We start from the raw sequence: 228629 nt of genomic DNA, 5'->3' as shown, positions 1-228629 counted from the left end.
GATCTTGTTCATGGTCGACTTATCGTTCATCTGGTTCGGGCGGTCGGGATTGACACAGACCTCGGCGGTCGACAGCACGGTGAAGAGGGTCTTGTCGTCGACCCTTCCGGGAAACTCCATCCATTCGTTGAGCCCCATATCCGCCGCCTGCTGGATTGTAGCGCTTAGTGAGGGCCCGGATCCCATGATGACGAACTGCACGTCCTTGCGGCCGCGCGTGTTTACAATGTAGTCGACCGAAGCCAGAAGAAGATCCATGCCCTCCTGCTCACCGATCACGCCGATATAGGCCACGAGATAAGGCTTCCCCTTCTTCCAACGGGAATCGGGCGGGAGCTCCTTGATCCGACTGAGATTAGGGCCGGACCGAACCGTGAAAACCCGTTCCGGTCTCATCATCCCTCTTTGTATCGCAACACGCCGGAATGAATCGTTGGTCGCAATCGATATATCGGCGATCCCGAATGTCAGCCGCTCGAGCCAGACCAGTACGCGCCAGAGAATCCCCCGGCGTCCGAACTTTGCTTCGAAAAGCTCGGGATTGAGATCGTGGTGGTCGAAAACGAACTTCACACCGAACAGGAACTTCCAGAATGCCCCGACGAGAAAAATCAGGTCCGGAGGATTGCAAGCGTGAATGATGTCGAAGCCGCGCTCCCGATATATTTTGGCTGAAATCGTAAACTGCCAGAACAGGGCATTGGCATACTCCCAAAGGTACCCGATCTTTCGTGAGGCCTCTGGAAGCGGATGCCGGTAGATGTGGATGCCCTCCAGTACTTCATATTTTGCAGAGTAGTTGTCGCGCTGCGGGCAGATGACGGATACCTCGTAGCCTGCCGACCGGAGCGTCGTCGCTTCGGACCACACTCTTCGATCAAAGGGAACCGGCAGGTTCTCCACGATGAACAGCACGCGGTTAGCTGTTTTTGACTGGCTCCTTTGAGCGAGAACTCCACTTGTCGACGTCATTGCAGCGTCTCCTGCTGCTTCTTGCCAGGAGTTGCGGGGCTGGTTTGGTGGAAGCTTTTCAGCATCGAGCACGATGTTCTCGCATGGCGTTTGTCGAAACTTCGCGAAGCTAAAGCTAAACTCTTTGACGGGACAGACCTATTCTGCCGCTCTCGGGCGCTTTACGCGGCAAGTTGGAGTTACCACCGACGCAACGATTGGGGACCTGCTCACATTCCGGTGTAGACCTTTGGTCGGTTCAATTCTTGCCATCACATGGGTTTGATCGGTTTGATCGGGCCAGATCATGTATGTCGCCCATGGGAGATGAATGATTTTCGCATATCTGCATCATCATATTGATCGGTTCTGCCAACTCACACGCGTTGCCGTGCACTCGGACTCCCGACCCGAACAAGCAATTGTCTATGGAGATGCCGTATATTATTATGATGTCTCGCAGGGAGACAAAATCAAGAAAGAGTCGTATGCGTCTACTTTAGCAATACGACCCTCCTATCCGAAATAGGTACTCACAAAGTAGATCGAAGACGCCTAGCACAATCCCCCACGGAAAGCGAAGCAAGTCATGTGCGGAATATTTGGTTGGTGCACCCGTCCCGCCCTGGGCCCCCACCACGATTTCATAAACGACGTTCATGCTGCTCTCGAGCATCGAGGGCCTGACTCGCAGGGGCATTATTTCCATGAGAGCGGCGACTGGCATATCGGCATTGCCCATACCCGGCTTGCGATTATCGAGTGCTCTGAAGCGGGAAGTCAGCCGATGGCTCTTCAGCCGGGGCGGGTTCTCTCATTCAACGGCGAGATCTATAATTATATCGAGCTTAGAAATGAGCTTCCAGACATCAATTTTCGCGGAGGCTCCGATACGGAGGTCTTGTGGCACCTGCTGAATCGCTTCGGGACAGACGCGTTATCCCGCTTGCGCGGAATGTTTGCGTTCGCCTTCTGGGACGAGGAAAAGTCGGAGCTCTTGCTGGCGAGAGATCATTTCGGGAAGAAGCCTCTGTTCTATAGCGAGCTTCCGGACGGCGGAATTGTCTTTGGGTCTGAGATCGCGGCATTGCTCCGATACCCGGGCATCCGGCGCGAGATGGATGCAGACTCCACCTCGGAGTATTTTCGCTACCGGTATGTCCCGGGCCCGAACACCTTTTTCAAAGGAATCAAGAAGCTTCCGCCAGGTTCCTTTGCCCGATGGCGTAAAGGGAAGCTCAGCGTAACGCGGTTCTACACTCCCCCGTTTCAAACGGCCGAAGACCGGGACGTTGGCATAGAGGAGGCGGATGAGAGATTTCGGAGTACCTTTGAGACAGCGGTGAAAGTACGCCTCAGGTCGGATGCCCCCTACGGGGTATTTCTCTCAGGCGGCATCGACTCTGCCGCCGTCCTTTCTGAGGTCTCCCGGGCCGTCACGCGCCCCGTGAGGACATTCACCGCGGTGTTTTCAGGCTCTAATCTCTCGGAACTGTCCGCCGCCCGAGAAACGGCCCGGTTCTATGGATCCGAGCATAACGAGCACGTCATCGAGTCGGGCGATATTTCGGAGCATCTCGTTTCTGCGACGAGGTTCCGAGGGGCTCCGGTATCCGAGCCCTCCGATATCCCGATTTACCTTCTGTCGCGGATGGCCTCGCGCACAGTCAAGATGGTTCTGACGGGAGAAGGAAGCGACGAGCTTTTGGGCGGCTATCCCAAACATAGAGCCGAGCCTTATGTGAAGGCGTTGCAAGGGCTGCTGCCGTCGGCTCTGGATCCTTTTCTCGCTTCGCTCGTACAGATGGCACCCTACAAGAACCGCGGGCGTATCTCCGTTCTCGCGCGAGCGCTTTCACACCGGGACCCCACGCAGCAGCTCCCGAGCTGGTTCGGCGCTCTCAGTAGCGATGAGTGTCGGATCATGATCAACGCGCCGGACCATCGAAGGAGTTCTGACTTTCCGTTTTCGGCTCGAACATCTGGTCTCAAACGCCACTTGTTCTTCGATCAGACGTCATGGCTGCCGGACAATCTCCTTGAAAGGGGCGACAGGATGATGATGGCCCATTCCATCGAGGGGCGCATGCCCTTCATGGATGTCGAACTTGCCCGGTGCGTGGCCGATCTCCCGACCCATCATTTCATCAGCTCAGGTCAGGGAAAGCGCATCCTGAGGCGGGCGTTGGGACCTAGACTGCCCCCGGCCGTGCTCAATCGGCGGAAGATAGGATTCAAGGTCCCCGTGGATGAATGGTTCCGAGGCCCCCTCAAGAGCCTCGTTCATGACACGCTCTGTTCGCCTGCAGCCGTTACGCGCTCCTTCTATAAACGAGGTCACGTGGCAAAGATCGTTGATGAGCACGAGAAGCGGCAGCGAAATCACGAGAAGCTTCTGTGGACGATGTTGACGCTCGAGATCTTCTGCCGGGAATATAAAATGGCTATCTAGCCGTCCGGTATTGAAAGATTCTTTTCGATGCGATGGACGTCTCGAGCTGTCCTTGATGTGTCACTGGGATATGAAGACCGACCCGGCCGAAAGGGGAAGAAGATGGCGAGCCTATTGTTTTCGACCGGGTTTGAAGGCCCTGTATTCCTGGCCCCGATGCAGGTGAACAGCAAAACCGAGGCGCTGCAGAGCCTGCAGAACGCCGGCACCGTCTGGGGCCGCGCCCCGACCATCCAGATGCTCTCGGGCAACGGCAACTACAACATCGTCTTCTCCAACGCCATCACGACCACCACCGGCCATGACGGCAACCAGACCCGCGCCCTGCATCTCGACGTGAACTCCAGGCCCGCCGACTACACCCAGTCGCCGCTGCTGTTCCAGCCGACCTCCGAGCCCGGCGACTTCTACATGAGCGCCTGGATGAAGCTGCCCGACAATCTGTGGTCCAAGCTCGGCGCCGGCGGCTGGACGGCGTCCCTGCCCGAGTGGAAGACCGCCGGCGACTTCCGCGTGGTGAACTCGATCATCGCGCTCGACAGCGGTCAGCTCGCCTGGAACATGCAGTGGGACACCAACGCCAACGGCAACGTGCCGCTCGAGACGATCTGGCGCGGCGTCAATACCAGCGTGCCGGTACCCCAGGGCGAGTGGTTCAAGGTCGAGTTCTTCTCGCACCGCAGCAAGACCGACGGCAAGACCTGGCTGAAGATCAACGGCGAGACCGTGTTCGACCATACCGGCGACAACATCGGCGCCAACAACGCTCCCATCAACCGCATCTTCCTGGGCAACCCCTACGCCAACAACCCCATCGACGTCTGGCTCGACGATGTCCAGATCTGGGACGCGGTCCCCTCCGGAAGCGCACAAAACGCGACGCCTTCGCCACACTCGACCAATACAGCCGACAGGCAGGTACCAAAACTTGAGCGCTGATCTTTATACGGAGGACGCGCAGTCGAACCTGCGGCTTCATGCTCCACTGGACCCGCGGAAGATTTTGGAGCGGATCGACGCGCGATAGTGGTCGAACTTGTCGAATGCGTCAGCGAGAGCATCGGACGTGCAATCGAAGCCGTCCGATGCTTTCACCCTTTGGTTTGGAGCATCTTTTCACGCAAAGCCGGTTCCCGCTTCCCGCGTTCGATGCTTCAACACATATCACTTCATGCGCTCCCGATGGGCGATGAGTGTTGTGAGCGCCACTCCGAGAAAAGCCCCCAACGCCTTCACCAGGCCATCTGAAAGACGGCCATGGCGGCCCGGGACATAATTTTGAGCGATCTCAAGGAAAGCGGTCACCCCGATAAGGGAAATCAGGATCGCATATCGGTGCTTCGGGTAGGCATAGCAGAATGCCGCCCCAATGAGCGCGAATGCCCCAAGACGCTCCAGACTGACGGGCGCCTGTGTCACGGGCCGCATCCCGATCGGTGAGAGGGTAACGACCCCGATAGCACCAAGAAGCAGCCAGGCCGCTACACGAGAGACATTCTGAGGCGGCATCTTGATCCGCTTAGCCAGTTTCCAGGAGTTCATACGTGTTTTGCACCACAATGGTAATGAATGACGACGCTGCAGGATGCTTTGAGGTTCGATTTGGCGAAGTCTCTCCATTCTTGCTGTCTCTATCGGATCGGCCCGGGCGGTTCGCCCATTGCCCCCATATGGGGTTGCTTTCTACAGAAAGCCGCCCCCTCTCCCCGAATTCGATACTTCGATACCACTATGGGCTAGGCCCGCTTACGAAGCCGATATCGTATAATTTGGTCCAAACTATAAGCATCGAGGTGGACAATCGAACTGCGATCTTCACATTGTGAGCCGGAGCGATCCCACCGCATCGACGCCCATCCTCGTATCGCCGAGACGGGAAGCGCATCCCATCGCCCGCGATCAGTTCCTGAGCCCCCAAGCTAAGCCTCATTCCTTCGCCATCTTATCGAACAGCCAAGAGCAATAGCGTATCCGCATCGGCCTTTGCTCATATCTTTCGATGTAGAGTGTACATACATCAAAATATCCGGGTGCCCTTACTTGCTTCCGTTGTATCTTGAATGTTCCATTGGAGAGCCTCGCATGAATGACGATGCCGTTCACTAGGATTGACTGCATTTGCGCATACCAGCATCCCCTAATAGACGGGATCCATCTATGACTTTGGCTGCAGACCCTAGGTCCGGGACCGCGATGCCGGTCTTCGAGAATGACGGCTTAGAGGTAATAGCCTGCATGCTCGATGCAAGACCCGACTTCGTCCGCGAGATTGGCGCTTGCCTGACCGAGGACGAACACCGGCGCGCAAGGGACCTGACATGGGAGCGAGATCGGCGCCGGTTCATGGTTACCCGGGGTCGGCTGCGGCATGTCCTCGGTTCCAGATTGGGGATCCCGCCATCCGATATCGAATTGGAGTATGGTCCCTATGGCAAGCCCCGCCTCTCGCGCCGCATGCCCGTGCAGGGATTGCACTTTGGAGTCTCCCGATCCGGCGACCTCGCCGTCATTGCCCTCTCGGATGCACGAGAGGTGGGAGTGGACATCGAAGAGGTGCGCCCTGTCGCCGAAGCAGACGACATCGCAGCTCTCTGCTTTTCCGTCGCTGAGCAGGAATCCTATCGAGCTCTTCCTCCCGAGGACCGTCCGGATGGCTTCATGCGGCGTTGGACTCGACTCGAAGCCATATCCAAAGCCCTTGGGTGCGGTCTGGGGGATCCGACCGCCCCCGACGACCGGGATTGGTCTCTCCACACTTTCATTCCGAAAGTGGGCTACATCGGGACCGTGGTCGTCGAGAGTTGAAGTGCATGCAATGACATCCTTCGCCTATAGATCGACGCCGATGTACGGAAACTCAGATTCTTCCATCCGGAAGCATGTGCGTTCATCCGGACTACAGGTGTTCTCTATTTCCACCATAAATCGAGCGCGCCGGACGGCTCCAGCGCGGCCATGGGACGCCCGCACAAATCGGTCGTACCTGGATCATCGGCGCGCGGGAATTTGCTGCGTCTCCGCTGTCAATCATGAAGAAGTGATGGGAGGGCTCTCATGAACACGCACGTGCTGAAGATCCCGGACCTTCTCGCAGACTTCGCGAGCAAAGACATCACAGTCTGGGTGGATGGCGACCGCCTGCGCTGCAATGCGCCCGCGGGCGCGCTCACGCCGGAGTTTCGCGACCAGCTGCGAGACCGCAAAGGCGAGATCATCGGGTTCCTGAACATGGCCGCAGCGACGGTCCGGCAACAGCCCGCCATCGTGCCGCTCCAGCCCCACGGGACGCAAGCACCCATCTATGCCGTGCCCGGGCACATCGGGGCCGTCATTTCGTTCTCCGATTTCTCGAAGCATCTGGGCGAGGATCAGCCGTTCTTCGCGCTGGAACCGCCGGGCCTCGACGGTCGAACCGAGCCGATGGATCGCGTCGAGGACATCGCCGAGTACTTCGCCGACCAGATCCTTGAGTTCCAGCCGAGGGGGCCGTATGTCATTGCCGGCTATTGCTCCGGCGCCGCGACGGCATACGAACTGGCGCGGCTTCTTGATCAGCGCGGGGCGGACGTCCGATGCGCGGCCCTCTTCGGCCCTCTTCATCCGAGCACCTACCAGACTTTGCCCCGGCTGCTGTTCTTCTATGCCCGGCGCCAGGCAGGCGCTGTTGTCATGCACCTGCGACAGCTGGCGAAGCTACCGTCGCTTGAAGCGCGCGTCCGGTATGTCACCGATCGCCTCCGAAAGCGCCGCGAGGAAGCCGGATCGCTTCTGGCCAAGGGTCACAACCGCGGGGAACCGGTAAAAGACGATCCGGTGCTGGAGCGCAGAGCCCGGCTCAAGGATACAGCCATTACAGCCCTGCGGCGGTACATTCCCGCTCCATACCGTGGCCGTGTCTGCATCTTTCTTCCAAACAAGGCTTGGGTTCGATCCGGTGCGGCGCCGCACCGGTGGTTGCGGGCAGCGCCTCATGCTGAGTTCTATTACGGGCCGAAGGATTGCTACGGCCCTCATATGCTCCAGGAGCCGGACGCGCCGGCCATTGCCGAGCTATATCGTTCTTCCACCCGAAGAGCCGCAGGAGGCATTTGAGTTGATCCCCACATTCCGCGACGGAGAGCGAGTCCTATGAATGAACTCCTGCCTTTAACCACAGAGAGCGTGCCTCTCGCTCACCTGCATGATCGCGATCATCAAGCATTGGTCGTCGAGTACAACGCAACATCCGCGCCCTATCCGTCGCACCAGACGGTCGTGGATCTCTTCCGAGCGCAAGTCGCGCAGAGCCCGGATGCCGAAGCAATTCGCTTCGGGGCCGAAAGTCTGACATACCGGCAACTGAATGAGCGTTCCAATCAGATGGCCGCTCGGTTGGCCTCGAGCGGTGTCGAGCCCGGGCGGATCGTCGTCGTGTTCATGGAACACTCCATCGAGGTTCTCGTCGCGATCCTGGGCATCCTCAAATCCGGCGCGGCCTATGTGCCGGTGGATGCAGCGACGCCGAAGGGACGCCTCGCCACGATCCTGAAGGACATCGCCGATGGCATGGGAGGGCAGATCCCGGTTGCGGTCACACAGGCGAGCCTGCAGCCTGTCATTCCCTTGGGCCTTGCCAAGACGCTCGTGCTCGATGCGGATTTCCGGTCGATCTCGGGTGAGCCTGCGTCCGACCTGCCGTCTGCAGCCTCTCCGGACGGCCTCGCCTACATCATCTTCACCTCCGGATCGACAGGCACGCCCAAAGGCGTCATGATCGAGCATCGGAGCCTGGTGAACTACATCTGGTGGGCGGCCCGGATGTATAGCCCCGGCGAACGCCTCGCGTGGCCCTTGTTCTCATCCTTGGCCTTCGACCTGACCGTCACCTCACTCTTTACCCCCCTCATCACCGGCGGTCGCATCGTGGTGTACCGCGGGGATCCCGGCGTGCAAAGTCTGGTCGTGTTCAAGGTCGTCGACGACAATGCCGTCGATATCGTGAAGCTGACGCCTGCGCATCTTGCGATGATCCGCGACCGCGATCTCAGCACCACCCGTCTGCGCAAGTTCATCGTCGGCGGCGAGGACTTCAAGACCGAATTGGCTCGCGATATTACGAAAGCCATTCCCCATCCGGTCGAGATCTACAATGAATATGGCCCCACCGAAGCGACAGTGGGCTGCATGATCCACAGGTTCGATTTCGAACGGGATCAGTCGCCATCCGTTCCGATCGGCACTCCGGCGGCCAACGCCGGAATCTACGTCCTCGACGAGCGACATCGGCCCGTTCCCACGGGGATCGTCGGCGAGATGTATATTTCCGGTGATGGACTTGCGAAGGGCTATTTCAATCAACCCGCAATGACCGCTCAGCGGTTCCTGACGACCGCCGATCCCCGGGATCAGGTTTCGACGCTGCGCCTGTACAAGACAGGCGATCTTGCCCGCTGGAACTCGGAAAAGCGCTTGGACTTCCTCGGCCGCGCGGACCATCAAGTTCAGATCGGCGGAGCTCGCGTGGAACTGGGCGAGATCGAGGCCCAGCTCCTGAAGCATCCTCACATCCAGGAATGTGCCGTCACCCTCGTCACTGCCGCGGCGAAGAAGCCGCATACGCAACTGCGCTATTGCGAGCGATGCGGCCTCGCGTCCGACATGCCCGGCGCGACCTACGACTCGGCCGGTGTTTGCAATCTGTGTCGAGCCTTCGACACTTATGTCGACAAGGCGCAAGGCTACTTCAAGACACCGGATGACCTCGAGGCTCTTATCAGGGAGATGCAGGAGAAGCGGAAAGGTCCCTATGATTGCATCGTTCTTCTGAGCGGCGGAAAAGACAGCAGCTTCATGCTGAGTAAACTGTGCGCGATGGGAGTGAATCCTCTCGTCTTCACTCTGGATAACGGCTTCATCTCGGAAGAGGCCAAGACGAACATCAGAAGGCTGGTGAACACACTCGGCGTTGATCTCCATTGGGGGAGCACGCCGCATATGAATGAGATCTTCGTCGACAGCCTGAAGCGGTTTGCAAACGTCTGCAACGGGTGCTTCAAGACGATCTATACCCTTGCTACCAACCTCGCCCGCGAGAAGGGCATCAGCTATATCGTCACCGGCTTATCGCGCGGTCAGTTCTTCGAGACGCGGCTGACCGAAGAAGTCTTCAAGCGCGATGACTATGCTCCAGAGCGCCTGGACGCGCTCGTCGTTGAGGCGCGCAAGGAATATCATCGCCGCGATGACGCGGTGTCGCGCTATCTCGATGTGGACATCTTCCGGAGCGACTCCGTCTTCGAAGAGGTAAAGTTCATCGATTTCTATCGCTACTGGAGCGTTCCACTAGAGGATATGCTGGAATTCCTGAAGACGCAGGTGGGATGGAGCCGGCCCTCGGACACCGGACGCTCGACGAATTGCCTCATCAACGATCTGGGCATCTACGTTCATAAGAAGCAACGCGGATACCACAACTACTCCCTGCCCTATAGTTGGGATGTGCGGCTGGGCCAGAAGACGCGCGACGAGGCCATTGACGAACTGAACGATGAGATAGACGTGCATCGTATCAAGGAGATCATGGCCGAAATCGGCTACGTCGAACCCGCCGCGACCGAAGACGGCATCGCGCGTCTTGTCGCCTATTATGTCCCTTCGAAGAACGTGAGCGTAGCGGACCTGCGTGCTCATCTTACCGAACACTTACCGGAAGCCATGATGCCGACACATTTCGTCAGCCTGGAGCGAATGCCGCTCACGACCAACGGCAAAATCGATCGCACGGCGCTTCCCGACCCGACTGCGGATAACATTCAGGTCGAGCAAGACTTCATCGCCCCGGAAACGGCGACAGAGAAGACGCTCGCGGCTCTGTGGTGCGACCTCCTCAAGGTCGATTCGATCGGTCGCAACGACAACTTCTTCAATCTGGGAGGGCACTCGCTGCTGGTGATGCGCGCGGTATCTCGCCTACGGGAAACATTCGGCGTGGATGTTCAGCTCCGCAATCTCTTCGAGCGTCCGACGGTGGCCGGACTGGCGGAGGTCATCGACGGAATGCTCTGGATGGCTGGGGCGCGGGCCTCCTCACCGTCTCATGGACCGAGAGAGGAAATCGAACTCTAGAGCATCGGGCGCAAAAGCGGGAACCGGGTTTGCGCGAAATGGTGCTCAAGACCAGAGACTGACAGCATCGGATGGGGGGCGATCTCACGTTCGATGCTGTCATATCGTACGGAACTGACGGGCCGCATGAGTGAGAAGTAGCCCCGGTTTTCAGCAAGAACGATGCGCTCTTCACGAGTGGAGAAAACGATGAGCGGAGCCGGGGGAGAAGCACGGGGTCTGAGGCTGCCCTGGGCGTCGGGGGAGTACGAGATCCTGCGACACCAGGTGCGGCGCTTCGTCGAGCAGGAGATCAAACCGCATGCGGATCGCTGGGAAGAGGAAGGGTTCATTCCCCGCCCGGTCCTGCGACGCATGGGTGAACTCGGCTTCTTAGGCATCCGATATCCGGAGGAATACGGTGGCTCCGGGATGGATGCGATCGCATCCGCAATCTTTGCCGAGGAGCTCGGGCGTTCGACCTATGGCGGCGTCGGCATCGCGACGTTGGTGCACACCGACATGGCCTCCGTGCACCTCTTCCATGACGGAACAAGGACGCAGCGGGAGCGCTGGATGCCCGGCATCATCTCCGGTGAGGTGATCACGGCCGTTGCCATTACGGAACCGGATGCCGGCTCGGACGTGAAGAGTATCCGCACGCGCGCCCGCCGGGACGGCGGATCCTATGTTATCGACGGCGAGAAAGTCTATATAACGAACGGCGCCCATGCGGATCTCATCTTCGTCGCCGCCAAGACCGATCCATCGGCCGGGAGCAACGGAATCACGATGTTCATTGTCGAGAAGGGCATGCCGGGATTCCGGGTCGCCCGCGTGCTCGACAAGCACGGCTGGCGCTCGTCCGATACGGCGGAGCTCGTTTTCGACGGCTGTCGCGTTCCCGCCGAGAATGTTCTCGGCGCGGAGGGACAAGGCTTCTACTCGATTATGGGCAACTTCCAGAACGAGCGCCTCGTTCTCAGTGCCATGGCGATGGGGGCAGCTCAAGCCGCGATCGAACTGACGCTCGCCTGGCTGAAAACCCGCCGCATATACGGAGCAACTCTGTGGGATATGCAGGCCATCCGACAACGTCTTGCGATGCTTTCCGCGAAGGTGGAAGCGAGCCGCCAGTTCGTCTACGCCACGGCCTATCGCATGGCAGCGGACGAGGACTGCATGCGCGAGGTCTCGATGGTGAAAGCCGTTTGCGGGGAACTCGTCAATGAGGTCATGTATGCCTGCGTGCAGTTCCACGGCGGCATGGGCTTCATGCGGGAGAGCCCGATTGAACGCATGGCGCGCGATGCCCGCGTTCTGTCGATCGGCGGTGGCGCGACGGAGGTGATGCTGGACGTGGTCGCGTCGATGTCCTGATCCGCGTCGGATGGCGGCGGCAATGTCGCCGCGGTTCTTCGCGGCAACCGATGCGCCGTTCTCTAGGGCGTTCTCTAGGGCGTTCTCTAGGGGAAGCATCGGATAGAATCCCAAAAGCGGATTCCACGTTCCACGTCCGCTGCTTTCGTCGCTCTCACGAAAAAATGGCTCCCAGAGAGGGCCTCGAACCCCCACGCCTTTCGGCCGCGCGTCAACAGCACGCTGCGTCTTCCAATTCCGCCACCTGGGATTATGCGTTGTCCGTAGCTGATGAGGTGACAGAGCGATCTGGAGAAAGCTCTGCATCTTCTTACGTCGCCATCGGCATAATTGTAGCCGAATCCCGCATAGACAGACCATATCTAGAAAGACGAAGTTGTTGCGAGCGAGAATTACTCCAAATGATAGTTGCCGTACGCGGTGCCTGCCGGACGATCAACTGCCGCACGACATCCACTCTCCGCTGGCCGGCTTTGTCGTGGGAGGTCGGGTCCGAGGCGTGAGAAATGGGATCGTGAAAGGCTTCGATGATCGCGGTCGCCGTATGCCATCGAATGGCTGCGTCCGACCTGAACGAGCGTGAATCCTGCGGCGGCACGGGCGCATAGAAAGCGCTAGCGCATCGTGCGAAACAGCGGTCCCGGTTTTTCGCCAGAACGATGCGCTCATCGCAGAAGGGAGCATCGGATTCGATCCCAAAAGTGGTTTCCACTTTTCACGTCCGGTGCTCTAAACGGATCCAAAAGAGCCTGCGGCTTGTCCGTACGGGCGGACGGCAGCATTGCGCCCGCCGAATGGCCTCTCGTCCAACGGGCTGTTGTGAAAATCTGAGGGTTCGAAGGGGTGGCAAATGAAGCCTTGCCACCCCCGCGAGCCGTCCCTCGATTGCTGTGACGTCCTGCTGCCGCTTTGGGCAGTTCTCCCTAAACCGCAGGCCCGGGTCACTGCGTATCATTGATCGCGGTTAGTTTGGGCGCTTCAGGACGCTAGTCGGACAATACCTACGGATTGTTCCGCAAGGGTCCGGTTCGAACGAGCGTCGGCCTTCACCCAGGAAGCCTCCAAAGGGTTACGTAAAAATCCGTCGTAATCCTACCCGCCCTGCTACGCTTGTTAATCTATGTTAACTCCGCCATCTCTTCAGCCCAAGCAGCAATAACAACAAGAGGAAATAATGCCCCACAGGCCTCATCAGATCTATCACAGGCACTCGCTAAGCCTTACTGCCACCATGCGGGAGGTTACTCATACTCTCGGGAACATCGACTTCGCTGCCGAGCTCGAACTGGAAAATGCCGAGTCGAGAGCTATCGACCCGGAGCTGAAAGCGTACATCAAGGATAAGATCAGGGCCGCTCATGGGGAGAGACGTCAGCCTTATCTGGACCTCCTTGAGACTTTGCGATGGCAACAGCACCGCCGACCCTTCGCATCCTGAAGGCGTCGAGGTTGAGATGACCAATCCTCAACCCGGATAACTGAGCAGCCCAGCTGCACGAAGCGTGGGGACCGTCATGGATCGCGTCCGGAATTGTACAGGAACCGGCAGGGCTATCGTGGGAGGCACATAGTGGCGAGCATGAAAGCAGAACCTCAATCCGATCTTCTGAGGCGCATTGCCTGGCTTGAGCGCGAGCTTGCGGCCCTAGAAGGGGAGATCGTACGACGTCAACGGATCAAGATCTTGAACCAGGCGCGACACGATGATGCTCTTCAAAGGCGCGCTTACTTCTCACGAGGCTTGTACCCTGAGAAGGGACATTAGGCGCTTCACTGTGCGCAGCTTCAACATTCAAGTTCGGGAGGAACGACAATGATCGACAATCGTGACGAACTGGGCTCTCTTATCCGAGCTTACGAGTCCGAGGCTCAGACGCACATTGCCGATGCGCGGCGGGCAGATACCGAGTTTCAACGGTTATTTCACGAGAGGCGAGCTGCTGAGGCGCTTCAGAAAGCCCAGAAGTATCGTCAGGAATTGCAACATCCCTTTCATGATGGGTGAGTATAGCACCCGAACGGCGGGCATCGCCGACGGGTGTGTTCAAGCTCGGCCGATCGAAAGATTAACATAGGTGGAAAAGTGAGGAACGCCTCGGGGTGGTCGACGCGTTGTATTGCCGACGACCAGGACGGCAAGGGGACTTCACGGGGACTTCACGCAAGCGCTGCCATTGTTTCGGTTCTTGCGAGGACCCGCCGCTGCGGCCCATGTCAGATTGCGTAATTCCGTTTCAGACACCAGACCAGTCCCCTCATATTGTCAGGGAGAGACAATGTCCGCCACCCAACGCTTCAGCCAGGCACCGCCCGATAGGGCGAATGAGCTCTTTGAAAAGCTACTTGCGACCTCCGATAGTGCGATCAAGACCCGTGAGCGTCTATTCGCCAACCTGAAGGAAGAACTGGAACTTTTGGCCTCCTTGCAGGAGGAATATCTGTTTCCTGTCCTCCGGGAGCACGGAATGCAGGAACTCGCGCGCGAGGCCAACAACGATAATGAGCAAACCAGTGCCCTCTTAGGCGATCTCGACACAATGCCTAAGAACAGCACGGAGTTTCTCGCCAAGGTCGTCGAGCTGAGACGCATTTTTCAACAACACATTCGAGACGACAGAAACGAACTGCTTCCGGCCGTGCTCAAGGTTCTGAGCCACGAAGAGGTCGAGGCCGTTGTCGAGAAAGTGGAGGATGATATGGCAAGTATCGATGAGGCAAAACGCGCTGAGGCCCGCCGCGCCCGCGAGCAGGTTGCGACTGTTCAACGGGTGACGGAAGATGTGGCCGACACGCTGCGGGCCAGCGTCGAAAGTGCCCAAACCTTGGCTCAAGCCATGCAGGAAGCCATAGAGACCGGCTTCGGGGCGCTTTCCGAACTGACCCGTCACTCGACAGGCCATGGCCTGGCGCTCGGAGGCCACCACGACAACGGGGCGCTGGGCCTGAGTGAAGAGGCAGCGCACAATTTGCGTGCGGTCGCTCAGTCAAGCACGGCACTCGCCCGGGGCCTACAGGAGGTCTCTCGCGAGGTGGTCGACCGCAGTCAGAAGCGCCTGCAACGAAACCTTGATGGCCTGCAGGTATTGGCTCGCTCCCGAACGATGACAGACTTCGTCGAGGCGCACACAACGCTCCTTCGAGATAACCTGGAGCAGACGATGGAGAACAGCCGGCGCATCGCCGAGATCACGATCCAGATGGCTGAGGAAGCCACACGGGTCGTGACCATGCAGGCTGAAAGAGCTGCTGAGCGGGTCGGCCGCGCAGCGTAAGCCTCTCGGTTCAAGAGAAACGCTCCCGGATCACTGGCCGGGAGCGTTGATGCGGGGCCAGATATCGAGGATGGGATTCTGGGAACCTTATCGGCCGACTGAGCAGGTCGTCGGCTTTGGCGATCCTATGATTTCGCCTGTAAGCCTGCCATAACGGCGAGCTGTACCAATTCAGGAAGGCTATGCGCGCCAAGCCGCTCCATGATGCGGGCCCGATGCGCTTCGACTGTCCGCGGGCTCAGCCCAAGATCTCGTGCGATCGTCTTGTTGGTGCCTCCGGCCAGCAATCCGTCCAACACCTCCCGTTCCCGCACCGGTAGCGCCGCGATGAGCCCCTTCACCCGTTCGGTGGCCTGATCGCGCTCGGCCCGCTCGCGAATGGTCGTCTGAGCGGAGGCGAGCGCTTCCAAAAGCTGCCCGGGCCGATACGGCACGTCGAGAAAATCCGCTGCGCCCGCCTTCATGGCCTGGACCCCAACCGTAACATCCCCACGCGCCTCACCGATCACGATCACGGGCAGGCCGCCACGTCGAGCCTTCAACTCTTTCGGAATCAGCAATTCCCCGGCCCCGGGATTGCGGATATCGATCACCACGCAGCCGGGCACCAGCACTGGCGCGATCTCCAGAAAAGATTGAGCCGAGGCAAACGCCTTCACCACATAGCCGGCTTCCTGGAGCAGCAGACACAGATCCCGGCGGGACGCGGGGTCGCCGTCGACCACGTAGACCGCGGTACCATCATGAAGGGTAATGTCCTTGGCAATGCCGCCGATCCGCCGAATCCGCCTTTGCTCATCGAGGATCGGGAAGCTGGTGGAGTGAATGTGACGCATGCTTCCGTCCGGCCGAACGATGCGGTACTCGTAAACGACGGTTTCGCCCTTCAGGACACGTTCGGTGGTTTGGAGCGCACGCGCTCGATCCTCCGGATGGGCAGTTTCAGCCCACTGGTCGCGGTACTGGAAATTTTCCGGAGGCTGGCCCCAGATCCGGCCCACGGCCGGGCTGATGTACTCGATCCGTAAGGTTTGGGCATTCAGGATCCAGAGCATGTCGGTCGAGTGCTCGGCAAACTGCCGGAAGCGCTCCTCGCTCTCCCGAAGGGCCGTTTCGGCCCGCGCTCTGAGGACCGAAGTCCAGGTGCGCTCGGCCACCTCCTGCACCAACGTCACCTCATCGTCGCGCCAATGACGAGGCTGAACCTGATGAACGTAGAGGGCCGCGACGAGGCGATTGTCCCGAAGGAGCGGCGCGATAATGCTGGCACACTTGCCGGCGCGGAGGAACGCACCGGCAAAGCGCTCCTCCGCCGTGCGAGGGTCCGTCAAGGCATCGTCGATCCGCACCGTATGCCCGGCCTTCAATTCATCCTCGAGGAGCGCCTCGAAGTCACGGACCCGGTGTTGGCCCGCAAAGGCCGGGGCTTCTCCCTCGCTCCATTCGCGCTCGACGGTGAAGAACTCACCGGACTCGCTGAACTCGGCATAGCCGACGCGACTTGCCTTCAGATGCCGCCCGAGCATTGCGGCGGCCGTGGCCATGGCATCGCGAGCCTCGGCTATGCCGCGCAAGCGGGTGCTCAGGTCGATCAGAAACCGGAGCCGCCGCTCTCCAAGGACCCGCTCCGTGGTCTCATGGATGATGATGAGAACACCCCCCACATCGCCAGTCTCGATCATGACCGGGCTGAACGAGGCATTCCACCAGGTGGCCTCAGGATAGCCCTTGCGCTGCACAATCCAGACAGGCACATCGGGGATGTATATCGCTTCGCCGCGACGCGCGCGCGCGACAAGCGGCGAGGCGACATCCCAGATTTCGGCCCAGGCTTTCGGCAGGGGCTGCCCGAGTGCCTCTGGTCTGATGCCACGCAACGGGAGACAGGCATCATTGTAGAAGGTGATCAGTTCCGCCCCCCAGAGCAGGTAGGTAGGCATCTTGGTTCGGAGCAGGTTGCCGAGTGTGATCTGGAGTGAGGGCGGCCAAGTCTCGATCGGGCCGAGCGGGGAGGATGACCAGTCATGGGCCTGAATTCGGGCGCCCATGGTGCCGTCACTCGTCAGGAGCTGCATGGTGTTCAAGCCGTGAACCTCCTTCCTCAGTTGACTACGCCAGATCAATCTCGGTCAATCTTGACCATCTCGCACTGCCATTGATGCATCCGAAATATACGCCTTCATCGCCGGGCGCGGGAGATCGTCGTCAGGATGCGTCGCCAATCGTCCCAGCCACGGTAGAACCCGTATTCCTACGTCGTAGTGTCCCGACATGACGGAGTGAATATTCCTGAATATCCAGGGCTCCCGACCCTGTGAGCTTTGCCCCTTCGAGCGGGACCTTGAAGCGCCCCTTACGACAGCGGGCGCTTTCTTTTTGCAATCCCAGGAACGCCGCGAGCGGGCCGACCCTGTCGATTATTCACGACCGGATGAGGCTTTGTCGGAATCGCGGGGGTCTTCCGCTCCTCATTCGCCTCAAATCGAGTTTGCCTGTATTGGAAGGCTCGACCTTCCATCATTCAACGCTTTTCTCACCAAGATGACATCCGATCTCTTCTCGAAAGCCCAGGAACGGCGTCCCAAGCCCCTTGCCGCCGAGATTCGCCCGCACACACTCGATGAGCTTATCGGACAGCGGCACATTCTTGGGCCGAACGGGCCGTTACGCCGACGCGTCCAGGCAGGACGTCTCGGAACGGTCATCCTCTTCGGCCCGCCAGGGGTCGGAAAAACGACGATCGCCCGAGCAATCGGCCAGGAGATGCGGAAGGAATTCCGCTCCCTTCACCCGGCCAGCAGCAACGTGTCCGATATCAAGGCGGTGGCTCAGGAAGCTCGTGCCAAGGACGTCCTGGTCTTCATCGACGAGATCCATCGATTCAGCAGTGCGCAACAGGACTATCTGCTCGACCTCACCGAAACCGGCACGTTCGACCTGATTGCGGCAACGACCGGCAATCCCTATCACGTGCTCACGCCTGCGCTCGTGTCCCGGGCCTCGATCTTCCAGCTCGAACCACACTCTCTGGACGACCTGAAGCAGGTCGTCGCGCGGGCCGTGGACTTTCTCGCGCAGCAAAAGGGGCTGGATGTCCGTCTCGACGGCGAGGCGCTCAAGCAACTTACCGGACGAGCGGGAGGGGACGCCCGCCGGGTCCTGAATGCCCTCGAGACCCTGGTGCTCGGATCGCCCCCCGGTACGACCGTCCCGATCACCGGGCCGATGGTGGACGAGGTCTATCAGGCCTCCCCCCTCCCCTTCGACAGAAAGGGCGACTTTCACTACGATACGATCTCGGCTTTCATCAAATCGATGCGCGGATCGGATCCTGATGCGACGCTCTATTGGCTGGCCCGCCTCATTCATTCGGGCGAGGACCCCCGTTTCATCGCCCGCCGCATCCTCATCCATGCCTCGGAAGATGTCGGACTTGCTGACAACACAGCGCTTCAAACGGCTGCTGCCGCTCTCACGGCCGTCCAGCACGTGGGCTACCCGGAGGCCCAGATCGTCCTCGCACATGCCGCCTTGCACATAGCGCGGGCTCCGAAATCGAATTCGGCGTGCCGCGGCATCGGGGCGGCGATGTCTTATGTCAAATCCCAGCCGATGATCTCCGTGCCACCGCACCTGCGGGACGGACATTACGCCGGAGCAGCCAAACTGGGCCATATCGGCTACCAGTTCCCGCATGACGATCCCCGAGGATGGGTTGATCAGACCTACGCTCCTGGAATCCGATCCGGCCAGTTCTATCAGAGCGACGGCCGCGGCGGTCAGACGTTCGAGGCACGGGCCGATGCCTGGTGGGAGCGCGTGACGGGCCAGCCGCAGCCACAATACGGGCAGGATGACCCTGACCCGGACGACAGCGGCAATCCCGGTAAACCAGGCTCGAAGGTTTCCCGTTGACGCGAGACTCGATGGTTTGATGAGACGAGACGATGGCGCAAGTCCTGAGACGGAGGAGCACCCCTCCATCGGGGACTCAGGTTGGCCGAATCCGTGCAGCCTCAAAATGCTCCATGGGACTTGGAACCCGCATGAGATCGCGCACTATTCGGAAAGGGAGCGGCTGCTGGCCACCCCGAAATAGCACAGTCCGTCTCCCGGCTTTGCCGTGCTGTTCGGAAAGATGATGAAGCCATCCTTCGAAGCGGTTATCGTCTCCCCATCGGTGCGGCGGACGATCACCTGTCCGGCAGCAATCGCATCACCTGTCCTCCATTCTCCCTCCAGCCGATCGCCTTCGGCCTCGCAGACGAAGATATCCGTCACTTGAATCACGGTCTCGGCCGCAACCTTCGGCGGCGGAGCATCGATCAACCCGAGATGCGCGAGAGCATTGACGATCGCCGTATACCCGACCTCGGAGGCGTGGGGATCGTCATGCGAGCCGCATTCCAGAGTGACGCCGTAGCCGCCTGAAAAACGCATATATTCCGTGGTGCCGACGCCTTCCGAAATCGTCCTGCTCGCATGACCGAGCCGCTCGCGCTCCTTGAGAAAGCGGCCATAGACGTCAAGCCAGCCGTGGATGACGACGGCGGTACCGAGCCTTGCGGCAAAGGCGCCCTCGGCCGTGGCATGCCGGAACGGCTCGATGGGTCCGGTATTGTCGAGAGGGCCGGCGAAAATGAACGGCTCGCCCTCGCCGCGGAATGAATGAAGGTCGAGAAGGACCTCGTGCTCCCGCAACAGCGAACAGATATGATTGCCGACCCGGTCCTCGTAATCTTCCGGGATCGTCTTCTCGCGCAGATCCCTGTTCAGGTTGCGGTCTCCCTCCCGCGTGCCTTGGCGATAGGCCTTCATATTGGCGACCGGCAGGAAGGTGACCTCGCCCCGCCGAATCGCAAGACGGCCCGCGCGGCAATCGTCGATCGCGCGCAGAATGGCCTGCGGCCCGCAAGTCTCGTTGCCGTGGACGGCCCCGATGACAATCAGCTTCGGCCCTCGGTCGAGTCCGGTGAAGCGCACCGTCTCGACGGGGGTCTCCGGATCAAGCCGTTCGCGATCATCGGCCTGCGCATAGCCGATATCGATCAGCATTCCGGGCCTCAGGCGTCGGACCAGATCGGGCATCCGCTCCTTTGGAATCCCGATGCACCCGGCTGTGCCGCTCATATCGGCCCGGGCGGCATGGATGAAGATGGCGCTGCCGCGACCGATCTCGGGAACGGAATCGTTGAACCCGATCGGAATGATCACATCGAAGAGGCGCTCGGGGCGGGGTCTCGACAGCCTCTCGCCGGATCGCTCGTCGTTCTCGGAAAAGACCAGTCGATTGTACTCGCTCCCCTCCTCCTCCCAGATCATGTCGTCCGAGAGCGGAACGAACGGAAAAGCAAGATCGCGCGGGAAGTCCGGAAGGGCAGAGCCATCGAAGAAGCCATAGCGCAATGGGAAAACCCCTATCGGGGTTCGCGTGTCCCCCTCGCGCTTGAAGGACGCATGGATAAGCCCGCCTGCCCCGACGGTGCACGGGATCGTCCAGTCGCCGATCGTCAACTGACCAAGATGGGAGCCTCCCTCCTGACGGGGGACGCGAACGATGATCTTGGGAACGGTGGTCATGGCGGTATGCTGCTCTCGGGCTGTCACTCACAATGAATCGGCGGAAGATCTCATGAAGGTCCCGTCAGCCCGGCGAGATCAGCATTTCGTCCGGAACGGTGATCTCGTGAGCCCGGCGGCATCGGACGAGATGGGCTTCGCCGATTTCCTCCAGCATTGGTACCGGCGGAACGCGACAGATCTCACGCGCTTCGGGGCAACGCGGGTGAAAGCCGCATCCAGCCGGGACATGGAGCGGATTGGGAATCTCGCCACTGATCTTTTCGCCTCGGCTACGGCTGAACGGATCCGGAATCGCCGAGATGAGCGCCCGCGTATATGGATGCCGCGGCTTCGTGAAGATCGATTCCCAGCCGCCGGTTTCGACAATGCGGCCGAGATACATGACGGCGACCCGATCGCTCATATGTTCGACGACGCCGAGATCGTGGCTGATCATGATATAGGAGAGGCCGAGCGTCTCCTTGATCTCCAGGAGCAGGTTGATGATCTGCGCCCGGATGGAGACGTCGAGGGCCGAGACCGGCTCGTCGAGGATGATGATCTTCGGTTCCAGAATGAGCGCGCGCGCGATCCCGATGCGCTGGCGCTGGCCACCGGAGAATTCGTGCGGATAACGCGCTGCATGATCCGGCCTCAGGCCGACACGCCCGAGGATCTCGGCGATACGCCCATCGATCTCGCTCGGTGTCGTGATTCCATGGAGGCGAAGCGGTGCTTCGAGGGTCCTGCGGACCGTCTGGCGCGGATTGAGCGACGAATACGGATCCTGAAACACCATCTGGGCGATGCGCGCACGGGTCTTCCGGTCCATCCCCTCGCCGGAGACCTCATGCCCGTCGAGAACGATCCGTCCGCGGGTCGGCTCCTGAAGGCCGAGGATCGTGAGTGCCAGGGTCGACTTTCCGCAGCCCGACTCACCCACGAGGCCGAGACATTCGCCACGCTTCAGTTCGAGATCGACGCCATCCACCGCGTGGAGGAAGCGGCGCGGGCCGCTGAAAAGCCCACCTCCCATCGGGAAATGCACGGCGAGGTCCTCGACCTTGAGGATCGGGTCGATTGGGGAACTATTCATGGTAGTGGCACCGTACGAAGCCGCCGCCGGCAAGCGCCGTTATGCCGGGATCTTCCGCTTGGCAGCGCTCGGTGGCGGCATAGCAGCGAGGATTGAAGCGACACCCGGCCGGAAACGCCGACACAGGCGGGACGACGCCGGCAATCTCCTTAAGGCGCTGGCGGCCATGGCGCGCACGGGCTCCGAGCAATGGCAGCGAGGCCACGAGGCCGCTCGTATAAGGATGGCTCGGCGAACGAAAGACATCCTCCGCAGGGCGCTCCTCGACGAGCTTCCCTGCATACATCACGCCGACCCGGCGACACATATTGGCGATGAGGCCGAGATCGTGGCTGATCATCAGGACGGCGGTACCCTTGGCGGCCGAGAGCTCCCGGATCAGATCGAGGATCTCGGCCTGTACAGTCACGTCGAGCGCGGTCGTCGGCTCGTCGGCCAGGAGCAGGTCCGGGCCGCACGCCAGGGCGATCGCGATCATGACACGCTGGCGCATGCCTCCGGACAGCTGGTGCGGATAATCCTTGACCCGGCGCTCCGGCGCCGGAACTCGCACGCTGGCGAGCGCCTCCACGGCCAGGTCCTCGGCCTCCTTCCAGCTCGCCCCCTTATGCAGGACGAACATCTCGGCGATCTGACGACCGACGGGAGACAGAGGATTGAGCGCCGTCATCGGCTCTTGGAAGATCATGGAGATGCGGTTGCCGCGCAGCTTGCGCATCTCCGAGGCCGGCAGCCCCTGGATCTCGCGACCGTCGAAACGGATTCTTCCACCCCCGACCAGAAGAGGCTCCCGCAGGAGGCCAATCAGCGAGAGGGCCGTGATGCTCTTGCCACAGCCGGATTCGCCCACAAGGCCGAGCGTCTCGCCCCGATTGATGGTGAAGGAAACATCCTGCACGGCAGCAAAGCGCTTGCTGCCGAGTGCCAGATCGATCCTGAGATTGTCGACCTCGAGAAGCGGCTGTCCCGTCATGCGCGCCTTGTCCGTGCCTGGGGATCGAGGATGTCGCGCAGGCCGTCTCCGAGCAGGTTCAGCCCCAGAACCGTCATGAAGATCGCGAGCCCGGGAAAGATCGAAATCCATGGCGCCGTGGTGATCTGATCGCGGGCATCCGACAGCATGCTGCCCCAGCTCGGATAAGGCGGCCGAATGCCGAGACCGAGGAACGAGAGCGCGGCCTCGGCCAGGACCGCGCCGCCCATGCCGAGGGTGCCGATGACGATGATCGGCCCCAGCATGTTCGGCAGGAGCTGTGTCAGCATGATCCGGATATCGCCGTATCCGAGCACTTTGGCTGCCTGGACATAGCCCTGGCTCTTGAGCGACAGCGCCGAGGCCCGCGCCAGCCGGCACGTGAACGACCAGTTGGTGAGGCCGAGCGCGATCAGCAGGCTGGTCAGGCCCGGATTGAGGATCGCCATGATGGCCAGCGCAAAGACGAGAGACGGGATCGCCAGCATCATGTTGGTCAGGCCGCTGACGAAATCGTCCCACCAGCCGCCCCAGTAGCCTGCCGATAGCCCCAAGCACACCCCGATGACCGTGTTGATGAGCTGCGAGACGATACCGACGGTGAGCGAGATCCGGGCACCATAGAGAACGCGGCTGTAGATGTCGCGCCCTTGCGCGTCGGTGCCGAACCAGAATTCACCGCCGGGAGGCTCCTCCGCATACATCAGATTGGCACCCATGACCGGATCGGTATGCGCCAAGAGCGGAGCGCAGAGGCCAGCGATGATCACGCCGGCGAAAAGCACGCCTCCAATCACGAGATTGGCTCTGAACTTCATGTCATGGCCTCACGTGTACTTGATGCGCGGGTCAATGATCGCGCAGAGAACATCGACAAGCATGTTGATGAAAAGAAACAGGAGAACGATCACCAGGATCGAGCCCTGAACCACGGGAATGTCGCGCAAGGTCACGCTGTCGACCAGGAGCGACCCGAGCCCCGGCCACGAAAACAGCTTCTCGACCACCACAGCCTGGCCGATCACCGTGCCGAACTGAAGACCGATGGTCGTGAGGATGATGACGAGCGCATTGCGGGTGAGATGCCAGCGCACGACCCTGCCCTCGCTCATGCCCTTCGAGCGGGCCGTGCGAACGAAATCGGCGTTCATGATTTCGAGCACGGCGGCTCTGGTGGTTCGAGCCATCAGAGCCAACGGCGCGACGCCGAGCGCGATGGCCGGCAGGATGAGATAGCGCGGGTTCCCGCCGCCATAGCCGAAGCTCGGAAGCCAGCCGAGCAGCAACGCGAACACGTACATCAGCATCAGGCCGAGCCAGAACTTCGGCAATGACAATCCCGATACCGCGCCGATCATGGAGATGGTGTCGATCCAGCTTCCCGGTCTCAAGGCCGCGATGAAGCCCAACGGCACTCCGACGAGGATTGCGAACAGCATCGCGGCCAGCGCGAGCTGCGCGGTCGGCCACAAGCGATCGGCAATGACATGCGTGACGGGCTGCCTTGTTCGGAAGGAGTTACCGAGATCGAAGGTTGCGAGCTGAGCGACATATTTCCCGAACCGGACATGGACCGGATCATTCAGGCCGAACTCTTCGTTCATGCGCTGCATGACGTCAGCGTCCAGCACGCTGCGCCCGTCGTCGCTCATGCTCGACGCAAAGGAACCCGGAATGACGCTGAACAGGACGAAGATCAGAGCCGCGACGGCCAGGATGATGGGCAATGTCTGCAGCAAGCGCCGCACGATGAATGAAAGCATTCAAGGCTCCTGACCACCATCCCGGGCCATGGATCCGGGATGGTGGGATCTGCATTCGAAAAAATGTGCGCTTGTTCGAACGCAGTCTATTTCGCGGCAGGTGAAGAGCTATCGACCCACATATCCTCATAGTTCTGAATCGCCAGCTCGGTGGCATTCGGCTGCAGCCCCTTGAGCCAAGGTTGGTAGGCCATGATGGCCTTATTGTAGTTGAACCACCACATCGGCACCTCTTCGCGGAGGATGGCGTTCGCCTTTTTCAGACCCTCGAGTTTCTTGGCCGGATCGTCGGTCGCAGTCGCCTCGTCCAGGATCTTGTCGAAGTCGGCGTTCTTGAACTGAGTATAATTACAGGCCGATTGCGGCGTTGCCGAATGGAAACATTTGAGCGATGTCAACGGGTCAGGCCCGGAAGTCAGAGACCAGTTGAATGCCTGATAATCACCGTTGCGGGCGACCTCGGATAGCACCGTGCCTTCGACAGGCTTGATCTTGACCTTGATTCCGACCTTCTCAAGCATCGGAATGGCAGCCTCGGCGATGGGAATGCCCCAGCTTTCGTTGGAGGTCGCCGTCCACTCGAACTCGAACCCATTGGGATAGCCGGCCTCGGCCAGGAGCTTCTTCGCCTTCTCCGGGTCGTAGGGATAAGGCTTCATGTCCTTGTCGTAAGCGGGCGACGAGATCGGAAGCCAGCTCGTCGCGCGATAGGCCTTGTCCTTCAAAAGCCTCTTGATGATGAGATCGGAGTCGATCGCATAGTTGATGGCCTGCCGTACGCGCTTGTCGGCAAAGGGCTTGAAATTCGGATTGAAACCCGTGACGCGAGTATAGACCTCGGCGACTTCGAGCAGCCCTTTCGACAGGTCCGGATCGGCCTTGTAAGCGACGTACTGCGTCGGACCGAGGATGGAGGCGTCGATCTCCTTGTTGCGGAAAGCGACATCCCGGGCCGCGGCCTCGCCCATGATCGAGACCGTGACGCGGTCGGCATAGGGCTTGCCGGGCTGATAGAACTTCTCCCAGCGCTCCGCGACGAGGCGCGAACCGGGCACATACTCGACGAACTTGAACGGTCCAAGACCGATGGGTTTCGTCGCGAAGGAATCCTTCGACGCCTCGTCGGCCGGGTAGATCGACGTCAGGGCGGCATAGAAATTGAAGCCGGGATCGACCTTCTCGGAGAGAGTCATCTCAAGGGTGAAGTCGTCGATCTTCTTCAGACCGGAGATTTCCTTTGCCTGTCCCTTCTCGACGTCGATGGCACCCTTGATGATGCGCACGTAGCGCGCGCCCGGAAAGGCCTTCGTGCCGTCCATCAGGCGGGTATAGGTCCAGATCACGTCGTCGGCCGTCATCTTGCGACCGTTGTGGAAATAGGCGTCGTCCCGCAGCTTGTAGGTATACACCAGGCCGTCGCCCGAGACTTCAACCGCCTTCGCCAGATCAAGGACCGGCTTGTTGGCATTCGAATCCCAGTTATAGAGCGCGCGGTGAATGGCTTTGGCCCAGATCTCGTCTTGGGCCCGGTTCGAGGTGTGGATGTCGAGATTCGCAAAGCTCGATCCGTAAGGCGCGGTGAAGCGGATCGTACCGCCCGTCCTCGGGGTTTCCGCATAGGCGCCTGCGCTCATGGCGAGAGCGAGCGCAGTGGTGATGACAAACTTCTTGAGCACGGCTGATCCTCCAAGCTGTGGCAGTTGCGGACGCGCCGGCTGGATGCCGGCCCGCAAGATACGAACCCTCGTCGATGCAGTTCTATGTCAAGGCGCGTTCCCTTTATGGTTTTAGCTGACGCCAAGACGATCGTGAACGATCGAACCTCCCAGGATCGTAAGATCACATTGTGTCTTGTCAAGAATATCCTCTGGCGTAGCGCTCAGAAGATCACGGGAAAAAACAGCGATATCCGCGAGTTGTCCGGGAACGATGCGCCCCTTCACATTCTCCATCTTCTGCGAGAAGGCTCCAAATTCCGTGTAGGCTTGAAGGGCCTCCTCGATGGATACCCGCTCGCTCGCATCCATCACGGTGCCTTTCCACGTCTTGCGGGTCAGCATGGCATAGAAGTTCGGAAACGGGTTCGGCTCGCAGACCGGCGCATCACTGCCCGTGGCGGGCCTGAGGCCGAGATCCATCCAAGTCTTGAACGGATAGCTTTTAAGGCCTCGCTCCTCTCCCAGAACCGACACATAGGCATCGCCGAAGTCGTAGATAAAGACCTGCTGCGGGCAGGGATAGATGCCGGACTTGATCATGCGCTCGTGCTGGGCGGGCGTCGAGAAGCCGCAATGCTCGATGCGATGCCGCCGGTCCGGATCGGGCAGGGCCGAGAGCGCACGCTCATAGGCCGAGATCAGCTGCTCGATGGCCGCATCGCCGATGGCATGGCAGATCAGCTGATATCCCTTTGCGTGAGCATCCATGACGAGTTCGTTCAACGCGTCGTCCGGCATCATTTGAACGCCGGTCGTTTTGTCGTCGCCGAGATAGGGCTCGGACATCCAGGCGGTGCGTCCGCCCGCCGATCCATCGAGGAAATACTTGATTCCTCCGATCATGAGCATGTCGTCGCCTGTGCCTGACACGAGACCGGCTTCGTAGCATTGGGGGACGATGGACGTGTCGGGATCGCCCAGGAGGGCCAGCCAGGTTCGTACCGGCAGCCGGCCTTCGCGCTTCGCCCGGTGATAGGCCGCAATCTCGCCGAAGCCGCCGCGCTGTCCGACGGCGGCATCCATGCAGCTGGTGATGCCGTACGAGAGCAGATGACGCCCGCCGCGCTCGATGGCGTTGACGAGGTCGTCCTCCGTAGGCGGCGGGATGACGGCCCAGACCGGTGCGCGGGCGTTTTCGGCCAGAAGCCCCGTCAGGCGGCCCTCCCTCTGCTCGATGAGCCCGCCGGGCGGTGTCGGCGAGGCCTCGTCAATTCCAGCCAGGTCCAGAGCACGCGAATTGCAGACGGAGACATGCCCGCAGGTTCGCACCAGCATCACGGGATTGTCGGGGCTGACCCGGTCGAGCTCATCGCGGTGCGGATGCCGCTTCACGTCGAGCTTCGTTTGGTCGTAGCCGCGCGCCAGGATCCACTCGCCGGGTTTCGCCTTTGCCGCTCGCTCGCCGATCGCCGCAAGGAGAGCGTCGAGCGTCGCAGCCGAGGATGGCTTGGCATTGACCCAGTCCATCATGAGCCCGAGGGAGATCAGGTGCAGGTGCGAGTCGTTGAGACCCGGCGTCGCGAGGCGCCCTCCGAGGTCGATGGTGCGTGTCGACGGACCGGCGAGTGTTGCGATATCGGCTTCGCGGCCCGTGGCGAGAATACGATCCCGCCAGATCGCAACTGCCTCGACGACACCCTCTTCCCGGCCGCACCAGATCGGACCGTTCCTCAGGATGATATCGGCCTTGGGCCACGTCGTGTCCGGCTTCGTCGAACCGGCGGCACGCGACCGATCACCAGAAATGCTCATTCCCTGTCCCCATTTGTGGCCCGATGTCCCAGGCGATCTTCCTCGATTGAAAGGCCAAGCTCCCGGATCAAACCACAGGGTTCAGATCTCATCCAGAGGCCAAATCGGGCGCCTGACCTTCTTATAGGGCCGTTCCCTGAAGTTGCGTGTCGATAAGGCGCCCGTGTCCACCTCGAGAACCTCGCGCGCGATCGGCTCGAAGGCCGCGCGGAAATGCTGCATGGACTTGACGATGAGGGTCGATTTCCGCGTCGGATCCACGCCCAATGAGGTGAATTGCCCGGGATCGGTCGCTTGCCCGTTGTGGCTGATCACGATGATCTCTACGCCGCCGACCCGCAACAGCAGGCTCAGGCCATAGTTGCGCCGGGCACCGCCCCCCATTGGACCGTAGGCAATGAACGAGCCGTCCGTGATCGCAACTACATGGCCGGTGACCTCGAGGGGCCCGCCGCCCATGGTCGGATCGACCTTCCCGCCGAGCTGAAGCGTCACGCGATTGCCGACCCCGGCCGCCTGTGCCCGCAGAACGGCTTCAGGGTCGCAGATCGCATGGAATCCGACATTCTGAAGATCGGCATCCAAGACGGCCTTGAGAAGGTTGGTGGCGTCCCCATAGGCACCGGAGCCGGGATTGTCGGAGTAGTCTGCAATAATGAGGGGCTTGGTCGCGTCGGCCTCGCCTGACTTCGCCCGAGCGATGGCCTCGTCCAAGGGGGTGAAATGGATAGACGAGAACTTCCGCTGATCCCACACGTAATCCATGAGCTCATCGGCGATGGCTTGGGCGGAGGAGCGATCGTTGCCCGTCACGGCGATCGAAGGGCCGATGTCCTGGACGTCGGCGGACGAGAACCCCGCCTGAATGCTGACCACGAGGGCTCGGCCCTCGGCCTCGATCTGATCGCCCCGGCGCAGGAGCTCCATCATGGGCGGTGACGTGGTGCGCCCGCCATCCAGAGCATACAGGATCGGGCGGCGGGCAACTGCGACTTGCGGGGTAGCCCGTTTCGACAGCGCTTTTTCGAGAAGCTCCGCGGCCTGCCAGGTCCGCTCGTACTGATCGATATGCGGGTAGGTCCGGTATGAGATGAGCGAGTTGGCGTTATCCGCCATCTTTTGTGTCACCGTCGCATGCAGATCCAGCACCGCGATGATCGGGATATCAACGCCGACCCGCGAGCGGATGCGGGCGAGAAGCTCCCCCTCCCCGTCGTCATGGGACTGTGTCGACATGGATCCGTGCAGGTGCAACAAAATGCCGTCGACCCCATTGCAGGCGTTCAGGATCCGCTCGGACACGGCGTCGAAGAAAGCATCGGTCACACGACCGGACGGATTGGCGGAGGCGACGATGGGGTGGACCGCTCTCCAGCCGAATTTCTGCACCGCCTCGAATGCGGCGCCCATCGAAGTCCGCGTACCGGCGAACGCGCCGGGAACCTCGTCATCGAGATAGCAGCAACTGTTCCTGAAGGCGTCTTCGTCCGTGACCTGCACACTGAACGTATTCGTCTCGTGCATGAATTCGGCCACAAGAACGCACTTCGTCATTTTTTCACTCCCCACGGGCCCGGAGCTTTTACCTGTCGGTTCCGGCCCGCCCAGCTTTCCCAGGCGGCCTGATGCAGCCTGTTGGGAGGAATGGTGACAAAGGCGAAATAATTCTTCAAATATCAACTTCTGCTCAATACATTCATTTTTGATATAGGAGCCGAAGAAGTGTGACAATATCCCCTCGCCACATCGAGATTTTCCACGCCGTCATGTCATCGGGCAGTGTCACGCAAGCTGCCGCGGTCCTGCGCACCTCGCAGCCGACCGTGAGCCGAGAGCTCAAGGAGTTCGAGCGCCATCTCGGGTTTTTTCTGTTCGCCAGGAAAGGCAGGTCTCTTGTTCCGACGGAGGCCGCTCTTTCGTTGCACGGGGAAGTGCGCCGGTCGTTTATCGGGCTGGAGGAGATCGAGAGAACCGCCGAAGCCATCCGCGCGAACGCGTCCGCCCAGATCAAGATCGTGTGCATGCCCGCTTACAGCACCACTCTTCTGCCCCCTCTATGCCGAGACTTTCTCCAGGCGAACGATTCCATACGCCTGAGCATCTTCGCCCTTGGCAACGCAGTGACGACCACCGGCGTATCGGCTCAGCACTATGATCTTTGCATCGTGGAGGCCGATCTCGGCTTTACAGGCTGGACGTCCGTCAGCATCGACGCCGGAGAGCAGGTCTGCATTCTGCCGAAGGGGCATCCGCTCACCCGGAAGTCCGTCCTTTCTCCCGCCGATTTTGAAGGCGTCAGTTTCATCTACTTCTCAGCCGACGATACATATCGGCGCAACCTCGACAATGTCTTCAGGGAGCATGGGGTCACCCGTCACCTGACAATGGAAGTATCGACGGCGGCCGCCGTCTGCTCCCTCGTATCGCAAGGCATTGGAGTGTCGATCATCAACCCGATCAGCGCCATGCATTGCCTCAACCAAGGTGTGGAGATGCGCCGCCTTTCGTTTTCTGTTCCCTATATGGTGCGCTTGCACCGGAACCAGAGTGCGGTCAGCCCACAGCCTCTGAACGCCTTTGCGGAGAACTGCATAGAGGCCATCAAGGATGGGAAACGTCAACTGGAGGACAATCTCGAGAGAGTCGCTGCCCGGTTCGCATCGCGTCAAAACAAGGGGAAGGTCCCCGACATCTGATCAGGTGACAGCGACGAAGGCCCCGAGCGCGATCGAGTGCGAGAGGATCGGCAAGGGATCCTAGAGCATCGAACGCAAAAGTGGAAACCGGTTTCTCGCAGCAAACGATGCGCTCTTTCCAAGAAGGGAGCATCGGGCCAGTCATAATCGGGAGGCGCGATTCGCAAGGCGGGTTCATGCTCGGACAGATCACATCCTTCGAACACCAAACGCGGTCCATCGACGCTTCAGCAGGTCCTGCTTGGCGGGGATGACGATAAAAAATGTGTTTCCTTCCGGATCGTCTTCAGCTAGTGGCAAGGGACAGCACGCGCCCGTAGCTCAGCTGGATAGAGCACCAGACTACGAATCTGGGGGTCAGAGGTTCGAATCCTTTCGGGCGCGCCATTGACTGCATGAAATTCGATCTTCTTCCGTCTGCCGACACCAGAGCATCGAACCCGAAAGTGGACTTGCACTTTTGGGATTGACTCCGATGCTCCCACGATAGAACTGCGCATCGTTCGAGCGGACCCTTCGGGCCGCGTCAGCGACCCGAAGCGCCACGCTCGTGAAAACCGGGTCCACTTTTCGCTCGCGCGGCCCGCCGGGTCCGCACGATGCGCTAGTCGCTCGCGTGGCTGGCATTGGCCTTCTTGACCTCCGCCAGAATGCCGCTGAGGTTGTAGCTCTCGGGAGCCTGCAAGGGCGGGAACTTCTCATAAGTCGAGAGATGTTGCAGCCAGAGCTGCTGTCCGATCGGCAGCATGTTCCAGTCGTACTGGAATGCGGTCGACGGGCTGCCCAGGGCACCGCCGAGGCTCATTGCCGTCTTCTGATCGATGCCGACCGCCTGCTCGAACGGATCACGCTTGATGTTCTGCACCAGCGTGAAGTGGAACGGCACGAGCGGCATGATCCAGCCGGCCGGCCCGGGCTGCGACATGGTGTAGTACATCTTCCAGTTCTTGTAGCGCACCGCCGATGGTGTCGCGCCCGAGTAGTAGAAGAAGTGGTCGCGAGCCGACTTGTCGGTCTTGCCCTCGAGGAGGTCACGCTGATCGAAGCCGTCGAGCGTCGTCTTGACGATGCCGGGATACTGCCCGCCCTCGATCTGCTGCTTCAGACCGTCGCCTTTCGGTCCGCCTGCGATATCGACCAGGGTCGGCAACCAGTCGAGCGCAGCGAAAAGCTGGTTCTTGACGGTCCCAGGCTTGATGACCCCTGGCCAGCGGATCACCATCGGTGCGCGATAGCCGCCCTCCCAGGCCTCCCCTTTCTGCCCCTTGAACGGGGTGACGCCGCCATCCGGGAAGCTGATCGCCTCAGCGCCGTTGTCGGTCGTGAACACGACGATGGTGTTGTCGAGCTGGCCCATGTCCTCCAGCTTCTTGAGCACCACGCCGACATTATCGTCGAGCTGCTTCATGCCGGCTTCGTTGACGCCCCAATCCTTGCCGCCACGCTCGCCCACCATGGCCTCGTATTTCGGCGGCAGAACGGTCACGACGTGCATGCGGGCGGGGTTGTACCAGACGAAGAACGGCTTGTTGGTCTTCTTGGGATCGTTGCGGTCGAGGAAGTCGACGACCTTGTCCGAGATTTCCTCATCCACGGTCTTCGAACGCTCCAGCGTCAGCGGCCCTTCGTCGGAGCACATCTGGTTCCGTTCCGTGCCGTCGGAGGATTTGCAGGCAAGGACATTGCGCGGCGGCGTGAGACAGACTGTCGTCTTGGGATCCACCGCGCCGGGAACCTCCGCGATGCCGGGGATCGGCGTATTGCGGCAGGGCGGGGCGACGGTTTGGGTGTTGGCGTTCTTGTTGATGTCGGGGAAGCTCACCTGCTGCATGGCATCGAGGTGGTAGAGATAGCCCCAATATTCCTGGAAGCCGTGCGCGGTCGGGAGCGCCGCCGTGTGGTCGCCGAGATGATTCTTTCCGAACTCTCCGGTCGTGTAGCCGAGATCGAGCAGGAACTTGGCGAGTGCCGGCGTGCCGGGCTGGAGGTATGATGGGCTGCCGGGCAGTTGCGGCGGGATCATGCCGGTGCGCAAGGGGTACATGCCTGTGAAGAACGCGTTGCGGCCGGACGTGCAGCTCTGCATGGCCACATAATCCGTGAACATGGCGCCTTCCCGGCCGATCCGGTCGATATTGGGCGTTTCCCCGACCATCACGCCGCGATGGTAGATGCTCGGCTGCATCCAGCCGATGTCGTCGCCCATGATGAAGAGGATGTTGGGCTTTTGCTGCTGCGGCGGTTGCGGCTGTTGCGGCGCCTGAGCGAGAGCCGGGATGGCCATCGTCGCCGAAATCAGCGCCGTGGCCCCGATCAGAACTGCCCTCGTCCGGATGCGCGACAGGTGGTGTCTGCCGCCTGTCGTCGCTGAGAACGCACGATCATGACTCATGGGGTGCTCCTCTCTCTGATAGTGCAGCGGAAGCCGACATGGCTCATCGAGCTGTCGACCGGCTGCGGGTGGCGCGCCGCCGGCCGGTAGCGACGGCAATAGCTCGGGGCGCACAGGTGCGAGCCCCCCTTGACGACCTTGCGGGGAATCCGGGTCTCCGGCTGGCACGGGTCGTAGCTCTGGCCCTCCTGCCCACCACGCGGGTTGGCAGGAATGCAACAGGACTTGGCGGCATCGGCGGGATGCTTGGGGACGTACCAGTCCAGCGTCCACTCCCAGACATTGCCGATCATGTCGGAGAGGTCATAACCATTGGGCGGGTAGGTCGCGACCGGTGAGGTCCGCTCAAACCCGTCTTCGCGCGTGTTTTGGAACGGGAATGCGCCCTGCCACGTATTGGCCATGTGGCGCCCACCTGGCGTGAACTCGTCGCCCCAGGCGAACTCGGCGCAATCCAGCCCGCCACGGGCTGCGAATTCCCATTCGGCCTCCGTCGGCACGTCCTTGCCGGCCCACGCTGCATAAGTCTCGACATCCCGATAGGCGACATGCACCACCGGATGATCCTCCAGCCCCTTGATCGAGGAGCCTGGCCCATGGGGCCGGCGCCAACTGGCGCCGAAGATGTACGCCCACCACTGTCCCCAATCGCGCAGATTCACCGGATAGTTCGGCGGGCTGAACACCAGCGAACCGGGCTTGAGCATATGCGGCAAGGCCCGCGGATAATCCTTCGGATCCGGCTGCCCCTCGGCAACCGTGACGTAGCCGGTTGCGCGAACGAATTCGCGGAACTGCCGGTTGGTGACTGGTGTGCGGTCGATCCAGAATCCATCGACGGTCACCCAATGGGCGGGCGCCTCCTCCGGGTAATGCCGATCGGAGCCCATGCGAAACCTGCCGCCGGGAATCCACACCATGCCGGGATGCAAGGGCTCGGTCCGATGGGGGATCGAGGCGGATCCGAATTTGGTCGGCGTCATGTCAGCGATGCTTTCGGCAACGGGACAGGGAAACGGATTTGCCAGCGTCCCAACATACCCAAAGCCGGGGCTCGTGCTTGACCTAACAGGACAGCGAATTGAGAATTCGGGTTACTCAGCAAGTCTGTGTGGAAACGCGCGGACCGGCACGCTCCGATGATCGCCACGATAGTGGGCAGGCGGGCCGCGGTGTGACCTTCACCCTCCGAGCCTTAGCCAAAGATGAGGTGCCGATCCCGATCGTCTTGCGGCAATCCTGGCCCCTCTACGATCGTGCCGCCTGCCACGGGCGCTATCGCATCGAGAACCTCCGGGCGCGGCTCACGGACTGGCCGCCGGTGGCCACCGACAAGACAGCGACAAGCTGTCTCGGCTCTCCACGTCGCCGATAGCCTCGACTGGTTGCGTAACAGGCCTTAGCCCTTCGGCGTCACGTCAACCTTGAACCACTTCATCGACAGCGTTCTGGCAGTTCCATCTGCGATGGCAGCATGGATGGCCTCGTCGAATTTCACCTTCAACTCGGTGTCGTCTTTCCGCAAGCCGATACCGATCCCACCCCCGAGCACCCCGCCGGTGAGAGAGGGTCCGACAAGCGCGTATCCGGTCTTGAAGTCGGGCTTTTCAAGCGTACCCATGATCTGCGTCGCGCCCGCAAAGACGGCATCCAACCGGCCGGCGGCAAGGTCGAGATCGTGCTGCTCAACGGTCTTGTACTCGCGAATATCCGCGCTGTCCTTGAGATACTTGTCAACGAAGGCCGACTGAATAGTCGAGACCTGCACACCGATGGTCTTGCCTTTCAGCAGAGGCTTTATGGCTTCGATGGCCTTTTCAGCCTCGGCAGGTTGGCTGGAGAGATTGTACGATTGTCCCGTCCCAGGCATCTTGGCGAGCGGAGAGTCGCTGGCGACAAGGAAGCCGTTGGGAGAGTCCGCATAGCGGTCGCTGAAGGCGATGCTCTTCCGGCGCTCATCCGTGATCGTCATTGCATCCATGATCGCGTCGAATTTCTTGGCATTCAGTGCCGGGATCATACCGTCCCAATCCTGAGCAACGATTTCGCACGTCATTTTCATGCGGGTGCAGAGATCGTTGGCAAGATCAATCTCGAAGCCTTCGAGTTTTCCGCCGGCCCCCGTGAAATTCCATGGGGCATAGGCCCCTTCGACGGCAATCTTCACCGTTCGGTCCTGAGCCGTCGCGGGGCCGCCGACGAGTGCTGCGGAGAGAAGGGCAACGCTTAGTATCTTCATGCATTTCATTGAAATCTTCCCGGATCGGAAACTCATCTTAGAGTAGAAGCTGCCTCGGACTATCGATCTCCAGACGCGTCGCCGTCGGATTCCATATGCCTCGCTCTATCCTTCAATTCAGGCGAGTGGAGTGCTCACGCGGCGATGTCGAGGCCTTTTGCTTGATGCCGAGGCTGGCCGTTATTCTAGCGCTTGCAATATCCAAGTCCAATGACAGCGCCATTGAGCCCCAGCGCGACGTATGGTGGATTAATGCCATGAGAGGATCAGGAAGGGAACGGATGCTTTTGCTGAACCTATGACGAAATCTCGTCAAAGGGCTTACTGGCGTAATGATATCTCAGAACATGGCGCGGGCCGATTTGTCAGGCAGCAACGGACCTCAGCTACCGGCCGACCCCATACCTCTCCACCGACATCACATTATATCCCATTCAGCTGAATGGGATCTCAGCGGCGTGATCCACGCCAGACCGGAAACTCAGATTAGCGGCATGCCCGACCTCTTTTCAGAGGCGAGAATCCTACGGCCCGGGCTCTCGCGTCCGTGGAGCAGGATCGACGTGGATATTCGCCACCCTGCTCCTCGAGAGGTCTATGCCTGAGACGGCGGAAGATCGGTCAGGTGGCCTCGATTGCCCCGACCTCGCGCCCCTTGCGGCCTTCCACAATGGCGACTCGGACCGGCTGCCCCTGCGCCAGCCCCCCAAGCCCTGCCCGCTCCACGACGGAGATGTGCAGGAATAGATCCTTGCTCTCGCCCTCAACGGTGACGAACCCATACCCCTTCGCCGGGTCGAACCATTTTACCGCACCCGGCACTGTCGCGGCATGAGGCTCGGGACGGCTCGCACCCTGCCGTGCGATCCCACCCGATTGACCTGCTCTGCTCGGCGTTGCACGTCGAGGCGGTTCAACTGTGGCCGTGCTGGCGTCGACACTGAGGACGTTCGTCACCTGCGGACCCTTTTGACCTGTACCAACCGTCACCAGCAGCGTCGTTCCGGGCTCCAGAGCCGAATGGCCGGCGGCCTCGACCTGCCTGATGTGCAGGAATGCCTCACCGGAGCCATCCGTCAGTTCGACAAAGCCGAATCCCTTATCGGAATTGAACCACTTGACGCGGGCTTCGGCTTCGCTGCCGGTGCCGGTGCCGTAGGAACTTCCCTGCTGTCGTGCCGGTCGCTCGTACGATGTCGGAGGGGCGTACTCGCCCCAGGAATCTGCGGGTTGAGCGCCGAACTGACGTCGACGATCACGATGTTCGTTGCCCCGACCCATCAGGAGCATCCTCTGTCTTTAGTAAGCGGGAACACGTTAACGTGCGGAACACAGACGTATCGCTCATATCCCTTCAACGCAAGGAGACGATAGCTTCCGATGGGGGATTTGGCGCGCTCATCATGGTTACTCCAAGCGAAATAATGTTGCCATCCCTGCGGGGATGCCTGGTCCCCGGCCCTTAGCCGGGACAGAACAGCCCAACAGTGGGAGCCAATCTGGCCGGACCACGCCCCCTCGGTGAGGTATCCACAGGCTGGTTGCTGATGTCTTCAGCAGGCGTGCGATGGCAGGTCGAAGCGGGAATGAGGGAGCGTCTTCATTCCTCCCCTATGTCTCACTCTGGCCGCCTCAGCGTTCACTCGGCCGAGACCTGGGCGGCGCCCGAAGGGAAGGCTTTCCTCTACAGGATCACGGATCCGGCGCTTCACGAAAGTATCGGACGCGGGACGTGGATTTGCCGTTTCGAGGTTCCATCCGATGCTCCCTTCTTGCTTGGACAGGGTGCATCGTTCCTGCGAAAAGCCGGGGCCACTGTTGCGCACGATGCGCTATGATCCGTCATGAAGAGTTCCTCATGGGGTGAGAGTTGCTCTCCAGTCCGCCGCCGCTCAGGAAGCCGCGATAGGCAGGATTACCCGTCTCGTCCCAATATGGATAGCCGAGCTGATCCAGGCTGCGTTTCAACAATGGCCGTTCGGCGAGCGGGACCTGAATACCGGCCAGAACCCGTCCATAATCGGCTCCATGGTTGCGGTAATGGAACAGCGAGATATTCCAGGCGCCGGAGAGTCCGTTGAGGAATTTGAGCAGTGCGCCGGGCCGCTCGGGGAATTGGAACCGGAGGATCACTTCGTCTTCCAGTCCAGGGGCCCGCCCGCCAACCATGTAGCGCACATGCAATTTGGCCATCTCGTTATCGCTCATGTCGAGCACAGGATAACCCTGCTCCCGCAGGATCCCGATGATCTGGTGCTTTTCCAGATCTCCTTCCGCAAGCTGTACGCCAACGAAGATCTGTGCCGCACCAGGGTCGGCGTAGCGATAGTTGAACTCGGTGATGGAGCGCTTGCCCAACAGCTGGATAAACCGACGATAGCTGCCCGGCTGCTCGGGAATACTGACAGCCAGCAAAGCCTCCCGATGCTCGCCGATCTCCGCTCGCTCCGCAATGTGGCGGAGCCGGTCGAAGTTCATGTTGGCGCCACTGTTAATGGCGACCAGTCCGTGTGTCCGCGTGCCCTCGCGCTCCACATACTTCTTCAACCCAGCGAGACTGACGGCACCGGAGGGCTCGGCGATTGCTCGGGTGTCCTCGAAGATGTCCTTTACGGCCGCGCAGATCTCGTCTGTACTGACGGTGATCACCTCATCCAGGAGCTCACGGCAGAGCCGGAAGGTTTCCTCGCCGACTTGCCGCACGGCTACTCCATCGGCAAAAAGGCCGACCTGGTTCAGGATGACCCTGTCCCCCGCTGCCAGCGCGGCCGCCATGCTGGCAGCGTCCTCGGGTTCGACCCCGATCACCTTCACGTCGGGGCGCAAGAACTTGGTATAGACGGCAATGCCAGCGGCAAGCCCGCCTCCTCCAATCGGCACGAACACAGCCTCAAGCGGACCGGGATGCTGGCGCAATATCTCCATCCCGATCGTGCCCTGTCCGGCGATGACATCCGGATCGTCGTAGGGGTGAATGAAGGTCAGGCCCTTCTCGCTCTCGAGTTGCCGGGCATGGGCATAGGCCTCATCGAAGCTCTCGCCATGGAGCACCGTGCGGCCGCCCAGTCCTTTGACCGCCTGAACCTTGATCGCCGGCGTAGTCCGCGGCATGACGATCGTCGCCTTGGCATTCAGCCTCTGGGCCGCCAACGCAACCCCTTGGGCATGATTGCCGGCTGAGGCACAGATGACTCCGCGCTCGAGAGCTTCCCGCGCCAAAGTCACCATCCGGTTGTAGGCCCCGCGGAGCTTGAACGAAAAGACCGGCTGGAGATCCTCGCGCTTGAGGCAGACCGGGCTGCCGAGCCGCTGCGACAGGCGCCTCATCGGATCAAGGGGACTCTCGATCGCCACATCATAAACCCGGGCAGCCAAAATTTTTCGTATGTAGTCCTGCACGTCCGATACGCTCCCGTGACTTGCACCTGCCGCTGCCTTTCCTATTCGGTGAGGCAGACGGGAACAAGAGCTTCCAACGCTTCGCGGCAAAGCGGATCATGAAGCGAATGCAAAGCATTATAGGAATCGAGCGACGATGAACATGCTGAAAGGGCCGAACGAAATCTCGTCAGCGCCCGTAGCGACCCTCGTCACCGCAGAATAGGCTCGTGCATCGTGCGAAACAGTGGCCCCGGTTTTCCCGAACGTGGCCCTTCGGGTCCGTTCAAACGATGCGCTCCTCCAGGGGGGAGCACCCGGCCCGAGAGCGCCGCCGATGTCGCAACAAGTGCCCCTATGGATGGCAAGGCACGTCTGGCGACACGCCCAGCCCTATCGTTAATGACAGAAATCCGCGCTTTCCTCTCGCCTGCGTTTGGGCATCGGGATGCTCTCCTGGATGCGATCCTACCGCCATAGGGATTACACCGACCGCTATGCTTGACTGGCAAACCGTGGTATGTATTGTGGTCTGACCACGGTAAGATAAAGATATGTCCGCTGATCTCGAAATCACGCGGCTCAGGGAGAGCGGCGGCAAAGGGTTTGAGAAGGTTTTTGCCTTCTTGCGCGAGCGTTTGCTCGCAGGCTCATTGCGACCGGGCGATCGGCTTATCCCTGAACGCGATCTGGCTGCGCAGCTCGGCGTGAGCCGGCCTATCCTGCGCGAGGCTTTGCGTGCCTTGACGGTTCTCGGGGTTGTGGAAATCCGCGACCGCGTCGGGACGATCGTTCGCCGTCCGGACCTTTCCGTTCTCAACGATTTCTTCACATTCGCGTTCGCACAGCAGTCCGAGGTCATCGACGATGTCATGCAGGCGCGCATCGCGATTGAATGCCAAGCCGTCCGACTTGCCGCGGAGCGGGCCACCGTCGCAGATTTTGAGAAGCTCCAGCAAGCGCTCGCGCGCATCACCGAAACCATTGATGACGCCGATGCCGGCGGCGTAGCCGACTTCGAATTCCATCGCACCGTCGTGATGGCGGGCAAATCCGAGACGCTCACCGTCCTGCATGATTCCATGTCCGGGATCCTGATGCGCTCCCACCAGGGGCGACGAGAACTCCTCCAGGTTTTCGATACGATGAAGACCTACCTGATCGAGGATCATCGCCGCATCTTCGACGCCATCGTCGGGCGCGATCCAGAGCATGCAGAGAAGGTCATGCGCGAGCATTTCGCAATCGGCGACGACTTCCGGCGCCGAGCGGCCATCGGTGAACCGGGTTCCCGGAATCCTCTATGATAACAGGACGAGAGCGAGACGCCATGATGGAACGAAGAGGCCATAGGGGAACAGTCGGGTTTGTCGGACTGGGGACGATGGGGCGCGAGATGGCCCTCAATCTGCTCAAGGCGGACTATGCCGTGTGCGCCTACGACGTCCGCCAGGATGCCGTCGATGACCTGCGCTCCCACGGCGCAACGGCAGCCGAGAACTTGATGGACGCCACGCGGCACGCGGATATCGTCATTTCCATGCTCCCGGACACGCCGCAGGTCGAAGAAATCGTCTACGGCGAAGGCGGGCTCCTGACATCGCCGCCACGCGGCCGCCTCTTCGCCGACATGAGCACGATCTCGCCCGTTGCAGTCCGGCGCATGCACGCCGACCTGGGAGCTGCGGGCGTCGCGTTCCTCGACGCGCCTGTGTCAGGCGGCCCCGTCGGCGCGAAGAATGCCTCGCTCTCGATCATGGTCGGAGGCGACAAGAACGCCTTCCTGCGCGCCGAGCCGTATTTTCGAGCCATGGGGACGACAATTACCCATGTGGGCGAGGCCGGAGCCGGGCAGACGGTCAAGCTCTGCAATCAGCTCGTGTGCGCGATCAATCTCCAGGCAATCTGCGAAGCGCTGTCGCTTGGCCGCGCCTCTGGCGTCGACCTCGACCAGCTCCGGAATGTGCTTCTCGGCGGTTCGGCCGCATCGTGGATGCTCGATAAACTAGGTCCCGCGATGATCGCCGGCGATGCTTCCGCGGGCTTTCGGATCGACCTGATGCTCAAGGATCTGCGTCTCGTTCAGGAGCAGGCCCTTTCGCTTTCTGTCCCGCTGCCGGGAACGGCGCTTGTGACCTCCCAATACGTCGAGGCGCGCGCCCACGGCGAGGGCGCGAACGGAAACCAGGCTCTTTTCCGCGTTTACGACCGGATGACCGGTCAAACGGCAACCTGACGAGGAATCGGCAGGCATGAACCTCAATCTGGACTTTGCAACGATCATCGAGCGATGGCCGACCTTCCTCGATGGGGCGCTGCTCACCCTTCAACTCGCCTTGATCGCAACCGTGCTGGGCACCGCCATCGGCGTTCTGGGCGCCATCGGGCGACGCAGTCGCAATCCGGTCGCGTCAAGGATCTGCGATATTTATGTCGAGGCGATCCGTAACACGCCGCTTCTGGTTCAGATCTTCCTTGTCTATTTCGGTTTGGCGAGCCTCGGGCTGAAATTCTCAGCGTTCGCAGTTGCGGCAGCCGCACTCACCATCAATGTCGGCGCATACACGACCGAAATCATCCGCGCAGGATTCGACTCCATTCCCCGCGGGCAGATCGAGGCGGCGGAAGGCCTTGCCCTGTCCCGCACTCAGATCTACTGGCACGTGGTCATGTGGCCGGCGATCGAGAAGGTCTATCCGTCCCTGACGAGCCAGTTCGTGCTGCTGATGCTTGCCTCGTCGGTCACTTCCCAGATATCGGCGGAGGAACTGACCGCGGTTGCAAATTACGTCCAGTCCGACACTTACCGTGCTTTCGAGACCTACATCCTGGTCGCACTGGTTTACATCGTTCTGTCGCTGATCATGCGTGCCGGGTTCTGGCTGCTTGGACTTGTCATCTTCCCGCGTCGCCGGCGCCTTGGCACCCCTTTGTAAGGAGGAATCATGAGCGGCTCGCTGAATGCCAATCACCTCATGTTCCTGGGCTACGGAGCATTGTGGACGGTCGGCTTATCTCTCATCGGTTTGCTGGGCGGCGGAATCGCCGGGTTCATCATCGCCCTCTGCCGTATCTCACCGAACAGGGCCATCCGGCTTCTCAGCGCGGGTTACGTCCAGCTCATCCAGGGGACGCCCCTTCTCGTCATCATGTTCCTGACTTACTTCGGGCTGCCGACGCTGGGCTTGACCGTTTCCCCTCTGACGGCCGCGGGCGCGTCGCTCACCATCTATGTCGGAGCCTATCTGGGCGAGATCTGGCGCGGCAGCATCCAATCCGTGCCGAGACCACAGTGGGAAGCGGCCGAAGGACTTGCCCTTAGCCGCGCCCAGCGGATGATGAAGGTCATCCTGCCACAGGCAATCCGGATCGCAACGCCTCCGACCGTCGGATTCATGGTGCAGATCATCAAGAACACATCCCTGGCGTCGGTGGTCGGCTTCGTCGAACTCGCGCGATCCGGGCAGATCATCAACAACTCGCTGTTCGAGCCGTTCCTGATCTACACCATCATCGCCGTGATCTATTTCGCCCTCTGCTATCCGATCTCGCGTATCAGCCGTCGCCTGGAAAAGCGCGGCGGCCCTACCCGCCTCTCACTCGGGACTGTCTGACATGCACAGGATTTCGAACGAAACGACACAATTGCCCGTCGTCTCCCTCAAGAGCGTGCACAAGTGCTTCGGTACGCTCAAAGTGCTCGACGGTGTCAGTTTCGAGGTCGGACGCGGCGAGGTCCTCGCCCTGATCGGACGCAGCGGTTCCGGCAAGAGCACCGCATTGCGGTGCATTGATCGCTTCGAAACGATCGACAGCGGCGAGATCCACGTATGCGGTCATCGCGTCAGCGACCCGAAGCTCGACCTGAGAGCTCTGCGTCAGGATGTCGGCATCGTCTTCCAGAGCTACAACCTGTTTCCTCACCTCACGATCGAGGAGAACATCACGCTCGCCCCCTGCTCCGTAAAAGGCATCCCGAAGGCCAAGGCGAAGGAACAGGCGCGGCGCGTCCTGACTCAGGTCGGTCTGGAAGACAAGCTCCACCAGTATCCCGAACAGCTTTCCGGCGGCCAGCAGCAACGCGCGGCGATCGCCCGCTCGCTTGCCATGCAGCCCAAGGTGATGCTGTTCGACGAAGTGACCTCGGCCCTCGACCCGGAGCTGACCGGCGAGGTTCTGAAAGTCATCGAGGCGCTCGCTGCGGATGGCATGACCATGGTAATGGTCACGCACGAGATGGGATTTGCCAGAGGTATCGCCAATCGGGTCGTGTTCATGCACCGCGGCAAGGTCCACGAGACGGGACCTGCTGCGATCCTGACCACGCCCGCAACTCCGGAACTCGCCCAGTTCGTTGGCACAGGGCTCTGAACGACAACCAGGACTTAGGGAGACAACGATAATGATGAAGCGCCCACTTTCCGCTGCGGCGGTCGCAGTGACCTGCATGGTGGCTCTCGGCACGACGGCTGCACGTGCCGACCTTCTTGACGACATCATGAATGCGAAGAAGATTCGCGTCGCAACCGACATGGCGATCCCGCCCTCCGGCATGATGGACGCCAATCTCAAGCCGACGGGATCGGATGTGGAAACGGCTCAGCTTCTCGCGAAGGATCTGGGGCTTGAGCTCGAGTTCGTGCAGACCACGGGTGCGACCCGTATTCCGAACGTCCAGACCAACAAGGCGGACATCATCATCTCGACTCTGTCCGTTACGCCGGAGCGCGCAAAGGTGATCGACTTCACCAAGGCCTACGCAGCGCTGCAATCCGTCGTTGCATGCCTGAAGAGTGTCGAGGCAAAGGACTGGCCGGACCTGAAGGGCAAGACGATTGCCGTTTCCCGTGGCACGACCCAGGATACCGAGCTTTCGAACATGAAGGATCGGAATCTCACCCTCGCCCGCTTCGACGACGATGCCACGATGGTAACGGCCGCCGTCTCCGGACAGGCGGATTGCGTTGCGACTTCGGCGACGATTGCCAACCAGATCGGCGTCAAGAACCCGACCCGCACGTTCGAGCCGAAGGTCCTCATTCGCACCTTCGATCTTGCCATCGGCGTGCGCAAGGGCGAGCCGCGCCTGATCGAGAAGCTGAATGAATGGATTTCGGTCAACCTGAAGAATGGCAAGCTGAACGAGATCTACAAGAAGTTCCACGGCAGCGAGCTTCCGCCGGAAATGCGGACGTAATTCCTGAGAATTCGAGTGGTGCTTCGGCACCACTCACCCTTCAAAGATAAGAGAAAGGCTCTTCAATGCGCGTCGTAATCGGGTCGGATCACGCCGGATGGTCCCTCAAGAATTCGGTGATCGATCACGTCCGGACACTCGGGCATGAGGTCATCGACGTCGGGTCATTCGATGACAAACCTGTCGACTTCCCGGACATCGCCCGCGCACTGACTCAAAAAGTGAAGTCCGGCGAAGCCGAGCGCGGCATCATGGTCTGCGGAACGGGTGTGGGCGCGTCGATCGCGGCCAACAAGGTCAAAGGGATACGCGCGGCTGTTTGCCACGATATCCACTCGGCACACCAGTCGGTCGAGCACGACGACGTCAACGTGATGTGCATCGGCGCCAAGATCGTCGGATCGTGGCTCGCGCAGGATCTCGTCTCATCCTATCTTTCTGCGACTTTCTCCACCGATGAGGACTGCCGCCGCCGCGTGGAGAAGCTCCACGCGATGGATGCCGAAGGCTGACAGCAACCAACCTCTAAATTTTCAAAGGGAGCGCGTGCCACATGATCCTTGTTTTCGGTTCCGTCAATATCGATCTTGTTGCGCGCGTTGCTGCGATTCCACGCCCGGGCGAAACTGTCCTTTCCCCTAGTTATCAAATCGTGTTCGGTGGAAAGGGCGCGAACCAGGCAATTGCGGCCGCACGCGCTTCCTTACCGCATCGTGTGGCGATGGCGGCTCGCGTCGGCGACGACTCTTTTGGGCGATCTGCACGCGACAACCTTGTTCGCAACGGTGTCGCCGCTGATCTTGTTGCCACCGGCTCTGAACCGACCGGATGTGCATTCATCACCGTCGATGAGCACGGTGAGAATGCAATCACCGTCGCCAGTGGAGCGAATACTTCTTTGACCGAGGACCAGATTCGCGGGTTCCGGATCGATGCATCGACGATCGCGGTTCTTCAAATGGAAGTCCCCTTCTCGGCATCCCTCAATGTCGCCAGGCAGGTGCGGGAATCGGGCGGGCGGGTGATCTGGAACTTCGCACCGGCCCCGCCGACATTCCCGGCGCAAGATCTCTCCGATTTGATTGACGAAACCGATATTTTCGTCGTCAACGAGCATGAAGCCATCACAGCGTCGGAACGTCTCGGCGGCACGGCCGGCAACTTCGAGGAGGCAGGCGCCTTCCTGTCAGAACGCGGCTGCATTTGCGTTGTCACGGCAGGTGCGCGCGGAGCCTTCGCGTTTCATCCCGACGGGCAACGCGAGAGGGTCGAAGCGAAACCGATCCAGCCCGTCGATACGACGGGAGCCGGTGACACCTTCGTCGGCATCTTGGCCAGCGCCCTCGACGAGGCTCTTCCCCTCGCGACGGCTCTCGAGCGAGCGTGCCACGGTGCATCGCTCACCTGCCTTGCCCATGGCGCTCAGGCCGGCATGCCGACGCGTGATCAAATCGGAACCGCTTGAGCGAAAGATGGGCGCTGAGAATGCTGGCTCGACTTAGGTCCTGGCAGTGGCCGTGACCCTGATTCCGCGCCATGCGTTGCGCTTCTTCAGGTGAGAGGCGGCGGCATTTCACGCAAACCCGATACCCACTTTTGCGTTCGATGCTCCAGCGCATCGCGCGGACCCTGCGAGCCGCGCGTTCGAAAGGCGGACGCGGATTTCCGCAAGAACGATGCGCTGTTCTATCCTGGGAGCATCGGATTCAACTCCCGCTGCGGTCATCGACCACAAGGTCGGCGTTGGGCCAGGTCCAGGAGATTTCCGATGCCGTCAAACAGCCTGATGCGCCGGAACAGGCGGTAGAAATGCTGACTGAATGCGTTGACGGTGAATGACCGAATGACATGGAAGGACGTTATCAGCGCCGTACTCAGATGCAGTGCCTGAGCGGTAAGCGCCATCTCGGCTAGGCCGCCGGGTGAGGACGACAAGGCCATGGTAGACAGATCGATGCCTGTAGCGATGTGCACCAGATAGGCGTAACCGAGCAGCACTGCCGTATTCATGAGGATGAATGCAAAGGATGCAATGGCAACCCGCGGCAGCTTGGCGAGATTCTCCCGTCTGAACCGAGCGCCGATCGAGATCCCAATCAGGAACTGGCCAAGCGCGAAGGGAACGTAAGGGACCCGCCCCTCGACGAGTCCCGATGCAGAGAGGATTCCTGAGCCGATCAGACCACCAATCATCCACGGGTTGTTAACCCCGGTTTGGCGGATGATACAGGCGCTGGCGGCCGTGAATGCGAGCAGGAGACCAAGCTCCCAGTAGGGAAGCTGGGCGCGGTCCACGATCTGCGCAAGACCTCCATCAGCCCCGAATGTGAGGAGGAGCCATGGCATAAGACAGACGAGCACTGCGACACGGATCGTCTGGCAGAGAGCGACGGGCTCGCTCTGGGCGCCCTCCTTCTCCCCGGTCCTTGCCATCTCGGACAGTCCTCCCGGAGTGAGCGAGAAGTAGGCGGTAGCAATATCGATCCGAGCGACGCGGCTGAATGGCACGCACATGAGCGCCGTGACAATGACGGAGGCGACAGACGTCAGCAGGATCACCGGGAACCAGGATGCGATGAGATCAACCGAGGCCACTGTCAGGGAAAGGCCGATGGAAGTTCCAACCACCAGTTGGCCCAACTGGCGCCCCTGTTTCGGCGCGAAGACGCGCACTCCGAGAACGGCGCCAGCGGCCGTCGGAATCAAAGGCCCGAGGACCCATGCCAGCGGGATGCCGGCCCGGGACGCAAGATAACCTGTCAGAACAGAGATCAGCAGAGTTACCGCTGCCCCCATATTGTTATTCTTGAACGACGTGAGGTCCGATCGTGCCCGATTTCGCATCCTTCCTCCTGCCCGCGAACGGCCGCGCGATGCCCCGTTTATGGCAAGTAAATCCCGCCGTTGACATGGATGGTCTGTCCCGTGACGTAGCGTCCACCCGGCCCGCAAAGATAACGGACCATGCCCGCAACGTCCGCCGCGGACCCCTCGAAGCCCAGTGGCGAGTGATGGTAGGCATGGTGCGACGGCTCGACGAGGCCACTTTCTTGGCGGTTGGTCGCGATCCGGCCAGGGACCACAAGGTTCGACGTGATCCTCCGCGCGGCAAGTTCGACGGCAAGCGCTTTGGTCAGCCCGACGAGACCGGCCTTGGCCGCTACGACATGCGTTCGCCCGGCGGCGCCGGAATGAGCAGTCATGCCACCGATATTGACGATACGTCCTTCGGACTCCATGCGTCTCGCTGCAGCCTGAGCGCACAGGAAGCTCGCATCGAGAATGCTGGCAACGACCTCGCGCCATTCGGCGTAACTGATATCGCCGAGAGGGGTCTCCTTCCGGATTGCGGCATTGTTGACAAGCAGATCGACACGCCCGAATTCGGCTACCGTGTCATCGAACAGACGTTCGACCTGGCTCTGATCGCCCAGTTCCGCCAAGGCGAGGCAGGCTCGACCACCTCGATCCCGTATTTCGTCTACAACATTCTGGGCGTCCTGCCGCGACGACCGGGCATGGACGACGACACATGCGCCGTCTTCGACCAACGCCAGAGCGATCGCCCGGCCGATATTCCTCGCCGCGCCCGTGACGACAGCGACCTTTCCTTCGAGGGGTCCGTTCATATCCGTTTCTCTTGATGGGTGAGCGGTGCCGGGATGGAAGCCGCCCCGCCGGGTCCGCACGAGCGAAAAGTGGACCCGGTTTTCCGCAAGGACGATGCGCTCCTCTAGGAGGGAGCATCGGAGAGAATCCCAAAAGCGCAAATCCACTTTTCACGTTCGATGCTCTAGAATTCCTCTCTTGGATACACCGGAGGAATAGGCTCCGCCGCATTGATCAGCGGCCTGAGTTCGGCCTCGATATCCTCCATCGCGGTGAGCCACGTAGAGAGACGGATCGCGATGCTCTCGAAATCCTCCTCGGGCACATTCAGGCCCTGAAGCTGCGTTAGAACGCGAAGCTGGTCTATGCTCAAGTCCATCATCGTCTCCTTGTCTATCATCCGTTCATGCTGCGGCCGCCAATGTGGCAGAGAGATCGGGGTGGCGCCGGTGCCAGGCGGTGGCCTGCTGATAGGCGTAGCCAATCTTGAGGACTCGGTCCTCGCCGAATGGTCGTCCCGCGATCTGCAGTGATAGCGGCAGCCCCTTGGACGAGAATCCTCCGGGAACCGACATCGCCGGCACGTTGGAGAGACTGAATGGATAATGGGCGATTCTGCGCATGATCAGCTTCGGAAGCACGTCTGCACGGTTTGTGATTCTCTCGCGAGCCTCCTCGATCTGCCTAGGCGGGAATACATCCGTGGGTGAAAGCAGAGCATCGTATCTGCGCATCGCGTCGAGCACCTGCGCGCGAACGATCGTGCGGGCCCGCATGGCCCGATGATACACCGTCGCCGGTATCAGGCTGGAGGCGACCAGGCGCGTCCGGGTGCCTTTATCGAAGCGTTCATAACGGTCCCGCAGGAAGTTCGCGAGAAACCAGGAGGCCACATCTGCGTCGGTCGTCAGCATCTGCAACGCTACCGCGTGCTTGGCCAATGGAAGAGAGATCTCTTCGATCGTCGCGCCCTGCCCTCGAAGAACATCGAGTGAGACCTCGAATGCGGCACGAACCTCGGGATCGACCCCCTGTCCATAAGCCAGCTCCCGCACGACGGCGAGTTTCATACCCCGCAAATCGCCGTCCAGCTGCTTCGTGTAGGGAGGCACCGGGCGTGGACTCGAGAGAACATCGCTGGGGTCGTGGCCGCTGACGACCTCCATAATCGCAGCGATGTCCTCGACCGAGCGCGCCAGAGGCCCGAAGGTGTCGCTCGTATAGCCCGCCATCACGCCACCATGGCGGCTAATTCGGCCGAACGTGGGGCGCAAGCCTACGACACCGTTGCAGGACGCTGGCCCACGGATGGATCCTCCGGTATCCTCACCGATCGAAAAGCTGCACTGACCGGCGGCCGGAGCAATCCCCGACCCTGTCGACGAACTGGATGCATCGTAATCCGGGTTCCACGGATTGCGGGGGGTACCATAGGGAAACACGATCGTGCTGCCCTTGCCCCATTCATGTTGGTTCTGCTTGCCGATCAGGATAGCTCCGGCTTGGGCGAGCCGTTTGATCACGGTCGAGTCATATGGTGGGACCATCTCGCTTTCGTCCATGACCTTGGTGCCCAGCGTCGTCGGGAAGCCAAGGGCGTGCATCTGATCCTTCACACCGAACGGCAACCCATGCAGCATGCCGCGATACGTCCCCGCCATGATTTCGCTTTCGGCCTCGCGGGCCTGCTTCAAGGCCCGGTCGGGATCCACGGTGATCCACGCTCGAAGAACCGGGTCGTAGCGATCGATGCGATTGAGGGTTTCCTTCATCAACTCAACAGGCGACAATTGCCGCGCCTTGATCAGCCGCGCCTGCTCGCTGCCCGTCAGGTAGGTTACATCGGTCGAGACCATACTTTCTGCTTCCCTCGTTTCACGGTTGTGCGAGCCGCCGGGGCATCGAGGCCATCCGGCGGCTCTGCGACTTATTTCGCCAAGCCGAGCTCGATCATCAGTCCTTTGGCTCGCCTGTAATCCTCCGCCAGGAATGCCGATGCGTCCTGCGCGCCCTTGTATTCGTTGATCGCCGCGACCGATTTCATCATTTCCTTCCACGTCCCGTGCTCATGCACGCGCTTGAGGATCTGCTCCCAGCCCGAGATCTGCTCCGGTGTCATGCCCTTGGGGCCGATGACGATTGTCCAGTTGTACGCAACGACGTCGTATCCCTCCTCCTTGCAGGTCGGAACGTCCGGCACAGCCTCGATCCGCTGGTCCGACGTCAGGCAAAGGATCCGCAACGTTCCGGCCTGGTGGTGGGGGATGGCGTTGTTCTGAAGCTGCGACATCGCGTCAATGTGACCGCCGAGGAGATTCGTCACGGACTCGGCGCCGCCCCCGAAGATCACGATTTTAAGCTGCTTGGGATCGATGCTCTTCGCCTTGGCCAGCAGCGCGATGCCGCTATGGTTGGTCCCGCCCCTGTCGCTTCCGACCGAGATGCTGAGAGAAGCCGGATTCTTCTGGAGCTGGTCCAGGAACTCCGAGATGTTCTTATAGGGAGAATCCGCCCGGACCGCGATGGCAACAGCTTCATGCCCCAGGTAGCTTAAGGGTGTCACGTCGGAGAGAGGGTCAAGATTGCCACGACCGCTAATGTGGTTGCTCATGATCCCGCCCTGGGCGATGCCAATGAAATGCGGGTCCTTCTTCTGGCTGACATAGCCATAAGCGATGCCGCCGCCACCACCGACCTTGTTGAGAACAACGCTCTCGGCAATGTTGTCCTGGCTGAGCACCTTCTGGATCGTGCGTCCGGACCTGTCGTTTCCTCCGCCTGCGGCCGAACCGACCACGATCTCGACTGCCTTCGTGGGCTTCCACTCTCCTTCGGCATTTGCGTTCACGGCCGAACCAAGCAGCAGCGCCAAGGCCGTGGCCGCGACCATACGCCCGTTCCTTCTGATCACGTCTTTCTGCATCGTCTTGCTCCCTCTCTGGATTTATTTCGACGCTATGACCGCCTCTCGGGGAGGCCGACTTCCGCGCCGTTTCCGAGAGGAGGAGTTGTAGAACGTGTATCCGAGGATGCCGGCGCCGATTGCGGCGAGCCCCATGGTCAGCCAGCTTCCGAGGAAAATCCCGAGGCTCCCGCCAGAAATCGTCATCGCCTGCCTGAACGATTGCTCCATGAGGTCGCCGAGAACTACGGCAAGAACGAGCGGAGCCAGAGGTACGTCGATCTTTCTGAAAACGTATCCGAGCACACCAAAGAACAGGCAAAGGTAGAGCTCGAGAACGTTGTTGTTGATGGCGAAGATGCCGATCGTAGAAAGCACCAGAACGATCGGTAGCAGAATGCCTTTCGGGATGTAGAGCAGCCGCACGAAGATGAAGATCAACGGCAGATTCAGGAGGAGCAGCATCACGTTGCCAATATACATGCTGTTGACCAGGCCCCAGACGAGGTCGGGCTTCGTCTGGAAGAGCATCGGGCCCGGCTGGATGCCGAACATGATGAACGCCCCGAGCAGCACGGCTGTCGAACCGGATCCAGGTACGCCGAGCGTCAGGAGGGGCACCATGGCGCCGGAGCTGGCCGCATTGTTGGCGGTCTCAGGGCCTGCAACGCCTTCGATGGCTCCCTTTCCGAACTCCTCTGGATGCCGGGAGCTGTTCTTTTCCACCGAGTAAGACATGATGGACGCGATGGTAGCTCCGGCCCCCGGAAGCACCCCAACCAGGAATCCGATGAGGCTGCCGCGCGCCAAAGGCTTCACCGAGCGGCGCCACTCCTCCCGGTTCAGCATCAGCTTACCCTTGAGGCGAATGATCTCGGATCTGTCGCTGATGCCCTCCTCAAGGGCATGGAACACCTCGCCGACGGCGAAAAGCCCAATGACGACGATGATAAAGTCGATTCCCTCCTGAAGCTCGGGAATCCCTGGAACGTATCGGATCTGCCCGCTTTGCAGATCGGTCCCGACCGTTGCAATGGCGAGGCCCAACATGGTCGACAGCATGCCCTTAGCGGGAGACTGGCCAGTGAGGCTAAGAACGGCCGTCATCGCAACGAGCATCAGCATAAAGTATTCGGCGGGCCCGAAACCAAGTGCCATTGTCGTCAGTGGAACGGCCAGCAAGGTCAACGCGACAACGCCCAAGGTCCCTCCGATGAAGGAGCCCCATGCCGAGATTGCGAGTGCGGCACCCGCACGGCCCTTGCGGGCCATCTGGTATCCGTCGATCGCGGTCATGACGGACGAAGACTCGCCTGGCGTGTTGATGAGAATGGACGTTATGGCACCGCCATACTGTGCACCGTAGTAGATCCCCGCCATCATGATGAGGGCCGAGGTCGGGCTGAGATCGTAACAGAAGGGGATGAGGAGAGCCATCGCGGCCGATGGGCCGATGCCTGGGAGCACGCCGATGACAGTGCCCATCAACACGCCGATGAACGTGTACCAGAGATTATGGGGCTGGAGACTGACGCTGAAACCGTTCAGGACCTGGATAAGAGCTTCCATGGGATGTCACTCGGGCGCTAGAGGGCAACCAGGCCACTCGGAAGCGGGACTCCGAGGACCTTCGTGAACATGAGGTAGATCCCGACCGGGAAGGCGATGCAGGTCGTCACGTTCGCTAGATGACGGCCGCGATTGAAATACGTGGTCAGACCCAAGAGGAACATGAGCGTGCTGACAATGAAGCCGGCATGCTCGAGAACGGCAAAATACCCGATGCACCATGCTACCAAGGCTCCAATGAGTGCGGTGTGTCTATGACCCACCACAAGGTCTTCCTTCGCTTCGCTAACCTCGATGGAGTCTTCAGACCTGTGGCCTTCGATGAAAATCCACGCTGCCGAAACCATCATGCCGGCGAAGACTAGGAGTGGGTATGCGCGCGGACCGAGCGGATCGACGTCGTCACGCGACGGTATCTGAAGCGTCGCGTACAGATAAATGACGGCCAGACCGACCGCGCACACAATAATCGTGCGATTGTATCTCACTCGAATTCCCTCTTTATGGTCTTGCGGAGAACCGCCTTGGGCGATTACACGCCTCTTATCCAACATGCTTAGGCCAAGGCATCTATAATGTTAATTGCAATTAACCGATGGATTTATGTGCGAGACGCATAAATACACGACGGCCTGAGAGAAACTCTGCGAACACATTCGCGCCGGGGGCACGGCGGGCGTCGAGGGAGTCGGACGGCCCGAAAGCGCAGCGGATCGGGGCGTACTGACACTTTGCAAATACTGAACCGATGCTATACTCGCGCGCGCTCTACAGAATACGCATCACCGACCACCGAGGACTGCCGATATTCCGAACAAGGTCAGCATCATTTCCCTGGGCAAACCATGAAGTTTGACCTCGCGGACATCAAAGCATTCGTCACTGTCGCGAAACTCGGGAGTTTCACTGCAGCGGCTGCGGAGATGCACATATCGCAGCCTGCCCTTTCTCGGCGAATTGACAAGCTCGAAGCTGCCCTCAACACTCGCCTTTTAAAGCGCACGACGAGGAGGGTAAGCCTCACGCTGATCGGGATGGAGTTCAATCGTCGTGCAACCGAACTTCTCCATAACCTTGACGAGGCCCTGTTTGGCATCGGCGACCTGACCAAGCATACGAATGGAGAGGTCACGATCTCCTGCATGCCGTCGGCCATCCGTTTCTTCCTACCGCCCATCCTGCGCTCTTACCACCTGAGGTATCCCGGCATTGTCGTCCGCGTGATCGACCAGGGCGCGACGGATGCAATATCCGCCGTCAAACGGCAGGAAGTCGATTTTGCATTCAACCTTCTCGAGGCGCCGGACCGACAGTTATCGTTCGCCCGGGTCCTGCACGAGCGCGTCGTCCTGGCGTGCCAGCCTACCCATCCGCTCGCGAGAAAATCAAAGGTCGCCTGGTCAGATCTCACGAAGTACGACTACATGAGCGTGACGAGGGCGAGCAGCAACCGCTTCCTGATGGACCTCGCCTTGTCCTCCATAGAGAACAAGCCCCAACCCTTCTTCGAGACGCAGCATGTCTCGACTCTCGTCGCCCTCGTCGAAGCAGGAGTCGGCATTGCAGCCGTTCCCAGCATTTGCATGCCGAGCGCCGCCCACCCCAACCTGGTGAGCATTCCCCTGGTCGAGCCTGTCGTATCGCGCAAGATCGGTTTGATCCGGAGAGCGGGATCAAAGCTCTCGCCGGCAGCGCAGAAGCTCTATGACGAGATATTGGCCGCGAGCGATACCAAAGGCCGGTCCGACATCAAGGCCCTTACCGCACCGCTGGAAAAAGGTCGCTTGTCGAAAAGGGCAATCGCTTGTTCGTACGGTAGCCCAGATCGAATCGATGGATGCGGCGAACCTCCTACAGCTCCCGGGACATGCGTCGACTCAAGATATCTGGAGGAAGCGTCGGATGAGACGTAGAAAGTCTCGACAGGCGGCGGCCGGCATCGCGCAAATGACGGACGTTTCCCCCTTCGTCGATCCGTTGCTCCCGCCGCTCTAGCCATCACGGGGCTTTTTCCCCGACGACCACACGCTACTCTGCGATCAGATTGACTTTGGCGGGGTCGGGCAGATGCCACCGCAGCATTCGACGCCGGGCAGCAGATAGCGCAGGCAGCACACCTTGCGACGCCTGATCGTCTGCCCATCCTGCGGCAGGTATTTGATCAGACCGAACATGGGATTGGGCTTGCAGCCCCCATCCGACCTGCTCTGCAGCAACGCCTGTCCTTCGGCGAGCGCGCTTGGATTGGCCCTGTCGTCCACGACAGCCTGTTGAAGCGTCCACTCGAAGATGTCGGCGGCATTGCTCCACAGCAGCCGGGGGGAGACGCCGAACTGGCCTGCCAGATGGCGGACGAGCGGTCCAACATGCCCCGCGAAAAGGCGCGCAAATCTGTCGGTTCCGCGGGGCGGCAGCGGTGCCCCATCGCCCGGCACGATGATCGCAGCCGTCTGCCCGCCCTCGTGCAGGGCAACGCTGACCTGATCGAGCGCGACCGGCAGATCCCGGTCAAGGAAAACGATCGCCGCGGTGGTCGGAATAATGAGTGCCCCGAAATGCCATTGAGCCCACATGGACACGAGTGCCCGCCGATCGCCGCCGGGATACACCTCCGCGAACCGGACCATGAGACGCTCAATGACGTCTGCTTCGAGCAGATCGCGGCATGGAACGGCTGAAAGGTGCTCGCCGGGGAGTGCAAGACCATCCTTGAACCGGACGAAGGCGCCGCTGAAGCACGGTGCGAGCGAGGGGATCATGACGGTGAGGCCCCCTGGTGTCGGAACGGGGAACCATCCTGCGACCGACGGGGCTCGCTCGAGCGAGCGCTCAGGAAGATTCCCGCGGGCACCGCCATAACGGCGAGGGTCCCGGCAATTCCGAAGAATGCCACATAGCCGGAGTTCTGAGCGATCCAACCCGCCCCAATCCCCCCGACCATGCTCACGCCTGCATCCATGCATTGCAGCAGCGTGAAGTCGATGCCGGCCTGGCGCGGATCGGACAGCGCCATGAAGTGGGCGTAGAGGGCAACATATCCGAGCGCCATCACGGCGGAGGAGCTTGCAAGCGACAAAGCGACCAGAAGCACCTTCGGGACTTCGTCCGACCAAGCGGCTATGGCAAGCCCCGCCAATGCGCCTGCCTGCAGCACGAGTGCGATCACCAGAATGGGACGCGCGCTCCATGTTCGAACCAGTACACCTCCGAGGAGCGCGCAGGTGAAGCCGACGGCCAAGCCTCCAATGCCGTTGACAACCCCAAGGGAGCCCAGGTCCAGACCCTTGTCGACCAGGAAGGGACCGATCATGCTCAATCCCCACTTCTGGGTCAGGGTGTAGACGGCCGCAAGCGCAAGGCCCTTATGCATCTCGATACGCCTGAGTGCATCACGGAGTGAAGGCCGATGGATGCGTGGCGCGTCGGGGGTGGCTACAGGTGACAGGACGAACGGCAGCCCAAGCAACACGACGAGAGCGGCCATGATCAGCGTCGCCTGGGTCCAATCGAGCCGATCGACGAGGACGAGAAACAAGCCCGAGCCGATCGCTGCGCCGATATAGGCGCCGCCGACCTGAGCGGCATTGCCCCAACCGTGGTGGCGCTCCGACAGGCTCTCGACAGCATGCCCGTCGCAGGCGATGTCCACAGTGGAGGCTGCAAAGGCGAGGATCATGAGAACCGCCATGAGCGGCAAGAGAATCTTAGGACCGATCAGCCCTGCAGAAACCAGACACACGGCCGAGATCATGCCTCCGACGAGCACAATGCACCGCGACCGGCTCGAACCGATGGCCGGCAGCCGATACCGTTCGATCGCCGGAGCCCAGAGGAACTTCAGGACCCACGGCAGAACCGCCAGATAAGTCAGGCCGATCCTGTCGAGCGACATGCCCTGATTGCGCAGCACGCTCGGGAGGGCACTGAAAGTGATGCCCGAGACGATGCTCTGCCCGACATAGAGCCCGCCGACGCTCAGGACGATGGCGGCGGGCGAGCCAACGCGGCTCATGGCCAACGCCGTTCTCACCAGCGGTACCGCAAGCTCGCGATGACCTTGCGGCCCTCGTCGAAATAGCAATAGTTGGATGAACAGACCTGCCCCCTCTCGTCGAGCAGGTTGATTGCATTCACCTGGAAGCGCATGCCCTTCAGGCTCGGATCGAAATTCTCCAGATCGTAGCGGATTGCTGCATCCAAGTAGGTGCGCGGCTCGTTCTCAAGGATCGGCCGGTTGAGGTTGTCGCCAAGGCTGGAGCCGACATAGCGGACGCCTCCTGCAACGCCGAGGCCCGTGGCGGGCCCTTCCTGCACCGTGTAATCGAGCCAGAGCGACGCCATATGGTAAGGGACGCTCGTGAGCCGGTTGCCCTCGGTGTCCGGGGTCAGGCGCAGGATGCGCGCGTCGGTGTAGGAATAGGACGCCTGGATGTTGAGACCGTCCGCCAGCGACGCGACGCCTTCGAGCTCGAAGCCCCGAGAACGGATATCGAGTTGGATCTGCTGGTTCGTGGCGTCGACCACTTGATAGACGACAGCGTTGTCCTGGCGGAGATCGAAGATCGCCGCGCGCAGCGACGCATTCGCACCTGGCACATCGTACTTCACGCCGATTTCCACCTGTCCGCCGGTCGTGGGCTCCGCCACGCTGCCGCTGAGAAGCGTGCCCGGATTGGGTGTGAACGACGTGCCGTAGCTGACATAGGGCGCGAGGCCGAAATCGGTCACGTACCCGAGAGCGGCGCGGCCCGTGAATTTGGCGTCGTCACGATCGAACTCGAAACCGGCGGTGTTGTACTCGCTCGACAGCCAGTCTTGGCGACCGCCCAGGGTCAAGCGCCAGTTCTGCCACGTGAGCTGGTCCTGAACATAAAGGCCCGTCAGGGTCTGGGTCTGCTCCTCCCGATAGCTGAGAGCCGGATCGGTTCCGATCGGCACCACGCCGAAGCCCTGCTTGGACACATAGCTGAAGCGGCTGACATCCAGTCCGGTCAGGATCGTATGCTCCACAGGGCCGGTGTTCACGCGGCTTTCGAGATAGGTATCGCTGACGATGCCCCAGTTGTTCTCGCGTGTCAGACCGGATCCGCCGTAATAGTATTCCTGGCTGGTCCCGAGCGCCGAGAACCGCGTGCGCTGATGCAGGGTGAACATGTCGTTGAAGCGGTGCGCGAACTCATAGCCGACACGTCCCTGCTTCTGGCGAAAATCGTTGTAGCGGGCATCGCCGGCGAAGGTTTTCGTCGCTCCGATGGACAGGCTCGTGGGATTACCGGCAGCATCGATCGCATAGTCGTTGATGTAGGCGGCCGTGCCACCGGTGGTGGCATCCATGTACTCGCCGAGGATCGTCAGGGTCGTCGCATCCGTCGGCTTCCAAGTGATGGCCGGCGCGATGAAGATCCGATCGTCCTTGACGGCGCCGATCTCGGTTCCGGCCTCGCGCAACAGGCCCGTCATCCGATAGAACAGGGTGTTGTCGGCGGTGACGGGCCCGGAGAGATCGAAGCTGCCCTGCAGACGCCCGTAGGAGCCGGTCTGCACCTCGACCTCGTGGAAGGGCAGAAAGGTCGGCCGCTTCGAAATCAGGTCCACGATGCCGCCGGTGCTGCTCGCGCCATAGATCGAAGCCGCGGGACCGCGCAAAACGGCAATGCCTTCGAGGCCATAAGGCTCAAGCCTGAACAGACCATTCGGGCTGTTGACCTGGCGCAGGCCGTCTCGGAAAACGCCCGTGTAGGTGACATCGATACCGCGGATCGTAAAAGCGTCATAACGCGGGTCGAAGCCATATCCCCCCACTCGCGTGCCCGGCGTGTAGGATACCGCATCGAGCAAGGTTTGCGGCTTGCGATCCTCAAGCTGCTGCTGCGTCACCGTGGAGATCGATTGCGGTATTTCGAGAAGCGGCGTGTCGGTCTTGGTCGCGCTTCGGGACGAGATGGCCACATAGCCATCGGCCGTGATCGGACCCGTCTGATCATTGGCGCGGCCTTGAACCGCAATCTCCTCGAGCTCGATGGCCCGCATCTCGTTCGCCTGAGCGAGCGCAGGGGGCGAGGCAAGAAAAAGAGCGGATGACGCCAACAGAGCAAGCGGGATCTTCACAGCACTAACCTTCGGTTCGTAGCGATGTAATCCGCCTATCGATCAGTTGACGAGGAGTCAAATACTATAGTTTGGAACTATTTCAATTAAAAAACATCAGATTAAAACAATTCTATTTTACCTACCGGCAATGAAACACCTTCCAATGCATCAGATATGCTGGATCCTATTGGGTGGATGGCGACAGACCCTCACTCATCACCGCTGCCTGAGTGAAGGCTGCCATGGGTGCAGGGGGCGCTCTTTCAAATGCCAAAGCCGGGGGCTCGGTATCTCGACCTCGCCGTGCACTGGCCCTGCGCCTCTATCGCGGCGGCAAACGTGCCGTGGTCTTCGGCCTGTCGCTGTGCCAGAGGTCCGATGATGGGACAACAAGGCCTTTGAGCTCCCGGCAGATGGGGACGCGTTGGTAGGACTTTTGCCACGCGGACGGTAATTGCCTCGGCATCGACGGCCACTCGATAGCGCGCACGCGAGGCGGATGGCGCCTCTTAGATGTCGATCTCGATGCCACGTTCGTCTTTATCGCTCTTGTTCTGGCTTACTATAGTCTTGGCGTTCGGCATTGGGGGCCTGCTGGCCTATATCTATTCCGGCGTGTACGACGTATCCGCTCTCAAGCAGCATACGCGCTCACCTACTGGGTCTTGAGTACGGCACGACGCCAGTCGATCAAGGCTCATACCGCCGGAGAATCGCCACCGGACCTGGCCGATGCGGATGTCCGGGCCAGAGGGCTGCTCCTGTTCGACCGGCATTGCCGACAATGTCATGGAGCACCGGGGGTTGCACCGGATGCGATCGGTCTCGGGATGAATCCTTCCCCGCCGAATTTCGCCCAAATGGGTCGAGATCTGCCGGCGCCGGAGATCTACCGGGCCGTCTCGAATGGGATCAAGCTGACCGGAATGCCTGCGTGGGAATTTCGCCTCAACGAGAGTGAACGCTGGGCCATCGTAGCGCTCCTGAATAGCTCTCCGGCACTGGCCCCCGCTGAATACCAGGAGCGACGGGCCCGACTGCTATCCGCGACCTTGGAAGAGACGACGCCTCGCAGCCCCGAGGTCTTCTGGAAGCCAGAAGACGCGGTACGACGAGGGCAAGTTGCGATTCAGCAATACGCATGTCCTGCCTGTCACGTGATTCTGGGAATAAGGGGACCCGATGCACAGGTTGGCCCTCCCTTGGAGGGCCTTGCGGCGCGGATCTATCCTGCCGGCGTTCTGTTGAACACGCCTGCCAATATGATCACGTGGCTCCGCAACCCACAGGAGGTCAAACCGCTCTCCGCCATACCGAATCTGGGCGTGAGCGAGCGCGATGCCCGCGACATCGCAGCCTACCTTTATACATTGCGCTAGAGGGCCTCTGCAGCGGCATCCCAGGATGGACGGCGCATATTCATTCTGGCGCGCCAAGCCAACACCGTTTGAGGCGAACGGCGGCGTTGCCAGCGTTCGCGGAGTCGCGGAAATGGTCTTCCCCCCCATTATGAACGAGAAGAATCGCCGCTCTCCGTGACGAACCGTCTGCTTCGGAGCTTCAAGATCCAGCCCAAAGTCCCAGGTCCAAAGATCCTATGTTCAAGGACGGAGAGCCCGGTCGCTCGGCCGCCGTTGGCAGACGGTATCGCGTGACCGGAATCTGAGTTCGAGACGTTTCGACCAGACGGTTGAGGAATGAGGTGCAGTGGGACCTTACCTCATCCATCCCCGGACAGTCCGCCATGTCACAGATGACGGATCGTCACGGCTGGTTCCGAAATGCACGGAGCTTCGAGCTTCATACCCTTGCCGAGGCACCCCTCATGGAAAGGCAAGCACCGGTGGCCATCTCCTTGCCTTGAGATTGCCCGAGTTGCCATGTCAGCTTCAAGCAACAATACCTTAACAGCACAAGGACGGGGGTAATGCGACCACCACTCTGCGGGCCTCTGAAAGCTCGCCCTTTTCTCAAAAACATCCTTCGGCCGATACCGCTGATCCTCGTTGTGATGCTGGTCGGCCGCGGGTCCGAAGCCCAGACTCTTTCTTCCCTCCCGTCCCGATCCGGTACGATCGTCACGAAGCGCAACGCGGTCGCTCAAGTCCCGGGCTGGGCCCGCTTCTGCAGGCAATGGCCCAAGGAATGCGCGATAGACCCCTCAGAACCAGCAACAATCGCTCTCACGCCACAGGTCTGGGAGACCCTCGTCAGGATCAACCACCAGGTCAACGCCGCGATCAAACCCCTGACCGATTTGGAGCATTGGGGTGTCGACGATCGCTGGGACTTTGCCGAGGACAGCTACGGCGACTGCGAGGACTATCAGCTCCTCAAGCGCAAGCGCCTCGTTGCGGCTGGCTTGCCCCGGCGAGCATTGCGCATGACGGCGGTGATTGACGAGGACGGCGCGCCGCATGCGGTCATGATGGTGCGAACCGACCGCGGTGACTTCATTCTCGACAACAAGCGCAGCGCAGTCCTGCCGTGGCGAGAGACCGGATACGTATATTTGCAGCGGGAAGGCGACACAGGATCGGCCTGGGTCTCGCTGGGCAGAGCCATTGCGTCACCTGTTGCCACGGCGGGTCGCTGACCTCCAGAATCGGACGTGGCATCGAACCCACATCCGATGCAGTCAGTCCATATTCCTGAGCATCTTTTCACGCAAAGCCGGCCCCCACTTTTAGGATCGATACTCGAGCCGGCGCGGCCCGATAGCGGGTGGCAATACTCAGCCTCCTTGTGACCGTTCACCTGAACGTCCAGGGCCGCCGACGCTCACACAAAAAAGGAGGCCGATATCGGCCTCCTTTGAGCGGCGCGCATGGCGCGCCGCACTGTCTACGCTTTCTGCTCAACCCTCAACGGATCGGAGGGGCAAACTGAATGCCGCCTTTGGTCCAGAGATTGTTCACACCTCTCGGAAGACCGATCTTGCTCTTCGAGCCGAGATTGCGCTCGAAGGACTCGCCATAGTTTCCGACATGGCGGACGATACGAGCCACCCAATCCGTCGTCAGTCCCAATCCTTCGCCGAATTTACCTTCGGTTCCGAGAAGGCGGCGGACTTCGGGATTCTCCGATTTCAGCATCTGATCGACATTCGCCTGTTCCACTCCGAGCTCTTCCGCGTTGACCAACGCAAAGACCGTCCAGCGGACAATGTCGAACCACTGATCGTCACCCTGACGCACATATGGACCAATCGGCTCTTTCGAGATCACCTCCGACAGAAGCATATGCTCGTCCGGGTTCGCCATTTTCAGGCGATACGAGACAAGCTGCGACATATCGGTGGAGAGCGCATCGCAGCGCCCCGTCTCATAGGCCTTCACGGTATCGTCGATCCCCTGGAAGGTGACGACATCATACTTCAGCTTGTTCGTGCGAAAATAATCCGCAAGATTGAGTTCGTTCGTCGTCCCCTGCACGGTGCAGATGGTCGCACCGTCGAGTTCCTTGACCGTCCTGATATTGGCGCTCTTGCGGACCTGGAAGCCCTGCCCGTCGTAGTAGTTCACCGCCGTGAAGTTCAGGCCTTGGCCCGCATCGCGGCTCAACGTCCATGTGGTGGTCCTCGGGAGCACATCGATCTCGCCGCTCTGAAGGGCCGTCAGGCGATCCTTGCTCGCCAAGGGAATGAAACTGACCTTAGCCGGATCATTGAAAATGGCTGCCGCCAATGCACGACATATGTCGACGTCGAGTCCGGCCCAGTTGCCCTGGCTGTCCGCCAGGCTGAAGCCCGCAATGCCCGTGCTCGTGCCACATATGAGATGGTCACGCTCCTTGACTTTCTGCAGCGTACCCTGCGCCCACGCAGCGGAGCTCAATAAGATCGATCCTGCCAGTGCGAACAAGGCGGTCTTCATGGTTGGTGGCATGTTGTTTCCTCCTGCAAGAATGATTGCGGCTGTGATCCGCCAGATAATCTTCGACGCGACGCATCCATGATGCTCGGAAGCGGCCGCTAAAGATCCATCTGCTCGTAGCGCCGATGAGCCGTGGGCTTGGGGGCCGGATCTTCGCTGATCGCGATGATCTCGGCCGGGCGACTGACCGGCATCTCCAGCCCCTCGTGCCAGATCCAGTAGTGGTTCTCCGGCAGGCCGTTCACAGCGACGACCTTATGGCCGCCCGCCGCATCGATTGCGTGAATGGTCACACGTCCGATCAAGCCCCCCTTGAGCGCGCGCATGTCCGTTACGGCTTCGTAAACCGCCTCATCGACGCTCATGCCCATCTTCATGTAGAGGACGACGGCTCGTGCCGTTCCGGCGCGAATGCTCATCTCTCCGACGCCCGTGCACGCACACGCGCCATACCGCGTGTCCGCGTAGGATCCCGCCCCGATGATGGGGCTATCGCCGAGGCGGCCAGGATACTTCCATCCCCACCCCGAGGTGCTCGTTCCGGCGGCGATGTTTCCTTGCCTGTCCTGACCGATGAAAACCGTCGTGTCGCGACCGATCTCGGGATCGATGGCGTGCCGGCATAAGTCGGTCATCGGCACGTTAGGCCATTGCTCGCGCTCTCTCTCGCTGACCTCATCGTTGAACCACCGCTGCCAGGCAGTCCGGGCATGCGGCATGAGGAGTTCGCCCGCCTCGGCAGCGATCTCGGTCGCAAAGCGCTTCGCGCCCTCGCCGACCAGGAGTTCATGCGGAAGCCGCTCAAGAACCTGACGCGCCACGCTCACCGGATGCAGGAAGCCGGTGAGTGCGCCGACAGCCCCCGTCCGAAGGGTCGTGCCGTCCATCATCGAGGCATCGAGTTCGACGTCGCCGAGGAGATTGGGCCAGCCGCCGCGACCGACCGTGCGAACGGTCTCATCGGCCTCGACCAAGCGGACACCGGCCTCGATCGCATCGAGGCCGGCAAGACCCTGCGCAAGGAGCTTGGCCGTAGCCGGAATTCCGGATCGGCCTTCGTTATTCGTTACAATGATCATCAGAGTCGCGTCAGCAATGTCCCGGTCAGGTCCGATACTATGCTATTGAGAATTTACAATGCAAGACATATCCAAATATGAATATGTGTGACATTATCCGGACGAGCGTCACCTTGCGCAGTGCAGGCCGGGACTGACATAGAGGCTCTTCCAATCCATGAATTTCAAGAACGTCAGTTTGCCATGATCGACTTCCGCCACATCGACGCGTTCAGAGCGGTCATGAAATCCGAGACCATGGTTCAAGCCGCCAAATTGACCGGGATCTCCCAACCCGGCATCAGCAGGCTCATCGCAGAACTCGAGAGACTGAGCGACCTCAAGCTCTTCGACCGGAGTCGCGGAAGGCTACATCCGACAACGGAAGCTCACGTCTTGTTGGAGGAAGTTGAACGCCGCTACGCGGGATTGCAGGCCATCCGGGAGTTCGCGCGCAGCCTGAAGGACAGCGCCTCGTCACCTGTCCGGTTCGGGACCGTCATGTCGTTCGGCATCGGGTTCGCGGCTCGGGCCATTGCCGCCTTCAAGGCGGAACATCCGCAGATTCCAATCTCACACACCACGGGATCATCGGCCCTCATCGCCGATCAGGTCACGATGAGGACCTGCGATCTTGGTCTTGTCACGGACAATGCCGATGTCTCATCGGTCTCCAGTTCGGTATTTGCCTCGATGGATCTGATTTGTGCACTCCCGAGCGACAGCCCTCTCGCAAAGAACCGGACCATTACGGCAGCCATGCTGCGGGATCAGACCATCATCGCCTATCCCCGCGAGGACATGGTCCGATGGGGGTTGACGAACGTGCTGGAGGAGGTCGGGATCAGCTATTCACGCGCTTCGGTGGAGACACCGTATTCCGTCAACATCTGCGCCCTCGTCCGTGAAGGCGCCGGCGTCGGCTTTGTCCATCCCATCGCGGCATACGACTTCCTCGGCCATGGTGTATCGCTGCGAAGGTTCGAGCGGTCGCTGCCGGTTCGAACCTTGTTCGTCAAAGGCATCGGATCACCGCTTTCAGCCGGGGCCGAGCGGCTCGGCGATATTTTGGCCGAGACGCTCGCGTCGACGGAGAAAATTGTCGCCAACTCTCTGATGGCCTGATCGGCCCCCGCATCACGACCGACATGAAGGCAGCAATCCCGACAAGGTGCGGCCTTACGATGACGCACGCGGACGCGTGAAGACGCTCCAGTAGGCCAGCGCAAAGCCGACGAACGCGGCGGACCACGACAGGCCGGCGACGTGCAGCAGCACGTCGCTGGAGCCCGGATGAAGCGCCGCGCAGACCCGCGCCAGCACGCCGACGAACAGCAGAAGGTACAGGCCCTGCGTGCTTGCCGATGCGACCAGCGCCCTGCCCGTATGCCCGAGGCTTGCCCGCGACATCACCGCCAGGGTCATGAGCCCCATGGCGCCTCCGGTCCAGGCATGAATGCCCGCCGCTGCGGGCAGAAATTTCAGGGCGGCCAGTCCCGTCAGGATGAAACCGAGCGGCACGAAGACATAAGCGACATGGAGGATCAGGACGAGACGATCGCGCCAAGTGCGATCTCCCGCCCAGCGGGCCACCCGCGCCGTCTGGAGGACCCCGGCCCCGAGGAGGGCCGCCCCGGTGAGCCATCCCTCTGGAGCGGCGATCCACGCCAGCAGCGCCACACCAGAGGCAATCATCAACGTCGTGTCGAAGCGGCCGAACGGCGCAGGCAGGCGGCCGGGATTCTCTCGGGCGAGCCAGTTGCGGGTAAAGCTGGGGATGATACGGCCACCGACCAGCATGATCAGCATCATGGTGGCGGCAATCCCGAGGCGCACTCCGTATTCTGCAGCTCCCAGGATGTGCGCCTCGACGTGAAACGCACCATTGCCGAGGACGAGAACTCCGATGGCGACAAGGACCTTGAGGTTGCGCCAATTCCTCCCCTTGACGATTTCCCTCCCCATGGCGGCCGCGACCAGCACCAGGAATGCACTGTCCACGACCGCAGCAGCCTGCCAGCCAATCCAGGCCGAGAAGGCGACGGCCACGCGTCCTGCGGCCCAGACGAGCACGAGCACGAGCAGCGGTCGACCTTGCAGCGGCATGCGCCCGGTCCAGTTCGGCACCGCCGTCAGGAGAAATCCGGTGATCACCGCTGGAAGAAAGCCGTACAGCAACTCATGGATATGCCAGTCGCGCGGAGCGAACGAGGTGGGCAGCTCCAGCTCGCCATAGAACATCGGCAGCCATGCCAGGATCGCGAGGCCGGCATAGAGCGAGCCGAATAGGAAGAAGGGACGAAATCCGTATGACAAGAGCGCGGGTCCCGTGTAGTCCCGCAACCGGGGAATCGGAGCCATCGATGTTCTCCTACCGGAATGTAAGGTATCCTGCGTCGTCACGGCTCCCCCTTTGCCCTGCGTTCAGCGGCCTTCTTGACGGATCCGCGCGCTCTGCCCGGTCATCGCGGTCGTTGACCGTGAGCGCCTCCGGATCCCAGATCGCACCTGCAGCCGCCGATTCCGAAATCGACGTTGAAGCGCTTGCAGGATGCGCCTGGATGCGTCGACCAAAAGGTTCCGCTGAGGGCCCTGCGCTGCCCGTCTCATCCTTTCGGTCGTCCTGCGACTCTGAGGCTATCCGAGAAACCATTGACTCCGCTTCCAACGGAAAAGTCCAGCCGCCACAGCCGACACCCCCTACGACCGGTGGCTCCGACGAGGGCTGTGGCAGCGCATGATCGGCCACGAGGCTGATGACGTCGACAGCCTGCCGTGCCGGTGCAGGCCGCGCCGTATCAAGGCGATCGATGATCTTCAGCATCATGAATCCAACGCGGGGATATGTCCCGATCAGCGTTCAACCCAACGCCACTGATCTACCGAGGGCGGCCGAAATTCTCCCGCCCCCGTGAGGCAAGGCCCGCGCCCCGCGAATCATCCGACGCCAACGATCCGGGATATTCTGAATGGAGCACCGTCCGTCTCCCCGAACGTTCGGTCTACTCCTCTATTCATGCCGGCCTTACGGGAAGTCGACGATTGCGCAGATCGCGGCCATGGCAACATTCCCCCGTCGAGGCTCGGACAAGACGGCCCTGCCGTCACGGCCGAGCGGGTCAAGGTCCTTCGCTCGAAGCTTAAAGCCAAGGCAAAGTTGCCCTCCATGGACTGTAATGGAAGACGGGTTCAGAGTTTTTGATCGGGCCCAGAATGCTGCCATGATGAAGCCTTAGGGTCGCGCAGAGGGTCGGCGCTGGAAAAGGTGGCGAACCGGACTGAGGCCTGCCGTCATGGCCTTTGGGTTCAGCGGCCGTTGTACGATATAGCGTTTGCACGACAAGATCGGCGCCACTGTTTCGGAACGCCCGAGACAGTCCTCAGAGCCGCGGAACCTTAGGCCAAGAGTTCGGCCACCAGATGTCGCAAGTTGCAGCCGGTCCGAATGCGAGCCGACTTGAAGACTAGGGGAACAGGATGCAGGTCTTTCATCCACGAGCGGACACGATAGCGCGCTTCGTGTTTATCTTGCTCGTGACGGCGCCGTTCCTGTTCATCTTCGTGGGCTTCATGATCGCGCGTTCGCCTTACGTCACAGGGCAGGACGTCGTGCGGGAACAACCGGTCCCGTTTAGCCATCAGCACCATGTCGGCGGGCTGGGTATCGACTGCCGCTATTGCCATAGCTCAGTGGAACAAGCTCGCTTCGCAGGGATTCCACCTACGGAAACCTGCATGACCTGCCACTCGCAGATATGGACCAATGCCGGCATGCTTGCACCAGTCCGCACGAGCCTTGCCGACGATCGGCCCCTCCGCTGGCGGCGCGTCCATAATCTTCCGGATTATGTCTATTTTGACCACGCAGCTCATGTGGCCAACGGTGTCGGCTGTTCTACATGTCATGGCCCCGTCGATCAGATGCCTCTGATGCGTCAGGCAGCTCCGCTCACGATGAGCTGGTGTCTCGATTGCCATCGTAACCCCGCCCCGCACTTGCGTCCGCGCGAGAACGTGTTCGACATGACCTGGACGCCGCCTCGGAACCAAGCCGAGCAGGGTCGGAATCTGATGACGGCCTATCATATCGACACGCAGCATCTCACCGATTGCTCGACATGCCACCGCTGACCGCCCCCCCTGACGGCCCCCCTTCTGTTGCGGCATCCGGCGACACCGAAATGGGTGCCTTCTCCCGCCGTGATGCATTGAAGATGCTCGCTGCCCAGATCACGCTCGCGCTTGGAGCCTGCAGCAAGCCCGACGAGGAAATCCTCCCATACGTCCGCATGCCCGAGAGACTGATCCCTGGGGAACCTCTTCGGTTCGCGACGACGCTGCCGCTAGGCGGCTATGGACGCGGCGTCGTTGGCATCTCGATCGATGGACGGCCGATCAAGGTCGAAGGAAATCCACTTCATCCGGCGAGTCTCGGGTCGACGGATGTCTTCGCGGAGGCCGCGATCTTCGGACTTTATGACCCAGGCCGCTCGCGAACCGTGCTGCAGCAGGGCTCCATTGCATCCTGGGAGATGTTTCTTCAGGCGCTTCTGCCGCAAATCGAACATCACCGGGCCCACGGGGGCGATGGGTTGCGGCTTCTGACAGGCCGCGTCAGCTCTCCGACTCTCCTGCGCCAGATCGATCTCGTTCTCAAGCAATATCCTGGGGCGCGCTGGCATAGCTACGAGCCGATTGGCGATGAAATCGAGCGCGCCGGGACGGTTCTGGCCTTCGGCCGCCCTCTGCTGCCTCTGCCGCGGCTCGAACAAGCGCGGGCGATCCTCTGCCTCGATGCCGACCCGCTGGGGCCCGGACCGGGGCAGGTCCAATATGCACGAGCATGGATCGGCGGCCGGAAGCCGTTCCATGGCCCCACCCCCTCGCGCCTTTATGTCGTCGAGGCGGCGCCGACACCAACGGGCGCGAAAGCCGATCAGCGCCTTATGCTGCATCCAGGATCGATCCACAATGCTGCGATTGCCGTCGCGAATGCCCTCGGCGCCGGATTGCCGGTGCCTGACCTGTCCGCAGTGGCGAGCCGCTTCATCGATGCCGCCGTGCAGGACCTCCTCACCCATCGCGAGCGCGCGCTGGTCCTTGCCGGACGGACGCTTCCGCCGGAAACGCATGCGCTGGTCCATTGGATCAATGCGGAACTCGGAGCAAAGGTCGACTTCATCGAGCCCATCGATACGCTCCCCGGCACGCCTGAACCGCTTCAGGTCCTGACGCAGGATCTCGATCAGGGGCGTGTCCGGACGCTCGTCGTGATCGGCGCCAATCCGGCCTACGATGCGCCTGCCGACCTCGGCTTGCAGGAGATGCTGACAAAGGTCCCGTTCAGCGTTCATTGCGGGCCTTACGCCGATGAGACCGCCGGCGTCTGCCGGTGGCATATTCCGGAATCCCACCCTCTCGAAAGCTGGTCGGATCTGCGCGCGATCGATGGAACCGCGAGCTTCGTTCAACCGCTGATCCGTCCGCTTTACGCCACGCGCACGGCACATGAACTGCTGGCAAGTCTGCTCGGGCGGAGCGAGGCGCGATCCTATGAACTCGTGCGAGAAACCTGGGCTGCCACGGGGGTTGCCGATTTCGAAGCCTGGTGGCGTCAGGCTCTTCACGACGGGGTACTGGCAGGCAGCGCCGCGAAGGCCGTCGCGCCCGCGAAGCCCCCTCTTCCAGCCATTGTGCCTGCGACGGTGCCGGACCGCCTGACAATCGTGCTGCGTCCCGACGATTGCCTTTGGGACGGGCGCTTTGCCAGCAATGCCTGGTTGCAGGAATGCCCGAAGCCGCTGACCAAGCAGGTCTGGGGCAACGCTCTGGCGCTTGGACCGGCCGATGCCGAAAAGCTCGGGCTCGTGACGGGCGATGTCGTCCGGATCGAGGCAGGCGCCCGACGCGTAACGGGTCCGGTGCTCGTCGAGCCGGGTCACGCGCCCGGAGTAGCGAGCCTGACACTCGGCTATGGCCGCAGGCAGGCGGGCCGGATCGGCACGTCGGTCGGCACCAACGCGTACGCGTTGCGGACCTCTCGCACCCCCTGGCTCGTCGAAGGCGTACAGCTGACGAAAAATGGCGACCGGCAGGAAATCCTGAATACGCAGAATTACGTGAGGCTTCAGGGTGAGGCACAGGATCTCTATCCGGTCATTCTGCAAGCCGATCTCGCACAAGGCGGGGGCATCGGACAGGGTGCCGGTGCGCAGTCGAGCCTCTATCCGCCCTGGCCATATGCCGGCTACGCCTGGGGCATGGTGATCGATGCCGCCGCCTGCATCGGCTGCAATGCCTGCGTCGTTGCCTGTCAGGCCGAGAACAATGTCCCCGTGGTCGGCCCGGAGGAGATTGCTCAGGGACGCGACATGCACTGGCTGCGCGTCGACGTCTACGATCATGGAACGCCCGAGAGGCCCAAGCCGGGATTTCAGCCGGTGCCGTGCATGCATTGCGAGCTGGCGCCCTGCGAACCGGTCTGTCCCGTGGCGGCTTCGGTCCATGACAGCGAGGGTCTCAACGCGCAGGTCTATAACCGCTGTGTCGGGACTCGCTTCTGCGAGGCGAACTGCCCCTACAAGGTGCGTCGCTTCAACTTCTTCGCCTATGCCGACGGTCAGGAATATGGTAATCTTGGCGCTGAATCCATCAAGGCGCAACGCAATCCCGACGTGACGGTGCGAACGCGCGGCGTGATGGAGAAATGTACCTATTGCGTCCAGCGCATCAGCCGCGCCCGGCAGGCTGCCGAGACACATAACCGCTCCATCGCGGAAGGCGAAGTTGTGACCGCCTGCCAGGCCGCCTGCCCGACTCGGGCCATTACCTTCGGCAATCTCAACGACAGGGAATCGGGAGCCCGCGCCGCGAAGAGCGATCCGCGCCATTATACGCTTCTCGGCAACCTCGGGACCCGCCCGCGCACGACCTATCTCGCCGACGTCAAGAATCCGAATCCGGCCATCGATGGAGATGCGACGTGAGAGAGAGCGGGCAAAGCGCGTCGACGACGAAGCATCCCTGGCTCGCGATGCAACACGCGACCTACGAGACCCTCACGGCCGAGGTGGCCGATCCCATTCTCAAGCACAGGTTCGGACGGGTGTGGTGGCTCGCCCTCGGCGGCAGCTTCCTGTTCCTTCTGGCAACGATCGCCGCCATCGGCTGGCTGTTCATCAACGGCATCGGTTCCTGGGGCGTGAATTCCACCGTGGTCTGGGGTTATGCCATCGCAAGCTATGTCTGGTGGATCGCCATCGGCAGCGGCGGCACTCTCATCTCCTCGATCCTGGTTCTGACACGGCAGGATTGGCGCCACTCCGTCAACCGATTTGCCGAGTCGATGACATTGTTCGCCATCTCGATCGCTGGGGTCTTCCCGATCCTTCATCTTGGCCGCCCCACGTATTTCTACTGGCTTGCGCCGTATCCCAACACCATGTCGCTCTGGCCGCAATGGCGCAGCGCCCTGGTCTGGGATTTCTGGGCGATCCTCAGCTATCTGCTGTTCTCGATCGTCTTTCTCTATGTCGGTCTCCTCCCCGACCTCGCCACCATGCGGGACCGAGCCAAGACACAGGCCGGAAGGGTCTTCTATGGTAGCCTCGCACTCGGCTGGCGAGGCTCTGTCCGGCACTGGACATCTCTGAAAACCCTCCATACGACGCTCGCGGCACTCGCTCTGCCGCTCGTGACCTCGGTGCACTCCATCGTGGGCCTGGATTTCGCCGCGAGCCTCATGCCCGGCTGGCAGGAGACCATCTTTCCGCCCTACTTCGTCGTCGGCGCTCTCTATTCCGGCTTCGCCATGGTCCTGCTGCTGACGATGCTTGTCCGCTGGGGCCAGCAGCTTCAATCGATCATCACGGTCAATCACTTCGACGCCATGGCGAAGATCATTCTGACCGGATCGATCGTCATGACCTACGCCTATGCGACCGAATGGTTCCTGGCCTGGTACGGCGGAAGCCAGGCCGACCGCAGCCTGGTCGCCTACATGTTCACCGGCGACTATGCTCCGATCTATTGGAGCCTCCTCTTCTGCAATTGTCTCCTGCCGCAGATCCTGTGGCTCAGGCCGGCCCGCCGCAACCTTCCGGCACTGGCGGTCGTTGCCATTCTGATCCTTGTCGGCATGTGGCTCGAACGTCTCCTGATCATCTGGAACACCCTCTCCCATGATTACATGCCAAGTCTCTGGAGATTGTTTCATCCGACCCTTTCCGACTGGGTGCTGCTGATCGGTCCGCTCGGGGTCTTTACCTTCATGTTCCTCTGGTTCCTGAGGCTCTTCCCTGCCGTCTCGATGTACGAAATGCGCGGGCTCTGCCGGAATGAGGGGGTCGCATGACGAGGCCCCTTGTCGCCGAGTTCAGAGATGCGGACGCGCTCTCCCGGGCCGCGCTGCGGATCAGGAATTCCAGTCATGAGTTGGTCGATGCCTTCACGCCCCTCCCGGTCGAGGGGCTCGCCGAGATCTTCGATGCGAAACCCTCGCGCATCCGTTGGACCATGCTGATCGCCGGCATGGCCTTCGCGGCCTTCGCTTACGGACTTCAATGGTGGAGCGCCGTTCAGGATTACCCGCTCAATGTCGGCGGACGCCCCTTGAACAGCTGGCCCGTCTTCCTGCTGGTGCCGTTCGAGGTCGGCATGCTCGCCGCCGCGTTTACCGGCCTCATAGCCTTCCTTCGCCAATGCGGCCTGCCCCGTCTTCATCATCCGATATTCGACGTTGCCGGATTCGAGCGTACGAGCCAGGACCGGTTCTTCCTGCTGATCCAGGAAGCGCCCGACAGGCAGGAGGAAAACCTGCGCGAACTCCTTTTCGATGCCGGTGCGGTCATGGTCTCGGAGGTCGGGCCATGAGAGGGGCTGCCTTCGTCCTGGCCGCGCTGGCCGTCGCGGGCTGCAAAGATCAATCCATGCGCCAGCAGAACCGCTATGACGTCTACGCGCCCGCAGCCCTCTGGCCCGACGGCTCCTCGGCTCGTCCACTCCCGGAGGGCGTCGTCGCCCGCGGCGATATCGCCCGCGCACAGGAGGCGATCCAGCCTCCCGTTGCCGACGCGGAACTCCTGCACCGGGGACAGGAGCGCTACCGGATCTTCTGCAGCCCGTGCCATGGCGCCGCGGGCTTCGGCGACGGGATGATCGTGGCCCGTGGCTTTCCGGCACCGCCCTCCTATCAAACGGACCGCCTCAGGTCCGCGCCGGCCCAGCACTTCTTCGACGTTATCACGAATGGCTATGGCGTCATGTACTCCTACGCGACCCGTGTGGCGCCTCGGGACCGCTGGGCCATCATCGCCTATATCCGCGCCCTGCAGCTCTCGCAGCGCGCTCAGCTCGCGAGCATCCCCGAAGCCCGGGAGAAGCTGCCATGACGGACATGGCCCTGCCCTCTCCGCGCGGCCGCTCTGCGATGACAGCCCTGGCGATCGGCCTTTCCGGCCTCGCGATCGTCGCGATCGGATGGGCCTTCGCCCCCGCGGCCATGGCGCAGGGCTGGCTCCTGGCCTTCCTGTTCTGGAGCAGCATCCCGGTCGGGAGCCTTGTCCTTTTGCTGATCCATCGGCTCGTCGGCGGCCGATGGGGAGACGCTTTTGCACCGGCGCTTCTTGCTGGAGCGGGCCTGGTGCCGCTCGCCGCACTCGCGTTTCTCCCGATCGTCCTTGGCCTGACGTCGATCTACCCATGGGCTGCGCAGCCGGCCTCAGTGCCGCCGGACGTCGGCCACATCTATCTCAATGCCTGGAGCTTCCTCGTGCGCGCCCTCGTCGGGCTCGGAGGCTGGACGGTTCTGTCCATTCTGGTGATCCGGGGCCGCTGCACGATGCTCGCAGCAGGCCTCGGGCTTGCCTTCCATGGTCTCGCCGTCAGCCTCCTCGCCGTCGACTGGATCCTTTCCGTCGATCCGACCTTCACGTCGACCGCATTCGCAGCCTGTATCGCCATCCAGCAGATCCTGGCGGCGCTCGCCTGGGCGGCGCTGTCCTCTCCCGCGGTTCCGGACAAGTCTGCCGCCGATATCGGCGGCCTGCTGATCGCGGCTCTGCTGGGCGTCGTCTATCTCGGCCTTATGTCCTATATCGTCATTTGGTACGGCAACCTGCCGGAAAAGGCTGCCTGGTACCTGATGCGCAACAGCAGCGGGTGGAGCTGGGTGATTGCGATGGCGGTCCTGATCGGAGCCGTCGTTCCGCTCGGGATGCTGCTGAGGCGCAGCATCCGGCAGAATCACCAGGCGCTGCGCCTTGTCGGCGGGCTCATCCTCATCGGAATTTGGCTCCATCTGGCATGGCTCCTCGCGCCGTCCTTCGATCCCGGCTGGCTGCCGGCGACAGCACTCGGCCTCGTCACCATGGGCGGGATCTCGCTGGGCGTGATGACGAGGATCACGATACGGTCCGGCAGGAGTGCCGATCATGCCGAGTAGATCACCATCGGCCAAGGACGCGCCCCGTAGATCCGATGGGCGACAAAGGTCCGCGCTCTGGTCCGTGCTCGGACACGCGGCTCTGGCATTGCTCCTCATGCTTCGAAGCGGCCGTGCCGGGCAGGGCCGCACAGCGCGCCGACCAGCGGCCGCTCGGACCTCGGCCCCTTCCGAGCCGTCCCGTGATGCCGCACCCAATGTTGCGGCGAGACCGGTCTTGTTCACGGTGATCGGATTCTTTGTCTTCGTCGGCCTGTCACTGGCTGCTCTGCGTGCCTATTACGCGTGGAGCATGCGCGAGGCGACCTTCACCCCGCCTCGTTCCTTTGCCGAACCGCGGCTCCAGTCCGATCCGTCGGCCGATCTGACCCATTTCCAGGCAGATCAGCAGCGCAAGCTCAACGGCTACGCTTTTGTGGACCGCGACCAAGGCCTCATCCGCATCCCGATCGACCGAGCCATGAACCTGATCGCCGCACGGGGAGCCGCTGCCTATGCGCCGCTCGACCCGCCGACGGAGCCATCGCCCGTTCGGGCGCCGGAGACGCAGCCATGAAACGGCTTTCGGGTCTGCTCCTCGCCCTTGCACTCTGCCGCCCGGCTCTGGCAGGCCTGACCGAACGCGATCTCTCCCAAGTGGCCCTCGTTCCCCAGCCGGAAGCACGGGTGCCGGTTTCGCTGAGCTTCCGAGACCTCTCGAACAGGAACATGACACTCGGCGAGGCGCTTGCGGGCCGCCCGGCCCTCCTGATCCCGGTCGACTATACATGCCGGTCCATGTGCGGCCCGGCACTCTCGATCATCGAAGGCGCTCTCATTCAGACAGGTCTCCAAGCCGGACGCGACTATTGCCTGATCGTGGTCGGCATCGATCCGAAGGACAGCCCGGACGACGCGCGCGCCTTCGTTCAGGCCAGGATCGACGACGACGCACTCCTAGCATCGATATCGGTCCTGACGGGGGATCCTTCCGCGGTTCGGACCCTCACGGCATCTCTCGGCTACCGGGCGCTCTATGATGCCGGAAACGATCAGTTCGCGCATCCGAGCGGCGCGGTGGCGCTTTTGCCAGACGGTCGGGTTTCGCGTGTTCTTTCGGCTCTCGCTCTCGACCCGCAGGACCTTCGCCTCGCCCTTGTCGAAAGCGGAGAGGGACGTATCGGCGGAATCACGGACCGCCTCATGCTGCTGTGCTACGGCTTCGATGCCGTGCACGGCGTCTATACGCCCGCAATCCACCGGATCCTCCAGGCGGCAGGTGCCGGCACCCTCGCCGTGCTCATGCTGGCCCTTGCAGCCCTCCATGTTCGCTCGCGCCGTGTCGGATCCTCTTCGCAGGGGAGATCCTGATGCTGTCCGCCCTAATGCCCGGCAGCGCTTCGACCCAAGGCGCCACGACCGACGCGATCTTCTTTACCCTGCTGGGCCTTTCGGCCGTGATCATCCTCCTGGTCCTCACGCTCGTCATCACCTTCGCGATCCGCTATCGCAGGGGCTCGAAAGCCGATCGTGGCCCCCTGCCTGCGATCATCAGCCGGCAATTCGAGCTCGGCTGGACCGCCACGACCCTGTTCGCCTTTCTCTTCCTGTTCTGGTGGGCCGGCTCATCGGAGCTCTCGGCCCTCATCCCTCCCAAGGACGCACTCGAAGTCCATGTGGTCGCCAAGCAATGGATGTGGAAGACGCAGCATGCGAACGGCGCTCGCGAAATCAACGAGCTGCACGCACCAGTCGGCGTTCCCGTGCGCCTCGTCATGACCTCTCAGGACGTGATTCACTCCTTCTTCATCCCTGCATTCCGGATCAAGAAGGATGTTCTGCCAGGGCGCTATACCGATACATGGTTCGAGGCCGACAAGGTCGGAGTCTATCACCTCTTCTGTGCGGAGTTCTGCGGCACGGATCACTCGCGCATGCTCGGCCGGATCGTCATCATGACTCCGGAAGACTATGCGCAATGGCTCACATCCCAGCCCGAAGGCGACGATCTCGCCCGCGAGGGCGCCGCACTCTTCACTGCGCGCGGATGCTCCGGGTGCCATGCCCCATCCTCCCCTGTCCACGCTCCGAAACTCGTCGGGCTTTATGGCCGTGCCGTGGCGCTTTCCGACGGGCGCACCGTCACGGCGGACGAAGCCTATATCCGGGACTCGATCCTGCTGCCGCGCCGCGATATCGTCGCCGGATACGATCCCATCATGCCGAGCTTCGCCGGCATCCTCTCGGACGGGGAGATCCAGAGCCTCATCGCCTATATCCGCTCGCTGGCAAGCCCCCCCGAACGAAGCGTGCAACCGGGCGGCGCATGGAGCGGCTCGCTTGTTCCCGGGACGCCCTCGGAGCGCAGCCCGGCCATGACACCGGGCAACGCCGTCAACAGGCAGCCCCCTGGCGAGTTCGATGGAGGCAAGCCATGACAACCACCGCCGCTCGGTCCGGCGACCTGCCCGCCTCCTCTGAGCCCAGCTATCTCGGCGCGGGATATACGCTCGGCTCCTGGCTTGGGACGACTGACCATAAGCGGATCGCAATCCTTTACGGGATCTCGGTCACCTTGTTCTTCTTTCTCGGAGGGATCGCCGTCACGATTGTACGGATCGAACTCTTTACGCCGGAAGCGGACGTTGTCACGGCCGACACGTACAACAGGCTGTTCACGCTTCATGGCGTGATCATGGTCTGGTTCTTCATGATCCCGTCCATTCCGAACATTTTCGGAAACTTCCTCCTGCCGCTGATGATCGGGGCGCCCGACGTCGCATTTCCCCGGCTCAACCTGATGAGCTGGTACCTGAATATCGGCGGCGCATTCTTGACCGTCTACGCTCTGATCGCCGGAGGGGTCGATACCGGGTGGACGTTCTACACGCCCTTCTCGACCATGTTCTCGAACACTCACGTCCTAGCGACGGCTGCCGGCGTGTTCCTGGCCGGGTTTTCGTCGATCGCCACGGGAGTGAATTTCATCGCGACGACGCATATGCTGCGCGCGCCGGGCATGACCTGGTTCCGGCTGCCGCTGTTCGTCTGGGCGATCTACGCCACCAGTATCGTCATGGTGCTCGCAACGCCCGTTCTGGCCATCACGCTCATTCTCATCGCGGCGGAGCGCTGGCTCGGCCTGCCGATCTTCGATCCTTCACGCGGCGGGGATCCGGTTCTCTTCCAGCACCTCTTCTGGTTCTACAGCCATCCGGCGGTCTACATCATGGTGCTGCCTGCCATGGGTGTGGTCTCGGAGGTCATCACCTGTTTCGCGCGGCGCCGCGTGTTCGGCTATACCTTCATGGTCTACGCCATGATCGGAATCGCCGGCATCGGCTTCTTCGTGTGGGGACACCACATGTTCGTCGCCGGCATGTCGCCCTATGCGGGCCTCATCTTCTCGTTCCTGTCCTTCGTGGTCGCCGTGCCGTCGGCCATAAAGGTCTTCAACTGGACCGCCACCCTCTATCGCGGACAGATCGGCTTCGATGCGCCCATGCTCTATGCTCTGGGCTTTCTTGGCCTCTTCACGATCGGAGGACTGACAGGCCTGTTTCTTGCCTCGATCCCGGTCGACGTGCACGTGACCGATACCTATTTCGTCGTGGCCCACTTCCACTACATCGTGGTCGGCGGCACGGTATCGGCGTTCTTTGCCGCTTTGCATTTCTGGTGGCCCAAGATCACGGGCCGCATTTATCCCGAAACTTGGGCACGCTTTGCGGCGATTCTGATGTTCTTCGGGTTCAACTTCACATTCTTCCCGCAGTTCATCGTGGGCTATCTCGGGATGCCGCGGCGCTATCACGTCTATCCTCCGGAGTTCCAAGTCTACAACGTCCTGTCGTCGGCAGGCGCGGTCATTCTTGCCGCCGCCTATCTCATGCCGCTTGGATATCTGGCCTGGTCCCTGGTCTGGGGCGCCAGGGCCGGCCGCGATCCTTGGGATGCGACGGGCCTCGAATGGCAGACGGATTCTCCGCCGCCGCGCGAGAATTTCCCGCGGACACCCAATGTCGAAGTCGGCCCTTATGGTTATCACCCGGAAGGCATGTCGCCTGCGCCGAATCGACCTCGGCATCGTGGGCAAGGAGACCGAGCGTGACCCAATCGCCTGCTGTCCTGAAGGAGCCCTGGCAGGATCTTGGCCGGCAGCGCGAGGGGGCTGCCTTCGGCATATGGGTCTTTCTCGCGAGCGAACTGCTCTTCTTCGGCGGCATGATTCTCCTCTACACGGTCTACCGGGTCGAAAACCCGCAAGCATTCGCTGAGGCAGCCCGCGAGACGGACATCTGGTACGGCACGATCAATACCGCGGTTCTCCTGACGAGCAGTCTCACCATGGCGGTCGCCGCACAGGGCGCCGAGCAGGACTGGCGGCGTCTCGCCGTCTGGTGCCTTGCCGCAACGGCCCTGCTCGGGCTCACGTTCGGCATCCTGAAAGGCTTTGAATATGCGGAGGACATCCGAAAGAGCCTTGTTCCCGGACCGGGCTTCCCCTTGCAGGAACCGGCCGCCCAGCTGTTCTTCGCTCTCTACTGGGCCATGACGGGCCTGCACGCGATTCACCTGACCATCGGTATCTGCCTCGTCGGACGCCTGTGCCTTCTCGGCGCCCTCGGGCGCATCGTCCTGCGTGGGAATCCCCAGGTCGAAGTCACGGCTCTCTATTGGCACCTCATCGACGTGATCTGGATCATCCTCTATCCGCTGATCTACCTTCCAGGGAGGGCCTCATGAGCGATCAGACCGGCAATGTGAGCGTCTGGTCCCTCTGGCGGCGCAATCTTCTCGTCTGGCTGGCCCTTCTCGTCCTGCTCGGACTGACTTTCGCGCTCGCCTACATACCGCTGGGCCCGTTCAATATCGTGTCCGCCTTAGGCATTGCGGCGATCAAGGTCGGGCTGGTCTCGTTTCTGTTCATGGGCCTTGCTCGCTCGAGCGCCCTCATCCGCCTTGCGGCGGCCGCCGGCATTTTCTGGCTGATCGTTCTTTTCTCGCTGACGCTCAGCGACATCCTGACGCGCCTCTCGGGTCGCTAACGTCAAGCCCCGATGCTCCCTTCATAGAACAGCGCATCGTTCTCGCGAAAAACCGGGTCCACTTTTTCGCGCAATACGCGAGGGCTCGTCCCGCCGGCTATTTCTGCTGGGTCGCTCCCCCGCTCGCATTCGGATTGGTCGACGAGCTTCCCGAACTTCCCGTAGATCCTGTGCTTGCCGGTCCGCTCGTGATCGCCTCGAACGCGGACATGCCATTGGGGCCGATCGTCATCACGATCGGGTTGCCCTCCCGCGTCTTGGCTTGAACGACGAAGGCCTCTTCGACGACCTTGACGTCGGAGAATCCTGCACTCTGAAGATCCTGCGTCAGCTTCTGCCTCGTGATCGGCCCGTTCTGCCCGCTCGCCGGAGCGGCTTGACTGTGAGGAGAGGCCGACTTTCCCTGGGCAGTTGCGGGAGGTTGCGAAGCGGAAGGAGTCGATGACTGAGCCCCTGCCATGCTCGAGCTGGCAAGCCCGAGCGCGAGCGCGGCGACAACGCCTCTCATGGGGAACTCCTCTGTTGGGGCCAAGTTGAGTGATGACTAAAGGAGGGGTGCAGCCCCATAGTTCCGGAGCGGGAGAACCTTTGTCCGCTGCCGTCCTGGGGTCATAGGACGGGCAAAGGCGACGTAAGCCGATCATGTCCAAGCTGGAGTGCCGCCGTGCCGGAGTTCGCTGCTGCAGCAACATCTTGCCAGACTTTGGTGAAGAACCGCCTGCTGCAGGCCCTTTCGCCCGGCGATCTCCAGATGCTCTGGCCGCGTCTGACCCGGGTCGAGCTCAAGCCGCGGCAGATCCTCCATCACTCCGGTACCCCGATGGAGACCATCTACTTCATCGAGAATGGGCTCGTGGCCGTTTCAGCCAAGGCGTCGCCCGGCAAATGGGTCGAAGTCTGGCTGATCGGCTCCGAGGGCATGACCGGCCTGCCCGTCCTGCTGGCCGACACGGAGTGCCCGCCGTTCCGCCGCGTCGTTCAGGTCGGCGGCAGCGCCTACCGGATCTCCCGGGTCGACTTTCAGAGCGTGATCGAGACCATCCCGTCCTGGCGGACGAGCCTGCTCCGATATACCCAGTTCGTGCTGCTGCAGACGTCGCAATCGGCCATTTGCGAGGCGCACCACTCCCTGAAGCAGCGGCTGTGCCGGTGGCTTCTCGTGGCCCAGGATGCCCTGGATGGCGAAGACATCCCGCTCACCCACCAGATGCTCGCGCGGCTGCTCGGGGTCAGGCGCGCGAGCATCACCGAATGCCTGCGGGCTCTCGGCGACGAGGGCGCCCTCGACAACACCCGCGCCCTGATCCGCGTGGACGATCAAGAGCGCCTGGAGAGCTTGGCCTGTGACTGCCATGCCCTCATCAGGAGCGAGTATCGGCGTCTCGTCAAATGACATGGAAACCATTTCCGACACGGTGCGTAAGACTGAAGTTGAGGTCGAGGACGAGCGCAACAATCGCTCTTCCCGCACTGGCACACGGATGATCGCCGTTAAGTCCGCAGCCTTGCCTTAGCACCGCCCCGAGCGCCTCGCTCCGGGCGCTTTTGAGTTCCTCCTCAACCGCATCGCAGAGCGGCCCTGCTGGTCGTACGTTGTCTCCCCGATTCCAACGGGCCCGGGCGAAAGGAAGTGATGACATCGCATCATCTCTCGTCCTTGTGCTTCAGCTCCCGGATGGCCGCAGCAAGTTCCCGCGACACGAGATTTCGCGTTACTTGGTAATCTGGCCCCAGAAGCCTGCTGTATCGGTTTCGGCTCGCCAGACGCAACGTGTCGCACAGCTTTGCAGCTCTCTCCAAGGCATCGTTCTCGGCATCCCGAATGACTGCGGCGATCCTAGCGATCCCCTTATCAGTCAGCATCCAAGAGTGCCCAGTTCCCTCGCCCTCGGAAAAAGCGATATGCATCTGAAGGGCCCCTCGCAGGCTTTCGGCCCGTTCTTCCGGGGTCATAGGCGTCATAGGCGTCATATTCGAGCTCCACCGATATTCCGTCCAGGTATACGCCTCTTGAGCGGCTTCATTGATCAGGCTGTCTGCCACCGGCGCATCCGCTCCAAGATGTCAGGGGCATGGGGGCCGAGCGGGCCTCTGAAACGAGCCCTTGGTTGACGCCGTTGTACCAGCCGCGCCGCTGCCACAAGCCGGAACTCCGGAAGTACCTCTCCGGTGGCGCTGAAGTGTGGGGCATCTATGAAACTCCTCCCGGGCCGGACACCTTGTGATCAATATCCTCAACGACATCCAGCCGCTGCATCCTGGCTGTCGGTTTGCGCAGAACGGCACAGCCTGCATCGTCGGGTTTCGCCGATAGGGCAAACCCGGTAACGTCCAGTTTCCGGAAGAGCATAAATGCGGCCGGACCGATGAGTGAGGTGGTCCGATGGCGCACCCAGCCACTGGGACCATGGAAGGTCATGAGCTGGACTTTCGCGAACTCCCGCATGTCTTCAATGATGGAGGGTCGGAGAAGACTCTGCGATGACCGGACGGCGGCATCGGGTCACGAGCGATCCCACAACTCGGCGTAATTCTCAAATTTCCGCAGGAGCGGATCCTGACGCGTGGGTTCGAGCCAGGGCAATAGACGGCGAAGGATAGGATTGATGACGGCCGACGTGTGCCGCACGTAGAGATCAATCGGATCGAGCCGGTGGCGTAGATGAAATTTCGGCTCGTAGCTCAATCCGCTGCTGCGATAGGATCGGTAACCGTTGGCGATGGCCCATGTAATCACATCGCGAACAGCAACAAAATAGAGATGCAGATCGAGTGCGACGGCATAGTCGAGACCGATATACTCGCTGTAGATGGCGTCGCCCTGGACCATGCAGAGATTGAAGGCAATGATCCTGCCCAACTGACGCCAAACGAAGAACCGGGACTTGTCCGGCATGACATGCCCGAGTGCGCAGAAAAATTCCGGCGTCAGTTTCTCGAAGTGCTGCTTGGATCGCGCATAGACCTGCAGGTACAGCGGATAGATCTCGTCGATGATCGGCGTGACGTCGGTCTCCAGGCTCACCTCGACCGGCGGTGCACGGTTCAGAGCCTGGAATGTCCGATGCAGCTTTGCGCGCCGCGACGAGTGAAGGGCACGACACATATAGTCTTCGAAACTACCGTACTTGATCTCGAGGCGAGTCATCGGAAGGCTCGGCACACGAACGAAACCGGCCTCCATGAAGCACGCGAGGGTTGGCCGGTCTTTCGCCGGAAACTCCTTCATCACCACGAGACGGATCTTCATCGCGCGCGCATGATGCATAATAGCGGACGCCAGTCGGCGCGCCCCCTCCTGACGGGACGCTTCATCGGCGCCGTCAAAATGACCTTCGCCAGCCACACATCCGACCATGAGCGTTCGCAGCTTCAGGAAGCCGGGCCACAGGCGGCGGATTGTCGCCGCGACAGCTTGCGCGCGCGAACCCGCTCCGGCCAGCAGATCCTGATCGAGAACGAAGAATGGCTGAACCGTACAGGGCTTGCCCCGGTCGTCATGAATGATGAAGTACCGGTATTCGAACTCCGGATGAATCGTATCCTCCACGATCTCGTAGAAGCGATGGTCCTTGCGTTCATTCGCGAAGGCGGAAGCCCAGCAACGGCACTGCGCCAGCGCGGCACGCGTGACGACCGTCACGCGGTCGCCCGGCTCGGCGCCAGCCTCTGCGCGCGCCGGGGAGGCGTACAAGGTTTGTTCGATAAACCTCAGCAATTCGGACGAACCATAAACACCGGTCGAACAATCGGCAGCTTGATGCTATATTGTGGCCGAAATTCAGGCAGACTGGCGCATCGTGCGAAAAGTCGACCTGGTTTTTCGCAAGAACGATGCGCTCTTCTAGGAGTGAGCATTGGATCATTGGAGGCGTCGCCGTGCCATTTGCAAAGCGACCTGCGATCAGACGACATCATCAGAACGCTCGCGACGACGGCTGACTTAGGTTATTCTTCAACCATGCGAAGTCCGGTGCAGGCTCGAAACGAGCGGCGCGTACTCTGTGTATTCCCTGCCTACAGCCCGTCATTCGGGACGTTCTCGCATGCCTATCGCCTGCTCGGGCGGGTTCGTGCCTTCATGCCGCCGCAGGGTCTGCTCGTCATCGCATCCTATTTGCCAGAGCGCTGGCAGGTGCGCTTCATCGACGAGAACATGGTGTCCGCAGGCCCGAGCGACTTTGCTTGGGCCGACGTGGTGTTCGTCAGTGGTATGCATATCCAGGCGCCGCAAATTCGCGATATTCAGACCCGAGCGAAAATGGCCGGTACGATCACCGTGCTTGGAGGCCCGTCCGTCTCGAGCACTCCTGAGAGTTACCCCGAATTCGATTATCTCCATATCGGGGAAATCGGCGACGCGACCGACCGCCTCATCGCACGCCTGGACGAGAGCACCACCGCTCCCCTGGCGCAGGTGCGTTTTGAGACCATCGAACGCCTGCCGCTCTATGACTTCCCTCTTCCCGCCTACCACTTGACGGCTGCCGACCGGTACTTCATCGGAAGCCTGCAGTTCTCAAGCGGGTGCCCCTATCGCTGCGAGTTTTGCGATATTCCGGCGCTCTACGGTCGGCAGCCGCGCCTGAAAGCACCCGAACAGGTCATTGCCGAGCTGGATGCCATTGTAGGCCAGCCCCACCCGATGGCCATCTACTTTGTCGACGACAACTTCATCGGCAATCGGAAAGCAGCGCGCACATTGCTGCCACATCTTGTTGCCTGGCAGCAGCGGCGTGGCTACCCGATTCTCTTCGCATGCGAGGCGACGCTCAATCTGGCCAAGCAGCCCGACATCCTGGAACTGATGCGAGAGGCGAACTTCCATACCGTCTTTGTTGGAATTGAGACACCGGATCCAGTCGCGCTCAAGGCGATCGACAAGGGGCACAACGCGGCGGTGCCGATGCTGGATGCCATCCGGACCTTGAACAGCTACGGTCTGGAGGTGGTGTCGGGCATTATCCTGGGCCTGGACACCGACACCGCGGAGACGGGGGCAAGCCTCATCGCGTTCGTCGAGCAATCACACATTCCCATGCTGACGATCAATCTCCTGCAGGCTCTCCCCCGGACACCCCTGTGGGACCGTCTGAGGGCCGCTGACCGCATCGTCGATGACCCCTGTCGGGAATCGAACGTCCGCTTTGTTCGACCCTATGAAGAGGTGGTCGAGATGTGGCGTCGATGCGTCCAGGAGGTTTACGAACCCGATTGGTTGTTCTCCCGCTTCATGCACCAGGTGGACGCAACCTACCCTAATCGCATCCGACGTCCTGCGCGGGGCCAGCTCACGGCGAGCAATCTCCGCCATGCCTTCAGGCTTGCACTCAACCTTGCGGTCCGTTCCGGACTCCTCTCCACCTACCGCCGGCCCTTCTGGCGGGCTGTGAGATACGCAATCTCACGCGGACAGATCGATGCCGCCTTCGGTATGGGGCTGGTCGCGTACCATCTGATCGCGTTCTCGCGGGAGGCGGTCCGTGGAGAACAGAATGCCTCGTTCTACGCTGCGAAGGTTCGGGATCAGGCATATCCATAGAGGCGTCACACGCGCCACGCCCGGTCATGAACGCGAAGCCCGATCGGTCCCGCTCACAGGCAGGCCGAGGTCGTGACGACCGGGAGCAGAGTCCACAGCGTGGCGACCAGTGCGGCGACGGCCAGCGTTCGGCTCACTCCGTGCACGAAGGCCGAGCGCGAGGTGAAGCGGGGTGAGCGCAGGGCGAGGAGGAAGACGAGCTGGAGCGCGACGGCGGCGGCCCAGGCCGTGCTCAAGGCAATACGGCCCGCGGCAAGGTCAAGCCCCGCCTCGGCCCAGCGGTCCGAGCAGACCAGGCCCTGGAGCCCATAGACGGCGCTGAAGGCCGCGAGCCAAGCCGTGAGCGGGACCGAGAGGCGGAGGATGTCGGTCACGTCAGCACCCCCGGCAGCCAGGCGGCGCCCAAGCCCAGCACCGCGGCCGCGACGGCATAGTCGATCCAAAGGCGTACGATCCGCGCCTCGCCGATGCGCCGGGCCGAGAGATAGCCGGCGGCCGCGCGCAGCATGAGAAACACGCTCATGAGCCCCCCGACGGCGGCATGAAAGACGGCGTAGCCCGCCACGACCCAGAGCGTCGCGTCGTAGGCATGGGCATCGTGGGTCGTCCGCGCGAGCACCGTGATGGCGGCGGACCCGAGGGCGGCAAGGCCCGCGAGGCTCAGAAGCAGACCCCACCAAGGTCCCGCATGGCGGCGGATCGCGCGGTCGGCAAGGCGGATGCCGCCGAAGGCCAGGACCGCGCCGCCGAGCGCCAGCAGCGGCCCGGGAAGGCCGGGCTCGAGCCAGGCAGACGGCGGCCAGTTCGGCGCAACCGTCCAGAGGAAGGCGTAGCCGAAGAGGAGCGCGCCGAAGAACACCCCGTCGGCAAGGAGCAGGAACAGCGAGCCCCACCAGCCCGGCGGTCGCGCCACCTCCGAAGCCGGCAGCAGAACAAGCCCATGCCCGACCGGCTGCAGCCCCAGGTCCTCGCGGCTTCCCAGGCTCCAGGCCCACCAGGCCGCGAGCGCCGCCACGCCCAGGATGGAAAGCGGCACGAGCCAGTAGACCTTGATCAGCATTCCGACAAAAAGTCCGCCGGTCACGAAGGCCATGACGATGGGCAGCGCCGAATTGGTCGGAAAGATGACGAGGCAACGCGGCCACCCGCTCGCGATCTCCACCGTGAGGATCTCGCGCAAGCCGCTGCCCGGGTCTCCCAGGTATCCCTCGCCACGCGCGATGCGGACCGGCAGGTCGGGATCATCCTGGAGAGGGTTGCGGCTGTGGACCTTGGGGAGCGAGGCGAGATTGTAGGAGGGCGACGGCGACGGCATGGCCCATTCCAGGGTTCCCGCATCCCAGGGATTGCGGCGGCCGCGGACCGTCACCACCACGTTGACTCCCACGTCGATGAGCACGAGTGCGAAGCCGATCGCCATGACAAAGCCGCCGATCGAGGCCAGGAGGTTGATGAGCTCCCAGCCCGCCCCGGGCTCGATGCTGTCGATCCGCCGCCTCATCCCCAGGAGGCCCGCCCAGTGCAGGAGCAGAAAGGTCCCGTGAAAGCCCAGGACGATGAGCCAGAACGCCGTTTTGCCCAGTTTGAAGTAGCGCTGCCGCCCCGTGAAGTGCGGCAGCCAGTAATAGAGCGCGGCGAGCATCGGGAATACGAAGCCGCCGACCAGGACATAGTGGAGATGCGCCACGACGAAGTAGGTGTCGTGCGATTGCCAGTCGAAGGGAACCATTGCCACCATGACGCCGGTGAGCCCTCCCATCACGAAGGTCGCGAAGAAGGCGAGAATCCAGAGCATCGGCAGATGCATCTCCGGCCGGCCCTTCCAGAGGGTCCCGATCCAGGCGAAGATCTGCACCCCTGTGGGCACGGCCACCAGCGTCGAGGCCGCCGAGAAGAACGCCAGGCCCATATGCGGGATGCCGGTCGCGTACATGTGGTGGACCCAGATCCCGAAGCTCATGACCCCGAGGGTGATGGCCGCCGCCACGATCCAGCCGTAGCCCAGGAGCGTCGTTCGCGCCATCACCGGCAGGACCGTGGAGACGACGCCCGCGGCTGGCAGGAAGATGATGTAGACCTCCGGGTGTCCGAAGAGCCAGAACAGATGCTGCCAGAGAATGGAATCGCCTCCGGCGGCGGCCTGGAAGAAGGGCATTCCGAAAGCGCGCTCAAGCTCGAGGAGAAGCGAGCCCAGGATCAGCGGCGGGAAGCCCGTCAGGATCATCACCGCCACGACCAGCATGTACCAGGCGAAGATCGGCAGCTTGTCGAGCGACATGCCGGGGGCGCGGTAGAGCAGCACGGTCACGACGATCTCGACCGAAGCCGAGATCGCGGAAATCTCGACGAAGGTGATCCCGAGGAGCCAGAAATCCGCGTTGATCCCTGGTGAGCCAAGCGTCGAGGAGAGCGGCGGGTACATGAACCAGCCGCTCGCGGGCGCAATCCCGGCGAGAAGCGAGAAGATCAGCAGCGAGCCTCCGAAGGCGTAGCACCAGAAGCCGAAGGCGCTGAGCCGGGGAAAGGCCAGGTCGCGCGTTCCGAGCATCTTGGGCAGCAGATAGACCGTCAGACCTTCGAAGAGCGGGATCGCGAACAGGAACATCATGATGGTCCCGTGCATCGTGAAGACCTGGTTGTAGACGTCAGGTCCCATGAAGGCCGAGCGCGGCGTGGCGAGTTGCGCGCGGATCAGCATCGCGAGGATGCCGCCAACCGCAAAGAACGTCACCGCCAGGGACAGAAACATCAGCCCGATGTCGTTGTTGTTCACGGTCGTGAGCTTGCCGCGCCAGCCCGGCCGGGAGGCCCAGATGCGTTCGAGCGTACGGTGGCGGCGCAGCGCATTCATCGGATCTCTCCGCGGAGAAAGGCGCTCCAGGCGGCGCCGTCATGCGCCCGCACGGTGAAGCGGTGCCCGGTGTAGCCCCGGCCGTTGAACTCGGCGCTGACGCCCGCGTAGTCGCCCGGGGCGTCCGCCTCGATGCGCAGAACGTTCACATGGCCCGGGATCGCGTCGAGCTTTCCTGCGAGCCGCGGCACCCAGAAGCTGTGGATGACGTCGGCGCTGGTGATCTCCACGTTCACCGGCCGCCCGGCCGGGATGTGGAGGAGACCCTCGGTCTCGTGTCCCGGTGCATCGGCGTAGCCGAAGGACCATGTCCACTGCCGTCCTTCTGCGCGGACGGTCACGACCTCCGGTCCTGGCCGAGGCAGGAGCCGCTCGCCGATCAAGAGCCCGTAGGCGGTCAGGGCAGCCAGGATCGCGAGCGAGAAGCCAAGACCGAGCCCGTGGATCCAGACCCGCTCGCGCCGGATATCCGCCTCGGAGCCGGACGGCCCTTCGCCGCGGCGGAGCGCCAGCACGAGCAGGGTCATGACGAGCAGGAAGATCGCCGCCGCCCCGGTCAGCATGATCCACCACAAGGTGGCGATGGTGTCGGCGGCGGGTCCTGCCGGATCGACCGTGGAGAGGGGTTCCTGGCAACCAGCCAGTGCAACGGGCGTTAGGCCCCCGACCAGACTCTGCAGGAGCCGCCGCCGGTGTCCGAGACCGAGCTCCAGACCAAGGACGATACGCTCGTCGACCCTGTCGCTCAGCGACCTGGCTTCGATGAGACCAGGTCGATGATCGCGATCGCCGGCCACCCGATCCATGCCATGACCGTGGCCTTTCCCATCGCCCTGACCTTCTGCAATTTCGGCGCCGACGCGTTCTACTGGTGGACGGGCGACGTGTTCTGGGCACGGGCCGGCGTGTGGGCGGCCGGGATGGCCTTCCTCATTGGCCTTGCCGCCGCGGCCTCGGGGACGATGGAACTGCTGATGGTCGCCGGTATCCGCGCACGGGCTTCCGCCTGGACTCACGCGGCGATTGCGGTTGCGCTCCTGTCGATTCTGGGTGCGAACTGGGGCTATCGGCTCCACGGCTACGAGACGGCGGTGCTGCCTTACGGCATCCTGCTGTCGGGCTTCTGCGTCGTTATGGTGGGCGCAACAGGATGGCATGGCGGCAAACTCGTCTTCGACTATCGCCTGGGCACATCGAACGGGAGCTGACCGCCCCTCGGCTGCATGAGCCAGTTCGGCAGCGGAACCTCCTTCAGCGCAGGCTTGGCCAGGACCAGGATCAGGATTGCGAGGATAAGGAGGAGCAGGAGGAGCAGGGGCACCAGCGGCTCGGGCGTCTGGTGTTCTCCCTCGGTTTCGGCCACCGCGACGATCGTGTGGCCGACCCAGGCATGGAAGCCGATGAGCAGCGCCACGAAGACGAGCTTCGCGAACATCCAGACGACGAAGACGTCCCGCAGGAAAATCAGGAGCGTGCCCGCTGCGATAGCGACCAGGGCCGCGGGAGTGACCAGTCCGATATAGCCATAATGGGATGCAAGCCTGATCCGGCTGTAGTCCGCCTGCCCGATCGCCGGGTCGTGACGGGCGAGCACCAGGGGCAGCGCGAACAGTCCCGCGCACCAGAGCAGCAGGGCTGCAACATGGAGCGCCTTCAGATAGGGGATCGCGCTCTCGAGCCACGGGATCATGCGAGTCCTTGCGCCATCGTCTGCCATCCCCGGCGCGCGACGAAAGCGCCCCAGGCCGCGAAGGGGAGGCCGGCCGGGACCCACATGATGAGCCCGCCCAATTGCTGATCGCCGAGCGGCGTGAAGCCCCAGTCCGGGGGCGCGACCGCGTGGATTGCGTAGAGCGCCCGGGGCGCAAAGGTGAGGAGCGCCCCGAGGAGCGCCATCTGCATATAGCCTCCCAGCACCCCGAGGAGGCCCACCCCCAGGGCCTGGTCCGGATGGATGACCGCCCGCCAAAAGACGAAGGCCGAGCCGAGGATCGTCGCCTGCATCGCCCAATAGGCCGCCACGTTCGACAGCGCCAGATCGTAGGCCCGAGGCCAGTGCCAGGCCCAGAGCACCACCGTCGCGGCGAGGAGCGGCACCACCGGGGATCTCGGCCTGCGCCCCGGCCAGCCGAGCGCAAGGAGCGGCGCGGCCACCGCCATGAGCAGGACATGGTGCACCACCCGCGCCGAGAACAGCGCCGCCGATAGCGCGCAGAGCGGCGACACGAAGGCGACTGACAGCACGAGCACGGCGAGCGCCCCTGCCCTGTTCCGCCCTGGTGCGAGGGCCAGGAGCCCAAGCGCCACGAGCCCAAGCACCAGGAGCAGCGCCGGGTCGAGATTCCAGCGCGACCAGATGTCCGCCCGGAGAGGCGCCGGGCCGCAATAAGTCCCCTCCAGTGCCGTCATCATGCGTCTCCTCCATCGGGGCGGGTGCGAACGGGCACGCCCCTGCAGGCAGGTGTTTTCGACAACGTGTCTCGATAGCCCGCAAGGATCAGGGGATCGGGCTCGGCGACTGGCGCGGCCTGGCCGGCGATGCCGGCGTTGCGGATCGGACCGCAGACGAACATCTTCGCTCCCTTTCCCACGAGGGCCGGCGCCATGTCCCGTCCAATGCCGGAAGCTCCCGCGGCAATCGAAACGCGCGGCTTCACGGCCATCTCTCTTCCTTGTCCTAACGCGCGAGGTTCTGGCTTGGTTGTCGCGCTCAGGCACCCATTCATGACTGCCGCAAAAGGAATATCGATGAGGCCAGGCCGGCATTGCCATCACGGCCGGGCATCCGGGATCGGCGCTCACGCTGGCGGAATAAAACCGCAGTTTTGAGAAAGGCTCGTGGGCATCAGGATGAACTGTCACGCCGGGATGACGAGCGGGCGATGGAGCTGAAGAACACCCATCACGAACCCATCCGCCCCCCCACACGGCGGGCCGCCCCCTCCTGCACCCGTGAGACGTGCGCGACGCTGGCGATGAACCATCATTAGGAGATCACGATGCCGGAACACACCACCCCAAACGGCGCATCCTCGGTTCTGGCCGGTATGGGCAAGCTGCTGCCCGACCTGGAGGCACTCTACAAGGACATCCATTCCCATCCCGAACTGTCGATGCGGGAGACCCGGACGGCAGGCATCGCCGCCGACCGGCTCAAGCAAGCCGGCTATGACGTGACGACCGGGGTCGGCAGGACCGGCGTCGTGGGGCTGCTCCGCAACGGCGATGGACCGACGGTGATGCTGCGCGCGGATATGGATGCGCTGCCGATCGCCGAGAACACGGGCCTTCCCTACGCCAGCAAGGTCACGGCGGTCGATGCCGACGGGAAAACCGTACCGGTCGGGCACATGTGCGGCCACGACATGCATGTCACCTGGCTGGTGGGTGCGGCGACCTTGCTGTCGCAGGCGCGCAATGCCTGGAAGGGAACGCTGATGGCCGTCTTCCAGCCGGGCGAGGAAACCGCCCAAGGGGCGCAGGCGATGATCGACGACGGCCTGCTCACACGCTTCCCCATGCCGGTGGTCGTGCTCGGCCAGCACGTCATGGTTGGTCCCGCCGGTTTTGTCGCCGGAAGCGCCGGCCCGATCACCTCGGCGGCCGACAGCCTGCAGATCCGCCTGTTCGGGCGCGGTGCGCATGGGTCGATGCCGCAAGCCAGCATCGATCCCGTCGTGATGGCGGCGTCCGTGGTCCTGCGGCTTCAGACCATCGTGTCCCGCGAGGTCGCCGCCACCGAGGCCGCCGTGGTGACCATCGGCGTTCTGCAGGCCGGCACGAAGGAGAACGTCATCCCTGACGACGCGACCATCAAGCTCAACGTGCGAACCTTCGACGCCGGAGTGCGCAAGCGTGTGCTCAAGGCGATCGAGCGGATCGTGAATGCCGAGGCCGAAGCCTCGGGCGCCCCGCGCAAGCCGGAGATCACGCCGCTCGACCGCTATCCGCTGAATGTCAACGACGAGACGGCAAGCAACCGCATCGCCGAGGCGTTTCGCGGCTATTTTTCGCCCGAGCGGGTGAAACACACCGGGCCTGCGCCGGCCAGCGAGGATTTCGGCTGCTTCGGCACCGCATGGCAGGTGCCGTCGGTGTTCTGGTTCGTCGGCGGCACCGATCCGGCAACCTATACCAAGGCGAAGGCCGAGGGGAGACTGAACGACCTGCCGGTCAATCACAGCCCGCAATTCGCACCGGTCCTGCACCCGACCCTGGAGACGGGCATCGAGGCGCTGGTCGTCGGTGTGCTGGCCTGGCTTGGAACGAAAGCGAGCTGAAGGATAGGTGACGGGATGGCGCGACTTCGGGGCTCTCGCTGACGGGTCGGTATGATCACCATTGATGCCTTCGTGCATATTCTCGACCTCGCCGGCACCTTCGTGTTTGCGATCAGCGGAGCCGTTGCGGCCATTGATCGCCGCCTCGACGTTTTCGGTGTCCTGGTCCTGTCCTTCGTGGCCGGAAACTTCGGTGGAATCACCCGCGACGTGATGATCGGCGCGGTGCCCCCAGCGGCCCTCACGGACGGGCTGTATCTCCTGGTTTCGGTCCTGGCCGGGCTGATGACGTTTTTCTGGTACACGGACGTCGGACGGCTGCGCAGCCCTGTCCTGCTGTTCGATGCGGCCGGTTTGTCGCTCTTTGCGGTCACGGGCGCTCAAAAGGCGATCGGGTTCGGGCTAAACCCGATCATGGCCGCCCTTCTCGGCATGCTGACCGGGATCGGTGGCGGCATGATGCGCGATGTTCTCCTCGCCGAGATTCCACAGGTATTGCGTTCCGACCTCTATGCGGTTGCAGCGCTCGCCGGCGCATCCGCTGTCGTCATCGGGGATATGTTCGGCCTCCCTTATGGCGTCTCGGCTATGGCTGGAGCGGCATTGTGTTTCGGCCTTCGCTTCATGGCGATCAGATATGGCTGGCATCTGCCGACCGCCCATCGGTCCGCCCGGAAGCGCACTGACGCGGACACGTCAGATGACGAGGACGCATCCTGAGCCGCTGTGCCGGAGGTAAGGGCTGCAGCATCGGGAGTGACATCGAACCCACATCCGATGCTGTAGACGGCGGGCTCCGATACAGGAGCCCGCCTCGGGCATTTGCCACATCGACACCGGTGCCCGATGCCTCGGCATGCTCCACTTTAGGCGACCGGTTGAGGCTGGCCCTAGTGCCGTTTGATGATCATCTGTTCCGGCCCATAGGGAAAGTTCGTGATGTTGTCCGCCCCGGTCTCGGTCACGATGAAGATGTCGTGCTCGCGATAGCCTCCCGCGCCTGGAAGCCCCTCGGGAATCATGATCATGGGCTCCATCGAGACGACCATTCCCGGTTGCAGGACGGTATCGATGTCCTCGCGGAGCTCGACCCCCGCTTCCCTTCCATAATAGTGGCTCAAGACACCGAACGAGTGGCCATACCCGAAGGAACGGTACTTCAGGAGGTTCCATTGGCGGTACATGTCGTTCAGCTCAAGCGCGATCTCGGAACACTTCTTCCCGGGCTTGATCAGGTCGGACCCGACGCGCATGACCTCGCAGTTTTTCTGCCAGTAGTCGAGGTGCGCGTCGGACGCGTACTCGCAGAACAGCGTCCGCTCGAGGGCCGTGTAGTAGCCGAAGATCATCGGGAAGCAGTTCAGCGACAGGATGTCGCCCGCCCGCACCGTCCGGTTCGTGACCGGATTATGCGCCCCGTCCGTATTGAGGCCGGACTGGAACCAGGTCCAGCTGTCCATGAGCTCGACGAACGGAAACGATTTCCCGATCTCCCTGACCATGGCGTTGGTTGACGCAATCGCGACCTCGAACTCCGGCACGCCGGCCTCGACGGCATTCATGACGGCGCGTCCGCCGACGTTGCAGATGCGGGCCCCCTCACGAATGAGGCTGTGCTCCTCGGAGGACTTCACGGTCCTCATCCACATCGCGGGCTGAGCGATATCCACCAGCTCGACGCCTGGAAGCGCATCCTCGATCTGCCTGCGGTAATCGATCGAGACATGGTCGAACTCGATGCCGAGGCGCTTGACGCCTCCGGTGAGCGTCTGAACCGCCCGGAAGAAATTGTCCCGGCGCCAATCCGTATACGTGATGTTGTCCCCGAAGGTCCGACGCCACGGCTGGCCTCCATCGATGGCGGCGCTGATCGTCGTCGCGTTATGCGAGTCGATGACCATCCCGTACTTCCGGCCGAAGTAGCAATACAGGAAGCCGGAGTAGTAGCATATCCCGTGATAGGAGGTCATGAGCGCGGCGTCGATATCGTTCTGGGCCATATATTGGCGCAGGTCGTTGTGACGCCGGGTCATTTCGGCATCGGAAAAGGGCGACCAGTCCTTTTCCCCGTTGTGCCACTTCATGACGTGAAGCATGTCGCCCATGGATCCCGGCTCACCGTCGCCGCGGCGAAGCAGGTTTTGAGGCTCTTGGTACATGGTCTCTCTCCCTATCTGATGAATTTAAAGTTCTCTGACGGCCCGGGTGCAGGCGCCCGGGGGCCATGGCTTCGCTCCTCAGGCGAATTCCGCTTTGAGAGCGCCGACGATGCCCGCTGTGCAGACCTCAAGGAGGATCTCGCCCTTCCCGGCGCTGGCCTCCTTCGGAGAGGACAGCGTTCCGCTCGCCGGCGTCCATTCCGCCTTGACGGGATAGACGTCGTAGGGCGGGAAGGTCGCGGGCGGATGATCGAGCGCACGCTCGAGCTGAACAAGTTCGGGATGAAGAGCGAGCATCAACGATGTCTCGAGCACGCCTCCATGTTCGACGGCCCACCCCGGGAATCCGCCAGGATAAAGGCGTGCGATCGTTTCGTCGTTCACGAAGTCCCAATAGGACAGGACGACGACTTTGACCCCTTCGACGCGGTCCCAGCGCAGCTCCTTGAGGGCAAGATCGACGCCCTCCGTGATGAACCACGAGTTCTCATAGTGTCCGTTCACGAGGGCGAACCTGCGGACGCCGTGGCGCGCGAACTCGGTGATGAGGTTCTTCAGGGCGTTGACCAGCGTCGCTCCATCGAGGCTGGTCGTTCCGGGCAGGTGATTGCCGCCGCCGCATTTCTGCTGAGACTTGTATCCATACGTGAATGGAGGGGCGACGAGGCCCCCGATCTGGCCTGCCGCGCGGCGTGCGAACTCCGTCGGAAGCAGTACGTCCACGTGCAGAGGCATATGGTGGCCATGCTGCTCCATGGATCCGAACGGGATAAGGATGGGTGTGTCTCCGTCGCGGACCGCGGCATCGTAGTCGGGCCAGGGCATCTCAGCGGCGAAGACTGTTTTGCTCGGCACCGATACCTCCAATGGAAATTGATCCTGGAAGCATCTTGATCTTGAGCCGATAATAAGAAAAATAAATTCGGATTATAGTTCCATAAGCAAGGCGGTGATCGGATGCGTTTCACGAATCTTCCGGTCGACATACTTCGAACCTTCGTGACAGTTGTCGAACTGGGCAGCTTCACTCGGGCCGGCCAAGTATTGGGGCGCACCCAACCCGCGATCACCCTCCAGATGCAGAAGCTTCAGGATTTGGTAGGGTGCGTTCTCGTTCAGGTGACAGGGCGCGACATCGCTCCAACGGAGTCGGGCGATGTGCTCCTGCGATTTGCCCGTCAGATTCTTCGCCTGAACGACGAAGCCGCTGCTCTTCTTCAGCGCCGGCAGTCCAGCGGAATCCTGAGGGTCGGGCTTCCAACCGACTACGCCATGGCGTTCCTGCAGCGAGCGCTCACGAACTTCGTCAAGAAACACCGCGATGTTCAGTTGGAGGTCATCTGTGATCTAAGCCAGGAACTCCTGGCGCGGTTGGACGCCGACGAGGCCGACATCGTCGTGGCGATGCACGGGTCGCAGCCCGGTCCGGGCCTGGCATTCTCATGGGCTGAACGTCCGATCTGGGTAGCGGCGTCCGGCAGCGACGTGCACACCCTGACCCCTGTCCCGATAGCGGCCCACCACAAGGGTTGCGAGTATCGCAGCAGGATGATCCAGGCCTTGGATACGGTCGATCGTGCCTGGCGGATCGTCTATTCCAGTCCGAGCATCTCGGGGTTGCAGGAAGCCGTCCAGACCGGCCTGGGGATCAGCGCGATGACGTCGAGGACGCTGTCGCGCGGCATGCGTGTTCTGTCGGAGGCCGACGGCTTCCCGCCGATGGCGGATATCCGCGTCGGGCTGCACTACAAGCACTCGCAACTCTCGACGGCTGGGCTCCTGCTGGCGAGCCACATGATCCAATGTCTTCATGACTCCGGCCAGAATGATGTCATCCGGATCGACCGCAATGTCGGCACGAGCCCCCAGAATAAGCGGAACTAATCGATATATTTGGCAGATCAATTTCAAAAATTGCTTCGACCCATCTACCATCAGAAACTGGCGCACCTGTCCTTGACGACTGTGCAGCACATATAAGAGGGAACTAAGATGGAAAGCAAAACTGCCTCCGGTCTTATCTCAAGGCGAACGGTCCTCAAAGCGACCGGGGTTGCGGCGCTCAGCATGCCGTATCTCGCCCGCCCCGCATCGGCCCAGCCCGTCCAGCTCACCATGCTGGCCTGGTATGGGCATGCGGAGCCCGACGTCGTTCAGGAGTTCGAAAAGCAGCACAACGTCAAGTTCGTGCCGAAATACTACACCGGCGGCGACAACATGCTGGCCCTCATATCGCAATCGCCACCTGGCACCTACGACATCATTCTGTCAGATGCGGAATACGTCCAGCAGCTCCGCGAAGCGGGCTACATTGAACAGCTCGACCCCAAGGACTACGCTTTCGACGAGTTCTTCCCCGAGTTTCACCGCTTCCCAGGGCACTGGGACGGCAACAAGCTGTACTCTGTCATCACGCGCTTTGGCTTTCTGGGCGTCTCGTACAACACGAACGCCGTCATGGAGGCTCAGGCCCGATCCTATCGGATCTTCTGGGACGAGAAGCTCAAAGGCAAGGTGGGGCATTTCGACTGGCACCTTCCCAATCTGGGCCAGTTGAGCCTCCATGCAGGAAACAGGAAGCCGTACGACATCGACGCGGCGGCCTGGAAGAAAGTTCAGGAGACGACCATCTCCCTCCGGCCCCAGATCGGTGGGTTCTTCGACTATGGCGGCACATTCGCCTCCCTCAAAAACGGGCAGATGCTTGCGTTCTGCGGCATCGGCGATTGGATCACCGGCGTCCTCGAGAAGAATGGCGCCCCCGTGCGCACCGTCATCCCCGATGAGGGCGGACTGCAATGGACGGAATCGTTCTGCATCGGCAAAGGCACCAAGAAGCAGGACCTTGCCAAAAAGTGGATCCAGTACATCACGTCGGCCCACGGCCAAGTCAGATCGGCCAACATGGCCGCTTACCCGGCCCTGATCCCGAACAAGAAGGGTTGGGATCTCCTCGCCAGGGAAACGCCCGAAGAGGCCAAGCGCCAGCGGATGGAATTGAACAAGCCGAACGTCATGGACGACATTCGCTCCGGCAAGATTCAATTCCGCGAGCTGCCCATCCAGCAGGACCTGGAGGTCTGGAACGACTTCTGGACGCGCTACAAGGGCATGAGCGGCTAGCGCCGTTCGTTTCACCGTGGCTGGGAGCCGGGCCCCCCGGTCCCCAGCTCCGTAACCGCCTCCGTTCGCCTCTCCGGCGGCGCGATGCGGCTGGAGAAGGCTCTTGGATCCCGGAGACCGTCGTCACATGCGTCGAATTCGCGTCTTTGGCCTGACCCTGGCTCTTCCGATGCTGGTGTGGCAGCTCTCGTTCTTCGTCGCGCCATTGCTCTTTCTGGTGGCTTTGAGCTTCTGGCGGGTCAGGAACTTCCGGCTTGAGCCAGCCTTCACGTCGGTCAATTGGGAATACATCCTGGCAAGCGACATCTTCTGGTCCACCTACTCGCGCACATGGATGAACTCCATCGTCGCGACCATCGTGACAAGCCTGATCGCCTTTCCCTGCGCCTACGCCATATCCTTCAAGCTGCAGCCACGCACGCGGCAGCTTGCGATCTTCCTTCTCGTCATTCCTTTCTTCACCAGCTACCTCGTGCGAATCTATTCGTGGCAGATCTTTCTGACCGACAATGGCATCGTGAATAGTCTTCTGGCATATGCCGGTTTCGGTCCCCTCCCGCTGATCAACAACTTCTTCGGAACTCTCATCGGGTATGTGACCCTGACACTTCCGCTCGTCATTCTGCTTCAGGCGTTTAGCCTGATGTTCATCGACCGCAGTCTGATCGAGGCTGCCCACAACCTCAGTTGCGGCAGGATGCGCACCGTGTTCACCGTGGTCATTCCGTCCGCGAGGATAGGATTGGTCGTGGCGGCCCTGTTCTGCTTCATTCTCACGTTCGGCGATTTCGTCAGTCCGCTGTACCTCGGCGGCGGCCAATCCCCGACGCTTCCTATTCTCATAACCGATACGACCAAATCGGGACAGCAATGGCCCAGGGCTGCGGTCATCGCGCTCATGATGATCGGCACCTTGCTGGCCGTTGCATTCGCCTCGATCGCATATGCTTACAGAAAGCGCGGACGATGACCATTGAGCACACAATGGCCGTAAACAGCGCACCCGCCGAGCGACGCTCGCTCGGACTGGGGCGGGTGTCTCCGGCAAAGCCCAAAATCGTCCATGTGGACCGCGCCATATCGGTGGCGCTCAGGCTTTATGTCTGTTTCGTGTTCCTCTTCATCTTCGCGCCGATTGCGGCAAGCTTCGTCTTCTCGTTCAACTCCGATCGGTTCCCGTCTCTCCCTCTCGGACATTTCACTCGCGCCTGGTACGAGGCCGTGTTCACCGATCCGCTCGTCATCGCGGGGTTCGAGAACACGCTGGTCGTAGGGATCTGCGCATCCGTGATCTCCACGCTCATCGGCTTCGGAGCGGCCTACACGGACTATCGATTCAATTTCCTCGGCAAGAGCCTTTATCTGGCGCTTGCTCTCCTTCCTCCGACGATCCCGGTCGTGATTCTGGGCCTCGGACTGCTCGCCTATTTCGCCCGGATGGGAATAGCCGGCGAGCTCTGGTCCGTCATTCTGGCCCATGTGGTCATGTGCGCGCCTTTCGCCATGGCCATCATCCGGCTTCGGCTGTCGCAAATGGATCCGAGCCTCGAGGCCGCGGCCTGGAACCTGGGAGCGGATGAATGGACGGCGGTTCGGTGTGTCATCGTGCCGTTTGCAATGCCCTCGATTCTGGCTGCGCTGTTCATCACGATGGCCGTGTCATTCGACGAATTCGCGGTGGCTTGGTTCGTGTCCGGCCTCAACGAGACGCTCCCCGTACGGGTTCTCGGCTTTCTCCAGGGGCAGGTCAGCCCGCGCATCAACGCCATCGGAACGGTCGTCTTCCTGTCCAGCATCACCCTCGTCGTCCTCGCACAGGTCCTGCTGCGAAGCCGCGCGACGGCGTCCGATCCCGCCGACACACCGCACTAAGAGGAAATCATGTCGAACATCCCTCTCGTTGCCGTCGATAACGTCGTGAAGCGCTTCGGGGCCGTCGCGGCCGTCGAGCGCACGAGCTTTGAGATTTCCAGCGGCGAATTCCTCGCAATCATGGGATCCTCCGGATGCGGAAAGACGACGACATTGCGGATGCTGGCGGGGCTGGAAAGGCCAACGGAGGGAGAGATCCGGATCGACGGCCAGCGCATGAACGATCTCCCGTCCTGGCAGCGAGAGACGCCGCTGGTCTGGCAAAGCCTTGCGCTGTTCCCTTTTCTGACTGTCATCGAGAACGTCGAGTTCGGCCTCAGGATGAGGAGAGTGCCGTCGGCCGAGAGGCGTAAACGTGCCCTGGGATGGCTGGATCGCATGGGTCTTTCGGAATTCGCGAACCGGAATATCGCGAAGCTTTCCGGTGGTCAGCGGCAGCGCGTTGCACTGGCGCGATCCTTGGTCACCGAGCCGAAGATCCTGCTGTTGGACGAGCCGCTGAGTGCCCTCGACGCTCACCTGAAGGTGCGCATGCAAGCTGTCCTGACGGAGTTGCAGAAGGAACTCGGCATCACCTTCGTCTATGTCACCCATAGCCAATCGGAAGCGTTCTCGATGGCCGACCGCGTGATCATCATGAGCCGCGGGAGGATCGAGCAGATCGGGCGGCCTGTCGATATCTATCGGACGCCCCGGAACAGGTTCGTGGCCGAGTTTCTGGGCTCCTCCAACATCTTCGAGGGAACGGTCCAGAGGATCGGCGACGTGACGGTTTCAGTGCATACGCCGGGCGCCCATTTCGAGGCTCCGGTGAATCCCCAGAAGCCGATATCGGCCGGGCAGCGGATCTCGTTCGTCGTTCCCGAGGATCGCATCCAGATCAGCCCTGCCTCTCCGCAATCCGGCCCTAATGCAATGGCCGGGAGAGTGATCGGCGAAGAGTTCGTCGGCGCCGCCATAAGAGTCTACGTCGAGACGGACGAACGTCAGGAGATCAAGGTTTTGGTGCCAGATCTGACCTTCCGCGAGAATCAAGTCCGGAGCGGCGGGCGGGTCGGCCTCTCCTGGAAGACGGAAAGTGCTTACGTTCTCCCGGAAGGCTGATCCGGTCCGACAGGATTGGCGCATACTCCTTACGGACCTCGCATGCCAAGTTCAATCAGGAGCACGATCATGAGATTTTCCCGCTGGTTCGACCGGGTGATCAGCGACGCCGAGGCCAATGGCTGGGTGGTCACATTCTCGGGCCGGTGCTTCGTCATTCCCAAGAAAGCCGCGCCTGAGAAGAGTGACCGGATGGCGGACCGCACAGGGCGCAAGGCACCCGCCAAGGGAGGTGACGAACCATGAGATGCCGGACCATCGGTCGGACGCATCCGTCGCCGATGTGTGCATCAAATGGAGACGTGCCGGCTTCTTGCAGCAGCGGCTGCCGCTCTGAGGTCGCGCAGCGATCGGACCCGGGTCGGCGACGCCGTATGCGCCTCGCCCGTGCGACCGGAAGACGACGGTCCTGTTCCCGTTCGGCAGCAGCCGATCTTGATCGGCTCACTCCGCCCGGGACCGGTTACCGTGGCAGCGCCGGTTTGGCCATACGAAACCAACACGCTCGCGCCGGCTTCGTTAGGCGCTCTCAGTGCAGGATCTTGCCCAGAAAATCTCGCGCTCGCTCGGATTTCGGTGCCGAGAAGAATTCCTGAGTTGGCGAAATCTCCACAATCGAGCCGGCATCCATGAAAACCACCCGGTCAGCCACCTGGCGGGCAAACCCCATCTCGTGCGTGACGCACAGCATGGTCATGCCGTCGCGGGCGAGTTCCGCCATCACGGCTAGGACTTCGTTGATCATCTCGGGATCGAGCGCCGAGGTCGGTTCGTCGAACAGCATGACTTCGGGATCCATAGACAGCGAACGGGCAATAGCGACCCGCTGCTGCTGGCCGCCCGAGAGCTGGCTGGGATACTTCCGTGCATGCGCCGTCAGGCCGACGCGGTCCAGCAGAGAGAGAGCCTTGGCTTCAGCGTCTCCACGCGAACGCTTTAGCACCTTGATCTGGGCGATCGTCAGGTTTTCCAGCACCGTGAGGTGAGGAAACAGTTCGAAGTGCTGAAACACCATGCCGATCCTCCGGCGCAGCTCCGGCAATTTCACCCCGGCCGCCTTGATGGACCGGCCCTGAAAGAGGATGTCCCCCTTCTCGAAGCTCTCAAGCCCGTTGATCAGCTTGATCAGAGTCGATTTGCCCGACCCCGACGGACCGCAGAAAATGACGACCTCGCCCTTTCCCACCTGCACGCTACAATCGTGCAAGGCCTGAAAGTCCTGATACCACTTTGAGACATTCTTCAGTTCGATCATCATCTTGTCGATCCCTGCTGCAATTTCCGGACCAGGCCGCTGAGGCTCGAGCAGATGGCCCAATAAACAAGTCCGGCGAAAACCAGCATCTGCATGAGGTTGCCGTCGCGCTCGCCGATGCTGACCGCGTTGCGGAAGAAATCGCCGAGCGAGATCACATAAACCAGCGAAGTATCCTGGAAGATCACGATGCACTGCGTCATGATGATCGGCAGGACCGCGCGGAAGGCCTGCGGCAGAATGATATGGCGCATCGACTGCATGTAGGTCATGCCGAGCGACGCGGACGCGTTGAACTGGCCCCGGGACAGACCGATGATGCCTGAACGGACGATCTCGGCGAAGAACGCCGATTCAAGCAGCACGAACGCCACCATCGCCGACACCAGGCGAATATCGACGCTGGGCGAAATGTTGAAGACGGCCTTCAGGGCCTGCGGCACGATGAGATAGAACCACAGTAGCAGCATCACCAGGGGAATCGATCGGAAAAGGGTGACGTAGATCCGCGTGAATGCCTGCAGGAACCTGCTTTTCGACGCTGCGAACAGAGCAAGCAGCGTCCCCCCTAGAAGCCCTCCGATGATGGCAACGAATGTCACTTGAAGGGTGATCGTGATGCCGGTGCCTATGATACCCCATGCGGACGCAATGTTCTGGAAGAACTCCATTTCCGTTATCCTCTCACCATGCCAGGGAGGGCTGCACGCCGCCTGACCAGACCCATCACCTGCAGGATGACGAAATTGAGCAGCATGTAAGCGACGGTCACGACGATAAAGGACTCGTAGGGTTGAGCGGTATAATCGACCAATTGCCGCGCCTGTCCGCTAAGCTCCAGCAATCCGATCGTGGACGCGACGGCCGAGTTTTTCGAAATAATCAGGAACTCCGACGTCAATGGGGGAAGGATCTTCCGGAAGGCCTGCGGCAAGAGGATATGGCGAAAGCTCTGCATCGTCGTGAAGCCGAGGGAGAGGGACGCCTGGAGCTGACCGCGCGACAGCGCTCCGATGCCGGCCCGCATCTGCTCGCAGATGCGGGCGCTGGTGAAGAAGCCGAGCGCGAGCACCGACATCATGAAGACTTGGGTCATGGGCGTGATGCTCTTGATCCAGTCGCCGACAGCGGTCGGCAGGATCTCGGGCACGACGAAGTACCAGATAAAGAACTGCACGATCAGTGGGGTATTTCGAAAGACCGAGACGTAGACCGCACCGATCACGTCGCCCACCCGGCCGGGCCACGCCCGGACAATTCCGAGCGCGGTGCCAAGCAGCAGCGCAAGGAGCCATGCCGCGATCGTCAGTGCCGACGTCACGATGAGCCCGTCGATGACCCAGCCGAGATATGTCGAGTTTTCGCCTGTGGCGACCGGCTGCAGCAGAGCGTCCCAACTCCAGTTATAGGCCATAATTTTGGTTTCCCTGCTTCAGCCGACCGCCGCGCTCCGTCAGTTCAGGATGTTGCTGTTGGGCTGAGCGAACAGGCCCTTGAGATCATCCGACATCGGAAAATCGAGGTTGAGGTCGCGGGGCGGGATCGGCGACATGAACCACTTCTGGTAGATCTGAGCAGCCTTACCCGAGGTCTGCAGGTCGGCTATCGTCGTGTCCAGAAGCTGCTTCATCTGCGCATCGCCCTTGCGCACCATGCAGGCATAGCTTTCACGGGACTGCGGCGTGCCGGTGATGGCGTATTTGGAAGGGTCCTTCGCCTTTGCCCGCTCGCCAGCCAGCAGCGCATCATCCATCATCATGGCTTTGGCACGCCCGGTCGACAGCATCAGGAAGGATTCAGCGTGGTCCTTGGCGCTGACGATGTTCATGCCCATCTGTCGCTCGGTGTTCATCTTTCGCAGCAGGATTTCCGAGGTCGTCCCCGCGCCGACAACGACATTCTGCCCCTTGAGGTCGGGCAAATCGCTGATGCCCGAGTCCTTCGGCGTCAACAGCCGCGTTCCTACGACGAAGATGCTGTTGGTGAAGTCGACCTGCTTCTCGCGGGACTCATTATGCGTCGTAGTCGTGCATTCAAAGTCGATAGTCCCGTTCTGCAGAAGCGAGATGCGGTTCTGCGACGTGATCGGCAGTTTCCTGACCTCCAGATCCGGGCGCCCGATCTTTGCTTTGATCTTCTCGATGACGGCGTCGGTGACGTCCATGGAGTAGCCGATTGGGTTCTTGGCGTCGTCGTAATAGGAAAAGGGTATCGATGCCTCGCGATATCCGACCACGACGACGCCGTCCTCCGCGATTTTTGCCAAGGTGCCGTCCAGCCCCGTCGTCTGTGCGTGAGCGGTCGTTGCGCCCACGCCGATCAGCGCGGCCGTCGCGACACCCGCGAGATATTTTGCAATCGCCATCTTCATTCGGTTTCTCCCTTGTTGTTCAATATTGCGGACACATCGATCACGTACATTTGCCGCTCGTGTTCGTGCATCGAGTCGATGCAGACGCGTTGGCCATCCTGGCTCCATCGCGGATGCAAATCGCAGCGATTTTCCTTGGTCAGGTTCGGATCGGCATAGAAGCTGCCGACATCGTGACGGATGTTCCCTTCGACATCGAAAAGGATGAGAACCCTCTCGTTCGTCGCTGAATCCGGGTAAGTGTCTGTCAGAAGCCATCTTTTGTTGACCGGGGAATAGGTCATATGACCGTTTTCGGTCAGGATGCCGTCACCGACGATCGTAACCTGCGCTGGATGAACATCTTCGTAAAGATGATAGTGGATTGCCCCGCCATGCGGCCCCCACACGATGATATGGCGATCATCGCGCCACAGGGGGTGGGAAATCTGGTACTCCGACTTTTCGTAATCGAAGGTGCCGACCTGACTCGGATCGAAATCCTCGGCCAGTTGCGGCAGCGGGTGGTCCGAACATTCCAGGATCCGCACGTCGTTGCCGCCGGGACCCATCGTGATCAGGCGATGCAGGAAGCAAGTTTCATCCTCGACCCGTTCGGTCCAGCGATGCAGGAAAAGAACCCGGTCCGAGGACGGGTTGATCTCGATATGGCTGACCCAGTGCATTGCCCTGTCCATCGACGGCCGGTGATCCAGCGCCTTCAGCTCCGCATAGCTGATCAGCAGCCGGATCTCGCCCGTTTCCAGATCGACCCGGTGGATGCCGTCGTCGTCGGGACACAGTGGCAGGTCGCTTTTCGCGCCATCCTGCCCGACATAGCCGATCGTCTTGTGCGTGATGTACAGCCGCTCGTAATCGACCGCCAGGGCATAGCGGCCATTCGGCGCCGCGACATAGATGGGTGCGTCGAGTGCGCGCGACTCTCCGGTATCCAGGTCGTGGATGACCGAGCCGAAGCCCGGATACAGGCCGCCCTTTGCACGCACGTTGTAGATCAGGCGACGGCTGGTCGCAGCGTCCAGCCACTGCAGCTGACTTCCCATCTGCCAGTTCCAGGCGGTCGTTGCGCCTATGACGTGAAAGGCGCCGTCGCGTGCCATATCGAAAAAGCCGACTTCGGCAACTGAATCCGCTTTGATCTCGAAGTCGCGTGCCGGGACGCGGTGACCAAGCAGCAATCGATCCTGCGCGCCCCAGTTGGTCTTGTCGTAGTAGCCAAAAAAGTGATGTCCCGCATCGTTGCCAACCCGTTGCACAAGCGGAGTTTGCTTCAGGGCTTTGTTCGACGATTCAAGGGTAAAATTCACAGATGCCTCACTGGTCAGCGCGTCATATTGGACCTGCCAGAGGCCAACCTAGTGGCGACCATGAATGCTGAAAAATACTTTATTGACACATCTCTATGCATGTTTGGTATAGTCTTTGCCGCAAGTCCGAGGGTGAGAGCGGGTGTCTAAGCCTTATAGTTTTCAACAAATTCAAGCCTTTAAGGCTGTCATGGAGACCGGCACGACCACCACCGCCGCGATAGCGCTGAACACGACGCAGCCGTCGATCAGCCGGAAGCTGGCAGATTTCCAACGTGCGACTGGGCTCAAGCTGTTTGAGCACCATCACGGCCGGCTCCGGCCGACTCGGGAGGGGCGCCAGCTCTATGAATCCGTTCGGCGGAATTTCGAAGGGCTCGAGAAGATTGAGACGGCCGTCGGCATCCTGCGCAAGTCAGGCGCCGGCGTTCTGCGTCTAGGAAGCACCTCCACCTTGGCCACAGGCCTGCTGCCGCAGGTGATCAAGCGTTTCCTGGCTCAGTTTCCTGGTACCTTCGTCGGGCTTCAGACCCTGCCGACGCCTCAGCTTGCGGATCTGCTGAACCAAAACCTGATCGACCTCGCCGTGACCACGGGTGATGTGGACCCATCGATCTTTGAAACCCGTATCATGACGACGACCTCAGCCGTCTGCATAGTTCCGCAGAACCACCCGCTGGCGCGCGCAGAATGGGTCGATCTGGAAGAACTGCGCAGGCATCAGATGATCCTGCTCAACGATTCGGACAACATAGTGATCCGCATGCGTGAGCTGCTGGCTAGGCTCGGCGCTCCGGAGAACATCGTGGTCGAGACGAACTCCTCGATTACCATCTGCGCGCTCGTCGTGGCGGGGGTGGGCGTCGGAATCGTGAATCCCTACATCGCGAACACCATGTCTCAAGGGCTGGTCATCAAGGAACTGCGTCCCTCCATTCGCGTCGATGTATCGCTGGCCCGCTCCATGACGCTTGCTCCGTCACTTCTAGGCGAAGCTTTCTCCCGTCTGCTTGCCGACTCGACTGCCTAGCGCATCGTGCGAAGAAGTGGACCCGGTTTTTCGCCAGAACGATGCGCTCATCTAAGGAGGGAGCATCGGACGTGGGTTCGACGTCACGTCCGATGCTCCAGCATGTCGGCGCCATAAACTGAGACGCCGCTCCCTCCCAGAGGCGGCGTCCCGAATGATTATCGCTGGACCAGCAAGGCCTCAGAACCTCCAGGTGAAGTTGCCCTTCAGGCCATGGTCCTGAGCCCGCTCGCCGATCTGGCCCTGGTAGCTCACGCCCAGGCTGATATCCTGTGTCGCCTGCCAGTCGAGGCCGGCCTCGGCCACCAGCGCATCCCGATCCACCGGCACACCGGCCGCCGCGAACGCCGCCGTGCCGTTGCCGAAGGCCAGAAGGGCAACCGGCTCGACATCGCCATAGGCATGCCGCCACCCCACCAGGCCCCGCACCATCAGCGGCACGTCGGCGCCCAGCCGGGCTTCGGCCCGCAGCCCCACCGTCGTGGTGCCGAGATCGTAGCCGCGCGCAAAGCCGGTGAGAGCCGCCGCGCCGCCCGTCTCGCCGAAACCGTCGGTGTGCAGGCGCAGGATCGATGCGCCCACGAAGGGCTCCAGGATCGCAATACCGGCCTCGAAGCGGTAGCCGAGCTCACCGAACGCCTGCGCCGTCCAGCCGTTGTAAGAGGCACTCAGATTATCGCTGAAGCCCGGGAAGACGACCCGGCGGCTCGTGTCGATGTCATGGATCGCATAGGAGGTGCCCAGGCGCAGGTTCAGCCCGCCCCAGGTGCCGGAGCCGTAGAGCGCCCCGAACACGCTCTCGTTCGAGCCGGAGGACAGGCGCCCGTCGATGTCGAAGGTGGTGCGCGTGAATCCGCCCGCAATGCCGATCCGATAGGCTTGGTCGAAGGTTGCGTCCGCGCCGATCGCAAAGCCGCCCGTGGCCGTGTCCATGCCGGCCGCATTGCCATGGCCGTCGAGCTTGCCCCATGAACCGAAGGCCGTGCCCCACAGGGCGAAACGGCGCGGATCCAGGGTCGGCACCGGAACCGGCGTCGGGAGCGGCGCCACGCCGGGCAGATCGGCCGCGAACGCCGCCGCCACCGTGGCGGGCGAGCCGGCCGGCTGCCGCAACCGGCCGAGCACGGCGTTCCGGATCTCGCGCGCATCGCCGTAGGCGCTCGTGGCCGCCGAGGCATGCACCTCGCCTGAGAGCGCGTCGAAAGCGGACCGTGCATTCGCAGCATCGAGCTGGACCAGGGCATTGTAGACCATGTGGCCTGCCCCAAGAGCTTCTGCGCCCGCCGCTGCCGCAGACTGATTTCTTGTTTCGGCAACCTCCGCAAAGGAGACCGCATTTCGCGACAAGGCCAGTTGAATGGTATCGGCGGTGTAGAGCAGCGAGGGTTTGAGAAAGGCGAAATTCGATGTCACGCCGGCGAAGGTCCCGCTGACACCACCTTGGGCCGTTAGAATCGTGTAGTTGGTCAGAGGTGCGTAAGCGCCTGAAGCCGCCAGAACCTGCACCGTGCCGCCAGTCAGGTTGGCTTTGCCGGCAGCATCGATCCGGTCGTTCTCACCGGCGGCATTCACCTCCACCTGGTAAATCGACCCTGCCCCGAAGCTCACATCCCCGGCGACTTTCAAGGCGCCAATGGAGTTGCCGGGAGCGACGGTCCCGTTGGAGCCAGCGGCGATACCGCCAACCGTGCCATTCCCGCCGAGGATGCCACCGGATCGGACGTTGACCTGAGACCTGGCCAGGGAACCGTTCACCGCCAACGTGCCGCCATTCACGAGCGTGCTGCCGCTGAAGGTGCTGGTGCCCGTCAGGTTAAGTCGGCCATCGCCCGATTTCGTGAACGTCCCGTTGCCCGTGAGGGAACCACCAAAGGTCGAAGCGCCATTCTGGTTCACGACAAGATTGCCGTTGCCGAGGTTGAGCCGTCCGGCGCCCCCCGAGAGACCTGCGACCGTCTGGCTTCGGCCACTGAGATCGAAGGTGCCGCCGTCGATGACAAGGTCGGTCTCAGGATTGAGGCCGGAAGCGAGTTGGATCGAGCCACCCTGGACAACCGTTGACCCAGTGTAGCGATACTCGCCACTCAGGAGGAGCAGTCCGGTTCCCTTCTTGACCAGCGCGCCGCTGCCGTCGAGGTCGCCTGTGTAGTCATAGTCACCTGTCTGGTTGAAAACGAGCGTACCATTGTTTTTGGTGTCCGCCTTCAGGTCGCCACTCACGGTGCCGTTGCCGACCAGCAGGGAACCATCCTTCATGATATCGACCTTGCCGCCGAGGCTCCCGGTCAGGAGGATTGCGCCCTGCGAGATGGACAGGGTCCCACCATAGCCGCCGCCGTTGCCGGTCAGCGCAAGGGTTCCGATGCCCCTCTTCCTCAGGCCGCCCGTGCCGGTGATCGTCCCCGATAGGGTGGCATCGGCGCCGTTGGTGTCGATGACGCCGCCGCCGCTGCCGAGCATGAGGCTCTTGAACCCCGTGCTCCCCGCGATGACCCAGGTGCCGTTATCAAGCAGGACGTTGCGGACGCCTTGGAAACCGCCCGTCAGCCGCGCACCTGTCTTCAAGGTTACATCCGTCCCACCTGCCGGAACGGCCAAGTTGTCGTCGACGATCATGCCGCTCGCGGCAGTGCCGCCGCCAAGGACCAGGTTCACGGTTGCCGGCGAGGCGATAGCGGGGCGAATGACTTCGAGAAGACGTCCGTTATTCTCCGTCAGGGACGAACGCTCGGACGCATCGATTGTAACCGATCCGACATCCCTCAGATTGACCGAGATCGATGGCCCGCCCGAGCGGATGACCGCGCCCTCCATCGATACGGTGCCACCCTCATTCACGCGGATCGCGGCAGCCTTCTCCGCCGTGATGGTGCTGTCGACGATACTGAGCGTGCCGCCAGGGCCCGCAACGGCACCGAACGAATTGACTCCCTTGGTGCGGACGGAGGTGCCGCCGCTAAGGGTTATCTCGCTGCCGGTGAAAGCGGCGACGCCATAGCTCAGATCGCCATTGGTCGTGATCGTTGTGCCGTCGAACAGGAGGCTCGCATGCAAGACCGGAGGCGGATTGGCGTATTCGTCCGCCCATGTCTGCGCATAAGCCCCGTATGAGCCGGCTCCATGGGTCGTGATGGAGCCGCCCTCCATCGTGACAGCGGAGTTGGTGTTCCCGATCCCGTGAGCCTGCTGGCCTTCAGTCGTGACCCCCGTGTCGATCAGTGAGACCGACGACCCTTCGCCCACCACCAGTCCGAGCGCATCATCACCGCTGGTCGAGAGCGTCGACGACGTAATCCCGGCACTGGCCCTCTGCACCCAGAGACTTTGTGAGCCCTCCCCTGTCGTCGAGACCGTGCTGCCCGAGAGATCGAGATCGGAGCCATCCTGGGCGAGAATCCCGGATGCGTAGTCTCCGGACGTCGTGATGCTGCTGTTAACAACAGTCCCTTGGATGCCGGAACCATAACCGAGGAAAATTCCGTCGGCATTCAGCGAACCAACGATCTCAGCGTTCGAGACGATGGCCGACGATCCGTCGCCCCGGACATTCACGACAGATGAGAAATACGCACTGTTGCTGATCCTGCCACCGATGAGATTGAGCGTGCCGCCGCTCTCAATCGAAATCACGTAATCGCCATCCCTGCTGGCAGAGATGTCGGCCGAACTGGTGAAGCGGCCGCCATCCTTCACAATGACGGCCCCGGCGTTCAGCATGTTCGAGAGAATGCTTCCGCCGTTGAAGGTGGCGTCGCCGCCCTTGACGAACACCGCCGAGGACGAGGTCCCGCCCACGGTATCGGATCCCTGGGAAACGACGGCAACCCCGTTCATCGTCGCGGTGCCCTCAACGTACAGGCCGACCGCGTTGTTGCCTGTCGTCGTGATGCTGCCCCCGTACATCACCCCAGTCGCGCCCTGGTCGACGGCAACCGTCCTCGCGTTGTTGGTCGTGGTCGAGAAATCCTTGCCGGTTTCGGTCTGCGTTCCGGTGGTCACATGCCAAGGATCAGCCTGCAAGGCAGTCCCGGAACCGAAGAGGCCAAGGGCGGAGCAAAGAATCGGGAGCGCAGTGCCGCTCGACAACCTTGCCTTGTGCTTGAACGAATTATTGATTGGTTTCTTGTTGTCGCGTGCCATCGTGTGCCCCGGCCATGAATCTCTGCATCGTCCGGCGGCGACAAAGCATATCTTCCTAGCGCATACAACTGTAACAGGACCACTTACCCACGAGCCAAAGTGCCCCGCCGGAACGCAGTAACGATACCGTCCGGATGCGTGCACTCCCCGTCGTTGGCGGTGGAAGGCTCTGTCCTGGGAACTGGAACGGTGCCTCAAAGGGCCCGATGACCTGCTTCGGTCAAGCGGCGGAACCTGCATGTTCTCCGGACCGGCATGGGGCCGGCCCGGCGTCAACGCCTTTCGCAATCGACGGGCGTGAGCCACCGCATCCCGCATGTCAGCTGCAAAGCCAAGGGGCACGCTCAACCATTCCAGAGGGAAAATGGGCGTTGACACGGGGGGGGCTTGGGCGAAGCGAGGTGGACGTGATCGCTCAGAATCCGCAGCGATCTGGGTTTCACGACCCATGCACAGATCGCTCGCTACCCCCTAAGGACGAGCGCCGCTTTCACCGGGTTAGTGAAAAATAGTATTGGCTTCGTATCTTTCATATCCATAATTGAATTTGTGGCAGCAACTGCTATTATTTCGATTGGATACTATTATGAAATAACGACAAGTTCTTGTATTTATCAGGATCGTTCAGCACAATACTTTGATAAGGCATAATGAACACGGCGCGATGGAGGTGGCGCCGGCCCGGTGGGAGTCTGCGGGTGTACAAACAAAACTGTCGGACACAGCGAGCGGCAATTTTGCGCGCACAAACGCGCGCTCCAGTATTCATGCTTATGGCCACTCTCGTGGGATGCGCAGTCGGGCCTGACTACATGCCGGAGCCTGCACCAGTTCCCGCAGCCTACAAGGAGCTCAAAGGCTGGAAGGTGGCGGTGCCCGCCGACGCACTTCCGCGAGGCGACCGGTGGGGCTTCTACAAGGATCCCAGTCTGCATCTTGCCTGTTGCAGCCTGAGTCCTGGTGCAGCTTGAGCGCAGCGGAACGGGAACTCTTGCGATCACGCTCCTTCCACATTGGATGCGCCAACCCGATCCGAGGGCCAGCCGCGTTGATCGAGCCGATGGCGCTATCGTTGCGGAGTGGCTTTTTTATCTTGGACAGCCTTGCTCGGATCAGTGTTCGTGAGCAAGCGATCCGCCGATGCGGCAGCCGGAGGGTCGCTGTCCTCAAGAGCTTCTGACCCGCAGCGCCTGGGACCATGGCCGACCTTGAACCCCGATAGCGCTTGCAGCCGGTGAGTTCTCGGTAAGGCTCAGCCACGCCGGCGCGGCCTCAGGCCGATGGCCTTGGATGTGAGCTGCAGCAGCTTGGCCGCAAGCGACGCCATCAGATGGCTTGAGTGGAACCATACAACCAGCGACTGCTGGTGGCGCGGATCTCACGCAATGCCCGGCACCTCTCTACGGCATGTCGGGGCCATGAGTGGCGGCTCCCCGTCGGAGCTCAACAGAGAGCGCCGGGGCCATTGTTGTCGGTCTCGTGAGCCCCCTTGCCGGCTCGGCGACGGCTCTCGTGCTCCGCGTGGAGACAAGTCCCGAACCAGGGACCATTTTACGGCGTTGGTACGAGACATCGCGACGGCTCAGCCGTCAGCGGTTTCACGGAGGACGCTGCCATGGCCGGTGCCGTTCGATCTCACCTCATTTGGGTTTTCATTGGAATTCTCGGTGCTTTTGCCTTGGCGCTGATCGCCGTCGAGCGCGGCGAGCACGTCAATGCGCTCTGGATCGTCGTGGCGGCCATCGCAACCTATCTCATCGCCTATCGCTACTACTCGCTCTTCATCGCCCGGCGCGTGATACAGCTCGATCCGGATCGCGCCACCCCGGCCGTTCGGCACAATGACGGGCTCGACTACGTGCCGACCAACCGCTACGTGCTGTTCGGCCACCACTTCGCCGCCATCGCCGGGGCGGGACCTCTTGTCGGACCCGTGCTCGCCGCCCAGATGGGCTATCTGCCCAGCGTCATGTGGATCCTGGCCGGCGTGGTGATCGCCGGCGCGGTGCAGGACTTCATGGTGCTGTTCGTCTCCATGCGCCGCGATGGCCGCTCCCTGGGTGAGCTGATCCGAGCGGAGCTTGGGCCGGTGCCGGGCATCATTGCCCTCTTCGGCACCTTCATGATCATGGTCATCATCCTGGCCGTGCTCGCGCTGATCGTCGTCAAGGCCCTGGCCGAGAGCCCCTGGGGCACCTTCACGGTCGCGGCCACAATCCCGATTGCCATCTTCATGGGATTCTACCTGCGTTACATCCGGCCGGGCGCCATCGGCGAGGTCTCGGTCATCGGCTTCGTGCTGCTGATGCTGGCCATCGTGTACGGCCAACCTGTTGCCGCGAGCTCGACCTGGGGCCCCGCTTTTACGTTCACCGGCACGCAGTTGTGCTGGCTCCTCATTGCTTATGGGTTCATCGCCTCGATCCTTCCGGTCTGGCTGCTCCTGGCACCGCGCGACTATCTCTCGACCTTTCTCAAAATCGGCGCCATCGCGGCACTGGCGCTCGGCATCGTGGTGGTGGCGCCGGACCTCAAGATGCCAGCTCTCACCCGCTTCGTGGACGGTACCGGGCCGGTCTGGTCCGGGACCCTGTTCCCGTTCCTGTTCATCACCATCGCGTGCGGGGCCGTATCGGGCTTCCATGCCCTGATCGCGTCCGGCACCACGCCGAAGCTCATCGACAACGAGGTGAATGCCCGCTTCATCGGCTATGGTGGCATGCTGATGGAGTCGTTTGTGGCCATCATGGCCTTGGTCGCAGCCAGCATCATCGAGCCCGGAATCTACTTCACCATGAACAGCCCCTCCGCACAGATTGGGACAACCGCCGAGAGCGCTGCTGCCCAAGCCACCGCATGGGGCTTTCCCGTGACGCCGCAGCGAATCGAGGAAACGGCGCGAGACGTGGGCGAACACAGCATTATCTCCCGCACCGGCGGCGCACCGACGCTGGCGGTGGGCATGGCGCAGATCTTCTCCAATCTCGCCGGCGGCAAGACGATGATGGCCTTCTGGTACCACTTCGCGATCCTGTTCGAGGCGCTGTTCATCCTCACCGCAGTGGATGCGGGAACGCGGGCCGGCCGCTTCATGCTGCAGGATCTGCTCGGGGTCTTTATGCCCAGGTTCCGTGACACGGCCTCATGGGGATCGAGCATCGCTGCCACGGCCCTGTGCGTCGGCGCCTGGGGATACTTCCTGTACCAGGGTGTCACGGATCCGCTGGGCGGAGTGAACACATTGTGGCCCCTGTTCGGAATCTCGAATCAAATGCTGGCGGCGGTCGCCCTCGTGCTGTGCACGGTGGTGATCTTCCGGATGAAGCGGGAGCGCTATGCCTGGGTGACGATCCTGCCGGCGGCGTGGCTGGTCGTGTGCACGTTGACTGCCGGTCTGCAGAAGATCTTCCATCCCGATCCGGCCATCGGCTTCCTGTCGCACGCCAGCCGGTTCTCGGACGCGCTTGCCCGGGGCGAGGTGCTGGCGCCGGCCCGGGATCCGGGCCAGATGAGCCAGATCGTCTGGAACGATCGCATCGACGCGGCGCTGTCGGTTCTGTTCGTGCTCGTGGTGGTGAGTATCCTCTATTACGGTATCCGGTCGTGCTTGGAGGCCTATCGGGCTGACCGCTGGACCGCCCGGGAGGCGTCGGCTGCGGGAGATCTCTTGGAAGAGGATGCCGCCGCCGCGGTCTCCGCCATGCGCTGAGGAGAGCCGTCATGCCTGACACCAATCTCAGCAATCGCTGGAGCGGGTTCGCCAAATGCCTGTGCCAGGGCGCCCGCCTGATGGTGGGCGTTCCCGACTACGACACCTATGTCGAGCACATGCTGCGGACACATCCTGACCGGCCGGTCATGAGCTACGCGGAGTTCTTCCGTGAGCGCCAGAACGCCCGCTATGGCGCCGCGGGTGGGAGCGGTCTTCGCTGCTGTTGACGCGAAACGCCTGCCCCGTAGAGGGGACATGCCATGATGGCAGCCACGCCCCCCAATATCTCCGTCGTGGGCCGGCTGACCGGACAGGATCTTGCCGAAGCCAAGCCTGAGGATAACTTTGGAGTGCTACGAATAATCTTGCATTGGTAAGTTATTGCCAGGTCCGTGGCCCCGTAAAATCAGGCACAATTCTTGCGATACCTCTGTTTTTCTCTCATGAATGCTGCGTATGAGGCTACGTCGCGGAGGTCGCTAGGTCCTCAACTGCGCGTCAACAAGGTTGGAACCACGATGGGCGAGAGGTTGTTGTCGCCTGAAGGCCAAGCCCGGCTGCGACTCTGGCGAGCGAGGTTAGGTCGGAGCTGCCGCGGAGCGGAACCTGCCCGCGCAGACAACAGGGGAGGAAGACCACATGTCGGATCCTGGCGAGCTGAATGTGAACCGGCGCGAGGTCATGGTCGGAGCTGGGGCCTGTGCGGCGATCGTGGCGGCGTCGCCTTCGGCGAGGGCGCACCCCGCCCCGGTGGGAACGCCTGTGATGACACAGGTCTCGTTCAACGTGAACGGGCAGGCTCGCACGCTCGAACTCGACACCCGCACAACGCTCCTCGACGCTTTACGGGAGCACTTGCATCTCACGGGCACCAAGAAGGGCTGCGATCACGGCCAATGCGGAGCTTGCACGGTCGTGGTCGATGGGCGGCGGATCAATTCCTGCCTGACCCTCGCCGTGATGCACCAGGGCAGCGCGGTAACCTCGATCGAGGGGCTCGGCACGCCAGATAATCTGCATCCGATGCAGGAGGCCTTCGTCAAGCACGACGGCTATCAGTGCGGCTACTGCACGCCCGGACAGATATGCTCGGGTGTGGCGGTGCTGGATGAAATCAAGGCCGGGATCCCGAGCCACGTCACGGCCGACCTCACCGCTCCGGTGCAGTTCAGCGAGGCCGAGCTCCGCGAACGGATGAGCGGTAACATCTGCCGGTGCGGCGCTTATTCCAACATCGTCGAAGCAATCGTCGAGGTCGCCGGGAGGCAGGGATGAGAGCTTTCACCTATGAGCGCGCGACCGCGCCCGTCGAGGCCGCTGCCGCCGTCGCCCGCATGCCCGGCGCGAAGTTCATCGCGGGCGGCACGAATCTGCTTGACCTGATGAAGCTGCAGATCGAGACACCTGCCCATCTCGTCGACGTGAACGGGCTCAATCTCGACACCATCGAGCCAACCCCGGAAGGCGGGCTTCGCATCGGCGCGCTCGTCCGTAACACCGACCTCGCCGCCGATGAGCGTGTCCGGCGTGACTACGGTGTCCTGTCCCGGGCGCTGCTCGCCGGTGCGTCCGGACAGTTGCGCAACCGGGCAACGACGGCTGGGAACCTTCTCCAGCGCACCCGCTGCCCCTACTTCTATGACACCGCTCAGCCGTGCAACAAACGACAGCCCGGCAGCGGCTGCTCGGCCATCGACGGGTTCAGCCGACAGCTCGGCATCATTGGGGTGAGCGATGCCTGCATCGCCACCAACCCGAGCGACATGGCGGTCGCCATGCGCGCGCTCGACGCGACAGTCGAGACCGTGCGTCCCGACGGCGCTATCCGGACGATCCCGATTGCTGAGTTTCACCGCTTGCCCGGCGACACGCCCCACGTGGAGACTGCGCTGGAGCCGGGTGAACTCATCACCGCCGTGACCTTGCCCCCGCCCGTCGGCGGCCGGCAGATCTACCGCAAGGTGCGCGACCGCGCATCTTACGCCTTTGCTCTCGTTGCGGTGGCGGCCATCATTCAGCGCGACGGTACGGGACGCGTGGCTGTGGGCGGCATAGCCCATAAGCCTTGGCGGATCGAAGCGGCCGAATCTGCTCTGCCGCGCGGGCCCAAGGCTGTCGCCGAACAGCTGCTCGCCGGTGCCAAGCCGACCCATGACAATGCGTTCAAGGTACCGCTGGTCGAGCGCACGCTCGGCGCGGTCCTCTCCGAAGCGAGGAGTTGAGACATGCGGTTCGACACTCCCGCCGCCACCAATCCGATTGACCAGCTCAAGATCGTTGGCCGGCCCAACGACCGGATCGATGGACGATACAAGACAACCGGCACGGCGCCCTACGCCTACGAGCGGCACGACGTTGCACCAGGCCAGGCTTACGGCTTCGTGCTGGGCTCGTCGATCGCCAAAGGCCGGATCTCTGCCATGCACCTGGAGGAGGCCAAGGCAGCGCCAGGCGTTCTGGCGATCGTCACGACGCTCGACATGCCCCGATTGGAGCGCGGCATGATGAATGCCGCCTACCTGTTCGGCGGGCCGGTCGTTCAGCATTACCACCAAGCGATCGCCGTGGTGGTCGCGGAGACCTTCGAGCAGGCCCGCGCCGCGGCCTATCTGATCCGCGTCGACTACCATCCGGAGGCGGGCAAGTTCGACCTCGCCGCTGAGGCGCCGAACGCCCCGCTTGTCGGGGACGACAGCGGTGAGGGCAGCAGCGGACCTCCTGAGGTCCGGGTCGGCAACTTCGAGGATGCGTTCGAGGCGGCGGCGGTGAAGCTCGATGAGACTTACACGACGCCCGACGAGAGCCACGCCATGATGGAGCCGCACGCCACGATCGCGGCATGGGACGGCGATCGACTGACTCTCTGGACGTCCAACCAGATGATCGCCTGGGGCAAACGCAGCATTGCCAAAATCCTCGGCATTCCGGCAAAGAACGTTCGGCTCGACTCGCCCTATATCGGCGGTGGCTTCGGAGGGAAACTGTTCATCCGGGCCGATGCCGTGCTGGCGGCGCTCGGGGCCAAAGCGGCGCGTCGGCCCGTCAAGCTGGCACTCGCCCGCCCGCTCGTCGCCAACAATACCACCCACCGGCCTGCCACGATCCAGCGCATCCGTATCGGCGCGAACCGTGACGGCACGATCACGGCAATCGCGCATGAGAGCACCTCCGGCAATCTGATTGATGGCAAGCCCGAGACGGCCGTATCCCAAACGAGACTCCTCTACGCGGGCGCAAACCGCCTGACGGCGATGCGGCTCGCTGCGCTCGATCTTCCGGAAGGCAACGCGATGCGCGCACCGGGCGAGGCGCCAGGCATGATGGCGCTTGAGGTTGCCATGGACGAGATGGCGGAACGACTCGGCCTGGATCCGATCGACTTTCGGATCCTGAACGATACTCAGGTCGATCCGGAGAAGCTCGACCGCCGCTTCTCCCATCGCGATCTCGTCGGCTGCCTCCGGCTTGGCGCCGAGCGCTTCGGCTGGGACAAGCGCAATCCCCGCCCCGCCCAGATGCGGGACGGACGCTGGCTCGTCGGAATAGGCGTGGCGGCAGGCTTTCGCAACAACCTCCTGACGAAGTCCGCGGCGCGGGTCCGGCTCGACCGCCAGGGAGGGATCACGGTCGAGACCGACATGACCGACATTGGAACCGGCTCCTATACCATCATCGCCCAGACCGCGGCCGAAATGATGGGCGTCGCCTTGGACAAGGTGGCCGTGCGGCTCGGCGACTCGGCCTTTCCGGTTTCCGCCGGCTCTGGCGGCCAATGGGGCGCGAACAACTCGACCGCCGGTGTCTACGCTGCCTGTGTCAAACTGCGCGAAACCATTGCGCAGCAGCTCGGCTTCAACGCCGCTGACGTCATGTTCTCGGACGGCGAGGTGCGATCGGGTAACCGCACTGTGCCGCTGGCCGAGGCCGCGAGCGCGGGCGAGCTTGTCGCGGAAGACTTCATCGAGTACGGCGATCTCGCCAAAACGCACCAGCAGTCGACTTTTGCGGCCCATTTCGTCGAGGTCGGGGTCGACGCGGCGACCGGCGAGATTCGGGTCCGGCGGATGCTTGCGGTATGCGCGGCTGGGCGCATTCTCAATCCGAAATCCGCGAGGAGCCAGGTGATCGGCGCGATGACCATGGGCGTCGGAGCGGCTTTGATGGAGGAATTGGCCGTGGACAAACGGCGCGGTTTCTTCGTCAACCACGACCTTGCGGGTTATGAGGTGCCGGTCCATGCCGACATCCCGCACCAGGAAGTCGTCTTTCTCGACGAGGTCGATCCAATGTCCTCGCCCATGAAAGCCAAGGGCGTCGCCGAGCTCGGCATCTGCGGCGTCGGAGCGGCGGTCGCGAATGCGGTCCACAATGCCACCGGTCTCCGCGTCCGTGCCTATCCGCTTACGCTCGACAAGCTCATCGACCGCCTGCCCGAGGCTGTCTAGAGACGCGCTTCACGCCCTGGCTGCCAGTTCGCCTTGACGATGCCTTATAGGAGCAGTGACTTTCCATCTCGTTCGAGTTCACCACGCACATTCAATTCAAACCCGGACTTCGAGCGCTGTCACCGACGCTCTCGGGAAACGCCGAACAATCGTTCCATTCTCGACAGGCACCGACCATGTCTCGACGTCAAAAACATTCAGAGCAGTGCTATCGATTGCAGTCGACAGATCATCAGGCGCGATTTGATGAGCTGCGGCTGAGCTGGGCTGGATCCCAGTCACAGTAAGCTCGGCATCTGTTGCATTATGCAGGTCGGTGTTGACGACATGCAAATAAAGAGTCCGGCCGCGTCGGCTCGCTGTCACATCCAGTGCCGATCTCTCGCATGTCACATTGAGGGCGGTGTCGCCTCCGTACTTTCTGAAAAGCCGCATCACGTGTCCGACCGGGAGAAGATAGGGGGACTCGCCGGGGGAACCAAGCATCACCGCATTGACCAACCAGGATACCCCCTCGAAATCAGCCAAGGTCGCGATGTCGACGAAGTCCGCGTTGCGTTCATAAAGGTTCAGGACTCTAGCGTGGTAGAGAGCTGAAATCCATTCGCGAAGGATCTCACATTTGTTATGTGGCTGGAGGGAGAGATGCCCCTCCGTGATCGCCACTCGTTTTGAAGCGTCTATCGACTGGATCACGCTCCGGGCTTCGGCGAGCTTGCGATCGACCTTGTCATGGATCGAACAAAGCTCGGTCCAGCTTGCCTGGTAATCTTTCCGATACTCACGTCCTCTCAAAACCGTGTTGGGATTGTCCGGCTTTTGATGCATCATGTGCATTGCCACCAAGTCGACAAGGTCTCCAGCTTCGCGCAGGAGATCCTCGGCCCACCACTTGCCGGTGCCGCGCTCCCGATCTCCCCATCCGATGAGCTGGATTGAGCTGTCAGCAGACCGCATGGCCTCAGCAAACGTTCTGTATTCACGAACGCTTTCCGCACTGCTGAACCGGTGGCCCTCTTGCGGATAGGATGTCTCGTTGCCGATCTGCCAGAACTTGACACGCCACGGTTCACTTCGGCCATTCATCCGGCGTTTGCTATGATCCGGATCGTTACAATAGCGGACAAGATCCGCTGCATCTCGAGCAGTTCCCGCTCTCCTTTCCCCACGCACCGTGTTGACGTATTCGGGCCGGCCATCGCCTGCAAAATTGACAGCCAGAATGGGCTCGGCTGCTACCTCGTGGCACAGACCGAGAAATTCATGGACACCGACTTGGTTCGGCTCTACGCCTCCCCAAACATAGTTGATCATTGGCTTACGGCGCTCGCGGGGACCGACACCCTCTTGCCACCTCCAATAGCTGGTCAGGATCCCACCCCACCGTATGGCGCCAGGAGCTAAGTCGCGGACTGTTGCAACGAAGTCGTTGCGCCATTCGTCAATGTCGTAATCCCATGCGGCCTGGACCGAAGCGTCGGTTGCGCCGAGGGGCTCCATGAACTGCATGTAGAGGCGCGGCGAGATGGAAAATGTCGGGGTAGGATCAACCGTAATGCGAGGCATGGACCGCTCCAGGACTTACTTGGCTCCGGATGTCCGACGCATGCCGCTTATGATCCGGCGGTGCGCCCCGGGAAGGAGAATGGTCATTGGAGACATCCGGAAGGCCGGGTCCTGCCGGAAGAAAATGAGGGATGAATGGCCATCCGTCCCCGTGCCGACAGATCCACGCCATCGGGCCAAGCGGCCTTTGGACATCACAATCCTCCGGAGTTGGCTGGAGGCATAGACCGAACTCAATGACCGACAGGTTTGCGACCGTTCCGTCCAGGTTCACATCATCGGCGCGTCGAGCGGGGTTTTGTCACCGGCTGCCGCGATAGATATAGGCCGGCGGCGCAGAGGCCATCGACTCGGCCGTGGCGATGGCTTCGATCCTGGTGTGGAGCGGCGACTTCGAACAGGCCGGATCGACGGCGGATGCGTCGCCTGCCAGAGCCAGGGCCTGGCAGCGGCATCCACCCCAATCCTGTTCCTTGCGGTCGCAGCTGCGGCAGGGCTCCGGCATCCAGCTCGTACCACGATAGGCAAGGAACGCGGGAGAATGTGTCCAGATGTCTTTCAGAGGATGGTCGGTCACGGACCAGAATTCGAGACCCGGAATCGTTTCGGCCGCATGGCACGGCAGGACCTTCCCCGACGGCGTCACATTCATCAGACGCCGTCCCCATCCCCCGGCACATGCCTTCGGATAGCGGGCGTAATAGTCCGGAACGACGAGATCGATGACGAGAGAGCCCGAGAGGCGAAGTTGGGCAGCCTTGACGGCTTCGATGGAGCGATCCACATCGGAGCGCGTCGGCATCAAAGCGGCCCGGTTCAGATAGGCCCAGCCATAGTACTGAGTATGGGCGACCTCGAGGCGCCTTGCGCCCAGATCGAGGGCCAACTGAATGATCTGCTCGACTTCGTCGATATTGCCGCGGTGAATGACGGCATTCAGCGTGAGCGGCAATCCAAGAGCAGCCACTCTCTCGGCGAATGCGAGCTTCTGGTGATGTCCACCCTTGAGACCGCCGATCCTGTCCGCATTGGTCGCCTCGGCGGCCTGAACGGAGAGTTGGACATGATCCAGTCCGACCGCGGCCAGTTCCTCGATTTTGGAGACGGCCGGTCCGATGCCGGATGTAATCAGATTGGTGTAGAGGCCCTCTCGCGCCGCATGTGCCGTGATTTCAGCGATATCGGAGCGGGCCGTCGGCTCGCCGCCGGACAGGTGCACGTGGAGAACGCCGAGCTCGGCCCCCTCGCTCAGAACTCTGCACCATGCCTCGGTCCGGAGTTCTGCCGACCGGCGGTCCAATTCCAGCGGGTTCGAGCAATAGGAGCAGCGTAAGGGGCAGCGATGCGTCAACTCTGCGAGGAGACCGATGGGTGCAGGGAGGGAAGGCCTCAGCTGGTTCATCGTGCGAGGCTTTCATGAATGGCCGCTTCGGCCGGTGGTCTCACGGTGACAAGGACCCTCTTTCCTGCGAGATCCGACAACATCGACAGGACATCGGCTTCAATCAACGATCGGTTCGCCGCATAAGTGGCGCTCAGGGCGTCGACGATGTCACTGACCCGGCGCTGCCCGTCCACGAGCCCGAGAACGGCGACGGCATGCTGGTCCAGGTTGAACGCTCTTTCAGGCGCAAGAAGGACATGAGTCTGTCGGACACGATCGAAGTGCATCCTCACACCGCGGGGAAGAGATGGAACGTCATCCGGCATGATCAGCATCATGGCCTGCTCTCCGCACCCGGGACCCAAGCGCCCGGCGGAACGAACCCAGGGTTGACGTAAGCGAGATAAAGAGCGTCCAGCTGCGACCAGAGCACGTCACACTTAAAGCTCAGTGCCCGGAGAGCGGCTTGCTGCATGGCAGGCGTCGTTGCGTTCTGCTTGACGTATTCCAGAGCGAAATCGGCGTCGCGCGGCGCCTGGGAGAGGCGATTATTGAAGTAGACGAGCGTGTCCTTCGAGATGAAATCGTAGTTGGCGAGCATGCCCGAGACCCGCTCCGAAATGATCGAAGGGCTGAACATTTCTGTGAGCGAAGAGGCGATCGCCTCCAGCAATGTCCGGTCTCGCACGAAATGCACATACGCCTCGACGGCGAATCGAGTTCCCGGCAGAATGCCAGATGTCGAGGTGACATAGTCGCGCGGGAGCCCAAGCCCCTCCGTCAGCCGCAGCCAACGTTCGATGCCGCCGTCTCCCTCGTGCTCACCATCGTGATCGATGATCCGCTGGCGCCAGATGCGGCGCAGATGCGGATCCGACATGCGGGCCAGGATGGTCGCGTCCTTCACCGGGATCAAGGATTGATAATAGTAGCGGTTCAAAGACCAGGCACGGACCTGATCCCGGCTGAGTTCGCCGCCGTGCAGAAGCCGGTGAAACGGGTGCAGGTTGTGATAGCGGCGCGCGCCGATATCGCGCAGGGCCGCCTCGAGTTCCTCCGGCGAGAGGAGCCGGCCGGCCGGCATGTCGGATGGGATGTCAAAGGAGCGATTCATAGAGAAATCACCATTCCATCATGCGCGATCATCCAGCCAGCCTGTTCGACCCGGCGGCGTTCGATCGAGTTTTCGATTAAAACAGGGTTGGTATTGTTGATGTGCACGAAGACACGTTGCCTGACAGGGACGCCGGACAGCGCCGCGATCGAGCCTTCGTCGCCGTTCATCGGGACGTGACCCATGCGCCACCCGGTTTTGCTGCCGACTCCGGTGCGCATGAGATCGTCATTTTCAAGAACGGTGCCGTCGAAAAGCAGCGCATCGATTCCTCGAAGGCGCGATCGCAACGCATCGGACACCGCGGCACAGCCGGGTATATAGGCAAGGCGTCGCCCGCCCGCTTCGATCATCGCCCCGACGGTCGTTTCCGTCGCAGCTCCAATGTCGGTTTCTGCGCCCTCCTGCCAGAGCGGCACCTTTCCGGGAACGGGGAAGAGAGTTACGGAGAGCCCATCCACGGGCTCGAACGATTGGTCCAGTTCCGTTGCCTGACGGAGCACGGATTGCCGCGACAGCACATCGAAAATTCGATTGCCCGCGAGAGCGTCCAGAATTTCCTTTGTCCCATAGAGGCCGAACCTGTGCCCTTCGCGCATCGTGAGCAGTCCGCCGATGTGATCGACGTCGCCATTCGTCAATACGACCGCCGCTATGGGCGAGTGGCGCAACCCGTCTCCTGGGTGCAGAGCCGGCGTAGCGACAATCTGCTGACGAAGATCCGGCGAAGCATTGATCAGCACCCAGCGCGCTCCATCCGGCGATACCGCGAGACTGGATTGTGTACGGTGTTTGACCTGTGGGTCACCCTCCCAAGCCATTCGGCAAACCGGGCAGCGGCAGTTCCATTGTGGAACTCCACCGCCCGCCGCCGACCCGATAATGATTGCGTGCATGCAGTCGTACCGAGTTCGACGGAGTAATCGTCAGATCGAGTCGATCGGATCGATCGGGAAATCTGCAGACTCGTAGCTCGTGACTTCCATGCCGACGCATACTTCAGTGACGTTGGGCTTAGACCATGCCATGACAATCTCCATTGGCGGATCCACTCGGTAGGCTGCCTTTAGGGTCAGCCAATGCCACGCTAACAGAAGACACGCAAAGGAACGCACTATGGCTGCTATTCGGTTTTGCAATAGTTCCCTGCCAACGCGGTTGGCAGCCATCATGCGCAGGTTCAGGTTCAGAGATGAGGAGTGCCCCGATCAAGAACTCGGCTGTGGATTCATCCGATGTCGCCTTTACGGCGCCTCGTTCCCGGCGCCCATCCATCGCATCGTGCGTTAGACTTCCTGGGAAAGCCGGAAACTGCCGATGCCAACGGTCCGGCAGACGGAATTGAGACCAATGGAATACTTCCCACGTAGAAGAGGTCCTGTATAGTCTTGTCAACGGACACGGCATCTCGGGTCAGACCACCGATGAACGATATAACTGTTCACACGAACCTCCGCTTTCGGTCGGCGGCGGCGGCTGGGAGTCCGAGGATTACTCTGCATCAACTCGAGATATTCTGCGCAGTGGCGCAGTCCCTGACGCTTACCCGGGCAAGCAAGCAACTCGGACTCGCGCAACCCTCCCTGTCGCAGCAACTCTCAAGACTGGAAGCAATCGTTGGAACGAGGTTGTTCGACCGCACAAACAATCAAATGATCCTGACCGATGCCGGGCAGTTTCTTCTTCGTCATGCGCTTCTCGTGCTCAATGCCGTCGATGAAGCCGAAGTGGGTTTGCGCGAGTTTTCGTCTGGCGCCCGCGGTGTCATCCGGGTCGCAGGGTTGAACTCCATCCTGCGAGTACTGATGCCCGCAACTGTCTCCAAGATGAGGGACACTCTGCCCGGGATGGAGGTGGACCTGCATGAGGTCGCCCCGGCCGAAGCGCTTGAATTGCTCTATGCCCGGCGTGTTGCGATCGGCCTCATTGCCTCGAACTCGGTATCGCAGAGCAGCACCTCGTTCCTGCAGATCCCCATCATGCGGGACCCCTACGTGTTGGCTGTCCCAAGCGGCTTGGATATCTCTCGTATCGAAAATCCGGAATCGGATCTCTCTGCAGACGAGCGAGACGTGCTGAACAACTGCATCGAGTTCAATTTCGGAACGCAGCATGCCTTGCGTGTCGAGCGTTGGTACCAGAGGATTCTGCCGCAACATCAGGTCATCGCCCGGTGCCGCAATTATGAGGTGGCGCTTGGAATGGTGCAGGCAGGGCTCGGAGTCTGCATGGCCCCTGCCCTCACGGCCCACTCCGGAACCGGTCCCATGGCCGGTGTCGATCTTTACCGAACCGATCAACCGGATCGGGAGATCGTTGCCATGGCGCCGGCCCAGTACACCCGCCTCGAACCCTTCCGTAGTTTCATCCTTGCCCTTCAGGATGTTGCTCGCACCGTCGAGTTCCCGCCCATGTACGCCACGCCACCCTTCATCAAGTGCGCCGCCCAAAGCTGATATCCCGACTGTGCGAGGAACCTGGTGCGCCAACGGTTTGCCTCCTCACAGCCGAGCGTTCACGGAACGCTTGAACCGGATGCCCGTTGAACGCCTGTCCTGGAGGATCACAGCGATGTCGGCTTCGTTCACGAAAGCAGTCATGGCGATTTGCGCCGGATCCGGCTTCCTTCTGAGCTCAACCGTGATCGGGTCCGCCCAGGGTCCCTCGCCGGACTCCTCCGGCCCTGCGCCCTTGTCGGGCACAGGATCCGGGACCTTTCGTGAATCAGGCATGGACAAGAGCAGAGCCGACAGGAGCCGAACGGGCAGCACTGGACATCCCCCGCCCGTTGCCCGTCCCAACAACGATCCTGGCTCACCTGAGAGTGCACCGGAGTCCAGTCTCGACAAGAACAAGAATGCCGTGACGACCTCTCCTCGGTAAGAAGGCGATAAACACTCGTTGAGACCGCATGCCTGCGGCTCTCCCGCGCCGTGTGCCGCTGGCGCATCATGCGAGAAGGTGTCGCCGGTTTTTCGCAAGCGATGCGCTCCTCTAGAGCCTTTTCCATGAACTTCGGTTCATGGAAAAGGCTCCTGTTGGAAAAGGCTCCTGTTGTTTGAGAAAGACGCCTTTTCTTCGCAAAACCGGCATCCACTTTTGCGGAAAAGGCTCTAGGAGGGAGCATCGGCGAAGGGCCCTGGCTTGGCGCACCGGTCACGTCATGAGTCCGAACAGCCTTTTACCCGCGTCGGACGGAGCATGAGAGGCCGTCGGACCCCGACGGCTCGGACCACAGACAAATTGTTCAAGGCCTGTCCACGAGAATACCGGCGGCAGCACGAAAATCCCACGGCTTGAGAAATGTGCCCTGCCAGAGCCCGATCTTCTCGTTCCGAGCCGCCTTCTCTGCCTCGACGAAGTCTGTCGTTTCGTCCGTTCGTGCGACCGCAAATCCGCTCCGCACCATCGCTTCGTTCAGATTGCGCCCATTCACGGTGCAGATTCCAAGGATGCGACCGTAGCGATCCGGCGGTCTGACCTGAGTGCATGTGGTGTCGCCCTGCGAGACCAGCGTCTCGAGCTGGCGGACTGCGGCCGGCCAGCACTCCCAGATTTTGCCGCCGATCGTGCAGGTCTCTTTGCGTTCGACGGATTCCATCCCGAACAACATGATCCGCGTGCCCGCAATCTCTATCACGTCGGCGTCAACAGCACTGGCTTTGCCGCTCAGTTCGGTTGCCAGCACGGGAGTGATGGATGTAGTAAGAGTAGTAAGCAGAATAGCAAATACTCGCATCAACCTGTCCTTTTCCTGGATGCCGTCATGACCGACATGTTCGCTCGCTTTACGCAAATCGCCGCTATCGCTGCGCTTGCTTCTGGCGGTACCTCGTTTTGGTCCAGCGGGGCCCTCGCGCAGGAGAGGGAGGCGTTCCTGGCCGGCACGGTCAAAGATTGCCGGTCGTGCGATCTCACAGGGGCCAAACTGAAGAGGCGCGATCTCTCGGGAGCGGATTTGACCGGTGCCGATCTGACCGATGCGGTGCTGCACCGGACCAATCTGTCCGGCGCGAAGCTCGATGGTGCCAAGCTCGTGCGCGCGAATTTGAATCGCTCCGATCTGAGGCGGGCCACACTCACGAAAGCGAACCTCACGGAAGCACTTCTGTACGAGGCGGACCTGAGCGCAGCCGATATTTCGGGCGCAGTTCTGACCCATGCGCGCATCGGAGAGGCCCGCCTCGCCGGGCTCAATGCCGAACGCGCGGATCTGAGCGGCGCCAATGCGATGGGCGCAAGAGCACCCCGCGCCAACTTTGCCAACGCCAACCTCTTGGGTGCGAACTTCCTGAAAACCAATTTACAGAGAGTGGACTTCACGGGAGCGCAACTCGACGGCGCCGGTTTCGTGGAGGCCAAACTCGTCGGAGCCAATCTGGCCGGCGCCTCGGCCGTCCAGACGGACTTTCTTGCCGCCGATCTGACCGGCGCGAAATTGGACTCGGCCGACCTGAGAGGATGTCGGCTTGAACGCGCGAACATGACGAATGTGGATCTCAGCAGGACGAACTTCGCAGGTGCCATCATGCCCGATGGAACCACAAGAGAGTGAGGCCGGAGAACTCACTCGGGGGTGCGTGGGAGATCTGCAGCATAATACTCGAAGCGGGTTGAGCTTTCGAAATTGTTGCTCTGAGCCTGGCCCGTGCTGTCGTCGACAGCCCTCTGGCCCGGCCTCCGATAGAAGTGGTTCTCAAGAATGAGGCGTTTGCCCTCGAACGCTTTCTCGCAGTGGCTTTTCACATAATGCATACCGACCGGGCTCTCTCCCTCCATCTTGGGAAGATCGGCACACTCCCATCCAGGGGCGCCGAAGTTGTGACGAAGGAAGTTTGCAAGTGTCCAGAGCTTGATCCTCGGCATGGAATCATCCCGCGGGTCAGTGACGATTCGGACGCCTTGGAGGACTCCGTGATCATCGATCAGAGCCGAGACGATCACCGGAAAGTCGAAAACCGTAGTTCCGCTGAAACGCCGGATTTCCGCTTCGCGGCCGAGTGCACGCGCCCAATATTCGAGCTCGTCATCGTACCGAAAATAGACCTCGTGGAGACCTGATCTTTCCGCCCTGCACCGCCCGTAATCCGTAAAACCCTTGAGCGGAATCGAAGGCGGCCCGCCATTCGTGCCGCATGCGAAGTCGACATATTCGTTGGGAAGATCGGCCGCATTGGTGCCGATCCTGAGATCCCAAACGTCGCGGCGTGCAGGCCGTTCCTGGGCAGCGGCAGGAGGGAGAGACGAAAGAGCCAATGCGATCAGCAAGCCTGCGGAACACCGCTTCAGTCTATTCCTCACTCCTCACCTCTCTCAACTGATTGACGGATGTGCGGGCCTCAGTGCACGACGCCAGCGGCAATCAGGCGGCATTCGTTCACTTCGCTGCCAAAGAACTCGATGCATTCTTCCTTGGACACCTGCTGCGGCTTCCCGACGACTTTCGTCATCAGGTAATCGGCGATCGCCTCGATTTCGGCCTTCTGAAGAGTCTGAGCCCCGCGCTTCGGAAGCATGTCTCCCGCGTCGGCGGCGGTCATTTCGTAGCAGCGTTTGTCGGTATATGCGAAACGATCATGGTAGGGCATGCCCGTTCCAGGGCGACCGCATTGGATCACCTCCGCGATCTGGTCGCGTGTCAGAGCAGACGTCCGCAGGCTCGGCGCGCCTCCCTCCGAGCGGGGATCCCCTCTGCCGTCTCCGGCCCAGCCATGACAGAAGCCGCAGCCCGCTTTGGTCTCCCAAAGCGATTTTCCGCGCGAAACGTCCTGTGCCGACGCCGCCGTCATCATGCAAACAAAGGCCGAGGCTGTCAGAAGCATGAGGGCCGGGAGAGGCCGTCTTGCACGAATGGAAAGTCCGAAACTCAATGCAGGCTCCGTCGGTTCGATGAATTCATTCACTTGATCAAGGTTGAGGCCGCGACATGCCGCGGCCTCTTGTCGGTTGCCCGATGCCGATGCTCGAACGGGTTCCAGCCCAGAGCTTAAAGGGAGAATACGTAGACCATCGAGGTCGTCTGGAGATCCTCGAGTTCCGGATGGGTCGACAGACGTGCCTTGGGAATGCGGCCGTGGCCGACCATGATCGCGAGGTATTGCTTTCCGTCCACCGCATAGGTCATCGGAGGCGCCGCAATGCCGGAGCCGACATTGAAGCTCCAGAGCGTCTCCAGGGTCTTGTCGTCATGAGCCGTCACCGTGCCGTCGAGGGTCGCGGTGAAGACGAGACCACCGGCCGTGCTCACCACACCCGAATAGACCGGGTATTCGAACATATGCTGGCCTGTCTTCTCGCCAGACGCAGGATCTATTGCCGTCAGGCTGCCGCCGAGTTTGCCTTCGTCGACGTAGCTGCCGCCGTTGAATGCGATCTTGCCGTCGGAGCGCTTCTGGTCGGTCGAGACCTTGACGCAGCCTTCAAGGCCGGCGCCGTAGCTCAAACCGGTCTTCGGGCTGTAGGACGTCGGGAACATATTCACGCCGCCCTGAATGTGAGGACAGGTGACGATTGCGCCCTGTTCACGTCGCGATGGAGCGCCGACCTTGTAGGTCTGGAGCTTCTTGTTTGCGTCGTACTCAAGCGGTTTGCCGGTCTTCGGATCGATTCCGTCCGTCCAGGTCAGGTTCTGGACGTACTGGCTCGCCTTGATGAACTGGCCGTTCGTGCGGTCCTGAACGTAGTGGAACCCGTTTCGCCCGAAATAACTCATGAGCTTCCGGTCTTCGCCGTCGACCTTCTTGTTGATCAACAGCTTGGAGCCGACCTCGTCGAAATCCATGAAGTCGCCGGGCGTGTACTGGAAGTACCACTTCATTTTCCCGGTATCGGTATCCAGGGCGAGAGTGCTGTTGGTGAAGAGGTTATCGCCTGGGCGGTATTCCGGATCGAACATCGGCACCGGCTGGCCCGATCCCCAGATCGTCAGCTTCGTTTCCGGGTCATAGGAGCCGGTCACCCAGAAAGCGCCGCCGCCATGCATCCAGGCATTGTTTTCGCCGCCCCAGGTCTCCGAACCGGGCTCCCCGGGCGCCGGAACGGAATAGGTGCGCCAAAGCTGCTTGCCGGTGTCGGCATCCAGCGCCGTGATGTGATCGCGCGCTCCCTGATCGCCGCCCGAACCGCCGACGATGAGCTTGTTGCCGATCACGAGTGGAGGCGCGGTCAGCGCATAGCCGTTCTTCGGATCGTCGACCTGAACCGACTGGATCTGCTCGCCCGTGTCGGCGTTGGTCCAGATCACCTGGCCGGGGCCGGTGACCGAGATGACGAAGTTCTTGTAGAGAGCAACCCCGCGGTTCGAGTTGATCCATACGTCGGCTTTGTTCACGCCGGGATCCATGACCCAGACGATCCGGCCCTTCTTGCCGTCACGGACGTCGATCTTGTAGACCGTGCCCCATCCATCGACGACATACATGAAGCCGTTGTTGACGAGGGGAGTTCCCTGAAGGTTGCCGGTCGAATTGTTGCCGGCACCGGGGACACCGCCGAGAGCGGTCGTAAACGCCACCTTGAGATTCTTGACGTTGTCCTTGTTGATTTCGGTCAGCTGGGAGTACCGGTTGCTGTTGTACTCCTTGTGAACCATGAGCCAGTTTTGAGGCTCCTTGTCCGCGTTCAGAAGCCGCTCCGGAGTGACGTCCGACGACCCTGCGGCCGGAGTTGCCGCTGGCGCCGCCTTTGGCGCGGCAGCTTGCGTATCAATAGCGAATGCAGGGCCTGCGAACACGCTCGCGAGCAAACCTGCGGTCAGTAGCTTCAAGGCATTTGGCGTTACTGTGGACATTTTGTTCCTCCCCGATAGGGCATTGATCGAAGCGAGCCTATTCATCGCCATTACACGACGAAAAGGCTTCCACTGCTTCGCTTCCACAATTTGGGCGCCTGAATTCCTTGAAGTCAACAACAAGAAATTCCCCGCAATCCGAGCTATGCATTTCTTGCAACTCTAAGCCCCACGAATATTACACAATTACTGTTCACATCGATGCGTCAGCGCAGCAAAATCAGTTGCACAGATTCGGAAGGGGCTGGACAAGTAGCCCGTGATGGAGACATTTTCTCAAAGTAGAAATCGAATCCATCCCGGGTTTATTCTGCTCAACGAGACAATAAAAACAGTCAGGCGATGCAGTGCCGATTGTGCGCCGCAACATCTGCACGGATCGTTTTCGCGATCTGTCGAGGGAGGAACTGCACTTGAGGGAAGCACAATCCTTTCGGCTTCTGACAGGCTTTGACGAGGCTATGGATTACGCTCCGCTTCTACGGCTGCTGATCCTTCTCGGGCTCATCGCCTTCGGCGTCATCGTCCTCGCGTTCTTCGGGCTGGCGCAGGCGCTTCTGGAAACTGACCGCAGTCACGTTTCGAGCCTCATCGCCGCAATCTTTCTGGCGACGACGCTTCACTGTGTGTGGCAGACGCTGCTCATCTCCCGGGAGCTCACCGCGACCCGGCGGATTGCTCGGGCCGTCCACGGCAGCGCGGGCAAGTTCCGCATTGTCGATGGCCAGGTCGTCACCGCCGAAGGCGTCATGCTCGAGCCGAGCATTCTCACACGGCACATCGCCAACCTCATCGAGAAATCAAGGGCTCAGGGAGGGCGTCGCCTCGATCAGACGCTTCTTCTTCGGTCGCTCGCGGACCAACTCCGAAACCGGGAAAAGCTTGGTTGGTTCGTGGCCGAGGCGTTGCTGCGGCTCGCATTGCTCGGCACGGCGGTCGGCTTCATCTTCATGCTAGTGCCGATCGCGTCGCTCAAGTCCTTCGACGTGGAGACGCTGCGAAGCGCTCTGGCGGGGATGAGCGGGGGTATGGCCGTCGCCCTCAATGTGACCGTCAGCGGGATCGGCTGTGCGCTGCTGCTGAAACTCGAGTACTACCTGCTGAACGCCTCCGTCAGCGAACTCTTCCACAACATCACCGAGACCACCGAGGTGCATGTCGTCTCGGCTCTCGAGAGAGCCTGAGATGGAGGAATTCGGCCTATCCGTGAACAGCAGCGACGACGGCACTTTCGTTCCGTTTACGGACATTCTGTTCAACGCGCTGCTTGGACTTGCCGTTATGGTGTTCGTGGCGTTTGCCATGATCAATCCCGAGGCAAAGACCGGGATCGTCGATATCAAGGCCGAGTTCATCGTGACGGTCCAGTGGCCGGACAACCATCCCGACGACATCGATACCTATGTCGAGGATCCGCTCGGCAACCTCGTCTGGTATCATTCTCGGGAATCGGGATTTCTTGTTCTCGATCGGGACGATCGAGGCAATTATCGCGACACGTTGACCGTCAATGGCAAGGTCATTCAGAACCCGTTGAACCAGGAGACGGTCACGATCCGAAAAGTCGTTCCGGGCGAGTATATCGTCAACGTTTTCCATTATATCGCCAATTCGGCCGACAAGGTTCCGGTTCGGGTCAAAGTCGAAAAAGTGAACCCGCGTCTGCAGGTTGTTTACTACTCGACGCTCGAACTCGACCATAAAGGCCAGGAGCTGACGGCCGTTCGCTTCACCGTTGCCGATGACGGGGCCGTCACCGACGTCAATACACGCCCGAAATCACTCGTTCAGCAGGTTCGCAAGCCGGGAGCCGGCAACGCACTCCGGTAGCGGTCAGTAGGGGAGAAGGGGGTCATGACAGCCGCCATAGCGCCCATGGTAGGCGCCTATATCGTTCTGGCCGTCCTGCTCGTGAGCTTGAACATCGCGTCCAGATGGTGGTGGCCCATCAAGGCGGGCGCGATCGCCGTAACGACCGCCTTCTTCGCGGTCTCGTATTTCGGCGTCGTCTCGCTTCTCGGATGGCCCAGCAGATCGCCTCTGCCGCCTCGGTTTCAATTGCTTTGGACAAAGATCGTCGAGCCGGACAGGCACTCGGGCACCCCCGGAGGGATCTTCCTGTGGGTGGACCCGCTGGACGAGAACAATGTGCCGCTGGGAAAGCCACGATCTTATGAAATGCGTTGGGATCCCGAGCTCGCCAAGAAGGTGGCAGGCGCGCAGGAGAAACGGCAAGCGGGTGAAGACGTCGCGGGAAAAGTCGAAAATGGCGAAGAGCAGGCGGGAGAGAAAACACAGGCCAAGATGCTTCAGCCGCCCGTAGACGACGCTCAGGCCGTGAACGGCGTCGACACGGTTCCCTTCAGAAACGACAGCGAGCAGGTGCAGTTCGAGGACATGCCGGCGCCCACCCTGCCCGAAAAGCCGCGTCTGTGATCCGGGCCGGTTCGAAAATGCCGTCCGGGAATGCAACCTTACGAGGGGACGACGCCGACGCGGTCGTCGCAGATAGGTAGACAATGATGATCAAGATCAACCGTCGCGACTGCATCGGAGCAGGCCTGGGCGCTTTGGCGTTTGCGGCAAGCCGGAAACCGGCACGGGCTTCCGAAGCGTTCAAGATCGTGGTCACGACGACGGAAACGCCGTTGATCCCGAATTCTGTCCTCGAACTGGCCGCGGACCTGGGCTATTACAAGCAGGAAGGCGTCGATGTGGAGATCGTGCGGGTGCAGCAAACGCCGTCCGCCGTAGCCGCGCTGGTCTCGAAGCAAGGTCATATGGCCAACATATCGGTCGATTCCGCATTGCAGTTGACCGCCCGCAAGCAGGTTCCCCTGAAGGCCGTCTTCTCACCGAACAAGTCCCTGCCCTATCTGATCGCCGGCAGATCCTCGATCAAGACGATACAGGATCTTGCCGGCGGTACGTTCGGCGTCGGACGGGTGGGAAGTCTCGACCATGCTTTGAGCGCCTTGGTCCTGCGGAAGAACGGCATCGACGACGCGGCCATCAGATTCGTATCGCTGGGTCAGCCCAATGTGCGTGCTCAAGCCCTCGCGGCAGGACGCATCGATGCCACGACGATGTCCATCGGCGTGTGGCTGACGATCGCCGATCAGCGTCACCTCAGGGTCCTGGTCCCTGAGTCCGAGTTCTATGCCGCCGCCCCGGTTCTGAACAAGGTCAATGTGGTCACCGACGAGACCCTGCGCAGCCGGGCGGATGAGATCAAGGCCGTCACCAGGGCGATCATCCGCCTGTCCCGCGATTTCGCCCGCGAGCCGCAACGATGGGCCGAGGCCATGAAAAAGGCCCGCCCCGACGTATCCGCCAAGGATCTGGAGCAGCTTGCCACAGCCTATCGCCGGACTTGGAGCGTCAATGGAGGGCTCAATCGGGAGGAGATTGCCGCAACGATCGACTGGAATTACGAAAGTGATGATTTCAAGGGATTGCCGAAGGTCGCGGTCCATGACTGGATCGACTTTCGCATCCTTGCCGACGTCCTCAAGGAGGTCGGCGTGCAGCCGGATCAGGACCCGCCCCTTCACTCATGACGACCGCCAGCCGTATCGAAGAAGCCCGCATCGAAGCCGTCCAGGATCCGTTGATCACGCTTGACGCCGTCTCCAAGTCTTTCGCCCGGCGCGGCGAGCGCAGCCGTGTCGAGGTGCTCAGGCAAGTCTCGCTCACTATTGACGAGCGGAGCTTCACGACGATTCTCGGGCCGTCCGGCTGCGGAAAGACCACTCTGCTGCGTCTGATGAACGGGCTTATCGCGCCCGACAGAGGCGAGGTTCGGGTGGCCGGAGCGAGACCAGCCCCGGGTCCGGATATCGGATTCGTTTTCCAATCCTTTCGCCTGCTCCCATGGCGGACCGTCCGCAACAATGTCGGTTTCGTGTTGGAAGTCAGCGGCGTCCCCGCGCATGAACGACTGGAGCGAACGGATCAGGTCCTGGCCTCGGTGGGGCTGAGTCGTTTTGCCGATTCCTATCCCGGCGAGTTGTCCGGCGGAATGAAGCAGCGGGCGGCACTCGCAAGAGCTCTCGTCGGCGAGCCGCGCATTCTGCTCATGGATGAACCATTCGCCAGCCTGGATGCGCAAACCCGCGAGCTGATGCAGGCAGAACTGACTCGTGTCTGGATCGGTCGTCCCTGTGCGGTCGTCTTCGTCACCCACAGCGTGGACGAAGCCATCCTGCTGGGTGACCAGGTCATTCTCATGGCTGCCCGTCCCGGCCGGGTTGCGGAAGTCGTCAAGGTGGATCTGCCCTATCCCCGGACCAGCGACAGCATCCGCTCCAATCCCATCTACAACGAGCTGCGCGACTATCTTTGGTCCCGCATCAGGACGATGGTGCTCTCGGATCCCGAGTCCGATTTCTATGGACGGGGCATCTGAAGCATCGGGCACGAATTCGAAGCCACGTCCGATGCTGTAGCGAAAAGCGGGTTCGGCTTTACACGGCCACAGCGCTCTCTGCCGGACGGTTGGCCGGCTCGATAAGGGACAGAAAGGCAGCGTCCAGATCGGACGCCTTGGTACGCCGGATGAGTTCGCCAGGGGGGCCATTGAAAAGGAGATGGCCCCGGTGGAGGACCAGCACACGGTCCGCATTCTGAGCCTCGTCGACCAGATGAGTCGCCCAGAGAACACCGACTTGGCGCTCCATGCAGAGGGCGTGAACATGCTTCAGGAGATCATGCCGGCTCTGGGGATCGAGCCCCACCGTCGCTTCGTCCATCAGGAGGAGGTCGGGATCCTGGATCAGCGCACGGGCGAGCTCGACCCTCCGTCGATTGCCGCCGCTCAGCGAGCGCACCCGAGCGTCGGCGCGGTCGGCCAAATGGAACCTGGCGAGCTCCGTGGCGATTCGCTCCGATGCCAACCGCCTTTTCAGACCATGAAGCCTTGCGTGAAATCGCAAGTTTGCGGCGACTGAAAGCTCCAGATCGAGCGTTGGCTGCTGAAACACGATTCCGAGCCTCGCGAGCGCTGCGGCCGGACGTCGTCTGAGATCGTGCCCGGCAAGTGTGACCGTGCCGGTGTCGGGCACGAAAAGGCCGGTCAGGACCTGGAACAGCGTGGTCTTGCCCGCGCCATTGGGACCCAAGAGCGCAACGAACTCACCTCTTCCGACGGTCAGGCTCACGGCATCCAGAGCGCGGAAGGCGCCGTAGGATTTGCTGACGTCTCGAACCTCAAGGACATTCACGGTCGTACACCATGTTCTTTGGTGGAGGCTCAATGAAGGAAGATGGACACTTCTATTCGAGCCTTGTCTCCAGAGCGTATCTGCCTAGACATCAGAAGACTAGACTGCTGGTCTATCGTTGTGCAAGATTTCTCACCGACAAGCCGCTCGCAGAAGCGGTACACGCAAGGGAGAAGCGAATGAGAACAGTACTCGTAGCCTTGTCCGCAGGTCTGATATCGTGCGGCGCAGCATTAGCCGAGGGCAATCTCGCGTCCAAGCCGACACGTCTCGACCCGCTCGTGCTGAACAAGGACCTTTCCATGTCGGTGAAGGAATACCAACTCAGCACCGGCAAGTATTACAAGTGGACAGTCGAAAGCAAAGGCGGTGACGAGTTCCGGATCTCTGCTCCCGAGCTATTCCGCAACTCCTGGATCGACCAGATCGTGATCAACGATATCGAGGTCAAGCCGATGGGCGGCATCTACGGCGTCGAATTCGACGAGCCCGGCAAGGCCGATATCTGGTTCGTCCCCGTGCGCCCAGGCAATTACGAGTTCTATGTACCGGGTCAGCAGGAACGTGGGATGATCGGCAAGTTCATCGTGCGGTGACGGCGCCGTACCGGTTGAGGACGCTCCTTCATGCGCATATCCTTATCGTTTTTCGCGCGCCCGACGCCTTGCGCGCTGGCGCTCATGCTAGCCCTGGCCGCGGGTTCTGTCCAAGCCAAGGATACCGGGCTCGTCTTCGTCAGCAATGAGAAGACGAGCGACATTACGGTGATCGACCCGACGTCCATGAAGGTCGTCAACTCGATCAAGACCTCCCGCCGGCCGCGCGATATGCATCTCAACAAGGACAGGACCCTGCTCTACGTCGCCTGCGGTGACGACGACGTGATCGATGTGATCGATGTCGGCAAGCAGGCGGTGGTCGATCACATTCCGACAGGGCCGAGCCCCGAGGTGTTCCGTCTGAGTGCCGACGAGTCGACGATCTACGTCTCCAACGAGGAAAACTCCTCGCTGCAGATCATCAGCGTCAAGGACAAGATCATCACCCACGAGGTCGCGACCGGCGCGGAGCCCGAAGGCGTGGTGGTGAGCGAGGACGGAGGAACCATCTACGTGACCTCGGAGGTCGCCGACATGGTCCACGTGGTCGATGCCAAGAGCGGTGCGGTCACGGACAACATCATCGTGGGAACCCGTCCCCGGCGCTTTGCGCTGACTCCGGACGGGAAGGAGCTCTGGGTCTCGGCCGAACTTTCCGGGGAGGTCTACATCATCGACCGCGCCACGAACCAGATCAAGCAGGTGCTCAAATTCCTGCCCCCCAGGTTCCGCCAGGTCGACGTCACTCCGGTGGACCTGACCATGACCCAAGATGGCAAGACCGCTGTCGTTACCCTCGGCCGCGCCAATCACATCGCGTTTGTCGACGTCCTGACCCGGAACATCGAAAGCTACGTCCTGGTCGGAAGCCGGGCGTGGGGCCTGCACCTCACCAAGGACGAGAAGACGCTCTATGTCACCAACGGCTTGAGCGACGACGTATCCATCGTTGACGTGGCTAGCCGAAAGGTCCTTAAGTCCGTTCCCGTCGGCCGCGTCCCTCATTCGATCGTTATCGATGAATAGATATTGCGGCCTCTTTCTGTGCGTTGCCGCAGGAGCCACCTTATGCTTCGGGACAGGCCAGGCTCAGGAGCAACCGGCTCCTTCGCCTCCCCTCGCCCGCCCGGCACAATCGCAACAGGCGCTTCGGATCGGGTACGTGGAGCTTGCCGGCGATCCCCGCTACGACGCGGATGCAGCCTATGCCCGCATCCAGTTGCGGCCGCTGGATCGGCCCTTCGCCGGCGCTGAAGTCGCCATGGCCGAGGCCGAACCCATCAGCCGGGTCATCAAGACGACTTTCTCGCTCGAGCGCTTCTCCGGCGTCGACCTCGACGAGATCGCCGCAAGAGCCGAGCGCTGGGTTGCTGACGACGGCATTCATTTCATTCTCGCCGATCTGCCCGCGGACGACTTGGCCGAACTCGCCCGACGCATGCGGGACAAGCCGGCGCTTATCCTGAACGTGTCGGCCGCGGAGGACGACCTCCGCGGCAAGAACTGCCAGCCCAACCTGCTGCACACGATCCCGAGCCACGCCATGCAGGCGGATACGGTTGCCCAGTACCTCGTGGCTCGGAAGTGGCCGAATGTACTGGTGCTGCAGGGCTCGCGCCCGGAGGACGCCCGGATTGCCGCCGCGCTACGACGATCGGCGACCCGGTTCGGCCTGAAGATCGTGGATGTGCGCCAGTTCCAGCTGACCAACGACCCGCGGCAGCGGGAGCAGAGCAATGTCAGCCTGCTCACCGGCGGCGCCGATTACGACGTGGTGTTCGTCGCCGACAGCGACGGTGAGTACGGCCGTTATGTGCCCTACCAGACCTTGCACCCGCGGCCGGTGGTCGGCACGGTGGGCCTGGTGCCCGATGCCTGGCACTGGTCCTGGGAACGCAACGGTGGACCGCAGGTGAGCAGCCGCTTCGAGAAGCGCGCGAGTCATCGCATGACCGGCACGGACTGGGCGGCCTGGATCGCCGTGAAGGCCATTGTGCAATCGGCCCTGCGGACGCGCTCGGTTGCCTACGGGACCAACCGCGAGTTCCTGCTCGGCGACAAGATGAATCTCGACGGATCCAAGGGCAACCCGATGAGCTTCCGCTCCTGGGACGGCCAGCTCCGCCAGCCCATGCTCCTTGTCACCCAGAATGCGGTGATCGAACGGGCTCCCATCAGGGGCTTCCTGCATCAGACGAACGACCTCGATACGCTGGGCATCGATCGGCCCGAGACGCAATGTCGGCAGTAAACGCTCGAGAGGCCGGATCGAGGGTCAGTTGAACGGAACGGAGTGAAATGAAATTCGATCATGCCTCGCAAGCCCTTGAAGCCGTGACCGCGCGGGAACTCGTCAAGTTCGTGCAGCAGAGAGGGCGGCTGTTCTCGGCCATGGTGCGGCCTACCCTGTGGCTCGTTTGCTTCGCGGTCGGATTTCAGGACGTGTTCGGCGTCTCGATCATCCCGCCTTACGAAACATACATTCCTTACCAGGTCTATGTGGTGCCGGGACTGCTCGGAATCGTCCTGCTGTTCCACGGAATGCAATCCTCGCTTTCCATGGTCTACGACCGGGAAATGGGGATCATGCGGCTTCTTCTGACCGCCCCTCTCCCCCGCTGGTACACACTGCTCTGCAAGTTGACGGCCGGAACCATTCTCTCGGTTCTCCAAGCCTACGCCTTCCTGGTGATTGCGCTGCTTTTCGGAGTCGAGCTTCCCTGGTCGGGATGGATCACGATGCTTCCCTGCCTCATACTCGGGGGTCTCATGCTGGGATCGATCGGCCTGGCGCTCTCCGTCTATATCCGGCAACTCGAGAATTTTGCCGGCACCATGAATTTCGTCATCTTCCCCATGTTCTTCATGTCTTCGGCGCTGTATCCGCTTTGGAAGCTGCGCGAGGCCGGCGCGGAAGCGCTCTACTTGGTCGCATTGCTGAACCCGTTCACGCATGTGGTCGAGCTGGTCCGCTTCGCGGCCTACGGCAAGCTGAACGCCGTATCGTTGGCCGTGGTCGTGATCTGCTCGATCATCGCCTTCTTTGTGGCCGTTCTCGGCTACGATCCTCAGAGAGGTTACATTCGGCGGGCCAGGCCCGCGGGCTAGCGGCAAACGTCCGGTGAAGCAGAAAGGCCGGGTCCCGATTCCGTTTGCCGCAATGCGGCGGGCTATCTCTGGTCAGCAAAGGAATCTCTGATATGAGACGACGTCAATGAGCGCTTCGAGCCGCCACGTGTCGATCCTCCGACTCCTGGTTCTCGTCATTGTGACAGGCGTTTGGTGGGGCGTCGCCCGGGTTGCCGATAGCAGGTTCATCCCGACACCACTGGAAACCCTCGACGCTGGCGCACGGATGATCTCCACCGGGGTTCTTCAGAAGGCGCTCGGGCAGAGCTTGCTCGTTTTCCTAAGCGGCTATCTTCTTGCCACCGTGATCGCCATTCCTGTCGGCCTCCTGATGGGCGGATTCCGGATTCTCGGTCGGACTCTGGAGGTCTATGTCAATGCGCTTGCGGCAACCCCACGGGTGGCTTTCATTCCATTGATCATTCTCCTGCTGGGCCTCGACGCGGAGGCCAAGATCGCAATCATCTTCCTTGGTGCCGTCATGCCGATCTTGATCAACACCTATGCGGGAGTGGCAGTGAGCGATGACGAGCTCGTGGAGATGGCTCGCTCGGCCGGTGCGGGACGAATGGCGATCTTCTTCAAGATCATGCTGCCGGGCGCGATTCCGTTCGTCCTGGCAGGACTGCGCCTGGGTGCCGCCATCGGCCTCATCAACACGATCGTGGCCGAGGTGTATACGGCAGTCAGCGGCCTGGGCGGCCTGCTTTCGGTCTACGGCAACACGTTTCAGATGGCGCCGTACTTCGTTGTGGTTCTGGTCCTGGCGCTCATCGGGGGTTTAGTGACCTATCTGATCCGGGTTCTTGAACATCGGATGGGCCGCTGGCGGGGTTCTGTCGCGAATTTTCGATGACGACAGTCCGATTGCGATTCCACCCGCGAGCCTCGTGCAGACAGGATATCGAACTGCTCGGCCAATGAAGGCTGCACCGCTATCGGGCCATCGACAGCAACGGCGACACGGTCGAATTCTGGTTGTGCGAAAGACGCAATCTGATGGCGGCTAGACCATCGGACGAAAAGGCGGGAACCGGTTTTGCGTGAAAAGATGCTCAAAAGCATCAACTGACAGCATCGGATGTGGGTCCGATTTCACGTCCGGTGCTGTAAGCACTTCCTGCGCAAGGCGCTCAAGCGCCACGCCGGCCCGAGCCGATTGTGATCGATGGCAGCCAGGCGAACCGTGAAGCCATCCTCTCCTGCGATACGGCCGATCGGCCCCAGGATAGAGTACGGCGAGATCTGAAACCCATTCGAATCCGGCAGGAGCCGTATCGGCTACTTGGATCCGCCATACGCTACCCGAAAGATCGTGCCGTTGGCGTCGTCGCTGACCAGCAGGGCGCCGTCGCGCGCGACGGCGATGCCGGCGGGCCGGCCCCAGACCGTTTTTGCATCCAGCACGAAGCCGGTCATGAAGTCCTCGTACACGCCGGTCGGCTTGCCGTCCTTCATGCGGGCGCGGATCACCTTGTATCCGGTTCTTTCTTCCCGGTTCCAGGACCCGTGCATCGTGGCGAAGGCGTCGCCGCGGTACTCGGCCGGGAACGCGTCCGCATCGTAGAAGACGAGCTGGAGCGTGGACGAATGCGCCTGGAGCAGAACATCGGGCACGAGAGCCTTGTCCTTCAGGTCCGGGCGCTCGCCGGCATGGGCCGGGTCCTCGTTGCCGCCCGTGTAGTACCAGGGCCAGCCGTAGAACCCGCCCCTCTGCACGCTGGTCAGGAAATCGGGTGCGAGGTTAGGTCCGATGTGGTCGCGTTCGTTGCCCGTGCACCACAGGGTGTCGGTGCCCGGCTGCATGGTCATGCCGGAGCAGTTGCGCAGCCCGGTCGCATAGTTGCGGACGCTCTCGCCTTCCGGGTCGAACACACGCACCACGGCCCGGTTCTCTTCGTCGCCCCAGGCCGCACCGGACCCGTGCGTCTTCTCGAAGGCCTTGATCTCTTCAGGGGTCTTCCTCGGCATGTCGGGGGCGACATTGGTCGACGAGCCGATCGAGACGAAGAGGCGCTGGCCGTCCCGCGAGACCGCCAAATCGCGGGTCCAATGCCGCTTGGTGGGGATGTCCGGAATGATGACCTGAGCCGGCCCGCTCGCCTTGCGGTCGCCGAGCCGATACGGGAAGCGCACGACCTGGTTGGTCGCCCCCACATAGACATAGCGGGGCTCGGCCGGCGGGTAGAACACGATGCCGAAGGGCTTCTGGATCCCCTCGGCGAAAACCTCGGGCTTCGCCGGCCCAGCCTTGGCCGCATCGGCAGGGAAGACCAGGACGCGTCCGCTCCCGCTCTCGGCCACGAAGACGTCGCCATTCGGGGCGATCCGGATGACGCGGGGCTGGTTCAGGTCACGGGCGACCACCTGCACCGTGAAGCCCTGCGGCACGGCCGGCAGCTTGCCTTGCGGCGCCGGGACGACGGTGGCCATGTTCTCGAAGTCAGGAGCTTCGGGGTCGTTCTGGGTCAGGCTCGGCGGCGGCAGGTCGGCGGGCGTGATGTGCCGGCTGACGCCGGGGGCATCGTCCTGCCAGGTGCCGAAGGCCTTGGACCCGGTGCGCACCTCCTGGGCGTGCAGGGGCGCCAGCAAGGTGAACGCCAGTGGAAGACTCGTCAGGATTGCAGAGGCGTGCATCACTGCCTCCCCAGAAAGCTCTCCGGCCCAGCGATGGCAAACGGATGTCGTCGGTTTCTGGTTCCACGATCGGCACCGCGCGATAGTCCTGGATGCAGCCTGATCGTCATGTGTCACCGCCTTTGTCCTGGCCCCCACCCGCTTGGGCTTTCGGGAGGGCTCCGGGCCGTGATCACGGCGATTATCGTGATCCAGAGCAACGTCGGCAGTTCGCTCAAGGTCGCCTTCGACCAGTTCGCGGGATCGCTCCTCGCCGCCGTTTACGCCAGCGTCATTGTCCTCGCGATTGCACCGGACGATCTGCTCTCAAGCACGGTCGCGCCGATCTTCTCTGGCGCCGATGACCATCCTGGCGGCCTTCTCCGCTGGCTTTCGGGTTTCGGTGAACGGATCCGCGGCCCGAACGGGAGTTGCACCTCACAAGCATCATCAGCTTCCCGCGGCTCGCGCCATGGCCCACGAGGTCCTGCATCAGGAGCTTGCTCTGTTTGCTGAAGGCTTTGCGGCCACGGCCGAATAGAATGTAGAGCAGGACGCCGATTCCGGGCAGGGTGTGGAACAGGAGCATCCAGGCCAGGGTCGCCTGCGGCCGCCGGTTTTCCAGAAGAAGTCCAGAAGAAGGAAGATGCCGGTGAGCAACGCATAGCCTGTAAAGAACCAGCCGACCGCAGCTGCCGAGGTCATCCCGCCGGCACCTCCTTCCACCGTCAACGATCGGGTGCCTCCTCCAGTGCAGGGTCTCTAACCCAGCATCAACAGGCCAAGCAGGACCACCAGGATCAAACCCAACGCACCGCTCGGCCACAGCCCCCACGTGCGGCTGTAGGGCCACACGGGAACGGTGGCGATGATGAAGAGCACGACAAGGGCGATCAGAATGGCGCTGAGTGTCATGGTGATGGTTGGCCTGGAACCGGATTGACCCGGGATTGCCTGCAGCAATCCCGGCTGCTCGCTGTTTCGACGTACGGACATTGGACTTAGTTCCGTTTCCCGGATCGGAAACGCCGAGTCCTCGCATCGAGGCGGGACATGGCCCGATCGACCCACGAGCGGCCGATCTGCCATCTCCCATGACGCCGCTGCCCCCCGCGGAAGGACCGGGGCCTCATAGGGGCGCCAGCCTGGTGACCAATAACCGAGCGGGCAAGGCCCTGGCCCGATGGAGCGCGGCGCTGAACCGTTTTAGCGGGAAACCCGCCGGAACAGCGGCAGGCGTGATCCGTTGTCTTGGCTAACCTTCTGCAGAGACGGGCGATGAGCAGGGATTGGCCGCACGGGTTTTCTGTCGGCGTGGTTTTCGCATCCGTGGCAATGACAGGGGGAGGTCCTGCCGTGGCCCAGACCCTTTCCCTGAGGCCGGCCGGCATGCCGAAGATCGGCACGGTCGCCGAGCGCTACCAGTCCTACAACGTCGAGATGCTGGAGGTCACCGGCGGCAAGTTCTGGCGGCCCTATGGCCCTGACCTCGAAGCCGCCCTGCGCCAGCCCGCCCCGGCTCCTGCGGCCCGGGCGAGCGGCGACACGCCCGCCGGCATGAACCCGGCCCTGTACGAATACCGGCCCCCCATCGATCTGGCCAATCCACGCCTGCGCAAGCTGGCCGCTGCTCTGGGACCGGCCTATGTCCGCGTCAGCGGCACCTGGGCCAACACCACCTACTTCCCCGAAACCGAACAGGCGCCCGCGAACCCGCCGGCCGGATTCATGGGCGTCCTGACCCAGCAGCAGTGGAAGGGCGTGATCGACTTCGCCATGGCGGTGGACGCGGAGATCGTCACCTCGTTCGCCACCGGGAAGGGAGCCCGCGATGCCGCCGGCGTCTGGACGCCCGACCTGGCGAAGCGGTGGCTCGCCTTCACCCGTGCGGCCGGCGGCCGCATCGCGGCGGCGGAGTGGATGAACGAGCCCACACTCGCGGCCATGGGCGGAGCGCCCCAGGGCTACGACGCGGCCGCATACGGGCGCGACTTCAAGATCTTCCACGCTTTCGCCAAGCAGGCGGCGCCCGACATGCTGATCCTCGGACCCGGCTCAGTGGGCGAGGCGACGGGCGATTGGGCTGTCGCCGCAGGTTACGGCAGTGATGTTCTGCTGAAGGCGCGCGACCTGATGGCCGCCATCCAGCCCGCCCACGTCGACGGGTTCTCGTACCACCATTATGGCGCCGTCTCACGGCGCTGCTTCTCGACGGGGCCGCACGCAGACCACGCCCGAGGCGGCTCTCACGGAGAATTGGCTCGGACGCACCGACCAGACGCTCGCCTTCTACCGTCCGGTCCGCGACGAGTTCGAGCCCGGCAAGCCGTTCTGGAACACGGAGACGGCCGACGCGGCCTGCGGCGGCAACCTGTGGGCCAACACCTTCCTCGACACCTTCCGCTACCTCGACCAGCTCGGCCGCCTCGCCAAGCAGGAGGTCAGGGTTGTCGCCCACAACACGCTGGTGGCGAGCGACTATGGTCTGCTGAACGACAGGACCCTGGAGCCGAAGCCCAACTACTGGGCGGCATTGTTGTGGCGGCGGCTGATGGGTTCGACCGTGCTGGAGGCGGGCGTGCCAATCGAGGAGGGCCGGCATGTCTATGCCCATTGCCTGCGCGGCGCACCCGGAGGCGTCGCGGTGCTGGCGATCAACAACAGCCGGACACGGCCGAGTGCGATCGAGATCCCGAATGCGGCGGAAGGCTACACGTTAACGGCGCCACAGCCGGATTCGGCCAGCGTCCGGTTGAACGGACAGGAGCTGAGGCTCGGGCCCCAGGACGAGTTCCCGGACCTGCGGGGCAGCCGCGTTCAGGCGGGGCCGGTTGAGCTCGCGCCCGCAAGCATCACCTTTCTCGCCGTCCCGGAGGCCGGAAATCCCAGCTGCCGGTAGGGCGGTCAGGCGGCCTTCGGCTCCAGATGCCGCTCCCGCGACAGCTATGGCGTCCGGATTCCGACAAAGGGTAGAAGCGACCGCTATTCTCGCCGCTTGCCGGTTGGGGTTGTCTATTTGTTGGTGGATCCTCGGGGTTCGGGCTCGACCGGAGCCTCCCGAATGCCGGTGACGCCGGTCCAGGCGGGAGGGTCGCTTGCCGGAAACGACTCGCGGTCGGCCTCCTCAACGGGATCGGCGCTGGGATCGGGTTCGCGATTGGTTGTCGCGGGACGGGTCAAATGCGATGCCGGATCTCCGCGGACGATCACGCCGCCGATATCCTGCACTCGGCCCGCGAACGGCGACGAACCATTCTCGGTGATCTCGGCGACCAGCGCGACCTCACCGGGCTTCAACCGGCTCGTGATCTCCTGCCGAAACCCTGTGCGGTCGTCCTGAGCGATCAGATCCGCGGCCTGTCCGACCACGGCTCCTCCGATCGCCCCGATCACGGCCCCGGCCGGGCCGATCGCCAGGCCGGCAACGGCTCCGATCAGAGCCGTAACGGCGGTTCCGATGGGGCCCTCGTCGGCCAGCCGCCTGGCTTGCAGGCGTCCCGAGCGATCCTTTTCGACAACAGCCAGTCCGTCCAGGGCAATGCTCCCTTCGGCGTGGAGATCCTTCAGAATCCGGATCCCTTCGGCCGCCTGTGCTTCACCCGGAAAAACCATAGCAACCAATTCGCTCATCGCCTCTCTCGCGTTCTCTTGGCGTTGGCAAGCAGGCACCGAGCAGCGACCCGGAACAGCCCTGTTTTACTCGGCCGCCTCGTGCGCGCCGGGACGCTCCGATGGTTTTCGCTCGACCTCGACCGAAGTATCGGTCCGCTCAGATGCCTTTGCCTGCGGCTCGATCACGACCCTCCGCTGGGCGCCGTCCCAGCGGGCGAGCACCCGGTCGCCCTCGTGGACCTCGTTCGCCAGCATGGCGCGGGCAAGCTGCGTCTCCAGCTCCGAACGGATCAGGCGGCGAAGCTCGCGGGCGCCGAACTCCGGTCGGAAGCCCGCCGCAGCCAGATGATCGACGAGACTGCCGTCGATATCGAGATCGACGCCTTGGCCGTGGGCCGTGCGCCTCACCCGCTCCAGTTGCATCTCGACGATGGAGCGGATCTCACCGCGAGCCAGAGCGTGAAACACGATGATCTCGTCGATGCGGTTGATGAACTCCGGCCGGAAGTGACCGCGCAGGACGTCCATCAGTTCGCGCTTGAGACGGGCTTGATCCTCCTCGGCCGTGCCACGCACGTTGAGGTGGCGCTGGATGATGTCGGAGCCGAGATTGCTCGTCGCGATGATGACGGTGTTGGTGAAGTCCACCACCCGGCCCTTGCCGTCGGTGAGCCGTCCGTCATCGAAGACCTGCAGCAGCACGTTGTAGACGTCCGGATGCGCCTTCTCGATCTCGTCGAGCAGAACCACCGAGTATGGCCTGCGCCGAACCCTCTCGGTAAGCTGCCCGCCTTCCTCGTAGCCGACATAACCGGGAGGGGCACCGATCAGGCGAGCCACCGCGTGCCGCTCCATGTATTCGGACATGTCGAGGCGGATCATCGCGTCCTCCTCGCCGAAGACCGTCTCGGCAAGGGCCTTGGCGAGCTCGGTCTTGCCGACGCCGGTCGGGCCGAGGAACAGGAAGGTCGCGATGGGGCGGCTTCCCTCGCGCAAGCCCGCCCGCGCCAGGCGTACGGCGTCGCTCACGGCCCTGACGGCCTCCTCCTGACCGATCACACGCTGGTGCAAACGCTCCTCCATGTTCACGAGGCGCTGGCGTTCTTCCGTCGTAAGCTCGTTGACCGGAACCCCGGTGAGCTTCGACACCACCTGAGCGATGTGCTCGGTGCGCACCTCCGTCGATGCCGAGCCGCGTTCCCGCCGCCAACGTTCGGTCGCGTCCTGCAATTCCTTGTTGCGGGCATCGTGCTGAGCCTGGAGCTCCGAGGCGCGGTCGAACTGCTTGCGCGAGGCGGCATAGTCCTGCTCGCGCTTGAGCTGGCGCACCTCGGCCTCCAGCTCCTGCACGTCGACGGGCCGCGCGGTGGCCGAAATCTTCACCCGGGCGGCGGCCTGATCGATCAGGTCGATGGCCTTGTCGGGCAGGAAGCGTCCTGTGATGTAGCGGTCTGACAGCTCCGCCGCCGCGATGACCGCGTCGTCCGTAATCGTGACCTTGTGGTGCGCCTCGAGGGTATCGCGCAGGCCGCGCAGGATCATGATGGTCTGGGCCACCGTCGGCTCGGGCACGAAGACCGGCTGGAAGCGGCGCTCCAGAGCGGCATCCTTCTCGATGTGCTTCTGGTACTCGTTGAGCGTGGTGGCGCCGATCAGGTTGAGCTCGCCGCGGGCGAGCGCCGGCTTGAACACGTTGGCGATGTCGAGGCCGCCTTCCCCACCCCCCTGGCCGGCGCCGACGATGGTATGAAGCTCGTCGATGAACAGGACGAGTTCGTCTTCGCGCTCGGTGACCTCCTTCAGGATCTGCTGCACACGCTCCTCGAACTCGCCGCGATACTTGGAGCCGGCCACCATGGAGTTGATGGAGAGCTCGACCAGACGCTTGTCGCGCAGGCTCTCCGGCACCTCGCCTGCCACGATCCGCTGCGCGAGACCTTCGACGATGGCGGTCTTGCCGACGCCGGGCTCTCCGATCAACACCGGGTTGTTCTTCTTGCGCCGGGCCAGCACCTCGATGGTGGTCTCGATCTCCTGCGCGCGGCCGATCACCGGATCGAGCTTGCCATCGCGGGCGAGCTGAGTGAGGTCACGCGAGTACTTGTCGAGATTGGGCGTGTTGGTGGGCGTCTCGACGCGACCCTCCTCGGCGCCACGGCCGACCACCTTGGTGACCTGCTGCCGGATGGCCTGCGGCGTGAGGCCGTAGCGGCGCAGCACGTCGGCCGCGATGCCTTCCCCTTCCTCGGCAAGGCCGATGAGCAGGTGCTCGGGGCCGACATAGGAATGGCCGAGCTCGCTGGACGCCGAGAAGGCGCGGGAGAGCGCGTCCTTCACCCGCGGCGAGACGCCGATCTCACCCCCCTCCTCCGGATTGAAGTCGCCCCGCGGACTCTCGGCAACGATCTGGTTGCGCAGGTCGTCGAGCGAGACCTTGAACTGCTCCAGGATGGTGCGGACGACATCGCTTTCGGTGAGCGCCAGGAGCAGATGCTCGGTGTCGACCTCCTTGCGGCCGAAATCGCCGGCCCGGCGAGCCGCGGACTGAAGAATCTCCTCCGCGTGTTCGCTCAGACGATCGGCGACGTTGGCGGCGGCTCCGCGGCCACGGGCGCGTCCGCGCCCAGATCGCACCGGAACGGGCGTCCCACCGCCATCGCCCGTCTCCGGAGCCTCATCGGCGCGATCCCTCGGGCTTGCGAGCGGGCTGCCCCCGAAGAACTCATCATTGAAGAAGTCGTCGAACAGACTGCCGCGCCGGCCGAACAGGGACTCCAGCGGTGAGCTCGGGTGTTGCTGGCGGGCCAGGCGACGATAGTCGATGTCGCACAGCTCCATGGTCTCACGGTGGCCGTTCCTGACCACCTGAGCCCGGACGGTCGCCGGCCGAATACCGCAGATATCGCAGATTCCGTTCGCCATGGCTCATCTCCCGTTGGCGTCGCTACGCTCATTGGTCACGCGGGCCGGCAAAGGGTTCAATCACACCCGCACCAGCGGCGTGTCGACCCGCTGCGGGGCCAAGAATCAGGTCTCGAGCTCGTTGATGCGGATCATCTCCGAGACGATCAGATCGTTGGTGCCATCATCGCCCTGCCCGGCCGTGCGCTTTGTGGCATCGTGGGCATCGCGGAGGATCATTGCGGCTCCGGTTCCCAAAGGATCGATACTTTTCTTGAGCCGGGCCTTGCCGTCCGGCGGGAGGATGGCGGCAACCGCACCCTCAAGGTCGGTGACATCGTCTTGTTCCAGACGCCTCGGTTGGGTCGGGACACGATCCGCTTCATGGGGCGTGTCGAAACCGATCACCACGAGTTCCGCCATGGTCGAACTCCGTGTTTGAATGGCAGCGAATAAAGCCGGGTTGGATACGGGTGTTCCAGCCGGTCGGCGAAAAATCCGAGATCCTTCTCGTTGACCATGGGAATGCCGAAATCAGCGCCCGTAATCACGACCCATCGGGAGGTGGGATCATGCCGGATGGAGCGCAGGAACGGGTGATCGGCGTTCTCCCTTCGGCGGAGGCGTTGCAGGCCGCCGTCGACCGCCTGGAACTTGCCGGCTTCGACAGAGCTCAATTCGGCGTACTTGCCCCTCAGGCGGCCGTCGAGGGCTGGCGCCGCCACCCCACCGCCACCGCGACGGATGTCGCGCTGGATCCCGCTGCGCCGACCGGCGCGTACATGGAGCCGGAGAGCGAAGGCGCAGCCGCAGGTGGCTTGATCGGTAGCCTGTTCTATCTCGGTGCCGGGCTCGCGGCCGGAGGCATCATTCTGACCGGCGGCAGCCTGGGGGTTGCGCTGGCAGGGGTCGCGGCGGCTGGCGGAACCGGGGGATTGCTCGGGGCGTTGCTGGCCTACGGCTTTCACCACGAGCATGCCCGCACCATCCATGATCAGCTTGAACACGGCGGGCTGGTGCTGTGGATCCAGCCCCGAACGGCGGAACAACATGATCTCGCCCGCGCGGAACTGGAAGCAGCCGGGGCGCGGGAGATCCTGACCCGGGCAGAAAGCTGACGACTGGTCCAGCAAAGGAGCCCGCCATGGGCTACGCAGGTTACGGCAACCACTCCGAGCCGCCTCAACCGCCGGATGCTCCGCAGGAGAGCCTCCCACAGGAGAGCCCACCGGGTGGGGCGACACCGGGCGCGGGTCCCCCTGGGTCGGAAAGCGCGGATCCGTTCCGTGAAGTCCAGGTCGATCATGCCAAGTTCGCCAGGATCGAACCGGGCCTGACGCCACCCTGGCACGAAATCAGCCCGCATCGGCGTGATGGCAATCCGACCGTCTCGCCCGAAGCGACCCGCGAGATCTCGACCCCTGCAGAAGGCGCGGGACCGTTGCCCACAGAGGGCGACGATGTCGACCCTGGATTAGGATGAGACAATTCCCCGCAGGGATCGGCACTCCCACAGCCAATGAGGACATCACCATGAACAAGACTGGCAAGCGACCGGGCGCGGAGCAGCCGAACGTGCCGGCCGAGTATCCCGATCCGAAAGCGGCCGATCGCCCTCCCCGCCCCGGTTCCGAGGATCGCCCGGGGTTCGATCTCGGCGGTTCGGACGGTCAGGAAACGGCAGGGTCGGGGCTCGGACCCGGTGAGGATGCGTTCGAGGATCCGGCCAAGCGGGATCTGCCACGGCATCCTCCTTCCGCCAAGGAGCATTGAGGTGCTGTGTCGGCGCCGAAAGCGCCTGCAGCATCGGGTGTGACATCGAACACCCATCCGATGCTGTCAGTCTCTGTTGTTGAGCATCTTTCCACGCAAAACCGGTTTCCACTTTTGCGTTCGACGCTCTAGCGATTATTCGATGGAGCTTGCCGCCGCAGGACGACCAGCAGGTTCTCCGGATCCACGGGGCCGTCATAGCGCTGTCCGTTGACGAACAACGTTGGGGTCCCGTTGACACCGCTCCGGACACCGCCGAGGAAATCCTCGCGAATGCGCTTGGCATGGCTGCCACCGAGGGCGGCCAACAGGTCCCGTTCCCCAAGGCCCAATTGCTCGCCATAGGTCACGAGGCTCGGATCACTGAGGGCTTCCTGATTCTCGAACAGCATGTCGTGCATCGGCCAAAAGCGCCCGGCAACCGCGGCTTCCTCGGCGATCTCGGCTGCGTGTTCCGCGTGCGGATGAACCTCCGTCAAAGGGAAGTTGCGGAACACGAAGCGCAGGTCATCCCCCATTTCATTCTGCACCAGCTTGAGGATGCCGTAGGCCATTCCGCAGGCCGGGCATTCGTAGTCGCCGTACTCGACCAGGGTAACCGGCGCCGTCGCCCGCCCCTGCGTCTTGTCCTTCGGGCCGACAGGAGGTGTCAGATGGGCCATGTCAGTCGCTCCTGGGCTGGCTCAATCGCTCGAGGGCCGTCAGGACTCCGTCGGCGCCTGGATTGATGCCGACCGGTGACAGATAATGCCAAGCGACGAGACCGGCATGGTCGATCACGAAGAGAGCGCGTTCGGATGTGCCCTCGTGAAACCGGTAAGCCCCGTAGCGGCGGGACACGGCTCCCTTGGGCTCGAAGTCGGCAAGCAGCGGAAAATGCAGCTTGCGCTCGCGTGCGAACGCAGCATGGCACCAAACGCCATCAACGGAGATGCCCATCAGCTCGGCGTCGTAGCGTCTGAACTCCGGCAGGACTTCGTTGAAGAGGGCCAGTTCATCGCCGCAGACCGGGCTCCAATCGGCGGGGTAGAACGCGAGGATCACCGGGTGTCCGCTCAGCTCGGAGAGTGTCACGCACTGGTCCGGCGTCGAATGCAGCGTGAAGTCCGGAGCCGGATCGCCGACCTTCGGCATGGCATGCTCACCGGCCGTCGCTGGGTTCGACATATCGGCAACTCCCTGGTTCCGGTGGTGGAGCATCCAAGGCTTCTGCCAAGCACGGGCTTCGCCTCTCGACTCGCTCGGCCTCTCAATCCGCTTGGCCTCTCGACCCGCAACTCACAACACAGGCTCTCCATGCCACATCGGGAAGGCGGTTTTGTTGTGGCCGTTTTCACATTCGGAAAGGCCGAATCCCGATCACCCTGCGCACTCGCAGCGCGACACCCACTCTGTGAGTGCCCAGGCGCCACGAGCCGTCTCACCGCCTTCCGCCTACTTCGTCGATATGCTTCAACAGATCGGCCGGATCCTCGTAGACGCGATAGGCGCTCGCGCGGTAAAGCTCGTCCTCTCCATAGCCGCCCGACAGCAGGCCCACCCCGAGTGCGCCGGCACGACGGGCAGCCAGCATGTCCCAGATGCTGTCGCCGACCACGCACGCGCTCCCTATCGGATGCCCGAGCGCATCGGCCGCGGCCAGGAAGAGGTCGGGATCCGGTTTGGCGTGCTTCACCTTGTCGCGCGTGATGACGGGCACTGTCCCGGAATCGACTCCGAGGTTCTTCAAGACAGGTCCCGCGGTTTCGACGCGGCCGCTCGTTGCGATGGCCCAGGGAATGCCCGTTTCCGTCAGGTAGGAGAGAAGCTGACGGGCGCCCGGCAGCGGCCGGATATTGCCGGAACGACGATGATAGGCCTCGGCATGAAGTTGCCGCAGCCGCTCGATGCGCTGAGGCTCGATCGCCAGTCCGGTCTCACGCAGCAGCATGTTCGTGAAGAGCCCACCCGACATCCCGATCTTGCGATGGATGCGCCAGACCGAGAGTTCAATGCCATCGGCTTCCAGCGCATCGTGCCACGCCAGGACATGCTCGTAGACGCTGTCGACAAGAGTCCCGTCAAGATCGAACAGGAAAGACACTTGATGCTGATCCATGGTGTCCGCGCCTTCAGGACATTGAGCCGATGAAGGGCCGTGGCCCAGACTGAAGCGTCGGCTGCAGGTCGTTCCTTCCACCGTGCGTAAGGCGGCTCCGCTGCGACCCACTCCCGATCCGCCGCACCGTCATCCTCCCGCCCAGGGGCCCTTGATCGCCCGGGCGTCGGGCGGGAAAGGCCGGGGGATGTGCTGGATCATGATCCAGTGGTCCATGATGAACGCCTCGACGCCCGACTTCCCGTTGAAGCGGCCTTGCTCCGGATCAGGCTCCATCCGTGCCAAACGGGAAATGCGGGCGGCGAGTTCCCCGGCCGGCCGTCAGATCGGTGGCTTGCAGGAAATTGTTTCTGGGGTCGAGCTTGCCGACCCCTTCCTGCCCTCTAGAACCACGGTGCGTGCGTCGGCAAGCTGTCCGGGCTGAGACGAGAAAAAGGCCCGGCATTGCGTCCGATACGGCGGTGCTGTTGCGTTGGTGATGCGTGTGGCTTGCACGGAGATTGCAATGCCCGCCTCCAGCCAATCGCCGCTCCCTCCGATCACGGTTCTAGCTCAATGAGGCTGCGCAGGACGGCGAGACGGGCGGCATGATCGTTCCCATCGCGGAATAGGCGGCCGGAACGCAATCGTCGTTTCCCCGAATGAGCCGCCCAAGAGGCGTCAACCTATGCAGAGGAGTGTCCCATGACCACGTTCAAAGCCGGCTCTCCGATCGGCGGCACAGCCATCGCCCAGCAACAGCCGCGAAGCGTACTCGGCTTCTGCAATTCGCCCCGGACGACCGCGCCGGAGGCCTTCATTCAGTTCAAGCCTGAGCTCATCACCGACGAGGGTGAGGTCACGAACGAAGCCACAGCCACGTTCTTGCGGAACGACATGGCCGAGTTTTACCGGTTCATCGTGCGGGTCTACACCGCCCTGCCGCGCGACGCATGAGATGTCTCGAGATACCGGCGCCGCCAAGAAGCGAACATCCGTTGCGGGGGCCTCCGCCTCGCCGTGGGCTCCCTTCCGGCACCGGGCGTACGCGGTAATCTGGACCGCGACGCTCATTGCCAATATCGGCTACTGGATGTACAGCGCGGCGTCCGGCTGGCTCATGACCAGCCTGGATGCGCACCCGCTGATGGTGTCGCTGGTCCAGGTCGCAGCCAGCCTGCCGATGTTTCTCTTCGCCCTGCCGGCCGGCGCGCTCGCCGATATCGTCGACCGGCGACAGTTCCTGGTCGGCGTCGAGGTCGGGACGACCGCGACCGCCACGGTCCTGGCCGCCCTCGTCTCATTCGGCCTCGTCACTCCGGCGTCGTTGTTGTTCTTTGTGTTCCTGGCCGGAACAGGCTCCGCCTTGGGGGCACCCGCCTGGCAATCGGTCGTGCCGCAGCTCGTCCCGAGGGAATATCTACCAGCCGCCGTGGCGGCCGACAGCGTTGGCATCAACATCAGCCGCGCCATCGGCCCGGCCCTTGGTGGCGTTCTCATCGCGGTTGTCGGAATTGCGACGCCGTTCTGGGCCAATGCCATCGCCAACCTGGCAACCGTGACGGCCCTGCTATGGTGGCGCCCGCCACCAAGAACGGCCGCCTCCGTTCCGGCGGAGCGGTTCGCGAGCGCCGTTCGCATGGGTTTACGCTATTCACGAAACAATCTGCCTCTGCGGGCGACGCTGAAGCGAGCCGCCGGGTTTTTTGTGGTTGCAAGCGCTTACTGGGCACTGCTGCCGCTCGTGGCGCGCCTCCAGATTGCTGGAGGGGCCGAGCTTTATGGGCTTCTTCTCGGCGCGATCGGCGCCGGGGCCATCGCAGGGGCTATCGCGCTGTCCTGGATAAAGGCCAAGGTCGGTCCCGATCGGATCGTCGCCTTTGGAACGTTCGGCACCGCGCTGGCCCTCCTGCTGTTCGGGCTGGCGCGCGGGCCGGCTACGGCCGTGGCGGCCAGCGCCATTGCCGGGGTCGCCTGGATCAGTGTCGTGGCGACGCTCAATGTGTCGGCCCAGATCGCCTTGCCGGACTGGGTGCGCGCCCGCGGCCTCGCAATCTATGTGACCGTGTTCTTCGGCGCGATGACGATTGGCAGCATCGTCTGGGGCGAACTCGCCGCGCATACGGGACTCCCTCCCACGCTCTACATCGCGGCGGCCAGCGCCGTCCTGGCGGTTCCGCTTTCGTCGCGCTGGCGGTTGCTGACGGCCGCTGGACTTGACCTTGCGCCCTCCATGCACTGGCCGCCACCTGTGGTGGCCCATGAAATCGAGGGCGATCAGGGCCCGGTTCTGATCACGATCGCGTACCAGGTCCTGCCTCAGAACCGCGATGCATTCCTCTTCGCGATGGAGACATTGTCCCGCGAGCGCAAGCGCGATGGTGCCTATGCATACGGGGTTTTTGAAGATGCCGCCCATCCCGGACGCTTCGTGGAGACCTTCCTGGTCGAATCCTGGCTCGAGCACTTGCGCCAGCACCAGCGCGTGACCAATGCGGACCGCAGCCAGGAAGAGGAGATCCTGCGGCTGACACAGGGACCTCCGCAGGTCACGCATCTGATTGCGGCCTCACACGCCACCACATCCCTCAAAAAGCCGTGAACCGTGTCCAGGTTGATGCCCATGCCTAGCGCATCGTACGGCCCGCTGGATCCGCTCCGAGCGATGCGCCATTTGAGGAGTAGAGCATCGATCCCAAAAGCGGGTCCGCTTTTGGGATCGATGCTCTAGCCGGCGGAGGCTACCATGTCCGAGACCGTGACAGTCGAGAACCTCATCCTCGGCGGTGGCGAGCCGGGCAAGTACATTGCCTGGGAGCTGGCGCGGCAAGGCCGCCCGACCGCCGTGGTCGAGCGCGGCCTGATCGGCGGATCGTGTCCGAACATCGCCTGCCTGCCGAGCAAGAACGTCATACACAGCGCCAAGGTCGCAGACCTGCTCCACCACGCCTCCGCCTATGGCCTGCGGACCGGGCCAGTGGCCACCGACATGGAGGGCGTTCGCGAGCGCAAGCGCGCGATGGTCGCGGGCCTGATCGAGACCCACCGCAAGAAGTTCGCGGCCAATGGTCTCGACTTCATCCTCGGCGAGGGCCGTTTCGTCGCGCCCCGCACGGCCGAGGTGTCCCTGCAAGCGGGTGGGACACGGCGGATCGAGGCCGAGCGCATCTTCCTCGATCTCGGGACGCACGCGTCCATCCCCGACGTGCCGGGCCTGGCTGATGCGTCTCCCCTGACCCCGGTCGAGATTCTCGAGCTCGACCGCCTGCCCGAGCACCTGATCGTGCTCGGCGGCGGCTATGTCGGGGCGGAATTCGCGCAAGCCTTCCGCCGGCTGGGCAGCCAGGTGACGGTGGTCGAGTTTGGGCCACAGCTCGTGGGGCGCGAGGATCCCGACGTGGCCGAGGCGGTCAAGGCGATCTTCGAGGCGGACGGCATCGCGGTCGTTCTCGGCGCGGTGACGAAAGCGGTTGCCGGGCGCTCCGGCGACACGGTGCAGTTCAGGATCGAGACACCGCAAGGCGAGCGGACGATCGAGGGCAGCGATCTCCTCGTCGCCGCCGGCCGGACGCCCAACACGCACGGGATCGGGCTCGACATTGCGGGCCTCGAACTCGATGAGCGCGGCTTCATCAAGGTCAACGAGCGTCTCGAAGCGACCGCGCCCAGTGTCTGGGCCATGGGCGAGTGCGCCGGCAGCCCGCAATTCACCCATGCGGCCTTCGACGACTTCCGGATCGTGCGCGACAACCTGGCCGGCGGCGATCACACAACGCGCGGTCGCCTGGTGCCATACTGCATGTTCATCGACCCCGAACTCGGGCGGGTCGGCTTGAGCGAGACGCAGGCGCGCCAGCAGGGTCTCGAGGTGCGGGTCGCCACGCTGCCGATGAGCTCGGTCCTGCGCGCCCAGACCCTTGGCGAAACGCGCGGATTCATGAAAGTGCTCCTCGACGCGCGTAGCGACCGCATCCTCGGCTTCACCATGCTCGGTCCCAGCGCGGGCGAGGTCATCGCGGTGGTGCAGACGGCAATGCTGGCCGGGCTGCCCTACACTGGATTGCGCGACGCCATCTTCACCCACCCGACCATGGCCGAGGGCCTCAATGTCCTCTTCGCCAACGTGCCGGCCCGGTGATCTCAATCTGCGATACCTGAGCCCATGTGAGAAAGCTGGCGTTTGGCCGACATCCCCGGATCCAGCGACCGGCGGGCCCAACGGGTGCATGGCGGCACTACAATGGCGGCGGCTGATGGGTTCGACCGCGCTGGAGGCGGGCGTGCCGGTCGTGTATGGCCGGCAGACACCGGTACTCGTTCGTGCGGGCTGGAACCGATGATGGCGCCAGCGCGTTGGCGCGATCATTGCTCGCGGAGGCGATCGATGGCCACGACGGTGCTGATCTGCGGCAAGGTCTTCGACGGCATCAACGACACGCTCCATGGGCCCACGGAGATCCTGATCGAGGACGGCGCCATCGCTGAGGTCTCCAGCTCGGTTGGACGACCGGACGGCGCGCCCGTCATCGAGCTCGCCAACCGAACCGTCACTCCAGGCTTTATCGACACCCACGTTCACCTCTGTCTGGACGGCCTTAACCTCAAGCAGCAGACCCTGCAGTGCTCCGCGGTCAAGGCCCTCGACGGCTTGCACCACGCTCAGCAGTACATGCGCTACGGTTTCACCACTCTGCGGGATATGGGCACCTTGGACCCCGATTGGCCGACGATCAATCTGCGTGACGCCCTGGCGACGGGCCGGGTGCATGGTCCCCGCCTGATCGTGGCTGCCCACATGATCAGCGCCACGGGCGGGCATGCGGACGCACAGGGCATGTTCCCGTGCCGCTGCCGCCTCGGCTTGTCGCGAGTCGCCGACTCGCCCGGCAAGATCCGCGAGCTCGTTCGCATGGAGCACGCATTCGGCGGTGACTGGATCAAGACCATGAACACCGGCGGCTACATGAGTTTCGGAGATGACCCGGCCAAGGTCACCTGGTTCGAGGACGAGATGCAGTGCCTCGCGCAGACGGCCCAGCAACTCGATCTGCCACTGGCCGTCCACACGGGCGCTGCCGAGGGCTGCAAGCAGGCTCTGCGCGCCGGAGCGCGCAGTGTGGAGCATTGCTACCTCATCGACGACGAGGGTATTGCCATGGCCGAGCGGGCCGGGGCGTTTCTCGTCCCCACCATGCAGATGACGCGCGAGGACAAGGAGCTGCTGCAAGGCGGGAAGCTGCCCCAGCAGGCCGTCTGGAAGTTCCGCCGCGACGTGGATGCGATCGAGGCGGCGCAACAACGCATTGCCCGGAGCGCAGCGAAGGTCGCCTATGGGACGGACTGCGGCATGTTTCCGTTCAGCCACGGCATTCTCGAGTTCCAGGCGATGGTGGCCGCCGGGCTGTCGCCGGCCCGTGCGCTCAAGGCGGCAACCAGTGTCGCGGCCGAGCTTCTGCAGCGCGACGATCTTGGGGTCCTCGCATCGGGCAAACAAGCGGACATCGTGGCCATGCCGGGAGATCCGCTGGCCGACATCTCGGTGACGACGAAAGTGGACTTCGTGATGAAGGCAGGTCGCGTGTACCGGCACGGATCCTACGACATCCTGCAATGAGCATTCGATGCTCCCTCCTTGGAAAGAGCGCATCGGTATTGACGGCGAACCGGATCCGCTTCGCCGAAAAAATGCTCTACCGGGTCGAGTCCTGCAGGCGGTCAACGATGGCCTGATAAAGGGGCAGTGTTGTCGGGTCGTTGGCGGCGTTGCCCGCTTCCGGATGCGAGGCAAACCTGGCAATCACGACATGGGCGGTGGGGTCTACATAAAGGGACTGACCGTGCACGCCGCGCGCCATGAATGCACCATTCTTGTTGTGAGTGACCCACCACATGCTGCGGTAGCTCCACCCGGCGAGTTGAGAGTATCCAGCCTGTGCGAAGGCGCTCCTGCTGCCGCCGCGCCTGATGCTGTTCAACGCCGCTTCCGGCACGACCGCAACGCCGTCGACCATGCCGCCGTCGAGGAACAGCTGCCCGATGCGTGCAAGGTCCCGGAGGCCCCCGTTGAAGCCGCCTCCGGCAAACGGGGTGCCGATGGAATCCACCGTGAAATAGGCTTCCAGATCCGCGCCGATCCGGCTCCAGATCCGCTCCGCCAGCAGATCGCCGACCGGCCGGCCGGTCACTCGGCTGAGGATCCAGCCCATCGCGTCGGTATTCACGGTCTTGTAGCCGAAAGCGGCACCGTGAGCGCCGCTTCGACGAACTGTGACCAGGTATTCGTAATAGTTGCGGGGACCCGCGTAATCAGCCGGTTTCGGTAGTGGGTTGCCGGCCATCGCATGCCGCCACACGTCGGCTGAGGGATCGGCATAATCCTCGCTGAATTCGAGGCCCGTGGTCATGTCGAGGACCTGTCGAACGGTAGCGTCTCCAAAGGCGCTTGCCGCAAGCTCGGGAACATAGGAATCGACGCGGCGGCTTTCGTCGAGCGTGCCTTCGGCGATGAGGATTTCCGAAAGCAGGCCAATGAGCGATTTTGTGACCGACATCGCCGCATGTCTGTTCTGCTCCGACAGACAACCGGCATAGCGCTCATAGGCGATGCGCCCCTCGTGCAGGATGACGATCCCGTCAGTGAAGTTCCGGTCGAATGCTTCCATGAACGTCATCGGCTCTGTCGCGCCTGTCGGGGTGAAGCGAACGGTTTCGATGTCGGCCCGTGGAGCCCTCTCGAGCGGACGCGGTGCCCCCAGGCCTCGCGAGACCGGCGTCGTCGGCATCAGCTGCTGAAAATGGCAGACGGACCAACGCCATTGCGGGAACGAACGATAGGTGCCGTCCGCGAAGCGGATGATCCGGTCTGGCGGCGGCGGCGAGCCCTGCATCCACCCCAGAGCGATCGGGTCGGACGCCTGAGCCGTCCATGCCGGCTGAGCCAGGGTGCATGCGGGGCCGCTCACGTCGACGGCCAAGGCCAAGGCGAGGGCGAGGGCGAGGGCGAGCAGATGCCGCTTGCCCTTCGGAAAAAACATGGCCGCCCGTCCTCCACGCTGCATCCTCGAAGTCGAATGATCATCATCCACCATCGCATGATTATGTGGCCCGAATGCGGGTGCATCAGGGGAAGACCTATGAGGACGTGGGCAAAGTCTCTCATTGACCTGATGTTTTGAGGAGTGGCACCCTGAGCCTGCGGATCTCCGACGGAGCATTGGCATGTACGATCCCGGGCAATTCCGTCTCGATCGTGAAGTGGCTCTGGTCACGGGAGCAGGCGCCGGTATCGGCCAGGCCATTGCCCAGATCTTCGCCGCGGCCGGCGCGGCCGTGGTGGTCAGCGACCTCAAGGCGGAGACCGCTGAGGCGGTCGCTGCCGAGATCGCACGGGCGGGCGGACGGGCTGTGGGGATCGGCTGCAACGTCACGCGGGAGACCGACCTTCAGGCTGCGATCCAGGCAACCGTCGACGGCTTCGGCGCCCTCACGATCCTCGTCAACAATGCCGGTGGCGGCGGCCCCAAGCCCTTCGACATGCCGATGGAGGATTTCCGTGGGGCCTTCGAGCTCAACCTGTTCTCGCTCTTTCGCCTGTCGCAACTGGCTGCGCCTCACATGGCCTCAAAAGGCCGTGGCGCGATTCTCAACATCTCGTCCATGGCCGGTGAGAACAGAAACATGCGGATGGCCTCCTACGGCTCCTCCAAGGCGGCCGTGAACCACCTCACCCGAAACATGGCCTTCGACCTCGGACCGCAAGGCATCCGGGTGAATGCCATCGCGCCGGGCGCGATCCGCACGGACGCGCTGGCAAGCGTGCTGACGCCCGAGGTCGAGAAGGCGATGCTGCGGCATACCCCGCTCGGACGCCTGGGGCGGCCCGAGGACATCGCCAACGCCGCCCTGTTCCTGTGCTCACCAGCCGCGTCCTGGATCAGCGGCCAGGTCCTCACCGTCTCAGGCGGAGGCATCCAGGAGCTGGACTGACATTTCAGAAGGGCTGGAGCGTCCCGTGGGCTGGAGATCCCGATGGCGCAATTCGATTCTTTCGCGGACTTTCGCGTGGACGGGCACGTCACCCTTGTCACCGGTGACGCACAGAACATCGGCGAGGCTACAGCATGGGACGTGCAATCGGACCCACATCCGATGCTGTCAGTTGATGCTTTTGAGCATCTTTTCACGCAAAAGTGGGAACCGGTTTTGCGTCCGATGCTCTAACGCCCGAACGTGCAATCGTCTGCGTCACCCCGATAAGGAGCGGCCTGATGGACGGAGCGACCGCGACCCGCCCTCTTCCCGTGGCTCTTGATCGCCCGGGACCCTGAATCGCCCGTGGCCCTAGATCGGTTGCTCGAACCGGCGGCCGAGCGACCGGCACGCCACGGCAAGCAGCCCGCAGAGCGCGGCGGCGATCAGGTCCGTGACGGGCGCGACAGGCAGCCAGTCCAGGCCGAGAGCGGTCGCGGCGGCGAGCACGACCATCAGGACCGCGGCCCCGAGCAGGATCCAGCTCAGGCCGTACATCAGCGGGGCCGACACGTTCACGCCCAGCCGCATCGGCTCCTCCTCTTGCGCGGGCCGCGATGCGGCTACCAGCGCCGGCGCCGGCGCCAATGGCCGTCGCTCCAGACCCAGCGCCCGCGCCGGGCGCTCCAGACCCAGCGGCCCGGCACCCAGACAAAGCCCGAACGCGGCCGCGGCCGGCGCTCGGGGCGCCGCCGGGGCGGCGGCGGCCGCCCGCCCGGGCGACCGGGGCGGCCGGGGCCGGGCCCGCTCGGCCGGCGCGGTTCGGGGCTCGGCTGGGCCGCGGCCTCGGTCGCGACCCCGACCGTCGCGGCCGCCGTGCCCGCAATCCACGTCAGAAACAACCGTCGTGACAGCATGGCGCTCTCCTGTGCCGACCTGCGCGGGCCTTCATGGCGCCGCCATGGCGCCGGCAGTCGCGACGCCTTCGCTCGGGCTCGGCGGGTGCGCCCGGGCCAGCGCGGCCTGCAGCCGGGCCTCCTGCTCGGGCGACAGCGACGAGCGGATCACATGGCCCTTGAACCCCGCCAGCCCGGCGAGCACCTTCTCGGGCTGCGACTTGCGGATCAGCAGGAACAGGGCCGAGGTCTCGGGCTTGAGCGTCTGGCCGATCGCCTTGATGAAGTCGTCGTTGATGCCGTAATCGATCAGGCTCCCGGACAAAGCCCCCGAGCCCACCCCGACCGCACCGCCGATGGCAAAGCCGGCGAGCGGATTGAGAAACAGCAGGCCGATCAGGCTGCCCCACAGGGCGCCGCGCAGGCCGCCCGAGGCCGCGCCCAGGCTCACCAGGTTGACGCTCTGCTTGATGCGCACCGTGCCGTCCAGGCCGCGGATCGCCACGACGGCATCCTCGAGATCGATCAGGTATTCCTTCTGCAGGCGCGTCAGTTCGGTCAGGACGCGGTCCGCATCGGTCGGGTTGTCGAACCCGACGACCACCAGTTCAGCCATCGACCGGCCTCCTCTGGAAGCAGTGCGGCCCCTGTCCGGTGAGCAACGTGGATGTCGGCCGCGGATTGCGGGACAGTTGAGAAAACCCCCGACGCCACACACGCCCCCAAGATTACCTGGGAAAAACCCTGATGCCGCACGCGCCTCTCTCCGGCGCGAGGGCCTCGATTCGATCGGCTGAGGCTTTCCTCGCTCACTTAACCGCCGCATGATGGCGAAAATCCGACGGCGCACCGCATTGCGGGTCCCGGTCCGGCAGGGGAGCTGCGGGATCGGCGGAGTGGGAGTAAACTGGCCCGATCGGAGGAAGGGCTCTCCCATGCTCAGCCACGACGATATCGATCCCACCCCGCGGGACCGGAGCGCGATCCAGCGACGGCTCGATATCGGCAGTCGCGCCAACGGCGGTGCTCCGGCGCGCCCTCTGACCCGCGCCCGCTTTCTTTCCGCTCGTGACCCTATCGTCAGGAGGACCTCGTGATTGTCGCAGATGTCATGACCACACCGGTGATCAGCGTAGAGCCGTCCACCACCATCGCCGAAGCCGCACAGCTCATGCTGGCGAATCGGATCAGCGGCCTTCCCGTCACGACGCGGGACGGCACGCTGGTCGGGATGATCAGCGAAGGGGACCTTTTGCGCAGAGGGGAGCTCGGCACCGAACGCAGGCGGTCCTCATGGCTCGGATTCCTCGTCGGTCCCGGAAAACTGGCCGATGAATACGTGCGGACCCACGGCCGTAGGGTCGAGCAGGTGATGTCGACGGATCCCGTGACGACGCGCCGGGATGCGCTGCTCGAAGAGGTCGTCACGGCGATGAGCCGCCACCAGATCAAGCGGCTGCCGGTGCTCGAAGGCGGGAAGGTGATCGGAATCGTGGCCCGCTCCGACGTGTTGCGGGCTCTCGCGCGGACCCTGCCGACGGCCTCCCCCGCCACCATTGCCGATGATCAGATCCGCGAAGCCGTCCTGGCGGAGCTCGACTCGCAGAAGTGGGGCAGCAAGTTCATCCGGGTTCATGTCGAGAATGGCGTGGTGACCCTGACGGGCGCAATCTTCGATGAACGCATGCGGCAGGCCGCCAAGGTCGTGGCCGAGAACGTGCCTGGGGTGCAGGCGGTGATTGATCAGGTGGCGTGGATCGAGCCGCATTCGGGAATCGTGGTCCTGCCGGAGGAGAGCGGACCGCACCAGAATGCTTCGCAGTGAATGGCAGCGCCCGTTGCCCTAATCCTATGACCGTCCAGTGAGGGTTTCCGACTGCGACGATCATCGAGGTCGTTCTACAGCATCGAACGTGGGGTCGATTTCCCGTCCGGCTGTCCGGCCCGAAATCCTCCTTTCTGATCTCATCACGCCTCCCTTGGATGGCAGCGTATGGTCGCAGCGTATGCTGGCTCACTCCCGCACGGGGGAGATCGGTCATCTATGGCGCACGGCCGCTGGATCCATCTGAGACGGCCTAGAACCGGCGGGCGAGGATCATCTTCTTGATCTCGGCGATGGCCTTCGCCGGGTTCAGGCTCTTCGGGCAGGTGTTCGAACAGTTCATGATCGTGTGGCAGCGATAGAGCCGGAATGGATCATGCAGCGTGTCAAGCCGTCGATCCGTAGCCTCGTCGCGGGAATCGACAAGCCAACGATAGGCCTGGAGCAGGGCCGCTGGCCCGATATAGCGGTCGCCGTTCCACCAGTAGCTCGGGCAGGAGGTGGTGCAGCAGGCGCAGAGAATGCACTCGTACAGGCCGTCAAGCTTGGAGCGCTCTTGAGGGGTCTGCCGCCACTCGGTCTCCGGCGGAGGGGTTTCGGTCTGAAGCCAGGGCTCGATAAGCGCGTGCTGGGCGAAGAAGCTCGTGAGGTCGGGCACGAGGTCCTTCAGCACCGGCATGTGCGGCAGCGGATAGATCTTGATCGTGTCGGTCCGACAATCGTCCATGCCCAAGGTGCAGGCCAATGTATTCAGCCCCATGATGTTCATGGCGCAGGACCCGCAGACGCCCTCGCGGCAGGAGCGTCGGAAGGTCAGCGTCGGATCGACGTTGTTCTTGATCCAGAGCAGCGCGTCGAGGACCATCGGGCCGCAATCGTCGCGGTCGATAAAGTAGGTATCGATGCGCGGATTGGCGCCGTCGTCCGGGTTCCAGCGGTAGATGCGGAACTTCTGGACGTTGCTGGCCCCGGCCGGCTTTTGCCAGGTCTTGCCTTCGGTGTACTTGGAATTCTTGGGAAGCGTGAACTGGGCCATTCAGATGCTCCTCCTGCCGCAGGATCTGTTGCCGCTTTCGTCGGTTCGACCCGGAATGGACGCCCTGACCCCAGGCAGTCACCGCCGCGCCGGCCCGGCATGCATGATGTCATCGTTCTGGGGACCGTCGACGATCAGGAAGCCGACAAGCCCACGCTCCAGCCGCGATAGCGCATGGTCGACCAGAGAATAGCGACCGGGCCGGCGGATCTTGAAATCGGCGATGACGGCGCCGCCCGGGGGCACCAGGACGGTTTGCATGCCCGTCAGCGGCAACCCGCCAAGGCTGGAGCCCTGGGAGACGTGATCGAACATCTCGCCGATGACATGGAGCGACGAGGCATAATTTGGTCCGCCGACTCCAAAGAACAGGCGCACTGTCTCTCCTGGCCGCGCCCGCAGCGGATGGCTTCGCGTGAGCGCACCGACGGATCCGTTGAACAGGAAGTATTCCGGCCGCTCCGAAATGAGCTTCTCGTAATCCATCTCCTGGTCGCCTTGGAATCCGAATGGCTGTGTCGTGTAGAGTTCGCCCTGCATGACGTAGAATTCTCGGTCGACCTGCGGAAGGCCGCCTTCCGGCTCGACGAGGATCAGGCCATACATGCCATTGGTGACATGGTGCGCGACCATGGGTGTCGCACAATGGTAAACGAAGAGGCCGGGTGTCAGCGCCTTGAATGTGACGATACTCTCCTGCCCCGGATCGGTTTGCGTGAACTCAGCGCCGCCCCCCGGGCCTGTCGCGGCATGGAAATCTACGGAATGGACCATCAGGCTGTCATCGCTGTTCTTGAGATGCACTTCAACCGTATCGCCGACGCGCACGCGCACGAATGGACCAGGCACTTTCCGGTTGAAGGTCCAGTAGCCGTAAGTGGTCTTATCGTCCAATTGCCCTTTCAATTCGACAGCCTGGAGATCGACGCGCACCACCTGAGGTGACCTGACCCCGATGGGCGGCGGCAGGTCGATCGGATCATGCACGATATCGGGAGCCGACGCTTGCATGGCGGCCCGCGGCCCGGGCATGACCCGAAGGCGCCCCTCCATGCCGGCCTCTCGGTGGCCCGGCACGGAGCAGAAATACGCGAACTCGCCGGCCTTGTCGGCCAGGAAGGCGAAAGTGGTGCTGGCCCCTTTGCCGACTACTCTCTCCGAGCGGGCGGCATACTGGTCGATGACGACGTCGTGCTCGGCCCCCTCCCCGTTGATGAGGTTGACCTGCACGGTCTCATCCTCGTGGACCCTGAGCGTCGGATTGACCCGACCGTCGATGTCGCCGCCGACGCCGATGAACACCATCTTGCCCTGAGCCACGCCGGAGCGCAACGTGAACACAGCCGGGGCATGCATCCGCAGGGTGGCCGGCGGGCGAGGCCCGGCTGCCGGGCCTGGAGGAGTTGGCGCGTTGGCCGCCGGAGCCGCAGGCTGGGCCTGCACCTGCAGGTCGCCGGGCTGGGGCATCGGCTGGGCTTGTGCCGGGAAGCCGAGGACCGTGAATAGGGCTGCCAACAGGAAGGTTGAGGTGAGGATCCGCATGGGTGATCCGTTCAGGCACAATTTCCACGATGCGGGGCCAAGCGCCCAGGCGCTCCCAAGGGCCCCGTTCACCATGCGGAGAACCGTAGGAGCGCTGACCGGTTCCTCCAGGCATGCCGTGCTGTCCCGCTCAAGCGGGGCGTCACCGTTCCGTTGGTCTGCTGGCGTACCGAGTTTGTCCTTGTCCGGCCGTTCTGGCCGACGTCATCCCAATCCTTGCCGCGGGTCGGGCTCTCTCGACCACTTGCCCCAGGATCCTTCGGGATCAGACATGTCCGCCGTCGATCGGTCACGACACACCGCTTGATCTTGCCACCGTTGCAAGGCCCATGCTGAGCCAAATTCAGCGGCCAGGAGGTCTTTATGGCCACCGACAGGCAGACTTGGAAGCCGCGATCCATGCGGCACTGAAGCAGGCCGCTGCCGGGAACAGGCTCGACGTGGCAGAGCATCTCTTGCAGGCCATCGAAGTCCTCGCGGACGTCTCCCGTCCCCGCGCAGGCACAGGATCGCAATGCGGGCGATCCTCCTCGAATGCAAGCAGGGCATGATGGTCCGCTCCGCCCAGGCGCGGAACGGCATCAGCCGCCTGCCCGAGGTCACCGGCGACAAATCGGCCAAGAAGAAGTTCCAGGCCCACCCCATTCGCTACCTCCATATCGACATTGCCGAAGTGCGCACCGAGGAGGGACGGCTCTATCAGCTGGTTGCGATTGATCGCACCAGCAAGTTTGCCTTCGTGGAGCTGCACGAGAAGGAGACAACCGCGATCACCGGCGACTTCCTGCGTGCGCTGATCAAAGCTGTTCCTTACAAGGTTCACACGGTCCTGACCGGCCATGGCATTCACTTCACCACGCCCAGCAACACGGCTTCTGCAGCCCCGCTGATCAAGAAAGCGATGAAACGAGGCGAGCTCTTCCGGGCCAATGCCTTTGAGTATGCCTGTGCCCAGAACGATGTGGACCATCGCCTGACCCAGTCGAGGCATCCCTGGACGAATGGTCAGGTCGAGCGGATGAACCGCACCCTCAAGGACGCGACGGTCGTACGCTACTACTACGACAGCCATGACCAGCTCCGGCAGCATCCGGCAGACTTCGTGAGTGCCTACAACTTCGCCCGACGGCTCAAGACTCTGCAGGGCCTCAGTCCCTACGAGATCATTTGCAAAACCTGGCTCAAGGAGCCCAAACGCTTCAGCTTTGACTCCGCCCATCAAATGCCGCGACTGAACATCTAGCCATCCCAAAAGATGGAGATTCCGCAGGGCCTCGGAAAGCGGCAGGCTCTGCGCTTTAGGAACTCCCTTACCTGATACAGGACGAGGCCTTCTAAAGAGCGCGCCGGAGGATCTTGCCGACCGGGGTCTTTGGAAGCGCAGTCCGGAACTCTACATACTTCGGAACCTTGTAGGGGGTCAGATTCCTGCGGCAGTGCTCGATAAGCACCTCCACCGTCAGATCAGGGTCGCGTTTCACGACCGCGATCACCACGGCCTCACCACTGTCGGGATCCGGTCTTCCGACCGCGCCGGCTTCCAGCACCCCCGGGTGCAGCATGACGACATCCTCCACTTCGCTCGGAAACACCTTGAACCCGGAAACGACGATCATATCCTTTTTGCGGTCGACGATCCGTACGAAGCCTACTTCATCGACTGTCGCGATATCGCCGGTGCGCAGAAAACCGTCCGTCATCATGACCTGTGCCGTCTCGTCAGGCCGGTTCCAGTAGCCTTTCATCACCTGCGGTCCACGCACGCACAGCTCTCCCGTCTCGCCAAAAGACAGGTTGCGGCCATCATCATCCCGGATAGCAATATCAGTCGATGGGACAGGAAGTCCGACCGAGCCTTTGTAATCCTGAAGATCGAGCGGGTTGATTGTTACAATGGGGGAAGTCTCGGTCAGGCCATAGCCCTCGATGAGCGGTCGTCCGGTCACCTGCTTCCATCTTTCAGCGACGGCACGTTGCACAGCCATTCCGCCAGCCATGCAGAATTCAAGCCGAGAAAAGTCAAGCTGAGCAAAATCAGGGTTGTTGAGAAGGGCAGCGAAGAGGGTGTTCACGCCCGTCATATCGGTGAAGCGATGCTTGCGGAGTTCCTTAACGAGTCCAGGTATGTCGCGCGGGTTTGGAATCAGGATGTCACGCGCACCGATCTTGAAGAAGACGAGACAGTTCGCGGTCAAAGCGAAGATGTGATAGAGTGGCAGTGCCGTGACGACGGTCTCCTCCCCTTCCTGCAGGAAGGACTGGAGCCAGGCATTGGCCTGCTGAACGTTTGCGATGAGATTGCGGTGGGTCAGCATCGCGCCCTTTGGCACACCGGTCGTTCCGCCCGTATACTGGAGGAAAGCGATGTCCTCCGGCCCAGGATCCGCCGGGTTCCAAGATAGCTTTGCGCCTTGGCTAAGGGCCGCCCGGAATGGAACCGCGTGGGGAATGCTCCATGGCGGGACCAGTTTCTTCACATGCTTGATCGTGAAATTGACGATCTGCCGCTTCGGAAAATGAAGAAGGTCGCCAATTTGCGTCGTGACCACATGCCTTACATTGGTCTTTTCCAGGACCTGCTCCAGAACGTGTGCAAAGTTCTCGACGATGACGATCGCCTCGGCCCCAGAGTCCCGCAGCTGGTATTCCAGCTCACGAGGGCTGTAGAGAGGATTGCAGTTGACCACGATGTATCCGGCCCGCAGAGCCCCAAACATCGCGACTGGATACTGGAGGAGATTCGGCATCATCAGGGCGATCCGAGCACCAGGTCTGAGTCTCGGGGCACTTTGGAGATAAGCGCCAAACCGGCGGGTGAGCTGGTCGAGCTGCGCGTAGGTGATCTCCGCTCCCAGGCAGCTAAATGCCGGCAGCGGTCCGAACTTGCGGTGGCTGTCATCGAAGAGAGCGATGAGGGAGCGGTATTCATCTGCATTGATCTCGGCAGGGATTCCGGCCGGGTATCGCTTCAGCCAGACCCTCTCAAGTCCCCCTTCGCGGGAGGGTTCGAAAACGCTGTCAGGTGCGGAGCTAGTCCGCTCGCTGCTGGATAGAGGTGTGCCATGCTCTGTCGTCTCCGACATCGGAATTTCATCCTTTCTCGCTGGTCGCCATCCTCACGTGACTGTTAGCCCATTCTCAAAAGTGAATGTCGCGCAGTAGGTGACCCATGGCGGTCTGCTCCGCGGAGACTGCTCCTGCCTCGTTTCGGTTCTGTGCCGGTGTATCCGGAAAAGTCCTGTAGACCGCATTGGTGATGCTCTGGGCGACGTGCGGTGTCAGAGCATGCAGGATTTCGCTGATAATGCCGAGCTCGGTGGCAATCCGGACAGGACGACGGAGGATGGCCCGGACGATAAATACGGCGGCTTCGTCCGGCGTGAGGGCCGGAACAGTGTCATAGACCTTGGTCGGCGCAATCATAGGCGTGCGGACCAGCGGCATGTTGATCGTCGTAAACGCAATGCCCCGGTCGAGAAACTCAGCTGCGGCACACCGCGTCCATGCCTCGAAAGCTGCCTTCGACGCCACATAGGCAGAGAACCGAGGAGTGTTCGCCAGAACGCCGATCGACGAAATGTTGATGATGTGGCCACTGCCACGCTTGACCATGTCTGGCAAAAGACCAAGAGTCAGCCGCAGGCTCCCGAAGTAGTTGATGGCCATCATCCGTTCGAAATCGTGCAGTCGCTCGAAGGAATCCTCAATTCCGCGCCGGATCGAGCGGCCGGCATTGTTGATGAGAATATCGACTGGGCCATGGGTCAGCTTTACCTTCTCGATGAGGGCATCACACTGCTGCGGGTCAGTCAGGTCGGTCACGTAGGTCATGAATGTGAGGCCGCGTTCCAGTCCCTGCTGCCGAGTTTCCTCCAACTGATCCGCTTCGCGAGCCACGATGATCGTCTTCGCACCAGCTTCCGCCAACCTGAATGCCGTGGCCTTCCCAATTCCGGACGATCCTCCAGTAACCAAAACCGTCCGCCCTGCCACGCAGCCGCGCAGCGACCGGTCGACAAACAGGTCCGGATCAAGGTGACGCTCCCAGTAGTCCCAAAGCCTCCAGGCATAATCCTCGATTGGTGGAATCGTAATGCCCGCAGGCTCGAGAATGCGGGCCGCCTGCCGATTATCGAAGTTCGTCGGATAGTTCAGGATCGACAGGATATCGGTAGGCAATCCGAGATCTTTCATGAACGCCCTTCGGATGCGCCGAATTGCAGGGAGCGCCAGGAGACCTTTCATGAGCTCCGTCGGCACCATCTTGAACAAGGCCGCGTTTATCCGGACCCCCATGGGAGGCGCGTGAGCCGCTCGGGCGAAGATGCTCAGCACATCTCCAACACGGTGGGGCTTTGAATCCGTCAGGTGGAAGCAGGCGCCATCCTGACCGTCAAGGTGAGCGATACGATCAAGCGCCGCAACGACGAAGTCGACCGGCACAAGATTGATGTACCCACCCTCGAGCCCTGGAGTCGGGAGCCATTCCGGCAAAAGCGAGCGGATTTTCTGGATCATCTTGAAGAAGTAGTAAGGGCCGTCGATCTTATCCATTTCGCCTGTTCGGGAGTCTCCGACGACGATGCCCGGTCGATAGACGCGCCAAGGGATCCGGCACTCTTCACGTACAATGCGCTCGGCGTCATGCTTGCTGGCGAAATACGGATGTTCGAGATGCTCCGCTTCGTCGAACATGTCCTCCCTGAAGACGCCCTCATAAAGCCCGGCGGCGGCAATCGAGCTGATGTGGTGAAACCGTTTGGCACCAATCCTGTTGGCCAGCGTAACGACCTCCCGCGTACCTTGGACGTTCGTGCGCATGACGATATCGGGATCTGCCTCGAGATCATAGACCGCCGCGAGATGGAAGATGTGGTCGACGCCGTGCGTGAGCTGGTCCAGATCCTCACTCTTGAGGCCTAGACCGGCCCGCGTTAGATCCCCTTCGACGGGAACGGCTCGGGTGCAATTGGTCCCCCAGAAACGATAAAGCTCATCAAGGCTCCGGGAAGCGGTATCACGAGTGAGGAAGAATATTGTTGCCTCCGATCGGACCAAAAGGGTCCGGACGAGCCGTTTGCCGATGAAGCCGCTCGCTCCCGTGACAAAGTAGATCATCCTCTTGAGCCCTTGGCGCAAACAGAATCAGCCGCTGAAGAACCGACAGATTTCGTTTGTAGAAGTTACCGTTGCGGGCGGCGCCCACGTTGACTTTTCTCAAGGTGCAGTGGGCATCATGGTATAATTTTGTAGTGGGTTGACCCGTGTGGGTGCATCCGCGAAGGAAAGGACGTCATGATGCCAAGCAAGTTGAAGCGAGGGGAAGTAGGCTCGGGTTCCGATGGGCAGCTCGCCACCGCCATTCGGGATTCCGCGAACCAGATCTGGCTGGCCGGACTAGGAGCATTTTCCAAGGCTCAGGAAGAAGGCTCGAAGTTGTTTGACGCCCTCGTCAAGGAGGGAGAGACGGTTCAGAGCCGCATCCGGAAAGTTGCGGATCAACACGTAGAGGATGTCCGGTCCCGGGCAACCGGAACGTGGGACCGTCTCGAAGAGGTCTTCGAGAAGCGCGTCGAGCGTGCCCTTCATAGTCTTAACGTGCCTACGAAGAAAGACATCGACAGCCTTTCGAGGCGCGTCTCCGAGTTGACAAGTGTCACCAAGAAGCTTTCCGACGCCGTTGCAGAACGACCGGCTCGAACGACGGCGAAGAGGAGTGCGACAGGAGCCCGATCCCATTCTCGCGCCGCCTGAACTTCGGGGAGGTCCGGGCATGACCCGCCGGAAGATCGGAGTTGCTCTGGCGGGTGGAGGCCCTTTAGGAGCCATTTGGGAACTGGGTGCCCTCTGTGCCCTCGATGAGGCCCTGATTGGCCTCGATCTGACCGATTGCGACGTGTTCGTGGGCGTCAGTGCTGGGGCATTCGTCGCTGCGGGACTGGCGAACCGTCTGTCGCCTAAAACCATGCGCGATATCCTCATCGAGCGTGAGGGTATCGACAACCCTCTGGAGCCGGAGCTCCTTCTCCAACCTGCCGTCGGCGAGTATCTGAGCCGGGTAGGCTCCCTGCCCCGCCTCGTCGCGAAGGCGACAAGGCGGTACTTCGCGGCACCTCAGTCCCGAGGGCTTGTCGAGGCATTCCAGGAATTGGCCCGCGCGCTTCCCACCGGCCTCTTCAACAATGCTCCCATCGGCGACTATCTCGTACGCCTGCTCTCGGACCCGGAGCTCAGCAACGATTTTCGCACCTTGCCGCGTCAGCTCTTCGTCGTGGCAACGGATCTGGACACGAACGAGACCGTGGCCTTCGGAGCGCCCGGCTGGGACGACGTTCCAATATCCCGGGCGGTTCAGGCGAGCACCGCCCTGCCCGGGCTCTACCCGCCCGTCGAAATCCATGGCCACTATTTCGTGGATGGGGCGCTGATGAAAACGCTGCACGCGTCCATCGCGCTGCGGGAAGGGGCGACCCTGCTTATATGTGTCAATCCGCTGGTCCCCTTCGACTCCGTCGCCGCCGCTCATCGCTCCCACCGGAAGCCGGCCTCCATCGTCGAGTGGGGATTACCGGCGGTCCTGTCTCAGACATTCCGCTCCATCATCTATTCCCGCATGCAGGTGGCGCTGAGCGGCTACGGACGGGACTTTCCGAATGCCGACGTTCTGCTGTTCGAGCCGCGCCGGGACGATGCCGAGATGTTCTTCACGAATATCTTCAGCTACGCGGACCGGCATAGCCTGTCGGAGCACGCCTATCAGGCCACCCGAGCCGATTTGAGAAACCGGTTCGACGAGCTCGCCCCGATCTTTGCCCGTCATGGGGTTGAGCTTGACAGATCTGTGCTGGCGGATCCGGCACGCACCCTCGCTGCTTCGGGAATACAGTTTAGCAGCCAGGATGCGAAGGCGCTTAGCCAAGCCACTTCACACCTCCGGCAGACGCTGGATGCGTTGGACCACTGCCTGTCGGGAGTCGGCACCGCCCATCGCTCGAAAACGAAGCGGTCACCTAAGCAAGCATCCGCTCCGTTACCGGACTCGTCCGCCCCGAGGGGAGCAGCATGACAGCCCGGCGTTGGAAGCGGTTTTCAACGCCTGAAGCACGCTACGACTACCCGGGCCCGTTGCTCAGAAAACACTGGACGCGGTTGCATCAGGGGGATCGCGAACCATACCCGGATGCGGCTTATCTCGCTGACCTGATCACACGGCATCCCGCGCTCGAGCCCGGAATGTCTCCCAAGGAAGCCGGCGAAGTGTTGCAGGCTGCCTGGAGAGCTTTCCATTCCGGCGATCTCGGCGAGGCCGTGCGTCTCGGTCTATCCCTAGGCCCTCTCGGCTACAACGTGGCGAACAAAGCCACGAATATCTATGCGACCTACCTTGAAACGACTGCCGGGAAGAAGAAGGCCCTCTTCCTCGAAGCGGCTGAGCGGGCCGAGCAGTTGCAGGAGGCAGCGCCCAGTCTCTGCAATGCCTGGTACCTTCATGCGCAGGCGCTCGGACGCTACAGCCAGGAGATCTCGGTGACGGCGGCCTTGGCCCAGGGGTTGGGCGGCAAGATCAAGCGTAGCCTCAAGCAGGCTCTCAAGCTGGAACCGCGTCACGCCGATGCACATCTGGCCCTCGGCGTCTATCATGCGGAGATCATCGGGAAAGTTGGAGCCTTGCTTGGTTCACTGACCTACGGCGCCAGCGAGAAAGTCGCCTGCCGGCATTTTGCCAAGGCTCTGGAGCTTGCCCCCACTGCTCCGATCGTGCGCATCGAACAGGCCAACGGCCTTCTGACGCTCTTCGGAACGTCGAAGCGAGCAGAGGCTCGGAGACTCTATGAAGAGGCTGCGCGATGCCATCCGCTCGATGCAATGGAGTACCTTGATGCGAGCCTTGCAAAGTTGGAATTATCGGATTGATCGGCGCGTCCTTCCATTCAGGGCCGACGCAACCGGATGCCTCGCAGCCGACCTTGGGCGTGGCTTCGATGTCCTTGCTCTTGCCTTCGGCTGAACCTGTTCACTCCCCTCCTCCATCCACGGCGCGAGGAGGACGAAATACAGAAGCTGTTCAAACTCAGGCTTGAAACGAGCAACGATCGCCTCTGGATTGGGCACGAGCGCCGCATCCGTCATGAGACCGAACTGCACTTGGCCGTTATAGGATATGATCGACACTCCCATGCCGATCTCTCCCGCCTGCGGCACCCAATAGATGATTTGCCCGATCCTGCTTCCGGCCAGGTAAAGGGGCTGTTGCGGCCCGGGCAGGTTCGTCATCACGGCAGTCGCGCGGCTGAGGAGCAGTTCGAACACCTCATTCTGAACAACCTTCGGGGCATAGCCGAGCGCCTCGAGCAAGCCGAAGGTTACCAGCGGCTCGTAGGACGACTTGAGCGAATCCATCCGGCGATGGACCTCGTACAGGCGCGCCAGAGGATTTTCGAGGCCGACGGGCAGTTCCACCGCGATAATCCCAAATCGGTTCCCAAGCTCATGATCCGCGGCCGCCTCACGCAGGTTGATTGGCACGAGCGCGCGAATCTCGACATCCCTGGTCTCATCTCCCTTGTCGGCCAGATACCCGTTCAAGGCTCCCGCCGCTGCGGCCAAGAGCATGTCATTGATCGAGCAACCAAGAGCCCTGCTGGCCACCTGAACCTCGGGCAGTGAGATAGGGTCGGTCCAGGCAACGCGCTTATTGCCGGACAACCGTCCTTTGAAACATGTCTGGCTGTCGCTCGGCATGAGCATCAGATAGGCGAGTTCGGCCGCAATTCCCGTTCCATTGCGGAGCGCTTGACTGGGGCTTCCGACGAGATTGACCGTTCTGCGCAAGGCTTCTTCCGAGAGTTGCAGCCCCTTGGACACCGGAATCAGGATGCTTTCCAGCAGACCCGCCCCCTGGTTTCCGGGTGGTGCAGCCCGGGTTGTCCTGACCTTCTTCCCGTTGTCGACCAGCGACAGCAGGACGCCAATCAGGGCAATGCCGTCGGCGACGGCATGATGGATACGCCCGACGACGGCTGCGCCGCCCTGATCGAGTTCGACAATATGGAACTGCCACAGGGGGCGGCTTGGATCGAGCGCTGTAACGGCCATTTCGGCGACGAAGCGTTGAAGTTCGCTCTTTCTTCCAGGTGTCGGCAGGCGGACGCGCCTGATATGGCGCGACAAATCGAAGTTCGGGTCATCCGACCACCAGAGCGTCCCCGAACGGTCCTCGACGCGCTGCCGGAATCGGCCAATACGCAGGAGGCGCGCTCCGAGCGTACGCTCGAGACGACTGAGACTGACAGGTGGCTCCAGTTCAATGACGCAGACGACCTGCATCAGGTTTGTCGGTCGATCCATGCGCAGCCACGTCGTATCGACCGCCGTCATGCGTTCAGCATTTGACATTCTTCAATATCCACCGCTGCAACATCTTTTATTTTATAACCAATCGCGAGGCTCATGGCATGAGAGAAGTCAATTTCCGACTTCCGCCCCCGGAGGCGACAGGGTGGCTGGACGCCAGGGAGGCGCCCGGGGACGAGTTTGATTTCGTGATTGTTGGCGGCGGATCGAGCGGAAGTGTCGTCGCGAGCCGCTTGAGCGAGGAACCCGACACGAGCGTCGCCCTCCTCGAGGCCGGCAACGCCGGCAACAGTTGGCTTGTGACGACCCCGGCGGCCGGCATCTTCATGGTGCCGACAAGCCTCAACAACTGGGCCTTCGAGACAGTGCCTCAACCCGGGTTGAACGGGAGGCGGGGCTATCAGCCGCGCGGAAGGGTTCTCGGTGGCAGTTCAGCCATCAATGCGATGGTCTACACGCGAGGGAACCGATGGGACTATGACCATTGGGCGTCACTCGGCTGCGCGGGCTGGAGCTTCGACGGGGTACTGCCTTATTTCAAGAAAGCCGAGCGCAATGAAGAATTTGGAGAACCCTGGCATGGTCGCGAAGGCCCGCTTCCCGTTTCACGATCACGAACCGACAACCCGTTTCACAAGACCTTCCTTGAGGCAGCCCGACAGGCCCAGTTCCCTCTTTGCGACGATTTCAACGTGCCTGAGCCGGAAGGTCTCGGAATCTACCAGCTGACTCAGAGGAACGGGGAGCGCTGGAGCGCCGCACGGGCCTATCTTCATCCTCACATAGGCATGCGCCGAAACCTTTATGTTGCGTGCCGCGCCAGGGTGCTCCGCATTCTGTTCGATGGAACGCGAGCCATCGGCATCGAGTATGCGCAGGGTAGACGACGACGCAGCCTACGCGTCCGCCGCGAAGTTATCCTGAGTGCAGGCGCCCTGCAATCACCGCAGATTCTCATGCTCTCGGGCGTTGGAGATGCGGGCGAACTGCAACGGTTCGGGATCCCCGTCGTCACGCACCTGCCCGGAGTAGGCAGGAACCTGCAGGACCATCCCGATTTCATATTCGGCTACAAAGCGAGGAGCCTCGACCTTCTCGGAATTTCGCTCCGGGGGTTCGGGCGCTTGGCGCGCGAGGCGAGACGCTACGTGACTGAGCGACGGGGCATGCTGACGACGAATTTCGCTGAAGCGGGCGGTTTCCTGAAGACGCGCCAAGATCTGGACATTCCCGACATTCAGCTTCACTTCGTCGTGGCGATGGTGGATGATCACGCGCGCAGACTGCATTGGGGACACGGCTTTTCCTGTCATGTCTGCCTTTTGCGCCCCAGGAGCCGTGGGACGGTCAAGCTACAAAGCTCCGATCCCATGGCAGTTCCCGCCATTGATCCGAACTTCTTCGGAGCCCCGGAGGATCTCGAGCACATGGTTGTGGGCTTCAAGATCACGCGCCGACTTCTCGATGCTCCCGTTCTCGCAACGCAGCGCACAGTCGACTGCTTTACGGCAGATGTGCGAAGCGATGACGAAATCCGCGCCATTCTCAGGGCGCGGGTGGATACCGTGTACCATCCTGTCGGAACCTGCCGGATGGGAAGCGATGAGGCCTCCGTTGTTGACCCCGAACTACGGGTTCGGGGAGTGAGCGGCCTCCGAGTCGCGGACTGCTCCATCATGCCTACTCTTGTCGGAGGAAACACGAACGCACCGGCAATCATGATCGGTGAGAAGGCTGCTGCTATGATCAAAGCTAACGTCTATGAGGACCCCGGCGTGGTTGTTTCCTGATTGCGGGTTCGCTCTGGCGCCATGCGATCGTCTTGCGTTGACATTTCTCAAGCACCTGCGATGTGAAGCTGCCAATCTCATTTCGCCCAGCAGTTCAAGATGAGATTGGGTCGCGATGGGAGATCATGAAGCTCTGGCCGATCGCCTCGAAGGCCAGCTCGCAAAGGCGGCTGCCCTGCGGGCCCGCAGCCGCGCCGATCCAAAGCTGGCGGCCACCCGCGAGAGGTTACGGGAATGGCAGGCGGGGCGCCTGGCCAGAACTCACGCAGACCTCCTGGAAAGCCCTCGCTTCGGACCGTCCGCCAGCTTTTTCCTCAGCGATGTCTATGCGGCTAAGGACGTGGGAAGCCGGGACGATCAGATCGGCCGAATTATTCCGACGATGCTCAAGCTCGTTCCAGCGGGTGGACTTGAGGTCGTCGCCGACGCCCTTGAACTCGATGCTCTTTCCGAAGACCTTGACACTGCCATGGCGGAGGTTCTGCGGGGGAGCAGCACCAGGCTCACCGCGCCTGCCTATGGTCAAGCCTATCGGAAGGTCGGACGTCGCAGCGACCGCGAGCGGCAGATCGACCTCGTCCAGCACCTCGGCCAAGCGCTCGACCACCTCACGCGCAAGCGCTTCATCGGTTCCGCTCTGGCGGTGATGCGTCGTCCGGCCAAGCTCGCGGGATTTGAGGATCTGCAAAGCTTCTTAGAGCGGGGCTACGTTGCATTTCGGGAACTTGGCAATGCGGATGACTTTCTGGAGATCGTCACCTCCCGCGAGCGTCAACTCTTGGACGCCCTGTTCGCCTGCGACGACAGCCTTCTGGATGCTGTAATGAGCCAGCCGCTCGCGCAATAGCGCAGTGGGGTGGCTGTCTTTCACAGTGATGGTGACAGAGGCCAGGGCGCGGGTCTGGCGAGAGGCGCCGTCGCATTGACCTGGGCGTTGCTTGTTATTTGAACGGAAGCGGCTCTACCATCGGGAGATATCTCTGGTCTGCCTGCACACCACCGAGGAAGTGTCGAATGGACGATGTCGCTATTGTCGGAAGAGGAATCATCGGGACCTCGTGGGCTCTCGTGTTTGCCCGAGCGGGGCTCGGTGTCTCGATCTGGGATAGATCTGGCCTGAGTGAAGCAAAGATCATTTCGGACTTGCAGGCTTCGGCGACGAGCCTGATCGGCACGAACTGCGCAGTGCCCCCAGAGGCGTTTGATCGCATAAGGGTTCATCGCGAACTGAAGAACGTTCTGCGCGGGGCACGCTACGTGCAGGAGTCGGCTCCGGAAGACCTCGCGCTCAAGCGCGAGCTGCTCCATCAGATCGCCGACGCGGCCGATCCAGGAACCATTCTTGCAAGCAGCACGTCCGGCCTTCGTCCCTCGGAACTCGCCGATGGTATCGCAGCAAGGGAGCGTTTCCTCGTCGTTCACCCCCTGACTCCACCACATCTCCTGCCGCTGACGGAAGTCGTCCCGAGCCCGTTCACATCGGACGAGGTGGTCGAGCATACCTGCGCATTCATGACGGACGTCGGCCAGGCTCCGGTCCGGCTGCTCCGTGAAACGCCGGGTTTCGTCGCAAACAGAGTCCTGGGTGCCATGCTCAATGAGTTCTTCCACCTGGTGCGAGAGGGGGTCATTCGGCCGCAGGACGTGGACACGGTCATCACGCAAGGGTTTGGGTTGCGCTGGGCGTGCATGGGGCCGTTCGCCGCCATGGACCTCAATGCTCCCGGCGGTATTGCCGATTATCTTTCGCGATATGGCGGCATCTTTGAAAAGGTCGCAAAGGAGCGAAACGCGAGCAGTGCCCTGGATGACGCTTTGATCAAGACGCTGGCTGAGAGCATGAGGGCTGAGCACTCCCTTGAGGCTAACCCCGCACGAGCGGCCCTGCGTGATCGTGCCATCGCGCATGTTCGACAGGTTCGGACTGTCGTGCCTTGAGTGTCCAGCGCATCGTGCGAGAGAGCGGACCCGGTTTCTCGCACGATGATCGTGTGGATTGAGTCCGTCATCCCGGCAAGCGGGCGTCCCTGTTCAGGCGGTTGCCGTTTTCGGCAAAGATGTGAATGGCATCCGTTCGGCCTGCGATGGACAAAACCATTCCGGGCATCGCTTCGCTCGTCCTCGGGAGCTCCACCGTCACGAGGCGTTCCGCTCCGACATCAAGATAGGCATAGGTCTGGCCGCCCAACCGCTCGACAAGAACCGTCTCGCCGGTCAACCACGCGTCACGAGGCTCACAGACGCTCAGGTCTTCAGGTCGGATCCCGACAGTGATCGGCGCGCCGTCTCCACACGGCTGGACCGTCGGCGCCGGAATTTCAATCACGCTGCTTTCTTGCAGGCGCACGCCGAGGACGCCTGATCGCTCCTCGGTCCGCAGATTGAACGTGTTCATGGCCGGACTTCCGATGAAGCGGGCAACGAACAGAGTGTGCGGGCGGTGATAGAGATCGAGAGGCCGGCCGACTTGCTCGACACGCCCCGCATTCATGATGACGATCCGGTCGGCCAGCGTCATGGCCTCGACCTGGTCATGGGTCACATAGACGGTCGTGGCGCGCATGCGCCGGTGCAGTTTCGCCATCTCAAGGCGCATCTCCACGCGCAGCGCCGCATCCAGGTTGGACAAAGGTTCGTCGAACAGGAATGCTTCAGGTTCCCGCACGATCGCCCGCCCCATGGCGACACGCTGACGTTGCCCGCCCGAAAGCTGGCCAGGCAGACGCTCAAGATACGGCGCGATCTTGAGAATTTCGGCTGCTTTCGTGACCCTCTCGTTGATCTCCCCGCTGGGTGCGTTTCGCATCTTGAGGCCGAAGCCCATGTTGTCGCCGACGGTCATATGCGGGTAGAGCGCATAATCCTGAAACACCATTGCGACGTTGCGGTCGGCCGGCGGGAGCTCGTTCACGATGGTATTGCCGATGCGCAGCGTGCCCGATGAGATCTCCTCGAGACCGGCGATCATCCGCAGCAGGGTCGATTTTCCGCAGCCGGAGGGGCCCACCAGGACAAGGAACTCACCGTCGCCGATCGTGAGATCGATGCCGGGGATCACCTCGACGCTTCCGTAGCGCTTCGCGAGTCTCTCGAGTCTGATCTGGGCCATTCCCGTCTCCTGCCGAATGCGGATCTTGGCTGATCCTGTTGATTACCATTATTGATAATGATAATCATAATTCAATGCAACATTGCTGAGACGGTCATGGTCAGCCTGTACCTCCAACGGACCCAGCATCCCCATGCGCTTCGCCCTGCGAAGTCGGGAGAGGTCTACGAAGCCGTAAAGCGGGATATCATGCTGGGCGATCTTCCCGCGGGTGCGCCCCTTGTGGAGCTTGATCTCGCCGGGGTGTTCGGGTGCAGCCAGGGGCCTGTACGGGAAGCGCTTCTTCAGCTTCAGGAGGAAGGACTGGTCATCCGGCAGGCGCATCGTGGGACCCGGGTCGCCGATTGCACGGCCGACGAAGCGGTCGAGATGTTCCGGCTCCGGCAGTCGATCGAATGCCGCGGCGTCGTCAGGGCCCTCCAGCGGCCGAGCCGCGCGCTTGTCGCCGACCTCAAGGGGCTGATCGCCGCAATGGAGGAGGACGCTCGGGCCGGCGACGAATACAAGCTCGCCGAGCATGACCGGGATTTCCATCGGCGTCTGCTGCGCGATGCCAACCTGCCGGCTCTGGAGCCGATCCTGCATCGCTGCCTGGTCCACAACCACCGGTTCAAGATCTCCCGGTCCCACGGGGAACGAGACCTGCTGGCCACGGCCCGGCGTCATTTCTCGATTCTCGAGGCCGTCGAGCGCTCGGATGCGGCGACTGCCGCAGAGGCGCTTGCGCATCATATCGCGACCATCGCGGATCTCGGGCCCGACGTTTTCTCGAATGGAGAGCAATGATGCGAGAGGTGCCCGAGGATCTCCCGCGTGAACTGGCGCCCGACATGGCTGCGCTGATGGACCGCGTCGCACAGGAGGACGGGCCTCAGCCGGATCCGACTCTGATGCCTGCGGCCGAAGGGCGTGCGGCGGCGGCACGGGGCAACAGGCGCTGGAACATCGATCTTCCCCCCATGGCGGAGGTCCGCGAACACCTCATTCCCGCCCATCCTGATCTGGGATCGGCGGAGTGCCGCGTGCGGGTGCTCGTTCCGGAAGAGCGCTCCGAAGGCATCCTTCTCTTCGTGCATGGCGGCGGCTTTGCGTTCTGCAGTCCGGAAACCCATGAGCGATGCGCCCGTCTTCTGGCCATCGAAACGGGGATGGCGGTCGTCGTGCCCGACTACCGGCTCGCACCCGAGCATCCCTATCCGGCCGGCCTTAAGGATGTGGTGGCATCCTTGCGAGAGCTGCAATCGGAGCCGTCGTCGTTCGGGCTTGCCCCCGGCCCGCTCATGATATCGGGTGATTCCGCCGGTGCAAATCTGGCGCTGGCCGCGATGATTCACGAGCGCCGGCTGGCGCGCGCGCTCCCTCGAGGAGCTCTTCTCTTCTATGGTGTCTATTCTGCCGACCATACGTCGCCGTCCCACCTGCGCTTCGCCGACGGGCCGGGTCTGACGACCGCCAAGATGAGACGGTATTGGGACTGGTATGTTCCCGACGAAGGGGACCGGCACGATCCTCTGATGTGTCCCTTGGCAGCCTCGGACTCCGAGCTGCAGGCGTTGCCGCCCCTCTGGCTTCAGGCTGCCGGCATCGATCCTCTGCTTTCGGACACCTTGGCCCTCGGGCGGCGCCTGCACGCTCTTGGACGGGACGATTCGGTGAGTGTCGTTCCGGGCGTCGTTCACGGATTCCTGCAGATGAGCGTGTCGCTTGAGGCGGCGCGCGAGGCCCTGATCGCGGCAGGGGCTGCCGCGCGAAAGTTGGCGAAGACCAACGGCTGAAAAACACAAATCCCGAACGGAGGAAACGATGAAGAAACTGATGAGAAAATTTCTGGCGGCCTGCGGCCTTGCAGCCGGCTTGGCCCTTGCAGGCGGCGCGCAGGCCGAAACGGTGCGTTTCTGGTATCATTTCGACAATCCGGACAATCCGATGTCGAAACTCATCGAGAAATTCGAGGCGCAGAATCCCGGCATCAAGGTCGAGGCCGAGAACGTTCCGTGGAACAGCTACTACGACAATCTCTATACGGCCGTTGTCGGTGGAAACGCGCCGGACGCCGCGATGGTGAAGCTCTTTGCTCAGCCGAGGCTCGTGGAAATGGGCGCGCTGGAGCCGATCGGCGACCGGATCGAGAAATGGGCCGGGAAGGCGGACCTTCTCGACAATCTGCTCAATCTCAACAAGGGCCCGGACGGCACGCAGTACCATTTGCCGATCCAGTACGTGGTTCTCTACCTGTACTACCGCACGGACCTGTTCAAATCCGCCGGTCTCGAGCCGCCGAAGACCTGCGACGAGTTCCTGAACGCCGCCAAGGCCCTGACCAAGGCGCCGGACCAGTACGGTTTCGGTTTCCGGGGCGGCAAGGGCGGCTGGGACCAATGGGGGACGTTCGTCTTCTCGAAGGGCGCCAAGTTCGAGAAGGGCGGTCTCACGACTCCCGAGGCGATCGCCGCCAACCAGTGGGTCATCGATCTTTTCCGGGTGCATAAGGTCCTTCCGCCGTCCGCTCCGAACGACGGTTTCCAGGAGATCCTTGGCGCCTTCAAGAGCGGCAAGACGGCGATGACCATTCACCACATCGGTTCGTCCGCCGACATCGTCAAGGCGCTCGGCGATAAGGTCTCGGCCGTGCCCGTTCCCCGGTGCGGCGACAAGGCCTGGACGTCCTATGGCGACGAGTCCCTCGCCATCTTCTCGGCCTCGAATGCGAAGGACGCGGCCTGGAAATGGATCTCCTTCCTGGCCGAGGGCGAGAACAATGTTCTCTTCAATCAGGCGACCGGCCAGTTGACCGTCACGAAGAGCGGATCGAAAGACTGGAAGCTGCACGAACAGCGCTTCGTCGATGCGACGGTCGCCTCGCTGCCGTTCGCTTCCGTGCTGCCTCAGACATCGGCCACGGCGGATTTCGTGAACACCGTGCTGCCCACCACCATGCAGCGCGCACTCACGGGTCAGATCACCTCTGAGCAGATGATGAAAGAGATCGAAGGTCTCTTGGCCTCCCAGTGAAAACTCCGTTCGGGCCGCGCCCCGAACGGGCGCGGCCCGAACGATTTCAATAAGGGATTGCTCCATGTCCTTTTCCGCCGTCTTGCCGGATCGGGCCGTACCGGCGCGCACGTGGCGTCATCGCCTGCTGCCCTATGGTCTGCTCACGCCGGCTGTCCTGGTGACGGTTGTGATCGTCTTTCTTCCGATGATCGAGGCCATCGTCACGAGCCTGTATGAATTCGTCCTGTTCAGGCCCAATGCGGCGCGCTTCGTGGGCTTGGGCAATTACGTCAAACTCCTCCAGGATCCCGTTTTCTGGATCACCCTGACGCATACCGCCATCTGGATCGGCCTGACGGTTCCGCTGCAAATGGGACTGGGCCTGATCGCAGCCCTGATCCTGAATCGCCCGTTTCCATGGCGCGGCCTGGCCCGCGCTCTGGTGATCGTTCCGTGGGCACTGCCCAGCGTCGTCATCGCCCTGATGTGGCGCTGGATCTACGACGCCAATACCGGCGTCATGAACGAGATCCTGTTGCGCCTGTCGATCATTCAGTCGGCCATTCCGTGGCTCGCCGACCCCGACAAGGCCCTTTACGCCGTCATCGTCACTCTGACATGGCAGGGATTCCCGTTCTTTGCGGTCATGATTCTTGCCGGTCTCCAGGGCATTCCCAAGAGTCGCTACGAGGCCGCCGCCATCGACGGAGCGAGCGCATGGCGTCAGTTCCGTCACGTGACATTGCCGGGCATCGCCGGAATCCTGGCGACCGCCGGCCTGCTCCGCATCATCTGGGTTGCGAACTCCATCGACGTGATCTTCGTGATGACGGGCGGCGGACCCGGCTATGCGACGCAGACGCTTCCTCTCTATGCCTTCATCAAGGCACGCCAGAACCTCGACTTCGGCTATGGCACCACCATCGCGGTGATGTTCACCCTCCTGTTGGGCGTCGTGGTCGCCTTCTACATTGCGCGGACGTCGCGGGAGGTGGAGCGATGATCGGGAAGCCGACCTTGACCCGGCGCATCCTGACGACGGACCTTCCTGCACTCGGAATCGTTCTGCTGGCCGTCGGACCTTTCCTCTGGATGCTCATGACGTCCTTCACGCCGCAGGAGAGGCTTGCTGCGTTGGGTGTCGCCGTCAGTCCGTCCAGTTGGTCCCTCGAAAACTATGTGCGCCTGGTCGCCCGCACGTCGTTCCTCGGGAACATGGGCCACAGTTTCATCGTGGCGGCAGGAACAACCGCGCTCGGCCTTTTCGTCTCTGTCACCGCAGCCTATGCGATTTCACGGTTCCGGTTCCCGGGCCGCCGGCTGCTGATGATGCAGTTCCTGCTGGTGAACATGTTCCCGGTGGTCCTGCTGATCCTTCCGCTTTTCGTGATGATGCGGCGCCTCGGCCTTCTCGACACTCATGTGGCCCTGATCATCGCCAATGCGACGGTCGCCATTCCATTCTCGGTCTGGATGCTGACGAGCTACATCAACGCCATTCCGAAGAGCCTCGACGAGGCGGCGATGACGGACGGCTGCAGCCGCCTTCAGGCGCTTTGGCGTGTCATCCTGCCGCTGGCCATGCCGGGCATCATCTCGACGGGGCTCTACATCTTCATCACGGCCTGGAACGAGTATCTCTACGCGCTTACGCTCGGCGGTCGGAACGTCCGCACGGTCACGGTCGCCATTCAGACCCTGATCGGCGAGTACCAGATCGAGTGGGGACTCCTTTCCGCAGGCGGCGTGGTCGGCGCCCTGCCGGCCACCATCCTGTTCCTTATCGCTCAGCGCCGCCTGATCGGCGGACTGACGCAAGGTGCCGTCAAAGGCTGATTCACGGGAATGCACTCTCAGTAAGGACAATCATGAATCCGATCGGTTTGATCTCCATGCAATATGCGCGGCCCTTCACGGCCGAGCACTTTCCGCTCTTCGGGCGAATGAAATCGCTCGGTTTCGACTTCGTCGAGCTTCTTGTGCCGGAGCCCGGCGAGATCGACCTCGACGCCGCACGGCGCGCCCTTTCAGATGCGGGGATCGGCGTGGTTCTGGCCGCGAGGGTCAACCTCCAGCGCAACCTGGCGAGCCATGAGACGGCGGCCCATCGGGCCGGCATCGATTACCTGCGCTATACGGTCGATTGCGCAGCCGCTCTCGGGGCCGAGATCGTGGGCGGCCCCCTGACGGGCAACCCCCTCGTATTCGCCGGGCGGCCGCCTGCGCCGGTCGAAGAGAGTGAGAGGCTCGCACGCAAGGAGCGGTGCGTCACCGGCTTGAGGCAGGCCGGCGATCACGCGGCTGCTGCCGGCGTCAAGCTCGCCGTCGAACCGCTCAATCGCTTCGAGAGCGATGTCCTCTGCACGACCCGGCAGGCGATCGAACTCCTGGACGCGGTCGATCACTCGGCCATCAGACTGATGCTCGATACCTTCCACATGCATATGGAAGAGGCCTCGATCCCGGAGGCGATCCGCCTTGCGGGCTCGCGCATCGTTCACTTCCAGGCGAACGAGAACCATCGCGGCTTTCTCGGAACCGGCTCCACGGATTGGGTCGAGGTCTGCCGGGCGCTCCACGATGTCGGGTACGAGGGGCCGATCTCGCTCGAGCCCTTCCGCCGCAACGACGACCGCTTCGGCGTACCCTTCGCCCAATGGCGCCCGCCTCATGAAGACGAAAGCGAACGCCTCGCGGCCAGCACGTCCTTTCTGAAGTCCCACCTGAACCTGACGAGATATCGGCGATGACCCTTAAAGTTGGCTGGATTGGTTGCGGCACACACGCCACGCAGATGCTGCTTCCGCAGCTTGTACGCCACGATGTCGAGGTCGTCGCCCTCTGCGACCTGGATGGGACACGGCTCGCCCAGGCGGGCCGCCAGTTCGGGGTCAAGAGCCTGACGTCGGATGCGTACGAGCTCATCAATAGCCGTGGCATCGACATGGTCGGCATGGCCGTCGGCCCCAATCAGCACCTCGCCTTCGGAAAGGCTGCGCTCGAGCGCGGGCTCCCGGTTTTCATGGAGAAGCCGCCGGCTTCCACTGCGGAAGGTGCCCGTGAGCTTCTGAGGGCTTCCGAACGCAGCCGCAAGCCGTTGGCCCTCGGATTCATGAAACGCTATTCGATCGGCAACAGGATCGCGCACAACATCGTGGCATCCGGTCGGTTCGGGAGGGTTCTCGGTCTCACCGGATACTACATGACAGCGCCGACCTATTTCGTCGGCAACGTCGATTACAGCGGCTTCTTCCTGCACCATTGTGTCCATTACATGGACCTTGTCTCGTTCTTTGTGTCGCCGGTGCGGGAGATGAACGCCCGCAAGGTCGAAGCGGCTCCCGGCAAGATCCTCTTCCACGTGGATCTGGGCTTCGAGTGCGGTGCCATCGGGACGATCGCCATGGGGACGATGCAGTCGCGCGGCGCTCCCGTCGAACGGATCGAGCTCATGGGTGACCATCAGAGGCTTGAGGTCGACAATGTGATCGAGGTTCGGTGGAACCGAAATCCGCCTTTCAAGACCGACGATCTTGCCGCGACGTTGAACGACGATGTCGACACGCTGACATGGAAGCCGAACTTCACCGCCGCGGCCAATGAAGACCACAAGGGCTATCACGCCTTGCTGACGGACACCGTCAAGCTGTTTCAGGGGGAATCGTCTGCTGCGCCGACAATTGCAGACGGCGTCGTTGCCATGGAGCGATTGGAGAAACTGCGCCAGCTCCTTGATGCCTAGAGCATCGAATGCAAAAGTGGAAACCGGTTTTGCGTGACAAGATGGGCGAGACCATGGATTGACAGTATCGGATGTGGGTTCGACGTCATGTCCGATGCTGCATCGTCTCCGGTATCGTTCGCTTGGAGATCATGCATGAGCAAGCCCGCTTTCTGGCGGATCTTGCCCTCGATCTCGGCCGCAATCTCTGACTACGTACGGAAAGATCTGAGCTCGGTTCGTATTCGCTTGCACGGCGAGACGCTCGAACTGCTCGGAGACATGATCGACGGAGATACCGCGTCCGGCCATCATCTCCTTGAGATCCCGCAGGCTGAGGCCTTAGGCAAGATACCATCGGACGCACAGCAGGATCACCGAGCGGTCGAAATGGCGGCCTCTGAAAATCATGCACCTCCGGAGGTTAGCGGAGCCGTACACCGAACTGAGTTACCGACGGGTTTGCGACAATTCCGGCCTCCGCGCTCCCCATGAAGCGCCGTATGTGCGCCGAAGGCCATGTGGACAGCCTTGCGCCTTCATAGTCGATGCGAGCAGGGTTAGAGCCCGTGATGTTCCGTAAGGCCATTCTGCGAAACTTTGTCAGTCCACCGGACGTTACCCCTGCGTGTTCACCAACAGAAGGAGCCAAGGCATGGACTGGAACCGAGTTGAGGGTAACTGGAAGCAGGTCAAGGGCAAGATCAAGGAGCAGTGGGGCAATCTCACGGACGATGATCTCAATGTCATCAATGGCCAGCGTGATCAGCTCGAAGGCAAGATCCAAGAACGCTATGGTCTCGAAAAGGACCGTGTGCGCCAGGATGTTGATGACTGGTACAACCGTCAGACTTGGTAACAGTCGGACTTTCCGACGCGTCCTCTTGATCTGCGCCGAGCTGTCTCGGCGCAGATCGTACTTCAATCCATCGAAATCCATCGACGGCGATCTTGTGAGCGCCGAGACCGTCTCGACCGAATCCGCGCAAACATTTTGGTTCGGAGTTTCAGATACTGTTCTCCCGTCTCTCAGAGGCGGAGGACGTGGTATTTAAGAGCAGGAATTTTGATAGGTCTGCGATCCTGCTCTGTGTCCGGTGGTATTTGGCTTACAATCCCAGCCTCCGTGACCTGGAGGATATGATGGCCGAACGCGGCATCTTCGTCGATCACGCGACGGTGCATCGCTGAGTTATTCATTCCTCGCAGAACTGCTGGGGCGGTTCAACCGTCACAAGCGAGCGCTCACCGGCAGATGGCATAATGCCGTTGTCGAAACCTTCCTCAAGACCTCGAAACCCGAGCTGGTCTGGCGCACCGTCTTCCAGACCGGAGCCGAGGCCAAGCAGGCGATCGGCCCGTACGTCGACGGCTTCTACAACCCTGTCCGGCGTCATTCGACACTCGACTACTGCAGTCCGGCTCCGTTCGAAAGGCTGGCCGGACAGCGACTAGAACGCTCTCCATAAAAGCGGAGCAACACCCATCGAGCATGTGCCGAAGCGCCTGACTGACCTGCCCTTACTGAGCCTCAATCATGGCAGCGCTCCGGCAGATGAAGCAAAGCGCTTCTTGACGGCGGAGGGTCTTATCTCTCTTGTGAGCCCGCCCCCGGGGAATGCAACGATGAACGACTCCACACCAATCATCCTTCATACTGATCGCTTCGAACTGCGCACGATGAACAGGAGCGACCCGCCGGAGGCGTTCATGCGGTGGGCCATGGATCCGGAGATCATGGCTCCTATGAACCTCCCGCCCCGCGCCTTGAGTTCAGCTCAAGTTGCAGACTATTGGGGTGGCTTCGACAACATTAATCGCTACTTCCTGGGCATCATCGAACGCTCCTCTCAGAACCAGGTCGGGTTCTGGATGGTGGAAGCGAATCTCCTGCACAAAACAGCGACTTGGCATCTTGCGATAGATAGAAGCAAGTGGGGGGAGGATGTCTCAGTGGAAACCGGGATCCCTCTTCTCGACTGGCTATTTGGTGAAAGGGATATAGACAAAGTCATCTCTCTGACGCTGGCTACAAATGACAAGGTCATTCATCGGATGAAGATGGGGGGCTGGCATCTCGAAGGCGTCCTGAGGGCAGAGCTCCGGTCGTTGACTGGCGGAGGCCGGCTCGACCAGTTGCGGTTCAGCCTCCTGAGGGAGGAGTGGCCCGATGCCCGAGCCAATCTCATAGCGGCCTGGAAGCGGTCCGCCATTTAGGGCTGTGGCTGATCAGCAACGTCTGTATGAATATCTTCAGGATAAGCGCGGTGGCAGACAATAGTCGATTGAGAATAAACCTCTAGTAGGCTTAGTTGATCGAGCTCCTCTGCCTGTTCTTCAGAAAAAGCTCGATCTGCCGATGTCACGCCGAATCGCCCTGCTGTCCAGCGTCTCGCTGGTTGTGTTCGCACTCATCTCGCCTGTGGCGTTCAGTACCCAAGCCCAAGCTGAGTGTAGTATCACCAGGGGTGGCGGCACGGTTGCGAACCCGGATCCAGGGGCAACTATCACCTGCACGACGCCGACAGATTCTGTCGGCATCGGTCCGAGTTCTGCCAATAATGTCACTGTTGATGTGCGCTCGGGAGCCGTCATCTCGGTCGATAGCGCCGCCGCCTCAGGCTTAGGGATCGGATTGGGAGACGCAGCACAAATCTCGATCGCCGGAGATATCATTGCCTCGGGCAAGACTGGCGCGACTGGCATCAGTGCCGGGAACGATCTGTCCCTTTTCGTGCTGTCTGGTGCAGCTGTGAGCGTCAACACCAACGCTTCCTCGAGTGCAACGGCTGTCGTGGCGGCCGATCGAGCCAACATCACAGTGGCAGGCAATCTCAATGCGAGCGGAACAGGCTCAACCGGTATTCAGGCTGGGGACGACCTTTCCCTGTCTGTCCTTTCCCGCGCATCTGTGAACGCCACAGGGCTCTTTGGAGCAAGTGCTGTAACTGCAGCTGATCGGGCCAACATCACGCTGACGGGGGATCTCATCGCGAGCGGGAAGAGCTCAACGGGTATTCTGGCCGGGAACGATTTGTCTCTTCTCGTGCTCTCCGGCGCAAAGATCTCAGCGGAGAGCACATCGTACGCATCCGAGGAAGACCGCGGGATCAGGCCTCGCGCGTCGATGGGATCGTGGCTAACGTTGGTGCAGGTTTAAGGGGCGGCTTTTTGTGATGCGACGGTCCTGCGAGCCTCGATGATGTACTTGAGGTTCTCGATGCCATCCTCGGTGAAGAGGACAATGTGCTCGGTCAATTCGGAGGCTGGGTAGTTGTCGTAGGCACTGAGGCGGCCGTCTTCCGGGAACATCTCGATGGAGCACTCGTGCAGGAAGTCCTCGTCTTCACCGAGCATGTCAGCCACGTATTTCAGCGTGTACAGCGTTGAGTTGCGATATCCCATTCGTCGGTCCCTTTTCGGTCACGCGGCCAGCTGGGAGGCCGGGTTCTCGGCCAGCCGTCGGCCTTTCCACGCCCAGGGAAGCAATTCGGGCAGGCGGGCGACAGGAAGATCGGCGATCCGGGCCAGCACGTCGGCGAGCCAGGCTTTTGGATCGACATCGTTGAGACGACAGGTCGTGATGAGGGTAAGCATGACGGCGGCCCGATCGGCCCCGCGCTGGGAACCGGCGAAGGTCCAGTTGCGGCGCCCCAGGGCGATCCCTCTCAAGACCCGTTCGGCGGCATTGTTCGTCAGACACACCCGGCCATCCTCCAGGAAGCGGGCAAAGCCATCCCAGCGCTTCAGCATGTAGTCGATGGCGCCGATCACCTCGGACGATCGGGTGAGCGTGGCACGCTCCCGCTTCAGCCACTCGTGCATCTCATCGAACAGCGGCTTGCTCTTCTCCTGCCGCACAGCCAGTCGTTCCGCGGCGCTCAAGCCGTTGATCTGACGCTCGATGTCAAACAGCGCGTCGAACCGCTTGACGGCCTCCAACGCGATCGGGGAGATCGGCTTGCCGTTTCTTTTGCGATCCCGAGCCCTTTTCTCGATATCGGCCAGTTCAAAGAATTTCCGTCGCGCATGCGCGTGGCAGAAGGCAAAGGTAATCGGCACCGTTTTCTGTTCGGCAACACTGATCGGCTCGAAGCCATTGTAACAGTCACTCTGCAGAATGCCGCCATACCCCGGCCAGGTGTTTCTGCGGATGCTCGCCGCGGCGGTCACCTGAGGCGTAGTAGACCGCGGCTGGCGGCGCAGGCCCACCAAACGGCTGGTCGTCCCGCACGTAAGTCAGATCCGTCCGGTCGTGCACTTGCTTTTGGCTCGGATGGGGATGGTCGTATCGTCGCCGTGAAGGCGCTCGGCCGCAAAGACATGCTTCTCGATCAGATCGAAGACCGGCCTGAGAGCGGAGGTTCCAAACCCAACCTGATCGGCCAGCGTCGAGGTCGACAACGCGATGCCTTCGCATGTAAACCGGGCGCTCTGGCGATTGAGCGGACTGTGCATGCCAAACTTGTCGAAGAGGATCGTCGCCAGCAGATGAGGGCCGATGAAGCCGCGCGGCGTGGCATGGAACGGCGCCGGCGGCTGGCTGATCGCCTCACAGTCCCGGCAGCTGAACTTTTCCCGCACCGTCTCGATCACCTTGAACCGACGCGGGATCTCCTCCAGCGTCTCGGTGATGTCCTCGCCCAGTTTCGCCAGGCGCGAGCCACCGCAGCAGGCACAGGTCGCCGGGGGATCAAGCACCACGCGTTCGCGCTCGATAGTCTCCGGCCAGGGCTTTCGGACTGGCCGCCTGCGCACAAAAGAGCGCCCGTTTGAGTTCCTGGTGGCGGCCTGTGCCGCAACCTCATCCTCGGTCGCGGCCATCACCAGTTCTTCGAGTTGCAATTCCATCTGGTCGATCAGTCGCGCCGCGCGCTCGGAGCGCTGGCCGCGCAGTTCGCGCTTCAGCTTTTCGATCGCCAGTTCCAGACTGGCGATCAGGGCCTCGCTGTCGGACAACAGGGCTTGGGCCTTGGCGGCTTGCGCCACAGCCCTGTCCCTCTCGGCGACAACGACATCTCGTTCAGCCTGCAACACCTCACGCTCGGACAGCAGCGCCAGATAGGCGCTTGCAAGGTCTTCTGGAAGATCATCAGGCTTTGAAGGCATGACACCATTCGATCAGAATTCCCCTGTCTTTTCAATTGAATAATGCTACCCGACCCGTGTCGGACGCCAGGTTTCCTGAGGGGCACGCCAATCGATTCCGGACAGAAGATAAGACAGCTGCGCCGGCGAGATTGTCACCACGCCATCAGCCGCTGACGGCCAGATGAACCTGCCGCGCTCGAGGCGCTTCGTGAACAGGCATGCCCCCTGGGAATCGTGCCAAATCACTTTGATCAGATCGCCGCGACGACCCCGGAAGCAAAATAAATGACCGCTGAGCGGGTCATGTTTTAAGACTTCCTGCACCTGCAGGGCCAACGATGGAAAGCCCCGTCTCATATCGGTATAGCCCGTCGCCAGCCATACCCGAACGCCTGTTGGGATGGGGATCATCGCAGCGCCTCGAGGCCCCGGATGATCCGCAACAGCGCATCGACGTCAACATCCCGGTCGACGATCACATGCCGCCCATTCGCCGTGACAACGTCCATTCGGCCGGGGCCGCGTGGGGAATGCGGTACCGGCGCAGTCGGCGAAGGCTCCAAGGGCGCGTGCGAGTCCGGCACGACCAGGGCAGGCACAAACCCATCCCATGAACCAGCGCCAAGCCGTCCTTCTCTGTGAGCCTTGCGCCAGCTGTTCAATTGAAAGCGGGTGATCCCGTGCCGGCGCGCCGTGGCCGAGACCTGCTTTGGGCCGCGATGGCTCTCGGCCACAATCGCGAGCTTTGCTTCATCGCTGAACCGGCGACGGCGACCAGTGTCGACCACGTCCAGGCGGCTGACCGGCCCACGGTCCCTGATAATGTCCATGGCTACAACACCGTCCATATCGACGTCGATAGAGCCAGTGGTCTTCCAAATGCCTCAATCCCACAAGGCGGCCCTGCCCGGATGCGTACAGCACATCTACGGGCTCCTCCACCGATACCGCTATTGCAGTAAAGGCAGGTGATGGAGCGACAATCACTGTCGGAGGCAGTATCGCGGCCACCTCCACTGGAGATGGTGTTCCAACTGGCATTCAGGCCGGGAGGAATCTCATTCTCGCGGTCCCTTCCGGCGGTGCTGTCACGGCTGGTGGTACAGCGATTTCGGCTGGTGAGAACGCCGACGTTACGCTTGGTGGTTCTATCCAAGGCGGCACGGGGACAGGGCAGTACGCAATCAACTTCACTGGCTCCAACAATCGCCTCACGCTTCTTCCAGGCTATTCAATCACGGGCATTGTGGCTGGAGCCGACGCTACCAACACCCTCGCACTTGGTGGATCAGGCTCGGGCACCTTCAATGCCGGCACCCTTGGCATTGCGTCCGAACTGCAGTTCCAGAGCTTCGGCACGCTGGAGAAGACAGGCTCATCAACTTGGACCCTGACTGGCACGAGCCAGTTCAATGGTTCAACCAATGTAAAGGCCGGTACGCTTCTCCTGAACGGCTCCCTAAGTGGATCGAGCGTCAGTGTTCAGAATGGCGCGACGCTTGGTGGAACAGGGGCGGTAGGGGCTCTCACCTTTGCACCTGGTTCTATCTATAAGGTCAAAGTCTTCAGCGCGGGACAGGCGGACCGGATCACAGCGGCAGGAACTGCGACCTTGTCGGGTGGGACCGTGCAGGTCCTAGCCGAGAACGGCACTTATAAGCCGTCGACCACGTATCGCATCCTGACCGCAGCCGGTGGTGTCAGCGGACAGTTTGAGGGTGTCACGTCCAATCTGGCCTATCTGAGGCCCTCCCTCCGTTACGGGGTCAATGACGTCACGCTCACGCTGGAGCAGAAGGCTGCCTTCAACTCAGTGGCTGCGACCGGCAATCAGTCCAATGTGGCCAACGCTTTGGAGGCACTTGGACCCAACAATCCTCTTTACAAGGCGGTGATTGGCCAGAGCGCGTCAGGCGCACGCCAGGCGTTTGAGGCTCTGTCCGGTGAAGCCCATGCCTCGGCTGGAGCTGCTGCATCCGTCGGCGCCAGCCTTGTGCAGACCACCCTGGTCAACCGCCTGAATACGGCTCCGGCATCTTCGTCTTCCCTCAGGATGGCTCAGGGCACCTATACTGCGGCCTATGCTGCGGATTTGCCCGGGAAGGCTCCCCGGACAGCTCCAGTTCCTGTCCGAAGTTTCGATCCGCGCCGATTTGCGCTCTGGGGCGAGGGCTTCGGCTCCTGGGGCAAGGTGGATGGCAGTGCCAATGCAGCGGGCCTCGACACTTCCACGGGTGGGTTCATCCTTGGCGCGGAAGCAAACCTCGATCAGACATACCGTCTCGGTGTGGCAGCTGGCTTTACCCGCACCACGTTCGACGTGGACAGCCGCCTCTCGTCCGGCTCTAATGAGACCGTCTTTGGAGCGCTCTACGGTTCGACCTCGTGGGGTGGTCTCAACCTGCGGCTAGGCACCTCGTTGGCAGCCCACGACATCGACACCCAGCGCACGGTGCTCTTTCCCGGCTTTGCTGAAGCGGTCAGTGCATCTTACGATGGTTGGACGGCTCAGGCCTTCGGTGAGATCGGCTACCGTTTCGATCTGGCCCGAGTGCAGGTCGAGCCGTTTGTCGGAGCCTCGATCATGCGCCTGCACACGGCGAGCTTCCAGGAAGTCGGCGGAGTGTCGGCCCTGGCTGGCTTTGCTCAGAATCAAGATCTCGGGACCACCACGCTCGGCGTCCGGGCTGAGGCCCAGATCAGCGAGGACATCCCCCTTCGCGCAAAGGGACTGATCGGCTGGCGCCACGCCTATGGCGATGTGAACCCGGCCGCTCTGATGGCTTTTGCGGGAGGATCGTCCGCCTTCACAGTCGCGGGCACACCGGTGGACCGGGATGCGCTGGTAGCGGAAGCAGGTCTGGAGTGGCAGGCGAGCCAAGCCGTCAGTCTGGGTGTAGCCTACCAAGGCCAGATCGGCTCTCAGGCCCAAGAGCATGCTCTCAAGGGTAACTTCATCTGGACGTTCTGAGGCTGCGGCCGGATCGAAATTTGCCTTATCGAACGTGAAACCGCGACGCGGCCGGCCGCGTCAACCATTGACACATCGTTTGAGTGCATCTGTTCTCATCCATAGAAACAGGCGACCAAAGCCGACTGCCAATCGGCGGTGCTCCCGCGACGCGCAGGTCCCCAAGCTGCGCGCGAAAGGCTGCTCGAAGTCAGCGTTCGCGCTGGTAGTGCATGGCGACCGCGCCATTGCGGAGCGGCTTCGCCGAGACCAGCTCGAGCCGTCGCGTGCTGGGCAGCCCGCCCTGGTACAGGGTCGGACCGTGGCCAGCGATCCTTGGATGGACGAGGAGCTTGTACTCGTCGATCAGATCCAGCCGGTCCAGCTCGGTCGCGAGTTTGCCGCTACCGAGGAGCACGCCCGCCGGAGTCGCGTTCTTGAGCCTCTGCACGCCTGTTCGCAGGTCGTCGGCGATGTGGTGGCTGTTGGTCCACGGGAAGTCCTTTCGCGTCGACGACACCACGTATTTCGGCTTGGCCTCAAGCTTGACCGCCCACTCGCGTATCGCCGGCGGTGCCTCCACGTCGCCGCGAGCGACCGCCGGCCAGTAGCTCTCCATCATCTCGTAGGTGATGCGGCCCCACAGCATCGCCCCGCCCTCGTCCATAAGGCGGGTGAAGAACGCGTGCGTCTCGTCGTCAGCGATTCCTGCGCGGTGGTCGACGCAGCCGTCCAGGGTGACGTTTATGCTAAAGGTCAATAGTCCCATGTGGCGAGCCTAAGCCATACGCTCGAAAAGACCTAGGGCTATTGCTCGCGGTTGAAGCTCAACTTTCGCTATGGGCCGAAAACGGAACCTCGCCGCATGGGTGGTTGAGTCCAGCCCCTTAGCTTTGACGCTTGCTTCATGGTTAAGCTAAGCCCGACAGAGGCTGCCGGATGAAGATTGCTCTAAGTCCAGGATCGGATTTCTCGGGGACCGTCCAATGATGGTCCTAAGAGCAACAAGAAGCCGAGGCCGATTGACGCGCCGAATCGGGCGCAGCCGGGAAGGATTTTTGTATCAGCGTTGTATCACCCGAAATCGCTGACGCATGATGTAGGTCATCCGGTCCTTGTGAACCCCTGGATTTCCTGAAGGAAAATTGGAGCGGGCGATGGGAATCGAACCCACGACATTCAGCTTGGGAAGCTGTTTCTTTGCTTAGATGAGCATGCCGGTTGTATTACGTCCGCAGTGTAAATCTCCATAAACTATCGCTAAATTGAGTGTGCGACGGTCTGGCCGACCGCGGATGACTGCGGCCGCTAGGCCAGGATTCCCTGCCTGCTGTTGTATCGCAGTTGTATCCCAGGAAAGCCCTTTGTAGCAGGGACAACACCTCTAAGAGAATTCGCTGGATGTGCCGCGGGCCACGTTGTGAATAATCGATAACATCACGAGGAGAGAAATAGTGGCACCGTTCGGGAGCGCAGGGCTTGATAGCACGGCTAGAGCCTCAGATATTTAATCGGACGCGTATCCTGCGTGCTTCAGATAGTTCCAGCATTCGCTCGGCTCAAAGAGATTGCAGATGTCACCCAGGGCTCGCCACAGCGCGTCAAGGTTCGGGCTTCCGCTTTCCGTAGATGCGCTTTGATCATGGCGAAGGCCTGCTCCATCGGGTTCAAATCGGGCGAATAAGCGGGCAGGAAGAGGAACCAGGGCTCCCTTCTGCTTCAGACAGAGGGCGGCCGCTTCGCTCTTGTGGACTGCCAGATTGTCGAGGATCACCACGTCGCCTTCGCGCAACGTTGGAGCCAACTGCGTCGCGATGTAGGTATCAAAGGCCGAGTGGGTGATGGGACCGTCGATGATCCAAGGGGCGCTCAGCTCATGACAGCGGAGCGCGGCCAGGAAAGTATGGGTCTTCCAATGGCCAAACGGAGCGCTTATACCAATTCCCGCTGATCATCATTGGTGCGCCCACTCGCGCAAGCCGATCGACATGATGGTCCAAGGCTGATCGATCAGCTTGTTCCAAGCCGCACAGCAGTGGTCGAGAATGTCCGTGTAGGACGTGAAGATCCGGTTGGAGATCCAGTTCTCCCTTATGAACTGCCAGATGTTCTCCACGGGGTTCAGCTCAGGCGCCATTGCCGGCAGCGGCACCAGAGTGATGTTGGGCGGCACCTTCAGCTTCCTCGAGACGTGCCATCCAGCTTGGTCGAGCAGCAGCACAGCATGCGCGCCAGGCGCCACCGCCTGCGAGATCTCGGCCAGATGCAGGGACATCGCCTCGGTCGTGCAGCGGGGCAAGACCAGGCCGGCGGCTTTGCCTTGGGCCGGGCAGATCGCCCCAAAGATGTAAGCAGACGCAGTCCGCAGATCGCGTGGGGCGGAGGGACGGGTGCCGCGCTTGGCCCAGCGCCGGGTGATCTTGTTCTTCTGGCCGATGCGGGCCTCATCGGCAAACCAGATCTCTATGGGCCGGCCGCCGGCCTCGTTGGTCGCGATCTCCTCCAGACGCGTGGGGAAGTCTTTTTAAAAGCAGCCACGGCCGCGTCGCTCCTGGCGTGATGACGCGGGCGAGCCGACAGCTTGCGGAAGCTCAGAGACCGCAGCTCACGGCTGAGCGTCTGCTTCGAGATCCGGATCCGGTACTCCTCCCAGAGCCACTGCATCAGGTCGGCCAGGCGCCAGCGCACTACCCCGTGGCGGCTGGGATCGGGCCGCTCTCGATCATCTCGCTCAGGCGCTGCCGATGCGCGTCGCTCAGGATCGAAGGCTGTCCCGGCGCCTTCCCGTCCAGAAGCCCATCGGGCCCATGGGCATTGAAGCGCAGGACCCAGTCACGCACCGTCTGCAGGCTGACCCCGCCGATCTCGGCCGCTTGGGTGCGCAAGCCGCCCTCGTAGATCACCGCCAGGGCCAGCAAGCGGCGGGTCTGCGGGGCATCCTTGCTCCGGCGGGCAAGTTGGCGCAGACGAACGGCATCGTAATCGGGCCGGAGGGCGACGGGAATGGACATGGCAAACCTCCTCGCTTGCCATGTTGAATCACATCTCAGGCGCTTTGACGCTGCGACGAGTCGCTCTCACCAGGACGTGGTATTACGCGTAACCGCTGGCCCGTGCGGCTACGCCCACGCAGGCGGGTCATCTTGGTGTTGAGGTACGTTTCATCCAAGAACAGCAAGCGATCCGGCTGCTGGCGCATGCGGGCCTGACGTTGGCCTCTCCAGACGCGGCGGTCCTCACGAATGTCGGCGCGTGCGCATTCCGCGGCCATCTGCGATTTTTTATATGTGAACCCAGATCGGCACAGCAGGCGTGAGAGAGTGGCTGGGGCAGCCACAACCCCGTGCTGCGCCAAGAGACGAGCCGCGAGTTCGGGCATAGTGATAGCGGGCTCGGTCTCCGCCGTCTGCACCAGAAAGCTCTCGTAGGGCGCGAGCTTGCCTTGTCCTCGCGGCCGGCCCTAGCGAGCCGGCGCAGGGGACCCGGACTGCGCCTGGCGCCGGGCGAGCCTAATGGCAAAACTGTCACTGACCCCGAAATGCCGAGCGGCGGCCCGGCAGGATTGACCGGCTTCGACAAAGGCGGCAACCCGCACGCGGAGATCCAGGGAATAGTAGCGGCCCATGATCCACCTCCCGCTCAAGGAAGTGAATCACGCCAGGACGCCACACGGAACCTGAAGAGTCAGATTTTGCGTCCGAGGCTCTAGGCCCGAGCCATCCATCATTGGCCTGAAGGAGTTCAATTGGATACGGCCGTCAGACTAAATTCAGGATTCCACACGTTGTCAGGCCGTTCGCCGTTTGGTTCGTGGATGAACCTTAAAGGTAGTAAAGGCCGCCTTCTCTCTTCCGTACGCTTCGAGGATTGCCCTGCACCAAAGTTCCATACCAACCGCCTTGAGTTCCATCCGCTGTGCATGATCATAATGAAGGCGTGTCACCGGCGCTCTCTTCTGCCGCTCGTCAGCCTCTTTGTCCAACGAGTGGTCCAAAATCGCCGACGCTGACCCGCCCAGCCCATGGTCACTTAAGTAGGTCGCAAGAGCACGCCGGGCGTCTTGAGGAACCCAGCGGCGAATGCCATGCAGAATCAACAGATTCTCATGCTCAGTCACACCGTCGCACCCTTTCTTAATACCGCACAGCCTATTGAGAAGCTGGTTGACGCCGTTTTTGGAAACTGGGTCGTCGACGCCCCGCTTGGACGGGAACAACCATCTCGAGGGGCCGCGCATCTCGATATGCTCGGCCAGGATTTGGTCGATGACTGCCTTCGCTTCTGGGGGAATTGGCAGTGCATGCGGCAGTCCGCTCTTCATCACCTCGCTCTCCCACCCCGCTGACCACCAGCCCATGCGGTCCGTGTTGTCCCAGGAGACTAAAGCCATTGTTTCGGTCCGTGACAGCGCATAGGTCCGCTGCGCCGTAAGCACGAGTGCCCAAAGCATCGCCAATGTCCCCGAACTCGTAGCATGCTCTGTCTCGCCCAGGGTTCGAAACTGTTCAGCAAGGACAAGGGTCCGGGCTAGCTCTTCGACGGTCGGCGTATGCTCCCGCTTATTCCAGTGATAATCAACTGTCAGGCGCTCCCACCACGGATATGTTGCCTTGTTGAGCCCGCTGGGCCGACCCTTATGCTTCCAGGCCCATGTCAAGGCGTCCTTCATCTGGCCTACACATCGCTTAGCCGTGGATGGTACGCTGGCCTCTAGGATGTCGTCGCGGACCTGCTCTAGGTCATCAACAGTGAGGGTGGAGACTATCCGATTGGCGATGCGGGCGAATGCCGGGTGCCGGAGATAGTGTTCGTATGCGGGGTAGTACCTCTCTCTGAGAGTCTTCTTCTTCGCTGCCAAGAATGCATTCAGCAGATCGCTCCACAACCAAGGCCCGAGCTTTCTACGCTCATCTTCCGACAACTCACTGTCAAACACCGGCCAAGCCGCGTCGATGGCGATCTCCATATTGCCATTGTATGTGGCGAGTGCATGTTCATAGACACGAAGATCCGGCCGGGGATCGTGTCCATCCTTAAGTTGCAACTTCGTCCGCGCAGCAGCCTCGCGGGCAGCGGGAATGGTCAGGATGTCGATAGTGCCGAGTCGCACCGTCCTTACGCGCTCCCGGAAGTACCAAGTGGCAGCTTGCCGCGTTATACGCAGTGTCAGCCCCTGACAGCCCTCATCGGCCCACTCGAGCCCACGCCCTGGCACCTTTCCACGAGCAATTATAGTCATCGCTCTCTTGATGTTTTTCGACCTCAGGCGGAGGCGCTCTCGAGTGTAGCCCGTACAGGCCTTGTTGGTCATGGGACACGTCCTTTCGACCGAGAAGATTTGAACAAGTGCTGCCCGAGAGGTCGCAATCGGGTTGGACCTTTGCCCGCTCTCTTGGAGACGGGTCAGAGCTTCAGCCGTTTGCGTGCGCTTGCCTGCACGAGAGGCTTTGCGGGAGAACGCCGTCCATTAGGTGCATGCAACGCATCCAACGGGCTATTGCTCGAAATGCTACACATAGTACAGAAGCAAAACAAAGATTATTTATGTCAGTATATATACTTATATGGAGAATATATTAACTACATATCCTAGCGATTCTACAATCGCAGCATTTACCGTTGATAATTCCAGTTTTCAGCGCAGGTTCCTAAAACTGAAGGACTCACGAAGACACAAAAGGATTCGAACAATCATTACATTACTGCATCAATCCTCTGTAATACTTTTTAAGCCTTCCACAAATACCATTTCGCACAGGATGAACTCTGGGACCTTTATAGGCAGATAAACCTGTTAGTATATGATATGTTGTATCGAGATGCTAAAGTGCCGCACCAGACCCTGCCTCTTTAGCAAGCGCCTAGCAATATGCGCGGTCAAGCAACATCATATCTTGTGATGAAAGAGCTATCTTGAGGCAGCAAGATAGGCCAAGCTGCTCAGATGGCGTGAGCGCCGACGGCCTCATTCTTCAAAGTGACTATGCTAACCTTTACGTAGGTCTTCGGTTAGCGGTGTTCTCAGGCCACGGCCTTGAGGTCCGGCGCGGTGGCATAGGCCCACGGCAGTAGATCATCAATGCGGGTGTTGAGATGGCCGGTGGCGATGCGGCTCAACACGTCGGCGAGATAAGCCTGCGGATCCACCCCGCACAGTTTGCAGGTCTCGACCAATGAGGCGATGATCGCCCAGTGTTCGCCCCCGCGATCCGAGCCGGCAAACAGTGCATTCTTGCGCGTCAAGGCCAAAGGCCGGATTGCCCGCTCGACCACGTTGGAGTCGATCTCAATCCGCCCGTCGTCGACAAAGCGGGTCAGCCCGTCCCAGCGCACAAGCGCGTAGCGGATCGCCTCGGCCAGCTTGCTCTTCTGGCTGATCAGACCGAGTTTGCCGCGCAACCACGGCTCGAGAGCGTCCAGTACCGGACCGCTCTTGGCCTGACGAATCCGGCAGCGCTCCGCCGCACTCATGCTACGGATCTCGCTCTCGATCCGGTAGAGCTCCGCAATCCGGGTGAGCGCTTCGCTGGCAATCGGCGCCGCTCCGGCCACGGCCAGTTCGTAAAAGCGCCGTCGCACGTGCGCCCAGCAGAACGCGAGGGTGACCTGATTGCCTCCAGCTAGAGCCCGATAGCCGCTGTAGCCGTCCACCTGCAGCACGCCGGCAAAACCGCACAGATGCTCGATCGGCCGGGCCGCCTTGCGATCCGGCGCATAGACGTAGGCCACCCCAGGCGGATCCGTGCCGCCCCACGGCCGATCGTCCCGCGCATAGGCAAACAGCTGCCCGGTCTTGGTCTGGCCGCGGCCGGGATCGAGCACCGGTGCGGTGGTCTCATCGGCAAACAGCCGGGGTGAGGTCTTCAGCTGCGCCAGCAGGCGCTCATGTACCGGCCGCAGGTGCCAGGCGGCGCGCCCGACCCAATCAGCCAGGGTCGAACGATCCAAAGTGATGCCCTGACGCGCGTAGATCTGAGACTGCCGGTAGAGCGGGAGATGGTCGGCGTATTTCGACACCAGCACCTGCGCGACCAGCGCGTCGGTGGGCAGGCCGCCTTCGATCACGCGGGCCGGAGCCGGGGCTTGCACCACCCCATCCTCGCAGTGGCGGCAGGCGTATTTGGGCCGTCGCATCACCAGCACGCGCAGTTGCGCCGGCACGATGTCGAGGCGCTCGGAGACATCCTCGCCGATGCGGTGCAGGGCATTGCGGCAGCAGGGACAGGTTGGATCCTCGATGTCGATGATCGTCTCAATGCGCGGCAGATGGGCCGGCAAGGATCCGCGGTTCCGACGCCGCTGGGCCGCTCGGCTTTGACGCTCGGCCAGATCCGCTTGCTCGTGTTGGGCGCCTTCGGCGGCCTCAGTCTGTTCGGCCTCTTCCAGCCCGAGCAGCAGTTGATCCTCAGGCAGGCTCTCGGCCCTGCGGCCGAAGCGATGACGCTGCATCGCCTTGATAATCTGCTCCAGACGTTCAGCGCGGGCCCGCTCGGCCAGGAGCATGGCTTTGAGCAGTTCAGGATCATCCGGGAGAGTTTGCATCGCGCTGGTCACAGGACGAAGTGAATCATGCTTCGACGGGAGCCGCGATGGCTCTTATGGATGGGATCGGGTCAGCTGGGCTCCACAGGCACAGAGGTCGGTCGTGGCGCATGCACGCGGCGCCAGTCCAGACCCTCGAGCAGAGCGGAGAGCTCGGCGGCTGACAGGTGAAGGGCACCATCCTGCAGCTTGGGCCAGCGGAACTCACCATCCTCCAATCGCTTCGCGACGAGAACCACGCCGGTGCCATCCCAGAACACCAGTTTGACGCGATCCGTGCGTTTGGCGCGGAAGACATAAACCGTCCCGGAGAACGGATCGGCCCCCATGGTGTCGCGCACGAGCGCAGCGAGGCCATCCGCCCCTTTGCGGAAGTCGACGGGCTTGGTGGCCACCAGGACGCGGACAGTCCCGCTCGGCCCGATCATCGCAGGCTCTTGAGCGCTTGCAGGACCATAGCCAGCGTTGCGCCATCGGCCCCCGGAGGGATGCGAATGACAGTGCCCGCCACAACAATCTCGATCACCGCCTCCCGGCAGGCTGCCGGGGTGGGCTGCGGCCCGTCAGGGGCGACAATAACCGGGGTAAAGGCGAGAGGATGATCGTCCGCCGCGCACTTGGCCTGACGGCGCCAGGTGAACAGGTGCTGCGGCGCTATCCCGTTTCGGCGGGCCACCTCGGACACCACCGCGCCCGGCGCCATGGCTTCCTCCAGGATCCGCGCCTTCTCATCGGCTGACCAGCGCCGGCGTCCACTGGCTCCGGTGATCACTTCCAGGCGCCGCACCGGCCGCGGCGGCTCAAGCATATGGTCAACCATCGGCACAAAACGATCCTCAATCCAAGATCGTCAGTCTCGCTGCTCACACATGCGAATGTAAGGTGCGGCGAGAACACCGCTTACGGTCTTCGCGACCTACCTCAACTTGAAAGCCGTGCCGTACTGCTCATGCACATTGGTCAGGCCATTCGAAATGAGGGCGATCCAGGTCCAAACAGCTCCAGCAACGCCTTAGCTAGCTAAGAGTACGGATGTCCAAACAGGAATCCCGGGCTTCGAGTCCTTCGTGACAGCATCCTGTCCTGGAGTGCGAGTAATTGAGGTCGAGAAGCCCGGGAAGGGATTGAGCTCCCGGGAAATCCTGCCCTTCAATAGAATTCATATCTGGGCACCTGCTGCATTGTTAGGCCAAACAGAACTCAAACCCACAACTAGACCGTTGCGAGCTGTCTGGCTCCGCCAAGAAGCACAGCGCGCCCGGTGTGCTGCGCTTCTAATTTGAAAGGATTGGAGCCCCACGAGGCAAATCATTTTGTACGGGGGACATGGGTGAAGTCCGTCGGCGCCCGGAAGGACTCAATCCCTCGTATTTCCTAAACGTCAGGACGTAACTGCCAGGAGGCCCTCCCTCGCGACAACCTTAGGCCCCATTGGTACCGGTGCTTAAGCCTTTGAAGGCCATGTCCCTCGACCCTGCCTGGCAAACTATGATTGTTCAACAGCCATTCTTGACATGCTTGATTTTGGCAATTGCACAGGCTTGGTGGTTCCTGGCCAGCCGCTGTACCTACGACTATCGCTAGAAGATCCCTTGCGGCTAGAGCCAGCCGTCAGGCATGGGCGCGCAAATGTCGGCCGACGGTGCAAAAGTGCAATATTTGACAGACCAAATGGAGATCCACTTGTAGCGCGATAGTGTTGATAAAATCCAAAATGTGGCTTGGGGGATCTATTACTATCAGCCCCCCGCTAGATCTACCCCTACATCCAGTAGGCCGATCACGCGAAAAACGTCAGTTGCCGACCTTTTCAATAACATCTGCCAGAAGGCGACTTTCCCTGCTCGCAGGTGAAACCTCGCACAAGCCCTTTAGGGCGGGAAGCCTTCGATATCCTTCAAGTTCTGCAAGGCCGCTGCGGCGCAAGTGCGGACCTCCTGAGGCAACGGCAGGATCGATGCGGCGGCTCGATCCTGCCGAGATCGACATGGTCTGCCATCAAGTACATTACGCGGAAGCTGCCGAACGCTCTGAACAGGTCCCACAGCGGTTGAAATGCGTCGTTGATGCGCGTGGCTCCCAAACCGTCGACAGCTTGCGCCGCGGGCGTGAGCGCTAATGCCGGAGCAGTCCCGCCAACACGCTGTACCACGCGTCACAGCCAGCAGGGCGTCGGCTGCTCCCCAATACCCGCTGTAGCCAATGGCGAAGCCCTCCGGGGTGATCGCCCGCAGCCGCTCCATCTCGCCCGCGAAATCGCCATCCGCAGGGAGTGGCAGTTTCACCGCCGCCACGTTCGGGAGCTTCGCCAGATGGGCGATCACGTCATCACTGAAGCTGCATTTCGTCGTGCCCGGGTTGTTGTAGATGCACAAGGGCAGCCCAGCTCTCAGGCCTGATCCTTGCGCAATCTCCCGAGCCTCAGGGGCTTGCCGGCCCTGCCTGATCGGATGAGGATCCTCTGGGGCGGGTTGACCGGGAGGAGCCCCGTTTCAGCGAGCGCTTGCCCGAACGGCTGGGCCTCCGTGGCCGGAGCGGGTTCGGGCTTTTCTGGCTTTTCGGTCTTCCCAGTCACCTCTATGCCTCCTGATGCCGCACATCCTGCCCGTGTCGGATCATGCCCGCAACCGGCCCGGCGCGTAAACCCGGGCTGATCTCCAACGGAGGTAGCGCATACCACGATCGTCAGGCAAATGCCGCACTCGGTAAAGCGCCGGCAACGGGCCGCGCACCGAAATTCCTGGTGCCTTTGGCACGTTTGGCTCCGTGAGGATTGCTGCCCTCCGGCTAATGTCGCAGGCGTGCAATAGCCGCCCTTCCAGATCTACAGGTGCACCTAGAGCATCGGTCCAAAAGCGGACTCCACCTTTGGGATCCATCCGACGCTCCACTCCTTGAAGTGCGCATCGTTTGGCGTGGAAAACCGGATCCGCTTTTCACGAGCGTGGCCCTTCGTGTCCGCACGATAAGCAAGGCTGCCCGGTTAAGCCTTCGACTCCCGCTTATGCTTGGTCAACGCAAACGCAGCCTCCTCGTGGTAGTCAATGAGGGTGACGGGTTCGCCATCCGCATCAGCCGCGATCACCGATGACGTGTGATCCATCGCGTGGTTGCCGCCTTTCGTCGGTATCTTGCGGTAGAAGCAGACCGACGTGGCTGTTCTCGGAACAAGCCTCGAAGCCGAAAGTCCCATCTGCCAGGAGTGGCACGACCATGCCTGTCCATACGGCACTCCTCGGGCGACCGTCCTTGCTTGCAGATGCCCCGATCAGACTTGGCGGCTGCGGTTCAGATTGGGCCTCTCGGCAAATCGTGCCAGTAATCCCGCAACTCCTGCTCGCGCTTCCTGTCGGGCCAGACCTCGTCATCGCCATAGAAGACCGGAGCGCCCCGGACCTGCTCCTCGGTGATGTCGGTGCGGTACCCGTGAAGCCCCATGTCGTAGGTGAGCTTCTCCCATAGGATGGTATGGTGGTGCACGCCAACACCGAGGAACCCCCCGAAAGTCACATCGACGTAGACCACCCGACCGCTCACTTTTTCGATCAGTAGCCGCTTGATGGTGCCGATCCGATGCCCATAAGGGTCGAACACCGCCGTGCCCTCGACACGGTCGCTTTCGATGACGGGCTTGGATGAGGCGTGCCGAGGGATCGGACCCTGGAGGTAGAAGCCATTCTCCAAGATACCGAAATTCACCACAGCCTGATGGACATCCAAGGCCCAGGGCTCCTCCGGGGGGATCTGCCGCTCCAAGGTCCAAGGCCCGTCCTCGGCGGGTAGGCTCGCCCCGTCCGGATCGCCGGTGATGCCGCGCAGGTCAGGGGCGGTTGCCGAGTGGAACACGTAATACGTTTCTCGTCTCATGAGCGCCTCCCGCTCGCGGGGATGGATAGCCCTTGGCCCATGTTCAGGATAAAACGCAATGGCTGGCCCCTCAGGTCCGGTCCTGGGACTACCCGTCCCGCATCATCCTGCGGCAGATGACGAAGGCCGACTTCAAGGCGTTCAACATCATCAACTACGCCCCTTTCCTCGATCGGCATCGGACCCGGTTCAGCGGGGCCTTGGATCTCTACTCGCTCTAAGCGGCAACGGCGGCCGGTCCGCCATGGCGGCCCCAGGAGACATGCACCTGTTCTTCTTGTGAGATGGCCAAGCGAGCCTAAGGTCAGGATCGGGTCAACCTCTGAGGTTTCCTGCCCTTCCAGCAGGTCAGGTTTCACCTCCTTGAGCAGACGATCGAGCCCCTCTCAATTGGGCTAACCGCCGGGCGCTTCGTCATCCGGAAGGCCCTTTGGAAGGAACACCGCAGCATGATGGGAATTCCCTAAGGGAGGCGGCCATGAAGCCACCCCTGGAGGAGTTCGCCCGATGCCAGACCGCAAGCAGGATGGTCAACAGCCCGAGGCTTTGCGCTCGCTGAAATCCGCCGCGAAGGCGGGAAGCCAGAAACCACAGCACCAAGGTCTTGAAGCCCATGGCGACACCGCGCCGATCGCTGCTCCTCTGGAGCAGGAACAGGATGCCGCCGCGAAGGTGCTTCAGGAGGGAGTCAAGAAGAACCCGGAAGGGATGGAAGAGGCCGCCCGGAAGGCTCCTGAGCGCTAGCCTCCCCAAACCCGAGATCCTCTCAGGGCGATAGAGAGCGTAAGGAACGTCCATCTCGGTCATGGAGTGGGCGTTGCGGTCGGGGTTCGTCCCTAAGGGCGGCAAACTGCGACCTCGTGCGGCACGAATGAGAGGTCAGCTTACCACTCGAATACGGACGCTCGGGCTACGGCTGCCTCGTGCCATCAAGAGACATTCCGACACAGAGGCCTTGGAGCGCAAGCGGACGCTCAGCCGGCTTCCGCGAGAAACTGTCGGATCTCGTCCGACAGCCAGTCGCGCACGGCACGAACCTTCGGGTGGTCGTGATTGCCCAACCGATACACGAGATCGTAGCCTCGCTCGGACTTGAGGCGTAGTTGCGGGAAGAGTGCGACCAAGCGACCGGCAGCAATGTCTTCGGCCACCAGAGCGCTGCGCCCGAGCGCCACCCCTTCCCCGCGAATGGCTGCCTCGATCACCATGCTGCCATGACTGTAGATCGGGCCACGGCCCCTGGGGACGCCATCCAGCCCTACCATGGCAAACCAATGCTCCCAGGTGGCGGACCAGCGGTCCTCGTACAGCAGGCGGTCCTCATGCAGCAGCCTGCACTTGGCAAGGTTCTCGACCGACGGCAGGCCGCCCATTTCCGTTCGATAGGCTGGGCTGCACACCGGGGTCAGGGTTTCCTCCAGAAGGCGCTCGGAGGCGACGTGTGGATAGCGGCCACTGCCGTAGCGCACCGCCGCATCGACTTGCCCGTTGTTCAGATCGACATCGGTATCGGTGATGTCGAGATGGACGTCGAGTTCGGGGTGACAAGCCATCAGGCGATGCAGGCGTGGTCCCAGCCACTTGCTTGCGAACGAGATGCCGGTGCTGATGATCAGCCGTTCCGCGCTCTTTGGTCCTCGAAGCCGTTCGGCCTCCCGCGTCAGATCCGCGAGCACCCGGGTCGCAACCACGAAGAACTCCGCTCCCTCGTCGGTCAGGACGATCCGGCGCGTGAGGCGCCGGAACAAGGCGACGCCGAGATGGCCTTCGAGGGTCTTGATGTGCCGGCTCACCGCGCCGTGGGTGACATGCAGTTCGTCGGCGGCTCGCGTCATGCTCAACAGGCGTCCGGTGGCCTCAAAAGCGCGCAGGGTCTGGAGAGGAGGAAGCCGGTCGAACATGGGTCCACATGCGTGAGTGCGACTCACACGTTACGTGAGAACAAATGGTTTGTCAGCCAGGCTTGGCGGGCCTAGCACTTCGAGAGGCCGCGATGGCGGCATCACCTCACCCCGTGCAGACCTGTTCATGTCGAGCCAGAGCGCAGCGAATACCCCTTCCGCCCCTGCCCTTTCGCCCGTCGCCTCTCGCGACGCGGCACCCTCCGTGCGCAGCTTTGCCGCCATGCTGCTGCTTGCCGTCATATGGGGGCTTTCGATCCCGGTGACGAAGCTCGGCCTTCTGACGATGCCGCCGCTCACGCTGACCGCGCTGCGGTTTGCCATTGCCGTGCCCCTGCTGATGCTTCTCATCGTGGGAGGACGACGGCTCCCATGGCGGGCGCTGCCCCATGTTGCCGCCCTCGGGGTGTTGGGCATCGGCATCGGCCAGGTCGCCCAGACCTTCGGCGTGGCTGGCACCTCGGCCTCGGTCGGCACCATCATCTCGGCCACCATTCCGGTCTTCATCGTGATTTTTGCCGCTTTGCGCCTCAAGCAGGCTGTCTCGGGCTGGCAGCAACTGGGATTGCTGGCGGCTTTCGCGGGCATTGCGCTCGTCGCGTTGGGGCATGGTGAGGGAGCGGCGGGCCTGTTCGAGTCCAGCGTGGCCGGTGCGGCCTGCGTGCTGCTGTCCGCGCTGACCATCGCGTTCTATTACGTCTGGAGCGTCGAACTCACCGATAAGTACGGTACCACCACCGTGGCCGCCTGGAGCACGTTGTTCGGCTTCATCGCGCTGCTGCCCTGGGCTGCCTGGGAGATGTGGCACGTTCCCATCCAGGTCACGGCCCAGGCGCTCTGGGCTGCGGCCTATCTTGGCCTCGTGGTGACCGTCGCAGGTCTGTTCCTGTGGCTGAGCATCCTGCGCACCGTCCCGGCCCGGATCGCGGCGGGCGTTCAGTACCTCCAGCCGGTGATCGGGATCGCCGCCTCGTCCGTGATGTTCGGCGACCAGATGGGGGCGCTGTTTGTTGTCGGCGTGGTCCTGATCCTGGGCGGTCTCGCCCTGACCATGACCTCCCGCAGGAAGGCGGATCAAGCGCCTTAACGGTTGGCATGATTGCGCAGGGACCCTGCGCTCACGCCTGGCCCGAGCGCTTGGCGGCATTCCGTACCGGCGCGAGCGTCGATGGAAAGGAACCGCCGCCCCGGGATACCCAGAGCTTGGCGGACAGGGCATGCCGTGGCAGTGTCCACGCGCCTCCCGCCGCCCGGCAGAACCTCCTGAGGATATCTCCCCGTGATGCTCCCCTTGTGGGCAAACGCCCTCAGCGCGACGCTGCTTGTCCAGTCGATCAGCTATTTCGCTTCCGGCGCGGTCCCGCTGCTCGGACCAATCCTGACGGCCCAGGCCGCGCTGCCGCCAGAGGGCATCGGCTATATCGCGGCGCTGATCACCATAGGCAATTGCTGGTATCTCGCCTGCGGCGGTCCCATGCTCAGCCATTTCGGGCCGGTCCGGTCGCTTCAGATCGGCCTGGTCTTCATCGCGTTTGGGCTGCTGGTGCTCTCACAGCCTGTTGGCGTCGCGGCGCTCGTCGGTGCGGTGGCCATCGGGTTCGGCCTGGGCCCGAACACCTCCGCCGGAAGCCAGATGCTGGTGCGCACGACACCCCGGCAGCACCGCACGCTCGTCTTCTCCATCAAGCAAGCCGGCGTTCCGCTGGGCGGCGCGGTGGCGGGCCTTGTGGTGGCGCCGCTCGTCACAACGCTGAGCTTCCCTGGCGCGATCTGGATCATGGTGGCCACGGCCCTGCTCGGTGTCCTGCTCGTGCAGCCGTTCCGCCGCCCGCTCGCCACGGCGGACCTGCAAAAGGGGACGGGATGGCTTCGGGCGCTCTTCTCGGCAGCCACCTTGCTCCGGTCTGTCACGGTGCTGCGCTCGCACCCGTCCCTCCCAATGCTGACGGCACTGGGGATGTCGTTCTCCGTCACGCAGGCCTGCATCACGTCCTTCACGGCAACCTATGTGATCACCCAGCACTCGGCCTCGCTGGCCGAGGCCGGTCTCTACATCGCCGTCATGCAGGCCGCGAGCGTGACGGGCCGCATCGCACTCGGCTGGCTTGCGGGCCGCACAGGGCATGGGCTGTCGCATCTCGGCGTGCAGGCGGTGCTGGCGGCAGGTGCGGTCGGCCTGCTCGTTGCGGGCGCAGACCAGGGGCCGTGGGCGATCATCGCCTGCATCGCGCTCGTCGGCTTCATCGCGATGGGCTGGAACGGGATCTACTATGCGGAGCTGGCGAGCGTGGCGCCGCAGCACCTGGTCGCCGAGGTCTCGTCGGCGGCGACGCTGGTTGCCTTCGTGGGGTCCATCGGCGGCCCCATGCTCTTCACGCTGATCGTCGGCCTCACGGGGAGCTTCGCCATCGGCTTTCTGACGGTTGCCGTTCAGTTGTCGGCGTTCGGTGTGATGACCTGGTGCCACGCCATGCGGACCGACGCTCCTTAGCCAGAGAGCATCGTGCGGAAGGTCTGCTCAGTGAAACCCTGGGGTGACGAGAGATGATGAGCCTGCTTGTTCTCAGGTCGCCTTCTGCCGTCGCTCATCATCCTGCACAATCGCCGGGAAGTTCCGGAATGGGTCAGATGTTCACATTCCGGTCGCTCAATGAATGTCGGCTCTGACCAGCCAAAGCTGACCAAGGTATTACGTCCCACGAGGTAGAGTCGAGGATGGGCGCGGTAGCTTGGGCCGTGCGGCAACGCCCCGTTTCCCATCCCCGCTCATCGAACCGGACGTGCGGCGCTACCGCATCCGGCTCTCCGACCGGCTTCATCGCAAGGCCCACGGCGAGGCAGGTCGGGGCAAGCGTTCCAGAGCTAGCACACCGCGTTCACCGTGGATTACGTCGTAGGTGAACTGTCGGTTGCCGCGCCCATGCAACTTATGTCGTCGGGCGAGGAAGGCACACACGCGCTCGGTGACGTACTGGTCCATCCCACGGAAGGCCGGACGAGATGTTCCATAGGCGAAGTAGTTCGACCAGCCGCGCAGGGACCTGTTCAGCGTGTCGCGCAATTCTTCCCATGGTTCAGTGTGGCCGGGCGTCAGCAGGTTAGCGACCTTCGTCTTGAGCCGTTGCACGCTCTTCTTGGACGGGCTCGCGCCCAGATACCTTCGGCCGTTCGCCTTGTAGTAATAAGGCCCGAACGAGTAGCCGAGGAAGTCGAAGCGTTCCTGGCGGGCGTCCTTCAGCGAGGTCTTGGCCTCGTTGAGGCTCAGCCCAAGCCTTGTCATCACGGCCTTTGTCCACGTCAGTGCCTCAGCCGCGCGACCGCGGCTGAGAATGACGAAGTCGTCGGCATACGAGACGACATGGGCTCGGAACGTTTCGCCGCGTCCGGTCAGCCGCCAATGCTTCAGGAACCGGTTCATGTAGATGTTAGCGAGCAGCGGGCTCGCGACGCCGCCCTGGGGCGTGCCCCGCGAACTGCTCTTGCCCCCACTCATGCGCCGGGTTCCCTCAGCATCCCGCTCCTCGATCGGTGCCTTCAGCCACAGCCTGATCAGCCGCAGCACGGAACCATCTGCGATCCGCCGCGCCACCGATTGCAGGAGTTCGCGGTGCGGGATCGTATCGAAGTAGCGGGACAGGTCGGCATCAACCACATCGGTGTAGCCCCGGCAGATCAGCCGGTGCACTTCCTTGACCGCATCCACCGCCCCGCGAGCGGGGCGATAGCCGTAGGCATTGTCCTCGAAGTCGGCCTCGAAGATCGGTTCCAGCACGAGTTTGGCGGCGGTTTGCACGACCCGATCCCGGATGGTCGGAATGCTGAGCGTTCGCTCGCCGCCATCCGGCTTCGGGATCGTCACCCGCCGCACCGGATCGGGCCGGTACGTCTTCAAGACCAGTTCCTCGCGCAACCCCGCCAGCCAGGCTTCCAGGCCTTGCGCCTCGATCTGCTCGAAACTCATCCCGTCCACCCCTGGAGCCCCCGCATTGGCGCGGGCCAACCCGTAGGCGTGACGGAGAATGTCATCGCGATAGATCTTGTCGTAGAGCCCATAGAAGCGGAAGGCGGGCTGCGCCTTCGCCTTGCAATAGAGCTTTCTCTGAAGGGTCCGGATCTTCTCAGGTGTTCCTAGGCTCATCGTCAATCACCCTCACCTCACCAGCTTCGAAAGCGCACCAGAAGTCAGGGTCCTTTGCTCCGCCGGCGTTACCCGGCCTCAGCGCTCGTATGACCCTGTCCGACTCCCGCCCTGGCCGGCGTCTGACAACACCGTTGAGGCCGCTACCCTCGCGCAGAACGGGTCTCCCCCGATTACCCGCATCACCCTTCCGACGTGCCGTACCCACTACCCCGGCGGATCGAGCGGGTGCATGTGTCGATTGCTTCCCCGCTCGCGCGGCCTTCCCCAAATGGCAGGAGGGTCGGCATCCGCATTGTCACTTTCGAGGCCTGCTCAGGCTTCACTCACGTTACAGCCCATCGGATTGCTCAGCCGCCTTACAGCGACCTTTGTCACGAGGCTCCGGCCCGTCCGGTTACCCGGCCAAACCGCTCGTCAGCTACCAGATCAATCGACAACTCTCTGGGTGGAATCCTCCTCCACTGGTGATCCGCGCCTTCGGGGCGCACTGCCATTGGGAGACCTACGCAGTCGGCTTGCGATGCCTCATTCGGCCTGACTTGCATGGACCAATCACTGCCGCTGGGTTCGGGGTGACAACCCGGATCTTCAATTAAAGCTCTCGGTTAACTTGCAATTGCTGCTCCCGATAGCGCCGTTTTTCCTTAAAAATATTTCTAAATTCAAAGTATATCCCTCAGAGAATATCTGTTTCCATTATTGCGATAGGAGTGTTATCGCACGCATGACTTGGCAATGGGGAAACCATGACTTCAGGGCGGTCGCTGACTTCATCTCTCGCCGCTCAGGCCACCCCACTCGACCAACCGCTGGGCATGACCCTCACGGGCACCCCGTTCGACGACCGCCTCGTTGGAGGGGAAGGTCCCGATGTGATCCAGGGGCTGGGCGGATTCGATACCCTGTACGGCAGAGGCGGCGACGACACCCTCTCCGGAGGAGCCGACAGGGATCGCCTCCACGGCGAAGGCGGCAATGACAGCTTGTCGGGCGATTCGGGTAACGACGACCTCCATGGCGGCGAAGGCAACGATTTCCTGAGCGGGGGCACCGGCACCGACTATCTCTACGGCGGCAGCGGCGACGACTCGCTGGACGGGGGTGAGGATTCCGACACCCTGCAAGGGAACGACGGCAATGACACGCTCGTGGGTGGGGCGGGGTTCGATCTCCTGTATGGCGACCGGGGGAATGACGTTCTGTCAGGCGGCACCGGTAATGACGGCCTCTACGGCGGCGAAGGCGACGACACCCTGAACGGCGGCGACGGCAACGACTGGTTGGCGGATTCGTCGGGGTCAAACAGGCTCATCGGCGGCCCCGGCAACGACGAGGCCTGGTACGTTTCAGGTTCGCCGAGCGAGAGCACGCTGTCTGGCGGGACCGGAAGCGATTCGTTCGAGTTGTCTCCCGACGTACTGGCCCCCGATGTTTCCGCCGACGTCATTACCGACTTCGAGGCGGGAACGGGTGGCGACAGGATCGATCTCACCTTCCTTCCGTCCGCGCTGGGAGGCTCCTCTAACCCGTTCGCCACTGGACATCTCAGGCTGGTGCACGAGGGGAGCGACACCGTCCTCAAGGCGAGCGTGGCCGGAGGCATCGCTCCAGAGGACCTGCGGACAATCCTGGTTCTCCGCGGCACCGACCCATCGTCCCTCACGGCCGACAATTTCCACCCGTCCTACGCGCCTGTCCCCATCGCGACGGCGCCGACCGAGGGCGACGATGTCCTGCACGGCACGTCGGGTGACGACTTCATCAACGGCCTCGGCGGCGACGATACGATCCTGGGCACCGCAGGAGACGATTTGCTCGTCGGTGGGGCGGGCAACGATCACCTCCTCGGGGATATCGGATCGGACACATTGCTGGGCGGCACGGGCGACGACCGGCTGACGAGCGGCGACGGCGACGACTGGCTCATGGGCGGCGACGGGCATGACTGGCTCTCGGCCGGAGCGGGCGATGACGGCCTCGACGGCGGTGCCGGCAATGACACGCTGGAAGGCGGAGACGGGAACGACGTGCTCGCCGGAGGAGACGGCAACGACGTCATCTTACCCGGCGCAGGATCCAACACGATCCGGGGCGGCGCCGGGGACGACTTAATCGACCTGGAGGGACGGAACCTCATTCTGGGCGGCAGTGGCGCGGATCGCTACCGCCTGTCCGATTTCGCCGCGGCTGTGGATGACCCCGACACGATCATGGACTTCGAGGTCGGCTACGGCGGGGACATCCTCGACATCGCCTGGGCGATCGAGGCCGTCGATCCACGCAACGAGCTGCCATACCCCTGGTTCCACGATCCGGTTCATCCCTTTACCAGCGGGCTCGTCCGCGTGGTCGCCTCCGGGAACGACACCCTGATCCAGGTCGACCTGGAATGGATCGGAAAGGGAGTGGGATACGGCACGATCGTGCGGTTGGCGAACGTCGCGCCAGGGGTGTTGGCGGCCTTCAATTTCAATCCCGCCTACCATCCGCTCGGGCAGGTCTCGAGCGCGGTCGGTACGGACGGGGACGACAGCCTGGATGGATCGCTCGGGGATGACGAGATCTTCGGACTTGGCGGGGACGATGTCATAAAGGCCAATGATGGAAACGACCGCATCGACGGCGGCGACGGCAATGACCGCCTCGACGGCGGCTACGGTGCCGACACGATCTACGGCGGCGCAGGCGACGACGAGATCGCCGGAGATCCTCCCTTCCATGGCAACGATCGCTGGTCGCCGCCCCGCGACTACGGCGGTCCGGACTACATCGACGGCGGCGACGGCAACGATGTCTTCTACGAGTGGCAAGGCGGCTCGAACACGATCATCGGCGGAGCCGGAGACGACGTCTTCCACTACGTGTCGAGCCGGCCGGAGCTGGACTACCTCGAGTTCTGGCCGGTCGAGGGTGTCGACCGCCTGACGGGTGGCGAGGGCCGCGACACCTACCTGATCGGCTATGCGGACCATGCGCCCGCCGACGTGATCACCGACTTCGAGACGGGGCCGGGAGGCGACCTCCTCGACGTCTCGGGCCTGCTCGGCAGCCTTCCCGGCTACGTCCGGGGCACCAACCCTTTCGTGACCGGACATCTCGTCCTGGTACAGGACGGCACGAGCGCCCTCCTCAAGGTTCCGGGGCAATACAGCCCGGACGGGCTACGGACCATCCTGACATTGGAGAACACTTGCGCCGAAGACCTGAGGCCGGACAACTTCGTTCCTCCCTATGACCCAAGCGGAGTCTTCGGCCACGTCAGGGGAACAGCGGGGGCGGACATCCTCGATGGGACGAGGCATCCCGAATTCCTCGAGGGCCTCGACGGCGACGACATCATGCGGGGCCTCGGCGGCGACGATCTCATGCATGGCGGCGGCGGCGACGACCGCCTGGTGGGCGGCACGGGGTCCGACACGCTGGACGGCGGCAATGGCGACGACCGCCTCAGCGGCGGCGACGGGGATGACACGCTCTACGGCAGCGAGGGCAACGACCGCCTGCAAGGCGACAACGGCAACGATTGGTTGTGGGGAGGGGCCGGCGACGATCTTATCATGGAGGTCGAGGGCCACCATGCCGTCGGCGCGAACGACGATTTTCTCATGGGGGATGCCGGCAACGACACCATCCATGGGGGAGCCGGGAACGACTATATCGACGGCGGCACCGGCGACGATGTCCTGTACGGCGGGACAGGCGACGACCGGCTTTCGGACGGCTCTGGCTCCAACCGGATCGACGGTGGAGCGGGGAACGACACGATCTTGATGGTCTCCAACAACCGCTCCTATGACCCGGAGGGCCCCGGCGTCGACCTGATCACCGGAGGGGCCGGGCAGGATCGGTTTTCCCTCTCCTTCGACACGTCACGGGCCATGGTGGCCGACCATGTCCTCGACTTCGAGACCGGGGCCGACGGCGACGTGATCGACCTGACCTCGATCATGCGCCTCCTGCCGGGCCATGAGGTCGGCAGCGATCCGTTCGAGGCCGGCCTCCTCCGCTTGGCGGAGAGTGCCGGGGACACGCTGCTCCAGGCCCGGCTCTCGGAGTCGGGGTTCTCGACAATCCTCGTGCTGGAGGATACCTCGCCGGAACTCTTCCAGGTCCAGAACTTCGACTGGATGGCGTGAGGAGTTGGTGGCCTTCTGGCGGGTGACACCTCACCAAGAGGCTGCCTCAGCCCATCTCAGCCTTCGCTCGCGGCTGCGGCACTGCCTCATCCATCGATCAGCGCAGATTCATCGTTGGATTTTGGCCCAATGCGCATAGCGCCCTCTACGGCCGGCTGCGGCTTTACCCCTCCAGCAGAAGCGGCTCTGCGCCCGCTCCGGGTCATTTTGCAATATCGACCGGGCCGAATGAAGGTCCGCTTGTCGCCCGTTAATCAGACCTAGCTCTTTGGTCGGCCTTGGGCCAAGCAGTTGCCATCACCCGCACCGAATGGGTGAAAATATATTGGCTTTATGGATCTCACCTGTGCATGGGAAGCGTCGGCGTCGACCGGCTCCCTTTGTCAGAGGGTCGAGCCCTTGCGCGACTTTTCCTGCTGAACCAGTTCCTGGAGGAGTTGGTGGGCAAGAGCCTCATGCGCCACCCGAGGGTTAATTTCGGCGGACTTCATGCCGTAGGTTGTCGTGACGGTCAGGATCCTTCGGTCAACCTTGTAGGTTCCCGAGTAGGTTCTTCCGTCAACCTTGATGTGGATGGCATGGCCTGACATGGGAAAAGGCCTCCCTAATGAGAACTCGCCCACCACCTCGGCAGGAGAATACTTCCTCTCCTGCCGGGAGACCACATCCCAGGAGTATCTCAAGGCGCCCGAGCCTGGAACTTGGCCAGTGCGCAGTTGGGGTGCTGGAGCGTCCGCGTTGGGTTATCCAAGGAAATTGCTGCCGCCTCGGGAATGTCTGTTGTCCCCTTCGTCCGCAGGCGTTCGGCCTACTTCGCAAATGTGCCATGAACCGACCTTCCCGCACAACGCACATACAAGAATGCTTCGCGGCGAGACCGGCGACCAGGAGGGCCCCTTTCGCGATGGTGAGCATGTTTCCGAGATGAGCACAGGCAACTAATCCAAACCGGCACGGGCAAGTCCCTCGATCAGGCGCGCCCGATCCTCGGCGCGGACGAAAGAAGATGTTGCTCCGACCGTGTCCCGTGAGATGTCAGGGACTAGCGACTTGAGCCGTCCGAGCAGGTCCGTGGCAGCCTCCTGGTTGTCCAGAAGTCCGGCACAGGCCGTGCCGATGATCAGCGGAACCGCGTGACCGGACCGCATTCGATGCGCCTCCCGTGCATACCTCAATCCAAGCTCGTAATTTGCGCCCTGGAAATAAGCCATGGCGTAGTAGAACTGAAAGTCGCCGAGAAAAGCCTCGCGCGGGCTCAGTCTGAGGGCGTAGTCGATGCAAGGAATGGCGTCCGCCGCGCGGCCCCCGTTGGCATGCGCAAGTCCCAACTGGCCGTGTGCAAACGCGGAGTTGGGGTTGATCGCAACAGCCTGGCTGACCGCTGCCACGGCCAGGACATTGTCACGCGTCGCAAAGGCTATCATCGCCTGCGCAAGGTAAGCCCACGGTTCTTTATCATCCGCGGCAATGGCTTGTTGGACGAGATCCCCGGCAAGGGCCAGGGCGTATTCCATATCCTCCCACCCCTGGAACGCGCGCCACAGCATAATCCAACCTTTCATGGCGAGCGCCTGGGCATAATCGGGAGCCAGTCCGATGGCCCGATCGAGCAGAGGGAGCATTTTCCGGCTGCTCTCCTCAGACAACTGGGAACACAGGAACACCGCCCGCACGACACATTCCCAGGCATCAAGGCCATGATGCGGCTTGCGGCTTTCGCGGGCATGCTCTGCCGCCAGGAGTTCCGGCTCGATGCGGCCCACGACGCTTGCGGTGATTTCGTCCTGGATGACGAAGATGTCGCCGAGGTCGCCGTCGTACCGCTCGGCCCAGAGATGGGCTTCGGAGGCCGCATCGATGAGCTGTGCGGTCACCCTGACGCGGTTGCCGGACTTGCGGACACTCCCCTCGAGAACATAGCGGATCCCGAGTTCGCGCCCGACGGCGCGCACATCCACAGGCTTTCCCTTGTAGGTGACCATCGTGTTGCGGGCGATCACGAAGAAGCCCTTGAGCTTGGACAGCGCGGTGGTGATATCCTCGGTGAGCCCATCGCTGAAGAAGTCCTGCTCCGGGTCGGCGCTCATGGCGTTGAACGGCAGCACCGCAATGGAGGGTCGGTCCGGAAGTGCGGGCCTGGGCGATGCCGTTCGGGCGGCCGTCCCTTCCAGAAGGGGGCGGTACAGCCGCACCGGCCGCTCCATGTTCTTGAGCGCGCGTTCGCCGAGGTACTCGTAGTCGCAGTCAAGCTTGCCTTGGAGGTGATCGTACGCCGTGCCGGAAATGCAAATGCCACCCGGGTTCGCCAAGGTCTGGAGGCGGGCCGCGATGTTGACGCCATCGCCGTAGAGATCCCCATCAACCTCGTGGATCACATCACCAAGATTGACGCCGATCCGGAAGTTGATGCGTCGCTCCGTTGGGATATCGGCCTGGTTCTCGGCAACGCCCTTCTGGATGGCGAGCGCGCACGCGACGGCATCGACGACCGAGCCGAACTCCACGAGCGCACCGTCGCCCATCAGCTTGACGATACGGCCCTGATGCTCGGCCAGCAGCGGATCGATCACCTCCCGGCGTAGACCCTTCAGGGCCGTCAACGTCCCAGCCTCGTCATGTTCGACGAGGCGGGAATAGCCGACGACGTCAGCGGCCAGGATCGCGGCCAGCCGCCGCTCCGCTCTTGCAGTCGCCATGGCTGTCTCTCCCTCAGGAGATCCGCCGGGTGAAGCCCAGGCGATTGACGCGACACGCACCATCCGGCTGCCCGACACCGCGACCGTGCTGGTTCATGATACCACTGAGACGGTCATGTGGCGACGCTTCACGAGAGCGCCACCTTTCAACAGGAACAGGATCCGCGAAGCGGTCTCTGCAAAGGTCTGTTGCGATCCAATGGAAGGACGGCGTCATTCGAAGGAAGGTCCGTTTTCGGGACTTCGAACCCACTGACGCGCTGAACTTGCCGAAGCGGTTTCTTCCGTCGTTGGCAGTGGGAACAATTGCTTCGTCAGCCACGTGTCCCAACCTCAGGATGGTCCGGAGTGGGTCAAAATCTCACGTTCCGGCCGCTTAACGAACGTCGGCGCTTGAGTGCCGAAGCGGACCAAACGCCTACGTCTCAGGAGTGCCAAAAGTCGTCATTCCCTAGCATTCGGACCGGGAGCGAGCTCTCGTTTCGCCGCACGACGGAACTCCATCATTGCGATCCCGACGTTTCAACGCCTGAATGCCCATCGCGCAGGCTTTCAAGACCGCCGCAAGGGCCATCGCGGCGGCAAGCGATGATGCGATGTGGAACAGCGTCGCGTAACCGTATGTCACGACCAATGGTGTGCTCAGGAGGGGGGAGCAGAACTGGCCGATGAACACAGAGGCCGTCAGAACGCCGCCAGCCGTTCCCCTCCGCCGGAGCGGAGCAAGTCTCAAGGCAAGGGTCACGAAGCTCGGCGAGACCAATGCATAGCCTGCGCCGGTGGCCGCGGCTCCTGCGAACCAAGCCAGGGGCGCCGCAGCAAGGGTCAGCAAGACGAAACCAAGCGCCATCGCACCATAGCCCAGAGCGAAGACGCCTACGTAGCCGATGGCCCGCTGGACCCGGCCGTACAACAGTGCAAGGCTGCCACCCGAGAGCATCAGGACGCCGAGTGCTGATCCAGTCATCACTGGGTTGCTATGGCCTGCCGCTTCGAAGAAAAACGACAATTGGGTCGGAATGACGAAAAAGATCATGTTCGTCACGGCCTGGAGAAGCACGAGCACCGCGAAGACGAGGCCCCATGATGAACACTCCGGGGCGCTGTCCTGCTGCCTGGCTCCAGGAGCCTGCGAGGTCCGTTGCGGATCGACAATGACCTGCCACATCAACGGCAGGAAGGCCGCGGCAACGCAATAGACGACGAAAGGCAAACGCGACGAGATCGCCGCGAACCATCCGGCGAGCGAGATGAACACAAGCCCCCCGAAGTTCCGGGCCGATATCTGAAGTCCCGACAATGCGTTCCGCTCGTCGCCAGTGAAGTAGTCGCCGATGAGCGCGGTCTGTGCCGTCATGATAAGGGCGACAGCGACCCCGAGAACCAGACGGCTGGCAAAGATGGTGGGCAGGTCGGGAAGGAACAATCCCGCGCATCCGGCGATCACGAAGAGGATGACCCCGGCAAGAAGCATCCGCCGCCGACCGTAACGATCCGCGACGAGCCCGGCGAATGGCGCGAAGATGGCGACGCTGATGGAGGGTGCGGGCACCAGCAGGCGCACCAGCATCCCCGCATTGGGGTCTCCTCCGAACAGGCGCTCGAGCCCGGGGAGCGCGGGACTTATCGTGGCGTTGGCCATGGTCGTGAGGGACGCTGCCATCAGCAGCGCGATCGCTCGCGGGTCTTGCCAGATCTGTGTCCGTCTCGGGATTATGGTGCTGGCCATGACGTGCCTCTTGCTCGAAGTGATGATTCGAGACACGGTACGCCTTCAAGCCAACTTGAGGTCAAGCATGGGAATGATAGATATCGGCGAGGTTGCGGAACGATCGGGGGTGCCGCCCTCGACGCTGCGGTACTATGAGGAGGTCGGCTTAATCCGATCGATCGGCCGGCACGGCCTCCGGCGGCAATTCGATGCCGACGTTCTGTTGAAGCTGTCTCTGATCGAACTCGGGAAAACGGCAGGCTTCTCCCTTGGCGAGATCGCGGGCATGTTCGGCAAGGACGGCCGGCCCAACATTCCCCGGGATCGATTGCACGCCAAGGCGGATGATTTGCAGCGGCAGATGCTCGACCTGCGGATGTTGCGGGATGCCCTTCGGCATGTGGCCGAATGCCCAGCTCCGGCGCATCTGGAATGCCCCACCTTCCGCAAGCTCCTGAAAGCAGCGACGCGCAGACGCGTCACCCGTCCGGCCTCCGATACGAGAGGGCGCGGAGGCTCGCAGCGCGGCGAATAGCTCGTGGACAGTGTCCGGGCATCGGTTCGAATGAAGCATCTCGAAAACGCGAAGGTCTGCTCGGGGTCACGAGGAGGAGATCGACGCTAGGCCAAGAACGTCCAGCTTACCTCATTAAGCTGACAAAGAGTTTGGCGGGGATGCTCAGCGTGGGTTTCCTGTCAGCACAAACGGCCAAGGTTCAGTGCGGGGGCTTCGTTTCAGGAGCACTGCAATGCAAGGCAGGATCGCCAACCATCCCTGCCGTACCACCACACCGTGGAACCAGGGCAAGCTGATTGGACCCAAACCGCCTCTGAAAACCAAGGAGATCTGGTCCATTCGGGTCAGGCTCCAGGTTGCTCATCGTATCCGGGATTTGGCTCTGTTCAATCTCGCCCTCGACAGCAAGCTGCGCGCCTGTGACCTCATTGCGCTCCGCGTCGATGACGTGGCCCTCCATGGGCGGGTGCGATCCCGAGCCACGATCATGCAGCGGAAGACGGGCCGGTCTGTTCAGTTCGAGATCACCGAGCAAACCCGCGAGGCTGTGGCGCGCTGGCTGGAGAAGAAGGATCTACACAAGGGCGAGCCGCTGTTTCCGAGCCGGATCAATCGAGCGAGGCCCATGACGACGCGCCAGTACGCCCGCCTCTTGGCATCCTGGCTTCGCGCGATCGGCCTTGATCCCCTTGCCTATGGTACCCATTCCCTACGGCGAACCAAAGCGTCGATGATCTATCGGAGAACCGGCAATCTCCGGGCCGTTCAGCTCCTGCTGGGTCACACCAAGATTGAGAGCACTGTTCGGTATCTTGGGATCGACGTCGACGATGCCCTTCTGATTGCGGAACAGGTTGAGATCTGACCGCCTGGGGCGGCCCGCCATCGAGCCGCCTCAGAGCCTACGGCCTGTTACGGGGCAAGGTCCTGACCTGAGGCTCAAGCAGCCACAAGGCAAACGACCGGCGCGTGCCAGGAGCCGACCTTATGGCGTCAAGATGCGCGCCATCAGGAGGGACTGAGCAGGCTTAGCATGAACGGGTGCTCGGCCGTCTAGCGCTACGCTTGTAGCTGCCGGCGCGGCGACCCTTGGCGGATATGCGTCGTCTTCGGACAGGATGAGGCCGAACTGGCGCCGCTCGCCCATCCTTAAGCCCACCGCAAATTGCCGCCACATTTTCGAACGCTCAGACGGGCGGCAGCAGGTGAATGCGCAGGGAGTGAACCATCAATAATGGATCGGCTACTGGCTTGCCAAAAACAGTTCCATCCTCGGATCACGCAACAAAATGGAAGTTTTGCCAAAATCTAAAGGGTAAGATAAGCAGCACTTGTTATTGTTGCAGGGAAGTCCTATATAGTCTTTATCGGATCTTGGCCGGACAATCGGGTCGTTTCGCTTTTGACACTGTCAGGCGCACGTTCGGACTTTCTTACCATTACATCGAGAAACTGAGTTGAGGTCGCGCTTTTGCGTGCCCTTCCTCACGTGCATCTGCGACAATCGCGAAAGGCTACCCCCATGATCGTGGGCACAGTAAAGTTCTACAACGACATGAAGGGTTTCGGCTTCATCCAGCCCAACGATGGCAGCAAGGACGTGTTCGTTCATGCCACCGCTCTCGAGCGCGCCGGCATGCGCGGCCTCGTCGAAGGCCAGAAGGTCTCGTTTGACACAGCGGAAGACCGCCACTCCGGCAAGATCGCCGTCAACAACATCGAAACGGCGTAATCGCTGATGATCGGCTCAGGACATCAGCCTGTGTCGCTCGGTCTTGAAGCCGCTCCCCATGGGGCGGCTTTTCTGTTTGCGCCCGCAATCACCCGGCAGCGGTTACCCGCCCTGCGCTGCCCGACAGCAGTTGGATTTCAGGAGGAATGAATGTCTCACAAATATAAAGTCCGTCAGTTGGTTCGCATCACCCATCCGAACTTCTCGGACAAGCGCGCAACGACAAGCGGAATCTACGAGGTGACCCGCCTTATGCCGGCCGATCAGACCGGCGAGGTCTCATATCGCATCAGATCGTCCGGCTTCGGCGAGCGCGCCGTGCGCGAGAGCGAGATCACGGCCCAGGTGTGAATCGATTGAGCAGCGCAGACGCCTTCTTTCGCGGATCGCAAATCTACGATCCTGTCGCCCTTCTTCGTCAGGATGATGAGACCTTGTACGTCGCTCGCGTCGGCAGGAAGACGTCGCGACAATTCATGATCCTCACGGCAACAGGCGAGCTCGCGTGGCCGCATGAGCCGCTCGGCACGCTCTCTGACGTTGCTTGGGCCCTTCGAGCACACGCGTGGCACCTCGTGGCACCCGAACCTATCGGCGAGAGTACCCAGCCAGCCAAGACGCTGGCGCGACTGCTCATGGAGCGAGCGTGACGATGAAAAGTGAGAAGGTGAATGTATGGAAGAGATCCCATCGCTGGCAACAGGTTCGCCTCTAATCCCGCAGGAGGTGGCTCACCATGGTTGAGCAACCAACCAATCTTGATGCGCATCGCGGCATGGCAGCCCAGAAAGCCACCGATCTTCGACGGCTGCGAGCCGAGGTTGAGGCCGACCAGGCAGCCCTCCATGCAAGGCAAGCCGAACTGGAAGATCTGCTTGCTGCCGCACCCGCCACTGACTGGCCGGAGGCTGTTGAGAAGGCGCGCTATCTGCTGGGTCTGCTTGCGCAGAGTTTGGACGCATCTGATCGGCGTCGCCGCAGGTTGATCGACCGGGTGCTGGCCGACTTCGATTATCTACTCGAGAAGCCACCCCACGATTGAGACGATCTTTCCCAAGCCACGACCGACAACAGAGATGCCCTATGGCCCGGGCGCTCAGCCACGTTGATACGGAAGGCCGCTCCCGAGAATACGGCGGCGACAACAAATGCAAGCTGACCAGCGATCATGGCGAGTTCCAGTCGACGCTACTCGTCTGAAACCTTGCCATGCTTTCTTCAACGAAGAAGTTGGGGCTCTAGCTCAGCAGCCGATGCAGATGCCGCTTGTCGCTCTTCTCAGCCTTACATCCCTCGCACGCTCTACGGCTTCAGCCTTCTCGCGAACGGCAGCAGCCATGGCGGCGCTTTCTTCTGCTGTATAGCTCGTTGCTGCCTTTACCTTTGACCCTTCCTTAGCTGCCTGCCCCTGCGCCTGGGCAACCTGAGGGGCAAGAGCAGAAGCCAGTATGAAAAAAAGGGCCATCAGAACGCGCATAGATCGGCTCCACAGAAGGTTTGATTGTTGGAGCCTATCACACATCTGCCAATCGACAGTTGGTTATTGCGCCGCTGAACAGTCACTTAAGAGTGACCGCTGTTGTTGTGATTGAGGCGAAAACCTTTTGGAAATGGCAACTTCGGCCCCCATTTCAGCAGTGGCCCTTTCAAAGCACGAGTGGTTGACCATGGACAGATCAGCGGCTCCTTAGTCGACCGCTGTCCTTTTGGGCGCACTCCTGCACCTTGAAGTGCCCTAGGCGCTAAGGGGTGCTATGAACAATTCATCGAGATCAAGTCAGCCCTACCAAGCTGTCATCGTCGACCCGTCTACCGGCCTCGCGACGATCAAAACCCTGGTTTGCGACAGTGAAATGCAAGCGCGTGGAGTATGCACCCAACATCGACGGGCGGCGATTGTCCGAGCGGATGGGCGTTAACCTCGCGAGCACCCATCGGATGGTCCGGCACCTTGGGTTCCGAGGCTTCGTCAGCCGGACACGGAGCAATCGTAGCCGCCAAGGTACTCCTGGTGGAGCGCTCGCCATTTACACCCGAACCAGTGCCAGCGTGACGTCGGCAATTCCGTGTCGGGTTAGCATTGGCTTCAGATCATTCGTGATCACGAATTCGGTGCGGCGAGGGAATATCACCGTCGCCATAGCCGCGCCGTCCATCGAGCTTGACCTTCGGAGGCGGTTCAGGGCGATCTTCCAGCATCCTGACGGCTTTCCAGACCGAGTTCACAAGCCTTTGGGTGACAGTCAGAGAGTTCTTGCTCATGCTTGGCTCCTTTGCCGACCCCAACGCCATGCTGCGGCTGTCGCCTTACCGCAACTAGCCAACTGGCCTGGGGTCGCGAACATCCCCGAATGCCACCGTCATCACCAGTTGATTGGCCCTGTCCATGATCTCGATCTGCCAGCCTTGCCGGCTCTCACCCTGCCGATCGCCTTCCACCATCAGGTTGCGGGCCATCGCGATAGCAACTTCTCGCGCAGCCTGAAGGTCAGGGTACTTGTTTCCTTCTGGGTCCTCAACGAGGCGGCTCCCCGTCTGGATGTTGAAATAGGAGAGAGCGGTTTCGGCTTCAGGCTGCGGTGGCGATGCCGTAGTGAAATGATGACCTGATCGCGGCGCGCCACCCTCATCATCCCACCGTGTGAGATCCTGACGCTGGCCTGGCCACTTCGGATGGTTACGTTTGTGGCCCGTCCGGCGGTCTGGGGATGCCGCGATCGTCGTGGTTGGCATCGCATCCGTGCTCAAGCGCACCCTCCTCCCGAACTCCTCCTGCAACTGGGGCTCCCAGACAACTTGGTCATAGGTCTGACCATCGCTGCGGATCTGATACTGAGGCTCTCGGTTACCGGCAGGAAGCAGGGAAATAATCTCGTAGCCGCTGATCCAGGTCTGGTTGGGCGAATAGTCTTCGGCGTAGCGATGTGTTCTCATGACAGGATCCTTTCCTGCCGACCATTTAATTTGATTAACGACACAATACTCCTTTATGTAAATCTTAGATACGAAAAAGGGTTTTATTTGGATTTATTTATAGCAGCGACTGTAAAAAGGCTCATCATCCCCATATGAGGTTATACTGAACTATCCGCCTTGCGGCCTTTGCGATTGGTCAAGGTTGAGATCTGAGAGCAATTGCGGAGGTTTTCGATGTGTCTGAACAGCCGCTTCATGTTTGATCTTCGGCACTACCAAGCCCGCGACGGTACCGGGCTGACACTTCATGCGTTGCCAATGATGCGGTCCAGGTGGGATCGGTTCACGACGGTTGAGATGATAGGGATCCGAACCACGTCGGAGCTCATCGATAAGGTCGAGGAGAGCTACAGCCTCTCCCACGAGGAGGCGACGAGAGACGTTGAGTTCTGGGCCCTAGACAAGCAGCTTTGAAACGATCGCTGCACGAGTGAGACCAGCCCCGACAAGGGAGGCTTCGATGTTTGGCTATCAAGGCGACGAACGCCAGGCGACGGTCACCCGCAAGACCGGGTACCGGGATGATGCGAAGCGCCAGTGGAATTGCTTATCCACCATGGACCTGTCTCGAACCAAGAACGAGCAGGAACTAATCTCTCTTGTGAAGGTCCGCGACAGCCTGCCCGACGAGACTGCCAAGGCTGATGTTGAAGGCTAGATGGCAGCCAAGCAGTTCTACTCTCTTGCTGGATCAGGCCTGGAGGCTGTGCCTCCTGAAACGGATGGAGAATTAGTGGAGACCCGTCGATGACAACCGAGTTTTACGTCGTTCGGCATCATGGTGCCTGGCGCATCTGGGTGAACGGCAAGCACCATGGGGAATATGGATCCCGTGTTTCGGTCATCAACGCCGCCGCGACGGAGGCCCAACCTGCCAGGCCAGGGGCCAAGGTCTTCAGCACAGAGATTATTAGCCAATTCAGTGCCGAGTGGCCGTCGAAGAACGGCACCAACTCACCCCTGCCATGGCCAATACGGCCTGACCTTATAGGAGACGCGAATGAGTAAGCGGATCGGGGGCCTTTGTGACGAGTTGCGGATCAAGCTCCATGGGATGGATCCTCGCCTTGAGGTGCTTAAAGCGAATGGCGCGGCGTCCTTCGACCAATCACAGGAGGTCCTTGAAAGCCAGCTCGACCGGGTCGAGCAGCGCATCTACGACAACCGCGTAACCGTTGAAGCCGCCAATGTCAGGATCAAGACGTGGCTTGCAGAGAAAAAGGCAGGCTCGGTGGCAGGCAAAAACCTTTGGACAGAACGCCAGAAGGCTTATCTGCTGGAAGCCCGCGCGGACGATGCCGAGGCGTACGCCATCGCAGTCTTTGAACTTGCCGCAGCAGCAGCGGATGAGGCAGCACTGGCAGTCTTGCAGGCAATCCTCGCGCGCAACGATGCTGATGCTGCGGTTCTGCCAAAGGTGGAATGACACAGTCCATAAACTCCCAGCTCATCGGCTCCTCTAGTAAGGCGGTTCGGCAGCAATGTTTATCATCGAGTTTTTTCGGGTCCGGAACTCGGATCAGGCCCACGCCACTCTAGGCCGGGTTGAGCATGACACCACCAGTTTGGAGGACACGAAAGTGAGGGCCCGGTCCCTCTTTGAGACCTTGGACCTGCCGCAAAAACCGGATGCCCTGCGAGTCGTCGATGAACGTGGTGACGAGGTGTTCGCGTGGAGCCCGGAGGGTCACAGGCCCTGAGCGTGCGGCTGCCGACGTCCGGGAATATTGTTCACGTCATCGGAGTCCAACAGGAGAATAGCGATGGGTAATGTCCATTACAGGATCGTGGAGCACGAGGGTGGATGGGCCTACAAAGTCGGCGACGTGTTCTCGGAATGCTACGCCACCCATGACCAAGCACGCGAGGCTGCGGAGCGAGCCGCCGCCGAGCAGATGCTGCCGGGCGCAGCCGAAGACATCGAATTCCAAGGCGAGGCAGGCGAGTGGCACGAAGAAATCTCTTCGGGAAAGGACCGACCAGAGACAGACGTCACCGGCTGAGGGACAACCCCTCGCAACGTGGCAGCTTGCACGCCAGGGATGTTCCTCCTCGCACAGACGACAGAAGGCCCCTCGGAGGACCTGCCAAGACAGCTACATGATGCCAGAGGCGAAGAATGGCCGCCTAGGAGTCCTCGCCGCCGAGCAGGGAGCCGCAGATGACGAAGGCGCGAAAGCTGTACAGCAGTCCAACCGGCGACCGCTGGTTCTTGATCCGCAATGCATTGGGAGAGATCTTCGTCCGGCATGAAGCCAATTCAGCCTCAGGCGGCAATGTCGATCATATCGAGATTGGAGCCTTCCTGAGTTCCGGGCGCGGTCCTGAGCACCAGGAGTTGCTCCGCCTGATTGGATCCTTGTTGGATGATGAGACGACGCATGTCTGACATGGCCGCATATGCCTAGAGGAAGAGAAAGCGTCAAACCTCACGCCGTGGAACAGATTCCTTCGACTGCTCTAGTTTTTGCACCGGTTGCCCACCGATACTCCCGACCACGCCTCAAACGTTCCATTCCCTCGGCATCCGACTGGGCCGGGCCCCACCTTTTACATGCTCACCAGAATTCCGGCTGCGCTTGCAAGAACCACGAACACATCACGGGCGTACTCAACGGCACCCGGATCCGGATGCTCGTGCGCCCCCGTGCCAGGGCCCGCAGTCGCGATCTATGGAACTGGAGTCGCGCATTCGAGCAGAAGCCGCTTATCGGCTCTCAATGAGGCGCTGCGCAATCCAGCCCTTGGCCATGTCCAGGTTGGAGAAGGTCGGATGGTTGATCCCATCGATCTGGCCAAAGCCTGCTTCCAAATACCACTGCCCGGGAGACACCTCGTTGTTGTCCGAGAGGCGGACCAGCACCGCCACCAGGCGCTCCTCATCGAGGACCAGCATCCCTTCTTCATCGAAGCCGGTCGCCACGCGTATAGGCTGAAAGGTGAAGCTCATGCGGCGGCCTGATGGTTCTCCAGGTGCAGGTAGGTCGGGTCGAACTCACCCACTTCCTTCAACTTCTCTCAGTCGGGAATGTTCACCCGCTCGCCCTTCGGCTCGATCAGGCTGTCGGCGCGCGGCTCGTTGAGAAACCGGTTGACGTGGACTGCGGTGACGCCGAGCGCATCTTTGAGACCCTGATGCCTGGATCTCGCGGATCAGGTCCACAAGCCCCGTCCCGGTCCTTCCTTCGATCTGGCGCAATCCCGCCTCCGAACCCGTCATTGACCCTGCCCAGCATCGGAGGCCAGGGCCTCAGCCTCTTTCAGATGCTCCTCGAGAACGGGAATTTGCCGGGAAGCGTAGTCGCGCAAATTACGATCGGTGCCACCGGCGACCTCGGCCCGGAAGTGCTCCAGGAAGTTTCGATGATCCTTGACCTCGTGACGGGCGAACTGCACGTCAAAGCGGCCGGCCGGCATCGCTTCGAAGCGCTGCTCGACCTGGAGATGGATCGCGTCCAAGGCCTCATCGCGCTTCTCGCCGAGGCTCCCGGCGATCTCTCGCAGGCGGAAATAGGCGGCGGCGTGATCTTGCTGGACGCGTCGCCCGAATTCGCGCAATGAACTGCTTCCGCCTCTTCGTTGGGCGATTTCCCCCATGTTCTGCTGTGCGCGTTCGATCTGCGAATCCCAGCGAATGAAATCGCGATCGGTTCCGTTCAGGACCGTCTCCGCGTGAGCAGATCCCG

General features: G+C 61.9%; 207 protein-coding genes, 3 tRNA genes and 10 pseudogenes (2 of these 220 cut by a window edge). 115 read left to right on the top strand and 105 right to left on the bottom strand.

The window, feature by feature from the left end; all coding sequences use genetic code 11:
* Positions 1-1044: the 5' portion of a glycosyltransferase family 4 protein gene (locus RE429_RS25635; RefSeq protein ID WP_414474557.1), read on the bottom strand. Its footprint begins 267 nt before the window's first position; the window shows 1044 of its 1311 coding nt (coding positions 1-1044); it begins with the start codon at positions 1042-1044; its stop codon lies beyond the left edge, outside the window.
* Between the two features lie 496 nt (positions 1045-1540).
* Between RE429_RS25635 and asnB the strand changes: the two genes are divergently transcribed.
* Positions 1541-3403, top strand: coding sequence for an asparagine synthase (glutamine-hydrolyzing) (gene asnB / locus RE429_RS25630; RefSeq protein ID WP_414474556.1), 1863 nt, complete (start codon positions 1541-1543; stop codon positions 3401-3403).
* Between the two features lie 102 nt (positions 3404-3505).
* Positions 3506-4342 (top strand): hypothetical protein, encoded by an 837-nt coding sequence (locus RE429_RS25625; RefSeq protein ID WP_414474555.1) that lies wholly within the window; start codon positions 3506-3508, stop codon positions 4340-4342.
* A 225-nt stretch (positions 4343-4567) separates the two neighbouring features.
* On the opposite strand, the gene RE429_RS25620 is transcribed toward RE429_RS25625, so the two are convergent.
* Positions 4568-5023 (bottom strand): VanZ family protein, encoded by a 456-nt coding sequence (locus tag RE429_RS25620; RefSeq protein ID WP_414474554.1) that lies wholly within the window; start codon positions 5021-5023, stop codon positions 4568-4570.
* Positions 5024-5596: 573 nt separating this feature from the next.
* On the opposite strand from RE429_RS25620, the gene RE429_RS25615 reads away from it, so the two are divergent.
* The 4 genes from RE429_RS25615 to RE429_RS25600 all read left to right on the top strand — a co-directional run bounded on the left by RE429_RS25615 (position 5597) and on the right by RE429_RS25600 (position 11866).
* Positions 5597-6208, top strand: a complete 612-nt coding sequence (locus tag RE429_RS25615; protein ID WP_414474553.1) for a 4'-phosphopantetheinyl transferase family protein — start codon at positions 5597-5599, stop codon at positions 6206-6208.
* 249 nt (positions 6209-6457) lie between these two features.
* Positions 6458-7495, top strand: a complete 1038-nt coding sequence (locus RE429_RS25610; RefSeq protein WP_414474552.1) for a thioesterase domain-containing protein — start codon at positions 6458-6460, stop codon at positions 7493-7495.
* Between the two features lie 36 nt (positions 7496-7531).
* Positions 7532-10507, top strand: a complete 2976-nt coding sequence (locus RE429_RS25605) for an amino acid adenylation domain-containing protein (protein WP_414474551.1) — start codon at positions 7532-7534, stop codon at positions 10505-10507.
* 189 nt (positions 10508-10696) lie between these two features.
* Entirely contained in the window at positions 10697-11866 is a 1170-nt protein-coding gene (locus RE429_RS25600) for an acyl-CoA dehydrogenase family protein (protein ID WP_414474550.1), read from the top strand.
* A gap of 165 nt (positions 11867-12031) precedes the next feature.
* Here RE429_RS25600 and RE429_RS25595 read toward each other — a convergent pair.
* Positions 12032-12116 (bottom strand) — tRNA-Asn (locus RE429_RS25595).
* A 1563-nt stretch (positions 12117-13679) separates the two neighbouring features.
* On the opposite strand from RE429_RS25595, the gene RE429_RS25590 reads away from it, so the two are divergent.
* Positions 13680-13871 (top strand): hypothetical protein, encoded by a 192-nt coding sequence (locus tag RE429_RS25590; protein ID WP_414474549.1) that lies wholly within the window; start codon positions 13680-13682, stop codon positions 13869-13871.
* Between the two features lie 271 nt (positions 13872-14142).
* Positions 14143-15138, top strand: a complete 996-nt coding sequence (locus tag RE429_RS25585) for a phasin family protein (RefSeq protein WP_414474548.1) — start codon at positions 14143-14145, stop codon at positions 15136-15138.
* A gap of 125 nt (positions 15139-15263) precedes the next feature.
* On the opposite strand, the gene RE429_RS25580 is transcribed toward RE429_RS25585, so the two are convergent.
* Entirely contained in the window at positions 15264-17213 is a 1950-nt protein-coding gene (locus RE429_RS25580) for a PAS domain-containing protein (protein WP_414475926.1), read from the bottom strand.
* Between the two features lie 466 nt (positions 17214-17679).
* On the opposite strand from RE429_RS25580, the gene RE429_RS25575 reads away from it, so the two are divergent.
* Positions 17680-19053 carry a replication-associated recombination protein A gene (locus RE429_RS25575; protein ID WP_414474547.1) on the top strand — a complete coding sequence of 458 codons (1374 nt, stop codon included), beginning with the start codon at positions 17680-17682 and terminating at the stop codon, positions 19051-19053.
* Positions 19054-19197: 144 nt separating this feature from the next.
* On the opposite strand, the gene RE429_RS25570 is transcribed toward RE429_RS25575, so the two are convergent.
* The 8 genes from RE429_RS25570 to RE429_RS25535 all read right to left on the bottom strand — a co-directional run bounded on the left by RE429_RS25570 (position 19198) and on the right by RE429_RS25535 (position 29556).
* Positions 19198-20718 carry a succinylglutamate desuccinylase/aspartoacylase family protein gene (locus RE429_RS25570; RefSeq protein ID WP_414474546.1) on the bottom strand — a complete coding sequence of 507 codons (1521 nt, stop codon included), beginning with the start codon at positions 20716-20718 and terminating at the stop codon, positions 19198-19200.
* A 64-nt stretch (positions 20719-20782) separates the two neighbouring features.
* Positions 20783-21796 carry an ABC transporter ATP-binding protein gene (locus RE429_RS25565; protein ID WP_414474545.1) on the bottom strand — a complete coding sequence of 338 codons (1014 nt, stop codon included), beginning with the start codon at positions 21794-21796 and terminating at the stop codon, positions 20783-20785.
* Entirely contained in the window at positions 21789-22769 is a 981-nt protein-coding gene (locus RE429_RS25560; RefSeq protein ID WP_414474544.1) for an ABC transporter ATP-binding protein, read from the bottom strand. The genes RE429_RS25565 and RE429_RS25560 overlap by 8 nt, the downstream gene beginning before the upstream one ends.
* Positions 22766-23587: an ABC transporter permease gene (locus RE429_RS25555; RefSeq protein ID WP_414474543.1), complete on the bottom strand. Its 822-nt coding sequence runs from the start codon at positions 23585-23587 to the stop codon at positions 22766-22768. The genes RE429_RS25560 and RE429_RS25555 overlap by 4 nt, the downstream gene beginning before the upstream one ends.
* Before the next feature lie 9 nt (positions 23588-23596).
* A complete protein-coding gene (locus RE429_RS25550; RefSeq protein ID WP_414474542.1) occupies positions 23597-24532 on the bottom strand; it encodes an ABC transporter permease in 936 nt (311 codons plus the stop codon).
* 86 nt (positions 24533-24618) lie between these two features.
* The gene (locus RE429_RS25545) at positions 24619-26166 is read right to left on the bottom strand and encodes an ABC transporter substrate-binding protein (RefSeq protein WP_414475925.1); all 1548 of its coding nucleotides are present in this window, start codon (positions 26164-26166) and stop codon (positions 24619-24621) included.
* Positions 26167-26319: 153 nt separating this feature from the next.
* Positions 26320-28002: an amidohydrolase gene (locus tag RE429_RS25540; protein ID WP_414474541.1), complete on the bottom strand. Its 1683-nt coding sequence runs from the start codon at positions 28000-28002 to the stop codon at positions 26320-26322.
* Between the two features lie 81 nt (positions 28003-28083).
* Complete coding sequence (locus RE429_RS25535; RefSeq protein WP_414474540.1) at positions 28084-29556, bottom strand: M81 family metallopeptidase; 1473 nt, start codon at positions 29554-29556, stop codon at positions 28084-28086.
* Between the two features lie 170 nt (positions 29557-29726).
* Between RE429_RS25535 and RE429_RS25530 the strand changes: the two genes are divergently transcribed.
* Together RE429_RS25530 and RE429_RS25525 are read left to right on the top strand one after the other, a co-directional pair.
* Complete coding sequence (locus RE429_RS25530) at positions 29727-30698, top strand: LysR family transcriptional regulator (protein ID WP_414474539.1); 972 nt, start codon at positions 29727-29729, stop codon at positions 30696-30698.
* 310 nt (positions 30699-31008) lie between these two features.
* A tRNA-Arg gene (locus RE429_RS25525) sits at positions 31009-31085 on the top strand.
* Positions 31086-31302: 217 nt separating this feature from the next.
* On the opposite strand, the gene RE429_RS25520 is transcribed toward RE429_RS25525, so the two are convergent.
* The 5 genes from RE429_RS25520 to ilvA form a co-directional block, all read right to left on the bottom strand.
* Entirely contained in the window at positions 31303-32982 is a 1680-nt protein-coding gene (locus RE429_RS25520) for an arylsulfatase (protein ID WP_414475924.1), read from the bottom strand.
* A gap of 104 nt (positions 32983-33086) precedes the next feature.
* Positions 33087-34073, bottom strand: a complete 987-nt coding sequence (locus tag RE429_RS25515) for a formylglycine-generating enzyme family protein (RefSeq protein WP_414474538.1) — start codon at positions 34071-34073, stop codon at positions 33087-33089.
* A 416-nt stretch (positions 34074-34489) separates the two neighbouring features.
* On the bottom strand, positions 34490-35338 hold the full coding sequence (locus RE429_RS25510) for a lysine/arginine/ornithine ABC transporter substrate-binding protein (protein ID WP_414474537.1): 849 nt from the start codon (positions 35336-35338) through the stop codon (positions 34490-34492).
* Positions 35339-35950: 612 nt separating this feature from the next.
* Positions 35951-36610 carry a cold-shock protein gene (locus tag RE429_RS25505; protein ID WP_414474536.1) on the bottom strand — a complete coding sequence of 220 codons (660 nt, stop codon included), beginning with the start codon at positions 36608-36610 and terminating at the stop codon, positions 35951-35953.
* 561 nt (positions 36611-37171) lie between these two features.
* Positions 37172-38728: a threonine ammonia-lyase, biosynthetic gene (ilvA, locus tag RE429_RS25500; protein WP_414474535.1), complete on the bottom strand. Its 1557-nt coding sequence runs from the start codon at positions 38726-38728 to the stop codon at positions 37172-37174.
* 533 nt (positions 38729-39261) lie between these two features.
* Here ilvA and RE429_RS25495 point away from each other — a divergent pair.
* The 8 genes from RE429_RS25495 (at position 39262) to RE429_RS25460 (ending at position 45369) form a co-directional block, all read left to right on the top strand.
* Positions 39262-40014, top strand: a complete 753-nt coding sequence (locus tag RE429_RS25495) for a FadR/GntR family transcriptional regulator (RefSeq protein WP_414474534.1) — start codon at positions 39262-39264, stop codon at positions 40012-40014.
* Between the two features lie 26 nt (positions 40015-40040).
* Entirely contained in the window at positions 40041-40943 is a 903-nt protein-coding gene (locus RE429_RS25490; protein ID WP_414475923.1) for an NAD(P)-dependent oxidoreductase, read from the top strand.
* 16 nt (positions 40944-40959) lie between these two features.
* Positions 40960-41643 carry an amino acid ABC transporter permease gene (locus tag RE429_RS25485; protein ID WP_414474533.1) on the top strand — a complete coding sequence of 228 codons (684 nt, stop codon included), beginning with the start codon at positions 40960-40962 and terminating at the stop codon, positions 41641-41643.
* A 9-nt stretch (positions 41644-41652) separates the two neighbouring features.
* Positions 41653-42321, top strand: coding sequence for an amino acid ABC transporter permease (locus RE429_RS25480; protein WP_414474532.1), 669 nt, complete (start codon positions 41653-41655; stop codon positions 42319-42321).
* 1 nt (position 42322) lies between these two features.
* The gene (locus RE429_RS25475; protein WP_414474531.1) at positions 42323-43078 is read left to right on the top strand and encodes an amino acid ABC transporter ATP-binding protein; all 756 of its coding nucleotides are present in this window, start codon (positions 42323-42325) and stop codon (positions 43076-43078) included.
* A 34-nt stretch (positions 43079-43112) separates the two neighbouring features.
* Entirely contained in the window at positions 43113-43904 is a 792-nt protein-coding gene (locus RE429_RS25470) for a transporter substrate-binding domain-containing protein (protein WP_414475922.1), read from the top strand.
* Positions 43905-43969: 65 nt separating this feature from the next.
* Positions 43970-44416, top strand: coding sequence for a ribose 5-phosphate isomerase B (rpiB, locus tag RE429_RS25465; protein ID WP_370434868.1), 447 nt, complete (start codon positions 43970-43972; stop codon positions 44414-44416).
* 41 nt (positions 44417-44457) lie between these two features.
* Complete coding sequence (locus tag RE429_RS25460) at positions 44458-45369, top strand: ribokinase (protein ID WP_414474530.1); 912 nt, start codon at positions 44458-44460, stop codon at positions 45367-45369.
* 257 nt (positions 45370-45626) lie between these two features.
* Here the strand turns inward: RE429_RS25460 and RE429_RS25455 are convergent, their stop codons facing one another.
* The 7 genes from RE429_RS25455 to RE429_RS25425 form a co-directional block, all read right to left on the bottom strand.
* A complete protein-coding gene (locus RE429_RS25455) occupies positions 45627-46700 on the bottom strand; it encodes an AbrB family transcriptional regulator (protein ID WP_414474529.1) in 1074 nt (357 codons plus the stop codon).
* 86 nt (positions 46701-46786) lie between these two features.
* Positions 46787-47533: an SDR family NAD(P)-dependent oxidoreductase gene (locus tag RE429_RS25450; protein ID WP_414474528.1), complete on the bottom strand. Its 747-nt coding sequence runs from the start codon at positions 47531-47533 to the stop codon at positions 46787-46789.
* A gap of 164 nt (positions 47534-47697) precedes the next feature.
* The gene (locus RE429_RS25445) at positions 47698-47886 is read right to left on the bottom strand and encodes a hypothetical protein (protein ID WP_414474527.1); all 189 of its coding nucleotides are present in this window, start codon (positions 47884-47886) and stop codon (positions 47698-47700) included.
* A gap of 31 nt (positions 47887-47917) precedes the next feature.
* Positions 47918-49369 carry an amidase gene (locus RE429_RS25440; protein ID WP_414474526.1) on the bottom strand — a complete coding sequence of 484 codons (1452 nt, stop codon included), beginning with the start codon at positions 49367-49369 and terminating at the stop codon, positions 47918-47920.
* A 71-nt stretch (positions 49370-49440) separates the two neighbouring features.
* A complete protein-coding gene (locus RE429_RS25435; RefSeq protein ID WP_414474525.1) occupies positions 49441-50436 on the bottom strand; it encodes a tripartite tricarboxylate transporter substrate binding protein in 996 nt (331 codons plus the stop codon).
* A gap of 21 nt (positions 50437-50457) precedes the next feature.
* Entirely contained in the window at positions 50458-51984 is a 1527-nt protein-coding gene (locus RE429_RS25430; protein ID WP_414474524.1) for a tripartite tricarboxylate transporter permease, read from the bottom strand.
* A 17-nt stretch (positions 51985-52001) separates the two neighbouring features.
* Complete coding sequence (locus RE429_RS25425) at positions 52002-52472, bottom strand: tripartite tricarboxylate transporter TctB family protein (protein WP_414474523.1); 471 nt, start codon at positions 52470-52472, stop codon at positions 52002-52004.
* Between the two features lie 357 nt (positions 52473-52829).
* On the opposite strand from RE429_RS25425, the gene RE429_RS25420 reads away from it, so the two are divergent.
* Complete coding sequence (locus RE429_RS25420) at positions 52830-53897, top strand: LysR family transcriptional regulator (RefSeq protein ID WP_414474522.1); 1068 nt, start codon at positions 52830-52832, stop codon at positions 53895-53897.
* 126 nt (positions 53898-54023) lie between these two features.
* Here RE429_RS25420 and fhuF read toward each other — a convergent pair whose 3' ends face one another.
* Genes fhuF through RE429_RS25405 form a run of 3 tightly spaced genes read right to left on the bottom strand, consistent with a single transcriptional unit; the run spans position 54024 to position 58014 of the window.
* Positions 54024-54743: a siderophore-iron reductase FhuF gene (fhuF, locus tag RE429_RS25415; protein ID WP_414474521.1), complete on the bottom strand. Its 720-nt coding sequence runs from the start codon at positions 54741-54743 to the stop codon at positions 54024-54026.
* A complete protein-coding gene (locus tag RE429_RS25410) occupies positions 54740-55996 on the bottom strand; it encodes an MFS transporter (RefSeq protein ID WP_414474520.1) in 1257 nt (418 codons plus the stop codon). The genes fhuF and RE429_RS25410 overlap by 4 nt, the downstream gene beginning before the upstream one ends.
* Positions 55997-56010: 14 nt before the next feature.
* Positions 56011-58014 (bottom strand): TonB-dependent siderophore receptor, encoded by a 2004-nt coding sequence (locus RE429_RS25405; RefSeq protein WP_414474519.1) that lies wholly within the window; start codon positions 58012-58014, stop codon positions 56011-56013.
* 725 nt (positions 58015-58739) lie between these two features.
* Between RE429_RS25405 and RE429_RS25400 the strand changes: the two genes are divergently transcribed.
* Both RE429_RS25400 and RE429_RS25395 read left to right on the top strand, forming a co-directional pair.
* On the top strand, positions 58740-59453 hold the full coding sequence (locus RE429_RS25400; RefSeq protein WP_414474518.1) for a c-type cytochrome: 714 nt from the start codon (positions 58740-58742) through the stop codon (positions 59451-59453).
* A gap of 632 nt (positions 59454-60085) precedes the next feature.
* Positions 60086-60670 (top strand): transglutaminase-like cysteine peptidase, encoded by a 585-nt coding sequence (locus RE429_RS25395; RefSeq protein WP_414474517.1) that lies wholly within the window; start codon positions 60086-60088, stop codon positions 60668-60670.
* A 268-nt stretch (positions 60671-60938) separates the two neighbouring features.
* Here the strand turns inward: RE429_RS25395 and RE429_RS25390 are convergent, their stop codons facing one another.
* Both RE429_RS25390 and RE429_RS25385 read right to left on the bottom strand, forming a co-directional pair.
* Positions 60939-61949 (bottom strand): amino acid ABC transporter substrate-binding protein, encoded by a 1011-nt coding sequence (locus RE429_RS25390; protein ID WP_414475921.1) that lies wholly within the window; start codon positions 61947-61949, stop codon positions 60939-60941.
* A 98-nt stretch (positions 61950-62047) separates the two neighbouring features.
* Entirely contained in the window at positions 62048-63028 is a 981-nt protein-coding gene (locus RE429_RS25385; RefSeq protein WP_414474516.1) for a N(4)-(beta-N-acetylglucosaminyl)-L-asparaginase, read from the bottom strand.
* Between the two features lie 183 nt (positions 63029-63211).
* Between RE429_RS25385 and RE429_RS25380 the strand changes: the two genes are divergently transcribed.
* Positions 63212-64132, top strand: coding sequence for a LysR substrate-binding domain-containing protein (locus RE429_RS25380; RefSeq protein ID WP_414474515.1), 921 nt, complete (start codon positions 63212-63214; stop codon positions 64130-64132).
* 54 nt (positions 64133-64186) lie between these two features.
* Here the strand turns inward: RE429_RS25380 and RE429_RS25375 are convergent, their stop codons facing one another.
* Positions 64187-65368: an NnrS family protein gene (locus RE429_RS25375; protein ID WP_414474514.1), complete on the bottom strand. Its 1182-nt coding sequence runs from the start codon at positions 65366-65368 to the stop codon at positions 64187-64189.
* Positions 65369-66484: 1116 nt separating this feature from the next.
* On the opposite strand from RE429_RS25375, the gene RE429_RS25370 reads away from it, so the two are divergent.
* The 12 genes from RE429_RS25370 (at position 66485) to RE429_RS25315 (ending at position 78475) form a co-directional block, all read left to right on the top strand.
* Entirely contained in the window at positions 66485-67138 is a 654-nt protein-coding gene (locus tag RE429_RS25370; protein WP_414474513.1) for a cytochrome c3 family protein, read from the top strand.
* Complete coding sequence (locus tag RE429_RS25365; RefSeq protein WP_414474512.1) at positions 67126-69993, top strand: 4Fe-4S dicluster domain-containing protein; 2868 nt, start codon at positions 67126-67128, stop codon at positions 69991-69993. Before RE429_RS25370 ends, RE429_RS25365 begins: the two co-directional genes overlap by 13 nt.
* Positions 69994-70040: 47 nt before the next feature.
* The gene (gene nrfD, locus RE429_RS25360; protein WP_414475920.1) at positions 70041-71360 is read left to right on the top strand and encodes an NrfD/PsrC family molybdoenzyme membrane anchor subunit; all 1320 of its coding nucleotides are present in this window, start codon (positions 70041-70043) and stop codon (positions 71358-71360) included.
* Entirely contained in the window at positions 71357-71878 is a 522-nt protein-coding gene (locus RE429_RS25355; protein WP_414474511.1) for a DUF3341 domain-containing protein, read from the top strand. The genes nrfD and RE429_RS25355 overlap by 4 nt, the downstream gene beginning before the upstream one ends.
* Entirely contained in the window at positions 71875-72396 is a 522-nt protein-coding gene (locus RE429_RS25350; protein WP_414474510.1) for a c-type cytochrome, read from the top strand. The genes RE429_RS25355 and RE429_RS25350 overlap by 4 nt, the downstream gene beginning before the upstream one ends.
* A complete protein-coding gene (locus RE429_RS25345) occupies positions 72393-73448 on the top strand; it encodes a hypothetical protein (protein WP_414474509.1) in 1056 nt (351 codons plus the stop codon). Before RE429_RS25350 ends, RE429_RS25345 begins: the two co-directional genes overlap by 4 nt.
* A 217-nt stretch (positions 73449-73665) precedes the next feature.
* Positions 73666-74004: a hypothetical protein gene (locus tag RE429_RS25340; RefSeq protein ID WP_414474508.1), complete on the top strand. Its 339-nt coding sequence runs from the start codon at positions 73666-73668 to the stop codon at positions 74002-74004.
* Positions 74001-74798, top strand: coding sequence for an SCO family protein (locus RE429_RS25335; protein ID WP_414474507.1), 798 nt, complete (start codon positions 74001-74003; stop codon positions 74796-74798). Before RE429_RS25340 ends, RE429_RS25335 begins: the two co-directional genes overlap by 4 nt.
* The gene (gene coxB, locus RE429_RS25330; protein WP_414474506.1) at positions 74798-75865 is read left to right on the top strand and encodes a cytochrome c oxidase subunit II; all 1068 of its coding nucleotides are present in this window, start codon (positions 74798-74800) and stop codon (positions 75863-75865) included. The genes RE429_RS25335 and coxB overlap by 1 nt, the downstream gene beginning before the upstream one ends.
* On the top strand, positions 75862-77538 hold the full coding sequence (gene ctaD / locus RE429_RS25325) for a cytochrome c oxidase subunit I (protein ID WP_414474505.1): 1677 nt from the start codon (positions 75862-75864) through the stop codon (positions 77536-77538). The genes coxB and ctaD (RE429_RS25325) overlap by 4 nt, the downstream gene beginning before the upstream one ends.
* Entirely contained in the window at positions 77535-78173 is a 639-nt protein-coding gene (locus tag RE429_RS25320) for a cytochrome c oxidase subunit 3 family protein (RefSeq protein ID WP_414474504.1), read from the top strand. Before ctaD (RE429_RS25325) ends, RE429_RS25320 begins: the two co-directional genes overlap by 4 nt.
* Complete coding sequence (locus RE429_RS25315) at positions 78170-78475, top strand: cytochrome C oxidase subunit IV family protein (protein ID WP_414474503.1); 306 nt, start codon at positions 78170-78172, stop codon at positions 78473-78475. Before RE429_RS25320 ends, RE429_RS25315 begins: the two co-directional genes overlap by 4 nt.
* A 97-nt stretch (positions 78476-78572) precedes the next feature.
* Here the strand turns inward: RE429_RS25315 and RE429_RS25310 are convergent, their stop codons facing one another.
* The gene (locus tag RE429_RS25310; protein ID WP_414474502.1) at positions 78573-78983 is read right to left on the bottom strand and encodes a hypothetical protein; all 411 of its coding nucleotides are present in this window, start codon (positions 78981-78983) and stop codon (positions 78573-78575) included.
* A gap of 198 nt (positions 78984-79181) precedes the next feature.
* On the opposite strand from RE429_RS25310, the gene RE429_RS25305 reads away from it, so the two are divergent.
* Positions 79182-79868: a Crp/Fnr family transcriptional regulator gene (locus RE429_RS25305; RefSeq protein WP_414474501.1), complete on the top strand. Its 687-nt coding sequence runs from the start codon at positions 79182-79184 to the stop codon at positions 79866-79868.
* Between the two features lie 251 nt (positions 79869-80119).
* Here the strand turns inward: RE429_RS25305 and RE429_RS25300 are convergent, their stop codons facing one another.
* Both RE429_RS25300 and RE429_RS25295 read right to left on the bottom strand, forming a co-directional pair.
* Positions 80120-80518, bottom strand: a complete 399-nt coding sequence (locus RE429_RS25300) for a hypothetical protein (protein WP_414474500.1) — start codon at positions 80516-80518, stop codon at positions 80120-80122.
* Positions 80519-80978: 460 nt separating this feature from the next.
* Positions 80979-81821, bottom strand: a complete 843-nt coding sequence (locus RE429_RS25295; protein WP_414474499.1) for a GNAT family N-acetyltransferase — start codon at positions 81819-81821, stop codon at positions 80979-80981.
* Between the two features lie 615 nt (positions 81822-82436).
* On the opposite strand from RE429_RS25295, the gene RE429_RS25290 reads away from it, so the two are divergent.
* Positions 82437-84017: a B12-binding domain-containing radical SAM protein gene (locus tag RE429_RS25290; RefSeq protein ID WP_414475919.1), complete on the top strand. Its 1581-nt coding sequence runs from the start codon at positions 82437-82439 to the stop codon at positions 84015-84017.
* A gap of 53 nt (positions 84018-84070) precedes the next feature.
* Here the strand turns inward: RE429_RS25290 and RE429_RS25285 are convergent, their stop codons facing one another.
* The 3 genes from RE429_RS25285 to RE429_RS25275 are packed head-to-tail and all read right to left on the bottom strand — an operon-like array spanning position 84071 to position 87674.
* Positions 84071-84391, bottom strand: coding sequence for a hypothetical protein (locus RE429_RS25285; RefSeq protein WP_414474498.1), 321 nt, complete (start codon positions 84389-84391; stop codon positions 84071-84073).
* Entirely contained in the window at positions 84388-86868 is a 2481-nt protein-coding gene (gene ctaD, locus RE429_RS25280; RefSeq protein WP_414474497.1) for a cytochrome c oxidase subunit I, read from the bottom strand. The genes RE429_RS25285 and ctaD (RE429_RS25280) overlap by 4 nt, the downstream gene beginning before the upstream one ends.
* Positions 86865-87674 (bottom strand): cytochrome c oxidase subunit II, encoded by an 810-nt coding sequence (locus RE429_RS25275; RefSeq protein ID WP_414474496.1) that lies wholly within the window; start codon positions 87672-87674, stop codon positions 86865-86867. The genes ctaD (RE429_RS25280) and RE429_RS25275 overlap by 4 nt, the downstream gene beginning before the upstream one ends.
* Here RE429_RS25275 and RE429_RS25270 point away from each other — a divergent pair.
* Positions 87645-88076 carry a DUF2231 domain-containing protein gene (locus RE429_RS25270; protein WP_414474495.1) on the top strand — a complete coding sequence of 144 codons (432 nt, stop codon included), beginning with the start codon at positions 87645-87647 and terminating at the stop codon, positions 88074-88076. The two genes, RE429_RS25275 and RE429_RS25270, sit on opposite strands and share 30 nt — an antisense overlap.
* Here RE429_RS25270 and RE429_RS25265 read toward each other — a convergent pair.
* The 3 genes from RE429_RS25265 to RE429_RS25255 are packed head-to-tail and all read right to left on the bottom strand — an operon-like array spanning position 88046 to position 89531.
* Positions 88046-88558 carry a CopD family protein gene (locus RE429_RS25265; RefSeq protein WP_414474494.1) on the bottom strand — a complete coding sequence of 171 codons (513 nt, stop codon included), beginning with the start codon at positions 88556-88558 and terminating at the stop codon, positions 88046-88048. The genes RE429_RS25270 and RE429_RS25265 overlap by 31 nt on opposite strands.
* Positions 88555-89280 carry a cytochrome c oxidase assembly protein gene (locus RE429_RS25260; protein ID WP_414474493.1) on the bottom strand — a complete coding sequence of 242 codons (726 nt, stop codon included), beginning with the start codon at positions 89278-89280 and terminating at the stop codon, positions 88555-88557. Before RE429_RS25260 ends, RE429_RS25265 begins: the two co-directional genes overlap by 4 nt.
* The gene (locus RE429_RS25255) at positions 89277-89531 is read right to left on the bottom strand and encodes a hypothetical protein (RefSeq protein ID WP_414474492.1); all 255 of its coding nucleotides are present in this window, start codon (positions 89529-89531) and stop codon (positions 89277-89279) included. Before RE429_RS25255 ends, RE429_RS25260 begins: the two co-directional genes overlap by 4 nt.
* Positions 89532-89867: 336 nt before the next feature.
* Here RE429_RS25255 and RE429_RS25250 point away from each other — a divergent pair, with 336 nt between their 5' ends.
* Positions 89868-91148 (top strand): M20 family metallopeptidase, encoded by a 1281-nt coding sequence (locus tag RE429_RS25250; RefSeq protein ID WP_414474491.1) that lies wholly within the window; start codon positions 89868-89870, stop codon positions 91146-91148.
* Positions 91149-91199: 51 nt separating this feature from the next.
* Positions 91200-91868: a trimeric intracellular cation channel family protein gene (locus RE429_RS25245; protein ID WP_414474490.1), complete on the top strand. Its 669-nt coding sequence runs from the start codon at positions 91200-91202 to the stop codon at positions 91866-91868.
* Between the two features lie 170 nt (positions 91869-92038).
* On the opposite strand, the gene RE429_RS25240 is transcribed toward RE429_RS25245, so the two are convergent.
* Together RE429_RS25240 and RE429_RS25235 are read right to left on the bottom strand one after the other, a co-directional pair.
* Complete coding sequence (locus RE429_RS25240; protein ID WP_414475872.1) at positions 92039-93253, bottom strand: M24 family metallopeptidase; 1215 nt, start codon at positions 93251-93253, stop codon at positions 92039-92041.
* 132 nt (positions 93254-93385) lie between these two features.
* Positions 93386-94162: a creatininase gene (locus RE429_RS25235; protein WP_414474489.1), complete on the bottom strand. Its 777-nt coding sequence runs from the start codon at positions 94160-94162 to the stop codon at positions 93386-93388.
* A 102-nt stretch (positions 94163-94264) separates the two neighbouring features.
* On the opposite strand from RE429_RS25235, the gene RE429_RS25230 reads away from it, so the two are divergent.
* The 6 genes from RE429_RS25230 (at position 94265) to RE429_RS25205 (ending at position 99652) form a co-directional block, all read left to right on the top strand.
* On the top strand, positions 94265-95191 hold the full coding sequence (locus RE429_RS25230) for a LysR substrate-binding domain-containing protein (RefSeq protein WP_414474488.1): 927 nt from the start codon (positions 94265-94267) through the stop codon (positions 95189-95191).
* A gap of 108 nt (positions 95192-95299) precedes the next feature.
* Positions 95300-96430: a spermidine/putrescine ABC transporter substrate-binding protein gene (locus RE429_RS25225; RefSeq protein WP_414474487.1), complete on the top strand. Its 1131-nt coding sequence runs from the start codon at positions 95300-95302 to the stop codon at positions 96428-96430.
* A gap of 127 nt (positions 96431-96557) precedes the next feature.
* Positions 96558-97400: an ABC transporter permease gene (locus RE429_RS25220; protein ID WP_414474486.1), complete on the top strand. Its 843-nt coding sequence runs from the start codon at positions 96558-96560 to the stop codon at positions 97398-97400.
* Positions 97397-98302, top strand: coding sequence for an ABC transporter permease (locus tag RE429_RS25215; RefSeq protein ID WP_414474485.1), 906 nt, complete (start codon positions 97397-97399; stop codon positions 98300-98302). Before RE429_RS25220 ends, RE429_RS25215 begins: the two co-directional genes overlap by 4 nt.
* 9 nt (positions 98303-98311) lie before the next feature.
* Positions 98312-99406 carry an ABC transporter ATP-binding protein gene (locus RE429_RS25210; RefSeq protein ID WP_414474484.1) on the top strand — a complete coding sequence of 365 codons (1095 nt, stop codon included), beginning with the start codon at positions 98312-98314 and terminating at the stop codon, positions 99404-99406.
* Positions 99407-99475: 69 nt separating this feature from the next.
* The gene (locus RE429_RS25205) at positions 99476-99652 is read left to right on the top strand and encodes a hypothetical protein (RefSeq protein ID WP_414474483.1); all 177 of its coding nucleotides are present in this window, start codon (positions 99476-99478) and stop codon (positions 99650-99652) included.
* A 283-nt stretch (positions 99653-99935) separates the two neighbouring features.
* On the opposite strand, the gene RE429_RS25200 is transcribed toward RE429_RS25205, so the two are convergent.
* From RE429_RS25200 to RE429_RS25180, 5 genes are read right to left on the bottom strand one after another with little or no spacing between them, the layout of a single operon-like run.
* On the bottom strand, positions 99936-100661 hold the full coding sequence (locus tag RE429_RS25200; RefSeq protein ID WP_414475918.1) for an amino acid ABC transporter ATP-binding protein: 726 nt from the start codon (positions 100659-100661) through the stop codon (positions 99936-99938).
* On the bottom strand, positions 100661-101332 hold the full coding sequence (locus tag RE429_RS25195) for an ABC transporter permease subunit (protein WP_414474482.1): 672 nt from the start codon (positions 101330-101332) through the stop codon (positions 100661-100663). Before RE429_RS25195 ends, RE429_RS25200 begins: the two co-directional genes overlap by 1 nt.
* 5 nt (positions 101333-101337) lie before the next feature.
* Positions 101338-102075 carry an amino acid ABC transporter permease gene (locus tag RE429_RS25190; RefSeq protein ID WP_414474481.1) on the bottom strand — a complete coding sequence of 246 codons (738 nt, stop codon included), beginning with the start codon at positions 102073-102075 and terminating at the stop codon, positions 101338-101340.
* 39 nt (positions 102076-102114) lie between these two features.
* Positions 102115-103026 carry a glutamate/aspartate ABC transporter substrate-binding protein gene (locus tag RE429_RS25185; RefSeq protein WP_414475917.1) on the bottom strand — a complete coding sequence of 304 codons (912 nt, stop codon included), beginning with the start codon at positions 103024-103026 and terminating at the stop codon, positions 102115-102117.
* Positions 103027-103028: 2 nt separating this feature from the next.
* Positions 103029-104339, bottom strand: a complete 1311-nt coding sequence (locus RE429_RS25180; protein ID WP_414474480.1) for a hypothetical protein — start codon at positions 104337-104339, stop codon at positions 103029-103031.
* A 190-nt stretch (positions 104340-104529) separates the two neighbouring features.
* On the opposite strand from RE429_RS25180, the gene RE429_RS25175 reads away from it, so the two are divergent.
* Positions 104530-105369 (top strand): LysR substrate-binding domain-containing protein, encoded by an 840-nt coding sequence (locus tag RE429_RS25175; RefSeq protein ID WP_414474479.1) that lies wholly within the window; start codon positions 104530-104532, stop codon positions 105367-105369.
* Between the two features lie 180 nt (positions 105370-105549).
* On the opposite strand, the gene RE429_RS25170 is transcribed toward RE429_RS25175, so the two are convergent.
* Entirely contained in the window at positions 105550-109389 is a 3840-nt protein-coding gene (locus RE429_RS25170; RefSeq protein ID WP_414474478.1) for an autotransporter domain-containing protein, read from the bottom strand.
* A gap of 1735 nt (positions 109390-111124) precedes the next feature.
* On the opposite strand from RE429_RS25170, the gene RE429_RS25165 reads away from it, so the two are divergent.
* The 5 genes from RE429_RS25165 (at position 111125) to paoC (ending at position 117666) form a co-directional block, all read left to right on the top strand.
* On the top strand, positions 111125-113218 hold the full coding sequence (locus RE429_RS25165; protein WP_414474477.1) for a carbon starvation CstA family protein: 2094 nt from the start codon (positions 111125-111127) through the stop codon (positions 113216-113218).
* 11 nt (positions 113219-113229) lie between these two features.
* Positions 113230-113448: a YbdD/YjiX family protein gene (locus tag RE429_RS25160; RefSeq protein ID WP_414474476.1), complete on the top strand. Its 219-nt coding sequence runs from the start codon at positions 113230-113232 to the stop codon at positions 113446-113448.
* Positions 113449-113860: 412 nt separating this feature from the next.
* The gene (gene paoA / locus RE429_RS25155; RefSeq protein ID WP_414474475.1) at positions 113861-114496 is read left to right on the top strand and encodes an aldehyde dehydrogenase iron-sulfur subunit PaoA; all 636 of its coding nucleotides are present in this window, start codon (positions 113861-113863) and stop codon (positions 114494-114496) included.
* Positions 114493-115443 carry an FAD binding domain-containing protein gene (locus RE429_RS25150; protein WP_414474474.1) on the top strand — a complete coding sequence of 317 codons (951 nt, stop codon included), beginning with the start codon at positions 114493-114495 and terminating at the stop codon, positions 115441-115443. Before paoA ends, RE429_RS25150 begins: the two co-directional genes overlap by 4 nt.
* A gap of 3 nt (positions 115444-115446) precedes the next feature.
* On the top strand, positions 115447-117666 hold the full coding sequence (gene paoC / locus RE429_RS25145; protein WP_414474473.1) for an aldehyde oxidoreductase molybdenum-binding subunit PaoC: 2220 nt from the start codon (positions 115447-115449) through the stop codon (positions 117664-117666).
* A gap of 96 nt (positions 117667-117762) precedes the next feature.
* On the opposite strand, the gene RE429_RS25140 is transcribed toward paoC, so the two are convergent.
* The 5 genes and pseudogenes from RE429_RS25140 to pqqA form a co-directional block, all read right to left on the bottom strand.
* Positions 117763-119232: an alpha-L-arabinofuranosidase C-terminal domain-containing protein gene (locus RE429_RS25140; RefSeq protein ID WP_414474472.1), complete on the bottom strand. Its 1470-nt coding sequence runs from the start codon at positions 119230-119232 to the stop codon at positions 117763-117765.
* A 301-nt stretch (positions 119233-119533) separates the two neighbouring features.
* A complete protein-coding gene (gene pqqE, locus RE429_RS25135) occupies positions 119534-120634 on the bottom strand; it encodes a pyrroloquinoline quinone biosynthesis protein PqqE (protein ID WP_414474471.1) in 1101 nt (366 codons plus the stop codon).
* Positions 120631-121730: pseudogene (pqqC, locus tag RE429_RS25130) on the bottom strand (pyrroloquinoline-quinone synthase PqqC). Before pqqC ends, pqqE begins: the two are co-directional and overlap by 4 nt.
* Complete coding sequence (pqqB, locus tag RE429_RS25125) at positions 121727-122626, bottom strand: pyrroloquinoline quinone biosynthesis protein PqqB (RefSeq protein WP_414474470.1); 900 nt, start codon at positions 122624-122626, stop codon at positions 121727-121729. Before pqqB ends, pqqC begins: the two are co-directional and overlap by 4 nt.
* A gap of 30 nt (positions 122627-122656) precedes the next feature.
* The gene (pqqA, locus tag RE429_RS25120) at positions 122657-122758 is read right to left on the bottom strand and encodes a pyrroloquinoline quinone precursor peptide PqqA (protein ID WP_414474469.1); all 102 of its coding nucleotides are present in this window, start codon (positions 122756-122758) and stop codon (positions 122657-122659) included.
* 495 nt (positions 122759-123253) lie between these two features.
* Here pqqA and RE429_RS25115 point away from each other — a divergent pair, with 495 nt between their 5' ends.
* Positions 123254-124186, top strand: a complete 933-nt coding sequence (locus RE429_RS25115) for a LysR family transcriptional regulator (RefSeq protein WP_414474468.1) — start codon at positions 123254-123256, stop codon at positions 124184-124186.
* A 791-nt stretch (positions 124187-124977) separates the two neighbouring features.
* Here the strand turns inward: RE429_RS25115 and RE429_RS25110 are convergent.
* Positions 124978-125469: a thermonuclease family protein gene (locus tag RE429_RS25110; RefSeq protein WP_414474467.1), complete on the bottom strand. Its 492-nt coding sequence runs from the start codon at positions 125467-125469 to the stop codon at positions 124978-124980.
* A 27-nt stretch (positions 125470-125496) separates the two neighbouring features.
* On the opposite strand from RE429_RS25110, the gene RE429_RS25105 reads away from it, so the two are divergent.
* Entirely contained in the window at positions 125497-126285 is a 789-nt protein-coding gene (locus RE429_RS25105) for a pentapeptide repeat-containing protein (RefSeq protein WP_414474466.1), read from the top strand.
* An 11-nt stretch (positions 126286-126296) separates the two neighbouring features.
* Here the strand turns inward: RE429_RS25105 and RE429_RS25100 are convergent, their stop codons facing one another.
* The 3 genes from RE429_RS25100 to RE429_RS25090 form a co-directional block, all read right to left on the bottom strand.
* Positions 126297-126596, bottom strand: a complete 300-nt coding sequence (locus RE429_RS25100; RefSeq protein ID WP_414474465.1) for a hypothetical protein — start codon at positions 126594-126596, stop codon at positions 126297-126299.
* A 473-nt stretch (positions 126597-127069) separates the two neighbouring features.
* Complete coding sequence (locus RE429_RS25095) at positions 127070-127519, bottom strand: c-type cytochrome (protein WP_414475916.1); 450 nt, start codon at positions 127517-127519, stop codon at positions 127070-127072.
* A gap of 197 nt (positions 127520-127716) precedes the next feature.
* Positions 127717-129321, bottom strand: a complete 1605-nt coding sequence (locus RE429_RS25090; protein ID WP_414474464.1) for a pyrroloquinoline quinone-dependent dehydrogenase — start codon at positions 129319-129321, stop codon at positions 127717-127719.
* Positions 129322-129367: 46 nt separating this feature from the next.
* On the opposite strand from RE429_RS25090, the gene RE429_RS25085 reads away from it, so the two are divergent.
* The 6 genes from RE429_RS25085 (at position 129368) to RE429_RS25060 (ending at position 133927) form a co-directional block, all read left to right on the top strand.
* Entirely contained in the window at positions 129368-129685 is a 318-nt protein-coding gene (locus RE429_RS25085) for a hypothetical protein (protein WP_414474463.1), read from the top strand.
* A gap of 295 nt (positions 129686-129980) precedes the next feature.
* Positions 129981-130703 (top strand): MotA/TolQ/ExbB proton channel family protein, encoded by a 723-nt coding sequence (locus RE429_RS25080; RefSeq protein WP_414474462.1) that lies wholly within the window; start codon positions 129981-129983, stop codon positions 130701-130703.
* Between the two features lies 1 nt (position 130704).
* On the top strand, positions 130705-131349 hold the full coding sequence (locus tag RE429_RS25075; RefSeq protein ID WP_414474461.1) for a hypothetical protein: 645 nt from the start codon (positions 130705-130707) through the stop codon (positions 131347-131349).
* 24 nt (positions 131350-131373) lie between these two features.
* Complete coding sequence (locus RE429_RS25070; RefSeq protein ID WP_414474460.1) at positions 131374-131955, top strand: hypothetical protein; 582 nt, start codon at positions 131374-131376, stop codon at positions 131953-131955.
* A gap of 83 nt (positions 131956-132038) precedes the next feature.
* Positions 132039-133079, top strand: coding sequence for an ABC transporter substrate-binding protein (locus RE429_RS25065; protein ID WP_414474459.1), 1041 nt, complete (start codon positions 132039-132041; stop codon positions 133077-133079).
* Positions 133076-133927: an ABC transporter ATP-binding protein gene (locus tag RE429_RS25060; RefSeq protein ID WP_414474458.1), complete on the top strand. Its 852-nt coding sequence runs from the start codon at positions 133076-133078 to the stop codon at positions 133925-133927. Before RE429_RS25065 ends, RE429_RS25060 begins: the two co-directional genes overlap by 4 nt.
* 58 nt (positions 133928-133985) lie before the next feature.
* On the opposite strand, the gene RE429_RS25055 is transcribed toward RE429_RS25060, so the two are convergent.
* Entirely contained in the window at positions 133986-134741 is a 756-nt protein-coding gene (locus tag RE429_RS25055; RefSeq protein ID WP_414474457.1) for an ABC transporter ATP-binding protein, read from the bottom strand.
* A gap of 179 nt (positions 134742-134920) precedes the next feature.
* On the opposite strand from RE429_RS25055, the gene RE429_RS25050 reads away from it, so the two are divergent.
* The 7 genes and pseudogenes from RE429_RS25050 to RE429_RS25020 all read left to right on the top strand — a co-directional run.
* Positions 134921-135337, top strand: a complete 417-nt coding sequence (locus RE429_RS25050; protein ID WP_414474456.1) for a hypothetical protein — start codon at positions 134921-134923, stop codon at positions 135335-135337.
* A gap of 30 nt (positions 135338-135367) precedes the next feature.
* Complete coding sequence (locus RE429_RS25045; protein ID WP_414474455.1) at positions 135368-136366, top strand: PQQ-dependent catabolism-associated beta-propeller protein; 999 nt, start codon at positions 135368-135370, stop codon at positions 136364-136366.
* A gap of 136 nt (positions 136367-136502) precedes the next feature.
* On the top strand, positions 136503-137591 hold the full coding sequence (locus RE429_RS25040; protein WP_414474454.1) for an ABC transporter substrate-binding protein: 1089 nt from the start codon (positions 136503-136505) through the stop codon (positions 137589-137591).
* A 47-nt stretch (positions 137592-137638) separates the two neighbouring features.
* Entirely contained in the window at positions 137639-138448 is an 810-nt protein-coding gene (locus tag RE429_RS25035) for an ABC transporter permease (RefSeq protein WP_414474453.1), read from the top strand.
* Between the two features lie 106 nt (positions 138449-138554).
* Positions 138555-139325 carry an ABC transporter permease gene (locus tag RE429_RS25030; protein WP_414474452.1) on the top strand — a complete coding sequence of 257 codons (771 nt, stop codon included), beginning with the start codon at positions 138555-138557 and terminating at the stop codon, positions 139323-139325.
* An 80-nt stretch (positions 139326-139405) separates the two neighbouring features.
* Positions 139406-139477, top strand: a pseudogene (locus RE429_RS25025) (IS6 family transposase); the annotation flags it as partial.
* Between the two features lie 103 nt (positions 139478-139580).
* A pseudogene (locus tag RE429_RS25020) lies at positions 139581-139747 on the top strand (IS6 family transposase); the annotation flags it as partial.
* 3 nt (positions 139748-139750) lie between these two features.
* On the opposite strand, the gene RE429_RS25015 reads toward RE429_RS25020, so the two are convergent.
* Positions 139751-141106, bottom strand: a complete 1356-nt coding sequence (locus tag RE429_RS25015) for a PQQ-dependent sugar dehydrogenase (protein WP_414474451.1) — start codon at positions 141104-141106, stop codon at positions 139751-139753.
* 168 nt (positions 141107-141274) lie between these two features.
* Here RE429_RS25015 and RE429_RS25010 point away from each other — a divergent pair, with 168 nt between their 5' ends.
* Positions 141275-141601 (top strand): hypothetical protein, encoded by a 327-nt coding sequence (locus RE429_RS25010; protein ID WP_414475915.1) that lies wholly within the window; start codon positions 141275-141277, stop codon positions 141599-141601.
* Positions 141602-141847: 246 nt separating this feature from the next.
* Here RE429_RS25010 and RE429_RS25005 read toward each other — a convergent pair whose 3' ends face one another.
* From RE429_RS25005 to RE429_RS24995, 3 genes are all read right to left on the bottom strand, one after another.
* Positions 141848-142081, bottom strand: coding sequence for a DUF3309 family protein (locus RE429_RS25005; RefSeq protein WP_414474450.1), 234 nt, complete (start codon positions 142079-142081; stop codon positions 141848-141850).
* A gap of 683 nt (positions 142082-142764) precedes the next feature.
* Entirely contained in the window at positions 142765-143031 is a 267-nt protein-coding gene (locus tag RE429_RS25000) for a hypothetical protein (RefSeq protein WP_414474449.1), read from the bottom strand.
* A gap of 109 nt (positions 143032-143140) precedes the next feature.
* Complete coding sequence (locus tag RE429_RS24995) at positions 143141-143266, bottom strand: hypothetical protein (protein ID WP_414474448.1); 126 nt, start codon at positions 143264-143266, stop codon at positions 143141-143143.
* Between the two features lies 1 nt (position 143267).
* Between RE429_RS24995 and RE429_RS24990 the strand changes: the two genes are divergently transcribed.
* On the top strand, positions 143268-143984 hold the full coding sequence (locus RE429_RS24990) for a hypothetical protein (RefSeq protein ID WP_414474447.1): 717 nt from the start codon (positions 143268-143270) through the stop codon (positions 143982-143984).
* A gap of 113 nt (positions 143985-144097) precedes the next feature.
* Here RE429_RS24990 and RE429_RS24985 read toward each other — a convergent pair whose 3' ends face one another.
* From RE429_RS24985 to RE429_RS24975, 3 genes are all read right to left on the bottom strand, one after another.
* A complete protein-coding gene (locus RE429_RS24985; RefSeq protein WP_414474446.1) occupies positions 144098-144715 on the bottom strand; it encodes a DUF1269 domain-containing protein in 618 nt (205 codons plus the stop codon).
* 66 nt (positions 144716-144781) lie between these two features.
* Positions 144782-147619 carry an AAA family ATPase gene (locus RE429_RS24980; RefSeq protein WP_414474445.1) on the bottom strand — a complete coding sequence of 946 codons (2838 nt, stop codon included), beginning with the start codon at positions 147617-147619 and terminating at the stop codon, positions 144782-144784.
* A 105-nt stretch (positions 147620-147724) separates the two neighbouring features.
* Positions 147725-148021, bottom strand: a complete 297-nt coding sequence (locus tag RE429_RS24975; protein ID WP_414474444.1) for a hypothetical protein — start codon at positions 148019-148021, stop codon at positions 147725-147727.
* A gap of 50 nt (positions 148022-148071) precedes the next feature.
* Here RE429_RS24975 and RE429_RS24970 point away from each other — a divergent pair, with 50 nt between their 5' ends.
* From RE429_RS24970 to RE429_RS24960, 3 genes are read left to right on the top strand one after another with little or no spacing between them, the layout of a single operon-like run.
* Positions 148072-148716, top strand: a complete 645-nt coding sequence (locus tag RE429_RS24970) for a hypothetical protein (RefSeq protein WP_414474443.1) — start codon at positions 148072-148074, stop codon at positions 148714-148716.
* Between the two features lie 26 nt (positions 148717-148742).
* Positions 148743-149081, top strand: coding sequence for a hypothetical protein (locus RE429_RS24965; protein ID WP_414474442.1), 339 nt, complete (start codon positions 148743-148745; stop codon positions 149079-149081).
* Between the two features lie 50 nt (positions 149082-149131).
* Positions 149132-149371 (top strand): hypothetical protein, encoded by a 240-nt coding sequence (locus tag RE429_RS24960; RefSeq protein ID WP_414474441.1) that lies wholly within the window; start codon positions 149132-149134, stop codon positions 149369-149371.
* A gap of 128 nt (positions 149372-149499) precedes the next feature.
* Here the strand turns inward: RE429_RS24960 and RE429_RS24955 are convergent, their stop codons facing one another.
* From RE429_RS24955 to RE429_RS24945, 3 genes are all read right to left on the bottom strand, one after another.
* A complete protein-coding gene (locus RE429_RS24955) occupies positions 149500-150033 on the bottom strand; it encodes a DsbA family protein (protein WP_414474440.1) in 534 nt (177 codons plus the stop codon).
* 1 nt (position 150034) lies between these two features.
* Positions 150035-150538 (bottom strand): redoxin domain-containing protein, encoded by a 504-nt coding sequence (locus tag RE429_RS24950; RefSeq protein ID WP_414474439.1) that lies wholly within the window; start codon positions 150536-150538, stop codon positions 150035-150037.
* Positions 150539-150791: 253 nt separating this feature from the next.
* Positions 150792-151469, bottom strand: coding sequence for an HAD family hydrolase (locus RE429_RS24945; RefSeq protein ID WP_414474438.1), 678 nt, complete (start codon positions 151467-151469; stop codon positions 150792-150794).
* A gap of 199 nt (positions 151470-151668) precedes the next feature.
* Between RE429_RS24945 and RE429_RS24940 the strand changes: the two genes are divergently transcribed.
* From RE429_RS24940 to RE429_RS24920, 5 genes and pseudogenes are all read left to right on the top strand, one after another.
* Positions 151669-151893 carry a hypothetical protein gene (locus tag RE429_RS24940; RefSeq protein ID WP_414474437.1) on the top strand — a complete coding sequence of 75 codons (225 nt, stop codon included), beginning with the start codon at positions 151669-151671 and terminating at the stop codon, positions 151891-151893.
* A gap of 293 nt (positions 151894-152186) precedes the next feature.
* Positions 152187-152405 (top strand): annotated as a pseudogene (locus RE429_RS24935) (NADPH-dependent FMN reductase); the annotation flags it as partial.
* Position 152406: 1 nt separating this feature from the next.
* Positions 152407-154050, top strand: a complete 1644-nt coding sequence (locus RE429_RS24930; RefSeq protein WP_414474436.1) for an MFS transporter — start codon at positions 152407-152409, stop codon at positions 154048-154050.
* 144 nt (positions 154051-154194) lie between these two features.
* A complete protein-coding gene (locus RE429_RS24925; protein ID WP_414474435.1) occupies positions 154195-155586 on the top strand; it encodes a mercuric reductase in 1392 nt (463 codons plus the stop codon).
* A gap of 246 nt (positions 155587-155832) precedes the next feature.
* Complete coding sequence (locus RE429_RS24920; RefSeq protein ID WP_414474434.1) at positions 155833-157062, top strand: amidohydrolase family protein; 1230 nt, start codon at positions 155833-155835, stop codon at positions 157060-157062.
* A gap of 76 nt (positions 157063-157138) precedes the next feature.
* On the opposite strand, the gene RE429_RS24915 is transcribed toward RE429_RS24920, so the two are convergent.
* Positions 157139-158482, bottom strand: a complete 1344-nt coding sequence (locus RE429_RS24915; RefSeq protein ID WP_414474433.1) for a serine hydrolase domain-containing protein — start codon at positions 158480-158482, stop codon at positions 157139-157141.
* A gap of 184 nt (positions 158483-158666) precedes the next feature.
* Here RE429_RS24915 and hdhA point away from each other — a divergent pair, with 184 nt between their 5' ends.
* Complete coding sequence (hdhA, locus tag RE429_RS24910) at positions 158667-159434, top strand: 7-alpha-hydroxysteroid dehydrogenase (RefSeq protein ID WP_414474432.1); 768 nt, start codon at positions 158667-158669, stop codon at positions 159432-159434.
* 42 nt (positions 159435-159476) lie between these two features.
* Positions 159477-159668 carry a hypothetical protein gene (locus tag RE429_RS24905; protein ID WP_414474431.1) on the top strand — a complete coding sequence of 64 codons (192 nt, stop codon included), beginning with the start codon at positions 159477-159479 and terminating at the stop codon, positions 159666-159668.
* A gap of 120 nt (positions 159669-159788) precedes the next feature.
* Here the strand turns inward: RE429_RS24905 and RE429_RS24900 are convergent, their stop codons facing one another.
* Genes RE429_RS24900 through RE429_RS24890 form a run of 3 tightly spaced genes read right to left on the bottom strand, consistent with a single transcriptional unit; the run spans position 159789 to position 160928 of the window.
* Complete coding sequence (locus RE429_RS24900) at positions 159789-159995, bottom strand: hypothetical protein (RefSeq protein WP_414474430.1); 207 nt, start codon at positions 159993-159995, stop codon at positions 159789-159791.
* A gap of 44 nt (positions 159996-160039) precedes the next feature.
* Positions 160040-160333, bottom strand: a complete 294-nt coding sequence (locus RE429_RS24895) for a hypothetical protein (protein WP_414474429.1) — start codon at positions 160331-160333, stop codon at positions 160040-160042.
* Between the two features lie 31 nt (positions 160334-160364).
* A complete protein-coding gene (locus RE429_RS24890) occupies positions 160365-160928 on the bottom strand; it encodes a DUF1269 domain-containing protein (RefSeq protein WP_414474428.1) in 564 nt (187 codons plus the stop codon).
* 477 nt (positions 160929-161405) lie between these two features.
* On the opposite strand from RE429_RS24890, the gene RE429_RS24885 reads away from it, so the two are divergent.
* Positions 161406-162137 carry a CBS domain-containing protein gene (locus tag RE429_RS24885; protein WP_414474427.1) on the top strand — a complete coding sequence of 244 codons (732 nt, stop codon included), beginning with the start codon at positions 161406-161408 and terminating at the stop codon, positions 162135-162137.
* Positions 162138-162390: 253 nt separating this feature from the next.
* Here the strand turns inward: RE429_RS24885 and RE429_RS24880 are convergent, their stop codons facing one another.
* Positions 162391-163173: a succinate dehydrogenase iron-sulfur subunit gene (locus RE429_RS24880; protein WP_414474426.1), complete on the bottom strand. Its 783-nt coding sequence runs from the start codon at positions 163171-163173 to the stop codon at positions 162391-162393.
* Positions 163174-163251: 78 nt separating this feature from the next.
* A complete protein-coding gene (gene nirK / locus RE429_RS24875; RefSeq protein WP_414474425.1) occupies positions 163252-164715 on the bottom strand; it encodes a copper-containing nitrite reductase in 1464 nt (487 codons plus the stop codon).
* A gap of 571 nt (positions 164716-165286) precedes the next feature.
* Between nirK and RE429_RS24870 the strand changes: the two are divergent.
* A pseudogene (locus RE429_RS24870) lies at positions 165287-165958 on the top strand (integrase core domain-containing protein); the annotation flags it as partial.
* Between the two features lie 91 nt (positions 165959-166049).
* On the opposite strand, the gene RE429_RS24865 reads toward RE429_RS24870, so the two are convergent.
* A complete protein-coding gene (locus RE429_RS24865) occupies positions 166050-167798 on the bottom strand; it encodes an AMP-binding protein (RefSeq protein WP_414474424.1) in 1749 nt (582 codons plus the stop codon).
* A 55-nt stretch (positions 167799-167853) separates the two neighbouring features.
* Positions 167854-169833 (bottom strand): SDR family oxidoreductase, encoded by a 1980-nt coding sequence (locus tag RE429_RS24860; protein WP_414474423.1) that lies wholly within the window; start codon positions 169831-169833, stop codon positions 167854-167856.
* A 177-nt stretch (positions 169834-170010) separates the two neighbouring features.
* Between RE429_RS24860 and RE429_RS24855 the strand changes: the two genes are divergently transcribed.
* From RE429_RS24855 to RE429_RS24845, 3 genes are read left to right on the top strand one after another with little or no spacing between them, the layout of a single operon-like run.
* On the top strand, positions 170011-170469 hold the full coding sequence (locus RE429_RS24855; protein ID WP_414474422.1) for a phasin family protein: 459 nt from the start codon (positions 170011-170013) through the stop codon (positions 170467-170469).
* A 19-nt stretch (positions 170470-170488) separates the two neighbouring features.
* On the top strand, positions 170489-171781 hold the full coding sequence (locus tag RE429_RS24850; protein WP_414474421.1) for a patatin-like phospholipase family protein: 1293 nt from the start codon (positions 170489-170491) through the stop codon (positions 171779-171781).
* Positions 171778-172629, top strand: a complete 852-nt coding sequence (locus RE429_RS24845) for a hypothetical protein (protein ID WP_414474420.1) — start codon at positions 171778-171780, stop codon at positions 172627-172629. The genes RE429_RS24850 and RE429_RS24845 overlap by 4 nt, the downstream gene beginning before the upstream one ends.
* Here RE429_RS24845 and RE429_RS24840 read toward each other — a convergent pair.
* Positions 172618-174111: a wax ester/triacylglycerol synthase family O-acyltransferase gene (locus RE429_RS24840; protein ID WP_414474419.1), complete on the bottom strand. Its 1494-nt coding sequence runs from the start codon at positions 174109-174111 to the stop codon at positions 172618-172620. The genes RE429_RS24845 and RE429_RS24840 overlap by 12 nt on opposite strands.
* Positions 174112-174170: 59 nt before the next feature.
* On the opposite strand from RE429_RS24840, the gene RE429_RS24835 reads away from it, so the two are divergent.
* The 3 genes from RE429_RS24835 to RE429_RS24825 all read left to right on the top strand — a co-directional run bounded on the left by RE429_RS24835 (position 174171) and on the right by RE429_RS24825 (position 177797).
* Positions 174171-175859: a GMC family oxidoreductase gene (locus tag RE429_RS24835; protein WP_414474418.1), complete on the top strand. Its 1689-nt coding sequence runs from the start codon at positions 174171-174173 to the stop codon at positions 175857-175859.
* 115 nt (positions 175860-175974) lie between these two features.
* Complete coding sequence (locus RE429_RS24830) at positions 175975-176706, top strand: FFLEELY motif protein (RefSeq protein WP_414474417.1); 732 nt, start codon at positions 175975-175977, stop codon at positions 176704-176706.
* A gap of 167 nt (positions 176707-176873) precedes the next feature.
* Positions 176874-177797, top strand: a complete 924-nt coding sequence (locus tag RE429_RS24825; protein WP_414474416.1) for a 3-hydroxyacyl-CoA dehydrogenase NAD-binding domain-containing protein — start codon at positions 176874-176876, stop codon at positions 177795-177797.
* Positions 177798-177864: 67 nt separating this feature from the next.
* On the opposite strand, the gene RE429_RS24820 is transcribed toward RE429_RS24825, so the two are convergent.
* Positions 177865-178968: an ABC transporter ATP-binding protein gene (locus RE429_RS24820; protein WP_414474415.1), complete on the bottom strand. Its 1104-nt coding sequence runs from the start codon at positions 178966-178968 to the stop codon at positions 177865-177867.
* Between the two features lie 96 nt (positions 178969-179064).
* Here RE429_RS24820 and RE429_RS24815 point away from each other — a divergent pair, with 96 nt between their 5' ends.
* The 7 genes from RE429_RS24815 to RE429_RS24785 all read left to right on the top strand — a co-directional run bounded on the left by RE429_RS24815 (position 179065) and on the right by RE429_RS24785 (position 185704).
* Complete coding sequence (locus RE429_RS24815; RefSeq protein ID WP_414474414.1) at positions 179065-179754, top strand: GntR family transcriptional regulator; 690 nt, start codon at positions 179065-179067, stop codon at positions 179752-179754.
* Positions 179754-180743: an alpha/beta hydrolase gene (locus RE429_RS24810; RefSeq protein WP_414475914.1), complete on the top strand. Its 990-nt coding sequence runs from the start codon at positions 179754-179756 to the stop codon at positions 180741-180743. The genes RE429_RS24815 and RE429_RS24810 overlap by 1 nt, the downstream gene beginning before the upstream one ends.
* 40 nt (positions 180744-180783) lie before the next feature.
* The gene (locus tag RE429_RS24805) at positions 180784-181980 is read left to right on the top strand and encodes an ABC transporter substrate-binding protein (protein ID WP_414475913.1); all 1197 of its coding nucleotides are present in this window, start codon (positions 180784-180786) and stop codon (positions 181978-181980) included.
* A 64-nt stretch (positions 181981-182044) separates the two neighbouring features.
* Complete coding sequence (locus RE429_RS24800) at positions 182045-182965, top strand: carbohydrate ABC transporter permease (protein WP_414474413.1); 921 nt, start codon at positions 182045-182047, stop codon at positions 182963-182965.
* The gene (locus RE429_RS24795; RefSeq protein ID WP_414474412.1) at positions 182962-183798 is read left to right on the top strand and encodes a carbohydrate ABC transporter permease; all 837 of its coding nucleotides are present in this window, start codon (positions 182962-182964) and stop codon (positions 183796-183798) included. The genes RE429_RS24800 and RE429_RS24795 overlap by 4 nt, the downstream gene beginning before the upstream one ends.
* Positions 183799-183830: 32 nt before the next feature.
* Positions 183831-184712, top strand: a complete 882-nt coding sequence (locus tag RE429_RS24790; protein WP_414474411.1) for a sugar phosphate isomerase/epimerase family protein — start codon at positions 183831-183833, stop codon at positions 184710-184712.
* Positions 184709-185704: a Gfo/Idh/MocA family protein gene (locus RE429_RS24785; protein WP_414474410.1), complete on the top strand. Its 996-nt coding sequence runs from the start codon at positions 184709-184711 to the stop codon at positions 185702-185704. The genes RE429_RS24790 and RE429_RS24785 overlap by 4 nt, the downstream gene beginning before the upstream one ends.
* Before the next feature lie 255 nt (positions 185705-185959).
* Here the strand turns inward: RE429_RS24785 and RE429_RS24780 are convergent.
* A pseudogene (locus RE429_RS24780) lies at positions 185960-186091 on the bottom strand (IS6 family transposase); the annotation flags it as partial.
* 247 nt (positions 186092-186338) lie between these two features.
* Between RE429_RS24780 and RE429_RS24775 the strand changes: the two are divergent.
* From RE429_RS24775 to RE429_RS24755, 5 genes and pseudogenes are all read left to right on the top strand, one after another.
* Positions 186339-186542, top strand: a complete 204-nt coding sequence (locus tag RE429_RS24775) for a CsbD family protein (protein ID WP_370435554.1) — start codon at positions 186339-186341, stop codon at positions 186540-186542.
* Between the two features lie 185 nt (positions 186543-186727).
* Positions 186728-186972 (top strand): annotated as a pseudogene (locus tag RE429_RS24770) (IS6 family transposase); the annotation flags it as partial.
* 15 nt (positions 186973-186987) lie between these two features.
* Positions 186988-187152 carry an IS3 family transposase gene (locus tag RE429_RS24765; protein ID WP_414475911.1) on the top strand — a complete coding sequence of 55 codons (165 nt, stop codon included), beginning with the start codon at positions 186988-186990 and terminating at the stop codon, positions 187150-187152.
* Between the two features lie 157 nt (positions 187153-187309).
* Positions 187310-187900, top strand: a complete 591-nt coding sequence (locus tag RE429_RS24760) for a GNAT family N-acetyltransferase (RefSeq protein WP_414474409.1) — start codon at positions 187310-187312, stop codon at positions 187898-187900.
* A gap of 142 nt (positions 187901-188042) precedes the next feature.
* Positions 188043-188843 (top strand): hypothetical protein, encoded by an 801-nt coding sequence (locus tag RE429_RS24755; protein WP_414474408.1) that lies wholly within the window; start codon positions 188043-188045, stop codon positions 188841-188843.
* Here RE429_RS24755 and RE429_RS24750 read toward each other — a convergent pair.
* From RE429_RS24750 to tnpA (RE429_RS24730), 5 genes and pseudogenes are all read right to left on the bottom strand, one after another.
* Positions 188840-189088, bottom strand: a complete 249-nt coding sequence (locus RE429_RS24750) for a hypothetical protein (protein ID WP_414470658.1) — start codon at positions 189086-189088, stop codon at positions 188840-188842. The two genes, RE429_RS24755 and RE429_RS24750, sit on opposite strands and share 4 nt — an antisense overlap.
* 18 nt (positions 189089-189106) lie before the next feature.
* On the bottom strand, positions 189107-189280 hold the full coding sequence (locus RE429_RS24745; RefSeq protein ID WP_414475910.1) for a transposase domain-containing protein: 174 nt from the start codon (positions 189278-189280) through the stop codon (positions 189107-189109).
* Positions 189263-190792 (bottom strand): annotated as a pseudogene (tnpC, locus tag RE429_RS24740) (IS66 family transposase); the annotation flags it as partial. The gene RE429_RS24745 and the pseudogene tnpC (RE429_RS24740), both read right to left, overlap by 18 nt.
* A 45-nt stretch (positions 190793-190837) precedes the next feature.
* A complete protein-coding gene (gene tnpB / locus RE429_RS24735; RefSeq protein ID WP_414470660.1) occupies positions 190838-191185 on the bottom strand; it encodes an IS66 family insertion sequence element accessory protein TnpB in 348 nt (115 codons plus the stop codon).
* A complete protein-coding gene (tnpA, locus tag RE429_RS24730; protein WP_414470661.1) occupies positions 191182-191622 on the bottom strand; it encodes an IS66-like element accessory protein TnpA in 441 nt (146 codons plus the stop codon). Before tnpA (RE429_RS24730) ends, tnpB (RE429_RS24735) begins: the two co-directional genes overlap by 4 nt.
* 398 nt (positions 191623-192020) lie before the next feature.
* Between tnpA (RE429_RS24730) and RE429_RS24725 the strand changes: the two genes are divergently transcribed.
* On the top strand, positions 192021-193745 hold the full coding sequence (locus RE429_RS24725; RefSeq protein WP_414474407.1) for an autotransporter domain-containing protein: 1725 nt from the start codon (positions 192021-192023) through the stop codon (positions 193743-193745).
* Between the two features lie 190 nt (positions 193746-193935).
* Here RE429_RS24725 and RE429_RS24720 read toward each other — a convergent pair whose 3' ends face one another.
* From RE429_RS24720 to RE429_RS24665, 12 genes and pseudogenes are all read right to left on the bottom strand, one after another.
* Entirely contained in the window at positions 193936-194493 is a 558-nt protein-coding gene (locus RE429_RS24720; protein WP_414474406.1) for a dihydrofolate reductase family protein, read from the bottom strand.
* A gap of 377 nt (positions 194494-194870) precedes the next feature.
* Positions 194871-194960 (bottom strand) — tRNA-Ser (locus RE429_RS24715).
* A gap of 297 nt (positions 194961-195257) precedes the next feature.
* A complete protein-coding gene (locus RE429_RS24710; RefSeq protein WP_414474405.1) occupies positions 195258-195386 on the bottom strand; it encodes a hypothetical protein in 129 nt (42 codons plus the stop codon).
* A gap of 112 nt (positions 195387-195498) precedes the next feature.
* A pseudogene (locus RE429_RS24705) lies at positions 195499-195597 on the bottom strand (IS630 family transposase); the annotation flags it as partial.
* Positions 195598-195678: 81 nt separating this feature from the next.
* A pseudogene (locus RE429_RS24700) lies at positions 195679-196735 on the bottom strand (IS630 family transposase).
* 449 nt (positions 196736-197184) lie between these two features.
* On the bottom strand, positions 197185-197349 hold the full coding sequence (locus RE429_RS24695; RefSeq protein ID WP_414474404.1) for an IS630 transposase-related protein: 165 nt from the start codon (positions 197347-197349) through the stop codon (positions 197185-197187).
* 162 nt (positions 197350-197511) lie between these two features.
* On the bottom strand, positions 197512-199035 hold the full coding sequence (locus RE429_RS24690) for an integrase family protein (protein WP_414474403.1): 1524 nt from the start codon (positions 199033-199035) through the stop codon (positions 197512-197514).
* Between the two features lie 710 nt (positions 199036-199745).
* Positions 199746-201266, bottom strand: coding sequence for an IS66 family transposase (gene tnpC, locus RE429_RS24685; RefSeq protein ID WP_414474126.1), 1521 nt, complete (start codon positions 201264-201266; stop codon positions 199746-199748).
* Between the two features lie 71 nt (positions 201267-201337).
* Positions 201338-201694: an IS66 family insertion sequence element accessory protein TnpB gene (gene tnpB / locus RE429_RS24680; protein WP_414471472.1), complete on the bottom strand. Its 357-nt coding sequence runs from the start codon at positions 201692-201694 to the stop codon at positions 201338-201340.
* Entirely contained in the window at positions 201691-202086 is a 396-nt protein-coding gene (gene tnpA, locus RE429_RS24675; protein ID WP_414471471.1) for an IS66-like element accessory protein TnpA, read from the bottom strand. Before tnpA (RE429_RS24675) ends, tnpB (RE429_RS24680) begins: the two co-directional genes overlap by 4 nt.
* 1051 nt (positions 202087-203137) lie before the next feature.
* Positions 203138-203641 carry a hypothetical protein gene (locus tag RE429_RS24670; RefSeq protein ID WP_414474402.1) on the bottom strand — a complete coding sequence of 168 codons (504 nt, stop codon included), beginning with the start codon at positions 203639-203641 and terminating at the stop codon, positions 203138-203140.
* Between the two features lie 913 nt (positions 203642-204554).
* A complete protein-coding gene (locus RE429_RS24665; RefSeq protein WP_414474401.1) occupies positions 204555-205133 on the bottom strand; it encodes a PRC-barrel domain-containing protein in 579 nt (192 codons plus the stop codon).
* Between the two features lie 32 nt (positions 205134-205165).
* Here RE429_RS24665 and RE429_RS24660 point away from each other — a divergent pair, with 32 nt between their 5' ends.
* Positions 205166-205354, top strand: coding sequence for a hypothetical protein (locus tag RE429_RS24660; protein ID WP_414474400.1), 189 nt, complete (start codon positions 205166-205168; stop codon positions 205352-205354).
* 286 nt (positions 205355-205640) lie between these two features.
* Positions 205641-205877 (top strand): hypothetical protein, encoded by a 237-nt coding sequence (locus tag RE429_RS24655; RefSeq protein ID WP_414474399.1) that lies wholly within the window; start codon positions 205641-205643, stop codon positions 205875-205877.
* A 230-nt stretch (positions 205878-206107) separates the two neighbouring features.
* Here RE429_RS24655 and gcvA read toward each other — a convergent pair whose 3' ends face one another.
* Positions 206108-207034, bottom strand: a complete 927-nt coding sequence (gene gcvA, locus RE429_RS24650) for a transcriptional regulator GcvA (protein WP_414474398.1) — start codon at positions 207032-207034, stop codon at positions 206108-206110.
* A 223-nt stretch (positions 207035-207257) separates the two neighbouring features.
* Here gcvA and RE429_RS24645 point away from each other — a divergent pair, with 223 nt between their 5' ends.
* Positions 207258-208121 carry a DMT family transporter gene (locus RE429_RS24645; protein ID WP_414475909.1) on the top strand — a complete coding sequence of 288 codons (864 nt, stop codon included), beginning with the start codon at positions 207258-207260 and terminating at the stop codon, positions 208119-208121.
* 195 nt (positions 208122-208316) lie between these two features.
* Positions 208317-209525 carry an MFS transporter gene (locus tag RE429_RS24640; protein ID WP_414475908.1) on the top strand — a complete coding sequence of 403 codons (1209 nt, stop codon included), beginning with the start codon at positions 208317-208319 and terminating at the stop codon, positions 209523-209525.
* Positions 209526-209849: 324 nt separating this feature from the next.
* Here the strand turns inward: RE429_RS24640 and ltrA are convergent, their stop codons facing one another.
* Positions 209850-211172 carry a group II intron reverse transcriptase/maturase gene (gene ltrA, locus RE429_RS24635; RefSeq protein ID WP_414474397.1) on the bottom strand — a complete coding sequence of 441 codons (1323 nt, stop codon included), beginning with the start codon at positions 211170-211172 and terminating at the stop codon, positions 209850-209852.
* Positions 211173-211921: 749 nt separating this feature from the next.
* Here ltrA and RE429_RS24630 point away from each other — a divergent pair.
* Complete coding sequence (locus RE429_RS24630; protein ID WP_414474396.1) at positions 211922-215311, top strand: hypothetical protein; 3390 nt, start codon at positions 211922-211924, stop codon at positions 215309-215311.
* Between the two features lie 383 nt (positions 215312-215694).
* On the opposite strand, the gene RE429_RS24625 is transcribed toward RE429_RS24630, so the two are convergent.
* The 3 genes from RE429_RS24625 to RE429_RS24615 all read right to left on the bottom strand — a co-directional run bounded on the left by RE429_RS24625 (position 215695) and on the right by RE429_RS24615 (position 219736).
* The gene (locus RE429_RS24625; RefSeq protein WP_414474395.1) at positions 215695-215901 is read right to left on the bottom strand and encodes a hypothetical protein; all 207 of its coding nucleotides are present in this window, start codon (positions 215899-215901) and stop codon (positions 215695-215697) included.
* 348 nt (positions 215902-216249) lie between these two features.
* A complete protein-coding gene (locus tag RE429_RS24620; RefSeq protein ID WP_414474394.1) occupies positions 216250-218007 on the bottom strand; it encodes an adenylate/guanylate cyclase domain-containing protein in 1758 nt (585 codons plus the stop codon).
* Positions 218008-218458: 451 nt separating this feature from the next.
* A complete protein-coding gene (locus RE429_RS24615) occupies positions 218459-219736 on the bottom strand; it encodes an MFS transporter (protein ID WP_414474393.1) in 1278 nt (425 codons plus the stop codon).
* 67 nt (positions 219737-219803) lie between these two features.
* Between RE429_RS24615 and RE429_RS24610 the strand changes: the two genes are divergently transcribed.
* The 5 genes from RE429_RS24610 (at position 219804) to RE429_RS24590 (ending at position 223009) form a co-directional block, all read left to right on the top strand.
* Positions 219804-220253 (top strand): helix-turn-helix domain-containing protein, encoded by a 450-nt coding sequence (locus RE429_RS24610; protein WP_414474392.1) that lies wholly within the window; start codon positions 219804-219806, stop codon positions 220251-220253.
* 214 nt (positions 220254-220467) lie between these two features.
* Positions 220468-221100, top strand: coding sequence for a tyrosine-type recombinase/integrase (locus RE429_RS24605; RefSeq protein ID WP_414474391.1), 633 nt, complete (start codon positions 220468-220470; stop codon positions 221098-221100).
* A 657-nt stretch (positions 221101-221757) separates the two neighbouring features.
* A complete protein-coding gene (locus RE429_RS24600) occupies positions 221758-221967 on the top strand; it encodes a cold-shock protein (protein ID WP_414474390.1) in 210 nt (69 codons plus the stop codon).
* Positions 221968-222117: 150 nt separating this feature from the next.
* Positions 222118-222318 (top strand): hypothetical protein, encoded by a 201-nt coding sequence (locus tag RE429_RS24595; RefSeq protein ID WP_414474389.1) that lies wholly within the window; start codon positions 222118-222120, stop codon positions 222316-222318.
* A gap of 385 nt (positions 222319-222703) precedes the next feature.
* A complete protein-coding gene (locus RE429_RS24590) occupies positions 222704-223009 on the top strand; it encodes a hypothetical protein (RefSeq protein ID WP_414474388.1) in 306 nt (101 codons plus the stop codon).
* A gap of 201 nt (positions 223010-223210) precedes the next feature.
* Here RE429_RS24590 and RE429_RS24585 read toward each other — a convergent pair whose 3' ends face one another.
* The 3 genes from RE429_RS24585 to RE429_RS24575 form a co-directional block, all read right to left on the bottom strand.
* A complete protein-coding gene (locus RE429_RS24585) occupies positions 223211-223444 on the bottom strand; it encodes a hypothetical protein (RefSeq protein WP_414474387.1) in 234 nt (77 codons plus the stop codon).
* Between the two features lie 614 nt (positions 223445-224058).
* Positions 224059-224229, bottom strand: a complete 171-nt coding sequence (locus RE429_RS24580; protein WP_414474386.1) for a hypothetical protein — start codon at positions 224227-224229, stop codon at positions 224059-224061.
* 54 nt (positions 224230-224283) lie between these two features.
* The gene (locus tag RE429_RS24575; protein WP_414474385.1) at positions 224284-224901 is read right to left on the bottom strand and encodes a DUF6894 family protein; all 618 of its coding nucleotides are present in this window, start codon (positions 224899-224901) and stop codon (positions 224284-224286) included.
* A gap of 216 nt (positions 224902-225117) precedes the next feature.
* Between RE429_RS24575 and RE429_RS24570 the strand changes: the two genes are divergently transcribed.
* The 5 genes from RE429_RS24570 to RE429_RS24550 all read left to right on the top strand — a co-directional run bounded on the left by RE429_RS24570 (position 225118) and on the right by RE429_RS24550 (position 227332).
* Positions 225118-225357, top strand: a complete 240-nt coding sequence (locus RE429_RS24570; protein WP_414474384.1) for a hypothetical protein — start codon at positions 225118-225120, stop codon at positions 225355-225357.
* A gap of 46 nt (positions 225358-225403) precedes the next feature.
* Complete coding sequence (locus RE429_RS24565) at positions 225404-225601, top strand: hypothetical protein (RefSeq protein WP_414474383.1); 198 nt, start codon at positions 225404-225406, stop codon at positions 225599-225601.
* Between the two features lie 342 nt (positions 225602-225943).
* Positions 225944-226369, top strand: coding sequence for a hypothetical protein (locus tag RE429_RS24560; protein ID WP_414474382.1), 426 nt, complete (start codon positions 225944-225946; stop codon positions 226367-226369).
* Positions 226370-226706: 337 nt separating this feature from the next.
* Positions 226707-226946, top strand: a complete 240-nt coding sequence (locus RE429_RS24555) for a hypothetical protein (RefSeq protein ID WP_414474381.1) — start codon at positions 226707-226709, stop codon at positions 226944-226946.
* A 158-nt stretch (positions 226947-227104) separates the two neighbouring features.
* Positions 227105-227332: a hypothetical protein gene (locus tag RE429_RS24550; RefSeq protein ID WP_414474380.1), complete on the top strand. Its 228-nt coding sequence runs from the start codon at positions 227105-227107 to the stop codon at positions 227330-227332.
* Between the two features lie 318 nt (positions 227333-227650).
* Here the strand turns inward: RE429_RS24550 and RE429_RS24545 are convergent, their stop codons facing one another.
* Positions 227651-227893, bottom strand: a complete 243-nt coding sequence (locus RE429_RS24545; protein WP_414474379.1) for a hypothetical protein — start codon at positions 227891-227893, stop codon at positions 227651-227653.
* 266 nt (positions 227894-228159) lie between these two features.
* Positions 228160-228629: the 3' portion of a DUF4142 domain-containing protein gene (locus RE429_RS24540; RefSeq protein ID WP_414474378.1), read on the bottom strand. The gene runs 97 nt beyond the window's last position; the window shows 470 of its 567 coding nt (coding positions 98-567); its start codon lies beyond the right edge, outside the window — the gene reads right to left on this strand; the stop codon is at positions 228160-228162.

Source organism: Microvirga sp. M2, assembly GCF_047497095.1.
In the GTDB taxonomy this organism is placed as follows: Bacteria; Pseudomonadota; Alphaproteobacteria; order Rhizobiales; family Beijerinckiaceae; genus Microvirga.
This window is presented reverse-complemented; position numbering and strand designations above follow the sequence as displayed.

Excerpts from the sequence above, each read along its gene's own strand:
- RE429_RS24750 (WP_414470658.1), bottom strand. The coding sequence starts at position 189,088 with ATGGGATATCGCAACTCAACGCTGTACACGCTGAAATACGTGGCTGAC.
- RE429_RS24620 (WP_414474394.1), bottom strand. The coding sequence starts at position 218,007 with ATGGCGACTGCAAGAGCGGAGCGGCGGCTGGCCGCGATCCTGGCCGCT.
- RE429_RS24835 (WP_414474418.1), top strand. The coding sequence starts at position 174,171 with ATGAGAGAAGTCAATTTCCGACTTCCGCCCCCGGAGGCGACAGGGTGG.
- RE429_RS25225 (WP_414474487.1), top strand. The coding sequence starts at position 95,300 with ATGGAAAGCAAAACTGCCTCCGGTCTTATCTCAAGGCGAACGGTCCTC.
- RE429_RS24840 (WP_414474419.1), bottom strand. The coding sequence starts at position 174,111 with ATGTCAAATGCTGAACGCATGACGGCGGTCGATACGACGTGGCTGCGC.
- RE429_RS25520 (WP_414475924.1), bottom strand. The coding sequence starts at position 32,982 with ATGGCCATCCCGGCTCTCGCTCAGGCGCCGCAACAGCCGCAACCGCCG.
- RE429_RS24995 (WP_414474448.1), bottom strand. The coding sequence starts at position 143,266 with ATGGTGGTACGAGAACCCGTCGACGTGGGCGGGCTGGATGGCGGCCAT.
- RE429_RS24560 (WP_414474382.1), top strand. The coding sequence starts at position 225,944 with ATGAGTAAGCGGATCGGGGGCCTTTGTGACGAGTTGCGGATCAAGCTC.
- RE429_RS25230 (WP_414474488.1), top strand. The coding sequence starts at position 94,265 with ATGCGTTTCACGAATCTTCCGGTCGACATACTTCGAACCTTCGTGACA.
- RE429_RS24585 (WP_414474387.1), bottom strand. The coding sequence starts at position 223,444 with ATGCGCGTTCTGATGGCCCTTTTTTTCATACTGGCTTCTGCTCTTGCC.
- RE429_RS25370 (WP_414474513.1), top strand. The coding sequence starts at position 66,485 with ATGCAGGTCTTTCATCCACGAGCGGACACGATAGCGCGCTTCGTGTTT.
- RE429_RS25290 (WP_414475919.1), top strand. The coding sequence starts at position 82,437 with ATGCGAAGTCCGGTGCAGGCTCGAAACGAGCGGCGCGTACTCTGTGTA.
- RE429_RS24960 (WP_414474441.1), top strand. The coding sequence starts at position 149,132 with ATGAACAAGACTGGCAAGCGACCGGGCGCGGAGCAGCCGAACGTGCCG.
- RE429_RS25140 (WP_414474472.1), bottom strand. The coding sequence starts at position 119,232 with ATGCCTCGCATTACGGTTGATCCTACCCCGACATTTTCCATCTCGCCG.
- RE429_RS24645 (WP_414475909.1), top strand. The coding sequence starts at position 207,258 with ATGCTGCTGCTTGCCGTCATATGGGGGCTTTCGATCCCGGTGACGAAG.
- RE429_RS24545 (WP_414474379.1), bottom strand. The coding sequence starts at position 227,893 with ATGAGCTTCACCTTTCAGCCTATACGCGTGGCGACCGGCTTCGATGAA.
- RE429_RS25110 (WP_414474467.1), bottom strand. The coding sequence starts at position 125,469 with ATGCGAGTATTTGCTATTCTGCTTACTACTCTTACTACATCCATCACT.
- paoC (WP_414474473.1), top strand. The coding sequence starts at position 115,447 with ATGCGGTTCGACACTCCCGCCGCCACCAATCCGATTGACCAGCTCAAG.
- RE429_RS25395 (WP_414474517.1), top strand. The coding sequence starts at position 60,086 with ATGCTGGTCGGCCGCGGGTCCGAAGCCCAGACTCTTTCTTCCCTCCCG.
- RE429_RS25265 (WP_414474494.1), bottom strand. The coding sequence starts at position 88,558 with ATGATCCCGTGGCTCGAGAGCGCGATCCCCTATCTGAAGGCGCTCCAT.
- RE429_RS25540 (WP_414474541.1), bottom strand. The coding sequence starts at position 28,002 with ATGAGCATTTCTGGTGATCGGTCGCGTGCCGCCGGTTCGACGAAGCCG.
- ltrA (WP_414474397.1), bottom strand. The coding sequence starts at position 211,172 with ATGAGCCTAGGAACACCTGAGAAGATCCGGACCCTTCAGAGAAAGCTC.
- RE429_RS25490 (WP_414475923.1), top strand. The coding sequence starts at position 40,041 with ATGGAACGAAGAGGCCATAGGGGAACAGTCGGGTTTGTCGGACTGGGG.
- RE429_RS24865 (WP_414474424.1), bottom strand. The coding sequence starts at position 167,798 with ATGTCGGAGACGACAGAGCATGGCACACCTCTATCCAGCAGCGAGCGG.
- RE429_RS24880 (WP_414474426.1), bottom strand. The coding sequence starts at position 163,173 with ATGGCCCAGTTCACGCTTCCCAAGAATTCCAAGTACACCGAAGGCAAG.
- RE429_RS25510 (WP_414474537.1), bottom strand. The coding sequence starts at position 35,338 with ATGAAATGCATGAAGATACTAAGCGTTGCCCTTCTCTCCGCAGCACTC.
- RE429_RS25435 (WP_414474525.1), bottom strand. The coding sequence starts at position 50,436 with ATGCAGAAAGACGTGATCAGAAGGAACGGGCGTATGGTCGCGGCCACG.
- RE429_RS25410 (WP_414474520.1), bottom strand. The coding sequence starts at position 55,996 with ATGAGCCGCGTTGGCTCGCCCGCCGCCATCGTCCTGAGCGTCGGCGGG.
- RE429_RS24820 (WP_414474415.1), bottom strand. The coding sequence starts at position 178,968 with ATGGCCCAGATCAGACTCGAGAGACTCGCGAAGCGCTACGGAAGCGTC.
- RE429_RS24860 (WP_414474423.1), bottom strand. The coding sequence starts at position 169,833 with ATGATCTACTTTGTCACGGGAGCGAGCGGCTTCATCGGCAAACGGCTC.
- RE429_RS24755 (WP_414474408.1), top strand. The coding sequence starts at position 188,043 with ATGTCACGCCGAATCGCCCTGCTGTCCAGCGTCTCGCTGGTTGTGTTC.
- pqqB (WP_414474470.1), bottom strand. The coding sequence starts at position 122,626 with ATGCACGCAATCATTATCGGGTCGGCGGCGGGCGGTGGAGTTCCACAA.
- RE429_RS25260 (WP_414474493.1), bottom strand. The coding sequence starts at position 89,280 with ATGATGACGGCACTGGAGGGGACTTATTGCGGCCCGGCGCCTCTCCGG.
- RE429_RS25045 (WP_414474455.1), top strand. The coding sequence starts at position 135,368 with ATGCGCATATCCTTATCGTTTTTCGCGCGCCCGACGCCTTGCGCGCTG.
- RE429_RS25220 (WP_414474486.1), top strand. The coding sequence starts at position 96,558 with ATGCGTCGAATTCGCGTCTTTGGCCTGACCCTGGCTCTTCCGATGCTG.
- RE429_RS25270 (WP_414474495.1), top strand. The coding sequence starts at position 87,645 with ATGATCGCGATCGCCGGCCACCCGATCCATGCCATGACCGTGGCCTTT.
- RE429_RS24905 (WP_414474431.1), top strand. The coding sequence starts at position 159,477 with ATGGCGCAATTCGATTCTTTCGCGGACTTTCGCGTGGACGGGCACGTC.
- RE429_RS25460 (WP_414474530.1), top strand. The coding sequence starts at position 44,458 with ATGATCCTTGTTTTCGGTTCCGTCAATATCGATCTTGTTGCGCGCGTT.
- RE429_RS24775 (WP_370435554.1), top strand. The coding sequence starts at position 186,339 with ATGGACTGGAACCGAGTTGAGGGTAACTGGAAGCAGGTCAAGGGCAAG.
- RE429_RS25560 (WP_414474544.1), bottom strand. The coding sequence starts at position 22,769 with ATGACGGGACAGCCGCTTCTCGAGGTCGACAATCTCAGGATCGATCTG.
- tnpB (WP_414470660.1), bottom strand. The coding sequence starts at position 191,185 with ATGATCCCCATCCCAACAGGCGTTCGGGTATGGCTGGCGACGGGCTAT.
- RE429_RS25210 (WP_414474484.1), top strand. The coding sequence starts at position 98,312 with ATGTCGAACATCCCTCTCGTTGCCGTCGATAACGTCGTGAAGCGCTTC.
- RE429_RS24810 (WP_414475914.1), top strand. The coding sequence starts at position 179,754 with ATGCGAGAGGTGCCCGAGGATCTCCCGCGTGAACTGGCGCCCGACATG.
- RE429_RS24785 (WP_414474410.1), top strand. The coding sequence starts at position 184,709 with ATGACCCTTAAAGTTGGCTGGATTGGTTGCGGCACACACGCCACGCAG.
- RE429_RS24920 (WP_414474434.1), top strand. The coding sequence starts at position 155,833 with ATGGCCACGACGGTGCTGATCTGCGGCAAGGTCTTCGACGGCATCAAC.
- RE429_RS25065 (WP_414474459.1), top strand. The coding sequence starts at position 132,039 with ATGATGATCAAGATCAACCGTCGCGACTGCATCGGAGCAGGCCTGGGC.
- RE429_RS25515 (WP_414474538.1), bottom strand. The coding sequence starts at position 34,073 with ATGACGCCGACCAAATTCGGATCCGCCTCGATCCCCCATCGGACCGAG.
- RE429_RS24630 (WP_414474396.1), top strand. The coding sequence starts at position 211,922 with ATGACTTCAGGGCGGTCGCTGACTTCATCTCTCGCCGCTCAGGCCACC.
- RE429_RS25190 (WP_414474481.1), bottom strand. The coding sequence starts at position 102,075 with ATGGCCTATAACTGGAGTTGGGACGCTCTGCTGCAGCCGGTCGCCACA.
- RE429_RS25480 (WP_414474532.1), top strand. The coding sequence starts at position 41,653 with ATGAGCGGCTCGCTGAATGCCAATCACCTCATGTTCCTGGGCTACGGA.
- RE429_RS24610 (WP_414474392.1), top strand. The coding sequence starts at position 219,804 with ATGGGAATGATAGATATCGGCGAGGTTGCGGAACGATCGGGGGTGCCG.
- RE429_RS24965 (WP_414474442.1), top strand. The coding sequence starts at position 148,743 with ATGGGCTACGCAGGTTACGGCAACCACTCCGAGCCGCCTCAACCGCCG.
- RE429_RS24555 (WP_414474381.1), top strand. The coding sequence starts at position 226,707 with ATGGGTAATGTCCATTACAGGATCGTGGAGCACGAGGGTGGATGGGCC.
- tnpC (WP_414474126.1), bottom strand. The coding sequence starts at position 201,266 with ATGCAAACTCTCCCGGATGATCCTGAACTGCTCAAAGCCATGCTCCTG.
- RE429_RS25335 (WP_414474507.1), top strand. The coding sequence starts at position 74,001 with ATGAAACGGCTTTCGGGTCTGCTCCTCGCCCTTGCACTCTGCCGCCCG.
- RE429_RS24895 (WP_414474429.1), bottom strand. The coding sequence starts at position 160,333 with ATGCTGTCACGACGGTTGTTTCTGACGTGGATTGCGGGCACGGCGGCC.
- RE429_RS25030 (WP_414474452.1), top strand. The coding sequence starts at position 138,555 with ATGAGCGCTTCGAGCCGCCACGTGTCGATCCTCCGACTCCTGGTTCTC.
- RE429_RS24985 (WP_414474446.1), bottom strand. The coding sequence starts at position 144,715 with ATGAGCGAATTGGTTGCTATGGTTTTTCCGGGTGAAGCACAGGCGGCC.
- coxB (WP_414474506.1), top strand. The coding sequence starts at position 74,798 with ATGCTGTCCGCCCTAATGCCCGGCAGCGCTTCGACCCAAGGCGCCACG.
- RE429_RS24925 (WP_414474435.1), top strand. The coding sequence starts at position 154,195 with ATGTCCGAGACCGTGACAGTCGAGAACCTCATCCTCGGCGGTGGCGAG.
- RE429_RS24815 (WP_414474414.1), top strand. The coding sequence starts at position 179,065 with ATGGTCAGCCTGTACCTCCAACGGACCCAGCATCCCCATGCGCTTCGC.
- RE429_RS24615 (WP_414474393.1), bottom strand. The coding sequence starts at position 219,736 with ATGGCCAGCACCATAATCCCGAGACGGACACAGATCTGGCAAGACCCG.
- pqqA (WP_414474469.1), bottom strand. The coding sequence starts at position 122,758 with ATGGCATGGTCTAAGCCCAACGTCACTGAAGTATGCGTCGGCATGGAA.
- RE429_RS25245 (WP_414474490.1), top strand. The coding sequence starts at position 91,200 with ATGATCACCATTGATGCCTTCGTGCATATTCTCGACCTCGCCGGCACC.
- ctaD (WP_414474497.1), bottom strand. The coding sequence starts at position 86,868 with ATGAATGCGCTGCGCCGCCACCGTACGCTCGAACGCATCTGGGCCTCC.
- RE429_RS25570 (WP_414474546.1), bottom strand. The coding sequence starts at position 20,718 with ATGACCACCGTTCCCAAGATCATCGTTCGCGTCCCCCGTCAGGAGGGA.
- RE429_RS24600 (WP_414474390.1), top strand. The coding sequence starts at position 221,758 with ATGATCGTGGGCACAGTAAAGTTCTACAACGACATGAAGGGTTTCGGC.
- asnB (WP_414474556.1), top strand. The coding sequence starts at position 1,541 with ATGTGCGGAATATTTGGTTGGTGCACCCGTCCCGCCCTGGGCCCCCAC.
- RE429_RS24805 (WP_414475913.1), top strand. The coding sequence starts at position 180,784 with ATGAGAAAATTTCTGGCGGCCTGCGGCCTTGCAGCCGGCTTGGCCCTT.
- RE429_RS24690 (WP_414474403.1), bottom strand. The coding sequence starts at position 199,035 with ATGACCAACAAGGCCTGTACGGGCTACACTCGAGAGCGCCTCCGCCTG.
- RE429_RS24945 (WP_414474438.1), bottom strand. The coding sequence starts at position 151,469 with ATGGATCAGCATCAAGTGTCTTTCCTGTTCGATCTTGACGGGACTCTT.
- RE429_RS25565 (WP_414474545.1), bottom strand. The coding sequence starts at position 21,796 with ATGAATAGTTCCCCAATCGACCCGATCCTCAAGGTCGAGGACCTCGCC.
- RE429_RS24575 (WP_414474385.1), bottom strand. The coding sequence starts at position 224,901 with ATGAGAACACATCGCTACGCCGAAGACTATTCGCCCAACCAGACCTGG.
- paoA (WP_414474475.1), top strand. The coding sequence starts at position 113,861 with ATGTCGGATCCTGGCGAGCTGAATGTGAACCGGCGCGAGGTCATGGTC.
- nrfD (WP_414475920.1), top strand. The coding sequence starts at position 70,041 with ATGCAACACGCGACCTACGAGACCCTCACGGCCGAGGTGGCCGATCCC.
- RE429_RS24655 (WP_414474399.1), top strand. The coding sequence starts at position 205,641 with ATGCCAGACCGCAAGCAGGATGGTCAACAGCCCGAGGCTTTGCGCTCG.
- nirK (WP_414474425.1), bottom strand. The coding sequence starts at position 164,715 with ATGCGGATCCTCACCTCAACCTTCCTGTTGGCAGCCCTATTCACGGTC.
- RE429_RS24565 (WP_414474383.1), top strand. The coding sequence starts at position 225,404 with ATGTTTGGCTATCAAGGCGACGAACGCCAGGCGACGGTCACCCGCAAG.
- RE429_RS24955 (WP_414474440.1), bottom strand. The coding sequence starts at position 150,033 with ATGGCCCATCTGACACCTCCTGTCGGCCCGAAGGACAAGACGCAGGGG.
- RE429_RS25590 (WP_414474549.1), top strand. The coding sequence starts at position 13,680 with ATGATCGACAATCGTGACGAACTGGGCTCTCTTATCCGAGCTTACGAG.
- RE429_RS25215 (WP_414474485.1), top strand. The coding sequence starts at position 97,397 with ATGACCATTGAGCACACAATGGCCGTAAACAGCGCACCCGCCGAGCGA.
- RE429_RS25625 (WP_414474555.1), top strand. The coding sequence starts at position 3,506 with ATGGCGAGCCTATTGTTTTCGACCGGGTTTGAAGGCCCTGTATTCCTG.
- RE429_RS25175 (WP_414474479.1), top strand. The coding sequence starts at position 104,530 with ATGGAGACCGGCACGACCACCACCGCCGCGATAGCGCTGAACACGACG.
- RE429_RS25505 (WP_414474536.1), bottom strand. The coding sequence starts at position 36,610 with ATGGGTCGGGGCAACGAACATCGTGATCGTCGACGTCAGTTCGGCGCT.
- RE429_RS24975 (WP_414474444.1), bottom strand. The coding sequence starts at position 148,021 with ATGGCGGAACTCGTGGTGATCGGTTTCGACACGCCCCATGAAGCGGAT.
- tnpA (WP_414471471.1), bottom strand. The coding sequence starts at position 202,086 with ATGGTTGACCATATGCTTGAGCCGCCGCGGCCGGTGCGGCGCCTGGAA.
- RE429_RS24890 (WP_414474428.1), bottom strand. The coding sequence starts at position 160,928 with ATGGCTGAACTGGTGGTCGTCGGGTTCGACAACCCGACCGATGCGGAC.
- RE429_RS25430 (WP_414474524.1), bottom strand. The coding sequence starts at position 51,984 with ATGGAAGCTCTTATCCAGGTCCTGAACGGTTTCAGCGTCAGTCTCCAG.
- RE429_RS25240 (WP_414475872.1), bottom strand. The coding sequence starts at position 93,253 with ATGGGCGACATGCTTCACGTCATGAAGTGGCACAACGGGGAAAAGGAC.
- RE429_RS24665 (WP_414474401.1), bottom strand. The coding sequence starts at position 205,133 with ATGAGACGAGAAACGTATTACGTGTTCCACTCGGCAACCGCCCCTGAC.
- RE429_RS25165 (WP_414474477.1), top strand. The coding sequence starts at position 111,125 with ATGGCCGGTGCCGTTCGATCTCACCTCATTTGGGTTTTCATTGGAATT.
- RE429_RS24790 (WP_414474411.1), top strand. The coding sequence starts at position 183,831 with ATGAATCCGATCGGTTTGATCTCCATGCAATATGCGCGGCCCTTCACG.
- RE429_RS25575 (WP_414474547.1), top strand. The coding sequence starts at position 17,680 with ATGACATCCGATCTCTTCTCGAAAGCCCAGGAACGGCGTCCCAAGCCC.
- RE429_RS25390 (WP_414475921.1), bottom strand. The coding sequence starts at position 61,949 with ATGAAGACCGCCTTGTTCGCACTGGCAGGATCGATCTTATTGAGCTCC.
- RE429_RS25380 (WP_414474515.1), top strand. The coding sequence starts at position 63,212 with ATGATCGACTTCCGCCACATCGACGCGTTCAGAGCGGTCATGAAATCC.
- RE429_RS25185 (WP_414475917.1), bottom strand. The coding sequence starts at position 103,026 with ATGGCGATTGCAAAATATCTCGCGGGTGTCGCGACGGCCGCGCTGATC.
- RE429_RS25355 (WP_414474511.1), top strand. The coding sequence starts at position 71,357 with ATGACGAGGCCCCTTGTCGCCGAGTTCAGAGATGCGGACGCGCTCTCC.
- RE429_RS25150 (WP_414474474.1), top strand. The coding sequence starts at position 114,493 with ATGAGAGCTTTCACCTATGAGCGCGCGACCGCGCCCGTCGAGGCCGCT.
- RE429_RS25555 (WP_414474543.1), bottom strand. The coding sequence starts at position 23,587 with ATGAAGTTCAGAGCCAATCTCGTGATTGGAGGCGTGCTTTTCGCCGGC.
- RE429_RS25455 (WP_414474529.1), bottom strand. The coding sequence starts at position 46,700 with ATGGGGGCAGCGGTAACTCTGCTGATCTCTGTTCTGACAGGTTATCTT.
- RE429_RS25550 (WP_414474542.1), bottom strand. The coding sequence starts at position 24,532 with ATGCTTTCATTCATCGTGCGGCGCTTGCTGCAGACATTGCCCATCATC.
- RE429_RS25005 (WP_414474450.1), bottom strand. The coding sequence starts at position 142,081 with ATGTCCGTACGTCGAAACAGCGAGCAGCCGGGATTGCTGCAGGCAATC.
- RE429_RS25365 (WP_414474512.1), top strand. The coding sequence starts at position 67,126 with ATGCCACCGCTGACCGCCCCCCCTGACGGCCCCCCTTCTGTTGCGGCA.
- RE429_RS25610 (WP_414474552.1), top strand. The coding sequence starts at position 6,458 with ATGAACACGCACGTGCTGAAGATCCCGGACCTTCTCGCAGACTTCGCG.
- RE429_RS25090 (WP_414474464.1), bottom strand. The coding sequence starts at position 129,321 with ATGGTTCACAAGGAGTACAACAGCAACCGGTACTCCCAGCTGACCGAA.
- RE429_RS25035 (WP_414474453.1), top strand. The coding sequence starts at position 137,639 with ATGAAATTCGATCATGCCTCGCAAGCCCTTGAAGCCGTGACCGCGCGG.
- gcvA (WP_414474398.1), bottom strand. The coding sequence starts at position 207,034 with ATGTTCGACCGGCTTCCTCCTCTCCAGACCCTGCGCGCTTTTGAGGCC.
- RE429_RS25585 (WP_414474548.1), top strand. The coding sequence starts at position 14,143 with ATGTCCGCCACCCAACGCTTCAGCCAGGCACCGCCCGATAGGGCGAAT.
- RE429_RS25535 (WP_414474540.1), bottom strand. The coding sequence starts at position 29,556 with ATGACGAAGTGCGTTCTTGTGGCCGAATTCATGCACGAGACGAATACG.
- RE429_RS24990 (WP_414474447.1), top strand. The coding sequence starts at position 143,268 with ATGGCGCCGTCTCACGGCGCTGCTTCTCGACGGGGCCGCACGCAGACC.
- RE429_RS25420 (WP_414474522.1), top strand. The coding sequence starts at position 52,830 with ATGAAGTTTGACCTCGCGGACATCAAAGCATTCGTCACTGTCGCGAAA.
- RE429_RS24590 (WP_414474388.1), top strand. The coding sequence starts at position 222,704 with ATGGTTGAGCAACCAACCAATCTTGATGCGCATCGCGGCATGGCAGCC.
- RE429_RS24845 (WP_414474420.1), top strand. The coding sequence starts at position 171,778 with ATGACAGCCCGGCGTTGGAAGCGGTTTTCAACGCCTGAAGCACGCTAC.
- tnpA (WP_414470661.1), bottom strand. The coding sequence starts at position 191,622 with ATGGACGGTGTTGTAGCCATGGACATTATCAGGGACCGTGGGCCGGTC.
- RE429_RS25000 (WP_414474449.1), bottom strand. The coding sequence starts at position 143,031 with ATGGCCGCGAGTGTGGGCTCGTTCATCCACTCCGCCGCCGCGATGCGG.
- RE429_RS25095 (WP_414475916.1), bottom strand. The coding sequence starts at position 127,519 with ATGACGGCGGCGTCGGCACAGGACGTTTCGCGCGGAAAATCGCTTTGG.
- RE429_RS24825 (WP_414474416.1), top strand. The coding sequence starts at position 176,874 with ATGGACGATGTCGCTATTGTCGGAAGAGGAATCATCGGGACCTCGTGG.
- RE429_RS25600 (WP_414474550.1), top strand. The coding sequence starts at position 10,697 with ATGAGCGGAGCCGGGGGAGAAGCACGGGGTCTGAGGCTGCCCTGGGCG.
- RE429_RS25255 (WP_414474492.1), bottom strand. The coding sequence starts at position 89,531 with ATGGCCGTGAAGCCGCGCGTTTCGATTGCCGCGGGAGCTTCCGGCATT.
- RE429_RS24830 (WP_414474417.1), top strand. The coding sequence starts at position 175,975 with ATGGGAGATCATGAAGCTCTGGCCGATCGCCTCGAAGGCCAGCTCGCA.
- RE429_RS25475 (WP_414474531.1), top strand. The coding sequence starts at position 42,323 with ATGCACAGGATTTCGAACGAAACGACACAATTGCCCGTCGTCTCCCTC.
- RE429_RS25495 (WP_414474534.1), top strand. The coding sequence starts at position 39,262 with ATGTCCGCTGATCTCGAAATCACGCGGCTCAGGGAGAGCGGCGGCAAA.
- RE429_RS25470 (WP_414475922.1), top strand. The coding sequence starts at position 43,113 with ATGAAGCGCCCACTTTCCGCTGCGGCGGTCGCAGTGACCTGCATGGTG.
- tnpB (WP_414471472.1), bottom strand. The coding sequence starts at position 201,694 with ATGATCGGGCCGAGCGGGACTGTCCGCGTCCTGGTGGCCACCAAGCCC.
- RE429_RS25580 (WP_414475926.1), bottom strand. The coding sequence starts at position 17,213 with ATGCAGCTCCTGACGAGTGACGGCACCATGGGCGCCCGAATTCAGGCC.
- RE429_RS25015 (WP_414474451.1), bottom strand. The coding sequence starts at position 141,106 with ATGCACGCCTCTGCAATCCTGACGAGTCTTCCACTGGCGTTCACCTTG.
- RE429_RS24710 (WP_414474405.1), bottom strand. The coding sequence starts at position 195,386 with ATGGAGCAGGCCTTCGCCATGATCAAAGCGCATCTACGGAAAGCGGAA.
- RE429_RS25375 (WP_414474514.1), bottom strand. The coding sequence starts at position 65,368 with ATGGCTCCGATTCCCCGGTTGCGGGACTACACGGGACCCGCGCTCTTG.
- RE429_RS24695 (WP_414474404.1), bottom strand. The coding sequence starts at position 197,349 with ATGGGCCGCTACTATTCCCTGGATCTCCGCGTGCGGGTTGCCGCCTTT.
- RE429_RS24930 (WP_414474436.1), top strand. The coding sequence starts at position 152,407 with ATGTCTCGAGATACCGGCGCCGCCAAGAAGCGAACATCCGTTGCGGGG.
- ctaD (WP_414474505.1), top strand. The coding sequence starts at position 75,862 with ATGACAACCACCGCCGCTCGGTCCGGCGACCTGCCCGCCTCCTCTGAG.
- RE429_RS24855 (WP_414474422.1), top strand. The coding sequence starts at position 170,011 with ATGATGCCAAGCAAGTTGAAGCGAGGGGAAGTAGGCTCGGGTTCCGAT.
- RE429_RS25070 (WP_414474460.1), top strand. The coding sequence starts at position 131,374 with ATGACAGCCGCCATAGCGCCCATGGTAGGCGCCTATATCGTTCTGGCC.
- RE429_RS24795 (WP_414474412.1), top strand. The coding sequence starts at position 182,962 with ATGATCGGGAAGCCGACCTTGACCCGGCGCATCCTGACGACGGACCTT.
- RE429_RS25405 (WP_414474519.1), bottom strand. The coding sequence starts at position 58,014 with ATGCGGGCCATCGAGCTCGAGGAGATTGCGGTTCAAGGCCGCGCCAAT.
- RE429_RS25200 (WP_414475918.1), bottom strand. The coding sequence starts at position 100,661 with ATGATCGAACTGAAGAATGTCTCAAAGTGGTATCAGGACTTTCAGGCC.
- RE429_RS24745 (WP_414475910.1), bottom strand. The coding sequence starts at position 189,280 with ATGCTTACCCTCATCACGACCTGTCGTCTCAACGATGTCGATCCAAAA.
- RE429_RS25620 (WP_414474554.1), bottom strand. The coding sequence starts at position 5,023 with ATGGAGAGACTTCGCCAAATCGAACCTCAAAGCATCCTGCAGCGTCGT.
- fhuF (WP_414474521.1), bottom strand. The coding sequence starts at position 54,743 with ATGATCCCCTCGCTCGCACCGTGCTTCAGCGGCGCCTTCGTCCGGTTC.
- RE429_RS25275 (WP_414474496.1), bottom strand. The coding sequence starts at position 87,674 with ATGGATCGGGTGGCCGGCGATCGCGATCATCGACCTGGTCTCATCGAA.
- RE429_RS24550 (WP_414474380.1), top strand. The coding sequence starts at position 227,105 with ATGACGAAGGCGCGAAAGCTGTACAGCAGTCCAACCGGCGACCGCTGG.
- RE429_RS24850 (WP_414474421.1), top strand. The coding sequence starts at position 170,489 with ATGACCCGCCGGAAGATCGGAGTTGCTCTGGCGGGTGGAGGCCCTTTA.
- RE429_RS24605 (WP_414474391.1), top strand. The coding sequence starts at position 220,468 with ATGCAAGGCAGGATCGCCAACCATCCCTGCCGTACCACCACACCGTGG.
- RE429_RS24800 (WP_414474413.1), top strand. The coding sequence starts at position 182,045 with ATGTCCTTTTCCGCCGTCTTGCCGGATCGGGCCGTACCGGCGCGCACG.
- RE429_RS24580 (WP_414474386.1), bottom strand. The coding sequence starts at position 224,229 with ATGAGCAAGAACTCTCTGACTGTCACCCAAAGGCTTGTGAACTCGGTC.
- RE429_RS25105 (WP_414474466.1), top strand. The coding sequence starts at position 125,497 with ATGACCGACATGTTCGCTCGCTTTACGCAAATCGCCGCTATCGCTGCG.
- RE429_RS25345 (WP_414474509.1), top strand. The coding sequence starts at position 72,393 with ATGACGGACATGGCCCTGCCCTCTCCGCGCGGCCGCTCTGCGATGACA.
- RE429_RS25350 (WP_414474510.1), top strand. The coding sequence starts at position 71,875 with ATGAGAGGGGCTGCCTTCGTCCTGGCCGCGCTGGCCGTCGCGGGCTGC.
- RE429_RS25075 (WP_414474461.1), top strand. The coding sequence starts at position 130,705 with ATGGAGGAATTCGGCCTATCCGTGAACAGCAGCGACGACGGCACTTTC.
- RE429_RS25310 (WP_414474502.1), bottom strand. The coding sequence starts at position 78,983 with ATGAGAGGCGTTGTCGCCGCGCTCGCGCTCGGGCTTGCCAGCTCGAGC.
- RE429_RS25250 (WP_414474491.1), top strand. The coding sequence starts at position 89,868 with ATGCCGGAACACACCACCCCAAACGGCGCATCCTCGGTTCTGGCCGGT.
- RE429_RS25485 (WP_414474533.1), top strand. The coding sequence starts at position 40,960 with ATGAACCTCAATCTGGACTTTGCAACGATCATCGAGCGATGGCCGACC.
- RE429_RS25080 (WP_414474462.1), top strand. The coding sequence starts at position 129,981 with ATGGATTACGCTCCGCTTCTACGGCTGCTGATCCTTCTCGGGCTCATC.
- RE429_RS25385 (WP_414474516.1), bottom strand. The coding sequence starts at position 63,028 with ATGATCATTGTAACGAATAACGAAGGCCGATCCGGAATTCCGGCTACG.
- pqqE (WP_414474471.1), bottom strand. The coding sequence starts at position 120,634 with ATGAACCAGCTGAGGCCTTCCCTCCCTGCACCCATCGGTCTCCTCGCA.
- RE429_RS25545 (WP_414475925.1), bottom strand. The coding sequence starts at position 26,166 with ATGAGCGCAGGCGCCTATGCGGAAACCCCGAGGACGGGCGGTACGATC.
- RE429_RS24940 (WP_414474437.1), top strand. The coding sequence starts at position 151,669 with ATGATCCAGTGGTCCATGATGAACGCCTCGACGCCCGACTTCCCGTTG.
- RE429_RS25615 (WP_414474553.1), top strand. The coding sequence starts at position 5,597 with ATGCCGGTCTTCGAGAATGACGGCTTAGAGGTAATAGCCTGCATGCTC.
- RE429_RS24640 (WP_414475908.1), top strand. The coding sequence starts at position 208,317 with ATGCTCCCCTTGTGGGCAAACGCCCTCAGCGCGACGCTGCTTGTCCAG.
- RE429_RS25195 (WP_414474482.1), bottom strand. The coding sequence starts at position 101,332 with ATGGAGTTCTTCCAGAACATTGCGTCCGCATGGGGTATCATAGGCACC.
- RE429_RS25440 (WP_414474526.1), bottom strand. The coding sequence starts at position 49,369 with ATGGTCTCGACCGATGTAACCTACCTGACGGGCAGCGAGCAGGCGCGG.
- RE429_RS24980 (WP_414474445.1), bottom strand. The coding sequence starts at position 147,619 with ATGGCGAACGGAATCTGCGATATCTGCGGTATTCGGCCGGCGACCGTC.
- RE429_RS24950 (WP_414474439.1), bottom strand. The coding sequence starts at position 150,538 with ATGTCGAACCCAGCGACGGCCGGTGAGCATGCCATGCCGAAGGTCGGC.
- RE429_RS25605 (WP_414474551.1), top strand. The coding sequence starts at position 7,532 with ATGAATGAACTCCTGCCTTTAACCACAGAGAGCGTGCCTCTCGCTCAC.
- hdhA (WP_414474432.1), top strand. The coding sequence starts at position 158,667 with ATGTACGATCCCGGGCAATTCCGTCTCGATCGTGAAGTGGCTCTGGTC.
- RE429_RS24595 (WP_414474389.1), top strand. The coding sequence starts at position 222,118 with ATGTCTCACAAATATAAAGTCCGTCAGTTGGTTCGCATCACCCATCCG.
- rpiB (WP_370434868.1), top strand. The coding sequence starts at position 43,970 with ATGCGCGTCGTAATCGGGTCGGATCACGCCGGATGGTCCCTCAAGAAT.
- RE429_RS24625 (WP_414474395.1), bottom strand. The coding sequence starts at position 215,901 with ATGTCAGGCCATGCCATCCACATCAAGGTTGACGGAAGAACCTACTCG.
- RE429_RS24570 (WP_414474384.1), top strand. The coding sequence starts at position 225,118 with ATGTGTCTGAACAGCCGCTTCATGTTTGATCTTCGGCACTACCAAGCC.
- RE429_RS24760 (WP_414474409.1), top strand. The coding sequence starts at position 187,310 with ATGAACGACTCCACACCAATCATCCTTCATACTGATCGCTTCGAACTG.
- RE429_RS24720 (WP_414474406.1), bottom strand. The coding sequence starts at position 194,493 with ATGGGACTATTGACCTTTAGCATAAACGTCACCCTGGACGGCTGCGTC.
- RE429_RS25205 (WP_414474483.1), top strand. The coding sequence starts at position 99,476 with ATGAGATTTTCCCGCTGGTTCGACCGGGTGATCAGCGACGCCGAGGCC.
- RE429_RS25315 (WP_414474503.1), top strand. The coding sequence starts at position 78,170 with ATGAGCGATCAGACCGGCAATGTGAGCGTCTGGTCCCTCTGGCGGCGC.
- RE429_RS25160 (WP_414474476.1), top strand. The coding sequence starts at position 113,230 with ATGCCTGACACCAATCTCAGCAATCGCTGGAGCGGGTTCGCCAAATGC.
- RE429_RS25050 (WP_414474456.1), top strand. The coding sequence starts at position 134,921 with ATGAGAACAGTACTCGTAGCCTTGTCCGCAGGTCTGATATCGTGCGGC.
- RE429_RS24915 (WP_414474433.1), bottom strand. The coding sequence starts at position 158,482 with ATGTTTTTTCCGAAGGGCAAGCGGCATCTGCTCGCCCTCGCCCTCGCC.
- RE429_RS25060 (WP_414474458.1), top strand. The coding sequence starts at position 133,076 with ATGACGACCGCCAGCCGTATCGAAGAAGCCCGCATCGAAGCCGTCCAG.
- RE429_RS25450 (WP_414474528.1), bottom strand. The coding sequence starts at position 47,533 with ATGAACGGACCCCTCGAAGGAAAGGTCGCTGTCGTCACGGGCGCGGCG.
- RE429_RS25100 (WP_414474465.1), bottom strand. The coding sequence starts at position 126,596 with ATGCCGAGGATCAAGCTCTGGACACTTGCAAACTTCCTTCGTCACAAC.